The sequence below is a fragment of the Nocardia sp. BMG51109 genome (assembly GCF_000526215.1).
GTDB lineage: Bacteria > Actinomycetota > Actinomycetes > Mycobacteriales > Mycobacteriaceae > Nocardia.
In genome coordinates this window covers 1,435,893-1,665,479 of record NZ_JAFQ01000004.1, presented here as the reverse complement: position 1 = coordinate 1,665,479, position 229,587 = coordinate 1,435,893, and the positions used below count along the sequence as shown (strand labels likewise).

At 69.2% G+C, this 229,587-nt stretch carries 209 protein-coding genes, 5 tRNA genes, 1 pseudogene and 1 riboswitch (2 of these 216 running past the window's edge); of the genes and pseudogenes, 119 read left to right on the top strand and 96 right to left on the bottom strand.

The genetic code is table 11. The features are described from left to right. Together D892_RS0108840 and D892_RS0108835 are read right to left on the bottom strand one after the other, a co-directional pair. Positions 1–5: the start of a DUF4232 domain-containing protein gene (locus D892_RS0108840; RefSeq protein WP_024800891.1), read on the bottom strand. The gene continues 667 nt to the left of window position 1, outside the view; only the first 5 of its 672 coding nucleotides appear in the window; the start codon lies at positions 3–5; its stop codon lies off the left edge, out of view. 122 nt (positions 6–127) lie between these two features. Further along, complete coding sequence (locus tag D892_RS0108835) at positions 128–751, bottom strand: carbonic anhydrase (protein ID WP_024800890.1); 624 nt, start codon at positions 749–751, stop codon at positions 128–130. Between the two features lie 388 nt (positions 752–1,139). Here D892_RS0108835 and D892_RS0108825 point away from each other — a divergent pair, with 388 nt between their 5' ends. After that, entirely contained in the window at positions 1,140–2,021 is an 882-nt protein-coding gene (locus D892_RS0108825; RefSeq protein WP_024800889.1) for an A/G-specific adenine glycosylase, read from the top strand. Positions 2,022–2,206: 185 nt separating this feature from the next. Here the strand turns inward: D892_RS0108825 and D892_RS0108815 are convergent, their stop codons facing one another. The 5 genes from D892_RS0108815 to kstR form a co-directional block, all read right to left on the bottom strand. Next, positions 2,207–3,103 carry a metal ABC transporter permease gene (locus tag D892_RS0108815; protein WP_369801742.1) on the bottom strand — a complete coding sequence of 299 codons (897 nt, stop codon included), beginning with the start codon at positions 3,101–3,103 and terminating at the stop codon, positions 2,207–2,209. Then, the gene (locus tag D892_RS40735; RefSeq protein WP_051499546.1) at positions 3,103–3,927 is read right to left on the bottom strand and encodes a metal ABC transporter ATP-binding protein; all 825 of its coding nucleotides are present in this window, start codon (positions 3,925–3,927) and stop codon (positions 3,103–3,105) included. The genes D892_RS0108815 and D892_RS40735 overlap by 1 nt, the downstream gene beginning before the upstream one ends. Before the next feature lie 523 nt (positions 3,928–4,450). After that, positions 4,451–5,302, bottom strand: coding sequence for a metal ABC transporter solute-binding protein, Zn/Mn family (locus D892_RS0108805; protein ID WP_051499030.1), 852 nt, complete (start codon positions 5,300–5,302; stop codon positions 4,451–4,453). A gap of 293 nt (positions 5,303–5,595) precedes the next feature. Continuing rightward, a complete protein-coding gene (gene otsB / locus D892_RS0108800; RefSeq protein WP_024800885.1) occupies positions 5,596–8,169 on the bottom strand; it encodes a trehalose-phosphatase in 2,574 nt (857 codons plus the stop codon). A 180-nt stretch (positions 8,170–8,349) separates the two neighbouring features. Continuing rightward, on the bottom strand, positions 8,350–9,039 hold the full coding sequence (gene kstR, locus D892_RS0108795; protein WP_024800884.1) for a cholesterol catabolism transcriptional regulator KstR: 690 nt from the start codon (positions 9,037–9,039) through the stop codon (positions 8,350–8,352). Positions 9,040–9,184: 145 nt separating this feature from the next. On the opposite strand from kstR, the gene D892_RS0108790 reads away from it, so the two are divergent. From D892_RS0108790 to D892_RS0108735, 12 genes are all read left to right on the top strand, one after another. Then, positions 9,185–11,347, top strand: a complete 2,163-nt coding sequence (locus tag D892_RS0108790; RefSeq protein ID WP_024800883.1) for an acyl-CoA dehydrogenase — start codon at positions 9,185–9,187, stop codon at positions 11,345–11,347. Between the two features lie 28 nt (positions 11,348–11,375). Further along, entirely contained in the window at positions 11,376–12,455 is a 1,080-nt protein-coding gene (locus D892_RS0108785) for an acyl-CoA dehydrogenase family protein (RefSeq protein ID WP_024800882.1), read from the top strand. Continuing rightward, positions 12,440–13,609 carry an acyl-CoA dehydrogenase family protein gene (locus tag D892_RS0108780; protein WP_024800881.1) on the top strand — a complete coding sequence of 390 codons (1,170 nt, stop codon included), beginning with the start codon at positions 12,440–12,442 and terminating at the stop codon, positions 13,607–13,609. Before D892_RS0108785 ends, D892_RS0108780 begins: the two co-directional genes overlap by 16 nt. Positions 13,610–13,630: 21 nt before the next feature. Further along, positions 13,631–14,638 (top strand): bifunctional MaoC family dehydratase N-terminal/OB-fold nucleic acid binding domain-containing protein, encoded by a 1,008-nt coding sequence (locus D892_RS0108775; RefSeq protein ID WP_024800880.1) that lies wholly within the window; start codon positions 13,631–13,633, stop codon positions 14,636–14,638. After that, complete coding sequence (locus D892_RS0108770) at positions 14,635–15,057, top strand: MaoC family dehydratase (RefSeq protein ID WP_024800879.1); 423 nt, start codon at positions 14,635–14,637, stop codon at positions 15,055–15,057. Before D892_RS0108775 ends, D892_RS0108770 begins: the two co-directional genes overlap by 4 nt. Beyond that, entirely contained in the window at positions 15,050–16,228 is a 1,179-nt protein-coding gene (locus D892_RS0108765; protein WP_024800878.1) for a lipid-transfer protein, read from the top strand. Before D892_RS0108770 ends, D892_RS0108765 begins: the two co-directional genes overlap by 8 nt. Further along, positions 16,225–16,401: a hypothetical protein gene (locus tag D892_RS46490; protein ID WP_156959433.1), complete on the top strand. Its 177-nt coding sequence runs from the start codon at positions 16,225–16,227 to the stop codon at positions 16,399–16,401. Before D892_RS0108765 ends, D892_RS46490 begins: the two co-directional genes overlap by 4 nt. A 399-nt stretch (positions 16,402–16,800) precedes the next feature. Beyond that, the gene (locus D892_RS0108755) at positions 16,801–17,742 is read left to right on the top strand and encodes a DUF4129 domain-containing protein (protein WP_024800877.1); all 942 of its coding nucleotides are present in this window, start codon (positions 16,801–16,803) and stop codon (positions 17,740–17,742) included. Then, positions 17,739–18,266, top strand: a complete 528-nt coding sequence (locus tag D892_RS0108750; RefSeq protein WP_232236028.1) for a hypothetical protein — start codon at positions 17,739–17,741, stop codon at positions 18,264–18,266. Before D892_RS0108755 ends, D892_RS0108750 begins: the two co-directional genes overlap by 4 nt. A 44-nt stretch (positions 18,267–18,310) precedes the next feature. Next, positions 18,311–19,261 (top strand): MoxR family ATPase, encoded by a 951-nt coding sequence (locus D892_RS0108745; RefSeq protein WP_024800875.1) that lies wholly within the window; start codon positions 18,311–18,313, stop codon positions 19,259–19,261. Continuing rightward, positions 19,258–20,532 carry a DUF58 domain-containing protein gene (locus D892_RS0108740; protein ID WP_024800874.1) on the top strand — a complete coding sequence of 425 codons (1,275 nt, stop codon included), beginning with the start codon at positions 19,258–19,260 and terminating at the stop codon, positions 20,530–20,532. Before D892_RS0108745 ends, D892_RS0108740 begins: the two co-directional genes overlap by 4 nt. Further along, positions 20,529–21,002 (top strand): hypothetical protein, encoded by a 474-nt coding sequence (locus D892_RS0108735; protein ID WP_024800873.1) that lies wholly within the window; start codon positions 20,529–20,531, stop codon positions 21,000–21,002. Before D892_RS0108740 ends, D892_RS0108735 begins: the two co-directional genes overlap by 4 nt. A gap of 231 nt (positions 21,003–21,233) precedes the next feature. Here the strand turns inward: D892_RS0108735 and D892_RS0108725 are convergent, their stop codons facing one another. Then, entirely contained in the window at positions 21,234–22,097 is an 864-nt protein-coding gene (locus tag D892_RS0108725; protein WP_024800872.1) for a MaoC/PaaZ C-terminal domain-containing protein, read from the bottom strand. Positions 22,098–22,150: 53 nt separating this feature from the next. Continuing rightward, positions 22,151–23,863 carry a 3-oxosteroid 1-dehydrogenase gene (kstD, locus tag D892_RS0108720; RefSeq protein ID WP_024800871.1) on the bottom strand — a complete coding sequence of 571 codons (1,713 nt, stop codon included), beginning with the start codon at positions 23,861–23,863 and terminating at the stop codon, positions 22,151–22,153. Between the two features lie 130 nt (positions 23,864–23,993). Here kstD and D892_RS0108715 point away from each other — a divergent pair, with 130 nt between their 5' ends. The 3 genes from D892_RS0108715 (at position 23,994) to dmpG (ending at position 26,823) form a co-directional block, all read left to right on the top strand. Continuing rightward, positions 23,994–24,779 carry a 2-keto-4-pentenoate hydratase gene (locus D892_RS0108715; RefSeq protein ID WP_024800870.1) on the top strand — a complete coding sequence of 262 codons (786 nt, stop codon included), beginning with the start codon at positions 23,994–23,996 and terminating at the stop codon, positions 24,777–24,779. Between the two features lie 8 nt (positions 24,780–24,787). Further along, the gene (locus D892_RS0108710) at positions 24,788–25,699 is read left to right on the top strand and encodes an acetaldehyde dehydrogenase (acetylating) (protein ID WP_024800869.1); all 912 of its coding nucleotides are present in this window, start codon (positions 24,788–24,790) and stop codon (positions 25,697–25,699) included. An 86-nt stretch (positions 25,700–25,785) separates the two neighbouring features. Further along, positions 25,786–26,823, top strand: coding sequence for a 4-hydroxy-2-oxovalerate aldolase (gene dmpG, locus D892_RS0108705; RefSeq protein WP_024800868.1), 1,038 nt, complete (start codon positions 25,786–25,788; stop codon positions 26,821–26,823). A 63-nt stretch (positions 26,824–26,886) separates the two neighbouring features. Here dmpG and D892_RS0108700 read toward each other — a convergent pair whose 3' ends face one another. The 5 genes from D892_RS0108700 to hsaA all read right to left on the bottom strand — a co-directional run bounded on the left by D892_RS0108700 (position 26,887) and on the right by hsaA (position 31,772). Continuing rightward, entirely contained in the window at positions 26,887–27,753 is an 867-nt protein-coding gene (locus tag D892_RS0108700; RefSeq protein WP_024800867.1) for a hypothetical protein, read from the bottom strand. Positions 27,754–28,165: 412 nt separating this feature from the next. Further along, positions 28,166–28,804 (bottom strand): 3-hydroxy-9,10-secoandrosta-1,3,5(10)-triene-9,17-dione monooxygenase reductase subunit, encoded by a 639-nt coding sequence (hsaB, locus tag D892_RS0108690; RefSeq protein ID WP_024800866.1) that lies wholly within the window; start codon positions 28,802–28,804, stop codon positions 28,166–28,168. A gap of 22 nt (positions 28,805–28,826) precedes the next feature. Continuing rightward, on the bottom strand, positions 28,827–29,726 hold the full coding sequence (gene hsaC, locus D892_RS0108685) for an iron-dependent extradiol dioxygenase HsaC (RefSeq protein ID WP_024800865.1): 900 nt from the start codon (positions 29,724–29,726) through the stop codon (positions 28,827–28,829). A gap of 3 nt (positions 29,727–29,729) precedes the next feature. After that, on the bottom strand, positions 29,730–30,608 hold the full coding sequence (hsaD, locus tag D892_RS0108680) for a 4,5:9,10-diseco-3-hydroxy-5,9,17-trioxoandrosta-1(10),2-diene-4-oate hydrolase (RefSeq protein WP_024800864.1): 879 nt from the start codon (positions 30,606–30,608) through the stop codon (positions 29,730–29,732). Then, a complete protein-coding gene (hsaA, locus tag D892_RS0108675; protein ID WP_024800863.1) occupies positions 30,609–31,772 on the bottom strand; it encodes a 3-hydroxy-9,10-secoandrosta-1,3,5(10)-triene-9,17-dione monooxygenase oxygenase subunit in 1,164 nt (387 codons plus the stop codon). It lies immediately after the preceding gene. A gap of 223 nt (positions 31,773–31,995) precedes the next feature. Between hsaA and D892_RS0108670 the strand changes: the two genes are divergently transcribed. Both D892_RS0108670 and D892_RS0108665 read left to right on the top strand, forming a co-directional pair. After that, entirely contained in the window at positions 31,996–33,207 is a 1,212-nt protein-coding gene (locus D892_RS0108670; RefSeq protein ID WP_024800862.1) for a Rieske 2Fe-2S domain-containing protein, read from the top strand. Further along, entirely contained in the window at positions 33,207–33,527 is a 321-nt protein-coding gene (locus D892_RS0108665; RefSeq protein WP_036566836.1) for a hypothetical protein, read from the top strand. The genes D892_RS0108670 and D892_RS0108665 overlap by 1 nt, the downstream gene beginning before the upstream one ends. Positions 33,528–33,773: 246 nt before the next feature. On the opposite strand, the gene D892_RS0108660 is transcribed toward D892_RS0108665, so the two are convergent. Together D892_RS0108660 and D892_RS0108655 are read right to left on the bottom strand one after the other, a co-directional pair. Continuing rightward, complete coding sequence (locus D892_RS0108660; RefSeq protein ID WP_024800860.1) at positions 33,774–34,181, bottom strand: cupin domain-containing protein; 408 nt, start codon at positions 34,179–34,181, stop codon at positions 33,774–33,776. A 212-nt stretch (positions 34,182–34,393) separates the two neighbouring features. Continuing rightward, entirely contained in the window at positions 34,394–35,014 is a 621-nt protein-coding gene (locus D892_RS0108655; RefSeq protein WP_036566834.1) for a TetR/AcrR family transcriptional regulator, read from the bottom strand. A gap of 329 nt (positions 35,015–35,343) precedes the next feature. On the opposite strand from D892_RS0108655, the gene D892_RS0108650 reads away from it, so the two are divergent. Then, entirely contained in the window at positions 35,344–36,087 is a 744-nt protein-coding gene (locus tag D892_RS0108650) for a Sir2 family NAD-dependent protein deacetylase (protein ID WP_024800858.1), read from the top strand. 29 nt (positions 36,088–36,116) lie between these two features. On the opposite strand, the gene D892_RS0108645 is transcribed toward D892_RS0108650, so the two are convergent. The 8 genes from D892_RS0108645 to D892_RS0108600 form a co-directional block, all read right to left on the bottom strand. Further along, the gene (locus tag D892_RS0108645; protein ID WP_024800857.1) at positions 36,117–36,869 is read right to left on the bottom strand and encodes a DUF427 domain-containing protein; all 753 of its coding nucleotides are present in this window, start codon (positions 36,867–36,869) and stop codon (positions 36,117–36,119) included. A gap of 73 nt (positions 36,870–36,942) precedes the next feature. Then, a complete protein-coding gene (locus D892_RS0108640) occupies positions 36,943–38,196 on the bottom strand; it encodes an MFS transporter (protein WP_024800856.1) in 1,254 nt (417 codons plus the stop codon). Further along, positions 38,196–38,672, bottom strand: coding sequence for a MarR family winged helix-turn-helix transcriptional regulator (locus D892_RS0108635; protein ID WP_024800855.1), 477 nt, complete (start codon positions 38,670–38,672; stop codon positions 38,196–38,198). The genes D892_RS0108640 and D892_RS0108635 overlap by 1 nt, the downstream gene beginning before the upstream one ends. A 316-nt stretch (positions 38,673–38,988) precedes the next feature. After that, positions 38,989–40,071, bottom strand: coding sequence for an acyl-CoA dehydrogenase family protein (locus D892_RS0108630; protein WP_024800854.1), 1,083 nt, complete (start codon positions 40,069–40,071; stop codon positions 38,989–38,991). A 220-nt stretch (positions 40,072–40,291) separates the two neighbouring features. Continuing rightward, entirely contained in the window at positions 40,292–41,296 is a 1,005-nt protein-coding gene (locus tag D892_RS0108620; protein WP_024800852.1) for an acyl-CoA dehydrogenase family protein, read from the bottom strand. A 154-nt stretch (positions 41,297–41,450) separates the two neighbouring features. Next, entirely contained in the window at positions 41,451–42,581 is a 1,131-nt protein-coding gene (locus D892_RS0108610) for an acyl-CoA dehydrogenase family protein (RefSeq protein ID WP_024800851.1), read from the bottom strand. Beyond that, positions 42,582–43,544, bottom strand: coding sequence for an enoyl-CoA hydratase (locus D892_RS0108605; protein WP_255360213.1), 963 nt, complete (start codon positions 43,542–43,544; stop codon positions 42,582–42,584). Beyond that, the gene (locus tag D892_RS0108600) at positions 43,541–45,106 is read right to left on the bottom strand and encodes a FadD3 family acyl-CoA ligase (protein WP_024800849.1); all 1,566 of its coding nucleotides are present in this window, start codon (positions 45,104–45,106) and stop codon (positions 43,541–43,543) included. Before D892_RS0108600 ends, D892_RS0108605 begins: the two co-directional genes overlap by 4 nt. A gap of 79 nt (positions 45,107–45,185) precedes the next feature. On the opposite strand from D892_RS0108600, the gene D892_RS0108595 reads away from it, so the two are divergent. From D892_RS0108595 to D892_RS0108565, 6 genes are all read left to right on the top strand, one after another. Further along, positions 45,186–46,397 (top strand): acyl-CoA dehydrogenase family protein, encoded by a 1,212-nt coding sequence (locus D892_RS0108595; RefSeq protein WP_024800848.1) that lies wholly within the window; start codon positions 45,186–45,188, stop codon positions 46,395–46,397. 13 nt (positions 46,398–46,410) lie between these two features. Beyond that, entirely contained in the window at positions 46,411–47,205 is a 795-nt protein-coding gene (locus tag D892_RS0108590; RefSeq protein ID WP_024800847.1) for an SDR family oxidoreductase, read from the top strand. A 124-nt stretch (positions 47,206–47,329) separates the two neighbouring features. Further along, positions 47,330–48,064, top strand: a complete 735-nt coding sequence (locus D892_RS0108585) for a hypothetical protein (protein WP_024800846.1) — start codon at positions 47,330–47,332, stop codon at positions 48,062–48,064. Between the two features lie 64 nt (positions 48,065–48,128). Next, on the top strand, positions 48,129–48,752 hold the full coding sequence (locus D892_RS0108580; protein ID WP_024800845.1) for a TetR/AcrR family transcriptional regulator: 624 nt from the start codon (positions 48,129–48,131) through the stop codon (positions 48,750–48,752). Positions 48,753–48,842: 90 nt separating this feature from the next. Further along, positions 48,843–49,994, top strand: coding sequence for an acetyl-CoA C-acetyltransferase (locus D892_RS0108575; protein WP_024800844.1), 1,152 nt, complete (start codon positions 48,843–48,845; stop codon positions 49,992–49,994). Between the two features lie 259 nt (positions 49,995–50,253). Continuing rightward, on the top strand, positions 50,254–52,266 hold the full coding sequence (locus D892_RS0108565; protein WP_051499027.1) for a molybdopterin-dependent oxidoreductase: 2,013 nt from the start codon (positions 50,254–50,256) through the stop codon (positions 52,264–52,266). Here D892_RS0108565 and D892_RS44435 read toward each other — a convergent pair. Beyond that, positions 52,227–53,312, bottom strand: coding sequence for a DUF1152 domain-containing protein (locus tag D892_RS44435; protein ID WP_024800842.1), 1,086 nt, complete (start codon positions 53,310–53,312; stop codon positions 52,227–52,229). The two genes, D892_RS0108565 and D892_RS44435, sit on opposite strands and share 40 nt — an antisense overlap. Before the next feature lie 140 nt (positions 53,313–53,452). On the opposite strand from D892_RS44435, the gene D892_RS0108555 reads away from it, so the two are divergent. Both D892_RS0108555 and D892_RS0108550 read left to right on the top strand, forming a co-directional pair. Further along, complete coding sequence (locus D892_RS0108555; RefSeq protein ID WP_024800841.1) at positions 53,453–54,196, top strand: GntR family transcriptional regulator; 744 nt, start codon at positions 53,453–53,455, stop codon at positions 54,194–54,196. A 117-nt stretch (positions 54,197–54,313) separates the two neighbouring features. After that, entirely contained in the window at positions 54,314–54,589 is a 276-nt protein-coding gene (locus tag D892_RS0108550) for a hypothetical protein (RefSeq protein ID WP_024800840.1), read from the top strand. Positions 54,590–54,875: 286 nt separating this feature from the next. Here D892_RS0108550 and D892_RS0108545 read toward each other — a convergent pair whose 3' ends face one another. Continuing rightward, the gene (locus D892_RS0108545) at positions 54,876–55,709 is read right to left on the bottom strand and encodes a helix-turn-helix transcriptional regulator (protein WP_024800839.1); all 834 of its coding nucleotides are present in this window, start codon (positions 55,707–55,709) and stop codon (positions 54,876–54,878) included. 86 nt (positions 55,710–55,795) lie between these two features. On the opposite strand from D892_RS0108545, the gene D892_RS0108540 reads away from it, so the two are divergent. Then, complete coding sequence (locus D892_RS0108540) at positions 55,796–56,545, top strand: SDR family oxidoreductase (protein ID WP_024800838.1); 750 nt, start codon at positions 55,796–55,798, stop codon at positions 56,543–56,545. Positions 56,546–56,620: 75 nt separating this feature from the next. Here the strand turns inward: D892_RS0108540 and D892_RS0108535 are convergent, their stop codons facing one another. The 6 genes from D892_RS0108535 to D892_RS0108510 form a co-directional block, all read right to left on the bottom strand. After that, a complete protein-coding gene (locus D892_RS0108535; RefSeq protein WP_024800837.1) occupies positions 56,621–57,013 on the bottom strand; it encodes a DUF4189 domain-containing protein in 393 nt (130 codons plus the stop codon). Between the two features lie 225 nt (positions 57,014–57,238). Beyond that, on the bottom strand, positions 57,239–58,333 hold the full coding sequence (locus tag D892_RS0108530) for a nitronate monooxygenase family protein (protein WP_024800836.1): 1,095 nt from the start codon (positions 58,331–58,333) through the stop codon (positions 57,239–57,241). Positions 58,334–58,403: 70 nt separating this feature from the next. Then, positions 58,404–59,159 (bottom strand): CoA-transferase subunit beta, encoded by a 756-nt coding sequence (locus D892_RS0108525; RefSeq protein WP_024800835.1) that lies wholly within the window; start codon positions 59,157–59,159, stop codon positions 58,404–58,406. Continuing rightward, complete coding sequence (locus D892_RS49140) at positions 59,156–59,290, bottom strand: hypothetical protein (protein ID WP_255360212.1); 135 nt, start codon at positions 59,288–59,290, stop codon at positions 59,156–59,158. The genes D892_RS0108525 and D892_RS49140 overlap by 4 nt, the downstream gene beginning before the upstream one ends. After that, positions 59,287–60,168, bottom strand: coding sequence for a CoA transferase subunit A (locus tag D892_RS0108515; protein ID WP_024800834.1), 882 nt, complete (start codon positions 60,166–60,168; stop codon positions 59,287–59,289). The genes D892_RS49140 and D892_RS0108515 overlap by 4 nt, the downstream gene beginning before the upstream one ends. After that, a complete protein-coding gene (locus tag D892_RS0108510; RefSeq protein ID WP_024800833.1) occupies positions 60,168–60,932 on the bottom strand; it encodes an enoyl-CoA hydratase family protein in 765 nt (254 codons plus the stop codon). Before D892_RS0108510 ends, D892_RS0108515 begins: the two co-directional genes overlap by 1 nt. 50 nt (positions 60,933–60,982) lie before the next feature. Between D892_RS0108510 and D892_RS0108505 the strand changes: the two genes are divergently transcribed. From D892_RS0108505 to D892_RS0108485, 5 genes are all read left to right on the top strand, one after another. After that, entirely contained in the window at positions 60,983–61,789 is an 807-nt protein-coding gene (locus D892_RS0108505; RefSeq protein WP_369801741.1) for an SDR family oxidoreductase, read from the top strand. Positions 61,790–61,853: 64 nt separating this feature from the next. Then, on the top strand, positions 61,854–62,768 hold the full coding sequence (locus D892_RS0108500) for an SDR family oxidoreductase (RefSeq protein ID WP_024800831.1): 915 nt from the start codon (positions 61,854–61,856) through the stop codon (positions 62,766–62,768). 682 nt (positions 62,769–63,450) lie between these two features. Continuing rightward, positions 63,451–64,455, top strand: coding sequence for a hypothetical protein (locus tag D892_RS43540; RefSeq protein WP_024800830.1), 1,005 nt, complete (start codon positions 63,451–63,453; stop codon positions 64,453–64,455). A gap of 13 nt (positions 64,456–64,468) precedes the next feature. Continuing rightward, positions 64,469–64,984: an ImmA/IrrE family metallo-endopeptidase gene (locus tag D892_RS0108490; protein WP_036566831.1), complete on the top strand. Its 516-nt coding sequence runs from the start codon at positions 64,469–64,471 to the stop codon at positions 64,982–64,984. A 205-nt stretch (positions 64,985–65,189) separates the two neighbouring features. After that, entirely contained in the window at positions 65,190–66,215 is a 1,026-nt protein-coding gene (locus D892_RS0108485; RefSeq protein WP_024800828.1) for a hypothetical protein, read from the top strand. A gap of 314 nt (positions 66,216–66,529) precedes the next feature. On the opposite strand, the gene D892_RS0108480 is transcribed toward D892_RS0108485, so the two are convergent. Both D892_RS0108480 and D892_RS0108475 read right to left on the bottom strand, forming a co-directional pair. Next, positions 66,530–66,946: a helix-turn-helix domain-containing protein gene (locus tag D892_RS0108480; protein WP_011207048.1), complete on the bottom strand. Its 417-nt coding sequence runs from the start codon at positions 66,944–66,946 to the stop codon at positions 66,530–66,532. Positions 66,947–67,306: 360 nt separating this feature from the next. Beyond that, a complete protein-coding gene (locus tag D892_RS0108475) occupies positions 67,307–68,470 on the bottom strand; it encodes a steroid 3-ketoacyl-CoA thiolase (protein WP_024800827.1) in 1,164 nt (387 codons plus the stop codon). Positions 68,471–68,682: 212 nt separating this feature from the next. On the opposite strand from D892_RS0108475, the gene D892_RS0108470 reads away from it, so the two are divergent. Further along, on the top strand, positions 68,683–69,888 hold the full coding sequence (locus tag D892_RS0108470; RefSeq protein WP_051499542.1) for a cytochrome P450: 1,206 nt from the start codon (positions 68,683–68,685) through the stop codon (positions 69,886–69,888). A 97-nt stretch (positions 69,889–69,985) separates the two neighbouring features. On the opposite strand, the gene D892_RS0108465 is transcribed toward D892_RS0108470, so the two are convergent. From D892_RS0108465 to D892_RS0108450, 4 genes are all read right to left on the bottom strand, one after another. Beyond that, entirely contained in the window at positions 69,986–70,405 is a 420-nt protein-coding gene (locus D892_RS0108465; protein ID WP_024800825.1) for a nuclear transport factor 2 family protein, read from the bottom strand. 314 nt (positions 70,406–70,719) lie between these two features. Next, the gene (locus D892_RS0108460; RefSeq protein WP_024800824.1) at positions 70,720–71,886 is read right to left on the bottom strand and encodes a thiolase domain-containing protein; all 1,167 of its coding nucleotides are present in this window, start codon (positions 71,884–71,886) and stop codon (positions 70,720–70,722) included. Next, positions 71,883–72,920 carry a thiolase domain-containing protein gene (locus tag D892_RS0108455; RefSeq protein ID WP_036566828.1) on the bottom strand — a complete coding sequence of 346 codons (1,038 nt, stop codon included), beginning with the start codon at positions 72,918–72,920 and terminating at the stop codon, positions 71,883–71,885. The genes D892_RS0108460 and D892_RS0108455 overlap by 4 nt, the downstream gene beginning before the upstream one ends. Before the next feature lie 36 nt (positions 72,921–72,956). Next, a complete protein-coding gene (locus tag D892_RS0108450) occupies positions 72,957–73,964 on the bottom strand; it encodes a Zn-ribbon domain-containing OB-fold protein (protein WP_051499025.1) in 1,008 nt (335 codons plus the stop codon). Positions 73,965–74,114: 150 nt separating this feature from the next. Between D892_RS0108450 and D892_RS0108445 the strand changes: the two genes are divergently transcribed. From D892_RS0108445 to D892_RS0108430, 4 genes are all read left to right on the top strand, one after another. Further along, complete coding sequence (locus D892_RS0108445) at positions 74,115–75,152, top strand: LLM class F420-dependent oxidoreductase (RefSeq protein WP_024800821.1); 1,038 nt, start codon at positions 74,115–74,117, stop codon at positions 75,150–75,152. Between the two features lie 64 nt (positions 75,153–75,216). Continuing rightward, positions 75,217–76,758: an acyl-CoA synthetase gene (locus D892_RS0108440; RefSeq protein ID WP_024800820.1), complete on the top strand. Its 1,542-nt coding sequence runs from the start codon at positions 75,217–75,219 to the stop codon at positions 76,756–76,758. Between the two features lie 310 nt (positions 76,759–77,068). Continuing rightward, the gene (locus tag D892_RS0108435; protein WP_024800819.1) at positions 77,069–78,715 is read left to right on the top strand and encodes an acyl-CoA synthetase; all 1,647 of its coding nucleotides are present in this window, start codon (positions 77,069–77,071) and stop codon (positions 78,713–78,715) included. Positions 78,716–78,849: 134 nt separating this feature from the next. Next, a complete protein-coding gene (locus D892_RS0108430) occupies positions 78,850–79,872 on the top strand; it encodes a sigma-70 family RNA polymerase sigma factor (protein ID WP_024800818.1) in 1,023 nt (340 codons plus the stop codon). Here D892_RS0108430 and D892_RS0108425 read toward each other — a convergent pair. Continuing rightward, positions 79,860–80,273, bottom strand: a complete 414-nt coding sequence (locus D892_RS0108425; protein ID WP_024800817.1) for a VOC family protein — start codon at positions 80,271–80,273, stop codon at positions 79,860–79,862. The genes D892_RS0108430 and D892_RS0108425 overlap by 13 nt on opposite strands. A 27-nt stretch (positions 80,274–80,300) precedes the next feature. On the opposite strand from D892_RS0108425, the gene D892_RS49135 reads away from it, so the two are divergent. Beyond that, positions 80,301–80,726, top strand: a complete 426-nt coding sequence (locus tag D892_RS49135; RefSeq protein WP_255360211.1) for a type II toxin-antitoxin system death-on-curing family toxin — start codon at positions 80,301–80,303, stop codon at positions 80,724–80,726. Between the two features lie 97 nt (positions 80,727–80,823). On the opposite strand, the gene D892_RS0108415 is transcribed toward D892_RS49135, so the two are convergent. Together D892_RS0108415 and D892_RS0108410 are read right to left on the bottom strand one after the other, a co-directional pair. Continuing rightward, positions 80,824–81,951: an acyl-CoA dehydrogenase family protein gene (locus tag D892_RS0108415; RefSeq protein WP_024800816.1), complete on the bottom strand. Its 1,128-nt coding sequence runs from the start codon at positions 81,949–81,951 to the stop codon at positions 80,824–80,826. A 20-nt stretch (positions 81,952–81,971) separates the two neighbouring features. Continuing rightward, positions 81,972–83,165, bottom strand: coding sequence for an acyl-CoA dehydrogenase family protein (locus tag D892_RS0108410; RefSeq protein WP_024800815.1), 1,194 nt, complete (start codon positions 83,163–83,165; stop codon positions 81,972–81,974). 177 nt (positions 83,166–83,342) lie between these two features. Between D892_RS0108410 and D892_RS0108405 the strand changes: the two genes are divergently transcribed. From D892_RS0108405 to D892_RS0108350, 12 genes are all read left to right on the top strand, one after another. Next, the gene (locus D892_RS0108405) at positions 83,343–83,531 is read left to right on the top strand and encodes a ferredoxin (RefSeq protein WP_024800814.1); all 189 of its coding nucleotides are present in this window, start codon (positions 83,343–83,345) and stop codon (positions 83,529–83,531) included. Between the two features lie 49 nt (positions 83,532–83,580). Continuing rightward, the gene (locus tag D892_RS0108400) at positions 83,581–84,513 is read left to right on the top strand and encodes a 3-oxoacyl-ACP reductase (RefSeq protein WP_024800813.1); all 933 of its coding nucleotides are present in this window, start codon (positions 83,581–83,583) and stop codon (positions 84,511–84,513) included. Between the two features lie 279 nt (positions 84,514–84,792). After that, positions 84,793–85,557, top strand: a complete 765-nt coding sequence (locus tag D892_RS0108395; protein WP_024800812.1) for an ABC transporter permease — start codon at positions 84,793–84,795, stop codon at positions 85,555–85,557. A gap of 4 nt (positions 85,558–85,561) precedes the next feature. Then, entirely contained in the window at positions 85,562–86,413 is an 852-nt protein-coding gene (locus tag D892_RS0108390; protein ID WP_024800811.1) for an ABC transporter permease, read from the top strand. A 5-nt stretch (positions 86,414–86,418) separates the two neighbouring features. Continuing rightward, positions 86,419–87,636: an MCE family protein gene (locus D892_RS0108385; protein ID WP_024800810.1), complete on the top strand. Its 1,218-nt coding sequence runs from the start codon at positions 86,419–86,421 to the stop codon at positions 87,634–87,636. Next, positions 87,633–88,664 carry an MCE family protein gene (locus D892_RS0108380; RefSeq protein WP_024800809.1) on the top strand — a complete coding sequence of 344 codons (1,032 nt, stop codon included), beginning with the start codon at positions 87,633–87,635 and terminating at the stop codon, positions 88,662–88,664. The genes D892_RS0108385 and D892_RS0108380 overlap by 4 nt, the downstream gene beginning before the upstream one ends. Continuing rightward, positions 88,661–89,725 carry an MCE family protein gene (locus D892_RS0108375; RefSeq protein ID WP_024800808.1) on the top strand — a complete coding sequence of 355 codons (1,065 nt, stop codon included), beginning with the start codon at positions 88,661–88,663 and terminating at the stop codon, positions 89,723–89,725. Before D892_RS0108380 ends, D892_RS0108375 begins: the two co-directional genes overlap by 4 nt. After that, a complete protein-coding gene (locus D892_RS0108370) occupies positions 89,722–91,029 on the top strand; it encodes an MCE family protein (RefSeq protein ID WP_024800807.1) in 1,308 nt (435 codons plus the stop codon). The genes D892_RS0108375 and D892_RS0108370 overlap by 4 nt, the downstream gene beginning before the upstream one ends. Beyond that, a complete protein-coding gene (locus D892_RS0108365) occupies positions 91,026–92,273 on the top strand; it encodes an MCE family protein (RefSeq protein WP_024800806.1) in 1,248 nt (415 codons plus the stop codon). Before D892_RS0108370 ends, D892_RS0108365 begins: the two co-directional genes overlap by 4 nt. Then, the gene (locus tag D892_RS0108360; protein ID WP_024800805.1) at positions 92,270–93,706 is read left to right on the top strand and encodes an MCE family protein; all 1,437 of its coding nucleotides are present in this window, start codon (positions 92,270–92,272) and stop codon (positions 93,704–93,706) included. Before D892_RS0108365 ends, D892_RS0108360 begins: the two co-directional genes overlap by 4 nt. Positions 93,707–93,719: 13 nt before the next feature. Beyond that, complete coding sequence (locus D892_RS43535; RefSeq protein ID WP_024800804.1) at positions 93,720–94,661, top strand: hypothetical protein; 942 nt, start codon at positions 93,720–93,722, stop codon at positions 94,659–94,661. 167 nt (positions 94,662–94,828) lie between these two features. Then, positions 94,829–95,317, top strand: coding sequence for a h domain protein (locus D892_RS0108350; RefSeq protein WP_024800803.1), 489 nt, complete (start codon positions 94,829–94,831; stop codon positions 95,315–95,317). Between the two features lie 83 nt (positions 95,318–95,400). Here D892_RS0108350 and D892_RS0108345 read toward each other — a convergent pair whose 3' ends face one another. Both D892_RS0108345 and D892_RS46485 read right to left on the bottom strand, forming a co-directional pair. Then, complete coding sequence (locus D892_RS0108345; RefSeq protein ID WP_036568428.1) at positions 95,401–96,909, bottom strand: trehalose-6-phosphate synthase; 1,509 nt, start codon at positions 96,907–96,909, stop codon at positions 95,401–95,403. A gap of 97 nt (positions 96,910–97,006) precedes the next feature. Continuing rightward, complete coding sequence (locus tag D892_RS46485; RefSeq protein WP_156959431.1) at positions 97,007–97,177, bottom strand: hypothetical protein; 171 nt, start codon at positions 97,175–97,177, stop codon at positions 97,007–97,009. A gap of 156 nt (positions 97,178–97,333) precedes the next feature. Here D892_RS46485 and D892_RS0108335 point away from each other — a divergent pair, with 156 nt between their 5' ends. The 5 genes from D892_RS0108335 to D892_RS0108315 all read left to right on the top strand — a co-directional run bounded on the left by D892_RS0108335 (position 97,334) and on the right by D892_RS0108315 (position 101,052). Beyond that, complete coding sequence (locus tag D892_RS0108335; RefSeq protein ID WP_024800801.1) at positions 97,334–98,173, top strand: alpha/beta fold hydrolase; 840 nt, start codon at positions 97,334–97,336, stop codon at positions 98,171–98,173. 104 nt (positions 98,174–98,277) lie between these two features. Then, positions 98,278–98,520 (top strand): MbtH family protein, encoded by a 243-nt coding sequence (locus tag D892_RS0108330; protein WP_024800800.1) that lies wholly within the window; start codon positions 98,278–98,280, stop codon positions 98,518–98,520. A 195-nt stretch (positions 98,521–98,715) separates the two neighbouring features. Beyond that, positions 98,716–98,787, top strand: a tRNA-Thr gene (locus D892_RS0108325). Between the two features lie 70 nt (positions 98,788–98,857). Next, entirely contained in the window at positions 98,858–99,595 is a 738-nt protein-coding gene (locus D892_RS0108320) for a response regulator transcription factor (RefSeq protein WP_369801740.1), read from the top strand. Continuing rightward, on the top strand, positions 99,592–101,052 hold the full coding sequence (locus D892_RS0108315) for a cell wall metabolism sensor histidine kinase WalK (RefSeq protein ID WP_051499024.1): 1,461 nt from the start codon (positions 99,592–99,594) through the stop codon (positions 101,050–101,052). Before D892_RS0108320 ends, D892_RS0108315 begins: the two co-directional genes overlap by 4 nt. Before the next feature lie 6 nt (positions 101,053–101,058). Here the strand turns inward: D892_RS0108315 and D892_RS0108310 are convergent, their stop codons facing one another. Beyond that, positions 101,059–101,484, bottom strand: a complete 426-nt coding sequence (locus tag D892_RS0108310) for an HIT family protein (RefSeq protein ID WP_024800797.1) — start codon at positions 101,482–101,484, stop codon at positions 101,059–101,061. A gap of 173 nt (positions 101,485–101,657) precedes the next feature. Here D892_RS0108310 and purD point away from each other — a divergent pair, with 173 nt between their 5' ends. Beyond that, on the top strand, positions 101,658–102,938 hold the full coding sequence (gene purD, locus D892_RS0108305; protein ID WP_024800796.1) for a phosphoribosylamine--glycine ligase: 1,281 nt from the start codon (positions 101,658–101,660) through the stop codon (positions 102,936–102,938). A gap of 54 nt (positions 102,939–102,992) precedes the next feature. On the opposite strand, the gene D892_RS0108300 is transcribed toward purD, so the two are convergent. After that, a complete protein-coding gene (locus D892_RS0108300; RefSeq protein ID WP_036566824.1) occupies positions 102,993–103,973 on the bottom strand; it encodes a M23 family metallopeptidase in 981 nt (326 codons plus the stop codon). Between the two features lie 208 nt (positions 103,974–104,181). Here D892_RS0108300 and D892_RS0108295 point away from each other — a divergent pair, with 208 nt between their 5' ends. The 5 genes from D892_RS0108295 to D892_RS0108275 all read left to right on the top strand — a co-directional run bounded on the left by D892_RS0108295 (position 104,182) and on the right by D892_RS0108275 (position 109,279). Continuing rightward, entirely contained in the window at positions 104,182–105,348 is a 1,167-nt protein-coding gene (locus D892_RS0108295) for a pyridoxal phosphate-dependent aminotransferase (protein ID WP_024800794.1), read from the top strand. A gap of 192 nt (positions 105,349–105,540) precedes the next feature. Next, a complete protein-coding gene (locus D892_RS0108290; protein WP_024800793.1) occupies positions 105,541–106,227 on the top strand; it encodes a TetR/AcrR family transcriptional regulator in 687 nt (228 codons plus the stop codon). A gap of 57 nt (positions 106,228–106,284) precedes the next feature. Next, on the top strand, positions 106,285–107,706 hold the full coding sequence (gene purB, locus D892_RS0108285; RefSeq protein WP_024800792.1) for an adenylosuccinate lyase: 1,422 nt from the start codon (positions 106,285–106,287) through the stop codon (positions 107,704–107,706). A 40-nt stretch (positions 107,707–107,746) separates the two neighbouring features. After that, positions 107,747–108,181, top strand: coding sequence for an HIT family protein (locus tag D892_RS0108280; RefSeq protein ID WP_024800791.1), 435 nt, complete (start codon positions 107,747–107,749; stop codon positions 108,179–108,181). 138 nt (positions 108,182–108,319) lie between these two features. Then, entirely contained in the window at positions 108,320–109,279 is a 960-nt protein-coding gene (locus tag D892_RS0108275) for an alpha/beta hydrolase family protein (RefSeq protein ID WP_024800790.1), read from the top strand. A gap of 15 nt (positions 109,280–109,294) precedes the next feature. Here D892_RS0108275 and D892_RS48415 read toward each other — a convergent pair whose 3' ends face one another. After that, on the bottom strand, positions 109,295–109,519 hold the full coding sequence (locus D892_RS48415; RefSeq protein WP_024800789.1) for a DUF397 domain-containing protein: 225 nt from the start codon (positions 109,517–109,519) through the stop codon (positions 109,295–109,297). Between the two features lie 585 nt (positions 109,520–110,104). On the opposite strand from D892_RS48415, the gene D892_RS0108260 reads away from it, so the two are divergent. The 4 genes from D892_RS0108260 (at position 110,105) to D892_RS0108245 (ending at position 115,123) form a co-directional block, all read left to right on the top strand. Further along, entirely contained in the window at positions 110,105–110,320 is a 216-nt protein-coding gene (locus tag D892_RS0108260) for a hypothetical protein (RefSeq protein ID WP_156959430.1), read from the top strand. 104 nt (positions 110,321–110,424) lie between these two features. Next, the gene (locus tag D892_RS0108255; RefSeq protein WP_024800787.1) at positions 110,425–112,677 is read left to right on the top strand and encodes a S9 family peptidase; all 2,253 of its coding nucleotides are present in this window, start codon (positions 110,425–110,427) and stop codon (positions 112,675–112,677) included. A 130-nt stretch (positions 112,678–112,807) separates the two neighbouring features. Next, the gene (locus D892_RS0108250) at positions 112,808–113,509 is read left to right on the top strand and encodes a DUF2334 domain-containing protein (RefSeq protein ID WP_024800786.1); all 702 of its coding nucleotides are present in this window, start codon (positions 112,808–112,810) and stop codon (positions 113,507–113,509) included. 201 nt (positions 113,510–113,710) lie between these two features. After that, entirely contained in the window at positions 113,711–115,123 is a 1,413-nt protein-coding gene (locus tag D892_RS0108245; RefSeq protein WP_024800785.1) for a glutamate decarboxylase, read from the top strand. 8 nt (positions 115,124–115,131) lie between these two features. Here D892_RS0108245 and D892_RS0108240 read toward each other — a convergent pair whose 3' ends face one another. Then, entirely contained in the window at positions 115,132–115,776 is a 645-nt protein-coding gene (locus tag D892_RS0108240; RefSeq protein WP_024800784.1) for an MBL fold metallo-hydrolase, read from the bottom strand. Positions 115,777–115,871: 95 nt separating this feature from the next. Here D892_RS0108240 and purS point away from each other — a divergent pair, with 95 nt between their 5' ends. The 3 genes from purS to D892_RS40715 all read left to right on the top strand — a co-directional run bounded on the left by purS (position 115,872) and on the right by D892_RS40715 (position 117,076). Next, positions 115,872–116,108 (top strand): phosphoribosylformylglycinamidine synthase subunit PurS, encoded by a 237-nt coding sequence (purS, locus tag D892_RS0108235; protein WP_024800783.1) that lies wholly within the window; start codon positions 115,872–115,874, stop codon positions 116,106–116,108. Next, positions 116,105–116,782 carry a phosphoribosylformylglycinamidine synthase subunit PurQ gene (gene purQ, locus D892_RS0108230; RefSeq protein WP_024800782.1) on the top strand — a complete coding sequence of 226 codons (678 nt, stop codon included), beginning with the start codon at positions 116,105–116,107 and terminating at the stop codon, positions 116,780–116,782. Before purS ends, purQ begins: the two co-directional genes overlap by 4 nt. Positions 116,783–116,890: 108 nt before the next feature. Beyond that, complete coding sequence (locus tag D892_RS40715; RefSeq protein WP_024800781.1) at positions 116,891–117,076, top strand: hypothetical protein; 186 nt, start codon at positions 116,891–116,893, stop codon at positions 117,074–117,076. A 70-nt stretch (positions 117,077–117,146) separates the two neighbouring features. Here the strand turns inward: D892_RS40715 and D892_RS0108220 are convergent, their stop codons facing one another. Continuing rightward, positions 117,147–118,205, bottom strand: coding sequence for a substrate-binding domain-containing protein (locus tag D892_RS0108220; RefSeq protein WP_024800780.1), 1,059 nt, complete (start codon positions 118,203–118,205; stop codon positions 117,147–117,149). On the opposite strand from D892_RS0108220, the gene D892_RS0108215 reads away from it, so the two are divergent. Further along, on the top strand, positions 118,156–118,689 hold the full coding sequence (locus D892_RS0108215; RefSeq protein ID WP_369801739.1) for a MarR family winged helix-turn-helix transcriptional regulator: 534 nt from the start codon (positions 118,156–118,158) through the stop codon (positions 118,687–118,689). The genes D892_RS0108220 and D892_RS0108215 overlap by 50 nt on opposite strands. 283 nt (positions 118,690–118,972) lie before the next feature. Next, positions 118,973–120,292, top strand: coding sequence for a M18 family aminopeptidase (locus D892_RS0108210; RefSeq protein ID WP_024800778.1), 1,320 nt, complete (start codon positions 118,973–118,975; stop codon positions 120,290–120,292). On the opposite strand, the gene D892_RS0108205 is transcribed toward D892_RS0108210, so the two are convergent. Continuing rightward, positions 120,241–121,545 carry a glycosyltransferase 87 family protein gene (locus D892_RS0108205; RefSeq protein WP_084160988.1) on the bottom strand — a complete coding sequence of 435 codons (1,305 nt, stop codon included), beginning with the start codon at positions 121,543–121,545 and terminating at the stop codon, positions 120,241–120,243. The two genes, D892_RS0108210 and D892_RS0108205, sit on opposite strands and share 52 nt — an antisense overlap. Before the next feature lie 158 nt (positions 121,546–121,703). On the opposite strand from D892_RS0108205, the gene purL reads away from it, so the two are divergent. Then, a complete protein-coding gene (purL, locus tag D892_RS0108200; RefSeq protein WP_024800776.1) occupies positions 121,704–124,031 on the top strand; it encodes a phosphoribosylformylglycinamidine synthase subunit PurL in 2,328 nt (775 codons plus the stop codon). 27 nt (positions 124,032–124,058) lie between these two features. Here the strand turns inward: purL and D892_RS0108195 are convergent, their stop codons facing one another. Next, positions 124,059–124,349 (bottom strand): YiaA/YiaB family inner membrane protein, encoded by a 291-nt coding sequence (locus D892_RS0108195; RefSeq protein WP_024800775.1) that lies wholly within the window; start codon positions 124,347–124,349, stop codon positions 124,059–124,061. A gap of 140 nt (positions 124,350–124,489) precedes the next feature. On the opposite strand from D892_RS0108195, the gene D892_RS0108190 reads away from it, so the two are divergent. From D892_RS0108190 to D892_RS0108180, 3 genes are all read left to right on the top strand, one after another. Further along, positions 124,490–126,241, top strand: coding sequence for an alpha/beta-hydrolase family protein (locus tag D892_RS0108190; protein WP_024800774.1), 1,752 nt, complete (start codon positions 124,490–124,492; stop codon positions 126,239–126,241). 157 nt (positions 126,242–126,398) lie between these two features. Further along, the gene (locus D892_RS0108185) at positions 126,399–127,025 is read left to right on the top strand and encodes a CPBP family intramembrane glutamic endopeptidase (protein WP_232236025.1); all 627 of its coding nucleotides are present in this window, start codon (positions 126,399–126,401) and stop codon (positions 127,023–127,025) included. 27 nt (positions 127,026–127,052) lie between these two features. Continuing rightward, positions 127,053–127,421 (top strand): sterol carrier family protein, encoded by a 369-nt coding sequence (locus D892_RS0108180; RefSeq protein ID WP_036566821.1) that lies wholly within the window; start codon positions 127,053–127,055, stop codon positions 127,419–127,421. 335 nt (positions 127,422–127,756) lie between these two features. On the opposite strand, the gene D892_RS0108170 is transcribed toward D892_RS0108180, so the two are convergent. After that, entirely contained in the window at positions 127,757–129,082 is a 1,326-nt protein-coding gene (locus D892_RS0108170; protein ID WP_369801738.1) for a YhgE/Pip domain-containing protein, read from the bottom strand. Between the two features lie 145 nt (positions 129,083–129,227). Here D892_RS0108170 and purF point away from each other — a divergent pair, with 145 nt between their 5' ends. The 5 genes from purF to D892_RS0108145 all read left to right on the top strand — a co-directional run bounded on the left by purF (position 129,228) and on the right by D892_RS0108145 (position 136,755). Continuing rightward, positions 129,228–130,856, top strand: coding sequence for an amidophosphoribosyltransferase (gene purF, locus D892_RS0108165; protein ID WP_024800770.1), 1,629 nt, complete (start codon positions 129,228–129,230; stop codon positions 130,854–130,856). 343 nt (positions 130,857–131,199) lie between these two features. Next, positions 131,200–132,753: an ABC transporter substrate-binding protein gene (locus D892_RS0108160; protein WP_024800769.1), complete on the top strand. Its 1,554-nt coding sequence runs from the start codon at positions 131,200–131,202 to the stop codon at positions 132,751–132,753. 83 nt (positions 132,754–132,836) lie between these two features. Then, entirely contained in the window at positions 132,837–133,850 is a 1,014-nt protein-coding gene (locus D892_RS0108155; RefSeq protein ID WP_232236311.1) for an ABC transporter permease, read from the top strand. An 18-nt stretch (positions 133,851–133,868) separates the two neighbouring features. Then, the gene (locus tag D892_RS0108150; RefSeq protein WP_024800767.1) at positions 133,869–134,831 is read left to right on the top strand and encodes an ABC transporter permease; all 963 of its coding nucleotides are present in this window, start codon (positions 133,869–133,871) and stop codon (positions 134,829–134,831) included. Beyond that, positions 134,824–136,755, top strand: a complete 1,932-nt coding sequence (locus D892_RS0108145; RefSeq protein ID WP_024800766.1) for an ABC transporter ATP-binding protein — start codon at positions 134,824–134,826, stop codon at positions 136,753–136,755. The genes D892_RS0108150 and D892_RS0108145 overlap by 8 nt, the downstream gene beginning before the upstream one ends. Positions 136,756–137,105: 350 nt before the next feature. Here D892_RS0108145 and D892_RS0108140 read toward each other — a convergent pair whose 3' ends face one another. Both D892_RS0108140 and D892_RS0108135 read right to left on the bottom strand, forming a co-directional pair. Beyond that, positions 137,106–137,714 carry a TetR/AcrR family transcriptional regulator gene (locus D892_RS0108140; protein WP_024800765.1) on the bottom strand — a complete coding sequence of 203 codons (609 nt, stop codon included), beginning with the start codon at positions 137,712–137,714 and terminating at the stop codon, positions 137,106–137,108. Further along, entirely contained in the window at positions 137,701–138,570 is an 870-nt protein-coding gene (locus D892_RS0108135) for an alpha/beta fold hydrolase (protein ID WP_024800764.1), read from the bottom strand. Before D892_RS0108135 ends, D892_RS0108140 begins: the two co-directional genes overlap by 14 nt. A 194-nt stretch (positions 138,571–138,764) precedes the next feature. Between D892_RS0108135 and purM the strand changes: the two genes are divergently transcribed. Continuing rightward, the gene (gene purM / locus D892_RS0108130; RefSeq protein WP_024800763.1) at positions 138,765–139,865 is read left to right on the top strand and encodes a phosphoribosylformylglycinamidine cyclo-ligase; all 1,101 of its coding nucleotides are present in this window, start codon (positions 138,765–138,767) and stop codon (positions 139,863–139,865) included. 181 nt (positions 139,866–140,046) lie between these two features. Here purM and D892_RS0108125 read toward each other — a convergent pair whose 3' ends face one another. From D892_RS0108125 to D892_RS0108110, 4 genes are all read right to left on the bottom strand, one after another. After that, a complete protein-coding gene (locus tag D892_RS0108125; protein ID WP_024800762.1) occupies positions 140,047–140,262 on the bottom strand; it encodes a DUF3073 domain-containing protein in 216 nt (71 codons plus the stop codon). A gap of 175 nt (positions 140,263–140,437) precedes the next feature. After that, the gene (locus D892_RS0108120; RefSeq protein ID WP_024800761.1) at positions 140,438–141,400 is read right to left on the bottom strand and encodes an asparaginase; all 963 of its coding nucleotides are present in this window, start codon (positions 141,398–141,400) and stop codon (positions 140,438–140,440) included. A 43-nt stretch (positions 141,401–141,443) separates the two neighbouring features. Continuing rightward, positions 141,444–142,133, bottom strand: coding sequence for an MOSC domain-containing protein (locus D892_RS0108115; RefSeq protein ID WP_024800760.1), 690 nt, complete (start codon positions 142,131–142,133; stop codon positions 141,444–141,446). Next, positions 142,130–143,245: a folate-binding protein YgfZ gene (locus tag D892_RS0108110; RefSeq protein WP_024800759.1), complete on the bottom strand. Its 1,116-nt coding sequence runs from the start codon at positions 143,243–143,245 to the stop codon at positions 142,130–142,132. The genes D892_RS0108115 and D892_RS0108110 overlap by 4 nt, the downstream gene beginning before the upstream one ends. 216 nt (positions 143,246–143,461) lie before the next feature. Here D892_RS0108110 and D892_RS0108105 point away from each other — a divergent pair, with 216 nt between their 5' ends. The 5 genes from D892_RS0108105 (at position 143,462) to cydC (ending at position 151,215) form a co-directional block, all read left to right on the top strand. After that, positions 143,462–144,379, top strand: coding sequence for an aminodeoxychorismate lyase (locus D892_RS0108105; protein ID WP_024800758.1), 918 nt, complete (start codon positions 143,462–143,464; stop codon positions 144,377–144,379). A gap of 249 nt (positions 144,380–144,628) precedes the next feature. Next, positions 144,629–146,092, top strand: coding sequence for a cytochrome ubiquinol oxidase subunit I (locus tag D892_RS0108100; protein ID WP_024800757.1), 1,464 nt, complete (start codon positions 144,629–144,631; stop codon positions 146,090–146,092). Between the two features lie 9 nt (positions 146,093–146,101). After that, on the top strand, positions 146,102–147,169 hold the full coding sequence (gene cydB, locus D892_RS0108095; RefSeq protein ID WP_024800756.1) for a cytochrome d ubiquinol oxidase subunit II: 1,068 nt from the start codon (positions 146,102–146,104) through the stop codon (positions 147,167–147,169). Between the two features lie 3 nt (positions 147,170–147,172). Next, a complete protein-coding gene (locus tag D892_RS44955) occupies positions 147,173–149,533 on the top strand; it encodes an ABC transporter ATP-binding protein/permease (protein WP_024800755.1) in 2,361 nt (786 codons plus the stop codon). Beyond that, on the top strand, positions 149,530–151,215 hold the full coding sequence (gene cydC / locus D892_RS0108085; protein ID WP_232236023.1) for a thiol reductant ABC exporter subunit CydC: 1,686 nt from the start codon (positions 149,530–149,532) through the stop codon (positions 151,213–151,215). The genes D892_RS44955 and cydC overlap by 4 nt, the downstream gene beginning before the upstream one ends. Before the next feature lie 557 nt (positions 151,216–151,772). On the opposite strand, the gene D892_RS40710 is transcribed toward cydC, so the two are convergent. The 6 genes from D892_RS40710 to D892_RS40705 form a co-directional block, all read right to left on the bottom strand. After that, positions 151,773–152,372, bottom strand: coding sequence for an FABP family protein (locus tag D892_RS40710; protein WP_036568410.1), 600 nt, complete (start codon positions 152,370–152,372; stop codon positions 151,773–151,775). Between the two features lie 427 nt (positions 152,373–152,799). Beyond that, positions 152,800–153,105, bottom strand: coding sequence for a DUF1416 domain-containing protein (locus tag D892_RS0108070; RefSeq protein WP_024800752.1), 306 nt, complete (start codon positions 153,103–153,105; stop codon positions 152,800–152,802). 4 nt (positions 153,106–153,109) lie between these two features. Next, a complete protein-coding gene (locus D892_RS0108065) occupies positions 153,110–153,943 on the bottom strand; it encodes a sulfurtransferase (RefSeq protein ID WP_024800751.1) in 834 nt (277 codons plus the stop codon). 20 nt (positions 153,944–153,963) lie between these two features. Continuing rightward, positions 153,964–154,470 carry a DUF4395 domain-containing protein gene (locus D892_RS0108060; RefSeq protein WP_024800750.1) on the bottom strand — a complete coding sequence of 169 codons (507 nt, stop codon included), beginning with the start codon at positions 154,468–154,470 and terminating at the stop codon, positions 153,964–153,966. 300 nt (positions 154,471–154,770) lie between these two features. Further along, positions 154,771–155,229 carry a thioredoxin family protein gene (locus D892_RS0108055; protein ID WP_024800749.1) on the bottom strand — a complete coding sequence of 153 codons (459 nt, stop codon included), beginning with the start codon at positions 155,227–155,229 and terminating at the stop codon, positions 154,771–154,773. Further along, complete coding sequence (locus tag D892_RS40705; RefSeq protein ID WP_084161478.1) at positions 155,226–156,164, bottom strand: LmeA family phospholipid-binding protein; 939 nt, start codon at positions 156,162–156,164, stop codon at positions 155,226–155,228. Before D892_RS40705 ends, D892_RS0108055 begins: the two co-directional genes overlap by 4 nt. A gap of 222 nt (positions 156,165–156,386) precedes the next feature. Between D892_RS40705 and D892_RS0108045 the strand changes: the two genes are divergently transcribed. The 6 genes from D892_RS0108045 to pstB all read left to right on the top strand — a co-directional run bounded on the left by D892_RS0108045 (position 156,387) and on the right by pstB (position 162,265). Further along, on the top strand, positions 156,387–157,142 hold the full coding sequence (locus D892_RS0108045) for a response regulator transcription factor (RefSeq protein WP_024800747.1): 756 nt from the start codon (positions 156,387–156,389) through the stop codon (positions 157,140–157,142). 62 nt (positions 157,143–157,204) lie between these two features. After that, positions 157,205–158,119, top strand: a complete 915-nt coding sequence (gene mshD, locus D892_RS0108040) for a mycothiol synthase (RefSeq protein WP_024800746.1) — start codon at positions 157,205–157,207, stop codon at positions 158,117–158,119. A gap of 274 nt (positions 158,120–158,393) precedes the next feature. Beyond that, a complete protein-coding gene (pstS, locus tag D892_RS0108035; RefSeq protein ID WP_024800745.1) occupies positions 158,394–159,506 on the top strand; it encodes a phosphate ABC transporter substrate-binding protein PstS in 1,113 nt (370 codons plus the stop codon). Positions 159,507–159,595: 89 nt separating this feature from the next. Further along, complete coding sequence (pstC, locus tag D892_RS0108030; RefSeq protein WP_024800744.1) at positions 159,596–160,567, top strand: phosphate ABC transporter permease subunit PstC; 972 nt, start codon at positions 159,596–159,598, stop codon at positions 160,565–160,567. Then, positions 160,567–161,469: a phosphate ABC transporter permease PstA gene (pstA, locus tag D892_RS0108025; protein WP_024800743.1), complete on the top strand. Its 903-nt coding sequence runs from the start codon at positions 160,567–160,569 to the stop codon at positions 161,467–161,469. The genes pstC and pstA overlap by 1 nt, the downstream gene beginning before the upstream one ends. Before the next feature lie 19 nt (positions 161,470–161,488). Next, positions 161,489–162,265 (top strand): phosphate ABC transporter ATP-binding protein PstB, encoded by a 777-nt coding sequence (pstB, locus tag D892_RS0108020; protein ID WP_024800742.1) that lies wholly within the window; start codon positions 161,489–161,491, stop codon positions 162,263–162,265. A 223-nt stretch (positions 162,266–162,488) separates the two neighbouring features. On the opposite strand, the gene phoU is transcribed toward pstB, so the two are convergent. The 5 genes from phoU to D892_RS0107985 all read right to left on the bottom strand — a co-directional run bounded on the left by phoU (position 162,489) and on the right by D892_RS0107985 (position 169,305). Further along, positions 162,489–163,154, bottom strand: coding sequence for a phosphate signaling complex protein PhoU (gene phoU / locus D892_RS0108015; protein WP_024800741.1), 666 nt, complete (start codon positions 163,152–163,154; stop codon positions 162,489–162,491). An 89-nt stretch (positions 163,155–163,243) separates the two neighbouring features. Continuing rightward, positions 163,244–164,992, bottom strand: coding sequence for an LCP family protein (locus D892_RS40700; RefSeq protein WP_024800740.1), 1,749 nt, complete (start codon positions 164,990–164,992; stop codon positions 163,244–163,246). Between the two features lie 1,548 nt (positions 164,993–166,540). Further along, on the bottom strand, positions 166,541–167,689 hold the full coding sequence (gene dusB, locus D892_RS0107995) for a tRNA dihydrouridine synthase DusB (protein WP_024800739.1): 1,149 nt from the start codon (positions 167,687–167,689) through the stop codon (positions 166,541–166,543). 262 nt (positions 167,690–167,951) lie between these two features. After that, on the bottom strand, positions 167,952–168,926 hold the full coding sequence (locus D892_RS0107990) for an acyl-ACP desaturase (protein WP_024800738.1): 975 nt from the start codon (positions 168,924–168,926) through the stop codon (positions 167,952–167,954). Between the two features lie 303 nt (positions 168,927–169,229). Beyond that, a tRNA-Lys gene (locus tag D892_RS0107985) sits at positions 169,230–169,305 on the bottom strand. A 981-nt stretch (positions 169,306–170,286) separates the two neighbouring features. Between D892_RS0107985 and D892_RS0107980 the strand changes: the two genes are divergently transcribed. From D892_RS0107980 to D892_RS0107955, 6 genes are all read left to right on the top strand, one after another. Continuing rightward, entirely contained in the window at positions 170,287–170,952 is a 666-nt protein-coding gene (locus D892_RS0107980) for a TetR/AcrR family transcriptional regulator (protein WP_024800737.1), read from the top strand. Between the two features lie 91 nt (positions 170,953–171,043). After that, positions 171,044–171,116, top strand: a tRNA-Glu gene (locus D892_RS0107975). 29 nt (positions 171,117–171,145) lie between these two features. Beyond that, a tRNA-Asp gene (locus D892_RS0107970) sits at positions 171,146–171,219 on the top strand. Positions 171,220–171,254: 35 nt separating this feature from the next. Further along, positions 171,255–171,328 (top strand) — tRNA-Phe (locus D892_RS0107965). Positions 171,329–172,336: 1,008 nt separating this feature from the next. Further along, the gene (locus tag D892_RS47645; RefSeq protein ID WP_198036860.1) at positions 172,337–172,513 is read left to right on the top strand and encodes a hypothetical protein; all 177 of its coding nucleotides are present in this window, start codon (positions 172,337–172,339) and stop codon (positions 172,511–172,513) included. A gap of 146 nt (positions 172,514–172,659) precedes the next feature. Continuing rightward, entirely contained in the window at positions 172,660–173,379 is a 720-nt protein-coding gene (locus D892_RS0107955; RefSeq protein ID WP_024800736.1) for a polyprenol monophosphomannose synthase, read from the top strand. A gap of 37 nt (positions 173,380–173,416) precedes the next feature. Here D892_RS0107955 and D892_RS0107950 read toward each other — a convergent pair whose 3' ends face one another. Both D892_RS0107950 and D892_RS0107945 read right to left on the bottom strand, forming a co-directional pair. After that, the gene (locus D892_RS0107950; protein ID WP_156959429.1) at positions 173,417–174,883 is read right to left on the bottom strand and encodes an HAD-IB family hydrolase; all 1,467 of its coding nucleotides are present in this window, start codon (positions 174,881–174,883) and stop codon (positions 173,417–173,419) included. Beyond that, positions 174,880–177,438 carry a glycerol-3-phosphate 1-O-acyltransferase gene (locus tag D892_RS0107945; RefSeq protein ID WP_024800734.1) on the bottom strand — a complete coding sequence of 853 codons (2,559 nt, stop codon included), beginning with the start codon at positions 177,436–177,438 and terminating at the stop codon, positions 174,880–174,882. Before D892_RS0107945 ends, D892_RS0107950 begins: the two co-directional genes overlap by 4 nt. 160 nt (positions 177,439–177,598) lie before the next feature. Between D892_RS0107945 and D892_RS0107940 the strand changes: the two genes are divergently transcribed. Next, a complete protein-coding gene (locus tag D892_RS0107940; protein WP_084161477.1) occupies positions 177,599–178,960 on the top strand; it encodes a salicylate synthase in 1,362 nt (453 codons plus the stop codon). Between the two features lie 24 nt (positions 178,961–178,984). Here D892_RS0107940 and D892_RS0107935 read toward each other — a convergent pair whose 3' ends face one another. Then, positions 178,985–180,598, bottom strand: coding sequence for a (2,3-dihydroxybenzoyl)adenylate synthase (locus D892_RS0107935; protein ID WP_024800732.1), 1,614 nt, complete (start codon positions 180,596–180,598; stop codon positions 178,985–178,987). 111 nt (positions 180,599–180,709) lie between these two features. On the opposite strand from D892_RS0107935, the gene D892_RS0107930 reads away from it, so the two are divergent. The 4 genes from D892_RS0107930 to D892_RS0107915 all read left to right on the top strand — a co-directional run bounded on the left by D892_RS0107930 (position 180,710) and on the right by D892_RS0107915 (position 184,328). Further along, on the top strand, positions 180,710–181,591 hold the full coding sequence (locus D892_RS0107930) for an oxidoreductase (RefSeq protein ID WP_024800731.1): 882 nt from the start codon (positions 180,710–180,712) through the stop codon (positions 181,589–181,591). Positions 181,592–181,696: 105 nt separating this feature from the next. Next, the gene (locus D892_RS0107925) at positions 181,697–182,170 is read left to right on the top strand and encodes a carboxymuconolactone decarboxylase family protein (RefSeq protein WP_024800730.1); all 474 of its coding nucleotides are present in this window, start codon (positions 181,697–181,699) and stop codon (positions 182,168–182,170) included. A gap of 278 nt (positions 182,171–182,448) precedes the next feature. Further along, positions 182,449–183,552, top strand: coding sequence for a 3-deoxy-7-phosphoheptulonate synthase (locus tag D892_RS0107920; RefSeq protein WP_024800729.1), 1,104 nt, complete (start codon positions 182,449–182,451; stop codon positions 183,550–183,552). A gap of 131 nt (positions 183,553–183,683) precedes the next feature. Further along, positions 183,684–184,328: a LysE family translocator gene (locus tag D892_RS0107915; RefSeq protein ID WP_024800728.1), complete on the top strand. Its 645-nt coding sequence runs from the start codon at positions 183,684–183,686 to the stop codon at positions 184,326–184,328. A 237-nt stretch (positions 184,329–184,565) separates the two neighbouring features. On the opposite strand, the gene D892_RS0107910 is transcribed toward D892_RS0107915, so the two are convergent. Continuing rightward, complete coding sequence (locus D892_RS0107910; protein WP_024800727.1) at positions 184,566–185,750, bottom strand: pyridoxal phosphate-dependent aminotransferase; 1,185 nt, start codon at positions 185,748–185,750, stop codon at positions 184,566–184,568. 233 nt (positions 185,751–185,983) lie between these two features. Further along, positions 185,984–186,907, bottom strand: a complete 924-nt coding sequence (gene sigJ / locus D892_RS0107900) for an RNA polymerase sigma factor SigJ (protein ID WP_024800726.1) — start codon at positions 186,905–186,907, stop codon at positions 185,984–185,986. Positions 186,908–187,004: 97 nt separating this feature from the next. Here sigJ and D892_RS0107895 point away from each other — a divergent pair, with 97 nt between their 5' ends. From D892_RS0107895 to D892_RS0107870, 5 genes are all read left to right on the top strand, one after another. Then, positions 187,005–187,580 (top strand): GNAT family N-acetyltransferase, encoded by a 576-nt coding sequence (locus tag D892_RS0107895; RefSeq protein ID WP_024800725.1) that lies wholly within the window; start codon positions 187,005–187,007, stop codon positions 187,578–187,580. A 151-nt stretch (positions 187,581–187,731) separates the two neighbouring features. Continuing rightward, positions 187,732–189,390 (top strand): DNA repair helicase XPB, encoded by a 1,659-nt coding sequence (locus D892_RS0107890; protein WP_024800724.1) that lies wholly within the window; start codon positions 187,732–187,734, stop codon positions 189,388–189,390. A 52-nt stretch (positions 189,391–189,442) separates the two neighbouring features. Then, positions 189,443–190,108: a DUF3239 domain-containing protein gene (locus D892_RS0107885; RefSeq protein WP_024800723.1), complete on the top strand. Its 666-nt coding sequence runs from the start codon at positions 189,443–189,445 to the stop codon at positions 190,106–190,108. A gap of 39 nt (positions 190,109–190,147) precedes the next feature. Beyond that, positions 190,148–190,783 carry a LysE family translocator gene (locus D892_RS0107880; RefSeq protein ID WP_024800722.1) on the top strand — a complete coding sequence of 212 codons (636 nt, stop codon included), beginning with the start codon at positions 190,148–190,150 and terminating at the stop codon, positions 190,781–190,783. Positions 190,784–190,841: 58 nt separating this feature from the next. Next, positions 190,842–192,269, top strand: a complete 1,428-nt coding sequence (locus D892_RS0107870) for a M1 family metallopeptidase (protein WP_024800721.1) — start codon at positions 190,842–190,844, stop codon at positions 192,267–192,269. 164 nt (positions 192,270–192,433) lie between these two features. On the opposite strand, the gene D892_RS0107865 is transcribed toward D892_RS0107870, so the two are convergent. Further along, complete coding sequence (locus D892_RS0107865; protein WP_369801737.1) at positions 192,434–193,294, bottom strand: hypothetical protein; 861 nt, start codon at positions 193,292–193,294, stop codon at positions 192,434–192,436. A 167-nt stretch (positions 193,295–193,461) separates the two neighbouring features. On the opposite strand from D892_RS0107865, the gene D892_RS0107860 reads away from it, so the two are divergent. Next, on the top strand, positions 193,462–193,977 hold the full coding sequence (locus tag D892_RS0107860; RefSeq protein WP_036568402.1) for a hypothetical protein: 516 nt from the start codon (positions 193,462–193,464) through the stop codon (positions 193,975–193,977). Between the two features lie 12 nt (positions 193,978–193,989). On the opposite strand, the gene D892_RS0107855 is transcribed toward D892_RS0107860, so the two are convergent. Continuing rightward, the gene (locus tag D892_RS0107855) at positions 193,990–196,380 is read right to left on the bottom strand and encodes a helicase-associated domain-containing protein (RefSeq protein ID WP_024800718.1); all 2,391 of its coding nucleotides are present in this window, start codon (positions 196,378–196,380) and stop codon (positions 193,990–193,992) included. 101 nt (positions 196,381–196,481) lie between these two features. Here D892_RS0107855 and D892_RS0107850 point away from each other — a divergent pair, with 101 nt between their 5' ends. Continuing rightward, on the top strand, positions 196,482–196,670 hold the full coding sequence (locus tag D892_RS0107850; protein WP_024800717.1) for a hypothetical protein: 189 nt from the start codon (positions 196,482–196,484) through the stop codon (positions 196,668–196,670). 68 nt (positions 196,671–196,738) lie between these two features. On the opposite strand, the gene D892_RS0107845 is transcribed toward D892_RS0107850, so the two are convergent. Together D892_RS0107845 and D892_RS40695 are read right to left on the bottom strand one after the other, a co-directional pair. After that, positions 196,739–197,413: a transglycosylase family protein gene (locus tag D892_RS0107845; protein WP_024800716.1), complete on the bottom strand. Its 675-nt coding sequence runs from the start codon at positions 197,411–197,413 to the stop codon at positions 196,739–196,741. Between the two features lie 8 nt (positions 197,414–197,421). Continuing rightward, positions 197,422–197,608, bottom strand: a riboswitch (cyclic di-AMP (ydaO/yuaA leader). Positions 197,609–197,880: 272 nt separating this feature from the next. After that, positions 197,881–198,114, bottom strand: a complete 234-nt coding sequence (locus D892_RS40695) for a hypothetical protein (RefSeq protein ID WP_024800715.1) — start codon at positions 198,112–198,114, stop codon at positions 197,881–197,883. A gap of 182 nt (positions 198,115–198,296) precedes the next feature. Between D892_RS40695 and D892_RS0107835 the strand changes: the two genes are divergently transcribed. After that, positions 198,297–198,710 carry a cold-shock protein gene (locus D892_RS0107835; RefSeq protein WP_024800714.1) on the top strand — a complete coding sequence of 138 codons (414 nt, stop codon included), beginning with the start codon at positions 198,297–198,299 and terminating at the stop codon, positions 198,708–198,710. A gap of 59 nt (positions 198,711–198,769) precedes the next feature. On the opposite strand, the gene D892_RS0107830 is transcribed toward D892_RS0107835, so the two are convergent. The 3 genes from D892_RS0107830 to D892_RS0107820 are packed head-to-tail and all read right to left on the bottom strand — an operon-like array spanning position 198,770 to position 201,903. Further along, on the bottom strand, positions 198,770–199,306 hold the full coding sequence (locus tag D892_RS0107830; protein ID WP_024800713.1) for a DUF2771 domain-containing protein: 537 nt from the start codon (positions 199,304–199,306) through the stop codon (positions 198,770–198,772). A gap of 27 nt (positions 199,307–199,333) precedes the next feature. Continuing rightward, positions 199,334–201,088, bottom strand: coding sequence for an MFS transporter (locus D892_RS0107825; RefSeq protein WP_024800712.1), 1,755 nt, complete (start codon positions 201,086–201,088; stop codon positions 199,334–199,336). Between the two features lie 32 nt (positions 201,089–201,120). Beyond that, on the bottom strand, positions 201,121–201,903 hold the full coding sequence (locus D892_RS0107820) for a glutaminyl-peptide cyclotransferase (protein ID WP_024800711.1): 783 nt from the start codon (positions 201,901–201,903) through the stop codon (positions 201,121–201,123). Between the two features lie 17 nt (positions 201,904–201,920). On the opposite strand from D892_RS0107820, the pseudogene D892_RS48410 reads away from it, so the two are divergent. Both D892_RS48410 and D892_RS0107810 read left to right on the top strand, forming a co-directional pair. Further along, positions 201,921–202,760, top strand: a pseudogene (locus D892_RS48410) (DUF3027 domain-containing protein); the annotation flags it as partial. A gap of 1,694 nt (positions 202,761–204,454) precedes the next feature. After that, positions 204,455–207,481, top strand: coding sequence for a sacsin N-terminal ATP-binding-like domain-containing protein (locus tag D892_RS0107810; protein ID WP_024800709.1), 3,027 nt, complete (start codon positions 204,455–204,457; stop codon positions 207,479–207,481). A gap of 22 nt (positions 207,482–207,503) precedes the next feature. On the opposite strand, the gene D892_RS0107805 is transcribed toward D892_RS0107810, so the two are convergent. Both D892_RS0107805 and D892_RS48405 read right to left on the bottom strand, forming a co-directional pair. Continuing rightward, positions 207,504–208,118, bottom strand: a complete 615-nt coding sequence (locus tag D892_RS0107805) for a TetR/AcrR family transcriptional regulator (protein WP_232236022.1) — start codon at positions 208,116–208,118, stop codon at positions 207,504–207,506. A 104-nt stretch (positions 208,119–208,222) separates the two neighbouring features. Beyond that, complete coding sequence (locus D892_RS48405; RefSeq protein ID WP_024800707.1) at positions 208,223–208,459, bottom strand: DUF2530 domain-containing protein; 237 nt, start codon at positions 208,457–208,459, stop codon at positions 208,223–208,225. 63 nt (positions 208,460–208,522) lie between these two features. Between D892_RS48405 and D892_RS0107795 the strand changes: the two genes are divergently transcribed. Further along, positions 208,523–208,960: a MarR family winged helix-turn-helix transcriptional regulator gene (locus D892_RS0107795; protein ID WP_024800706.1), complete on the top strand. Its 438-nt coding sequence runs from the start codon at positions 208,523–208,525 to the stop codon at positions 208,958–208,960. A 3-nt stretch (positions 208,961–208,963) separates the two neighbouring features. On the opposite strand, the gene D892_RS0107790 is transcribed toward D892_RS0107795, so the two are convergent. The 6 genes from D892_RS0107790 to pdxH all read right to left on the bottom strand — a co-directional run bounded on the left by D892_RS0107790 (position 208,964) and on the right by pdxH (position 216,764). Next, positions 208,964–209,362 (bottom strand): YccF domain-containing protein, encoded by a 399-nt coding sequence (locus tag D892_RS0107790; protein ID WP_024800705.1) that lies wholly within the window; start codon positions 209,360–209,362, stop codon positions 208,964–208,966. A gap of 89 nt (positions 209,363–209,451) precedes the next feature. Beyond that, complete coding sequence (locus tag D892_RS0107785) at positions 209,452–210,651, bottom strand: GNAT family N-acetyltransferase (protein WP_024800704.1); 1,200 nt, start codon at positions 210,649–210,651, stop codon at positions 209,452–209,454. 605 nt (positions 210,652–211,256) lie between these two features. Beyond that, the gene (locus D892_RS0107780) at positions 211,257–212,963 is read right to left on the bottom strand and encodes an ATP-binding protein (protein ID WP_024800703.1); all 1,707 of its coding nucleotides are present in this window, start codon (positions 212,961–212,963) and stop codon (positions 211,257–211,259) included. 193 nt (positions 212,964–213,156) lie between these two features. Further along, complete coding sequence (locus D892_RS0107775) at positions 213,157–214,509, bottom strand: citrate synthase (RefSeq protein WP_024800702.1); 1,353 nt, start codon at positions 214,507–214,509, stop codon at positions 213,157–213,159. A gap of 242 nt (positions 214,510–214,751) precedes the next feature. After that, a complete protein-coding gene (locus D892_RS0107770; RefSeq protein ID WP_024800701.1) occupies positions 214,752–216,035 on the bottom strand; it encodes an MFS transporter in 1,284 nt (427 codons plus the stop codon). Positions 216,036–216,113: 78 nt separating this feature from the next. Next, positions 216,114–216,764, bottom strand: a complete 651-nt coding sequence (gene pdxH, locus D892_RS0107765) for a pyridoxamine 5'-phosphate oxidase (protein WP_024800700.1) — start codon at positions 216,762–216,764, stop codon at positions 216,114–216,116. A 322-nt stretch (positions 216,765–217,086) separates the two neighbouring features. Here pdxH and D892_RS0107760 point away from each other — a divergent pair, with 322 nt between their 5' ends. Beyond that, entirely contained in the window at positions 217,087–218,226 is a 1,140-nt protein-coding gene (locus tag D892_RS0107760; RefSeq protein ID WP_024800699.1) for a citrate synthase 2, read from the top strand. A 43-nt stretch (positions 218,227–218,269) separates the two neighbouring features. On the opposite strand, the gene D892_RS40685 is transcribed toward D892_RS0107760, so the two are convergent. Continuing rightward, the gene (locus D892_RS40685) at positions 218,270–219,031 is read right to left on the bottom strand and encodes a hypothetical protein (protein ID WP_024800698.1); all 762 of its coding nucleotides are present in this window, start codon (positions 219,029–219,031) and stop codon (positions 218,270–218,272) included. Between the two features lie 130 nt (positions 219,032–219,161). On the opposite strand from D892_RS40685, the gene serC reads away from it, so the two are divergent. Together serC and sepH are read left to right on the top strand one after the other, a co-directional pair. Continuing rightward, positions 219,162–220,289, top strand: coding sequence for a phosphoserine transaminase (gene serC, locus D892_RS0107750; protein WP_024800697.1), 1,128 nt, complete (start codon positions 219,162–219,164; stop codon positions 220,287–220,289). Between the two features lie 245 nt (positions 220,290–220,534). Next, positions 220,535–221,659, top strand: a complete 1,125-nt coding sequence (sepH, locus tag D892_RS0107745) for a septation protein SepH (protein WP_024800696.1) — start codon at positions 220,535–220,537, stop codon at positions 221,657–221,659. A 185-nt stretch (positions 221,660–221,844) separates the two neighbouring features. Here the strand turns inward: sepH and D892_RS0107740 are convergent, their stop codons facing one another. Further along, positions 221,845–222,210 carry an FKBP-type peptidyl-prolyl cis-trans isomerase gene (locus D892_RS0107740; RefSeq protein ID WP_024800695.1) on the bottom strand — a complete coding sequence of 122 codons (366 nt, stop codon included), beginning with the start codon at positions 222,208–222,210 and terminating at the stop codon, positions 221,845–221,847. A 353-nt stretch (positions 222,211–222,563) separates the two neighbouring features. Here D892_RS0107740 and D892_RS0107735 point away from each other — a divergent pair, with 353 nt between their 5' ends. Further along, entirely contained in the window at positions 222,564–223,367 is an 804-nt protein-coding gene (locus D892_RS0107735) for an RNA methyltransferase (protein ID WP_024800694.1), read from the top strand. Next, positions 223,364–223,666: a DUF2537 domain-containing protein gene (locus D892_RS40680; RefSeq protein WP_024800693.1), complete on the top strand. Its 303-nt coding sequence runs from the start codon at positions 223,364–223,366 to the stop codon at positions 223,664–223,666. Before D892_RS0107735 ends, D892_RS40680 begins: the two co-directional genes overlap by 4 nt. A 235-nt stretch (positions 223,667–223,901) precedes the next feature. On the opposite strand, the gene D892_RS0107725 is transcribed toward D892_RS40680, so the two are convergent. From D892_RS0107725 to D892_RS0107700, 6 genes are all read right to left on the bottom strand, one after another. Continuing rightward, on the bottom strand, positions 223,902–224,645 hold the full coding sequence (locus D892_RS0107725) for a hypothetical protein (RefSeq protein ID WP_084160982.1): 744 nt from the start codon (positions 224,643–224,645) through the stop codon (positions 223,902–223,904). A gap of 188 nt (positions 224,646–224,833) precedes the next feature. After that, on the bottom strand, positions 224,834–226,003 hold the full coding sequence (locus D892_RS0107720) for a membrane protein (RefSeq protein ID WP_024800691.1): 1,170 nt from the start codon (positions 226,001–226,003) through the stop codon (positions 224,834–224,836). Positions 226,004–226,148: 145 nt separating this feature from the next. Continuing rightward, entirely contained in the window at positions 226,149–227,618 is a 1,470-nt protein-coding gene (locus D892_RS0107715) for a HAMP domain-containing sensor histidine kinase (protein ID WP_084160981.1), read from the bottom strand. Further along, complete coding sequence (locus D892_RS0107710) at positions 227,615–228,325, bottom strand: response regulator transcription factor (RefSeq protein WP_024800689.1); 711 nt, start codon at positions 228,323–228,325, stop codon at positions 227,615–227,617. Before D892_RS0107710 ends, D892_RS0107715 begins: the two co-directional genes overlap by 4 nt. Before the next feature lie 282 nt (positions 228,326–228,607). After that, positions 228,608–228,997: a hemophore-related protein gene (locus tag D892_RS0107705; RefSeq protein WP_024800688.1), complete on the bottom strand. Its 390-nt coding sequence runs from the start codon at positions 228,995–228,997 to the stop codon at positions 228,608–228,610. Between the two features lie 123 nt (positions 228,998–229,120). After that, on the bottom strand, positions 229,121–229,587 hold the final stretch of the coding sequence (locus D892_RS0107700; RefSeq protein ID WP_024800687.1) for an AMP-binding protein. It continues 1,621 nt past the right edge of the window; 467 of the gene's 2,088 nt are visible here — the last part of the coding sequence; the start codon falls outside the window, past its right edge; the stop codon is at positions 229,121–229,123.

Sequence of the window (229,587 nt, the reverse complement as noted above, 5' to 3'; positions counted from 1 at the left end):
AGCACGCAACAACGGTAAGCGCACGATCCGGGAGGCCCCGCTCAGCGGCCCGGCGTGTCGGTGCGGAACGGCCGTGGCCCCGGGCACGTCGCGGAGCCGCGTTCGCACACGTCGCAGTGGTGCGGTTTCAGCTGGTTTCGCCGATATTGCCCACGGCGCGGTGCAGGTGGACCTTGCCGTCCTCGAGCTTGTAGGTGACACAGGCGATCGCGCACTCGCCGGTGGCGACCCGCTGGGAGATGATCATCGACCGCTGCATCAGCAAGCGGCCGGTCTCCACCACATGGCGGGCCTCCAACTCGTCCACCCCGGTCAGCCCCTCGCGCCGGCCGATCAGGATGGACGGGGTGACCCGCTCGACGACGCTGCGGATGAATCCGCCGGGGACGTCGCCGCCGTCGAGGGCGTCGATGGTCGCCCGGACCGCGCCGCAGGTGTCGTGGCCGAGCACCACGATCAGCGGCACGTGCAGCACCTCGACGCCGTACTCGATGGATCCCAGGACCGACGAGTCGACGACGTGGCCGGCCGTGCGTACCACGAACATATCGCCGAGACCCTGGTCGAAGATGATTTCCGCGGCGACCCGGGAATCGCCGCACCCGAACAGAATCGCCGAGGGCTGCTGGCCGCCGACGAGCTTGGCCCGGTCGGCCGCACCCTGACTAGGATGCTGCAACGTGCCGTTGACGAACCTGTCGTTGCCCTCGCGGAGGGCCTTCCAGGCACTGATCGGGTTGGTATGTGGCATGTGTCTTATTTTCCACAGCGTGCCCATTACTCGCGAGTCTCTCGGGTTACGGTCCGGCAAATACGCCCTGGCATGCGGCGGGACGCGGCGGTGAAGGAATGAATGCCGTGTGGTATCCGGCGCGATCTGATATTCCGGCAACTGATTCGCTATCAGGTCTGGATGGTCGGTGTACGTACGATGCGCGGCCTGTTCCGGAGCCGTCGGCATCCGGCGGCGAACGTCGGACGACCGGTCCCGGGGTCGTTCGGTCCCGGGGCGCCGCGGCCGAGGCCGGGTTAGGGGGTTTCGCTGCCGGCGTGAATTCGCGCATCGCGATCGGGCAGCGGGAGAGTTCGTATCGCCAGGCGGTGGCGTGGTTCGGCGCGGAACGGAAAGGAACGGGTGCGTGAGCATCGATTCGGACACCCTGATCGACTGGTACGGCGAGACGGCGCGGGATCTGCCGTGGCGGCGGCCCGGGGTGTCGGCGTGGCAGATTCTGATGAGCGAGATCATGCTGCAGCAGACGCCGGTCGTGCGGGTGGAGCCGGTGTGGCGGGAATGGGTGGCGCGCTGGCCGGTCCCGTCGGCGATGGCGGCCGCGACGCAGGGGGAGGTGCTGCGCGCGTGGGGCAAGCTGGGCTATCCGCGGCGGGCGCTGCGCCTGCACGAGTGCGCGGGGGTGCTGGCCGCCGAGCACGGTGACGTCGTGCCCGATGACGTGGACGTGCTGCTGGGGTTGCCCGGGATCGGCGCCTACACCGCGCGGGCGGTGGCCTGTTTCGCCTATGGGCAACGAGTTCCCGTGGTGGACACCAACGTTCGCCGGGTCATCGCGCGGGCCGCGCACGGCCGGGCGGAGGCGGGCAATCCGGCCACCCGCGACCTGGCCGAGGCCCAGGCCCTGCTCCCGGAGCGAATCGACCGCGCCGCAACGTTTTCCGCGGCACTGATGGAACTCGGCGCCACGGTCTGCACGGCCCGGACCCCCGACTGCGACCGCTGCCCCCTCCCGCACTGCGCCTGGGTGACCGCCGGCCGCCCCGCCTCCGACGTGGTCCGCCGCACCCAGAAGTACGACGGCACCGACCGCCAGGCCCGCGGCCGCCTCCTCGACGTCCTGCGCGCCGCCACCGGCCCGGTCGAACGAGTCGCCCTGGACCTGGCCTGGACCCGCGACCCGGGCCAGCGTGCCCGCGCCCTGGACTCGCTGCTCGTGGACGGTCTCATCGAGCAGACCTCCGACGGCCTGTTCGCGCTCGCGGGCGAGGGCGGGGTGCGGTCGTAGAGCCCGGATGGGAACGCCTGGTGCTCGCCCGCGCGGGCGGCCCCGGGCCGATGCCGGCGGACGGCGCGGTAACCGACGTCGAGGGATTGGGCAATGCCGCCTCGCAGGAGACGACCATCCCGCCTTCGACCTCGATAGTCCGGGAAAGCTCCTCGGGCATGTCGAGGTAGGCGTCCAGCAGTGGACTACGCCGGTACGGGGGTCTCGGTTGCCGGTATCCGGCGGCCGCGGTGGGCGCGGGCGCGGGTGCCGATCAGGCGGCAGACCAGGTAGATCGCGAAGGAGATCGCGGTGACGAAGGTGGAGACCGGGACGCCGGGGGCCAGCGAGAGCAGGATGCCGCCGACCGCGGAGATCTCGGCGAAGACGATGGCCAGGACGGTGGCGCGGACCGGGTCGGCGGTGAGGCGGGCGGCGGCCGCGGCCGGGGTGATCAGCAGCGAGAGGACCAGCAGGGCGCCGACGATCTGGACGCCGAAGGCCGCGGTGATGCCGAGCAGCACCGCGAACACCACCGACAGCGCGCGGACCGGGACGCCGCGCGCCACCGCCACCTCCGGATCGGTGCTGGCGAACAGCAGCGGCCGGTAGACGAAGGCCAGCACGGCCAGCACGCCCACCGAGCAGGCGGCCAGCACGGTCAGGCCGCCGTTGCCCACGCTGACCACCTGACCCGTCAGCAGTGAGAACTTCGATCCGGCGCGGCTGGGGCCCAACCACAGGAACAGCACCGACAGCCCGAGCCCGAACGACAACACCACCGCGATCACCGAATCGCGTTCGCGCGCACGCGATCCCAGCAGACCGAACATGACGGCCGCGACCACCGAACCGGCGATGGCGCCGAAACCCACGCCGATTCCGGCCAGCAGCGCCGCCGCCGCGCCGGTCAGCGACAGCTCGCTGGTGCCGTGCACCGCGAACGACATCTGCCGGCTCACGATCAGCGGCCCGATGGCGCCCGCCAGCAGGCCCAGCAGCGCCGCCGCAATGATCGCCTGCTGGACGAAGTCGTAGGACAGCAGGTCGGCGGTGGTGTGGAAGTCGAACATGGTCGCGAAGACCTCGGACAGCTTGTCCATCACGACGCCTTCGGCTCGGGGTGGCGGGGTTCGGGCGAGTGCTGGTGGCCACCGGCGACACCCAGCGCGTCGACCGAATCGCCGGTGCCGACGACGACCAGCCGGCCGCGCACCCGCAGCACATCCACCTCGGTGCGGTACAGCTCCGACAGCACCTCCGAGGTCATCACCTCGTCCGGCGTCCCGATCCGGAACTTTCCGTCGACCAGGTACAGCACCCGATCCACCAGCGGCAGAATCGGATTCAGCTCGTGGGTCACGAACAGCACCGCGGTGTCGTGCTCCCGGCGGCGCTTATCGATGAGCTCGGAGACCAGCCGCTGATTCGCGGGATCGAGGCTCAGCAGCGGCTCGTCGCACAGCAGCACCCGGGGATCGCCCACCAGGGCCTGTGCCACCCGGAGCCGCTGCTGCTCGCCGCCGGACAGCGAATCCAGCGGCGCGTGCGCGTAGTGCTCGGCGCCGACCTGCGCCACGGCGTCGGCGACCTTGCGCCGCCGCTCCTTGCGGCTCCGCAGGCCCAGCCCCCAGCGGTGCCCGTCCACCCCCAGCCCGACCAGGTCGACGCCCCGCAGCTGCACGCCGGAGTCGATCGTCTTCTGTTGCGGCACATAGCCGATGTGCGGATTACCCAGGCGCGCAGGCGAACCCGCGATCTCGGCGGTGCCCGCACTCGGCGGTACCTGCCCCAGCAGCATCCGCAGCAGCGAGGTCTTACCCGACCCGTTGGGGCCCAGCACCGCGACGAATTCGCCCGGCTCCACCTCCAGATCGAGGCCCTGCCACAGCGTCCGTTCGCCGTACGCCAGCCGCGCCCCCCGCAGCCGTACCGCGGCCGTGCGTCTGGACGTATTGGTCGCGTTCGTCCGGTTCGTGGTCCCGGCCGAGTTGCCGAAGGTCTTTGTCGCAGAGTCGTGGCGTGCGCTATCGCTCGGCTCGGACTCCGTCGCGCCCGCTTCCGCGCCGTCGCGCCCCCCCGGGTCGGTGTCGCAGGCCGGGCAGCCGGGAACCCGTTCGGCTCGCAGCGTGAAGAACGCCGAACTGTCGGTCGAATCGTGGACCCCGTCGGACGGCGGTGCACCATCCGTTGCCGAGGCATGACGGTCGTCGGACAACACTGTCGCTGGGGGCCTTTCCTCGTCGTTCTGGGACGCGTGCGCGTCGTTGTGCTGGGACACGTGCGCGTCGTCGTGCTGGGACGCCTGCGCGCTACCCGGCCGTGCCGAATGCCCGCGATCGGGTGCGCGGTCCGTGCCGGGAACGCCGGTCGCCGATCGGGCCCCTACCGGCTCGGTAGGGGTGAGCGATGCACTGGTCCGGACATTCTCGGGCATCGCGCTCCCGCCGTCAGCCGAGGGCCTTGGCCAGCGCCTGGGCGTTCCCGGTCTGCCACTGGATGTAATCGGTGCCCTCGGGCAGGGTCTCGGTCGCCTCGAGCACCGGGATCCCGGCGGTCTTCGCAGTCGCGGCGACGTCCTCGGTGGTCTTGTTCTCGGTCTGCGCGTTGTAGACCAGGGCGCGAACCTGCTTGGCGGTCAACAGCTCACGCACGGCGGCCACATCGGCGGGTGCGGGATCGGTGCCCTGCTCGACGGCCTCCGCGAACGCGGGCGGCGTGCGGTCGTCGGCGCCGGCGGCCAGCAGCAGGTAGTGCGCGAGCGGCTCGGTCTGCAGCACCGGCGATTTCGGATGCGCGGCCGCGATCCCGTCGGTGATCGCGCTGATCTCCTTCAGCCGGCCCCGGAAGGCGTCGGCGCGCTCGGTGTATGCCTGCGCGTGCTCGGCGTCGACGGTTCCCAGCTCGGTGGCGATCTTCGCGGCGACCGCGTCGACGGTGGGCACGTCGTACCAGACGTGCTCGTTCTCATCGCCCGCGGCGACGCCGGCCTTCATATCGAAGGCGTTGATGGTGGGTTTGCCACGGCCCTCGGCGGCCTTCTCGGCAAATTCGTCGTAATGCCCGCCGTTGACGATCACCAGTGCGGCGTCGCGGATGTGCGCGGCGTCCGACGGGCTCGTCTGGTATTCGTGCGGATCCTCGGTCGGACTGTCGATGATCGACTCGACCTCGGCGTCCGTCCCGGCGATCGCGGCGGCGATGCTGCCCCAGACGTTCGTCGAGGCGACGATGGTGGGCTTGCCCGAGGAATCGTTCGAGCCACCGCACGCGGCGAGACCCGCGGTGGTCGCGACCCCCATCGCGACGGCAGCTAATCGGACGACGATACGACTTCTGGTCACGCGGGGGTACTCCTGCACACACTTAACGGAAACGATTTCCATTTAAATGTAGCGCACGTGTCCATAGCCACCGGCATCGATCTGTCCGATTTCCGCTGTGATGACCGACACGACAGCTACATCCGAAACATCCGAAACGATCGGCGGTCTCCGATACGGCGCCGCCCCTCTCCGCCGAACAGCGGAGAGGGGCGGCGATATTCCGATACGCGTACCGAAAGCGATCCCGCGGCAATCCTTGCGGGCCGGTCCTACTGTGCCAGCGCCGGCACCGGCTGGCTGAGCAGCTGCGCGCAGCGCAGCAGACCCAGGTGGCTGTAGGCCTGCGGATGATTGCCCAGCGAGCGCTCCGCCACGGGGTCGTACTCCTCGCTCAGCAGCCCGGTCGGCCCGGCCACGTCCACCAGCTGGGCGAACAGCGCCTCGGCGTCGGAGCGCTTGCCGATCAGCAGGTACGCCTCCACCAGCCACGCCGCGCACAGGTGGAAGCCGCCCTCGCCGCCGGGCAGGCCGTCGTCGTGGTGGTAGCGATACACCGTCGACCCGCTGCGCAGCTCCGCCTCGGTCGCCACCACCGTGGCGGCGAACCGCGGATCCGACGGTTCGATCAGCCCGCTCAACCCGATGTGCAGGGTGGCCGCGTCCAGGTCGGTGCCGTCGTAGGCCGCGGTGTAGGACTGCACCTCGTCGTTCCAGCCCTTGGCCTTGACCTCGTCGGAAATGGTGTCGCGCAGCTCCAGCCAGGCCGGATCGACCCCGCGGTGGAACTTCTCGGCCAGCCGCAGCGCGCGGTCGACGGTCAGCCAGCCCATCACCTTCGAGTACACGTGGTGGCGGGGGTTGCCGCGGATCTCCCAGATGCCGTGGTCGGGTTCGCGCCAGCGCCGCTGCACCGCGGACACCATGGCGCGCACCAGTTCCCAGTCCCGGTCCGGCAGCGCCTTGGCGGGATCGGTGATGCCCTTGCGCTCGCGGGCGTCGGCGAGGGCGGCGATGAGATCCACGATCGGCCCGAACACGTCGAGCTGGACCTGCATGTTGGCGGCGTTGCCGATCCGCACCGGACGCGAACCCGCGTAGCCGGGCAGCTGGTCGAGCACGGCCTCCGGCGGCAGCGTCTCGCCGTACAGCGTGTACAGCGGGTGCAGGCGTTCCGGACCGGCCAGTGTCTCCAGCACCCGGTGCACCCACTCCAGGAAGTCCTCGGCCTCGCCGATCGAACCCAGGCTGACCAGCGCGTGCGCGGTCATCGAGGCGTCGCGCAGCCAGCAGTAGCGGTAGTCCCAGTTGCGGACGCCGCCGATATCCTCCGGCAGCGAGGTGGTGGCCGCGGCCATGATCGATCCGGACGGCGCGTGCACCAATCCGCGCAGGGTGAGCGCGGACCGCTTCATCAGGTCCGGCTTCAGCGGCGGCAGCTCCAAGCTCGCCGACCAGTCCCGCCAGTAGTGCTCGGCCTCGCGGCGGCGCTCCGGCTCGCTCACCATGGCGGGTGCGAGATCCGAGGTGCCGCAGCGCATTTCCAGGACCACCGCGCCGCGCGAGGGATCTATCACGGCGTGCGCCGTCTGATGGATACCCTCCTCGACGATCTGCCACTCGACGCCCGGCGACCGCAGCACGATCGGATCGTTGGTGCCGTGCACGCGCAGACCGGCCGGCTCGCGCTCGAGGTTGACCGGCACCTGGCCGAACTCCGGCCGCGGCGCGAAGGTCACCACGGCGCGGGCGTCGCCGGTGATCACCCGGGTCAGGTCGGAACGCTCCGCCGGGATGTCGTGCGCCAGATAGTCGACGACCTGCAGGCTGGCCCAGCGGGTTTCGACGGTCATGGTGCCGTCGACGTAGCGCTGCGACAGCGGCAGCCCGGGACGCTCCGGGGCGATGGTGAAGTGCCCGGCCTCCGGCCCGCCCAGCAGGTGCGCGAACACCGCCGCCGAATCCGGTTCCGGATGGCAGAACCAGGTGATCGTGCCGTCGGGGGTCACCAGTGCCTTGGATCGGGGGCCGGCCAGCATGGTCAGCCGTTCGATTCGCGGGGCCGAGGCACCGGCCAGCCAGGTGCGCCGCTCCTCGAGCAGGAACGCCAGGGCCTTGGCCACCTCCTCGGTGCTGGCCACTCGGTATCCGGCGCGGCTGTCGCCGTCGCCCACCTTGATGCCGACGTCGGGGCCCGACAGCCGCGCGAACGCCTTCTCGTCGGTGACGTCGTCGCCGAAGAAGACCGCGGCCGAGGCGCCCTCCTGATGGCGGATTATATCGAGGGCGGCGCCCTTGTCGGTCTGTATGACCGCCAGCTCTATGACCTCCTTGCCCTCGGTCACCTGCACGCCGACCCAGCTCGCCGGGCCCTGCCGGGCCTGCTGCAGCGCGCGACGTCCGACCTCGGGGGAGGCGTTGCGCACATGCAGCGCCACGCTGGCGGGCTTGATCTCGACCGTGACGCCCGGATTGTTCGCGGCGATGCCGTTCAATCCGTTCTGCACCTCGCGCAGTAACTGTCTGGCGTCGTTGTCGATGGCATGGACGAAGCCGACGTCGAATTCCGAACCGTGGCTTCCGATCAGCTGTACCTCGACCGGCAGCCGGGACAGCGCCGCGAGATCTCGCAGCGCCCGGCCGGAGATGACGGCCGCCGTGGTGGCGGTCAGGCCGGCGAGCGCGCGCAGCGCGCTCACCGATTCCCGATGGGGATAGGCCTTCGCGGGGTCGGACACGATGGGCGCAATGGTCCCGTCGTAGTCCGAAGCGACCAGCAGCCGGGGCATCCGGGCTACCGCCGACAAGGCACGGCGAAGTTCGTGTGGCAGATCCTGTGCGCTCACGCATCCAACCTAGTGATCGGAGGAGTTTTTTCAGGGCGCGAGAAACTCTACTGGGTAAGGTTTGCTCGCCGGTTCGCGCAGTGATACGAGACGTTTACGTCCGCCTCGCAGCGCGCATCCCCGATTGTGCGGGCTTCTGCCGTAGGTTGGCCGGTTTGCCACGCGGGTCGTCGGGCAAACCTAGCCGGATTCGGAGGCGAGCAGCAGGTCGACGGTGAGTTCCAGGCGTTCTGTGACGTCGGTCGCGGACGCGCGGCGGGTCAGCCAGGCGACCAGGTTCGACAGCCACACGTCGCTTATCACCCGGGCGATGGCGAGGTCGCGCTCCGTGGGCTCGTCCTCGTTCAGGGCGCGGGCGAAGAACCGGTCCATCACCCGGCCGACCCGGTCGACCTCGGCGGCCGCGGAGGCGTCGGCGAACATGAACGCGCGCGTCATCGCCTCGGTCAGTAGGGGGTCGCGCTGCATGGCCCGGGTGACCTGCGTGAGCATCAGGTGCATGCGTTCCCGGGGGGTTTGTCCGGCCAGCGGCTTGCGTTTGCTCTCGAACTGCTCGAACTCGCGGGCCAGGGCCGATACCAGCAGGTGCACCTTGGACGGGAAGTACCGGTACAGCGTGCCGACCGCGACATCGGCGCGCTCGGCGACGGCACGCATCTGGACCGCGTCGTAGCCGCCCTTCGAGGCCAGCGCCAGGGTCGCGTCGAGGATCCGCTTGCGGCGCTCCCGCTGGGCGGTCGAGCTGAGCTCGTCTTCGCTGAGGGTGGACACCGGTACCGCGCGCGAGCGCGCTTCATTCGACGCTGCGCGCGGACGGTCTTTGCTCCGCGCCCCCGAGTCGCCTGACTGCTCTCGGGAGGGACTGGCCATTGGTGAAAGTCCTTTCCTGCAAACGTCGTTTACCGCGCCTGTGCCGCCGGTGCTGCGGATGACGAGCGTGTCTTGACTTACGCCCGACGTGGCTATTAGAACATGTTCTAGGTGTGGGAGTCACGCCGGAAAGGCGGTATGGAGTGTGACCATCGCCACCACTGACGAGCATAAAGCCGTCCAGGAGTCGATGCGCGGATGGGCCTCGGCGGTCCGGCCGATTGCAACGATGCGCAGCGGATCGCCGGGTTATTGGCGTGAGTTCTGGCCGAGTCTGGTGGGGCTCGGCATCTTTCGTGTCGCCGTGTCCGAGGACGCCGGTGGTGCCGGCGGTTCCGTCGGTGATCTGGCCGTGCTGATCGAGCAGGCGGCACACGATCTGGTGGGCGGGCCGGTCTCCGCGACCGCGCTCGCCGGCCTCGTCACCGGCGGGGCCTTGCCGGAGGATGTGCCCTGCGGCGTCGCACTGGGCGAACCGGTTGCGGTGCCGGACAGCGGAACCGGCGCCGTGGAGCTGACCGGGACCTGGGATACGGTGCTGGGCGCGGCCGAGGGTACCGCCGTGCTGCTCCCGGTCCGGCGTGCGGGCGTGGAACACCTGTGCCTGGTCGAGCCGGGTGCCGAGGGGGTGCGGATCGAGGAATTGCCGCCGCTCGACGCCAGTACCCCGCTGGCGCGGGTGGACTGTGCCGGCGTGCGGATACCGGCCGATCGGGTCTTCGAAACCCCGCATGCGGTAAGGGATCTGGTCGCCGCGCTGGTTGCCGCGGAGCTGTCCGGGATCGCCGGCTGGTGTCTGGAGACGGCCGCCGAGTACGCCAAGGTGCGCGAGCAGTTCGGGCGCCGGATCGGCGAGTTCCAGGCGGTCAAGCACATCTGCGCGTGGATGCTGTGCCGGACCGAGCAGATCCGCGCGGTCGCCGCCGACGTGGCGACGGCCGTGGACAAGCGCAGCGACGAACTGCCGCTGGCGTCCGCCATCGCGATGTCGATAGCCCTGGACGGCGCGGTCGAGACCGCCAAGGACTGCATCCAGGTGCTCGGCGGCATCGGGTTCACCTGGGAGCACGACGCGCACCTGTACCTGCGCCGGGCGGTGGCGCTGCGCCAGCTGCTCGGCGGCGGGTCGGTGTGGCGTGCCCGGGTGACCGAGCTGGTGCGTGCGGGCCGGCGGCGCACCGTGGGCGTGGATCTGGGTGCGGGTCCGGACGCCGACGGCGGGGTCTGGGACGCCGTGGGTCTCGACGCGGCCGGCGCCACCGAGCTGGCCGCGGACCTGGCCCGCATCGCCGCCCTGCCGCAGGAGCAGCAGCGGGCCGCGCTCGTGGACACGGGGCTGCTCGCGCCGCACTGGCCGCCGCCGTACGGCCGCGGCGCCGGGCCGATCCTGCGCACGCTGATCGACGAGCAGGTGCGCACCGCCGGAATCACGGTGCCGGACATCCAGATCGGTAACTGGGCGGTGCCCACGCTGCTGCAGCACGGCACCCCGGAGCAGATCGAGCGCTTCGCGCAGCCGACGCTGCGCGGCGACGTGGTCTGGTGCCAGCTGTTCAGCGAGCCCGAGGCCGGATCGGATCTGGCGGCGCTGCGCACCACCGCGACCCGGGTCGACGGTGGCTGGACGTTGCAGGGCCAGAAGGTGTGGACCTCCTTGGCGAAGAAGGCGAACTGGGCGATCTGCCTGGCTCGTACCGATGCGAACGTTCCGAAGCACCGCGGAATCAGCTACTTCCTGGTCGATATGAGCAGTCCGGGCCTCGAGATCCGGCCGCTGGTGCAGATCACCGGGGAGGCGAGCTTCTCCGAGGTCTTCCTGGACGAGGTGTTCGTCCCCGACGACTGCCTGGTCGGCGAGCTGGGCGCGGGCTGGAAGATCGCCCGTTCCACCCTGTCGTCGGAGCGGGTCGCCATGGGCGGCAACGGAATCGGCGAGGCGCTGGAGGCGGTGATCGCCACCGCGCCGAGTTCCGGGCCGGGTGCCGAACTGGTCGCCGACCGCATCGGCGATCTGGTGTCGCAATCGGTTTCCGGATTGTTGCTGGAGACTCGCGCGGCCGAGCGAATGCTGGCCGGAATTGATCCGGGACCGCAGAGCAGCGTGCGCAAACTGGTCGGTGTCCGGCACCGCCAGGCGGTCGCGGAATTCGCCGTGGAAATCGCCGGTGTCGCGGGCGCGCAGGAATCCGAGCTGGTGAAAGAATTCCTGCTGACACGCTGTTTATCGATCGCGGGGGGTACCGAGCAGATCCTGTTGACCGTGGCCGGCGAACGGATTCTCGGGCTCCCGCGCGAATCGCACGGCTAAGTCCCACACCTCACACGGGAGCATTGCATTGGACTTCAACAGGGACGAGAGCCAGGACGCGGTCGCCGAGGTTGTTGTGAGTTTGCTGGAGCGCAACACCGAACGCGATGTCGAATTCTGGCCGAGACTCGTCGACAGCGGCCTCCTGGCGGTCGCGCTACCGGAGCGCTACGGCGGCGACGGCATGGGACTGCCGGAGGTTTCCGCCATGCTGACCGAGCTGGCCACCGACGCCGTGCAGGCGCCGGCGCTGGCCACGTTCGGGTTCGGGGTGCTGCCGCTGGTCGGCCGGGCGCCGGAGGCGTTGGCGGAGAAGGTCTTTCCGGCGGTCTCCGAGGGAGCCGTGCTCACCGCGGCCCTGCACGAGCCCGGGGCGCCGTTCGCCGCGCGGCCGAAGACGACCGCCGTGACCGACGGCGACGTGGTGCGGATCAGCGGAAACAAGGTGGCCGTGCCGTACGCCGATCGGGCCCGCTGGCTGCTGATCCCGACCGATTCCGGGGTGGCCGTCGTGGACGCCGGCACACCGGGCGTCACGCTGCGGGAGAGCCCGGCCTCCACCGGTGCGCCGGAATTCTCGGTGCGGCTGGAGCAGGCCGAGATCCCGGCGGCACAGTTGCTGGCCGAGGGCGCCGGTTCGGCGGTGCTCGACGACCTGCACCGGCTGGCGCTGGCGTCGATCGGCTCGGTCGCCGACGGGCTGCTGAAGGGCGTGCTGACGCTGACCGCCGAACACGTGCGGACCCGGCATCAGTTCGGCCGGCCGCTGGCCGAATTCCAGGCGGTGGCGCAGCAGATCGCCGACGTCTACGTCATGTCCCGCACGCTGCACGCGGCCGCGGTGTCGGCGAATTGGGCACTGGCCCAGGAGGATCCGAGCCCCGAGCACCGCGAGCGCACCGACGACGACCTGGACGTGCTCGCCTACTGCGTCGCCTCGGATCTGCCTGCGGCCATGCAGAAATGCCATCACCTGCACGGCGGTATCGGCGTGGACATGACCCATCCGCTGCATCGCTACTACTCACAGGCCAAGGACATCGCCCGCTGGCTCGGCGGCGCGTCGTTCCGGCTGGATCGATTGGGAGCCAGATGTTCATCGACCTAACGGCCGAGCAGCGCCGGCTGCGTGACGAATTGCGCTCGTACTTCGCCGATCTCGTGACTCCCGAGGAGGAGGCCGAGATGTCGGTGAACCGGCACGGCGACGCCTACCGCGCGGTGGTGCGGCGCATGGGCGGCGACGGCCGGCTCGGCGTCGGCTGGCCCAAGGAGTACGGCGGGCAGGGCTTCGGGCCGCTCGAACAGCAGATCTTCTACAACGAGGCGGCGCGCGCCGACGTGCCGCTGCCGCTGGTGACGCTGATGACGGTCGGCCCCACCCTGCAGCAGTTCGGCACCGAGGAGCAGAAGAAGAAGTTCCTGCCCGCGATCCTGTCCGGGGACGTGCATTTCGCGATCGGCTATTCCGAGCCGGAAGCGGGCACCGACCTGGCCAGCCTGCGCACCAGCGCGGTGCGCGACGCGAACGGCGACTGGATCGTCAACGGGCAGAAGGTCTTCACGACCGGCGCGCACGAGGCCGACTACGTGTGGCTGGCCTGCCGCACGGGGACGGCCGAGTCGCGGCACCGCGGTATCACGATCCTCATCGTGGACACCAAGGATCCGGGCTACACGTGGACGCCGATCATCACCTGCGACGGCGCGCACCACACCAACGCCACGTACTTCGACAACGTGCGGGTGCCGGCCGAGATGCTCGTCGGCGAGGAGAACCGCGGCTGGAAGCTGATCACCACCCAGCTCAATCACGAACGGGTGAGCCTGGGGCCGTCCGGCAAGATCGAGCAGCTCTACAACCGGGCCAAGGACTGGGCGCGCGAGCAGGGCGTGCTCGGGGAGCCGGACGTGCGGCGGATGCTCGGCCGGATGCACGCCATGGTCCGGCTCAACGAACTGCTGAACTGGCAGGTGGCCGCGAATGCCGACCGTATGGAGAGCGATCCGAACGGCGTGATCGCCGACGCCTCGGCGACCAAGGTCTACTCCACCGAGTCGCTGCAGGAGGCCGGGCGGCTGGCCGAGGAGATCGTCGGCCGCTACGGCGATCCTGCCGACCCGGCCACCGCCGAGCTGCTGGGCTGGCTGGACCGGCGCACCAAGCAGAACCTGGTGGTGACCTTCGGCGGCGGCGTCAACGAGGTCATGCGTGAACTCATCGCCACCGCCGGGCTGCAGCTGCCGCGCGTACCGAGATAGGAGTTTCCCGTGCCGGAAACCATGACAGCGGAACAGATCGCCGCCGCCGGTGAGCGGATCATGCGGGAGGGCGAATGCGCGCCCCGGGTGGCCCGCGATCCGGTGAACCAACCCATGATCAACAACTGGGTCGAGGCCATCGGCGATGCCAACCCGATCTACGTCGACGAGCAGGCCGCGCGCGACGCGGGACATCCGGGAATCGTTGCGCCGCCGGCGATGGCGCAGGTGTGGACGATGCCGGGACTGCACGGGGCGCGGCCGGCGGACGATCCGATGAACGCCGTGAACGACCTGCTCGATGCCGCGGGCTACACCTCCGTCGTGGCTACCAACTGCGAGCAGACCTACCATCGGTACCTGCGGGTCGGCGAGCGGGTGCAGGCCCGCACGAAGCTGCGGGATCTGGTGGGGCCCAAGCGCACCGGACTCGGCGAGGGCTGGTTCGCGACCTACATCCTGACCTGGTACGTGGGCGACGAGCCGGTCACCGAGATGGCGTTCCGGATGCTGAAGTTCGCGCCCGGGACAGTGAAACCCGCTCAGCCACAAGATGATTTGAGCAAGCGAGCGCGGCCGACGGTCTCTCAGGACACCGAATTCTTCTGGGCGGGAACCAAGGTCGGCGAGCTGCGCATCCAGCGGCTGCCCGACGGCACGCTGCGGCATCCGCCGGTCCCGGCACTGTGGGAGGACAAGACGAAGGCGACCGACTACCTGGTCGCCTCCGGTCGCGGCACGGTGTTCAGCTACGTCGTGCACCACGCGCCGAAGGTGCCCGGGCGGCAACTGCCGTACGTGGTCGCGCTGGTCGAACTGGAGGAAGGCGTGCGGGTGCTCGGTGAGCTGCGCGGCGTCGAACCCGATGCGGTCCGGGTCGGGCAGCCGGTCGAGGTGGCCTTCGAGAAGCTCGACGACGACAACACCGTGCCGTACTGGCGCGCCGCGAGCGACGGGTACGGAGGCGGCAGCTCGCGTGACCACGGAGGGCCCCGGGAGCGACGCCGGTCAGGAGGAGAGATCGCATGACATCCACTGTGGACCCGGGCGCCGTGCGGGTGGGCACGGTGCTGCCGGAGCTGACCATCCACGCCGACCCGACGTTCGTAGTCAGTACCGCCCTGTCCACCAGGGACTTTCAGGACGTGCACCACGATCGGGACAAAGCGGTGGAGCGCGGTTCGAAGGACATCTTCGTCAACATCCTCACCGATACGGGGCTGGTGCAGCGGTTCGTCACCGATTGGGCCGGGCCGAAGGCGATCGTGAAATCCCTTGCGCTGCGGCTGGGTGTGCCGTTGTACGCGGGCGACACCCTCACCCTGTCCGGCACCGTGACGGCGGTCGAGGGAGGCGAGATCCAGATCGAGGTGATCGGCCGGGACAGCCTGGGCGACCACATCACGGCGAAAGCCGTTATCGCACTGGAGGAGAACGCGCGTGACTGACTCGGGACTGAGCGGTAAGGCCGCGATCGCGGGCATCGGCGCCACCGACTTCTCCAAGGAGTCCGGGCGTAGCGAGCTGCGGCTGGCGGCGGAGGCGGTCACGGCCGCACTGCACGACGCCGGGCTGAAGCCCGCGGATGTCGACGGGCTGACCACCTTCACGATGGATACCAACACCCAGGCCGCGGTGGCCCGGGCGGCGGGTATTCCGAATCTGAAGTTCTTCAGCAACATTCCGTTCGGCGGCGGGGCGGCGTGCGCGACCGTGCAGCAGGCGGCGATGGCCGTCGCGACCGGTGTGGCCGATGTCGTCGTCGCCTACCGGGCGTTCAACGAGCGCTCCGGGCACCGGTTCGGCCAGTTCGCCACGCATCTGGCGACGGCGGCGACCTCATCGGGCGTCGACGCCGCCTGGGCCTATCCGCAGGGCCTGGGCACGCCGGCCGCGCAGGTCGCGATGGTGGCCCGCCGGTACATGCACGTATACGGCGCCACCAGTGCGGATTTCGGCCGGATCGCGGTCGCCGACCGCAAGCACGCGGCGGTGAATCCGGCGGCGCACTTCTACGGCAAGCCGATCACCCTGGAGGAACACCAGAACTCCCGCTGGATCGCGGAGCCGTTGCATCTGCTGGACTGCTGCCAGGAGACCGACGGCGGCGTGGCGATCGTGGTGACGAGCGTCGAACGGGCCCGCGACCTGCCGGGTAAACCAGCCGTAATCGCCGCCGCCGCACAGGGTTCCGGTGCCGACCAGTACGTCATGACGAGCTACTACCGTGACGCCATGACGGGCCTGCCCGAGATGGGCCTGGTCGGCGATCAGCTCTGGTCCCAGAGCGGCCTGCGCCCCGAGGATATGCAGGCGGCCATCCTCTACGACCACTTCACGCCGTTCGTGCTGATGCAGCTGGAGGAGCTCGGCTTCTGCCCGCGCGGCGAGGCCAGGGACTTCATCGCCGACGGCGCCATCGAGGTGGGCGGCCGCCTGCCCCTGAACACCCACGGCGGCCAGCTCGGCGAGGCCTACATCCACGGCATGAACGGCATCGCCGAGGGCGTCCGCCAGATCCGCGGCACCTCGGTGAACCAGGTCGACGGCCTGGAACGCATCGCCGTCACCGCGGGCACCGGCGTCCCGACCTCGGGCCTGGTCCTCACCGCCGGTTGATTTCGCCCCACCGGCCGCACGTCCCCGATGTGCGGCCGGTGCGCGACGCCCTGATCGCGGCCACGGCGCCGGTGCACGGTATGACCGTGGTGACCAGGAATGCCGGGGATTTCGAGGCGACCGGGGTACCGATCGTGAACCCCTGGCTGCCTGCCGCAGGCCCTTTTCCGTGAAATACGACCGGAACGATCCGCCCAGGTTTTACCGAGAGTCCGAATCGCGAGTATTTCGAATTCGATCGGGAACGCTTCCCGTGTGCACCGGAGAATAGGCGCGACTGGTTCCGGTAGGGGCCGCACGGCCGCCGAGCCGGTGCCGTGTACCGTCCCGCACAGGCATGTCGAGGCGGCGAACCGGCCGTTCGCCTCGGTTACCGGCCCGTCCGATCGGTTGTGCCGGAGACGTATTTCCGCGCAGTCGAATTGTGCACGATCACAGTTTTTCCGGATATTGATCATTTGCGGGTCCTATGGCTGGAATTCCGGTACCCCGGGTGTCACCATTTCCCTCCTGGCGAACCATTCGGCATGTAACGATATGGGCTGCTCGAGCAGTACCGAAGTTTCTGGGAGATGTCCGTGAGCGTGGTGGGTGCGGCGATACCGCGCGCGATCGGGCTGATCGCGCTGCTGGTTCTCGCGGTCGTCACGCTGCGCGGATACATCCCGGGAACGGGTGGGCCGCGCGCGGTTTCACCGCCGTCGGCGGTCACGGTCGCCCTGATGCCGGTGCTGTCGCTGGTTTCGGTGGTGATCCTGCTGGCCGGCGTGATCACCAGCCAGCACCGGCTCCCGCTGTCGCTGCCGGATCAGGACCGCGATGCCGGCCCGCAGCCGGGGCGGTTGCGCCGACTGGGCCTGGCTCTGCTGGTCCTGCTGGCCGTCATCGCCTTGTTCGCGGCCGCCGCGTGGGCGTTGTACCTGGTGACGGGCGGATCCCGCACCGAGGTGCGGCAACCGCCGGCCGGTGCGACGCCGACGGCACCGGTGGAGACGCCCCCGCCGACGCCGAAGCCGTTCTCCGGCACGCCGGAACTCGGCGACGGCGCCATGACGCTCGTCGCGGTGTCGGCGGCCGCGTTGGTCGCGACGGCGCTCATCGGCTTGGTCGTCGTCGCCGTCGGCACCCACGCCCGCCCGGCAGCGCAACCCGTTGTGCCCGACCATGTTCCGGCGGATCCCGGGGTCTCGCTGGCGCAGGTGGCCGAGATGGGCCTGGCCGCGATGATCGCCTCGGGCCAGGACGCCCGCACCGCGATCATCGCCTGCTACGGCGCCATGGAACGCGGCCTCGCCCAGGCCCGCGAGGTGGCGCCGCTGATCTCCGACACCTCGTCCGAGGTGCTGGCCCGCGCCTTCGAGCGCGGCGCCCTGCACGACGCGTCCGCCCGCGAACTGGTGGCGCTGTTCGAGGAGGCCCGCTTCAGCCCGCACGCCATGCTGGAATGGCAACGGATGCGGGCCGAGCAGCTGTTGCGGATCGTGCTGAACGACCTGCAGGGGGCGCGGCTGTGAACGATTCCACTCCGGTGACGGTGTCGCGCTGGGTCGTTGTCGGCGGCGCGATCGCGGTGGTCGCGCTGATCGAGGTGATCGGGCTCGGTCATCAGCGCGACGTGCTGCTCGTGCTGGCGGGTGCGCCGGTGCTGGGTGCGCTGGGCCTGCTGCTGTGGTCGCTGGTCGACCGGTCCCGCCCGAAACCACGCGCGGACCCCGCCGACGACGAGATAGACAACGGCCCGGCGGAGACGCTGCGCAACTGGCATGCCCGCGCCGAGATGGTCGCCGACCGCGCCGACGGCTCGCGGGCCGATTGGGACCGCCACCTGCGCCCCTTGCTGGCCAAGGAGTTCGAGCTGTCCAGCGGGCACCGGACCGCCAAGAATCGCCGCGCCACCGAGACCGCGGGCAAGCTGCTGTTCGGCGAAGAGCTGTGGCGGTGGGTGGATCCGGCGAATTCGGCGCTGCGCGATCAGACCACCCGCGCTCCCGGCCGCGCGGCGCTGGACGAGATTCTGCGCCGCCTGCAATCCATGTGAAAAAGGTAGAGATGAGTGCGAGTGCGAATATGACGACGCCACCGATGGACGCGACCATCAAACGCACCGAGGCGGTGTTGCAGGAGATTGCGCGCGTCGTCGTCGGCAAACGAGAAGAGCTACAACTGATCATGGTCGCGGTGTTGGCCGGCGGCCACGTCCTGATCGAGGACCTACCCGGTCTGGGCAAGACACTCATCGCCAGATCCTTCTCCGCCGCTTTGGGTTTGCAGTTCACCCGGGTGCAGTTCACCCCGGATCTGTTGCCCGCCGACCTGATCGGCTCGACCATCTACGACATGCATTCGGGCCGTTTCAATTTCCGCCGCGGCCCGGTGTTCACCAATATGCTGCTGGCCGACGAGATCAACCGCACACCGCCCAAGACCCAGGCGGCGCTGCTGGAGGCGATGGCCGAGGGGCAGGTCAGCATCGACGGCGAAACCTTCCCACTGCCACAGCCTTTCATCGTGCTGGCCACCGACAACCCGATCGAGTACGAGGGCACCTACCCGCTGCCCGAGGCCCAGCTGGACCGCTTCGCCGTGCAGTTGCGGCTGGGCTATCTGTCCGAACAGGACGAGACCCAGATGATCCGCCGTCGGCTGGAACGCGGTTCGGTGCCGCCGCAGGTGGGTCAGGTGGTGGACGCCCAGGGGCTGATGGAGATGCGGCAGGCCGTCGAATTCGTCACCGTACACCCGGATGTCGTCACCTACGTGGTGGCGCTGGCCGCCGCGACCCGCGGCCACCCGCAGGTGGAGGTCGGCGCGAGCCCCCGCTCGGAACTGGATCTGGTGCAGATGGCCCGCGCCCGCGCCCTGCTGCTGGGCCGCGACTACGTGGTCCCCGAGGATGTGAAGGCCCTGGCCGTACCGGCCCTCGCACACCGCATCACGCTGCGCCCCGAGATGTGGGTGCGGCGCATCCGCGGCGAGGACGTGATCGCCGAGCTGCTGCGCCGGCTGCCGGTGCCGCGCGCCACGGTCACATGAGGCATCGCGATACCAGCTCGGTCGCCGAGACCGAATTGCGGTGGCGCCCCGCGCCGCTGGTGTTCATGCTCGCCGGTGCCGCGGTACCGGCGCTGGTGCTGGCGGTGGTGCTCGGCCGCTGGCAGCTGGTCGTGTTCGCCGCGCCGATGCTCGGTGTGCTGGCGACGGCGCCGTGGCAGGTGTCGCGCACCAGGATTCAGGTCGACGGGGCCGGCGCGCTGCGCTGCTTCGAGTCCGAGGAGGTGGTGATGAGTGTCGCCGCCTTCGTGGAGGACGGGCACGCGCTGCTGCGCTGCCGGCCCGAGGACAGCAGCGGGATCGACGTGCGGGTCGAACAATCCGTGGATTCCGGTCCGGCGCCCGCCGGTCTGCGGCTGGCGCTGTCCACCGGGCGCTGGGGCCGCTACCCGATGACCGTGCGCGTCACCGCACTCAGTCCGGCCGGGCTGAGCGTCGCCTCGGCATCGCTGCCGGCGGGCGAGGTATACGTGTACCCGATCGCCGATCCGCAGCGAATCCGATTGCCGCGCACCGATTATCCCGAACGCATCGGCACCCACCTGACCCGCCGGCACGGTCCGGGCGTGGAGTACGCCGACATTCGCGCCTACGCGCCCGGCGATCAGCTGCGCACGGTGAACTGGCCGGTGAGCGCGCGCCGCGGCCGGCTCTACGTCACCGAGCGGCTCACCAATCGAGCCGCCGATGTCGTTGTGCTCGTGGATAATTCGCTCCAGGCACCCGGACCGGCGACGGATTCGCTGGAACTGTCGGTGCGCGGCGCGGCGCAGGTCGCCCAGTCGGCGCTGCAGGCCGGCGACCGCACGGCGGTGGTGTGCCTGGGACGGGCCCCGCGTTGGTTGCGCCCCGATATCGGCCGCCGCCAGTTCTATCGCATCGTCGACACGGTGCTCGAGGTCGGCGACGAGCACATCCCGACCTCCGGCACGCTCGCCCCGTACGCGGCCGTCCCACTGGGCGCGATCGTGGTGGCGTTCTCGACGCTGCTGGACACCCAGTTCGCGCTGGCCCTGATCGACCTGCGCAAGCGCGGGCACGTCGTCGTGGTGGTGGATGTACTGCGCGGCACCCCGTTCCGCGAACAGCTCGAGCCCACGCTGGCGCGGATGTGGCAGCTGGAGCGGGCGTCGATGTATCGCGATATGGGCACCGTCGGCGTCGACATCGTGGCCTGGTCCGAGGACACCCGGCTGGACCAGATCATGCGGCTGCTGCCGGAACAGCGGCGATTGGTGCGGGTGCGGCGATGACCCGATTTCTCGCCGTACTGTCCGGGCTGCTGCTGACCGTGGCCGTGGCGATCGTGCTGCCGTGGGCGGCGATTCCCGCGGTGGTGCTGGTGGTGGCGGGCTGGCGCCGGCGGGTGTGCGCGGTCGCGGCGGTGTTCGTGGCCCTCGCCGCGCTCGCCTGGGACGACACCGGCGCCCCGGCCGCGGCGGCCACGGGGCTGGTGGCGACGACCTATCTGCTCAATACGGCCACGGTGCACGCTCCGAGCGGCGTCGTGCCGACGACGCTGCCGTCGGTCACCGGCGCGCTGGTCTTCGCGGTCGCCGCCGTCGCGGCCGCATTCGTTCCCCAGCAGCTGGCCTGGGCCCCGCTGGCCGCTCCGATCGTGGTGATCCTGCTCTATGCGCTGGTCATTCACGGTCTGATGAACGACCGGGCGTCCGCCGACGACGAGCCGGCCGCATCGAATGACGCCGCGGCCGGGCGGTGATGTGTGGGACTGGCCACATGACCGGCTTCCGTGACCCTCGCTAAGTACTACGGCTTGTAGTGTCGGAGGGATGTGGATTATTCCGGTCGTTGCCGTGCTCTGCTCCGTCGCCATCGCGATCCTGTTCGCGAATGGTTTCCCGGACGCCGACTAGCTGGTGTTCCGTCACCCCGGCGGGAGTGATTCCAGGCGCCGGGGTGACGGAGTTCGGGGGTTTCCGGCGGTGGGCTCTCAGGCGGTGAAGGTGAGCTTCACGTCGCCCAGAACCGGGGCATCCTCGCGTTCGACGGCGGTCGCGGCGATGGTCAGCTCATTACCTTCCAACCAGATTCGCGAGCGAATTGTTTCCCCGGGGTAGAGCACCCCGGCGAAGCGCGCCCGGAAACCGGTGACCCGCCCGGCATCCGAATTCAGCACGGTGTCGGTGGCAGCCTTGCAGACCAGACCGTAGCTGCACAGGCCGTGCAGGATCGGGTGGGGAAACCCTGCGTCGCGGGCGAATTGCGGATCCGAATGCAGCGGATTGCGGTCACCCAGCATGCGATACAGCAGCGCCTGCTGCGGCAGTGTCGGCGTGGCGACGTCGAAATCCGGTGCCCGGCCCGGCAGTTCGGACTTGCTGCTGGGTCCGCGCTCGCCGCCGAACCCGCCCTCGCCCTTGGCGAAGATGGACGAGCGTTCCGTCCACAGCGGGTCACCGTCCGAGCCGGTGACCGTGGTCTCCCGCATGATCACCGCGGCCGACCCCTTGTCCCAGACCTCACTGATCCGGCCCGAGCTGGTGGCCTTGCCGGTGGCCGGGATCGGCTGGTGCACCACGATCTCCTGGCTGCCGTGCACCACCTTCGACAGCTCGATCTCCACGCCCGGGTAACTCACCTTCGGCGGTTCGGTCTCCCGCAGTGAGTGCGCGACGGTCGCGAACGTCGGCAGCACCTGCGGCGCCTGGTCGTCGAGATAGCGCAGCTCACCGGGATCGGTCCACCGGGCACCCGCACCCAGGCCCAGGTGATAGAGCTGCACGTCCGACGGCGTCCACGCGAACTCCAGCGTCGGAAGCGCCGCTCCGAGTGCGACTTTCGGATCGATCGGCATTGTTCTCCTCAATCCCTCGATGCGCCACCGAGCCGGGCGCCGAGTAGGTTCTGCTACTTGCCCGCCGTCTGACCGGCCGCCGCCTGCCGCGAGCGCTCGACGATATCCAGCACCGCCAGGTAGCCGAAGGCGAGTGCCGGGCCGATGGTCGCGCCGGGTCCGGCGTAGGTGTGGCCCATGACCGGGGTCGAGCAGTTGCCGGAGGCGTACAGGCCCTCGATCGCCGAACCGTCCTCGCGCAGCACCCGGCCGGCGGTATCGGCGACCAGGCCGCCCTTGGTACCGAGGTCGCCGGGCACCATCTTGGCCGCATAGTACGGCCCCTGCACCAGCGCGGCCAGGCACGGATTGGGCTTCACCGTCGGATCGCCGTAGTACCGGTCGTAGTGGCTGTTGCCGCGGCCGAAGTCCTCGTCGGTGCCCTTGTCGGCGAAGGTGTTGAACCGGGTGATGGTGGCGGCCAGATTGTCCGCGGGAACGCCTATCCTACCGGCCAGTTCCTCGATACTGTCGGCCTTGACGATGTTGTCGTCTTCCATCCACCGGGACGGAAAGCGCTGGCCGGGCTGGAGCGCGGCGAACAGGTACCGATTGCGGTAGCGCTGGTCGAACACCAGCCAGGTGGGGAGGTTCTCACCCGGGCCCTCGCCCTGCCCGTACTCGCCGCCGTACATGGTGTGCACGGCCTCGACGTAAGGAGCGGACTCATTCCCGAATCGCTTCCCGTCGGCGTTGACCATGATCGCACCGGGCAGATTCCGCTCGGCCAGCGCGAACCACGGCCGGCCGGGGCCCTTGAAGATGGTCGGCCCCCACCAGGCGTCCTCCATGAACCCGACGGCGCCGCCGGCCTCCATGCCCGCGACGATGCCGTCGCCGGTGTTGGCGGCCGCGCCGGTGGTCCACTCGGTCGTGATGGGCTGGCGCTGGTACTTGGTGCGCATCTCGGCGTTGTGCTCGAAACCGCCGCTGGCCAGCACCACGCCGTGGCGCGCGGTGAAGGTGACGGGCTTGCCGTGCTCCTGGGCCTCGACGCCGGTGACGACGCCGTTCTCGATGACCAGCTTGGTCATCGGCGTATTCAGCAGCAGCGGCACGTTCGCGTCCAGCAGCCCCTTGCGCATGGCGGCGGCGATGGCCTGGCCCATGCCCAGGATGTGCTTGCCGGTGAACTTGGCCCAGTAGGTGCGCGCGCCGACGCGCATGGCCCGCAGCATGCCCTTGGGATGGCGGCGGATCAGGTTCAACCGGACGAAGTCGGCCTGCATGATCACGACGTTGAGCGGGGCCTTGGAGTACGGCGGTTCCAGCTTGAACCGCTCCTCGCCGAGGACCTTGGCGTCGAACGGCTTGGGCTCGCAGGAGCGGCCCGCGCCGAGCCCGCCCGGGGCCTCCGGGTAGTAGTCGGAGTATCCCGGCACCCACTTCAGCTTCAGCGGCGTGTGATCGAGGACGAAGTCCAGGGCCTCGGCGCCGCGGTCGATATAGGTGTCGATCCGCTCCTTGGGCACCACGTCGCCGATGATGCTGTGCAGGTAGCGGCGCGCCTCCTCGCGGTCGTCGGGCCGTCCCGACGCCTTCAGCGCCTTGTTCCCGGGAATCCACACGCCGCCGCCGGAGCGCGCCGTGGACCCGCCGTAGTGAGCGGCCTTTTCGATGATCACCGCGCGCAGCCCGTGGTGGGCGGCGGTGAGCGCGGCGGTCATCCCGGCGGCACCACTGCCGACCACCACCACGTCGTAATCCCGATCAGTCATGTAGAACACGTTATAGAATCAGTACAGGTTCGGTCTATATTGGTCTGGCAGAAGGCTCGACTGGCGCCGGTTTTCCCAGGAAAACTCGTTTCAGTTTGTGGTCCTCTTGCCGACCGGGGCCCCAGTGGAAGGAACAAGCGTGCTGTCCGACGCGGTACGGAGTGAACTCGCCAAGGAGCTCGCGGTCGCCGAGCGCGACCGGGTGCCGATCGACCCGCTGGTCGCACGGCATGCCGAGATCGATGTGGTCGACGCCTACGAGATCCAGCTGATCAACATCCGGCAGCGGCTCGAGGGCGGCGCGAAGGTCGTCGGCCACAAGGTGGGGCTGTCGTCGAAGGCGATGCAGCAGATGATGGGCGTGGACGAGCCCGACTACGGCCATCTGCTGGCGGAGATGCAGGTCTTCGAGGACGTGCCGGTGGATACCACCCGGTACCTGTACCCGCGGGTGGAGGTGGAGGTCGGCTTCGTGCTCGGCAAGGATCTGCCGGGCGAGGAGTGCACCGAGGCCGATGTGCTGGACGCGACCGTCGCCTATGCGCCCGCGATCGAGCTGATCGATACCCGCATCAAGGAATGGAAGATCGCGCTGTGCGACACCATCGCCGACAACGCGTCGTCGGCGGGCTGGGTGCTCGGGCCGGAGCGGGTGGACCCGAAGCTGCTGGACATCAAGAACATCGACGCCCGGCTGACCCGCAGCGGTGAGGTCGTGGCCGAGGGGCGCAGCGATGCGGTGCTCGGCGATCCGACCATCGCGGTGGCGTGGCTGGCCCGCAAGGTCGCCTCGTTCGGGGTGCGGTTGAAGGCCGGCGACATCGTGCTGCCCGGCTCCTGTACCCGCGCCATCGACGCCCGTCCGGGTGATGCCTTTCACGCCGAGTTCGCCGGACTCGGTTCTGTCCGTTTGAATTTCAGCTAGGAGTCTTCATGGCCGCGAAGGGAAAGGTTGCCGCAGCGATTGTGGGCTCGGGCAACATCAGCACCGACCTGCTCTACAAGCTGCTGCGCTCGGAGAAGATCGAGCCGCGCTGGATGATCGGGATCGACCCGGACAGTGAGGGTTTGAAGCGCGCCCGCGAGCTGGGCCTGGAGACCTCGCACGAGGGCGCCGACCGGCTGCTGGCGCTGCCGGAGAAGCCGGAGCTGCTGTTCGAGGCCACGTCCGCGTACGTGCACCGGGAGTATGCACCGAAGTACGAGGCGGCGGGCATTCGGGCCATCGACCTGACCCCGGCGGCCGTGGGTCCCGCCGTGGTGCCCCCGGTGAACCTGAGCGACAACCTGAATACGCCGAACGTGAATATGATCACTTGCGGTGGGCAGGCGACGATTCCGATCGTCGCGGCCGTCTCGCGGGTCGTCGACGTGCCCTACGCGGAGATCGTCGCGTCGGTGTCGTCGGTGTCGGCCGGTCCCGGGACGCGCGCCAACATCGACGAGTTCACCAAGACCACCAGCAAGGGTGTGGAGACCATCGGCGGTGCCCAGCGCGGCAAGGCGATCATCATCCTCAACCCGGCCGAACCGCCGATGATCATGCGCGACACCATCTTCTGCGCGATTCCGGAGGATGCCGACACCGCCGCGATCGCCGAGTCGATCCACCGCATGGTCGCCGACATCCAGCAGTACGTGCCGGGCTACCGGCTGCTCAACGACCCGCAGTTCGACGAGCCGTCGGTGGTTTCCGGTGGGATGGCGAAGGTTTCGGTGTTCGTGGAGGTGGAGGGTGCGGGCGACTTCCTGCCGCCCTACGCCGGCAACCTCGACATCATGACCGCCGCCGCCACCCGGGTCGGCGAGGTCGTCGCCGATCAGATCGTCTCGGTACGGGTCTGAGCGGTCAGTGCCTGGCGGCGGCAGCATGCGTAACCACGTAGGGCACCCGCTCAGGCCCCATCGGACACAGCCCTAAGGAGCACGACATGCCTTACAGCAATCTTCTCGACATCCGCGTCACCGATACCTCGCTGCGGGACGGGTCGCACCACAAGCGGCACCAGTTCACCACGACCGAGGTGCGCGACATCGTGAGTGCCCTCGACAAATCCGGCGTGCCGGTGATCGAGGTGACGCACGGCGACGGACTGGGTGGTTCCTCGTTCAACTACGGATTCTCGAAAACCCCTGAGCAGGAACTGGTCACGATCGCGGCGCAGACCGCGAAGCAGGCCAAGATCGCCGTGCTGATGCTGCCCGGCGTCGGCGTCAAGGAGGACATCAAGGTCTCCCAGGACAACGGCGCCTCGATCGTCCGCATCGCCACGCACTGCACCGAGGCCGACGTCTCCATCCAGCACTTCGGCCTGGCTCGGGACCTCGGCCTGGAGACCGTGGGCTTCCTGATGATGTCGCACACCCAGCCGCCGGAGGTGCTGGCCGAACAGGCCCGCATCATGGCCGACGCGGGCTGCCAGTGCGTCTACGTGGTCGACTCCGCGGGAGCCCTTGTGCTGGAACAGGTTTCCGACCGCATCTCGGCCCTGGTCGACGAGCTCGGCGACGACGCCCAGGTCGGCTTCCACGGCCACGAGAACCTGGACCTCGCGGTCGCGAACTCCGTCTACGCCGTCCGCGCGGGCGCCAAGCAGATCGACGGCAGCGCACGGCGTTTCGGCGCGGGCGCGGGCAACACTCCGGTCGAGGCGTTCGTCGGCGTCTGCGACAAGATCGGCGTCAAGACCGGCATCGATTTCTTCGACATCGCCGACGCCGCCGAGGATGTAGTCCGCCCCGCCATGCCCCAGGAATGCCTCCTCGACCGCCAGTCCCTCATGATGGGCTACGCGGGCGTCTACTCCAGCTTCCTCAAGCACGCCGAACGCCAGGCCGAACGCTACGGCGTCTCCGCGGCGGAGATGCTGGTTCGCGCCGGCAAGCGCAATTTGGTTGGCGGGCAAGAGGACCAGCTGATCGACATCGCTTTGGAACTCCAGCGGGAACAGCAGGCCGCTACAGCCTGAGTCGTCTCCGCAGTCGGCCTGGTCACGTGGATTTCACCGTGGTCAGGCCGATGCGATTTCTGGTCAGTCGAGCAGTTCGTCGGCCCGGCTGACTTCCAGCGCGCGGCGCAGCCATTTTTGCAGCAGTTCGAGGTCCTCGCAGGAGGTGATCGTGTCCCGGACTTCATCGGGTACGTCGATGCCGCGGGCGTCGAGAACGGTCAGAACCGACTGCGCCTCGCCCTTCGCTTCGCCCTCGGCAATGTACCTGCGAGCGAAGTCGCTGGTGAAGTTGTAGTCACGCAGACCGGTGGACATAAAAGCCTCCCAAGCAGGACGAACAGCTCGCGGCAGCATCGTCAGGATGAAATCATGGTATCGCAGGGCCGGGTCGGCCCCGAGATCACGCAGACCGGCGGCGACTGCCCGCCAGATCTCGATGTGGTCGGGGTGCCGCGGATGGGCCACCGCGGACAGCACAGCCAGCTCCGGCAGCTCGATCGCTACCCTCGGATCGGTGACCACCGGCACCGCCGAAGGGGCCAGGACCAGCGGTGTCAATGTCGTGGGCGGGTTGCCATAGCCGAAATCCAGCGGCTGCGCCGCCCAACTCGCGGTCGATGCGTCCGGACAGATGATCAGCAGCAGAACCGGGCACCTCATCCGCGCCCGTAGCGACGCCGTGTACACCGGCCAGGACCACAGCTTGTCCGGGTCGCGCCGCAACTGGACCTCCAGTACCACCGCCAGAACGGTCTCACGACGGCGCCGGAAGGCCAGCACCGCGTCGGCGTAGTACTCGGTCGGCGCCACCACCGCGGCTCGCTCCGACCGGCGTTCCACGGCCTCGTACTCGGGTAGCTCGCAGCCAAGCGCGGACAACAACGGAGCGACGAGTTGCGGCCGCTCCGAGAACATATCGATCACCACTTCGTGCGGGGTCGAAGGCATGCATGCACCGTAGCGGTGGGCACCGACATCTATTGGACCGCACCGGTTTTGCGCAACTCCGCTCCACCGTCCGACATGAAGTCACGCGTCATCGAACCAGTGCATCCGATGCTGTCGTACCAGGCTCCGATGGACGTCTCCGCTCCTGCCGGTGCGCTCCTGCCGGAAATGCGGTAGGGGAACGTTCGACCAGTTCATCGCTGCCGACGGGGCGTTGTATCGCAGAGCAACACTCTGCCGAGGAGGATGAGATCGATGGCTGAGCGTAGCGACTGGGCAGAACCCGGAGATCGTCGGATGCGTGAGGCCGGCGCGGTCGAGGCGTATGAAGCGGCTGGAGCGTCTTGCTCATGCGGCTCGATGCCGATCACGTGGTGCAGGTTCGGCCTCGGGTTGCTCGAGCAGGACCTTTCTACAGCCAGGTGTCGAGGGTGGTTGTGGTGAGGAAATGTTCCAGATCCGCTCGCCAGGGGGCGGGGACTGTTTTCTCCGGTTCGATGGCGGTGTACTGGCCTCGGTAGAACAACAGCGGCCTGCCGGAGTCGGTGGACTCCGACAGGGCCAGGACTCGGCCGAACACGATGTGGTGATCGCCGCCGTCGACGACGTTCGCCACTGTGCACTGGATCGTGGCGAGGGAGTCGTCGAGAATCGGGAGTTTCAGATCCGAGGTGCGCCAGTCGATTCCGGCGAACTTGTCGGCTTCGCGGGAGCCGAAGCGGGCGCACACCTGCTGTTGTTCCTCGGCGAGCACGTTCACGGCGAACCTGCCCGCTCGTTCGATGGCCGCCCAGGTGCGCGAGCCCTTGGTGGGGCAGAACAGCACCAGCGGCGGATCCAGGGACAGGGCGGCGAACGACTGGCAGGCGAACCCGACCGGCGCTCCATCGTCACCGAAGGTCGTGATGACCGTGATGCCGGTGCAGAACTGCCCCAGCACATTCCGGAACTGCCGGCCATCGATCTCGGGGAGATCCGTGTCAACCGTCTCGGGGAGATCCGTGTCAACCGTCTCGGGGAGATCGGTACCCACCACGCCGTCCGCCGCCATGTCGCTCACTCCTGACTGACTACTACTTGAACCCGATGCTGAAGTCGTGCCCCCACAGGCTGACCGCGGTCGACTCCCGGGCGATCCAGTCGTCGTCCTCGACTTCCAAACCCTCGCAGCCGAATTCGATGTCGAAGCCGCCCGGTGTCTTCATGTAGAACGACAGCATCTTGTCGTTGATGTGCCGGCCGAGAGTCGCCGACATCTTCACCTTCTTGCGCAGCGCGCGGTCCAGGCACAGGCCGACGTCGTCGGAGTTCTCCACCTCGACCATGAGGTGCACGATGCCGGTGGAGTTCGGCATCGGCATGAAGGCCAGGGCGTGATGACGCGGGTTGCAGCCGTAGAAGCGCAGCCAGGCGGGGTCGCCGTCCTCGGGCCGCCCGACCAGCTGCGGCGGCAGCCGCATGGAGTCGCGCAGCCGGAAGCCCAGGACACCCTGGTAGAACGCCTGCGCCGCGGCATCGTCGGTGCAGGTCAAGACCACGTGGCCCAAGCCCTGCTCGGCGGTGACGAACTTGTGGCCATAGGGGCTGACGAAACGCCGTGCGACATACTGCATTCCGTAGAACGCCTCGAGCGTGTTGCCGGACGGGTCCTCGAACCGGATCATCCCCTCGACCCGGCGGTCGGCGAGCTCCTCCTTGGTGGCCTCCTTGAACGCCACCCCGTTGGCCGACAACCGCTCTCGAAGCTGTTGCAGCTCAGGGCCGTTCGCGACCTCCCAGCCGGACACCAGCAGCCGGTCCTGTTCGCCCGGCACGATCACCAGGCGGGCCGGAAACTCGTCCATCCGGAGGTACAGGGCGTCCTTGTCGGGCCCGTCGCCCTCCATCATGCCGAGCACCTTGAGGCCGTACTCGCGCCAGGCCGCCATGTCGGTGGCCTCGATGCGCATGTATCCGAGCGCGCGAATACCCATGTGTCACTTCTCCTTGGGTGGAGACAGGAAGTCGATGGTCAGCTTGTTGAACTCGTCGAACCGCTCGCGCTGCGCCCAGTGCCCGCACCGGCCGAACACGTGCAGCTGCGCGCGCGGAATCGACTTCAACGCCACGAGCGCCCCGTCGAGCGGGTTCACCCTATCCTCGCGGCCCCAGATCAGCAGGACGGGCTGACGCAGCTTGTACGCCTCGCGCCAGAGCATGCCCTTCTCGAAGTCCGCCGAGGCGAACGACTTACCCATCGCGCGGGTGGCGGCCAGCGATTCCGGCTGGGCGGCCGAGGCGAAGCGCTCCTCGATCAGCTCCGGCGTGATCATGTCCTGGTCGAAGACCATGATCCGCAGGAATGCCTCGAGGTTCTCGCGGGTGGGTTCCATGTTGAACTTGCCCAGCGCCTTGACGCCCTCGGTCGGATCGGGCGCGAACAGATTGGTGCTCAACCCGCCCGGACCCATCAGCACGAGCTTGCCCGCGCGGTCCGGATAGTCCAGCGCGAAGCGCACCGCCGCGCCGCCGCCGAGCGAATTGCCCAGCAGGTGAACGCGATCGGTGATCTCCAGGGTGTTGAGCAGATCTTTCAGTGCCGAGGAGCTGTGCACGAAGTACTGCGGATGTTCGGTCGGCTTGTCGGACAACCCGAATCCGGGCTGATCGACGGCCAGCACGTGGAAGTCCTGTGCCAGCACACCGATGTTGCGCGAGAAGTTCGACCAGGACGAGGCGCCCGGACCGCCGCCGTGCAGCAGCACGATCGTCGGCCCGTTGCCCACGCCCGCCTCGTGATAATGCAGCTTCAGGTCCTCCCGCACCTGCGCGTAGCGAGAGGTGGACTCGAAGGTCAGCTCTGCGGTCGTGGTCATTTACACCATCCCGTCCGTGACCGGCAGCCCGAAGGCGTGCGTGCCGTACATCTGGTAGGCGCGTTCGGGATCGTTGGCCGCGTGCACCCGGCCGGCGTGCGCGTCGCGCCAGAACCGTTGCAGCGGTGTGCCGTTGGCCAGCGCGGTCGCGCCCGAGCTCTCGAACAGCTTGTCGATCGAGGAGATCGCCCGGCCGGTTGCCCGGACCTGGTCGCGACGGGCGCGGGCCCGGATGTCGAACGGAATGTCCTCGCCGGCCAAAAGCAGGGCGTATTCGTCGGCGACGTTGCCCGACAGCTGACGCCACGCGGCGTCGATATCGCTGGCGGCCTCGGCGATGCGCACCTTGGCGAACGGGTCGTCCTTGGCCTTCTCGCCGGCATAGGCGGCGCGGATCCGCTTGCCCTGATGCTCGACGTGCGCCTCCAGCGCGCCGTAGGCCATGCCCACGATCGGCGCGGAAATGGTGCTGGGATGGATTGTGCCCCAGGGCATCTTGTATACCGGGTCGGTATTCTGGGTCAGCCCGGGCGCGGTCAGCTCGTTCATGGCCTTGAAGGACAGGAACCGGTGCCGCGGCACGAAGACGTTGTCCACGACGACGGTGTTGGAGCCGGTGCCCCGCAGCCCCACCACATTCCACACGTCGTCGATGCGGTAGTCGCTGCGCGGGATCAGGAAGCTGCCGAAGTCGACCGGCTTGCCGTTCTTGATCACCGGACCGCCGACGAACACCCAGTCGGCGTGGTCGGATCCCGACGACCAGGCCCAGGAACCGTTGACGGTGTAGCCGTCGTCGGTGACGGTGCCCGCGCCCATCGGCGCGTAGGAGGAGGAGATCCGCACCTCGGTGTCCTCGCCCCAGACGTCCTCCTGGGCCTGCTGGTCGAACAGGGCCAGGTGCCAGTTGTGGATGCCGATGATGCCGGCCACCCATCCGGTGGAACCGCACGCGCTCGCGATCTTGCGGACGGTGTCGTAGAAGACGACGGGATCGGCGGCGTATCCGCCCCACTGGCGCGGCTGGACGAGCCGGAAGAAGCCGGTGGCCTGCAGGGCCTTCATGGTCTCGTCGGGGATGCGGCGCAGATCCTCTGCCTCTTGCGCGCGTTCGCGCAGCGTGGGCAATAGTGCTTCGACCCGCTCTACTACTTCTTGCGTCATCTCGGGGGCTGCTCCTGCCTGGTCGAATCGAACGGGTTCATCGGCCACGGACCGGGTTCGGTGAGACCGATACTAGTCTTGAGACTAGAACACGTTCTTATTCCTGTCGAGAACGGGTGTCCGCCCCCGGCGGGCGACGGCCTTTGCCTGGTAGTCGCGGAGATAGCTGGCGTCGGCGCGGACTTTTTTGTAACGTGTTCTAGTACTTAGAGGAGGGATCACGATGGCACAAAGCGCACCAGCGCGCGGCGGTAAGGTCCGTGAGATCGACGTCGGGTCCATGCCCACCCGCTACGCGCGGGGCTGGCACTGCCTGGGCCTGGCCGCACCGTTCCGCGACGGTAAGCCGCACGCCGTGCACGCATTCGGCACCAAGCTGGTGGTCTGGGCCGACAGCGACGGCGAATTGAAGGTGCTCGACTCCTACTGTCGGCACCTCGGCGGCGACCTGAGCATGGGCGAGATCAAGGGCGATTCGATCGCCTGCCCGTTCCACGACTGGCGCTGGGGCGGCAACGGCCGCTGCACGTCGATCCCGTACGGGCGGCGCGTGCCGCCGCTGGCCCGCACCCGCTCGTGGACCACGCTCGAGCGCAACGGGCAGCTGTTCGTCTGGCACGACCATGAGGGCAACCCGCCGCCGGACGACGTCACGATTCCCTACATCAAGGGCCCCTACAGTGACGCCGACGGCAACTTCACCGACGAACTCAACGGCGCCTGGACCGACTGGACCTGGGAGTCGATGCTGATCGAGGGCGCCAACTGCCGCGAGATCATCGACAATGTGGTCGACATGGCCCACTTCTTCTACATCCACTACGCGTTCCCGACCTTCTTCAAGAACGTCTTCGAGGGGCATATCGCGACGCAGTACCTGGAGACGAAGGGCCGCCCGGATATCGGCATGGCCTCCCAGTACGGTGGGGACACGCTGCTGAAGTCGGAGGCCTCGTACTTCGGGCCCTCGTACATGGTCAACCCGCTGACCAACATCTACAGCGGCTTCGAGGTCAACAGCGTCCTGATCAACTGCCACTACCCGGTGACGCAGGATTCCTTCGTACTGCAGTGGGGCATCTCGCTGGAGAAGCCGAAGGGTATCGAGGGCGAGAAGGCCGATCGGCTGGCGAAGAAGATGACCGAGGGCATCAGCGTCGGCTTCCTGCAGGACGTGGAGATCTGGAAGCACAAGTCCAAGATCGACAACCCGCTGCTGTGCGAGGAGGACGGCCCGGTCTACCAGCTGCGCCGCTGGTACGACCAGTTCTACTGCGATGTCGACGATGTCGACCCGAAGATGGTGCAGCGCTTCGAGTTCGAGGTCGACACCGCCAAGGCCAACGAGGCATGGGAGGCCGAGGTCGCCGAGAATCTGCGGCGCAAGCGGGAGGAAGAGGAGCAGGAGGCCGTCAAGCAGGAGGCGGGAGCCTGATGGCCACCTGGGCGAAGGCACCGGATTTCGCGGACCGTCCCGAGCGGCGGGAACAGGTGCGCGCCCAGACGGTCGTCGACAAGCAGCGCTACCTCGAGGACGGCCTGACGCCGATCGCCTGCCAGAGCTGCGGTACCAAGGTTCTGGTCCGCAAGGCCAGCTCGCAGCAGAGGTCGGTGCAGTGGACCACGAACCCGGCGGAGCACTGCCCGGTCTTCCGGGCGCTGGTCGGCGGGCCGGGCCGCCCCGACTCCTGCCCGAGCCTGGACCAGGCGATCGAGCAGGCCGTGGACGACGGGGTACTCAGGGTCGACGAATAGGCGGCTCGGCCCGGTGCACGGAGCGAGCCGCCGGGTCGGTCCGCTTGCCCCGCCGCCGGCCCCCGCAAGCCCGGATCGTGTGGTCGTGGGCCGGGGGCTCGGGCGATGAATTGCGTTGCGGCCCAGCGGCACCGAAGCCGAAGTCGGCCGAACGGCGCGGGTGCTCGGTCGTCGGCTGTGCTGCTCACGCTGCCGGGTGGAGCCCGGTCAGCGGGAGCGGCACAGTGTCCGGATGCGGCGCCGTGCTCAGTCGAGGCGGAAGTCGGCGAAGTCGAATCCGGGCGAGACGAGGCAGCTGACCAGGACGTAGTCGTCGCCCACGGGGCGGGCGGATTGGCTGACGCTGCCGGGTACCACGGCCTGCAGCAGGTGACCGTGTTCTACGTCGGGACCGAGGGTGATTTCCTCACCGCCGATGTCGAGCAGCAGCGGACCGCCGCGCTGCCACAGCCACAGCTCGTCCGAGCGGACGGTGTGCGGGGCGGACTTCTCGCCGGGCAGCAACAGGAAATGGATGGCGGTCGCGGCCGATCGCGGTCCGTCGTAGCCGTCTGGCACGAATTCCACTGGGCTGCGCCAGGTTTCGCGGAACCAGCCACCCTCCGGATGCGGTTGCAGATCCAGTGCGGCCGCCAGAGCGGGGCGATCGGTCATGGTCGTCTCCATTTCGGGTGCCGGGTGCCTGCCGACGGCCATCGTAGTGGCGATGGCGGCGGATTTCCGCTCGGGCCGACCTCGGGTGCATGCGCTTTCAGGTCGAATCTTGTTCGAAGGAAATCGTTTTCGATGCTGGTATCCGGTCTCGGAGGAGAGGTGCGGTGGCCGGTGTGCTGTACCGCGCGCCGGGCGGAACGGGTCGGTGCCGGTCAGGAACGGTCTCCGCGCGGCGTGCTGTAGGCCAGCGCTACGTGCGTGAACAGGTCGACGCGCTGCCGGTGGGCGATATCGCTGTCCGGTTCGATCAGGCATTGGGTGGCGGTGCCGTCGTGCACCGCGACCAGGGCGTGGCCCAGCGCCGCCGGATCGGTGACCGTGCGGCCGATCCGGCCGAGCAGTTCCTCCACCACCGGCAGCAGGGCCGTGATGATCGTCTCCTCGCGCGCGGCCACCACCCGCCGCAGCGCCGGGTTGCGCAGGGCGTGCGCGGTGAATTCGAACGTGATCCGGAACCACTTCTCGTCCAGCGGAACGGCGCGCAGCACCCGCTCGACGCCGTGCCGGACATCGGTGAGCGGGTGGCTGGTGTCCGCCCTCTCGCGGTCCTCCAGCACCGCGGTCACCTCGCGCACCAGCTGCCGGGACCGCTGCTCCCACATGGCCAGGAACAGTTCCTCCAGCGAGGTGAAGTTGGAGTAGAAGGCTCCGCGGGTGAATCCCGCCCGTTCGCAGATCTGCTCCACGGTGCAGCGCCCGAATCCCTCGTCGGCGAATGCCTCGAAAGAGGCGTCCAGGAGCCGCTGCCGGGTTCGGGCTCGGCGCTTGGTCATCCGTCGTGCGGGGGTGGTCACGGCCGATACGTCGCCGGTGGGTTCGGTGCCGGCGGGTGCTGCCCCGACGGATCGTGTTCTCGTGGGCTCAGGCTCGGCTGCCAGGGCGCCGAGTGGCATGGGGGCGTCCGCAGTGGATCTGTCCTGGGTGGCCCCGCTATCGCTGGACCCTGGTTCCGTGTGCGCCGTCTCGGCCGACTCCGGATCGCCGGATGCTGTCTCGGTGGATATCGACACGGCCGGACTCCTCCCCACAGTGGTCGGATACATGAGCGTATCAAAATCCATAGTTTCGGCCGGTCCCGCCGAGGAGCCTTAACCTGGGGAGCATGACGACAGGGTGGCGACAGCGGACCGGCCCGATCGGCGTCCTCACCGGCGCCGGTATCTCCACCGACTCCGGCATCCCGGATTTCCGCGGCCCGCGCGGGGTGTGGACCAAGGACCCGATCGCGGAGCTGCTGTCCACCTATCAGAACTATGTGGCCGATCCCGAGCTGCGGCAGCAGGCCTGGCTGGCCCGCCGCGACAACCCGGCGTGGCAGGCGGAGCCCAACGACGCGCATCGGGCCCTGGCCCGGCTCGCCCGTGCCCGCACGGTCGGGATCATCACCCAGAACATCGACCGCCTGCACCAGCGGGCGGGCTCACCGCAGGAGTCGGTGGTGGAGATCCACGGCAACATGTTCGACGTCGTCTGCATCGAGTGCGACTACACCACCACGATGGCCGGCGCGCTGGAGCGGGTGGCCGCCGGCGAGGCCGATCCGTCCTGCCCCGGCTGCGGCGGCATCCTGAAGGCCGCCACCATCATGTTCGGCCAGCAGATGGACGCCGAAACCGTCTGGGCGGCAAGGGAGATCGCGCTGTCGAGCGATATATTCCTGGCCATCGGCAGCTCGCTGCAGGTCGAGCCCGCCGCCTCGATGTGCGCCCTGGCCGTGGAGGCCGGCGCCGATCTGATCGTCGTCAACGCCGAGCCGACCCCGTACGACCCGTGGGCCACCGAGGTCGTCCGCGACCCGATCGGCACGGCGGTGCCGCAGCTGGTGGACGAGATACTGGCCGGTTGAGACTGCGGCGCGGGTCTTTCCGGATCGGCTCAGGCGAACGGTGTCTTCGGGCGTTCCTGTAGTTCGCCGTCGACGTATACGTCCACCTTCTCGTCGTAGAAGCAGGCCAGTCCGGCGATCTTCTGGCTTTCGGGCACCGGGGCGCGGTACGTCCAGACCAGGTCGGAGTATTCGGTGCCGTCGATGCGGACGTTGAAGTACTCGGCCGTGCCCTTGTACGGGCAGCGCGTCCGCGTCGGCGACGGCGTCAGCAGTTCGGTCCGGAGATCGAGCATCGGCAGGTAATACCTTGGCGGCAAACCGGTTTCGAACAAGATATGTGGCGCGCGCGATTCGGCGACGGTCTGCCCGCCGACATCGATCCGGACGTGCCGGGAGCTCGCCAGGATATCCACGCGCTTGTAAGGATCGCGCGGATGCACATAAACGGGTTCGTCCTCCTCGAACCACTCGTCCATCAGCTCCCAGTCCAGCCGCACCAGCTCCCGCAGCTCCGGAATCGGCGAATTCGGATACCGCACGGCCGCAGCGGATTTGGTGATGCCATCGATCACGACGTGATATTCGACGCCCTCGCCGCGACTGGGCGAATGGCGGATGGAACCGGTCGTCTCCAGCTCGGCGCGCAGATCGGCGAGAGGCAGGTAGTAGGCCGGATAGTAGGGGTGCTCCCAGACCAGCGTCGGTGTGACCGTGTCGACCACCAGCTGTCCACCGGCAAAGGCCCGCACCCGCTTACGACAGGCCTCGGTCCTGACCCGCCTCCGAGTTGTATCGGTCATACTCGCCGACCGTACCCCTGCCCGGTGAACTCGATCGGGTTGCGCGAGTGCGTTTCGTGCGCCAGGCCGGTTGTCAGTCGTCGCCGACGGTGACGGCTTCGGCCTCGGTCACGCTGTGCTCGGCCGGGTCGTGGTCGTCGATGTGGGACAGGGCCGAACGTCCGGCCAGTAGTACCAGCACGCCGACCGCGGTGCAGGCCGCGCCGACCCAGAACGGCAGCGCCATCTGGTGTTCGCCGAGCTTGCCGGCCAGGTACGGGGCCGCGGCGCCGCCGGCGAAGCGGACGAAGCTGTAGGCGGCCGACGCGGTCGAGCGCTCCACCGGCGCCGAGATCATGACGGCCTCGGTGATCAGCGTGTTGTTCACGCCGAGGAACAGTCCGGCCAGCACGGTGCCCACGATCAGCACCGGCTTCTGGTCGGCCCAGATCGCCATCGCGGCCAGGTCCGCGGCGAACAACCCGAGCGCGAGCGCGATCATCGGGACGGTGCCGAAGGCGCGCTGCACCTTCGGTGCGACCACAACAGATGCCAGCGCCAGTGCCAGGCCCCACCCGAAGAAGATGAACCCGATCGCGTAGGTGCCCATGTCCAGCGGGAACGGGGTATAGGCGAGCAGGGTGAAGAACCCGTAGTTGTACAGCAGCGCGGTGATGCTGACCAGCAGCAGACCCCGGTGCCGCAGGGCCTTGAACGGCGCGACGATCGAGGTGCGGTGGGTGGGCTCGGGGCTCTGCGGCAGCAGCACGACGATCGCGACGAAGGCGATCGCCATCAGCGCCGAGACGCCGAAGAACGGTGCGCGCCAGCTGAATCCGCCGAGGAATCCGCCGACCAGCGGGCCGGCGGCGATGCCGATCCCCAGCGCGGCCTCGTACAGGATGATCGCCCGGGCGACCCCGCCGCTGGCCGCGCCCACGATGGTGGCCAGGGCGGTCGCGATGAACAGCGCGTTACCCAGTCCCCAGCCGGCGCGGAACCCGACGATCTGCCCGACCGTGCCGGAACTACCGGCCAGCGCCGCGAACACCACGATGATCGCCAGGCCGGCCAGCAGCGTCTTCTTGGCGCCGAAGCGGCTGGAGATCACGCCCGTGATCAGCATGGCCACACCGGTGACCAGCATGTAGCTGGTGAACAGCAGCGTCACCTGCGAGGGCGACGCGTGCAGCTGCTCGCCGATCGGCTTGAGGATCGGGTCGACCAGGCCGATACCCATGAAGGCGATGACCGAGGCGAAGGCGACCGCCCACACGGACTTGGGTTGCTTGTTCTTCGTGGCGGCAGGCGCGTCGGTGGCGGCGCGCGGCGAGAGAGAGGTGCTCATCAACGCTCCTGAATCGAATCTTCTCGATGCGCAGCCGATTTCAGGGCCTCGAGCAGTTCGTTCAGCTCGTCGCTCAGTGGGGCGAGCCGGTCGATATCGAGGTCGGGCAATCGCTGTGACAGGGCGGTACCGATCGCGCGGCGGGACGCTGCCAAGCGGGTGCGTCCCGCCGGCGTCGGCTCGACGACCACGACTCTGGAGTCGCCGGGATCGGTGGTGCGGCCGGCCAGTCCGGCTGCGATCAGCCTGCCGATCAGCGCCGTTGCCGATGGCTGCGAACACCCGTCGATCCGGGCGAACTCGCTGACCCGCAGCGGACCCCGCTCGTCCAGCACGGACAGCGCGCGCACCATGGCGCGCGGCAGCTCGTTTCCGCCGAACGACCCCGCCAGCCGGGTGAGCCGGCTCGCGGCGACGACGATGTCGACGAGTAGCTCCTCGCGGCCGGTGGACTGGGTGGTGGGGCTCGACTGCACGATTTTTTAGTTTACATTTGCTAACTATCTATGTACATAGGCTAACTATGTATTCGGGCTGTGAGATGGGGCACGGCAGGTGGTGGATAGACCGGCGGATCTTCGCCCGCGCCGGTGCCGTGCCGGGCCGCAGGGTGAGCGGGACGACGAGGTGATCGGTGGTGTGGTCACTCCCGTGTCGCGGAACGGGACAGGACGAGGCGGGGCGGGGAGGCGATCGGCGGAGCGATCGACCGGCCTCGCACTCCGATCGGTCCCGCTGACTGGTGCGCCCGCCGGATGGAAACTCGTCCCGCCGGCGGGCGCACTGCGGCGGTCAGGCGGGGCGAGCCAGCGGGCGGGTTGGGTGGCCGAAGAGCTGCGAATCGCCGTGGGCGCGTTTGAAGTACAGGTGGGCGTCGTGTTCCCAGGTGATGGCGATGCCGCCGTGCATCTGGACCATTTCGCCCACGACCGCGCCGAACGCCTGCGTGCAGTGGATGCGCGCGGCGGACAGATCCAGGGCGGCGTCGGGGTGTGCCGCCGATGCCCGCGGATCGGCGCCGGTGTCGGGCAGGGCGGCGATGGCGGTGTAGGCGGCCGAGCGGGCCGATTCCACCAGCACGTACATATCGGCCATGCGGTGCTTGAGCGCCTGGAAGCTGCCGATCGGGCGGCCGAACTGCACGCGGGACCCGGTGTATTCCACCGTCGCCGCGAGGCACTGCCCGGCGGCGCCGATCTGTTCGGCGGCCAGCGCCGCCCAGGCGATGTGGCGCAGCCGGGCGGTCACGGTCGCGGGGTCGCCGCCCAGCGCACGGGCGGGGGCGGCGGTGCAGGTGATCTCGGCCAGCCTCCGGGTCGGGTCCATCGTCGGGGTGGTGCTGCGGGCGACTTCCGGTGCGGTGGCGTCGATTTCGTAGACGCCCTCGGTGGTGAGCACGATCAGGGTGTCCGCCGTCGCGCCGTCGACGACGTAATGCGCCGTGCCGGTGAGCTTCCCGTTCTCGACTCGGATTCCCGGAGTGTCCCAACCGGCCCGATCCGCCCAGCACAATGCCAGCGTGCGGGTGCCCTCGGCGACCTCCGGCAGCAGCCGCGCGCAGGCTTCGGCGTTGCCGGACAGCAGCAATGCCTGCGCACCCAGCACCGCCGAACCCAGCATCGGCGGTGCGTGCAGGGTGCGGCCGAGTTCCTCGACGACGATCAGCGCCGCCGTGAGCCCCGCGCCGATGCCGCCGAACTCCTCCGGAATCGCCAGTGCCGCAACGCCGACCTGCTCGCACAGCAGTGTCCACAGCTGTTCGTCGTAGCCGGGTTCGCCGTCGATCGCGCGCCGCAGCGCGTCTCGATCGCCGTGCTTGGCCAGCACGGCCCGCACCGTGGCGGCGAGATCCTGAAGTTCCGCGGTGCTGCTCATATCCGGTCTCCCATATCGTCTCCCTGCACGACTCCGCGTCCCGGCCCCAGCGCTCCCCGGCACATCGCCGTCACCGGTCCGGCCGGTGCGATTCGTTCCGCGTCGGCCACCCGCCTTCCGGTGCATCCCGCACCGGTACGAGCTGTACGGCCGCGCCGCGGCTCGGTCTCGACGTGCCCCGCCTCGGTGCCGTCCCGGTCCGGGAGTTCGCCGCTGATCCTCACCCGAGCGCCTCCGATTCCGCTCGCAAGGCCGCACCGACCCGGGCCCGATGGAAATCGGCTGTGCCCCACACGGACTGCAATGCGGTCACCTTGGCCAGCCACAGCGACAGGTCGTGTTCGGCGGTGTAGCCGATGGCGCCGTGCACCTGCAGGGCGATCCGGGCGGTGCGGTAGGCGGCCTCGGCGCAGGCGAGCTTGGCCGCCGACACGTCGCGGGCGCGGTCGGGCGAATCCAGGCTCAGCGCGGCGCGATTCAGCAGCGGCTCGGCCATCTCCAGGCCGATCAGCGCATTCGCCAGATGATGCTTGACGGCCTGGTATCGACCGATCGGCTTGCCGAACTGATGGCGCTGCTCGACGTAGGCGACGCTGGTGTCCAGCAGCGCCCGTCCGGCGCCGAGCAGCTGGGCCGCGGTCGCCAGGGCCCCGGCGTCGAAGGCGGCGTCCAGGGCCGCGCGTACCGCATCTCCCTCGGCGACAACCTCATCCGCCGCGACGGTGAACAGGCGCCGCGCCGCGTCCACCGACCGGACGGGGTCGGTCCGGTGGCCGATGGACACCCGGTCGCCGTCGGCGACCAGCACCACCTCGGCGGTGTCGGCGTCGACCGCGGGCGCGTCCGGGGCGAGCGTGATCGTGCCCAGGGCCTGGCCCTCCGCGAAGGCCGGCAGCCACCGTCGCGCCGAGGCCGAATCCGGAAGCGCTTGCAGCAGTGTGGGAATCACGGCCGCCGTCTCCACCAGCGGTCCGGGCACGGCCGCGCGCCCGAGCTCCCGCATCGCCACCACCAGGTCGATGGTCTCGGCGCCCAGGCCGCCGTGGTTCTCATCGATGATCAGGCCCAGCGCACCCGCACCGGCGAGCTGCCGGATCAGCCCGCGACCGCCGCGGTGATCTCCGCCGCTCCAGGCGCGCACGATGCCTGGAGTCCCGGCCGCTTCGCACATCTTGCGGAGGCTGTCGGCGAAATCCCGTTGTTCGGGGGAGAGGGCAAACTTCATCGGGCGGTCCAATCCGAGATACGGGCCACGCCGCGCTGGGTGGCGTTCCGTGTGCAGATCTGTGTGATTCGGGTGCCGGGTATCGCCGCCGGCGTGGCGACGAGGGCCCGCCGGTCGGCGGCGTTCCGCGTGTGCATCGACATCCTCCGATCGCCTACCTGGGCAGCCCGAGCAGGCGTTCGGCGATGATGTTGCGCTGAATCTCGTTGGTGCCCGCGTAGATCGGGCCCGCCAGCGAGAACAGGTAGCCGTCTGTCCAGGCGCTCGTCTGTTCGGCGGCCGGACCCAGCAGATCCAGGGCGGTCTCGTGCATGGCGATGTCGAGTTCGGACCAGAACACCTTGTTCACCGAGGATTCCGCGCCGAGCTTGCCGCCCTCGGCCAGCCGGGTGACGGTCGACAAGGTATTGAGCCGGTACGCCTCCGCGCCGATCCAGGCGTCCACCACGCGATTTCGCGCCGCCGTATCGGCCGGATCGGCGGTGCTCCGCCACAGCTCGATCAGTCGCCGCGCGGTCGCGTTGAACCGGCCCGGGCTGCGCAGCGACAGGCCGCGCTCGTTGCTGGAGGTGCTCATCGCGACTCGCCAGCCCTCGTTCGGCGTGCCGATCACGTCTCGGTCCGGGACGAAGACGTTGTCCAGGAAGATCTCCGCGAACCCGGGCTCCCCGTCGAGCTGCGGAATCGGGCGGACCGTAACCCCGTCGGCGGACAGCGGGAACATCACGTAGGTGAGCCCGCGGTGGCGCTCCGCCTCCGGATCGCTGCGGAACAGGCCGAACGCCCAATCCGCATACGCCGCACGCGAACTCCAGGTCTTCTGCCCGTTCAGCACCCAGCCACCGTTGGTCCGCCGGGCGGTGGAGCGGATACCGGCGAGGTCGCTACCGGCCTCGGGTTCCGACCACGCCTGCGCCCAGATGTCGTCCGCGCGCGCCATGCGCGGCAGGATGCGCTCCAGCTGCTCCGGGGTGCCGTGCTCGAACAGCGTCGGAGCCAGCAGGAAGATGCCGTTCTGGCTGACCCGGCCGGGCGCCCCGGCGGCGTAGTACTCCTCCTCGAACAACACCCATTCCAGCAGCGACGCATCCCGGCCGCCGTGTTCACGGGGCCACGACACCACCGACAGCCGAGCCTCGGCCAGCGTGTGCTCCCAGGCCCGGTGCGCCTCGAAGCCGGCCCGGGTGTCCATCGATGGCAGCGGCGTGGCGGGAACGTTGGCGCGCAGGAACTCCCGGACCTCGAGCCGGAATTCCTCGGTGCGCGCGTCGTAGTCGAGATCCATCTACTTCCCACCCTTCTGGTTCGCGTTGCCGGCTTCGGCGCTGGCCTTCATGGACTTGGCGGTCATCCCGCCCAGCGAGTCGGCGCCGACCTCGGCATTGTGGGCGTGCGCGAAGTGGTGCAGCCCGAATACCGCGTCCATGCCGGCGCGCATCCCCATCAGGTCCTCGCACTGGTTGACGGCCCTCTTGGTCAGCGCCAGCCCGAACTGCGGCATGTCCGAGATCTTTTCGGCCAACTCCAGCGCGTGCGTCCGCAAGTCCTCGCGGGGCACCACGCGATTGACCATGCCCCAGTCGTAAGCCTGTGCGGCGCTGAAGCGTTCGCCGGTGAACAGCACCTCCTTGGCGCGGCGCGGCCCGAGCATCCACGGGTGGGCGAAGTACTCCACCCCCGGAATGCCCATGCGCACCACGGGATCGGAGAAGAAGGCGTCCTCGGCGGCCACGATCAGATCGCACGACCACGCCAGCATCAGCGCCCCGGCGATGCACGCGCCCTGCACGGCCGCGATGGTCGGCTTGGGGATCTCCCGCCAGCGCCGGCACATCCCGAGATACACCTCGGACTCGCGGGCGAAACGCTGATCGCCGCCCTCGCGGTCGACGTGGTCCCACCACAGCACGGCCTTGTTGTCGTAGGACACGCGGTGATCGCGTCCCGGCGTGCCGATGTCGTGGCCGGCGGAGAAGTGTTTTCCGTTGCCCGCCAGGACGATCGCCTTGACCTCCGCGTCCTCGACGGCCCGGGCGAAGGCGGCGTCGAGCGCGTAGGTCATCACCGAATTCTGCGCGTTGCGGTACTGCGGGCGGTTCATCGTGACGATCGCGATCGGGCCGCGGCGCTCGTAGGTGACGACCTCCCCCTCGTCGGGGTGGTCGGGGGCGGGGTAGGCAGAGCGGTGGTCGGGGGCGGGGTAGGCAGAGCGGTGATCGGGGGCGGGATGCACGCCGTCGGAAGTCACGAAATCTCCTCACGTAGTTGCCGCTTGAGCACCTTGCCGGCGGCGCTGTAGGGCAGCTGATCGCGGAACTCGACGTACCGCGGCACCTTGAAATTCGCCAGGGTGCGCTTGGCGTGCGCGATCACGTCCTCCTCCGTCAGCGCGGCGCCCGACCGGCGCACGATGTAGGCCTTGCCGACCTCGCCCATGCGCTCGTCCGCCACCCCGATCACCGCGGAGTCGGCCACTCCGTCGAGGCGCGCGAGCGCCTGTTCCACCTCGGCCGGGTAGACGTTGAAACCACCGGCGATGTACATGTCCTTGAGCCGGTCGGTGATCTTCAGGTAGCCGCGCTCGTCCAGCACCCCGACGTCGCCGGTGTGCAGCCAGCCGCCGGGGTCGATGGTCTTGGCGGTGTTCTCCGGGTCGTCCAGGTAGCCGAGCATGACGTTCGGGCCGCGCAGCAGCACCTCGCCGTTGTCGTCGATGCGCACCTCGAAGCCGGCGATCGGGCCGCCGGAGGTGTTGGCGACCGTCTCGGCGTCGTCGTCGGGCCGGCACATGGTGCCGAAGCCGGCCGACTCCGAGAGCCCGTACGCGGTCACCACCACGTCGAATTTCAGCTCGCTGCGCATTCTTTCGACGAGCACCACCGGCACGGTGGAGGCGCCCGTGACCGCCACCCGCAGGCTGCTCAGGTCGGACTCGGCGCGGGCGGGATGGTCGAGGATGGTCTGGTAGATCGTCGGCGGCCCGGTCAGCACGGTGATGCGCTGGTCGTGCACCAGCCGCATGGTCTCCGGCACGTCGAAGGCGGCCTGCGGCACGATCGTCGCGCCGGTGACCAGGCATGCGAGCATGGCCGCCTTGTAGCCGAAGTTGTGGAAGAACGGCGGGATCACCAGGTAGCGGTCGGAGCTGTTCAGGGTCGAGCACGCGCACCAGGCGCGCACCACGTCCAGGGCCTGCCGATGCGCCACCAGCGTGCCCTTGCTGCGTCCGGTGGTGCCGGAGGTGAACAGGATGTCGGAGATGTCTTCGGGGCCAACCGATTCCCCGCGCGCGACCACTTGGTCGCCGGGCACCTGTGCGGCGAGCCCGGCCAGCTCCGGCCACGCGACGACGGAGGGGGAGTCGTCCGCGGCGGCGGGAGCGTCTCCTGGAATGACAACAACCGTGTCGATCACCAGATCCGGTGCGACCGAACGCAATTCGGACAGCCGATCCCGCCCCAGGAACGGTCCGGCGACGAACAGCGCCTTCGCGTTCACGCGCCGCAGCACGTCGGCCGCCTCGTCGGCGACGTAGCGGGTGTTCAGCGGCACCAGCGCCGCGCCGGTGTAGTGAATCGCCAGCGCGGCCACCACCCAGTGGTAGGTGTTGGGCGCCCAGACCGAGATCCGATCGCCGGGCCGCACGCCGCGGGCGATCAACGCCCCGGCGGCCTCCCGGACCGCGTCGAGCAGCTGCGCCCAGCTCAGGCGCACGTCGCCGTCGATGACGGCGGTCGCGTCGCCGTACTGGCCCGCCGCCTCGTGCAGGGCGGCGGGGGTGGTCTGCCCGGGGGCGGGGAAGGTTGTCACGGTCGTCCTCCCGCGGCGAGCCGCGAAATCGAAATCTGTCGGTCTACAAAGCAAGTGCTTGGTAGGTTACTCTACCGGAGTGAGTGTGATCCAGACCCACGATTCGGGTGCCGCGGCGGAGTCCTCCCAGGATGCCGAATTCCGCGCCGAACTGCGCGAATGGCTGGCCGAGAACCTGAACGGACAGTTCCGCGCACTGCGCGGGCTGGGTGGTCCCGGGCGCGAGCACGAGGCGTTCGACGAGCGACTGGAGTGGGATCGCCACCTCGCCGCGGCCGGGTGGACCTGCCTCGGCTGGCCCGAGCAGTACGGCGGCCGCGACGCCACGCTGCGCCAGCAGGTGATCTTCCACGAGGAGTACGCCAAGGCCGACGCCCCGAGCCGGGTCTCGCACCTGGGTGAGGAGCTGCTCGGCCCGACCCTGCTGGCGTTCGGCACCGAGGCGCAGAAGAAGCGGTTCCTGCCGGGTATCAAGACCGTCACGGAGCTGTGGTGCCAGGGCTACTCCGAGCCGGGCGCGGGCTCCGACCTGGCGGCGGTCACCACCTCCGCGCGCCGCGACGGCGACGGATGGACCATCAACGGGCAGAAGATCTGGACCTCGCTGGCGCACGTGGCCGACTGGTGCTTCGCGATCTGCCGCACCGAGCCCGGCTCGTCCCGGCATCACGGGCTGTCGTACCTGCTGGTCCCGATGGATCAGCCCGGTATCGAGGTGCGGCCGATCAACCAGCTCACCGGGACCTCCGAATTCAACGAGGTGTACTTCGACAACGCCCGCACCGAGGCCGATCTCGTGGTCGGCGAGCCCGGCGAGGGGTGGCGGGTCGCGATGGGCACGCTCACCTTCGAGCGCGGCATCTCCACGGTCGGCCAGCAGATCCAGTTCGCCCGCGAGCTGAGCAATCTGGAGGCCGTGGCGGAAGGCAATGGCGCACTGGACGATCCGGTGATCGCCGAGCGGATCGATCGGGCCTGGGTCGGGCTGCGGGTGCTGCGCGCCCACGCGCTGCGCACCCTGGAGTCCGCGCACGACAACACGGACGCCCGCACGGCCGCGGGCCAGGCGTCGGTGTCGAAGCTGTTGTGGGCCAACTGGCATCGCGGCCTCGGCGAACTCGCCATGGACGTACTCGGCGCCCCCGGCCTCGAATCGCTCCCCGACGACCTGAACGAATGGCAGCGCCTGTTCCTGTTCAGCCGTGCCGACACCATCTACGGCGGCTCGAACGAGGTGCAGCGCAACATCATCGCCGAACGCGTGCTCGGTCTGCCGCGCGAGGCCCGGTAGGAAGGACCATCCCGTGACAGACCTTTCCGTTGCGCCGCAGCCGATCTCCGGCCACGGCCTGCTGGCCGGCCGGAACGCCGTGATCACCGCCGCCGCCGGCACCGGCATCGGCTCGGCCAGTGCCCGCCGCATGCTCGACGAGGGCGCCGACGTCGTGGTCTCCGACTGGCACGAGCGCCGGCTGAAGCAGACCGAACAGGAGCTGGCCGCCGCCTACCCCGACCGCCGGGTGGCGTCGGTGGTGTGCGACGTCACCAGCACCGAACAGGTCGACGAGCTGATCCGGGCGGCCGCCGAGCGCCTGGGCCGCATCGACATCATGGTCAACAACGCCGGATTGGGCGGCGAGACACCGGTTGTCGACATGACCGACGAGCAGTGGGACAAGGTCCTCGACATCACCCTCAACGGCACCTTCCGCTGCACCCGCGCGGTGCTGAACTACTTCCGCACGGCCGGCCACGGCGGCGTGATCGTCAACAATGCCAGCGTGCTGGGCTGGCGCGCGCAGCACGGCCAGGCGCACTACGCCGCCGCGAAGGCGGGCGTGATGGCGCTGACCCGGTGCAGCGCGGTCGAGGCCGCCGAACTCGGCGTGCGCATCAACGCGGTCGCGCCGAGCATCGCCCGGCACCCGTTCCTGGACAAGGTCAGCTCGTCCGATCTGCTGGACCGGCTGGCCGCCGGCGAGGCATTCGGGCGCGCCGCCGAGCCGTGGGAGGTGGCGGCCACGATAGCCATGCTCGCCAGCGACTACACGTCGTATCTGACCGGCGAGGTGGTCTCGGTGAGCAGCCAGCGCGCCTGATCTCGCCTGCGCCGCCGGTGTGCGGCGTGTCGTCTGCCGACGGTGGAAAATGGGTGGCGCCGCACACCCCTGGTTGTGCAATCCTGATGAAGGCCGGTTCCTCTTCTCGAAGGGACCACCATTCATGGAACTGGACCGTCCTCAGGACAACGAAGAGCTGGAACTCGAGCTGGTGCGAGAAGTGGTACTGGCCCGTCGGCGGCTGGACAGCGCCGTGCTGGCCGCTCTCGCCCTGGGCGCCGAACTCCTGGAGCACGCGTCCCCCGATGTGACTGCCGCGCGTGCCGAGCAGATCCTGGAGCAGTACTCGGTCGACGAGGCCGAGGTCACGCGCGACCCCCGGGGCGCGTTGCGCACCGATATGGCGCGCGATCGCGTGCGTGCCCAGCGCATCGGCCTGGTGCACCGGTCCGCCGGTGGCGAATCCGCCGACGCGCTGCGCCTGCGCAAGCGGAACGCGCTGTTGCGCGAGGTGCGGGCCGATCTGCTCGAGGTGGTGCGGCACTGTCGCGCATTCGGTTTCGATCGGCTCGCCTTCGCCGACGGGATCGCCGAGGGACTGTGCGCGGCCACGGACAAACTGGTGGTCGGCGCCGATATGGAGACCTATCGAGCCTGGCAGCGCGGCATGGTGCTGAAGATCATCGAGGTGGCCACGCCCGACGGCGCGCCGCGGGTGATGGCGACCGTCGACGCCGGTCCGGGCCGGGAGCCGCTGACCGTCGAGTGGGACAGCTGCGAGCGGCGACTGGCGCTGGTCGCGCGGATGGCGCGGGCCGGGGTGTCGCCGGTCGACATCTGCGACCGGCTGCTGGCCGACCTGTCGGTGTCGTCGCCGCTGCGGTTCTCGATGCGCTGAGCGCGCGGGAGACGGAATTCGACCGACGATGGACCAAGCAAATGCTTGGTTGTACTATGGGCGGGTGCCCGCAGCTGACGCATCCAAATCCGCACGTCGCAACGAACTGCTCGCCCTGGCGGCCGGTCTGTTCGCCGAGCGTGGGCTGCGCGCGACCACGGTGCGCGACATCGCCGACGCGGCCGGGATTCTATCCGGCAGCCTGTACCACCATTTCGATTCCAAGGAGTCGATGGTGGACGAGATTCTGCGCGGCTTCCTGGACGATCTGTTCGGGCGGTACCGCGAGATCGTCGATTCGGGCCTGTCGGCGCGAGATACGTTGGAGGCGTTGGTACTCGCGTCCTACGAGTCGTTCGATCACTGGCACGCCGCCGTGGCGATCTATCAGACCGAGGCCAAGAGGCTCAGCGGCACACCGCGTTTCACCTACATCGACGAGTACAACAAGGAGTTCCGCGAACTCTGGCACAAGGTGCTCAGCCAAGGCGTCGAGGACGGCAGCTTCCGGCCCGAACTGGACATCGAGCTCGCCTACCGATTCCTGCGCGACACCGTGTGGGTCGCCGTGCGCTGGTATCAGCCCGGCGGCCGGATCACCGTGGACAGCCTGGCCAAGCAGTACCTCACCATCGTGCTGGACGGATTGACCAATCCCGCGTCCGAGAGGGCGAATACCGGGCTGTGAGCCCGTCCAGGACCGAATCGCTCGAGCGCAGCATCGCACAGAGGAGTTCCCGACATGCCCGCATCGTCCGACCGCCGCCCCTACACACCCGTGCGCGAGGCGTACGTCATCGACGCCGTCCGCACCCCGATCGGGAAGCGCGGCGGGTCGCTGGCCGGTGTGCATCCGGCCGATCTGGGCGCGACGGCGCTGCAAGGTCTGCTGGGGCGCAACACGATCGATCCGGACCGGGTCGACGACGTGATCTTCGGCTGCGTCGACGCGATCGGCCCGCAGGCCGGCAATATCGCCCGCACGGCCTGGCTGGCCGCCGGCTATCCGGAATCCGTGCCGGGCGTGACCGTCGACCGGCAGTGCGGATCCAGCCAGCAGGCAATCAATTTCGGCGCGCAGGCCATCATGAGCGGCACCGCGGAGGTGATCGTGGCGGGCGGCGTGCAGAACATGAGCGCCATCCCGATCTCGGCGGCAATGCTGGCCGGTAAGGAGTACGGCTTCGAATCGCCGTTCGTCGGTTCGCAGGGTTGGGATCATCGCTACGGCACCGGCGAGGTGTCGCAGTTCAACGGCGCCCAGCTGATCGCCGAGAAGTGGGGCATCAGCCGCGAGGATATGGAGCATTGGGCGCTGCGCAGCCACGAGCGCGCGCGAAAGGCCATCGCGGAGGGCAAGTTCGACCGCGAGATCGTGCCGGTCGGCGACTTCTGGATCGACGAGGGCCCGCGCGAGACCAGCCTGGAGAAGATGGCCGGCCTGAAGCCGCTGAGCGAGGGCAGCCCGCTGACCGCGGCCGTGGCCAGCCAGATCTCCGACGGCGCGAGCGCCACCCTGCTCGCCTCGGACTGGGCGGTCGGCGAGTACGGCCTGCGACCGCGGGCCCGCATCCACCACGTGAGCGCGCGCGGCGCCGACCCGATCTACATGCTGACCGCGCCGATCCCGGCGACCAAGTGGGCACTGGAGCAGACCGGCCTCACCATCGACGACATGGACGTCATCGAGATCAACGAGGCATTCGCCTCGGTCGTCCTGGCCTGGCTGAAGGAAACCGGCGCCGATCCGGACAAGGTCAACGTCAACGGCGGCGCCATCGCCCTGGGCCACCCGCTCGGAGCCACCGGCGCCAAACTGTTCGCCACCCTCCTCAACGAGCTGGAGCGCGTCAACGGCCGCTACGCCCTGCTCACCATCTGCGAGGGCGGGGGTACGGCCAACGCCACCATCATCGAGCGGTTGAGCTGAGCTGCGCCCTCGGTATTCGCCCCAGGTGTGTGGCCCCGTCATCCCGGCATGCTCTCGGCCGGGATCCACATGCGGAACGGCATTCCGGCCGAAAGCGTGCCGGAATGGCGAGGCATGCGTCGGTGATGCGAACCCTGTGGGCAGAGCGGGTTCCGCGCGGCTCGATCGGAATCCGGCTGCGACTGTTCGGCCTGTTCAGAGACGCAAACCGGGTGCAACGGCACGAGGCGTGCCCGGGTGAACCCCTACGATTGATCGTGTGAAGGTTCTCGGTGCTTGTCCGCTCGATTGCCCCGACGGGTGCTCCTGGGTGGTGACCGTCGAGGACGGGGTCGCGGTCGGGATGCGGGGGAACAAGGAGCATCCGGTTACCCGGGGTGCGCTGTGTGTGAAGGTGAATCGGTACCTCGAGCAGTTGCACGCGTCGGATCGGATCACTCATCCGATGCGGCGGGTGGGGCGTAAGGGGGAGGGGAGGTTCGAGCGGATCTCGTGGGGCGAGGCGCTGGACGAGATCGGGTCGCGGCTGACCGGGATCATCGACGAGTACGGCGGCGAGGCGATCTGGCCGTTCCACGGGACCGGGAGTCTCGGATTCATCCAAGGGCTGGAAGGCTTTTCGGGGCGGCGGTTCTTCAACGTGCTGGGATCGTCGCTGATGGATCCGACCATCTGCTCGGTCTCGGGAAGCCTGGGGATGAAATACACGCTCGGTACTTCCGGCGGCATGGATCCCGAGGATTTCGTGAAGTCGAAGCTGATTCTGTTGTGGGGCACGAATCCGCTGACTTCCGGGCATCACGTGTGGAAGTTCATCCAGGACAGCGGTGCCTACACGGTGGCGATCGATCCGGTGCGTACCCGTACCGCCGAGCGCTGCGACGAACATCTGGCGCCGCTGCCCGGCACCGATGCGGCGTTGGCGCTCGGGCTGATGCACGTGATCGTCTCGATGGGGGCCGAGGATGCGGAGTTCATCGCCGAGAAGACGGTTGGCTGGGATGAATTCCGGACGCGCATAGCGGAATTCACGCCGGAACGAGTCGCGGGAATCACCGGGCTGCCGCAGGAGAAGATCGTGGCCCTCGGCGAGCGCATCGCCCGTACCAGGCCGACCGCGATCCGGGCATCGCAGGGAATTCAGCGTCATGCCGGTGGTGGAATGGCGTTGCGGACCATGGCCTGTCTGCCGGGCGTCACCGGCGACTGGGCGATTCCCGGTGGGGGACTGCACTATTCGACCACCGGCCATTTCAAGCTCGGCCTGCCCGACCTGGTGCGCTTCGACCTGCTGCCGAACCCGGTGCGGATGCTGTCGCAGACGAGGATCGGCGAGGGACTGCTGGAGGTCGACGACCCACCGGTGCGGGCGCTGTTCGTGATCGCCGCCAACCCGGTCGGCTCGAATCCGCAGCAGGGCAAGGTGATCGAGGGCCTGTCCCGCGAGGATCTGTTCACCGTTGTGCTGGAACACTTTCCGACCGACACGGTCGACTACGCCGACATCGTCCTCCCCGCCACCATGCAACCCGAACACCTCGACGTGATCGCCGCCTACGGCAACATGTACCTGGTCTGGAACGAGCCCGCGGTTGACCCGCCCGGCGAATGCCTGTCCACGACGGAGACTTTCCGTCGGCTGGCCCGGCATATGGGTCTCACCGAACCGTCGCTCTACGACTCCGACGAGGACCTGGCCCGGCAACTGTTGAAGGACTACGACATCGACCGCTTACGGTCCGAGGGTTTCCTGCGCGTGGAGCCCGGCCCGGTCCCGAAGGACAAGGTGCAATTCGTCTCGTTCCGTGCCGACAAGGCCGGCCACGACCCGCTCCCGTCGTACATTCCACCGTCCGACCCGGGTGACGGCCTCGTCCTGATCTCCGCTGCGTCCCACTACTTCCTCAACACCACATTCGGTAACAACCCCGAACTACGCCGCCGCGCAGGCGAATCCCGAATAACCCTCCACCCCGACGATGCGGCTGCCCGCGAGATCACCGACGGCACAACGGTACTCGTCTCGAACACCCGCGGCTCTTTCGAAGCCATAGCCGAGGTCTCCGACCGCATCCGCCCCGGCGTAGCCGCCACCACCAAAGGCCGCTGGGCCAAGCTCACCGGCGGCCCGACCGTCAACGCCACAATCGCCGAACGCGACTCCGACTTCGGCGGCGGAGCGGTCTTCCACGACAACCGCGTCGAGGTGAAGCCGCGGCCAGTGGCTGCGGCTCACGAACCTGAGGCAGTGCGGTACAGCGGCGGCGCATAGTTGTCGGGCCGATGCGCAGCCAGCAACTCGCGTAGTGCCGCCCCCGCTGCCGGATCGGTCGACCGCGCGAACTCGGCTACCCGGCGGAATGTCAGGAAGTCGACACCGCGGACCCGCGCTTCCTCTGTGTACCGATCGAGTCGCGGAAGCATCTGCGTTGTCGGTGGGAGCGGTGACCGTGCCGAGCGTTCCGCCGAGCGCTGCCGCTCGAAGTCGATCTCGGTGGATCCGCGGTGTTTCCGAATGACGCATTCGGCATCCGCCAGGCTGGAAGTATCGATGAGATCGGCGGCCAGACTGCCCTCGATCGCGTCCGCGACGGCGATCTTGTAAACGATTGTCGAAACATCGGTCATTGCGACAGTGGTCTGCCCCTGCCTGGTTTCGACGTTTCCACGAAGTCCGCTTGCCGCAGCGGCCAGCAGTCCGGTGGCTTCGGACGGATGCCAGTCGAAGACGGTCCGGACCGCATCGAAGTCCTCGTTCCTCAGCGTGGCGACCTGCCGAGTGCCGACCTCGTCCAGACGTTGGTTCAGTTCGTCCATGGTCAGCTCGCCGTCCAGGCCGAGTCCGCAGACCCACAACCGAGTCGGAACCTCCAACTCGGCACATGCCGCGAGTGAAAGCGAGTCCGCCAGCGGCGTCCTCAAACCTGCCTCGCTTCCTCGCGCTAGTATGTCGCCGCCGACGTCGACAACAAGTACGTTATCGATATCCAGTTCGTATGCAGCACAACTTATTTGGTCACGCACCCCATTCGACCCTGTACTGGGATCCAAGAGCAGAAGCCGTTCTCCCAGATCGTCGGCGAGGCGTGGCAGAGTAGAAGTACCCTTCTGGCGAAGCCGGGACCCGGCACGGATCTCGAACACACTCGGCCCCAATTCCTCGAGACCAACAAAATCTGATCGGCTACGCGGTCCGGGGAGGGGATCCACCATCAGACGGTCCCAGGAGTAGCTCATGATCGCGACCAGATCCCCGTCGCCGATTCTGCGGCCGAGCACAGCGGCCGTGATGGCGTCCCCGCCACCACCTGCAGCCATCGCTAGGGTTCGAGTCATCTGGTGTCCTCGTCATCGTGGGCCGCGTTCGGTGGTGATTGCTACATTGGCTAGTGGCCTATGGTACTTCACTTCGTCGTGGGGACCATGCGGTATGACGATTGGGACAGGATGGTTGTCGGATGCCGGAGATCGAAGAAGTCCTGCCGAAGTACCTGCAGATCGCGGGCTATCTTCGCGATCGAATCGTGCGAGGTGACCTGCCTCCTGGCGCCGAGGTGCCGTCGGAACGTGAGTTGTCCGCCGACTGGCGAGTAGCGCGGCCCACAGCCAGTAAGGCACTGCAAGTGCTGCGACAGCAGGGACTGGTCGAGTCGCGGCGCGGCTCCGGCACTTACGTCCGAAACCGCCCGGCTGCTCCGCGTGCACGTGAACGATATTCTCGGGTAGCCGAATTCGGGACGATGTATTCGGACAACGAATCGGTCGAGTTTCTGCATGCGGGTGTCGTTGCTGCCCCGGCGTATGTCTCCGACGCATTGGGAATTCCGGCCGGATCCGATGTGATCGAGCGCCGTCGCCTGATCCGTGGTGCGGTCGTCGGCTCTGTCGAGTTGTCCACATCGTGGTTTCCGGCGTCGCTGGCGGTGCGCGCGCCACGGCTTCTCGAGCTCGAACGTGTCCGCGGTGGAACTGCGAGCTATGTAGCCGAAGTGTTGGGCACAACCTGCTCGTATGCGCGCGATCAGGTATGTGCACGGTTGTCGACCGCCTACGAACGTCGAGTCCTGGACCTCGGACGTCCTTCTGCCGTGCTCGTGTACCAACTCGCGGTCTTCGACTCCGGTGACGCGGTGTTGCAGCTGGACGAGGCAGTGTATCCGCAACAGATCTGGTCGTTCAGCAGGGAGTACCCCGTGGAATGAGCCCTTCGGAATCGAGTCCATGGTCGTTAGCCAGGCGAACTGGCATAGACCACATCGGTGGCATGTGGCATAGTCCACTTGAGTATCGAGCAAGATTCGGGAGGAGAGGGGATCGCGATGTTCGAGCCACTGACCATAGGGACGTGGGCAATTGTCGATGGGCGCTGTCCGATGCGAACGGTTGTCGATGACGGCGACAGCGTTACGCTCGTATTCGGCGGCCGTGGAGATGAATTCGAGTTCGTCTTCGATGAGACCGCGTTACGTAACCTGCTGGACCTCGGGGTTCGGGCGCTTGCGGAGTTGGCGGCCTACTCTTCTGGTAAGGAGGCGGCGTCCGTCGTGAAGTTGCCCAGCGCTATCTCCGCCGATGGTCCCGGGGCGGGCCAGTAGAAGAGTCATGCAGCGGCCGGCGAGCTACTGGTGCAGCCCTCGACGGCGCCACCAAAGGTCGCTGGGCCAGTTCAACCGGCTGCGCTCCAGCTCCCAGGTGTGGTCACTCATCGGCCGAGTGGATCGCTGTCACGGCCTGTCCGTCGACCGTACTGCGCTCGCCGCGACAGCGCCGATAGTCTCCTGTAACACGTTGTTCGGCAACGGAATTGGATCCATACTGTACTTTGGGATGGTTAAAGTACAGTATGGATTTCTTACTTGCACTTATCCACGTTGGCTGCGGTTACAGCTGCGGTGAAGTGGACGTGAGGCTGTGGAAGATGGCCTCGGTGGGGGAGCCCGGGGTGGCGCAGTAGAGGATCATGCGTTGGTCGGTGTCGGAGATGTGCATGACCTGGCACTCGAATTCGAGGGGGCCGAGTTGGGGGTGGTGGACGCATTTGCGGTGGGCGCGGCGGACTTCCACGTCGTGGTCGGCCCACATTGCGACGAAACGTGGTGAGGTGCCCAGTAATTCGGTGACCAGGCTCGCCAGGGCGGGGTTGCCGGGGTAGCGGGCGTAGGCGGCGCGCAGGTCGGCGACCGTGGAGCGGGCGAAGGCGACGGCCGACTCGTCGTCCCAGTGCGGGTGGTCGGCGGGCTGGCGGAAGATCCAGCGGATCATGTTGCGGTCCCGGCCGGGCATCGCGTCCAGGTCGCCGATGAAGTGCACGGCCAAGGCGTTCCACGCGAGGATGTCGTAGGCGGCGTCCACGACGTAGGCCGGGGTGTCGGCCAGGTTGTCGAGAATTGTCCGAACCGATTGGGGCACCGTGGAATTCGGTCCGGTAATCGAAGGCGGGTTCTCACCACCGACACGGAACAGGTACTCCCGCTCGTCGGCGGACAGCATCAGCGCGCGGGCGAGCGCGGTCAGCACCTGTCGCGACGGCTTCGATCCGCGCGCTTGCTCCAGCCGGATGTAGTAGTCGACCGACAGCCCCGCCAACTGCGCGACCTCCTGCCTACGCAGCCCCTCGGTGCGGCGGTTGAGGCCCTCGGGCAGCCCGACGTCACCGGGGCGCAGCCGGGCCCGCCGGGTGCGCAGGAATGCCGCGAGTTCGGTCCGGTCGGCCATGCTCACAGTCTGCGCCGAATCCGTGCCCGGTGGGTGGTACAACTTGGTCCTCCCCGGCGCCGGCATCGGCCGCAACGCTGGACGGCATGACCACAACAGCCCTGATCACCGGTGCCAACAAGGGCATCGGCTACGAAACCGCCCGCCAACTCGCCGCCCGCGGCACGACCGTCTTGGTCGGCGCCCGCAACCCCGAACTCGGGCAGGCCGCCGCCGACAAGCTGATCGTCGGCGGCGCGGCCGCCCGTTTCGTGCAGTTGGATGTCACGGACGAGGTTTCGATAACCCGCGCGGCCGCACGGATCCGCGAAGAATTCGGCAAGCTCGACATCCTGATCAACAACGCCGCCATCACCGGCGGATTGGAGGGCGATGGCAAGGCGTCCTCCACCACGCTGGCGACGCTGCGGAATGTCTACGAGACCAACGTCTTCGGCGTCGTCGCGGTCACCAACGCCATGCTGCCGCTGCTGCGCGAAGCCGAGGCCGCCCGGATCGTCAACGTCTCCAGCGAGGTCGGTTCGATATCCCTCGCCCTCGATCCGGACGGCCCCTTCTGGGGGATGGGCGCGATCTCCTATCCGTCCTCGAAGACCGCACTGAACATGATCACCGCCCAATACGCCAAGGAGTTCTGGGATACTCCCATCAAGGTCAATGCCGCCAACCCGGGGTACACGGCCACGGACCTCAACGGCCACACGGGTTTCCGCACTCCTGAACAGGGCGCCGAACCCATCGTCCACCTCGCCACCCTGCCTACCGACGGCCCCACCGGCCGGCTGTGGGGATACGTGTGGGGAGCGGGAAACAGCGAGTACGGCGCGCTTGCCTGATAGTGGGCTGCGGTCTCCGCTGCGGGCGGCTGGATCCGAATGCGAGCCCATCCTCGTCGTATCCGGCCGGGTATCTCAGTAGTCCCGCTGCTGCTTCTGGCACACGCTGCCCCGGACGACCGCGTGTTCCCGGTCGAGGGTGGCGCCTTTCGCGAAGGATTCCGCCGAGTCGCGATCCGATGCGTACTGGGATCCCCACTTGCCATGGGGAACCTGGGCGACGGCTATGCAGCGGTCGTACCTGTCTCCCTCGGTGTCGATCATCACCGCGCAATCGGCGACACCGCAGGACTCGTCGGCGGCGTCGTGGGCGTCGTCTTCGGAACGGTAGTTCCATGCCTTGCCGACCTGTCCCGTCGATTTGGATACCGAGAGAGCGGCCCACAGCGGGTTCGTGTCGGCATGTGCGGGTGCGGCGAGGAATAGCGCCCCGGTCGCGGCGACGACGACAGAAATGGTCTTGTTCATGAGTTCCCCCGTTGCTTCGAGTGGTGTTCGCCCGCGGGCGCGGAGACGAACACGGGGAAGCATGGGGCCGTCAGCCGTGAGAATCCTTGCGAGAACCATAAAGCCGAAGATCGGCGCAGCTGGTTCCTGGCCGGTCGCGCTGGTGCAAGCCCTCGAACGTAGGAAGGACCGCCCCGGAGCGAGAGGGGGACGGGGCGGTCCTTCGGTGTGACCGGAGGGGATCGGTCACACAGTGGGGCTGGAGGGTTCTCCAGCCTTGTGGCGCAGCGCGGCGAGTGCGTCGATCCGCGCGGCCGCGTCGTCGACTATGCGGTCGACGAGTTCCTGGACCGTGGGCAGGTCCTCGATGATGCCGGTGACCTGACCGGAGGCCAGGACGCCGGCGTGGGTGTTGCCCTCGACCAGACCGGCCTTCAGCAGCATCGGGGTGTTGGCGGCCATGATCACCTGGGACCAGGTGAGGCTCTTGGTCTTCCGCATGGCCAGGCCGTCGCGGACGATGGTGGACCATTTCATTCCGGTCATGCTCTTGAACTTGGCCGCGTTGGCCGCCGCCGCCGTGAATCCGCGCCAGCGGCCCGAATGTTCCAGGCGTTCAACCAGTTCCGTGTTGAGAACCCGGTGCGGCATGCCGTCCACCTTCAGCGACACGGTGGTGTCCTGCAGCCCGCGCTGCAAATACTCCCGCTTCACCGCCTCCGGCACCGTGCTCTCCTGGGTGAGCAGGAACCGCGTGCCCATCGCCACACCCGCTGCGCCATAGGACAGTGCGGCGGCAAGTCCGCGCCCGTCGAAGAATCCGCCCGCCGCAACAACGGGAATATCCACGGCATCGAGAACCGACGGCAGCAGCAGCGTCGTGGCGACGGGGCCGGTGTGCCCACCACCCTCGCCGCCCTGCACGATCACCGCGTCGGCCCCCCACGACGCCACCTTCACCGCGTGCTTGGCCGCGCCGATCGACGGAATCACCACGACACCGGCGTCTTTCAGCTTCGCGATGAGTTCCTTCTTGGGCGCGAGCGCGAACGAGGCGACCCGGACGTTCTCCCGGATCAGCAGGTCGATCCGTTCCGGCGCATCGGTGGCGTCGGCGCGGATGTTCACGCCGAACGGTTTGTCGGTGTGCGCCTTGGTCTTCGCGACGGCCGCCTCGAGCTCCTCGAAGGTCATCGTCGCGGAGGCCAGGATGCCCAGCCCGCCCGCATTGGCGGTGGCCGCCACCAGCCGCGGCCCGGCCACCCAGCCCATCCCGGTCTGCACCACCGGATGGTCGATGCCGACGAGGTCGGTGAGCGCGGTCCGAATGCGCGCACTCATGGCCGGGCCTCCGGTATCGGCACAGCGTGCCCCGGACGCCCGGGCGATGCGGCTTCGGTGGCGCGACGGATCATCGGACCTCCTTGTCGCGCAACCCCTTGGAGTCCAGCACGTTTCGGATGATTCGCAATTCCTCCTCGGTCGGCCACCGGGTGGTCTCGGCGGTCTCCAGCCCGGCCACCTCGAACGAGGTGTTCTCGGCCACCTCGTCCGGCGTCACCCCGGGATGCAGCGACAGTGCCTGGAGCGTGTGGTCTGGCCCGCCGAAGTCGAACACACCCAGATTGCTGACAACCCGGTGCAGATGATGGAAGCGGAACGCCGGATTCGCGGGATCGACTTTGTCGTAACCGATTCCGGAGACGATGTCGACCTGCTCGCAGAACACCCGCTTGCTGTGCCGGGGGACGAAGTAGCTGGTGGGGTGGTTGATCGTATTACCGGGCGCCCCGCGCACGCCGAACATCTGCCGGGTCGGGTGCTGCAGCGGCCCGAACGCCGACAGGTTCTGATTGCCGAACCGGTCGATCTGGTTGGCGCCCATGACGACGTGCCGCCGACCGGACGCCACCACGTCGAACACCTTGCCGAACGGAACCCAGCCCTCCGCAGGGGCTTTCCCGCCCAGCGGGGGAGTCTCCGCCAGCAGCACGGCCTCGCCGTCGGACAGCAGCAGGTCGGGCTCGAAGGTCAGCCGGGCCAGCCGGGCCCCGATGGTCGGGATCGGCGACATCGGGCTGGCCATGATTTCGCCCGCCCCGCGGAAGATCTCGGCGCAGGCGACGGCGCACACCTCGGCGCGCGTCGCGGTGGTGGTGTCGGTCATGGGCGTTCCTCGCTCTGCACGGGTGCCTGGTGGAAGGTGAAGGTCATGACGCCGGATCCGGTGAACGACACCCGCATCCGGGTGGCGGCCCGGTCGGTCCAGCGGTCGTCGGCGCTCGTCGTGTCACTCATGTGTCCTGCTCCGCGGCGAATTCCCGGACGGCGGCCTGGTATTCGTCCTCGGTGCCGTCCAGATAACGGGCCTTGAACCCCGCCCAGGTGTCGGGCTCCTTGGCCGCCTCGACGTAGTGCCGCTGGAACTTCTCGTCCCGGCCGTAGCTGCCCGACAGCGTGAAATGCGCACCGCCGGGGCTCTCGACGACGCCGTCGGCCATCATGCGGTTGAGGATGATCGCCTGCTGCGGAACGGCTTTCACCAATTCCTCGGTGTCCACCAGTCGATCCACCGATACGTAGCGGCGCTCGGCGGCCAGGCAGAACAGGTCGTCCATGTACGGGTCCACACCGGTGTAGGCGGCGTTGCCGTGCTTGTCACCCAGGTCCAGGTGGACGAAGGAGGCGTCCAGCGTCAGCGCGGGCATGGCGACGAGGGTTTCGATGCGGCCGTCGGCATCCGGATACGGGGACCGCACGGTCTGCAGCTCACCGTCCCAGAAGTTCAGCACGTCCGACCCGAGGCCGGCCCGGATCGGCAGGAACGGCAGCCGGGCCGCGGCGGCCTGCAGCCCGCACTTCACCATGCCCTCGTCCATCTCGCGGGCCACGATCTCGCCGCCGGTGCGGGCCTTGGCGAACCACGGATCGTAGAACGGCGCCGAATCCAGCGATACGAACCCGTAGTAGACCTTGCGCACCTTGCCCGCCGAGCACAGCAGCCCCAGGTCCGGACCGCCGTAGGTGACGACGGTCAGATCGGTGACATCCGACCGCAGCAGCGCCCGCACGAACGCCATCGGCTTGCGCCGGGAACCCCACCCGCCGAGCCCGATCGTCATGCCGCTGCGCAGCTCGCCGACGGCCTCGTCGAGCCCGATTCGCTTGTCGCGCATTACTTCCCACCTCGTTTCGCGGCCAGGTCCTCGTCGAACCGCGCGCGGATCTCGTCCGACACCCCGGCCAGGTTCAGCTCGAAGGTGAAGCCCTGCTCGAACCGGTAGCTGCGATGCACGTCCTGCACGTCGATGCCGTTCAGCGCGCGCTTGGCGGCGCGGATGACCCGGCCGTCCTTGTTCGCGATGTTCTTCGCGACTTCCAGCGCCGCCGAATCCAATTCGGCGCGCGGCACCACCTTGTGCACCGACCCGAAGTGATGCAGCTGCTGCGCGGTGACCGTGCCAGCGGTATAGAACAGCGTGCGCATCATGTGCTGCGGCACCAGCCGCGCGAGGTGGGTGGCCGCGCCCAGGGCGCCCCGCTCCACCTCGGGCAGCCCGAAGGTCGCGTCGTCGGAGGCGACGATGACGTCGGCATTGCCCACCAGCCCGATGCCGCCGCCCAGGCAGAACCCGCCGACCGCTGCGATCACCGGCACCTGGCACTCGTAGACCGCCCCGAACGCCTCGTAGCACCCGTGATTGGCGTCGATCAGCGCCTGGTGGCCCGGATTGTTCTGGATCTCCTTGATATCCACGCCCGCGTTGAATCCGCGGCCCTCCGCGCGCAGCACCACCACCTTGGTCTCGGGATCGCGCCCGGCCGCGCGGACCGCGTCGGCCACGGCGAACCAGCCGGCCGTGGGCAGGGCGTTGACCGGTGGGTAGTCGATCGTGACGACCTCGACTCCCGAGGTCTCGGTGTGACGGTTGATCCCCATCGCATGTCCATTCGTTGGCAAAGCAAGCAAGTGCTTGGTAGGTTATCACGGTGGCAATCGAAGTGGATCTCTCCGGAGCGGTCGTCCTGGTCACCGGCGGCGTGCGCGGCGTGGGCGCCGGTATCAGCCGGGTGTTCCTGGATGCCGGCGCAACCGTGGTGACCTGCGCGCGCCGCCCCGCCGACGCCCCGGTCACCAGTTCCGGCCGCACGGCCGAATTCGTCCCGTGCGATGTGCGCGACGGCGATGCGGTGCCGGCGCTGATCGAGACGATCGTCGAGCGGCACGGCCGGATCGACCACGTGGTGAACAATGCCGGTGGTTCCCCGTTCGCCCTCGCGGCGGACGCCGGCCGCAAGTTCCACTCGAAGATCATCGAGCTGAATCTTCTTGCCCCGCTGGCGATTTCTCAGGCGGCCAATGCCGTGATGCAGGATCAGCCCGGCGGCGGCTCGGTCGTGATGATCTCCAGCGTGAGCGGCCACCGGCCCTCGCCGGGGACCGCCGCCTACGGCGCCGCCAAGGCCGGCCTGGACAGCCTGGTGCAGTCGCTGGCGGTGGAGTGGGCGCCGAAGGTCCGGGTCAATTCGGTGATCGTCGGCATGGTGCACACCGAATCCAGTCACCTGCACTACGGCGACGAGGCCGGGGTCGCCGCGGTGGAGACCACCATCCCGATGCAGCGCATGGCCACCCCCGAGGACATCGGCGGAGTGGCCGCCTTCCTCGCCTCCCCGCTCGCCGGCTACGTCAGCGGCACCTCGCTGCTGGTGCACGGCGGCGGCGAGCGCCCCGCATTCCTGGCGGCCGCGACCGCCAACGAGCCGTCGTCCGCGGGTGCCTCGGAGTCGAGGTAGCGGAGCGGACAGGGCAGCAGCGGACCAATCGCACGACAGCACAACGGAAACGAGAGCGGAGAACATGGCGGACAACGAGGGGATCTGCGCCGGGCGCACAGTCATCGTGACCGGAGCGGGCGGCGGCATCGGCCGGGCGCACGCGCTGGCCTTCGCCGCGGCGGGGGCCAACGTGGTGGTCAACGATCTGGGCGCCGAACTCGACGGCACCCGCAGCGAGGACTCCCCGGCCGCCCAGGTCGTGGAGGAGATCCTGGAACTCGGCGGCAAGGCCGTCGTGAACGGTGACGACGTCGCCGACTGGGCGGGCGCCAAGCGCCTGGTCGACCAGGCCGTGGAGACCTTCGGCCGGCTGGACGCGCTGGTCAACAACGCCGGCATCGTCCGCGACCGGATGCTGGTCAACCTGTCCGAACAGGAGTGGGACGCGGTCGTCCGGGTGCACCTCAAGGGGCACTTCGCGACCATGCGGCACGCCGCCGAGTACTGGCGCGGGGAATCGAAGGCCGGACGGGCCGTCGACGCGCGCATCGTCAACACCACATCCGGCGCCGGCCTGCAGGGCAGCGTCGGTCAGGGCAACTACGGCGCCGCCAAGGCGGGCATCGCCGCGCTCACGATCACGGCCGCCGCGGAGTTCGGCCGCTACGGGATCACCGTGAACGCCATCGCCCCCAGCGCCCGCACCCGAATGACCGAGACCGTCTTCGCCGACATGATGGCCAAGCCGGAGGGCGGGTTCGACGCCATGGCCCCGGAGAACATCTCTCCGCTGGTGGTCTGGCTGGGCAGCCCGGATTCCGCCGGGGTGACCGGGCGCGTGTTCGAGGTGGAGGGCGGCAAGGTGGCCCTGGCCGACGGCTGGCGGCACGGCGTACCGGTCGACCGCGGCGCCCGCTGGGCTCCCGCGGAGCTCGGTTCGGCGGTGCGCGAGCTGATTGCCGAGGCGACGCCGCCGGAGCCCGTCTACGGCGCCTGATTCCTTACCCCCTACTCGACACGCCAAGGCCGGATCGCGCGACTCGCCGCACCTTCCCCGCGGCAGCGATCCGGCCCGCGGCCGGCATCGAATGACGTTGTGCGAGTAGCCGACGTGCGCACTGATCCGAACCTCGGTCGGACCAGTGCATACGCCGTCCGCCGGTGCACAGGAGCGTCCGGGGTTCCTCGCCGATCCGCCGAGAACCGTCGATTCAACTGTGCGCAATGCGGTGAAACAGGTCACACCATCCGCCTGCGTGAGCAAACACCCGGCAGTTATGATGATCAAAATCCGTTGTAATCCGGGATGAGATCGCGACCGGGTGCAGATCTGCGCTGAAAGATGAGGGGAAGGCAAGCGCATGGCCGTTGGTCGCATAGCGCGCGTAGTGGTGGTAGCCGGGATAGTCGGCGGCTCCGGCGTGCTCGGCCCACTCGCTGCGCAGGCCCAGCCGGGTGACCCCTGCCCGCACTGCGCGCCGCCGGATTCCGGGAGTTCGGACGGCGTCCCCCTCACGATTCCGGGCCGATCGACCGATTCGGTGCCTCCGCAGAATCAGGGTTCGGGCGCGGTGCCTGCACAGGGTGAAGGCTCGGGCGCAGTGTCCCCGCACAATCAGGCTCCGGGGTCGGCACCTTCGGAGAACCGGACCTCATCGACCGACCCCGGCTCCGCTCCGGTGCAGGACGCCGGTCGGATCGATGCCGGCCTGCTCGGATTGCCCGCCATCCTCGGCACCGGATCGGCCGGAATCCTGGGCGCGGGTTCGGCCGCCGCCGGTACGGGTTCCGCGGCGGTCGGTGGAACCGGCTCTGCCGCAGTGGGTTCCGCGGCCGCGGGTACCGGTTCGGCCGCACTCGGCGCGGGTTCCGCGGCCGGCGCCACCGGCTCGGCGGCGACCGGTTCCGCCGCGGCCGGCACCGGTTCGGCGCTGGCGGGTACCGGTTCGGTCGTCGGCCCGCCCCTCGCCGGCACCGGCTCCGCGGCGGGCGCCGCGCTCCTGGGTACGGGCTCGGCCACCGGCTCCGCGTTGGCCGCGCTGCTCGGTACGGGTTCCGCCGCGACCGGTTCGGCCGCGGTCGGGTCCGGTTCGGCGCTGGCCGCGCTGCTGGGTACGGGTTCGGCGGCGACCGGTTCGGCCGCCGTGGGGTCCGGTTCGGCGCTGGCGGCTCTGCTGGGCACCGGTTCCGCCGCCACCGGATCGGCCGGACTCGGTTCCGCCGCAACAGGTTCCGCCGCGGTGGGTTCGGCCGCCGTCGGTTCCGCGGCGGTGCTTTCGCCGCTGCTGCTCTTGCTGCTCCTGCAGCCGGTTCCGGTGCCGCCCCCGCCGGCGGTGCCCGCACCGCCGCTCGCGATCCCGCCGGTCCCCGTGCCGCCGGTCCCGGCGCTTCCCGCGGTGGTCCCCCCGCCGATTCCCGCGGCCGCGCCCCCGGCCGCCCCCGCAGCCCCCGCGCCGCCCCCGCCCCCGGCCCCACAGCCGCCGCCTCCGGTGGCCCAGGCGCAGCCGAACCAGGCCGTGCGCCCGACCTCCGACTCCGATCTGCTCCCGCCCATCAAGGTGCTGAGCGTGGTCGGCGGCCTGGCGGCGATGGCGCTGGCCGCGGCCGGCTCCGGTGCGGTGAGCTTCCAGAGCGCTTCGGCCGCCCAGGCCCGCATCGACGCCGCTCGCGCGCAATTCTTCTGATGAGGGGTGACCGATGACGGAAAGTCGCATACAGAGTGGCCGCTCCTACCGCCGGGTCGCGGCGGCTGTCGACGCGGTCTGCGCGGTGGCGGCCGACTACGACGCCACCACCCTCGACGAGGTCGTACAGGCCGTCTCGGCGGAGCGCCGCCGCCCGATCGAGATCGGCGCCAGCGGCGAGTTGGGCCCGGGCGTCTGCGGACAGCGGCGCATCTTCCCGGAGAAGGACGTGATCGTGTTGGCGCCGTCGCTGCCCACGCGCGAGCACACTCTGGCCCACGAACTGGGGCACATCGTCTTCGACCACCCCGGCGCACCGGCGCCGGAGGTCACGATGGAGGCGAGCGACGACCTGATCGCCTACATGCTCAGCCAGCGGGCGCATCAGCAGGTCGTCGACGACGGCGAGGACGAGCAGTGCGAATGGGAGGCCGAGACCTTCGCCAGCATGCTGATGACCCGGCTGCGCGTATTCCACAACCGAGGCGCCGGCGTCTCGGTCCTGCGATTCGACGAGGCACTGGGATGACCGAGTCAGGGCCCGCAGGAGGCAGCGTGCGTAACCACGGAGGGCCCCTCGGTCATCCCGAAAACGGTCGCGGCATGACCGAGTCAGGGCCCGCAGGAGGCGGCGTGCGTAACCACGGAGGGCCCCTCGGTCGTCCCGGAGACGGGTGCGGCATGGGCGACGGACACGGTATGGCCGGCACGATCGAGGCAGGGGAGTACGCAGCATGACGTTCTGGCTCACCGCTCTGCTGGTGTGGATGGCCGCCGGTGCGCGCGTCGGGCGCGTGCTGGTGAAGCCGGCGACGACGGCCCGGGTCGCGATCGTGGTCGCGGTGGCGGCCGTCGCGGCGGCGGCCACGGTGACCATTCCCGAGGTTGCCGTGGCTCTGGACCACCTGCTGCCCAACGGAATTCGCGGGCAGATGTTCGCCGATCGGCTGCACGTGGCGGCCTGGCTGCTGTTCACCGTGGCGACCTCGGTGGTGGCCGCGGCCGCCTGGCCGATCGTGTCGCGCACCAACCTGCGCCAGATCGCCGCATTCATCTATGCCGCGGGTGTGGTCTCGATCGCCGTCACCCTCGCCTGGTCGACCCTGTTCGGCTGGGCGGTGACGCTGCTGGGTTGTCTGTTCATCGCGATCACGGGCCTGCGCAATCTGGACTGGACGGCACTGGGCCGCGGCATCGCCCTCTACACCGCGGGCACCATTCTGGTCGGCGTGCTGTCGGTGCTGTCCATCCGGCGCCTGGCCATGGACTACCCGCCCGCGGGGCCCGGCCACGCCGGTTGGTTCTGGCCGGCCTGGCAGGTCGCGAGCCTGCTGGTCGCGGTCGGGGCGGTGTGGATCGTGATCGAGCTGTGGGCGCGAGCCCGCTTGCTGCTGCGCCAGATTCGGCCGCTGCATCGCACCATGACCGGCCGTTTCCCGGAGGTGGTGGCGAAGGACCAGACCGGGTCCACCACCCAGCTCAAGGCCTCCGACCAGGTGGCGCAGATCATGGACGCGCTGTATCTGCTGTCCGGTGGCGGCATCGAACTGGTGGACGCGGGCCGGCCGACGGGTTCCATCACGGAGCGGGCCGATCTCGTCGCGCGGTGGGCGCGTAACCCGCTCGGCGACGTGGTGATCGACGCACGGTGGATCGCACCGCCGGAGGGGCTGAGCCCACGAGGCTGGGTGCAGGCCATCGCCCGAGCCTTCGAGGCTTACCCGCCCGAGCCGCGGTCCGCCGCATCCCAGCGCGGCTGAATTACGCTGAGTCCGCTGCGGCCATACCGGCGGGGTCCGCCACGGCCACACCGGCGGGGCGAATCACAGACGCCGGGTATTCGCCGGACCGATCGGTCTGGCGGCGTGGATCACAGAACATACAACGCGCTCGGGCAAGCCGTCCTGCGCGCAACGCACGGCGCCGTGCGCGCGGCAGCAGGAAATGGGCCCCCTCACACAACCGAGGAAGAAGCGGACACGACTAGGGCCGAAGCGTCACCGCTTCGGTCCCGAGCCGCAAAACAAACACAGTGCGGTTCCGTGCGCCGCACTGTGTCGCCCTGTGGGACTTGCTATTCCGTGCCGTCCGGCGGGATCTCGGGCAGACCCTCGCTCGCCCGCAGTTTCTCGGCCATCGAGGTCAGGAGGTTCTGCGATTCTTCGGAGAGGTCGAACGCTCTACTCGACAACCGCCGCAGTCCGTAGCCTTGCAGCTGGGACAGTAGCTCCAGATCGTGGTCGATCTTGGCGGCGTAGATGTCGTTGAAGAAGTAGTCCGGTTTGACCTTGAAGAACTTCGCCAACGCGGCCACCGTCTCGTCGGACGGATTGGTCCGCTGTCCCGACCGCAACTGCGAGAGATACGGTTTCGAGATCGGATGGCCTGAGGCCGTCAGCGCAGCCGCCACCTCGGCGTTGGTGTGCGGCTTACGCCCCGGGGGATGCACGGTTTCGAACAGCTTGTTCAGCCGCGCCGCGAAATCAGCCATTGTGAGCCGCCCAATTCCCTTCGCTGTACTAACAGTCGTTATCTCGGATACGTATCATTGATATTAGCGGCTGAGTAACTGAAAACCTACGCCTGATTCGCGATTTCCTTGAAGCTTCCAGGGGCCTGGTTCCGTAACCGGGTATGGCCGGGGCGTTTGCGGGCCACCGCAACGGTAGTTGGGAACCGCTGGTGGAGGGGGGTTCTGGCCCGTCGCGAAGGTCTTGCCCGACGGGCCTACGGTAACCACAAGATAGCTGACGTCTCATCCGCTTTTCTGTACCGAGTTTTGTGTGGCGTACGCCACGTTCAGCTGTCCTGCGGATGAACGTTCAACTGCGACGGGCGATCCCGATTGTGCCTACAACCGCTCGATGATCGTGCCTGTCGCAAGTGCGCCACCGGCGCACATGAGGACCATGGCAACCGACTTGTCGGATCGTTCCAGCTCGTGCAGCGCCGTCGTGATCAGTCGCGAACCCGTGCTGCCGACCGGATGTCCGAGCGCGATCGCCCCGCCGTTGACATTGACCCGGTCTATGTCCGGGCGGTGCACCGAGGCCCAGGACAGCGGCACCGAGGCGAACGCCTCGTTGATCTCGAACACGTCGATATCCGACATGCTCATGCCGGATCGCTCCAGCAGCCGTGCGGTCGCCTGCACCGGTCCGTCCAGGTGGAACTCGGGCTCCGCGCCGACCAGCGCCTGGGTGACGATCCGGGCGCGCGGCCGCAAACCCGCACGGGCGGCGGCCTGTTCGTCCATCAGCAGCACCGCGGCCGCACCGTCGGAGACCTGCGACGACGTGCCCGCGGTGTGAATACCGCCCGCCAGCACCGGCTTCAGCTCGGCCAGCCCCGCGCGGTTGGTGTCGCGCAGGCCCTGATCGCGGTTCACGTCGAGTTTCTCGCCGGTGAGGGTGCCCTCCTTGTCCACTTGCGGCGCGGTGACGGTGAGCACCTCGCGCTCGAAGCGGCCCTCGGCCCAGGCCTGGGCGGCCAGTCGCTGTGAGCGGACGCCGAATTCATCGATGTCCTCGCGGGTGATGCCGCGGCGCTTGGCGATTCGCTCGGCCGCCTCGAACTGGTTGGGCATATCGATGTCCCAGCTCGCGGGCCGTCGCGGCCCGGCGTTCTCGCCGACGTTGGCGCCCAGCGGCACGTGGCTCATCGACTCCACGCCGCAGGCCAGGCCGACGTCGATGGCGCCGGTGGCGATCAGCCCGGCGATCAGATGGTTGGCCTGCTGGGCGGAACCGCACTGGGAGTCGATGGTGGTCGCGCCCGTTTGCCAGGGCAGGCCGGCATGCAGCCACGCGGTGCGGGTGACGTTGTTGCCCTGCTCGCCGACCTGCATGACGCAGCCGCCGATGACCTGCTCCACCAGGGCGGGATCCAGATGTGCGCGGTCGACCACGCCACGCTGGGCGGCACCGAGCACCTCCGCGGCGTGCAGGCCGGCCAGCCAGCCGCCGCGTTTGCCGATCGGGGTGCGTGCGGCCTCGACGATGACGGGTGTGCCCATGTCGTTCCTTTCGGACAGAAAATGAAACAAGTTCTCCGATGAATCCAATGCGAATCATCGGCTTCTTTGCTGGGTCTTCATGTATTTGTACCTCGTGTGCTTCAATGTTGGTAGAACCTGTTCCAGTCAGTTGGAGGAGACAGCCGGTGGTTGACACCAGTGCGGCGGCGCGGCCGAACATTCCGGAGAATTTCGACGTCACGGACCCGGAGATGTGGTCCCAGCGGGTACCGGTGGAAGAACTGGCCGAGCTACGCCGCACCGCTCCCATCTGGTGGAACCCGAAGTCGCCCGCCGTCGGCGGCTTCCCGGACGACGGATTCTGGGTCGTCACCAAGCATGCCGATGTCAAGGAGGTGTCGCGGCGCAGTGATGTGTTCTCGAACTTCGAGAACACCGCTCTTCCGCGATTCAACGACGACATCAAGCGCGAGCAGATCGAGTTGCAGCGGTTCGTCCTGCTCAACCAGGACGCGCCGCAGCACACCCGGATGCGCAAGCTGATCTCCAAGGGCTTCACCCCGCGCGCGATCAACGGGCTGCGCGAGGAGCTGTCGTCCCGGGCCGAATCCATCGTGGCGGCGGCCGCCGAGGCCGGCTCGGGAGATTTCGTCACGCAGGTGGCGTGCGAGCTGCCGCTGCAGGCGATCGCCGAGCTGATCGGCATCCCGCAGGAGGACCGGATGAAGGTCTTCCAGTGGTCCAACGAGATGACCGGATACGACGATCCCGAGTACGCCGATGTCGATCCCCTCGCCGCATCCACCGAGATCCTGGGCTATGCCTGGCAGATGGCCGAGGCGCGGAAGGCGTCCCCCGCCGACGACATCGTGACCGAGCTGCTGCATGCCGACGTCGACGGGGAGATGCTGACCTCCGAGGAGTTCGGGTTCTTCGTGATCCTGCTGGCCGTGGCCGGCAACGAGACCACCCGCAACGCGATCTCGCACGGCATGGTCGCCTTCCTCGACAATCCCGATCAGTGGGAGCTTTTCAAGGCCGAGCGGCCCAAGACCGCCGCCGAGGAGATCATCCGCTGGGGCACCCCGGTGAGCACGTTCCAGCGCACCGCGCTCGAGGACACCGAACTCGGTGGCGTGCGGATCGAGAAGGGGCAGCGCGTGCTGCTGGTGTACCGCTCGGCGAACTTCGACGAGGAGGTCTTCGACGACCCGTACACCTTCGACATCACCCGTGATCCCAACCCGCACCTGGCCTTCGGCGGTACGGGCGCGCACTTCTGTATCGGCGCCAACCTGGCCCGGCTGGAGATCGACCTGATCTTCAACGCCATCGCGGACCACCTGCCCGACATCTCCAAGCTGGGCGACCCGCAGCGGCTGCGGTCCGGCTGGCTGAACGGCATCAAGGAGTTCCAGGTGGACTACAAGGGATCGGGCTGCCCGGTGGCGCACTGACTGGGCGCCTTACGTCGGAGGGGCGGACACCCATTGGGTGTCCGCCCCTTTCTCGGTCCCCACCGAGTCCCTTCGGCTCGCACCGAAAGCGCTGGTGTCAGGCTGGTTTCATGGTCTGCATGGCGCGTTCGGCCTCCCAGAACGCGCGCAGGGCCAGGATCTTGCCGTCGTCGTCGTCGACCCGGTAGGTGAACACGCCCTCGGCATCGATCACCTGACCACCGATGTGGCTGCGGATCGTCCCGGTGAACGCGACCTCGTTGCCGCAGGCGAAAGAGTCGTCGAAGAGGAACTCGATCGCCTCGGTGGCGCCGATCGATTTGTCCCAGAAGGCTGCGATGGCATCGCGGCCGCGATGCCCCTTGCCCTCCGGGTCGAACACCGAGGGCCCGATCGGATCCTCGACGATGCCGTCGGCGGCGAACAGTTCGAGCCACGCCGCCTTGTCGCGGGCGCGTACCGCGGCCTGGGAGGCGTAACCGGCCGTGCGAGCCGGATGGTCGGTCTTCGTTGTCATGGCGACTCCTGTTCAGCGCCGAAATCGGGCCCGTGAACTCGAAAGACTGGTCGGTCCGGCCGCATTCGGTGCGTAGCGCGGTGAGTTTGCCGATGGGCTTGCAGATGTGCTCGTATATTCATTCGCATGCGTCCGAAATCGAAGAATTCGCGGCGGAATTCGACCTTCTCGACGCCGAGTTCGAGTCCGATGATCCCGTCATCCGACCGTCTCGGACACTTCGGCGCGGATATGGCATGTCGCATCATTCGAATTCCCTCGCCCCCGCGTCTTTGCGAGACGAGAGCGGCCGCGAACGGCCGGGCGATGGTGGTTCACGGTCGCTCCGATCCGACCACCCACATCGAGAAGTACTGCGAGCCGCCGCCGTACGCATGTCCGAGCGCCTTGCGCGCGTTCTCGACCTGGTAGTCCCCGGCGCGGCTCATCACCTGTTTGGCGGCCTCGGCGAAGCGGATCATGCCGGAGGCCCCGATCGGGTTGGAGCTGAGCACGCCACCGGACGGGTTGACCGGCAGCTTCCTGCCGATCTCGGTCTCCCGGGCGTCGGTCAGCTTCCAGCCCTCGCCCTCCGGGACGAAGCCCAGGTTCTCCAGCCACATCGGCTCGAACCAGGAGAACGGCACGTAGATCTCGGCGGCGTCGATCTCCTCCAGCGGGTTGGCGATTCCGGCCTGCCGCCACAGCGCGGCCGCGGCGTCGCGGCCGGCCTGCGGGCTGACCTGATCGCGGCCGGAGTAGGCGAGCGGCTCGGTGCGCATGGCGGTGCCGTGCACCCAGGCCACCTTCTTGCCGGACTCCTCGACCTTCCGCGCCGAGGCCTCGTCGCCGATCACCAGCGCGCAGGCGCCGTCCGAGGAGGGGCAGGTCTCGTCGAACCGGATCGGGTCCCACAGCATCTGCGAGGCCAGCACCGACTCCATGGTGATATCGGCCTGCTGCAGATGGGCGAGCGGATTCTTCGCGCCGTTGCGGCGATCCTTCACCGCCACCATGGCGCCGATGTGCAGCGGGGCGTTCGCGCGCCGGATGTAGGCGCGCACGTGCGGGGCGAAGTACCCGCCGGCGCCGGCGCCGACCGGCTTGGTGAACGGGACCGGATTCGACAGCGCCCACATGGCATTGGATTCCGACTGCTTCTCCCAGGCCACCGCGAGCACCTTGCCGTGCACGCCGGCCTGCACGTGGTTGGCCGCGACGACGCCGGTCGAGCCGCCCACCGAACCCGCGGTGTGCACGCGCAGCAGCGGTTTTCCGGTGGCGCCCAGGGCATCCGCGAGGAACAGTTCGGGCATCATCGAACCCTCGAACAGGTCCGGGGCCTTGCCCACCACGACCGCATCGATATCGGCCATGGTGAGTTCGGCGTCGGCCAGTGCGCGATCGATGGCCTCGCGGCACAGCCCGGCCATGGACACGTCGGCCCGTTTCGTCACGTGATGGGTCTGTCCGGTGCCGAGCACCGCAGCAAGGTTTGTCATCGTGCCTCCGCATTCAAGACGGCCACCAAGTTCTGTTGCAGCGCAGGCCCGCTCGCCGCGTGGGCGAGGGCGCGTCCGGCGGTGCCGTTGATGATCTCCGTCGCGGCGAAGCCGATCCGCTCCAGCCCGGCCGCGAACATCGGGTTGCCCGCCAGCGCGCCGCCGGAGGGATTGATCCGGGTGCCGCCGTTGAGACCCAGGGCCTGTTTCAGGATCAGCTGCTCGTGGCTGAACTGCGCATGCAGCTCGGCGACGTCGAATCCGCCCGCGTCGTCACCGAATACGGCCTTTCCGGCCGCCGCCGCGGAGGGCGAGGAGGTCAGGTCGCGGGCACCGAGCACCGGGGTGTCGATGCGGTGCGCGATATCGGTCAGCCAGGCCGGCCGCTCGCACAGCTCGCGCGCGCGGTCGCCGGCGGCCAGCACGATCGCGGCCGCGCCGTCGGTGATCGGGGCGATGTCGTGCTCGCGCAGCGGATCGGCGACATACGGTGCGGCGAGCCGATTTTCGATCTCCGCGTCGTCGGCGGCCGACACCGCCGCCATATCGCGTTCGGTCCAGCGCCCGGCGTCGAGCCCGGCGCGCGCCTGCAGGCCGGCCATCGATACCGCGTCCGGCCACAGCGGCGCGACGAGGTACGGATCGGTCTGCAGCGTCAGCACCTGGCGCAGCGTCCCGGCCGAGGGCTTGCCGAAGCCGTACACCAGCGCCGTCTTCGCCTGTCCGGAGCGCAGTTTCACCCAGGCCTCGTACAGCGCCCAGGCGGCGTCCATCTCCACGTGCGATTCGTTGATCGGCGGCACGGCGCCGATCGAGTCGATCGCCGAGATGAACGAAAAGGCGCGTCCGGCAAGGTAATCCGATGATCCGGAGCACCAGAAGTCGATATCGCCCACGCCGATGCCGAGCTTGTCGTACAGCTTGTCGAAGCAGGGCGTGAGCATCTCGACACCGTTGGTGGTGCCGTAGGTCTCCGGGACGTGCGGTGCGTGCGCGAAGCCCACCACCGCGATGTCGGTCGTATTGTCACTCAAGGTATTTCAGCTCTCTATCCGCGGCCTCGGCCGCACTCACAGATGCTGCGCGAAGGTCTCGTAATCGGCGTCGGGCTCGCCGGTGGGTTCGAAGTGCGAGATGTTCTCCAGGCCGTTGTGGCTCCACTCCTCGCGCGGAAGCCAGGATGCCTTGACTCGCATGCCCATCCGGACCTCGCCGACCTCGCAGCCGAGCACCAGATGCAGGAAGGGGATGTCGGTGCCGTCGAGCAGGACATACGCGGCCACGTACGGCGGTTTGATCCGCTGGCCCTGGAACGGCACGTTCACGATGCAGAAGGTGGTGACGATGCCGGTGTCGGCGAGGTCGACGTAGTCCTCGGTCGGCTCGCCGGTCCGCGGATCGGCGCCGCGCGGCGGGAAGTACACCTTGCCGTCGGCGGCCCGCGCGCCCACCAGCCGGCCCTCGGCGATGGCCCGCAGGAACACCGTCTCCGGCGGCGACGCGGTGTGCTTGTAGCTCAGGTCGATCGGGGTGACGATGCCGGTCACCGGGTCGGCGTCCCTGCTGCCGCCGGTGGATTCGGCTGGGGCGGCGGAGGTTTCGCCGGGCTCGAAGCAGGCGATGTCGTGGATGGTGCCGCTGCGTTCGGCCGCCCAGCGCACCCGCACCCGCATGCCGGTGTGGATGTCGTCGGCGGATGCGACGTCCACCGCGTGCAGCAATCCGGTGTCCGCGCCGTCGAGCTCGATCAACGCCCAGGCGAAGGGCCGGTCGAAGGGCTGCCCGGGCAGCGGGTCGCGGACCCAGCTCCAGCTCCGTACGGTGCCCACGTCGGATACGTCGACGAAGTCGGACAGCGGTTCCGAGGTGCCCGGATCGTATTCCGGCGGCGGCACCAGCACCCGGCCGTCGGAACCGCGCACGCCGACGATGCGGCCCTCGCGCAGCCCGGTCAGGAAACGGCCGATGGTCGGCCCGACCGAGCGGGTGTAGTCGAACGTCATTCGCAATTCCGCGGCGAGTACGTCCGGAGTGGTTCCCGTTTGCGAACCACTTCCCTCGGCAACTGTGCCGGTCATGGTGTTCCCCTGAGTCACGACATCGAGTAGAACAGGTTCTAACTCTGGTGGCAAGGCCAGGGCTGGGTCGACGACGGCACTCGCGGGCCCTCCGTGGTTACGCAAGCTGCCGCCTACGGGCCTGACGCGAGTGCCGTGGAAGGGAGTGTCATGCGTTTCGGATTGCAACTCGGATATTGGGGCGCCGGCCCGCCGGACAACCACGGCGAATTGGTGGTGGCGGCCGAGGAGGCCGGTTTCGACGCGGTGTTCACCGCCGAATCGTGGGGGTCCGACGCCTTCACCCCGCTGGCCTGGTGGGGTTCGCGGACCGGCCGGGTGCGGCTGGGCACCTCGGTGGTGCAGCTCTCGGCCCGCACGCCGACGGCCACCGCGATGGCGGCGCTGACGATGGACCATCTCAGCGGTGGGCGGCACATCCTGGGACTCGGCGTCTCCGGTCCGCAGGTCGTCGAGGGCTGGTACGGGCAGCCGTTCGCCAAGCCGTTGCAGCGCACCCGGGAGTACGTCGGGATCATCCGGCAGGTGCTCGCGCGGCAGGGCAAGGTGATGAGCGAGGGTCCGCACTACCCGATGCCGTACCACGGTCCCGGCGCGACGGACCTGGGGAAACCACTCAAGCCGATCACCCATCCGCTCCGTGCGGATCTGCCGATCTGGCTCGGTGCGGAGGGGCCCAAGAACGTGGCGCTGACCGCGGAGATCGCCGACGGATGGCTGGCCATCTACTACACGCCCCGGCTGGCCGGGATGTACAACGAATGGCTCGACGAGGGTTTCGCGCGACCGGGTGCCCGGCGTTCGCGCGAGGACTTCGAGATCGCCGCTACCGCGCAGGTCATCCTGACCGACGACCCGAAGACCGAACTGGACCGGCTGCGCCCGGTGATGGCGCTCTACATCGGCGGCATGGGTGCGGAGGAGCTGAACTTCCACGCCCAGGTGTACCGGCGGATGGGCTACGGCGACATCGTCGACGAGATCACCCGGCTGTTCCGGTCCGGCCGCAAGGACGAGGCGGCGGCCGCCGTCCCCGACGAACTGATTCTCGACACCACGATCATCGGCGACGAGGCGCACGTGCGGGAGCAGTTGAAGGTGTGGGAGCAGGCGGGCGTCACCATGCTGCTGGTCGGGGTCCGTGATGTCGCCCAGTTCGAGGCTCTCGCGCCGTTGATCCGGTCCTGAACCTCGTCTCGTCCCGCCCCTTGTTCGCATGTAGAACACGTTCTAGATTCGAGGAGTGACTTCGATGGAGCCGGCGCAGCAGCTGGGACTGTGGAACATCGCCGCCACCGACCCCGGACGGATCGCGGTCGTCGATCCGTCGGGGCGGGAGGTCGGCTACGGAGAACTGGCCGCGCAGGCCGACCGCATCGCACGGGGCCTGCAGGCCAAGGGTATGCGGGCCGGTGACGTGCTGGTGTCGATGGTGCACAACAGCGCCGAGGCGCTCGCGGTGTACTTCGCGGCCTATCAGGCCGGGCTGTACATCGTCGCGGTGAACTGGCATCTGACCGGGCCGGAGGTGGCCTACATCCTCGGCGACAGCGAGGCCGAGGTGTTCATCGCCGACGAGCGTTTCGCCGAGGCCGCGCGGATCGCCGCCGACGAGGCGAAAGTGCCTGCGGACGCGCGCTATTCGGTCGGCGAGGTGGCGGGCTTCCGGCCGCTGGCGGAGCTGGGCGCCACCGAGACCGGGCGCCCGGACGCCCGCACCACCGGTGCGCCGATGCTCTACACGTCCGGAACCACGGGCCGCCCCAAGGGCGTTCGCCGCCCGCTCACCGGCGCCGATCCGGATGTCGTCGGGCCGCAGTCGACCGGCTTCTTCGGGCTGTTCGGGCTGCAACCGTTCGACGAGCACGTGCACATCTGCGGTTCGCCGCTGTACCACACCGCCGTGCTGAACTTCGCCTCCATCTCGATTCAGTTGGGGCACAAGGTCGTTCTGATGGACAAGTGGGATCCGGAGGAGATGCTGCGGCTGATCGACAAGCACCGGGTCACGCACAGCCACATGGTGCCGACCCAGTTCCATCGGCTGCTGGCGCTGCCGGAGCAGGTGCGCGCGAAGTACGACGTGTCGTCGCTGCGCTGCATGATCCACGGCGCGGCGCCGTGCCCGCAGGAGACCAAGCGGCAGATGCTCGAGTGGTGGGGCCCGGTCGTCACCGAGTACTACGCGGCGACCGAGGGCGGCGGCACCTCCATCTCCGGTGCGGAGTGGCTGCGCAAGCCCGGATCGGTCGGCAAGGCCTGGCCGTACGCGGTGGTGAAGGTGCTCGGCGACGACGGGGCGGAACTGCCTCCCGGCGAGACCGGCACCGTCTACATGCGGATGGGCGGATCGAACTTCGAGTACCACAAGGACCGGGCCAAGACCGAGGACGCCCGGGTCGGCGACCTGTTCACCGTCGGCGACATCGGGCACATGGACGAGGACGGCTACCTCTACCTGCACGACCGGCGCTCGGATCTGATCCTGTCCGGGGGCGTGAACATCTACCCCGCCGAGATCGAGAACGAGCTGATCACCCATCCGAAGGTCGCCGACGTCGCCGTGTTCGGTCTGCCGCACGAGGATTGGGGTCAGGAGGTCAAGGCCGTCGTGCAGCCGGCCGAGGGGATCGTCGGCGACGAGCGGCTCACCAGGGAGCTGATGGAGTTCGCGGCGAGCCGCCTGGCGAAGTACAAGCTGCCTCGCAGCATCGACTACCTCGACGAGCTGCCCCGCGACCCGAACGGCAAGCTCTACAAGCGCAAGATCCGGGAGAGCTATGTGAAGACATAGCCGATCGGCTGCTCGGTGTTCCACCCCTGCTACGGCGACGTGGCCTGTGGTTATGACACTCGGGAATGAGAGTTATAGCTGACTGATGTGGTCGTTCCCGTGTCAATGGGGCGGGACCCGGCCCAGTCGGGTCGGGAACGGATCGTCACAGCCCACCTGGTTTGCCCAGGTGGGCATTTCTCGTTGTGCCGCAACATCTTTCGTGATTTCTGTCACCCGGCGGGCGGGTGGCGGCTACTATCCCGGATGAATTTGTAAACGGCGTAAATTGACCCTTGTCACAGCCGAGAACACGTTCTATTTTTGTCCTGTGAGCTACAACATAGCGGACCTCGTCGAACACACCGTCGACCTCGTGCCGGACCGCGTCGCGCTGGCTGACGACACTCGCTCGGTGACCTATGCCCAGCTGGAGGACCGGGCCAACCGTCTCGCGCATTACCTGCAGGAACAGGGTGTGGAGCCGGGCTCCAAGGTCGGCATCTACACGCGCAACACCCTCGAGGCCGTCGAGGCCATGGTCGCGGTGTTCAAGGTGCGGGCGGTGATGATCAACATCAACTTCCGGTACGTCGAGAACGAGTTGCAGTACATCTTCGAGAACTCGGACTTGGTCGCGCTCATTCACGAGCGCCGGTACACCGACAAGGTGTCCGCGGTCCGGCCGAAGACTCCCGAGCTGAAGTCGGTCCTCGTGGTGAACGACGGCACCGATACCCCGACCGCGGCCGACTCCGTGGACTACGAAGCGGCGCTGGCGTCCACGCACGGCGCCCGGGACTTCGCCGACCGGTCGGGCGACGACATCTTCATGCTCTACACCGGCGGCACCACGGGCATGCCCAAGGGCGTGATGTGGCGCCACGAGGACTGGTGGCGGGTGCTCGGCGGCGGCATCAACTTCATGTCCGGTGAGTACGTCCAGGACGAGTGGCAGCAGGCCAAGGCCGGTGCGGGCAACGCGCCGATGGTGCGCTACCCGATCCCGCCGATGATCCACGGCGGTTCGCAGACCGCGACCTTCCACGGCCTGTTCGACGGCGGCAAGACGATCATGCTGCCCGAGTTCAGCGCGCACGGCGTGTGGCAGGCGGTCGACCAGCACGACATCAACATGATCTTCATAACCGGCGACGCGATGGCCCGGCCGATGCTCGACGCGTTGAAGGAAGGCAACCCGAAAACCGGTGAGCCGTACAAGCATTCGAGCCTGTGGGCGATGGCCAGCAGTGCGGCGCTGTTCTCGCCGACGCTGAAGGACGAGTTCATCGAGCTGCTGCCGAATACGGTGATCACCGATTCGATCGGCTCGTCGGAGACCGGTTTCGGTGGTATCTCCATCGCGGCCAAGGGCGGTACCCACACCGGCGGCCCGCGGGTGAAGATCGACGCCTCCACCGAGGTGCTCGACGAGGACGGCAATCCGGTCGTGCCCGGTTCGGGGCAGGTCGGCCTGCTCGCCCGCAAGGGGCACATTCCGGTGGGTTACTACAACGACCCGGTCAAGACCGCGGCAACGTTCAAGGAGTTCAACGGGATTCGCTACTCCATTCCGGGCGACTACGCGCGGGTGGAGGAGGACGGCACCGTCACGATGCTCGGGCGCGGTTCGGTCAGCATCAACAGCGGCGGCGAGAAGATCTATCCCGAGGAGGTCGAGGGTGCGCTGAAGTGCCATCCGGAGGTCCTCGACGCGCTGGTGATCGGTGTCGCCGACGAGCGGTGGGGCCAGCGGGTGGCCGCGGTCGTGCAGTGCCGGGGCGGTCGGCGCCCGACCCTGGAGGAACTGCGCCCGGTGCTGACCAAGGAGATCTCCTCCTACAAGATCCCGCGCAGCATCTGGTTCGTCGAGGAGATCCAGCGCTCCCCGGCGGGCAAGCCGGACTACAAGTGGGCGAAGGCGCACGCCGAGTCTCGTGCCGCCGACGAGGACGCTCCCGCGCCCGCGACCAAGTAGCGCGTCCGGGTCTCACCGTCCGCCCGCGGGTGGTGGGACGCCAGGACAGTCCCGTGACTGATGTCACGTTTGAGTCGGTATCGACTCTGATTCCAGGGTGTTTCTTGTCGGTGCCATGTGCCAGAGTGTCTGGCATGAGCAAGCCGGGCAGTTCCGCGGGCGCCGCCGAGATCTCTCGCGAGGTGCTGGATCAATTCGAGGGATATCGGCGGGAGCTGTGCGCTTACGCCTACCGAATGTTGGGATCCTCGTTCGAGGCCGAGGATGCCGTGCAGGACGCGTTCACCCGAGCGTGGAAGGCCTACGACACCTTCGAGGGCAGGTCCAGCCTGCGGTCGTGGCTGTACAAGATCACCACGAACGTCTGCCTGGACATGTTGGACGGGCCGCAGCGGCGGGCCCGGCCGATGGACCTGTCGGGTCCGTCGAGTCCGGATACCCCGCTGCCGCCCCCGCAGCCCGACTACGTCTGGGTCGAGCCGATCCCGAATGCCCTGGCCTTCGGCGCCGACCCGGCCGAGCATGCCACCGCGAAGGATTCGCTGCGGCTGGCCTTCGTCGCCGCCGTGCAGCACCTCCCGGCCACCCAGCGGGCGATCCTGATCATGCGCGAGGTGCTGCGCTTCTCCGCGAACGAGACCGCCGACATGCTGCTGATGTCGCCGGCCTCGGTGAACAGCGCGCTACAGCGGGCGCGCGCCACCATGGCGAAGGTGCAGCCCGCGGAGGCGGGCAGCTACGACGAATCCGACGAGCAGCAGCGCAAACTCGTCGACGGCTTCGTCCGGGCCTTCGAGGCCTACGACATGGATTCGCTGACGGCCCTGCTGAAACAGGATGTCGAGCTGTCGATGCCGCCCTTCGAGCTGTGGATTTCCGGCCCCGCGAACGTCGCGCGGTTCATGCTCACCACGGGACAGCAGTGCCGGGGTTCGAAGCTGGTCCCGCTGGCGGGTGCCAACGGGCTGCCCGCCTTCGGCCACTACAAGCCGACCGAGGAGCCCGGCGTGTACACGCCGTGGTCGATCACGGTGCTGGAGTTCGAGGGCGACCAGATCAGCGGCCTGAACTTCTTCCTCGATACCGAGCGCCTGTTCCCGCTGTTCGGGCTGGCGCCGGAATTGCGGGTGGAGGAGGGAGCCGGTCAGGCCGGGTAGGCCATGTGGAACGGCTCCCAGTGATGCCCGTCGGGGTCGATGAACGTGCGGCCGTGCATCCCGACCTGGGCCTCCTGGGCGCGCTTGTCCACATTGATCTCTTCGGTGCCGCCGGCCGCCAGGGCCGCGGTGGTGAGTTCGTCGACCTCCCGCGCGCTGCTCAGCGATAGCGCGTACAGCGAGCCGGTGGCGGCGGCGGTATCCGCGATGGGCCGCTCGGTGAACGTCCGGAAGAACGGCTTCACCAGCAACATCAGGCAGATGTTGTCGTCGACGACGACGCAGGCGGCATTGTCGTCGGTGAACTCCTGATTGACCTTCCAGCCCAGTGACTCGTAGAAGTTCCTGGACCGCTCCAGGTCGGCGACGGGAAGGTTGAGGAAGATCATCTTGCTGGCCATGTCGGTCCCTTTCGACTGCGCAGTCGGGTGCGTCTACACCGGTTCCGACGAGGTGAGCGAGCAAAACTCATCGTCTGGTTGCAAAGGGAAACAAACCATTTCCGGATAATCCGACCGGGGCCTGTCGGCTCGGTACGCCGGAGGTCCGCGATTGGGGGGCTGCTCGATTCCGCGCTGGCCCGTCCGCAGGCTAGCGTGTTCGGTCAGGACGCCTACCCCGACGTGTGGCACAAGGCGGCGGCGCTGATGGAGTCGCTCGCGCGCAACTACGGGCTGGTCGACGGGAACAAGCGCCTCGCTTGGTACGCCACGGGGGTGTTCCTGCACCTGAACGACCATCGGCCGGCCGCGCCGTTCGACGTGGACGAGGCGGAACGTTTCGTTCTGGATTGCTGTCAGGGGAAGCTGGACGTGCCGGTGATCGCGGAGTTCCTGCACCGATTCGAGGAGTGAATACCGCGGGCGCGCGAATCGCGGAAGGGAACGCGGAAATCCGGTCCGAACCGGTGCGGTTCGGGCCGGGCCTCGGCGTCGGTGCGGGTGGGCGAGGTCAGTGCGGATCGGCGAGGTGGGCGCCGAGCGCGCGGAGGTGGTCGGTGGCGCCGCCGAGGGCGAATTCGTTGTGCTTGGCGGCGGTGAAGTAGTTGTGCACGATGTGGTCGCGGTCGATGCCGACGCCGCCGTGCACGTGGACGACGGTGTGGGCGATGCGGTGCCCGGCGTCGGCCGCCCAGAACTTGGCGGTGTGCACCTCCGGTCCGGCCGGCAGATCCTCCGACAGCATCCAGGCCGCCTGGGTGACCGCGAGCCGCAGGCCCTGCAGGTCGATGTAGCCGTCGGACAGCCGCTGCGCGACCGCCTGGAAGCTGCCGATCTTTCGGCCGAACTGCTCACGCTCGCGGCCGTATTCGGCGACCAGCTCCAGCGCGCGCTCCAGCGTGCCCAGCTGCTGTGCGGCCAGGCCCAGCCAGCCGCGGGTGAGCAGCCAGTCCAGGATCTCCGCACCGGATTCGACCGTGCCCACCAATTCGGCGGGCGCGCTGTCGAATTCGATCTCGGCCTCCGGGCTGCGGTCGACCACCTGCTGCGCCGTCAGCCGAACGTTCGCCTCCGCCGGATCCACCAGGAATACCGCGGGCGAGTCGGATACGGTGGCCGACACCAGGATTCGGGACGACTGCCCGGCGAACGGCACGACGGTCTTGGTGCCGGCGAGCCGCCAGCCGTCGCCGTCGGCCGTCGCGGTGGTGGTCGGCCGGGACGGCTCCCAGTTCCGTTCCTCGGTCAGCGCCACCGTCAAGATCGCCTCGCCCGCAGCGGCTTTCGCCGCGAGCTCGCGCTGTGCCGCGGAGCCGAAACGCGCCAGCGCCCCCGCACCGAGCACGACCGACCACAGATACGGCACGGCCGCGAGATGCTTGCCCAGTTCGCGCAGCACCGCGGTCTGCTCCAGGACCCCCAGGTCGCTGCCGCCGACCGACTCCGGCAGCGCGGCCGCCAGTACTCCGGTCTCGCCCAGCGACTTCCACAGCGGCTCGTCGAAGCGCACGGTGTCGGTCTCCGCGCGCCCGCCGCCGTTGTCCAGTTCGCGCAGCCGGTCGGCGGTGACGAGCTTGCCGCACACCTCGCCGGTGAGCCGGGCGAGATCCTGCTGTGCTTCGGTTGTCGTGAAATCCATCGTGATCACTCAGCTTTCGGTCAACGCGCCGCAGCGGGCTGCTTCAGGGCGGTCATGGCGATGATGTCGCGCTGCACCTCGTTGGTGCCGCCGCCGAAGGTCAGGATCAGGCAGGAGCGGTGCATCCGCTCGAGCCGCCCGAGCAGCGCGGCGCCCGGCGAGTCCTGGCGCAGGTAGCCCTGCGGTCCGAGCACCTCCATCAGCAGCCGGTAGGCCTCGGTGGCCAGTTCGGTGCCGAGCACCTTGCAGGTGGAGGCGTCCCACGGTCGCGGAGCCGCATCGCCGCCGTGATCCGCGCCGGACGCGATCTCCCAGTTCAGCAGCTTCAGGTACTCCACCTTCGCGTGCACCCGGGCCAGGTTCAGCCGCACCCACTCGCTGTCGATCACCCGGGCGCCGGTGGAATCCTTGTTCTCCCTGGCCCATTCCACGGTCTGGGCCAGCGCCAGCTGCAGCGCCGCGGCGGAGGTGAGCGCCACCCGCTCGTGGTTGAGCTGGTTGGTGACCAGCGGCCAGCCGCCGTTCTCCGGGCCGACCATCGCGGTATGCGGGACCCGCACGTCCTGGTAGTAGGTGGCGCTGGTGTCCGGTCCGGCCATCGTGTGCACCGGGGTCCAGGAGAAGCCCTCGGCCGTCGTCGGCACGGTGAACATGGAGATGCCCTTGTGCTTCTTGGCGTTCGGATCGGTGCGCGCGGCCAGCCAGACGTAGTCGGCGTACTGGATCAGGCTGGTCCACATCTTCTGGCCGTTGATGACCCAGTCGTCGCCGTCGCGCACCGCGGAGGTGCGCAGCGAGGCGAGGTCGGTGCCGGCGCCCGGTTCCGAGTACCCGATGGAGAAGTGCAGCTCACCGGCGGCGATCTTGGGCAGGAAGAACCTCTTCTGCTCCTCGGTGCCGTAGTGCATGATCGTCGGCGCCACCGAGTTGATGGTCAGGAACGGCACCGGCGCGCCCGCGATCGCCGCCTCGTCGGTGAAGATCAGCTGATCCATGGTGGAACGGTCATGCCCGCCGAACTCCTTCGGCCAGCCCAGCGCGAGCCAGCCGTCGCGGCCCATGTCCCGCACGACCTCCCGGTAGACGTCGCCGTGGCCGTACTCGCCGGTCTGCGCGGACAGCGCCGCCCGCCGTTCGGGGGTGATCAGGGTGGCGAAGTACTCGCGCAACTCGGCGCGCAGCTGTTCCTGTTGCGGGGTATACGCAATCCGCATGGCGGGTTACCTCATTATTTCTTTCGATAGCCGACAGGTATGACGCTGGGCGGTTGTCCCGATCATTGCACACTGGCTGAAACATGTTCCAGTATGGACCGTAAATCCGGCCGCTTGGGCCGCAGCGGCCGGGGCGGGCTTGTAGGCTCGGCGCTATCTGCGGCAAAGGAGTTGTCAATGAAGCTGACTGTGGACTTCGATCAGTGTGAAGCCAACGGCATCTGTGTCGGAATCGCGCCCGACGTCTTCGAACTCGATGACGAGGACATGCTGCACGTGTCGGTGACCGAAGTGCCCGACGATCGCGTGGCCGATGTCGAGACCGCGGTCGCCCAGTGCCCGAAGGCGGCGCTGAAGCTCGAATGAATCGATGCTTGCCGTTAACTGAAACACGTTCTAGAGTCGCGGCGTGGATGTGACGCAGCGCAGCGAAGGAACTCGAGACCCGGAACGTGATCTGAGTCTGTCCGGCCGGGTGGCGATCGTCACCGGCGCCGGCGCCGGGTTGGGGCGGGCCGAGGCGCTCGCCCTGGCCGCCGTCGGCGCCACCGTGGTGGTCAACGACCTGGCCGAGAACGACGCGGTAGCGAACACGCTGGCCGACATTCGCGCGCTCGGCGCGAAGGCCGAATTCGTCGCCGGCAGCGTGGCCGAGCGGGCCACCGCCGACGCGCTGATCCACACCGCCGACGAGACGTTCGGCGGGGTCGACATCGTCGTCAACAACGCCGGCATCACCCGCGACCGCATGCTGTTCAACATGTCCGACGACGAATGGGATGCGGTCATCGCGGTCCATCTGCGCGGGCATTTCCTGTTGACGCGCAATGCCGCGGCGTATTGGCGCGGCAAATCCAAGGAATCCGGCGCCCCGGTGTACGGGCGCCTGATCAACACCTCCTCCGAGGCCGGCCTGCTCGGGCCCGAGGGGCAGGCGAACTACGCCGCCGCCAAGGCCGGCATCACCTCGCTGACCCTGTCGGCCTCGCGCGCGCTGGCGCGCTACGGCGTGCGGGCCAACGCGATCTGCCCGCGGGCGCGGACCTCGATGACCGAGAGCGTCTTCTCGGCGGCGCCCGAGGGCGAGGTGGATCCGCTGTCGCCCGATCACGTGGCCCGGCTGGTGGCCTACCTGGCCGCTCCCGCGGCCGAGTCGATCAGCGGACAGGTCTTCGTCGTCTACGGATCGATGGTGGCGCTGATGTCCGCCCCCGAGGTGGAGCAGCGTTTCGACGCCACCGGCGCGGAATGGACGCCGACGGCGCTGGCCGACACGCTCGGAAACTACTTCTCGGAACGATCTTCCGGGCGTACGTTTTCCGCATCAGCGCTGCACGAACTCGGCTGAACGGGCAACTGGTGGCAGCTGCCCTCGTTCAGCGGTTGATCGGTCGTCGGGCAGTTGGTAGACATGAACGTCGGTGGTGTGTGATGCCTCACAAAGGCAACTTGTACGCAGAATGAACAAGTTCTAGCTTTCGGTGACGACTTGAAAGAAAAGGGCAGTTCAAAAACGTTGAACTAGCCTCTAGAATCTAGTGAACATGTTCTAATCTTTGGGACGGTTCGGCGCCTGTGGCGGCGGCCGTCGCAGGCAGTACCCGAAGCATGGCAAGGAGGTCGGCGAATGAACCAGGTTCTTGCCGTGCCCATGCAGGCGGTCGGCGGGTTCTTCGAACTGGCCGCCGCCGTGGCCAGGGCCCTGGTCCGGCCGCCCTTCCAGCGCCGCGAGTTCGTGGATCAGTCCTGGTTCGTGGCTCGCGTGTCGATCGTCCCGACCGTGCTGGTCGCCATTCCGTTCACCGTGCTGGTGAGCTTCACGCTCAACATCCTGCTGCGCGAGATCGGCGCGGCCGACCTGTCCGGTGCGGGCGCTGCCTTCGGCGCCGTCACCCAGGTCGGCCCGATCGTGACGGTGCTGATCGTGGCCGGCGCCGGCGCCACCGCGATCTGCGCGGACCTCGGCGCGCGAACCATTCGCGAAGAGATCGATGCCATGCGGGTGCTGGGCATCGACCCCGTGCACCGGCTCGTGGTGCCCCGGGTGCTGGCCTCCATGTTCGTCGCCGCGTTGCTCAACGGCCTGGTGTGCACGATCGGCATCGTCGGCGGCTTCCTGTTCTCGGTGTTCCTGCAGGGCGCGAACCCGGGCGCCTTCGTCAACGGGATCACTCTGCTGACCCACCTGCCCGAGCTGGTCATCTCCGAGGTCAAGGCGACATTGTTCGGCCTGATCGCCGGGCTGGTGGCGTGCTATCTGGGGCTGAACGTCCGGGGCGGGCCCAAGAGCGTCGGCGACGCGGTCAATCAGACGGTGGTGTTCTCCTTCATGGCTCTGTTCGTGGTGAACGTTGTGGTTACCGCCGTCGGCGTGAAGTTCTCGGTGCGGTGACGGTATGGCCTTCGTGATCGAATCTCGTTTCCCGCGTACTGTGCGACGCGTGCGCAGGTGGTCCGACTCGCTCGACAATGTCGGACGGCACGCGATCTTCTACGCGCAGTCGCTGGGCGCCGTGCCACGCGCGCTGACCCACTACCGCACCGAGACCATTCGCCTGATCGCCGAGATCAGCATGGGCACCGGTGCGCTGGCGGTGATCGGCGGCACGGTGGTGATCGTCGGATTTCTGACGCTGTTCGCCGGCGGCACGATCGCCGTGCAGGGCTACAGTTCGCTGGGCAATATCGGCGTCGAGGCGCTGACCGGATTCTTCGCCGCATTCATCAACGTTCGCATTGCGGCGCCGGTGATTTCGGGTATCGGGCTGGCGGCCACCATCGGCGCCGGCGCCACCGCGCAATTGGGCGCCATGCGGGTCGCCGAGGAGATCGACGCGCTGGAATCGATGGCCATTCGCCCGGTGCCGTTTCTGGTCGGCACCCGGGTGCTGGCCGGCATGATCGCGATCGTGCCGCTGTACGCGCTGGCGGTGATCGCCTCGTTCGTGGCCAGCCGGTTCGCGACGGTGGTCATCTACGGGCAGTCGGCGGGCGTGTACGACCACTATTTCTCGACATTCCTGATTCCCAGTGACATTCTCTGGTCGTTCGTGCAGGCGATCTTCATGGCCTTGGCGGTCATGCTGATTCACACCTATTACGGGTATCACGCCTCGGGCGGACCGGTCGGGGTAGGCATCGCCGTCGGCAACGCCGTGCGCGCCTCGCTGGTCGCCGTGGTGACGGTGACCCTGCTGGTCTCGCTGGCCATCTACGGCACCACCGGCAATTTCCATCTCTCCGGGTAGGCGGTATGGCGGCAAACAAACTGGTCGAAAAGGACGGTGCCGGAAAGATCTTCGGCGCCGGGTGGGGCGTCAAGCTGGCCGGGCTGGGAATGGTGCTGGGCCTGGTGGCGGTCGTCGCCGTCGCGCTGACGATGTTCGCCGGCGGTTTCACGCAGACCGAGACCGTCTATGTCGATTCGCCGCGCGCCGGACTGGTGCTCGACCCGGACGCGAAGGTCAAGATTCGCGGCCTGGATATCGGCCGGGTCGAATCCATCTCCTATACCGGCGACAGCGCGCGGCTGCGCCTGGCCGTCGATCCCGACCAGCTGAAGCTGGTGCCCGCCAATGCCGGCGTGGATATCCGGTCCACCACCGTATTCGGCGCCAAGTACGTGAATTTCGAACTGCCCCAGCAGCCTTCGACGGATCACCTGCGGCCCGGCAGCACGCTGAGCGCCAAGGCGGTCACCGTCGAATTCAATACGATCTTCCAGCATCTGACCGAGGTGCTGGGCAAGATTCAGCCGGAGAAGCTGAATGCGACGCTGACCGCGCTGGGCACCGCACTGCAGGGCCGCGGTGACGAATTGGGTCGGCTGCTGGCCGACAGCGACCAGTACCTGCGCGATATCAATCCGAGCCTGCCGCAGCTGCGGCAGGATCTGCAGACCTCGGTCGGGGTGACCAACCTCTACGCCGACACCGTGCCGGATCTGTTGCGCACCACCGACAATGCGGCGGTCACCGCCCAGACCCTCGTCGAGCACAAGGACGATCTGGACGGCGTGCTGGTGAACCTGATCGGGCTGGCCGACACCACGGGATCGGTGCTGCGCGAGAACGAGCAGGGCCTGGTGACCGCGCTGGATCTCTTGCGGCCCACCGCGGAACTGCTCAACGAATACAACCCGGCGCTGAACTGCCTCGTTCTCGGTGTGGCGGATGCGCTTCCGGTGGCCAACCAGGTCTTCGGCGGCCAGGGGCCGTACGTGAATCTGAACGCCAGCTTCATGCCGGGCGGCACGCCGTATCAGTACCCGAAGGATCTGCCCAAGGTGAACGCCACCGGCGGTCCGCACTGCGAGGGCCTCACCGATCGCGTGCCGGGCAGCAATTCCAACTACCTCGTGACCGATACCTCCGAAGGAGAGGTGTGGACGCCGCCGCTGGATACCCACCTGAACGGGCCCAGGGTGTTCCAGTTGCTGTTCGCCGGACTACCGGGGGTGGATAACCCGTGAGGTTCAAACCACACGCCGCCACCGTGAAGCTGTCGATCTTCACGCTGGTCATGGTGCTCGTCCTGGCCCTGCTCGGGGTGATCTTCAGCCAGATGCGGTTCGCCAGGGAGACCGGATATCACGCCGTGTTCACCAGTTCGTCCGGGATGCTGCCGGGCGCCAAGGTGCGCATCGCCGGTGTGCCGGTGGGCTCGGTGAAGCGGGTGTCGGTCGGCAAGGACCATCTCGCGCACGTCGATTTCGACGTCGATCGCAAGCACAAGCTCTACCTCAGCACGCAGGCGACCATCCGCTACGAGAACCTGACCGGTGATCGCTACCTGGAACTGCTCGAGGGGCCGGGTTCCGCCGAGGCGCTGGGCGAGGACGGCACCATCGGCACCGACAAGACCAAGCCGGCGCTCGATCTGGACATGCTGCTCGGCGGTTTCAAACCGCTGCTGCGCGGGCTGGATCCGGCGCAGGTCAACGACCTGACGAATGCGCTGCTGCAGGTGTTCCAGGGGCAGGGCGGCACGCTGGTCACGCTGCTGAACAGCTCCGGCTCGTTCACCAAGACGCTCGCCGACCGGGACGCGCTGATCGGCGGGGTGATCGAGAACCTGAAGGCGGTGCTGGGCACCCTCGACGATCGCAACAAGGAATTCGATACGACGCTGACCGAGATGCAACGCCTGGTGAGCGGCCTTGCGGCGGACAAGGATCCGATCGGGGACGCGCTGCCGCGGCTGGCCGGCGCGACCGGTGACCTCACCGACCTGCTGCAGACGGCCAGGCCCGACCTGAAGCAGACCGCCGACGAACTGGGCCGGCTGTCGGGGAATCTCGACGAGCGCTCCGGCGATCTCCAATGGATCCTCGACCGGCTGCCCGAGACCTACAAGAAGCTGGTGCGTATCGGTTCGTACGGATCGTTCCTGAACATCTACGTCTGCGGGACGAACTTCCTCGTCGACGGCCCGGACGGCAAGCCGATGCACGTCGATCTGCCCGGTCTGCAGACGACCGGAAGGTGTGCCCCGCAATGAACAAGCAGCGCTCCCCACTGATCAACGTCGGCATCGTCGGCGTGGTCCTGGCCCTCGCGGTCTCGTTGTCCGCCTTGCAATTCGAGCGATTGCCGTTCGTGCGATCCGGCGCCGAGTTCACCGCGTTCTTCGCCGACGCGGGCGGGCTGCTGACCGGCGACCAGGTGCAGGTCGCCGGGGTGCGTTCGGGCCAGGTCGAGAACGTGGAGCTGGCCGGGACCAAAGTGAAGATCCGGTTCAGCCTGGACGAGTCGATCGTGCTGGGGGACAAGACCTCCGCCGCCATCAAGACGAATACGGTGCTGGGCCGCAAGTCGCTGGAGGTGACCCCCGCGGGCAACGGCGCGATCCGCCTCGACGACACGATTCCGTTGGAGCGCACCACCTCTCCGTATTCGCTGAACGACGCGCTGGGCGAACTGGCCACCACGGTGCAGGGTCTGGACACCGACCAGGTGAACAAGACCCTGGACGCGCTGTCGGGCGCCTTCGCCGATACCCCGGCGCCGATGCGCTCGGCGCTGGACGGCATCACCCAGCTCTCGCGCAGCCTGAACTCCCGCGACCAGGCCCTGACCGATCTGCTGGCGCACGCCCAGAACGTGACCAAGGTGCTGTCGGATCGTTCGAACCAGATCAACTCGCTGCTGGTCGACGGCAACAGCCTGCTCGGCGAGCTGGATGCCCGGCGCACGGCGCTGAGCCAGCTGATCGTCTACGTCAACGGCCTGGCGCAGCAGCTGACCGGCTTCGTCAACGACAACGAGCAGAGCCTGAAACCCACGCTGGACAAGCTGAATTCGGTGCTGGCGCTGCTGCAGAAGAACAAGGACAACCTGGGCCAGGCCCTCGAACGCCTCGGCCCCTTCGAGGCCGCGCTGGGTGAGCAGGTCGGCAGCGGCCCGTACTTCCAGGCGTACGTGTCCAATGCGACCAGCCTCACGCTGCGGGTTCTGGTGGACGCACTGGTCTGGCCGGACCGCGTGCCGCAGTCGTTCGAGGAGTACTTCCATCACCCGCCGCTGGGCGTCGGTCCCGCAATCCAGGAGCCGCCGAGATGACCGTGCTGGGAAAGATCACCAAGGTACCGCGCTGGGTGCGGATCGTCGCCGCGGCGCTGGTCGTCGCGCTGGCCGGCTGGGCGGTCTACGGTGCCGTGACCAATATCGGAAAGACGCATATCACCGCGCACTTCCCGTCCACGAACGGGTTGTACGCCGGCGACGACGTCCGGGTGCTGGGCGTGAAGGTCGGCCGGATCGACTCGATCGAGCCCGGTAAGGACGAGGTCAAGGTCACGATGACCGTGGACCGGGGCGTCGATCTTCCGGCCGACGCGCGCGCGGTGAGCGTATCGCCGTCGCTGGTGTCGGCGCGGTTCGTGCAGTTGGCCCCCGCCTACAACGGCGGCCCGAAGATGCACGACGACGCGGTGATTCCGATCGAGCGCACTGCGGTGCCGGTGGAGTGGGACGACATCAAGACCGAGCTGACCAAGCTGTCGCAGGCGCTCGGGCCGGTCGGCCAGGATTCGCAGGGCTCGTTCGGCCGCTTCGTCGATACCGCCTCGGACAACCTGGCCGACGGCAATGCCCAGGCGCTGCGCGACACCCTGCGCGAGCTGTCGAGCACGCTGAACACGTTGTCCGACGGCCGCACCGACCTGTTCGGCACCATTCGCAATCTGCAGCAGTTCGTCGACGTGCTGTCCAAGAGCAACGACCAGATCGTGCAGTTCGGCGGGCGGCTGGCGTCGGTGTCGTCGGTGTTGTCGGACACCAGCGGCGATCTCGGCGCGGGTCTGGACAACCTCGATTCCGCGGTGGGCGACGTCAAACGGTTCCTGGACGCGCGCGGCGGGCAGCTGACCGAGAGCGTGCAGCGGCTGGCCGACGTCACCCAGGTGCTGGCCGACAAGCGTCCCGAACTGGAAAAGGTGTTGCATTCGGGACCGACGGCGCTGGCGAACTTCTATCAGATCTACAAGCCCGCCCAGGGTTCGCTCACCGGATCCGTGGTCGGCACCAATGCGGCCAATCCGTTCGCGTTCCTGTGCGGATCGATCGAGAGCATCCAGGCCAACGACTCGGACAAGTCCGGTGCGCTGTGCCGCCAGTACCTGGCCCCGGTGCTGCAGTCGCTGATGATGAACTACCCGCCGCTGCTGCTGAATCCGGCGTCCGGCCAGGGCGCGTTCCCGCAGCAGCTCACCTACAGCACGCCCGATCTGGCCGATCGGGTGGAGGGCCGGAACGGCCCTCCGCCGGGCGCGGCTCAGCAGGACAGTGCCCCGGTGGCCGTGCCGAACGGCATTGCGGGACTGGCGATTCCCGGGCTTCCGGCGCTTCCGGGAGGTCCGCGATGAGTAAGCGCCGGATGCGCATCGCCGGGGCGGCGATCGGGCTGGCCGTGCTCCTCGGCGCGACCGGCTGCGAATGGGACGGCCTCAACACGCTGCCCATGCCGGGTGCGGCCGGCACCGGATCCGACTCGTGGCAGGTGCGGATCCAGATGCCGAATGTCACCACCCTGACCCGCAATTCGCCGGTGAAGGTGAACGACGTCACGGTCGGCTCCGTCACCGGGATAGAGGTCGAGGACTGGCACGCGCTGGTCACCGTGAGCCTCGACAAGGGCGTGCGGCTGCCGGAGAACGCCGTGGCCAGCGTCGCGCAGACCAGTCTGCTCGGCAGCAATCACGTCGAGCTGTCCGCGCCCACGGGCGTTGCGGCCGAGGGGCAGCTGAAGAACGGCGACCTGATCCCGCTGGACCGTGCGGGCGCCTACCCGACCACCGAGCAGACGCTGTCGTCGCTGTCGGTGGTGCTCAACGGCGGCGGCATCTCGCAGCTGGAGAACATCACGCACGAGCTGAACGCCACCTTCACCGGGCGGCAGGACGCGATCCGCGACCTGCTGCCGCAATTGACCCAGCTGACAACGACTCTCGACCAGCAGACCGGCGACATCATCTCGGCGATGGAAGGCCTCGACCGCTTCTCCGGAACGCTGGCGCAGCAGCAGGATCGACTGGCCGCCGCGGTCACGGATCTACACCCCGCGGTGACCGTGCTCGCCGACCGCCGCGAGAACATCACGAAAACCATTACGGCACTGGGTGGTCTGAGCGATGTGGTGAACCGGGTCATAGACCGGGGCGGCGACAATCTGAAGGCGAACCTGGCCAACCTGCATCCGGCGCTGAAATCGCTGGCCGACACCGGAACCAGGCTGGCCGACTCGCTGCAGATCCTGCTGACGTTCCCGTTCCCGATCAAGAACATCGACAAGGCGGTCCAGGGCGACTACCTGAACCTGCTCATGACCGTCGATCTCACCGGCGCCCGGCTGGATTCCAACTTCCTGACCGGAACGCCGCTGGGCGGGCACTTCGGCGGCGTCGAGGGCGCGCTCGGCGCCCTCGCCGGAACGGCCGAGGGTAAGAACGATCCGGTGACCGGCCCGCTGCAACCGCCGCCACCGCCCGCGCCGGAGAATCCGAATCCGGCGCCGGCGCCGAGCATCCCCGGGCTGCCGCCGATTCCCGGTCTGCCCGCCATTCCGGGAATCACGACTCCCGGTGCGCCACAAGGAGGTCCGGGCCGATGAAGCTCTCCAAGTTCATCCGGACCCAGCTGATCATCTTCTCCGTGCTGACGGTGGTCGGGCTCGTCGTGATGGCGGGCAGCTACGTCCATCTGCCGGCCATGTTCGGTATCGGGCGCTACGGCGTCACGGTGAAGCTGGCCGCCACCGGCGGTCTGTATCCGACCGCCAACGTCGCCTACCGGGGCACCAATATCGGCAAGGTGGACGAGGTCCGGCTGACCCCCGAGGGAGTGGACGCGAAGCTGTCCATCAACAGCGACTACAAGGTCCCCGGCGATGTCGACGCGTACGTGAAGAGCGTGTCCGCGATCGGTGAGCAGTACGTCGATCTGGTGCCGGTCCAGAATCCGCAGGGCGGCAACCTGCACGACGGATCGGTGATTCCCGTGCAGCGCACCAAGCTTCCGCAGGATGTGGGCGCGATGCTGGATCAGGCCGACCGCCTGCTGTCGTCGGTCGCCGACACCAAGCTGCGGCAGGTGATCGACGACGCCTTCGTCGCGTTCAACGGCGCCGGACCGGATCTGCAGAAGTTCATCGACTCCGCGTCGCTGCTGGTGCAGGAGGCCAAGAAGAACACCGGGGAGACCAAGGACCTGCTGGACAAGATCGGGCCGCTGCTGGATACGCAGAACCGGTCCGCGGACTCCATCCGGTCGTGGACCCGTGACCTCGCCACCGTGACCGATCAACTGCGCGAACACGATCCGTCGCTCGGGCAACTGCTGGAGCGCACGCCGTCGGCGGCGCAGAAGGTCAGCCAGACGTTCCAGGACCTGCAACCGACGCTGCCGCTGCTGGTTTCGAACCTGGTCAGCGTCGGGCAGGTCGGCGTCACCTATCATTCCGGGCTGGAGCAGATCCTGGTGATCTATCCCCAGATGATCTCGGCGCTGCTGACCGTCGTGCGCGGTCCGGCCCAGTACGGCGCGATGGTGGACTTCATGCTCGGGCTCAACGACCCGCCCGGTTGCACCACGGGTTTCCTGCCGCCGGACCAGCAGCGGCCGGCCAGCCAGACCGACGCCCCCGACATTCCGGGCGAGCTGTACTGCAAGGTGGCCCAGAACGCCAAGGAGGCCGTCCGCGGTATCCGCAACACCCCGTGCGCCGAGGTGCCCGGCAAGCGCGCTCCCAGCCCGGAGCTGTGCCGCGATCCGCAGGGGTACCTGCCGGAGGGTGACAACCCGCCGTTCGGCCCGCCGAATCCGGTCACGCCGTCCGGTGAGCCCGCCACGCAGCCCGGGGGAGCGCAACCGGCCGGAGCCCCCGGGCAGACCCAGCCGGCCGCGGCGATGCGTACCTACGACCTGGGTAACGGCACATTCCAGGGCCCCGACGGCCGCACCTACCGGCAGGGGGACGCCGGGGGCGACGGCTCCGGCAAGGTACCGTCCAGTTGGCAGGCAATGCTCCAGGAGCAACAACAATGAGCGAGGCACGGCCATGAGCGAAACCACACCCAACGGCGGGCGGTCCCGGCGGCGTGCCAGCCGACACGCGGGACCCCCGGTCGAGGAGCGGCACGAGACCGAGACCCGTGACTCGGCCGCCACCGGCGCTGCGACACCCGTCGCCGGTGGTTCCGAGGCCGGTGTGGCGGGCGACGACACCACGGTGCGGCTCGACAGCGCGCCGACGGTGAAGTGGGCCACCGCCGATGTGGGCGATGCCGAATCCTCCGGCAAGTCGGAGTCTTCCGGTTCGGCCGACGCCTCCGGCCGGGCCGGGTCTTCCGGTGTCGAATCTGTCAGCGGCACAACAGTTTCCGGCTCGGGTGACAGTGCCGCGGATACCGTCGTCGTCTCGGCGGGTGCGGTCGGTAACGACACCGCCTCCGGCCGGGACGATGCGGTGGCCGCAGGCGACGCGGCCGGTTCGGACGGCCGCGGCCCCGGCACGCTGGGCAAGCTCGGCTGGACCGCCGCCGCGGCCGCGGTGCTGGCCCTGGTCGTCCTGCTCGGCAGCGGCGGATTCTTCTTCTACCACCAGCACCAGGCCGACGCGGTGGCCGAGCGGCGCGCGGACTACGTGCAGACCGCCAAGCAGGCCGTCCTCAACCTCACCCACATCAGCGACGACACCGCCCCGCAGGACATCGACCGCGTGCTGTCGGTGGCCTCCGGCGAGCTGAAGGACGAGTACTCCCAGCGCAAGGATGCCTACGCCCAGGTCGTTCAGCAGGCCAAGGTGAAGGCCAGCGGCGAGATCATCGAGGCGGCGATCGAGAGCCAGGACGATTCCACGGCCCGGGTGCTGGTCGCGGCCAAGCAGACCCTGACCAATGCCGGCACCCAGCAGCCGCAGGATCGCTACTACCGCTTCCGCGTCACGGTGATCCACGACGACCACGGGACCACCGCCTCCCAGGTGGAGTTCGTGGCATGAGCGGGTCAGGGCCGGAGGCGGCAGCGGAGCGTAACCCCGCAGGCACCCCGCTCGTGCCCGGTGGACACAGCATGAGCGGGTCAGGGCCGGAGGCGGCAGCGGAGCGTAACCCCGCAGGCACCCCGCTCGTGCCCGAGGGAAACAGCGTGAGCATGAGGAATCGCACTATGAACAGCAAGCTACGTCCGGTCCTGTTCGTGGCGGCGACGGTGCTCGTGGTGGCCGCCGCGGCCGTCGCCTCCCTCACCGGCTTCCGGTACTGGTCGGATCACCAGGCCGAACAGGCCCGCGTCGACTCCGTGGCCGCCGCGCGGCGCACGGTGGAGGCGATGTTCACCTACGACTTCAACACCGTCGACAAGGAACTGCCGAAGGCCGCCGATAATCTGACGCCGAGCTTCCGCAACGACTACCTGAAGCTGATCAACCAGGCCATCGCGCCGGGGGCGAAGGAGAAGCAGCTCACCGTGCACGCGACCGCCCAGTCGGCCGGTGTGGTCTCGGCCGAACGCTCGCACGCGACGGTGCTGGTGTACCTGAATCAGGTGACCACCAGCAAGGATTCGCCGCAGGGCAACGTCACGCCGAGCCGGGTCCGGGTCGCCGTCGACAAGGACGACGGGCGCTGGCTGGTCGGGCAGGTTACCCCGATCTGATTGCGCCGCACCGAGGTCGCGGTGGCCCGCGACGTGACTCCGCGCCGGATCGGCACGTGGCTACGGCGCACGGCTACACCGGATCAGCGTGAGCCCGGGTCCACGTCGTCGTCGCTGAGCAGCGCGCTGCCGGCCACCCGGTCCTGGGCCAGCGCCTCGAGAAATGCGCGGGCCCAGCGGTCCACGTCGTGAGTGAGCACCTGCCGGCGCATCGCGCGCATGCGGCGGCGCCGGGTGTCGGAATCGTCGTCGAGGGCGGCCATGATCGCATCCTTGACGCTGTCGAGATCGTGCGGATTGCACAGGTAGGACTGGCGCAATTCCGCTGCGGCGCCGGTGAATTCGCTGAGCACGAGCGCGCCGTTGAGACCGCTGTGACTGGCCACGTACTCCTTGGCGACCAGGTTCATCCCGTCGCGCAGCGGCGTCACCAGCATGGCGTCGGCGGCGACGAAGAACGCGACCAGTTCGTCGCGCGGGATCGGCCGGTGCAGGTAGTGCACGAAGGGGAATCCGACGCGGGAGAATTCGCCGTTGATCCGGCCCACCTGCCGCTCGATATCGCCGCGCATCTGGATGTAGCTCTCGACGCGCTCACGACTCGGCGTGGCCAGCTGCACCATCACCGTCTCGGCCGGATCCAGGCGGCCCTCCCGCAGCAGCTCCTCGAGCGCCTCCAGGCGGATATCGATGCCCTTGGTGTAGTCCAGCCGGTCCACACCCAGCAGGATGTGTTTCGGGTTGCCCAGTTCGGAGCGGATCTGCGCGGCCCGCTCGCGCACCGACCGCCGCCTCGACAGCTCGTCGAGTTCGGCGGAGGCGATCGAGATCGGGAACGCGCCCACCCGCACCGTGCGGAACCCCACCTGCACCACACCGAGTTTCGCGCGCACGCCGATGGTGCCGCGCGAGGTCGGTTGTCCGGCAAGCCTTCTCGCCAGGTACAGGAAGTTCTGCGCGCCGCCCGGCAGGTGGAAGCCGATCAGGTCGGCGCCCAGCAGGCCCTCCACGATCTCGGTGCGCCAGGGCAGCTGCATGAACAGCTCCACCGGCGGGAACGGGATGTGCAGGAAGAATCCGATGGTCAGGTCGGGCCGCAGCATGCGCAGCATCTTCGGCACCAACTGCAACTGGTAGTCCTGCACCCAGACCGTGGCGCCCTCGGCCGCCACCTTCGCGGTGTACTCGGCGAAGCGCCGGTTGACGGCGACGTAGGTGGTCCACCAGCTGCGCTGGTACTCCGGGCGCACGATCACGTCGTGGTACAGCGGCCACAGCGTGCCGTTGGAGAACCCCTCGTAGTACTCGCCGACCTCCTCGGCCGACAGCGGCACCGGATGCAGCTCCAGGCCGTCCTCGACGATCGGATCCACGTCGACATCGGGCACCCCCGCCCAGCCCACCCACGCGCCGTTGTTGTTGCGGAGCACCGGCTCCAGGGCCGTCACCAGCCCGCCGGGGCTGCGTTTCCAGCGCTTCGAGCCGTCGGGTAGTCGCTCCAGGTCCACCGGAAGCCGATTGGCGACGACGACGAAACCCGAACCGGCGTCACCGCTCAGGTAGCCCGATGGACTGGGGTCGGCATCCGGCAGAGCGTTCTGTAAGTCGGTCTGGGATTCGCTCTTCTGGTCCACCACTGGATCCTCCGGTAGCTCGAGCCCGTGAAGTTGTGTTCTGGGAGATCGGCGGCTATTCGGTCCGGGTGTTGGGTCCGATTCCGAGCATCGACAGCAGCATCCGGCATTCGTCCGCGTCGGAGGCGTACGCCGCCACCACGCGCTGAGCCTGCCGTGCGGTCTCGTCGGCGAGCGGCTCCAGATCGTCGTCCGCGATGTCGTTCGCGCCCTTCGCGGCCATCATCGTGTCCTCTCGGCTCGGGGTCGTGTCTCTTGTGACAGTCAATGGTATCGGGCGCGCGCATCGGGGCAGTTCGCGCGGCCGGTGGGAAACGTCCGCCCGGTGAATACCTATACCGTGGGGAGTGGAGTATCGGAACAGAGAAAGGGTCTCAGCATCATGCCGTTGGCCACGGTGAACGGAATCTCGCTGAACTATCAGCTGAAGGGGGACAAGGCCAAGGGCACCGACACCAAGGGCACCGCGCCGCTGGTCGTGCTGATCATGGGCACCGGCAGTCCGGGCCGGGTGTGGGAGCTGCACCAGGTGCCCGCGCTGCTGGCCGCCGGATACCGGGTGTGCACCTTCGACAATCGCGGCATCGCCCCGACCTACGAGTCCGCGCACGGCATGACCATCGACGACCTGGTGCGCGACACCGCCGGCCTGATCGAACTGCTCGACGAGGGGCCGGTGCTGGTGGCCGGCACCTCGATGGGCGCGCGGGTGGCGCAGGAGCTGGCGCTGGCCCGCCCGGACCTGGTGCGCAAGGCGGTGTTCATGGCCGGGCACGCGCGCCTGGACCAGTTCCAGAAGACGCTGTCGCAGGGCGAGCACGACCTGGACGGCAGCGGGGTGAAGTTGCCGCCGAAGTACGAGGCCGCGCTCACCGCCGTGATGAACCTCTCGCCGGCCACCATGGCCGAGACGGATTCGGCGCGCGACTGGCTGGATCTGTTCGAATTCACCGGTGGCCCGGCCACCCCGGGCATTCGCGCGCAGCGGCGGATGGACCACGATTTCGATCGATTGCAGGCCTACCGGGGCATCAAGCTGCCGTGCCTGGCGGTCGGATTCGCCGACGATCGGATGATTCCGGCATATCTCACCCGTGAGCTGGCCGAGGCCATCCCGGGGGCTCGGTACCAGGAGATTCCGGACGCCGGCCACTACGGATACCTGGAGCGGCCGGAGGCGGTGAACAAGGTGATCCTCGACTTCTTCGATGGCTCGAGGTAACAGCCCACTCGTAACGTCGGCCTTGCTAGGGTCGACACAACGCTGGGGGAATTCGCGGCCCCGCAGCGTTCCCCGTACCCAGCGCACGTATCCAGTGAGGTGAAATGAGCACCAACCCGTTCGACGACGAGGACGGCCGGTTCTTCGTACTGGTCAACGACGAGGAGCAGCACTCGCTGTGGCCCGCCTTCGCCGAGGTCCCGGCCGGATGGCGAGTGGTGTTCGGCGAGGACAGCCGCGCTGCCTGCGTCGAATACGTCGAGAAGAACTGGACCGATATGCGGCCCAAGAGCCTGCGCGACGCGATGGCCGCCGACGACGCGGCCCGCCAGACCGCACAGTCCTGACCCGCGGTACCCGAGAGATACTGCGCGGCGACGGCCACGACCGGCGGCTGCGTGATACCGGTTTCCGGTATCCCGCAGCCGCTGTCGTCGTGTCCGCGGCGCAGTGGTCCTCCGGGCCGGTAGGCCGCCGCATGGCACCGGAAACCCGGTATCCCGCCGTCGGTGCGTCCCGTTATGATGGCAACCGCTTCACCCGCCTCCTTAGCTCAGTGGTAGAGCACCGCTCTTGTAAAGCGAAGGTCGTCGGTTCAATCCCGACAGGGGGCTCTCTCCGTTCCCAGGAAACTCCCAGCCGAGGTTCAGCATCCTCGGCGGCTCGGGAAGGACCATGGGCGTCATGAATGGTCAGCCTGCCGGTCGGACGCCCGAGGCCCGCGTGCTGGTGGTGGACGACGAACCGATGATCGTCGAACTGCTCTCGGTGAGCCTGCGCTACCAGGGTTTCGAGGTGGCCGGCGCGGGCAACGGCGCCGAGGGGCTGGACCGGGCCCGCACCTTCCGCCCGGACGCGCTGATCATCGACGTCATGATGCCGGGAATGGACGGGTTCGGACTGCTGCGGCGGTTGCGCGCCGACGGCATCGACGCGTCGGTGCTGTTCCTCACCGCCCGCGACGAGGTGGAGGACAAGGTCACCGGCCTCACGCTGGGCGCCGACGACTACGTCACCAAGCCGTTCAGCCTGGAAGAGGTGGTGGCTCGGTTGCGGGTGATCCTGCGCCGGTCCGGGCACACGATCGAGGAGCGCAAGTCGGCGCGGTTGCGCTTCGAGGACATCGAACTCGACGACGACACCCACGAGGTGTGGAAGGCCGGCGAGCCGGTGGCGCTGTCGCCCACCGAGTTCACCCTGCTGCGGTACTTCATGGTGAACGCGGGCACGGTGCTCAGCAAGCCGCGCATCCTGGATCACGTGTGGCGCTACGACTTCGGCGGCGAGGTCGGCGTGGTCGAGACCTACGTGTCGTATCTGCGCAAGAAGGTAGACACCGGCCCGGACCGGCTGATCCATACGCTGCGCGGGGTCGGCTACGTCATGCGTGCATCCAGCCGCAGCAAATCCTCGGTGAAATGAGTTCGCGCCGTTCTACGGCTCGATTGCGCACCGCCGCGGCGCACCGGCTGGCGGCGGTGCCGCTGCGGGTGACGCTCGTGCTCGCGCTGGTCTCGCTGGCGGGGCTGGGACTGCTGGTGTCCGGGATCGCGGTCACGTCGGCGATGCGCAACGTCCTGATCGACAAGGTGGACCGGCAGCTGGTCGACGCCGCGCACACCTGGGCCGCGCCCGATGCGCCGCCGCCGGAGCGGTTGCCCATGCGGCCCGGCCGGGAGCGGCCGCCGGCGTTGTTCTATGTACGCGTCGAGAACGCCGACGGTATTCAGGGACTCACGCTGAACTCCGGTTCGACGGCGCCCGAAATTCCGGCCGACCTGGGCGAGCAACCGCGGACGGTGGGTTCGGCAGGCGATTCCGCGCAGCAATGGCGGGCGCTGCGGGTGGTGAACCCGGACGGCACCGCCGTGGTGGCGCTGCGGCTGGACCAGACCGGCAACATCATCGACCGGCTGATCGGGCTGCAGTTGGTGGTGGGCCTGATCGTGCTCGCGCTGCTGGCGGTGGTGGCGCAGTTCGTGATTCGGCGCAGCCTGCGGCCGCTTCGAGCGGTGGAGACGACCGCCGCCGCCATCGCGGGCGGCGACCTGCATCGCCGGGTTCCGGTGCGCGGCACCGACACCGAGGTCGACCGGCTGTCGCAATCGCTGAACGGCATGCTGTCGCAGATTCAGCAGGCGTTCGCCGCGACCGAGGCGTCCGAGGAATCGGCGCGGCGATCGGAGGCGAAGATGCGGCAGTTCGTCGCCGACGCCAGCCACGAGCTGCGCACACCGCTCACCACCATCAAGGGTTTCGCCGAGCTGTATCGGCAAGGGGCGCTGGGCGATCCGGCCATGTTCATGGACCGGATCGAGCGGGAGTCCAACCGGATGGGGCTGCTGGTGGAGGATCTGCTGGTGCTGGCCCGGCTGGACGCGCAGCGCCCGCTGGATCGCCGGCCGGTCGATCTGCTCGCGCTGGCCAGCGATGCCGTGCACAACGCCCGCGCGGTCGACGCCGCGCAGCGGCCGGAGGGGCCGAGCCGCCCGATCGACCTCGAAATCGGTTCCGGTGCGGGAACAGTGGAACTGCTCGGCGACGAGGCCAGGCTGCGGCAGGTGCTGGCCAATCTGGTCAACAACGCCCTGGTGCACACACCGCCGGAGGCGGCGGTGACGGTCCGGCTGACCCCGGCCGACGAGGAGGTCGTGCTGGAGGTCACCGACACCGGGCCCGGCCTGCCGCCCGATCAGGCCGACCGGATCTTCGAGCGCTTCTACCGCACCGACGCCTCCCGCAGCCGCGACAGCGGCGGCACCGGCCTGGGCCTGTCCATCGTCCGGGCGCTGGTGGCGGCCCACGGCGGCGCGGTGTCGGTGCGCAGCGCCGTGGGCGAGGGCACGACCTTCACCGTCCGCCTGCCCCGGACGTCCTAGCGGCGCTCAGTCCGGGACGTTGGCGCCGTGGCCGAGGTCGCGCAGGGCCTGCTTGATCTTGGCCTGTGCCTCGTCGAGGGATTCCTTGCTCGGCTCCTGATCGGCCTGGGAGATATCGAAATCGCTGAGTTCGAAGGCCGGGAAGACGTGCACGTGCAGGTGCGGCACCTCCAGTCCGGCGATGAGCAGGCCGGCCCGGGGAGCCTCCCAGGCGGCGCGCACCGCCCGCCCGATCTTCTGTGCCACGGCGTTGAGACGCGCGAACGTATCGGGGTCGAGGTCCTGCCACTGGTCGATCTCCGCGCGGGGCACGACGAGCGTATGCCCCTGGGTGACCGGGGCGATGGTGAGGAAGGCGACGAATTCGTCGTCCGCCCAGACGAACCGTCCGGGCAACCGGCCGTCGATGATCGCGCTGAAAACAGAAGCCATGAGGCGAGTCTATTGGCGCTCGCCGCGTCGCCACGCGGACGGTCGTCGTCGCTGGTCGGAGCCCTACTGTCACCGACGCGGCCGGGTCGAACGCGAGCACGGACGCCGGGGGCACCGGGTTGTCCGGTCGATACCCGCAGAGGCGGCGAACGACGTCACCTAAGCTGTGTCGGGTGCGAGTACTCGTCATCGGTGCTGGAGCCCGTGAACACGCCCTCGTGCTGGCCCTGCGGCGGGATCCGGGGGTGAGTGCCGTCGTCGCCGCGCCCGGGAATCCGGGCATCGCCCCGTACGCGCAGGTTCGCCCCGTCGATCCTTGCAGCGCCGAGGCGGTGGTCGCGCTGGCCCGTGAGGTCGCGGCCGACCTGGTGGTCATCGGGCCGGAGGTGCCGCTGGTGCTGGGCATCGCGGATGCGGTGCGCACGGCCGGGATCGCCTGCTTCGGTCCGTCGGCGCCGGCGGCCCGGATCGAGGGTTCGAAGGCGTTCGCCAAGGACGTCATGACCGCGGCCGGGGTGCGCACCGCGCACAGCGAGGTGGTCGACCACCCGGGTGAGCTGGACGCCGCGCTCGACCGCTTCGGGCCGACCTGGGTGGTGAAGGACGACGGCCTGGCCGCCGGCAAGGGCGTGGTGGTGACCGACGACCGGCTGGCCGCCCGCGACCACGGCGCCGAACTGCTGGAGCAGGGGCACCCGGTACTGCTGGAGTCGTATCTCGACGGTCCCGAGGTCTCGTTGTTCTGCCTGGTCGACGGCGAGACGGTGGTGCCGATGCTGCCCGCCCAGGACCACAAGCGCGTCGGCAACGGCGACACCGGCCCCAACACCGGCGGCATGGGCGCCTATACGCCGCTGCCGTGGCTGCCGCCCGAGACGATCGCCGGAATCGTCGACGACGTGGTGAAACCCGTTGCGGCGGAGATGGTCCGGCGCGGCGTGCCGTTCTCCGGACTGCTCTACGCCGGGCTGGCGATCGGTTCGGCCGGGCCGGCGGTGGTCGAATTCAACTGCCGCTTCGGCGATCCCGAGACACAGGCGCTGCTGGCGCTGCTGGACTCGCCGCTGGGCGCACTGCTGTACGCCACGGCCACGGGCACCCTCGCGCAGACCGAGCCGCCGCGATGGAACGGCGGCGCCGCGATCACCGTGGTACTGGCGGCGGAGAACTACCCGGGCCGACCCCGCACGGGCGACGTGATCACGGGCACCGACGGCACCGACCCGAATACCGAAGTGCTGCATGCCGGCACGTCCCTGCGCGACGACGGCGCCCTGCTGTCGGCGGGCGGCCGCGTCCTCAACGTCGTCGCGACCGGCACCGACCTGACCGAGGCCCGCGAGCGCGCCTACGCCCGCATCGCCCGGATCAAGCTCCCCGGCAGCCACTACCGCACCGACATAGCCCTGGCCGCCACCGAGGACCGCATCTCGGTCCCCGCCGCCCGGGTGTAGGTAGTCGTTCGCCCACGCTCACGACCTTCCGCGCCATGCGGTTCCGGGGGATGTCTAGTTGAGCCGTAGACCGTGCAGGGCCAGCCAGGGTTGGGGGTCGATGTGCCGGCCGTTGATCAGGATTTCGAAGTGCAGGTGGGGGCCGGTGGAGTCGCCGCGGTTGCCGACCCGGGCGATCTGCTGTCCGGTGCGGACGCGTTCGCCGACCGAGACCGAGAAGTCGTACATGTGGCCGTAGACGGAGATGGTGCCGTCGTCGTGGCGGACGCGGACCCAGAGCCCGAAACCCTGGGCGGGGCCCGCGTCGACGACCGTGCCGTCGGTGACCGCGTAGATCGGCGAGCCGATCGGCGCGGCGATGTCGATACCGGCGTGGAAGGTGCCCCAGCGCTGTCCGAACCCGGAGGTGAACGCGCCGATCGCGGGCAGTGCGAAGCCGCCGATACCGGGCAGGATGCCGCCCGGAAGGGGTGTGGCGGCGCTGCCCAGCCAGGGCGTCGGCTGCCCCGAAACCGCCGCTGCCGCTTCGGCTTTCGCGCGTTCCAGGGTGGCGCGGGCGGCGGCGGCGACCACCTGCGCCTCGCGGATGTGCTCGCCGTTGTTGATGGCGTTCAGATAGCGCTTGCTCGACTCCGGCTCCGACTGCACCTGCAGCGGATAGGCGACCGGAACGCGTTGCGTGCTACCCGGCGCCAAGGCCACGTCGGCCGGGCGCGGCGCGGTGGCGTCGGCCGCGGCGAGCAGCGCCACCACGACTACCCCTGCCACCAGCACGCGGTGCCGGATCAGCCGGGCACGCAGCCGCGGCCACTGGTGTTCGGCGTAGGCCCGCCAGTCGCGCCGGAGAAATTCTCGCCAGTCGAAACCCGCGGCGGCACGCCACATCCGGCGAAACCACCGCAGAACGCGCGCCGTCGCCTGCCGGACCCACCGCCTGCCGAGGCCCCGGTCCTGCCGCAGCGCTGTACGCCAGTCGGGGCGGAGCACCGTTCCGCCGCCTGGTAGAACCTTCGCACTGCGTGCCTGGTCAGGCATTCTGCCGACGATAACAGGGTGCTCGCGGCGGTCGCAGGAGGGCGAGGCCATCCACAGGATCGCCTCAGAAACCCCTGTGGCGGGCCGCTGGGTCGGTGGCGCTCGCGGCCGTCACCGGTACGCGCCGCCGACGAGGGCCGATTCCGGTGGTATCGCATCCCGCCCGGGTGCGGGTGGCCTCGGTGTTCTCGTGTTCTACGGTCGTCGGGTGCGCAGTGAATCCCGCCGGTCGACCGTTCCGTCCTTCTACGTCATGGATGTCTGGAAGGCCGCCGCCGAGCGTGCCCGCACGCACGGCGACGTTCTGGTGCTGGCTGCCGGACAGCCGTCGACGCCCGCGCCGGCGCCGGTGCTGCGGGCGACGAGGGCGGCGCTGGACCACGAATTGCTCGGCTACACCGAGACGTTCGGCATTCTCCCGCTGCGGGAGGCGATCGCCGGACATCACAGCCGCACCTACGGCATCGCGGTGGACCCCGACGACGTCGTGGTCACGACGGGATCCTCGGGCGCGTTCTCGCTGATCTTCCTGGCCGCCTTCGATCCCGGCGACACGGTGGTGGTCCCCCGGCCCGGATATCCGGCCTACCGGAACACCCTGGCGGCCCTGGGATGCCGGGTGATCGAACTGGACTGCGGCCCGCAGACTCGCTTCCAGCCGACGGTCGCGATGCTGGAGGAACTGCCGGAGCCACCGGCCGGCCTGATCGTGGCCAGCCCGGCCAATCCGACCGGCACCATGATCGCGCCGGACGAGCTGGCCGCCCTGGCGCGCTGGTGCGACGCGCACGGCACGCTGCTGATCTCCGACGAGATCTACCACGGCATCGCCTACGCCGGAGCGGATACCGAGCCGACCGCCTCGGCCTGGGAGACCTCGCGCGAATCCGTGGTCATCGGCTCGGTGTCGAAGTACTTCTCGATGACGGGCTGGCGGCTGGGCTGGATGCTGGTGCCGAGCGGCCTGCGCCCGGCGCTGCAGCGGCTGGCCTCCAACCTGACCGTCTGCCCGCCCGCCATCTCCCAGTACGCCGCGGCGCATGCGTTCGGCCCCGATGCCAAGGCGGAGCTGGACGGTCACGTCCGCCGGTACGCGGAGAACCGCACCCTGCTGCTGCGGGGCCTGCCCGACCTCGGCATCACCGAGCTCGCTCCGGCCGACGGCGCGTTTTACGCCTACGCCGATATCGCCCACCTGACCCATGATTCGACCCGCTGGTGCGCCGACCTGCTGGCGCACACCGGCGTCGCGATCGCACCGGGCATCGACTTCGACACCGCCAACGGAAACCATACGGTCCGTTTCTCTTTCGCGGGCGCCACCGCCGATATCGAGGCGGCCCTGGACCGACTCCGCGGCTATCTGGACGCCTGAACAGTCTGATCGTCTGAGCAGCACGGATCCGCTAAGAGTTTTCGTTCCGGCCCCCCGAACGCGCCCGGATGGGGTAGAACAGCGGTGGTTGTTTTTTCAACACCGCGCGGAGATTGCCCACGCGGACCTGAATTGTCATAGATCGCACCGATTTGGCACGGATGAACCGATGATGACTGGCACGATGACACGGTGATAACCGCGACGACACCGAAAGGCGAACGGCGTCGCCAAGCATTGGTCGCGGCTGCCGCCGAGTTGCTGCTCGAGGGCGGATTCGACGCTGTGCGCCACCGTTCGGTGGCCACCCGCGCGGATCTGCCGCTGGCGTCGACGACCTACTACTTCGAGTCCCTCGAGGACCTGATCGCGCGCGCGGTCGAGTTCAGCGGCAACGCCGAACTCGAGGCGATGCGCCGCCGCGTCGGGGAGGTGACTCACCGCCGGCGCGGCGCCGACGCGACCGTCGACCTACTGCTCGACCTGCTGGTCGGCGTGGACGGGCACGACGAGTTCGAGCGCGGTCAGCTGATCGCGCGCTACGAGCGGTCGGTGGCCTCGGCCCGGCACCCGGAACTACGGGACGTACAGCTACGACTACGGGCACAACTGGAGGAGCTGCTGGCCGATGTGCTGCGCCGGTCCGATCGGGTGGTGCGGATCGAACAGCTGCGCCGGCTCGTGGCGGTGGTCGACGGCGCGGTGGTCGCGGCGCTGGCCGAACAGGATCCGCAGCCGCGGCGGGTGGCCCGCGGGGCCCTGCTGGAGCTGGTCGACCTGATAGCCCCGCCGGCCGCGCCGCACCCGGCGCCCGCGCATCCCGCGCATCCGCCGCCGCATCCGGCCGCCCCGCACCTGCCGCAGCACAGCACGGCCTGACGCCCGGGGCGCGCAGCGGCGGCGGCCGGTCGGCCGCCGAACACTAGACTGTCCGCCGTGACTGCTGTCCCGAACGTCCTCGCCACCCGCTATGCCAGCCCCGAACTGGTCCGGCTGTGGTCGCCCGAGCACAAGATCGTGCTCGAGCGGCGGCTGTGGCTGGAGGTGCTGCGGGCGCAGGCGGAACTGGGTGTGGACGTGCCGCCGGGCGTGGTCGACGACTACGAGCGGGTGATCGATCGCGTCGACCTGGCCTCGATCGCCGAGCGGGAGCGGGTGACCAGGCACGACGTGAAGGCGCGCATCGAGGAGTTCAACGCGCTGGCCGGGCACGAGCAGATCCACAAGGGCATGACCAGCCGCGATCTGACCGAGAACGTGGAACAGCTGCAGATCCGGCTGTCGCTGGAACACGTCCACGCGCACGGCGTGGCGGTCGCCGCCCGGCTGGCCGAGCGGGCCACCGAATATCAGGCCCTGGTGATGGCCGGCCGCTCGCACAACGTGGCCGCGCAGGCGACCACGCTCGGCAAGCGGTTCGCCGGCGCCGCGGACGAAGTCCTGATCGCACTGACCAGGCTGCGCGAGCTGATCGACCGGTATCCGCTGCGCGGTATCAAGGGCCCGATGGGCACCGCGCAGGACATGCTCGATCTGCTCGGCGGCGATCCGGCCAAGCTGGCCCAGCTGGAGCAGAAGGTGGCGCGGCACCTGGGCTTCGCCACGGTGCTCACCAGCGTCGGCCAGGTGTATCCGCGCTCGCTGGACCACGACGTGCTCTCTGCCCTCGTCCAGTTGGGCGCGGGCCCTTCGTCTTTCGCGCACACGGTGCGCCTGATGGCCGGGCACGAACTGGTCACCGAGGGCTTCCGGCCCGGCCAGGTCGGCTCCTCGGCGATGCCGCACAAGATGAACACCCGGTCCTGTGAGCGCGTCAACGGCCTGCAGGTGGTGCTGCGCGGATACGCGTCGATGGGCGCGGAACTCGCCGGGGCGCAATGGAACGAGGGCGACGTGTTCTGTTCGGTGGTGCGCCGCGTCGCGCTGCCCGACGCGTTCTTCGCCCTAGACGGAATGGTCGAAACGTTCCTCACGGTGCTCGCGGAGTTCGGCGCGTACCCTGCGGTGATCGATCGCGAGCTGAACCGCTACCTGCCGTTCCTGGCCACCACCCGCATCCTGATGGCGGCCGTGCGCGCCGGCGTCGGCCGGGAGACCGCGCACGAGGTGATCAAGGAGCACGCCGTCGCGGTCGCGCTGGCCATGCGCGAGCAGGGCCGGGAGCCCGATCTTCTCGACCGGCTCGCCGCCGACGACCGGCTCCCGCTGGACCGGGCGGCGCTGGAGGCCGCCCTGGCCGACAAGTCCGTCTTCATCGGTGCCGCCGAGGCGCAGGTCACCGACGTCGTCGCCCAGGTGCAGAAGCTGGTCGACGCCCACCCGGACGCCGCGCGATACACGCCGTCACCGATTCTGTAGCCGACGTGTCGGCGGCCGGAAGGCCGTAGGCTGGTCGGTCATGGATCCGTACACGATCTTCGCCGATATCGTTGCCGGCCGGGCCCCCGCGTCCACGGTGTACGAGGACGCGGATGTCCTGGCATTCATGGACATTCGGCCGATGACGCCCGGGCATCTGCTGGTGATTCCGAAGATCCCGGCGCGCAGTCTGTCCGAGCTGGATCCGGAGATCGGCGGCAAGCTGTTCCGGGTGGGTCAGCGCCTGGCCGCGGCGCTGCGCGCGTCGGAGGTGCAATGCGACGGGGTGAACTTCTTCCTCGCCGACGGCGTGACGGCCGGACAGGAGGTGTTCCATGTGCACCTGCACGTCATTCCGCGCACCCCCGGTGACGGTTTCGGGCTGCGCGGCCGGCCGACCACCCCGCCCCGAGCGGATCTCGACTATCTGGCGGCATCGGTGCGCGGGGCATTGGAGCGCACCGTTCCGCAGTAACCTCCCGCCGCCGTTCCGGGGTGCGTTTCCGCGGGAAACGTGGTTTGCTATTCGAACGCCAGAGATTCAGTGCTTGCGGTTTGTCGGGGCATGAGCTTTTTCATTCCGGTAGGTGTGGTGGGCTGATGGAGGTGGCAAATGCGGCGGAATTCTGTTGCTGCTGTTGTGCTGGCTGCTGCGTTGGGTGTATTCGGGACCTGGGCCGGGCCGCCGCAGCGTGCCGCCGCGGCCCGGATCGTCGGCATCGATGAGCTGAGCCCGACCCGATCGGCGCTGTTCGTCGAGTCGCCCGCCATGGGCCGGGTCATCCAGGTGCAGGTGCTGCACCCGGTCGGCGGGGGCGAGCGCCCCTCCTTCTACCTGCTCGACGGGCTCGATCCCGGGCTGAAACAGAGCACCTGGACCAACGCCACCGACGCCGAGCCGTTCTTCGCCGACAAGAACGTCAACGTGGTGCTGCCGATGGGCGGTCAGGCCGGTTACTACACCGACTGGCAGGCCGACGATCCGCGGTTCGGCCGCTACCGGTGGGAGACTTTCCTGACCCAGGAGCTGCCGCCGATCATCGACGCCACGTTCGCCGGCAGCGGCGCGGACGCGATCGGCGGATTATCGATGGGCGGCATCGCGGCCTTCGTGCTGGCGGTGCGCAATCCGGGCCGGTACCACGCGATCGCCGGCTACAGCGCCTGCCCGGATCTGGGAATCGCGCAGGGGGCGATCCTGTTCTCGATCGCCAACCGCGGCGGGAATCCCGGCAACATGTGGGGCCCGCCCGGCGGCCCCGCCTGGGCCGAGCACGATCCGGCGCTGCTGGCGGACCGCCTGCGCGGCACCATGATCTACCTGTCCACCGGAACCGGCATACCCGGTCCGCACGAGACCGAGATCAAGCCGCAGCTGCCGGAGAACATCTTCTTCGGCGCCCCGATCGAGGCCGGCGTGGACGGCTGCGTGACATCGTTCGAACAGCGGCTGCGCGGGTTGAACATTCCCGTCCACGTCGACCGCAGCCCGGTCGGCACGCACTCCTGGTCGTACTGGCAGGACACGCTGCATGCGTCGTGGCCGTTCGTCGGCTCGGCCATCGGTGCGTGAGGAGAGGCGCGCGGATCAGGAGTGGGCGGTGGATCCGGGTCGGTTGAATTCGCCGTCCTTGGCGCCGGCCACGAAGGCGGTCCATTCGCCGGGCGTGAAGATCAGCGTCGGCCCGTCCGGATTCTTCGCGTCGCGCAGGCCGATATTGCCGCTGGCGAGAAAGGCCACCTCGACGCCGCCGGTCTCGGAGCTGCGGTGCCACACGGCGTCGGGGTTGATCTCGCGGTTCTTCGCTTCCACATCTGCTCCTGTGGGGTCGGTGTCCGGGCGAGGCGCGCGGCCTGCCGTGGCGGCATTCGTCCCGACAGTAGCCGGTCGGCAGATCCGGGTGCGACGGAATGGCGGTTCGCCATTTTCGGGCAGTTCGGGGATCTGCCGGAGAATTGCCCGGTGTAGTGGCCCCGAAAGGTTTTCCGGGCCCGATCCGGAAATGAATTCCCGACCGGAAACCGGGAGGGCCCGGAGGGGGCCGGCATGCTCGAAATGGTCGGTCCGGGTCGCTGTGCCGGCGTCGCCGTAACCGATGCCGTTGCCGGGATGAACGTGGCGGTTGTCACGATCGGCCCCGGTATGCGAGCCGGTGCTCGACGCACCCGGGATGCCGACCGGTCGTGACCGGCCGGTTACGGCCGGGTGTCGGCAAATGATCTCGGATCCCGTCGGACATGTGCGGCATTTGCCGCCGGATGACGACATTCTCGTGGTTTACCCCGCAAGCGAATCGGAAACCCAGCTCACTGTGGCGGATATACGGCGTCGACCGAACCCGCAAGCCGGGAAATGTGCGCCGCGCCACACCCACGCACGACAAGGATGGAGCACCGCATGGCACCCGTCTTCGACAGTTGCGCGGTGGTGCCCCGGCACCTCACCGTCGAGCAGGCCCACAACATCTTGCATATCCACCGCAGTTGCCCCACCGACCAGTGTCAGCGCCGTAAGGCGGCCCTGTACTTCCTGATGGACTCCCGCCGCTCGGCCCGCGAGGAGAACGGGCGCGATCTGCGCGGCACGGTGCCGCGGTCGCCCGGACTGGGGTAATCCGGCCGGTCCGGGGCCGAAACCGGCGGCGCCCGGCAGGGTTTCTGCGATGTTGCCGCCGCCTCCGGGCCTGATCACGGATGCCGGGCACTACGGTGGAGCGCATGGCACTCGACAGTGGTACCGGAACGCCCCCGACCGTCGGCGACCCAGCATCCGCCGGAACCCCGCCGCGGCAGGGCGAGTCGGCCCCACCGACGGCGAAGCGGGTGCCGGCCGAGCGGGTGCATCACGGTGACACGTTCGTCGACGACTACGAATGGCTGCGCGACAAGGACAACCCCGAGGTCATCGCGCATCTCGAGGCGGAGAACGCCTACACCGACGCCCGGACCGAACATCTGCGGCCGTTGCGGGACAAGATCTTCGACGAGATCAAGGCGCGCACCCAGGAGACGGACCTGTCGGTGCCGGCCCGGATGGGTGACCACTGGTACTACTCGCGCAGTTTCGAGGGCAAGCAGTACGGGGTGCACTGTCGCTGCCCGATCGCCGGTCCGGACGACTGGACACCGCCGCGGCTGGCGGCGGGGACCGATACCGAGGCGAGTGCCCCGATCGAGATTCCCGGCGAGCAGGTGCTGCTGGACAGCAACGAACTCGCCGAGGGGCACGACTTCTTCGCGCTGGGGGCGTTCTCGATCAGCCACGACGGGGCCCTGCTGGCCTATTCCGTGGACACCGTCGGCGACGAGCGATATGTGTTGCGGTTCAAGGATCTGCGCACCGGTACGGCGCTGAGCGACGAGGTGCCGGGCACCGCGCCGGGGGCGACCTGGTCGCTGGACGGCACCCATGTCTTCTATCAGACCGTCGACGAGTCGTGGCGGCCCGACACCGTGTGGCGGCACCGCCTGGGCACGCCGAAAGAGCAGGACGTCAAGGTCTTTCACGAGCCGGACGAGCGCTACTGGGTGGGCGTCGGCGCCACCCGCTCGGAGAAGTACCTGATGATCTGGGTGGGGTCGAAGATCACCACCGAGGGGTGGGTCCTCGAATCCGATGATCCCGAGGGCGAATTCCGGGTGCTGCTGCCGCGGCGCGAGGGCGTCGAGTACTCCGCCGAGCATGCGGTCATCGGCGGGCGGGACCGATTCCTGGTCCTGCACAACGACGTCGTGGACGGCGTGAAGGCGGAGAACTTCGTGCTCGCCGACGCGCCCGTGGACGATCCGGCCGATCTGAACATCCTCATCCCGCACCGCGACGATGTGCGGCTCGAGGACATCGACTGCTTCGCCGACCATCTCGTGCTGTCCTACCGTCGCGCGGCGCTGTCGCGGGTCGCGGTGTGGCCGTTGACCTCCGAGGGCTACGGTGAGCTGCGCGAACTGGAGTTCGGGCTGGAGCTGTTCGCCGCCGGCGTCGGGTCCAACCCGGAGTGGAACCAGCCGACGCTGCGTCTCGGGGTCACCTCGTTCATCACCCCGGTGCAGGTCTTCGACTACATTCCCGCGACCGGCGAGTTGATCCTGCGCAAGGAACAGGTGGTGCTGGGCGGCTACGACCCGAACGACTACGAGCAGCACCGGGATTGGGCGGTCGCCGAGGACGGCACCCGAATCCCGATCTCGCTGGTGTGGCGCAAGGACGGCGGCGACGGTGGCAGGGCACCGAAGCCGTTGCTGCTCTACGGATACGGCTCCTACGAGGCCAGCATCGACCCGGGCTTCTCGGTGTCGCGGCTGTCGCTGCTCGACCGCGGTGCGGTGTTCGCCGTCGCGCACGTGCGCGGCGGCGGCGAGATGGGCCGGCTGTGGTACGAGCACGGCAAGACCCTCACCAAGAAGAACACCTTCACCGACTTCGTCGCCTGCGCACGGCATCTGGTGGACACCGGGATCACCGCGTCCGACCGGCTGATCGCCGACGGCGGCAGCGCCGGCGGCCTGCTGGTGGGCGCCGTCGCGAACCTCGCCCCCGAACTGTTCACCGGCATTTTGGCCAATGTGCCGTTTGTGGACCCACTCACCTCGATCCTGGATCCCTCGCTGCCGCTGACCGTCATCGAATGGGACGAGTGGGGAAATCCGCTGGCGGACAAGCAGGTCTACGAGTACATGAAGTCCTACTCGCCGTACGAGAACGTCGAGGCCAAGGACTATCCGGCGATCCTGGCGATCACCAGCCTGAACGACACCCGGGTGCTGTACGTCGAACCGGCCAAGTGGGTGGCGAAACTGCGCGCGACCAAGACCGGCGATGCGCCGCTGCTGCTGAAGACCGAGATGAGCGCCGGGCACGGCGGTGTCAGCGGCCGCTACGAGAAGTGGCGCGAGGTCGCCTTCGAATATGCCTGGGTGCTGGACACTCTCGGGCTGGCGGAGGTGCGGCCCGCGCCGGAGACCGTTCGTTGACCTTGTCGTCGGATGATCAGCCGATTCGGTAGCGCGAATTCGTCGCCGCGTCACCCGCGCAGCACGGTGCCGACACCTGGTGCACCCACAGTGAGTGTGGTGGGCAGCACCGAAAGGGGGTACGCGCACCATGCGTGCACAGTTGATCGTCTCCGTCTCGGGCATCCGTGACACCACCCGCGCGGCGGCCGCGGCCTTCGCCGAGGAGATGGATCGGCGCGACGTCCGGCTCTCGCTGCTGGTCGCGCCGCGGTTGAAGGGTAAGTACCGGCTCGCCGACGATCCCCGGACGCAGGACTGGCTGCGGTCGCGGCGCGAGTCGGGTGATGCGATCGTGCTGCACGGCTACGACCAGGCGGCCACCAAGCGCCGCCGCGCGGAGTTCGCGGCGCTGCCCGAACACGAGGCGCGCCTGCGGCTGATGGCCGCCGACCGGGTGATGGAGGGTGTGGGCCTGCGGACGCGGCTGTTCGCGGCGCCGCGCTGGACCGCCTCGGAGGGGGCGATCGCCGCCCTGCCCGACGTGGGTTTCCGTGTCGCGCTGAGCCTGACCGCCATCCACGATCTGGAACGCGATGTGGCGCAGCGTGGTTGGGTGCACGGCATCGGCGAGGGCTTCCGGGCCGAACCGTGGTGGTGCCACGCGATGGTGATGAGCGCCGCGCGCACGGCCCGTCGCGCCGGCCTGCTGCGCCTGGCGATCTCGGCCGCGCAGCTGAACCGCTCCGCCCCGCGGCAGGCCGTGCTCGACGCCGTCGACCTGGCCCTGTTCCACGAGGCGGTCCCGGATGTCTACCGCTGGGAGCCGTTCGCCGCCGCGCGGGCCGCCTGACCCTCGGCGGCGCTACCCGGCACAGCTCGCGAGGAACAGCACGGGTCCGGGCTGAACTGCTCGTTCCGCAATGGTTGGTTAACTGTTCGCAATCGACGTATCGGATGACAAACCTTGTCGTAGGGGGAAGTTTTCGGGTTTGATGGCAGGTAGCCTCGATGGTGTGGCAATCGGATAGACCCACACGCCCAGGAGGCGAGGATGCCCGACCGTCCTACCGAATCCGACGACCTGTTCGCGCAGCCCCCGCTGGAGTCGGGCGCGCCGAAGACCACCTTCCCCGAATCGGAGATGTTCCCGCAGGCCGCCTACCAGATCGTCCACGACGAACTGCTGATCGACGGCGTCTCCCGGATGAACCTGGCGACCTTCTGCACCACCTGGGTCGACGACGAGGCGCGCCGGTTGATGAACGAGTCCCTCGACAAGAACATCGTCGACAAGGACGAGTATCCGCAGACCGCCGAGCTGGAGCGGCGCTGCGTGCGGATGCTCGCCGATCTGTGGCACGCGCCCGGCCCCGCCGGTGCGATGGGCACCTCGACCACCGGTTCCAGCGAGGCGGCGATGCTCGGCGGGCTGGCCGCGAAGTTCCGCTGGCGCAAGGGCGGCGGCCGGGGCATTCCGAATTTCGTCTGCGGTCCGGTCCAGGTCTGCTGGGAGAAGTTCGCGCGGTATTTCGACGTGGACATCCGGCAGATTCCCCTGCGTGGCGACCGGCTCACGATGCATCCGGACGATGTCGCCGCGCACTGCGACGAGAACACCATCATGGTGGTGCCGACCTTCGGGCAGACCTTCACCGGCCTGTTCGAGGACGTCGCGGGGGTCAGCCGGGCGCTGGACGAGCTTCAGGCGCGGACCGGGCTGGACATCCCGCTGCACGTCGACGCCGCCAGCGGCGGCTTCCTCGCGCCGTTCACCGCGCCGGACCTGGTGTGGGACTTCCGATTACCGCGGGTGAGGTCGATCAACGCCTCCGGCCACAAGACCGGTCTGGCACCGCTCGGGGTGGGCTGGGCGATCTGGCGCGAGGCCGCCGATCTGCCGGCGGAACTGGTGTTCGACGTCGACTATCTCGGCGGCGACATGGCCACCTTCAACCTCAACTTCTCCCGGCCCGGCGGGCAGGTGGTCACCTCCTACTACGAGTTCATCCGGCTCGGCCGGGTCGGCTACGCCCGGGTGCAGTCGGCCGCCTACGCGGCGGCGCGGCGCCTCGCGGCCGGTATCGCCGAACTCGGCCCGTTCGAGCTGATGCACGACGGCGATCCGCTGCACGGCATCGCGGCGGTGTCGTGGACGCTGCGCGCGGGCGCGACCTTCAACCTCTACGATCTGTCCGACCGGCTGCGCACTCGCGGCTGGCTGGTCGCGGCCTATCCGCTGCCCGCCGATCGGCAGGACGAGACCGTCATGCGCGTGCTGGTCCGGCACGGCTTCAGCCACGACATGGCCGATCTGCTGCTGGCCGATCTGCGGCGGGCGATGGACCAGATCGACCGGCACCCGCCGAGCGTTTCGCTCACCCGGCAGGAGGCCGGCGGCTTCACCCACAGCGCGACCCCGGCGGTCGCTACCGCTCAGGTGCGGCGCGCGGCCGGGATCGACTGAGCGCGTGATTACAGTTCGGCGTGGTCTTCCGGCTGGATGACCGTGAAATCGGTGTCGGCGCCGCGCATTTCGGAGAGGCGGCCGAAGTAGATGCCCTGCGCCTCGGGGGCGATGATGCCGTAGTGGATCGGGAAGGCGGTGCGGGGGCCGACCGCGCGCAGGTAGTCGACGGCCTCGCTGATCTTCATCCAGGGCGCGACCGCGGGGGTGGCCAGAACGCCGACCCGGACGGGCGGCACCCACAGCGAATCGCCGGGGTGGACGAACTGGGCCGGATCGTCCGGGGTGCCGAGCTGGAACACCGTGTTGTCGATGACCGGGAGCTCGGGGTGGATCACCGCGTGCCGCCCGCCGCCGCCGGTGATCCGCAGGTCGCCGATCGACAGTTGCTGTCCGGCCCGCACCGGCTCCCAGGGCTCGCCGCGCTGCAGCGCGGTCTGCGGATCGCTGAGCAGCCGGGCCTGCGGGTTCTTCTCCAGCAGCGCCTCGATCCGGTTCGGGTCGATGTGGTCGGGATGCTGGTGGGTGATCGCGATAGCGTCGAGTCCGGTGATGCCCTCGAAGCCGTGCGAGAAGGTGCCGGGATCGAACAGGATCGTCGCGCCGTTCATCTCGACCAGGACGCAGGAATGACCGAAGTGGGCTATGCGCATACCTTCACCGTAACGCCGAAGCACCCGGCGCGACGGGCGCCGACGACCCCGATTACGCTGTTCAGGTAATCCCCCACCAGCTTGAGGAGCAGCGCGTGGCACGAGTCGTGGTCGAGGTGATGCCGAAGGCCGAGATCCTGGATCCGCAGGGTCAGGCGATCGTCGGCGCGCTCGGGCGTCTGGGTTTTCCGGGTGTCTCGGGTGTGCGGCAGGGCAAGCGGTTCGAACTCGACGTGGACGACGCCGTGGACGATGCGGAGCTCGCGAAGATCGCCGAGCAGCTGCTGGCCAATACGGTGATCGAGGACTGGACGGTGGTGCGGCTGTCGTGAGCGCGCGCATCGGTGTCATCACATTTCCGGGCACCCTCGACGACGTCGATGCCGCCCGCGCGGTGCGGCTGGCCGGCGCCGAGGCGGTGAGCCTCTGGCACGCCGACGCCGACCTGAAGGGCGTGGACGCGGTCGTCGTCCCCGGCGGCTTCTCCTACGGCGACTACCTGCGCGCGGGCGCCATCGCCCGATTCGCTCCGGTGATGGGCGAAGTGATCGCGGCGGCCGGGCGGGGCATGCCGGTGCTGGGCATCTGCAACGGATTCCAGGTGTTGTGCGAGGCGGGCCTGCTGCCGGGCGCGCTGACCCGCAACGAGGGCCTGCACTTCGTCTGCCGCGATCAGTGGTTGCGGGTGGAGCAGACCGGCACGGCCTGGACCTCCCGCTACGAGCCCGGTGCGCAGATCCTGATCCCGATCAAGAACGCCGAGGGCCGTTACCAGGCCGCGGAGCCGGTGCTCGACGAGCTGGAGGGCGAGGGCCGCGTGGTGTTCCGCTACGCCGGCGACAACCCGAACGGCTCGCAGCGCGGCATCGCCGGAATCTCCTCGCCCGACGGCCGCATCGTCGGCCTGATGCCGCATCCCGAGCACGCCACCGAACCGCTCACGGGTCCGACCGACGACGGCCTCGGCATCTTCCTGTCGGTGATCGACTCCCTGGTCACGGTCTAGGCTGGTCTCGGTCCAGGGGCGGTCTCGGTCCAGGGCGGGTCTCGGGACAGGCAGATTCGCGAGGAGCAGTCGTCGAGCGACGGGGTTGTCCTCCGCGCCCTCGCCGGAATGGTCCCGCCCGGCCGCGACGACCTGAATCCCGACGCGAACGCCGTCCAGTCGCTGGTCGCCCAGCATCGTTGCGGGACATGGCAGGTGGCGCTGTTCCACAACACTCCGGCCCAGTACCACGGACGGCCCGAACTCGCCGACCAGCACACGGACGAATTGCGCAGGGTGCTGCACCCTGCGTAGACCGGCCACTCGAATCGCCTACCGCGGCGGGCGAATTCGCCGCCCGTGTCCCAGCCGGCGGCGGTCCGGATCAGTCGATCCGGCCGAGGATTCGCAGGTCGACTCCCTCGGCGCGGGCGATCTGGGCGGACTGGATGGCCTGGTTGCCGCGGAAGCTGCGCTCGCCCGATGGCGTGGCGAGCACCGTGTCGGCCGTCAGGGCGGCGTGGATCCGCGGCACCTCCAGGCTGCCGGCGGTCTTCGCGACGGCGCGCAACGTGTGCATCGCCTCGTAGCTGGTGTTGCCGAAGTAGGTGAGCTGCGGCGCGAATTCGCCGTGTTTGGCGCGGTACCGCTCCAGCCGGTCCGGATCGGGAAAGAACGACGAACTGACGTAGAGGTTCTCGTTGGCCGAGGCACCGGCGCTGAGCAGCACCGTCTCGTCCACGGCCGGGCTCACCCGGATCTGTCGGCCGGCGCGTCCGGTGCGGGCGAACTGCCGGTTGAACCGCGCGGCGTCCGTTCCGACCAGCAGCATCATGATGCCGTCGACCCGATCGAGGCGGGGATCGTCGAGGAAGCTGCCGAAGTCGGCGGTGCCGAGGGGGACGAACCGCGCCAGCTCGATCGACTCGGGGCCGGCCAGCGCGGACCGGATGACCGCGGCCGTCACGCGCGGCCAGATGTAGTCGTTGCCGATGATCGCCCAGCGGCGGGCGCCGAGTTCGCGGCGCAGCCAGCTCATGGCGGCGAGGGCATGGCCCTCGGGATTCTCGCCGATCATCAGCACCCCCGGCATCTCGTCCGCCAGGCCCTCGTGCGTGGTGGCGTAGAAGTAGGGGACGCGGCCGTCGGCCGCGCGGGCGACGGCGCGGCGCACCGCGGAGATGTGCCAGCCCGTGATCGCGTGCACCATCCCGGTGGCCAGCAGGGCCGCGACCTCCGTCGCCACCTCGTGCGGCCGACGTCCGCCGTCGACCGTCGTCACCCGCACCTCGCGGCCGAGAATTCCCGCGCCACCGTTGATCTCCTCGACGGCGAGCGAAATTGCGGCATCGCACGATGGGGCCACAATTCCACCGGAACCCTGCAGCGGGACGATGTTGAGGACCTCGATCGTATCGTCCGGACTCTCGCGCGAGGCGAACATTCGGTACCCTTCTTCTTGGTCCGAGCGAAATGATGGGCGGGTAAATATGTCGACCATTGTAAGCGGATTCGCCACGCTCCACGGGGCACTGCGAGCCGCTGAACGCAGTTGGTTACGTCACCTGGATGCGGCATTGTGTGCCAGGCAGCTCTCGGCCGACCAATGGTCGATGCTGTCGAAATTGTCCGACCAGGTCGGTGTGACGATGAGCGAGCTGGCCGCACGCTCGCAACTGCCGCCCTCGTCGGCCACCCGTCATGCCGATGCGCTGGCCGAACGCGGCCTGATCTTCCGCATCGCGGCCGAGGACGATCGTCGGCGCATCCTCATCGGGCTGACCCGGCGCGGTGCGGAACTGGTCGATTCGGTGCGGGCCGAGGAGGCGCGGGTGGAGGAGGAATTGCGCAAGCGGATCGGCGCCCGCAACCATGCCGAACTGATGCGCCTGCTCGAACTGGTCGCCGAGGTGCCGGTCGCCGATTGATCCGGCGGGCAACAGGTTCGGCTTCGCTCACCGTGCGGGGGCGGTGTGAATGCGGGTTTATGCCGGGATCGCGGAGCCGATCCCGTCGGCGTCCCGAAAAAATTGGATCCGAGAACCGGTTCCATTTGTGCTGTCGAAATATTCGAACACCCGTTGGGGGTGAAAACATACCGAGTTCCACGGCACCGTGGATTCCCGGTGAGAAAACGGAGTTTCCGCTCGAACCGCGGCCGCAATCGGGTGTGTTCTCACCGGATTCCCCGCGGTGTCTAGGATCACCGGTATGCCCGTCTCGACCACCGCGACGGCGTCCGGGTTGTGCGCCTTCGTCGACGCCTCGCCGTCCCCGTTCCACGTCGTCCGCACCGTCGCAACCGAATTGGCGGCCCGGGGGTTCACCGAGCTGCCCGAGGTGCGGCCGTGGGGCGGTGCGGATTCCGAACCCGGTGTACGCCCGGGCGATCGGTACTTCGTGGTGCGCGGTGGTTCGCTGGTGGCGTGGGCCGAGCCCGCGCAGGTGTCGCCCGGCCACGCCTTCCGGGTGGTCGGCGCGCATACCGACAGCCCGAATCTGCGGGTCAAACAGCATCCGGATCTGGCGGTGGCGGGCTGGCAGCTGGTCGGGTTGGAGCCCTACGGCGGGGCCTGGCTGAACTCCTGGCTGGACCGCGAACTCGGCATCTCCGGGCGGTTGACCGTGCGCGCCGGGAATACGGTGCGGGAGAAGCTGATTCGCGTCGACGAACCACTGCTGCGGGTGCCGCAGCTGGCCATCCACCTGTCCGAGGACCGGCGCGGGGTGAGCCTGGATCCGCAGCGGCACGTCAACGCCGTCTGGGGCGTGGGCGGCGAACCGCACTCGTTCACGGAATTCGTGGCCGAGCGGGCCGGCGTGGACCCCGGCGCGGTGCTCGGCTGGGAGCTGATGACCCACGACCTGTCGCCGAGCCGGCCGGTCGGGCGCGACCTGGACCTGATCAGCGCGCCGCGGCTGGACAACCAGGGCACTTGCTACGCCGGACTGCATGCCCTGCTGGCCGCCGTGGACGACCCGGGCGCGGCCACCCCGGTGCTGGCGATGTTCGACCACGAGGAGGTCGGCAGCCAGTCCGACCGCGGCGCGCAGTCGGACCTGCTGCCGGCGGTGCTGGAGCGGATCGTGCTGGCCCGCGGCGGCGGACGTTCGGAATATCTTGCGGCGCTGGCGGGTTCGGTCTGCGCCTCGGGCGATATGGCGCACGCGACCCATCCCAACTATCCCGAGCGGCACGAGCCCGCACATCGCATCGAGGTCAACGGCGGTCCGGTGCTGAAGGTGAACCAGAATCTGCGCTATGCCACCGACGCGGTCGGGGCCGGCGCGTTCGCGCTGGCGTGCGCCCAGGCCGGGGTGCCGCTGCAGCGTTACGTGCACCGCGCCGATCTGCCGTGCGGATCCACCATCGGGCCGATGACCGCGGCGCGCACCGGGATGCCGACGGTCGACGTCGGCGCGCCGCAGCTGGCCATGCATTCGGCGCGGGAGCTGATGGGCGCGGCGGACGTGGCGTCCTATTCGGCGGCGCTGACGGCCTTCCTGACGCCCGCCGCGGCCGGCCGGTAGAGCACCGCGCCGATCGCCAGTATCGCGAACGTCACCAGCACGTAGCTGCTGCCGATCAGCTGTTGCCAGAGCGCCCAGCCGGCCTCCCGGTCGCGCTGATGCGGCAGCAGCCAGTGCGGGCCGACGGAGAACATCACGGTGATCGCGATCAGGATCCCGAGGGTGAGGCGGCGCCGACGATGTTGCGCGGGTTCCTCGTTCGCGCCGCGCCCGGGCCACGCGGCGACGGCGATCAGCAGGGCAGGCGCCACCCAGACCCAGTGGTGCGACCACGAGACCGGCGAAACCAGCAGTACCGCGGCGGCATTGACCAGCATCGCGGAGATTTCGGCCTGCGCGTCGAGCAGCCGCTTCATCCACACCGCCGCGAGCCCGACGACGATGAGCGACAACACGATCCAGATCACCGTCGCCGTACCGTCGGAGACGCCGAGCCGGAAGGCGAAGCCCTTGAGCGACTGGTTGCCGGCGTATTCCGCCGGGCCGATCCGGTCGGTGTCCCACAGGGTGTGCAGCCAGTACTGGGACGATTCGTCCGGGAACAACACGAATCCCAGCCCGATCGCCCCGATCGCCGACGCCACCAGCGTGATCGACGTCCGCCAGTCCCGGCGCAGCAGGAAATACAGCAGATACGCGGCCGGAATCAGCTTCACCGACACCGCGATCCCGATCAGCATGCCGCGCGGCCAGAACGGCCGGCGGGCCAGTACGTCCAGCGCGATCGCGGCCATCAGCACCAGATTGATCTGGCCGAAGTTGAAGGTCTGGCGCACCGGTTCGGTGAGGCTCAGGATCGAGACCGCGCCGATCACCAGCGCCACCCGGGTCGGGCGGTCCATCTCGGGGCGCAGCCGGTCGATCACCAGCCACAGCGTGACGCCCAGGCTCGCGAGGGAGACGCCGAGCACCAACCACTCGGCCGCGGCCAGCGGTAGCAGCGCCAGCGGAGTGAACAACAGCGCCGCCAGCGGGGGATAGGTGAACGGCAGTCCGATGTCGCCCACCTTCGGCATCGGGCCGTAGAGGTCGCCGCCGTCCAGCCAGACCCGGGCGCCGTTGCGGTACACCTGCAGATCGATGTAGCCATGCCATAGCTTGAAGACGAAGGAGAGGATCGCGCACAGCGCGAACAAGGCAATAGCGATCGAGAACAGGCGTAACTGGCGGGTTGTCAGACCTAACGCGGCGGGCCCCTCGGAGACGGTCGCGGGCACCTTGTCCCGATCCGCCACCCTGGATCGATCTGTCACGTGATCAGAGTATCCCGGAGCCGATCGGCTGCCTGGTCCGGTGGGGTTTGCCACACACTAGACTGAGCGGGTCTCCCGCCCGTTCGAGGTTCGTGCGGCACCCGGCTCCGGCACCGTTTGCCGACCGTATGCCCGGCCGAAAGGATCCTGTAACCACAGTGACTGTCCACGTCGACACCGTCAGCGCCGCCGCAGCCACATCGGATACCCCACAGCCCTACCGGGAGCTGGGTCTCCGCGACGACGAATACGCCCGCATCCGAGAGATTCTCGGCCGCCGTCCGACCGATGCCGAGCTGGCGATGTATTCGGTGATGTGGAGCGAGCACTGCTCCTACAAGTCGTCCAAGGTGCACCTGCGCTACTTCGGCCAGACCACGACCGACGCGATGCGCGCGTCCATGCTGGCCGGTATCGGCGAGAACGCCGGCGTGGTCGACATCGGCGACGGCTGGGCGGTCACCTTCAAGGTGGAGAGCCATAATCACCCGTCCTACGTGGAGCCGTATCAGGGCGCGGCCACCGGCGTCGGCGGGATCGTGCGCGACATCATGGCCATGGGCGCGCGGCCGATCGCGGTGATGGACCAGCTGCGCTTCGGCGCGGCCGACCATCCCGACACCCGGCGCGTCGTCGACGGTGTGGTGCGCGGCGTCGGCGGCTACGGGAACTCGCTGGGCCTGCCTAATGTCGGCGGCGAGACCGTCTTCGACCCGTCCTACCAGGGCAATCCGCTGGTCAACGCGCTGTGCGCGGGCGTGCTGCGGGCCGAGGATCTACACCTGGCCTTCGCCTCCGGGCAGGGCAACAAGATCATTCTTTTCGGTGCGCGCACCGGGCTGGACGGTATCGGCGGCGTGTCCGTGCTGGCCTCGGAGACCTTCTCCGGCGAGGAAACGGAGCGGCAGGCCGGTTCGACGCTCGAGGGCGCAAGCGCTTCTCGGAAGAAGCTGCCGAGCGTGCAGGTGGGCGACCCGTTCGCGGAGAAGGTCCTGATCGAGTGCTGCCTCGAGCTGTATCACGCCGGGCTGGTGGTCGGGATCCAGGACCTCGGCGGCGCCGGATTGTCCTGTGCCACCTCGGAGTTGGCGGCCGCCGGCGACGGCGGCATGCACATCGAGCTGGACCGGGTGCCGCTGCGGGCGGCGAATATGACCCCGGCCGAGGTCCTGTCGAGCGAATCGCAGGAGCGCATGTGCGCGGTCGTGACCCCCGGCAACGTCGACGCCTTCCTTGCCGTCTGCCGCAAGTGGGACGTGCTGGCCACGGTGATCGGCGAGGTCACCGACGGCGACCGGCTGGTGGTGAGCTGGCACGGCGAGACCGTGGTGGACGTTCCGCCGCGCACCGTCGCCCACGAGGGCCCGGTGTACGAGCGCCCGGTGCGGCGTCCCGACGAGCAGGACGCGCTGATCGCCGACACCCCGGACTCGTTGCCGCGCCCCAAGACCGGTGACGAGCTGCGTACCACCGCTCTGAATATGCTCGCCAGCCCGCAGCTGTGCAGCCGCCGCTGGATCGTCGAGCAGTACGACCGCTACGTGCGCGGCAACACCGTGCTCGCCGAGCACGCCGACGCCGGCGTGATCCGCATCGACGAGGAGTCCGGCCGCGGCATCGCGCTCGCCACCGACGCCTCCGGCCGCTACACCAAGCTCGACCCCTACACCGGCGCGCAGCTGGCGCTGGCCGAGGCGTTCCGCAACGTGGCCACCACCGGCGCCACCCCGAAGGCCGTCACCAACTGCCTCAACTTCGGCTCCCCCGAGGATCCGGGCGTGATGTGGCAGTTCCAGCAGGCCGTGCGCGGGCTGGCGGACGGCTGTGTGGCGCTGGGCATTCCGGTCACCGGCGGCAACGTCAGCTTCTACAATCAGACGGGCAGCACCGCGATCCTGCCCACCCCGGTGGTGGGCGTGCTGGGCGTCGTGGACGACGTGCACCGGCGCATCCCGACGGGCCTGGGGACCGAGCCGGGGGAGACACTGATCCTGCTCGGCGACACCCGGGACGAGTTCGGCGGTTCCATCTGGGCACAGGTCGAGCACGACCACCTCGGTGGCGTGCCGCCGCGGGTCGATTTCGCCCGCGAACAACTGCTGGCCCAGGTGCTCGGCGCGGGATCCCGGGACGGAATGATCAGCGCCGCCCACGATCTCAGCGAGGGCGGCCTGATGCAGGCGGTCGTGGAGGCGGCGCTGGCCGGCGAAACCGGCTGCCGGGTGCTGCTGCCCGAGGATGCCGACCCGTTCGTCGTGCTGTTCTCCGAGTCGGCCGGTCGCGTGCTGGTCGCGGTGCCGCGCACGGAGGAGACCCGGTTCACCAAGATGTGCACCGCGCGCGGATTGCCGTGGGTGCGTATCGGTGTCGTCGATCAGGGTTCGGATTCCGTTGAGGTGCAAGGGCAGTTCTCGGTGACCCTGGCGGAACTGCGGGAAACCTTCGAGGGGACACTGCCGCAGCTGTTCGGCGCGCACACCGGCTGATTCGGCAGGTGGCGCGCCGGGCGGGCCTCAGCTCGCCATCTTGAACGGATCGTGTTCGGCCATCAGCTTTTCCATCCGGGCCTCGTCGATCCGGTGTGTGACCCGGGCCGTCTCGGCCTGGTCGCGGACCACCTTGCCGAGCGTGAAGGTGCTGCTGACCAGGAACAGCGTGGCCATCATCAGGAAGCCGCGCTGCCAGATGTCCAGGGGCAGGTAGAGAATGCCCGCGCCGGTCGCGAGGAAGCTGACGCCGAAGGCGATCGCGGCCTGCGCGAGAAAAGCCGGAGTGCTCTTCTGCTGCGTGTTCGGATTGCTCATGGATACAGCGTGCCGGGCCGGGCGGGCGTGAGCGCGGGTGCAACTACTCGAGCGGCATGGGTAATTCCCGTATGACTCGGTAACCGTTCTCACGCGATGAGATCCCCGGTTTCCCGGGCCCCGGCGGCCATACTTGACGGGTGCTCGATACCGCCGAGACTCTCACAACGCTGCGTTCGCGCGGCGTTGCGGTGGTCCGGCAGGGGACTCGGCTGCTGCGCCGCCTCGAGAACGACATCATCGACCTGAACTACGTCGGCCTGGTGGTGGCCACGGTGTTCTTCGCCTGGTCGGTGACGCCCTCGCTGCTGCCGCGCGACTGGCTGTTCCAGGGGCTCATCAGCGGTCTCAACGCCGCGATCGGGTACGGCGTCGGCTGCGTGTTCGAGTGGTTGTTCCGCAAGTGGATTCGCCCCAGGATTCCGATCGGTGCCGTGCCGCTGCCGGTGCAGTATGCGGTGAAGCTGGTCGTCCTGGCCGCGTGCGTGCTCGTCGCGATGTGGATGCTGGTGCTGTCGGCGGACTGGCAGCGTCAGATCACCGCGCTGATGGATATGGAAGGCACCACCCGCGCCGCGTACCTGCGTACCGGCGGGCTGAGCCTGACGGTGGGCATCATCGTGGTGGCGGGTTACCGCACGCTGCGCGAGATCGTGTTGTTCTTCGCGCGGCTGCTCAGCCGGTGGGTGCCACCGCAGTTCGCCCCGACCGTCGGCGGGATTCTGCTGACCGTGCTGGCGGTGACGCTGTTCAACGGCGTGGCCACGCGCGCCTTCTTCGCGGTGGCCAATTCGGCGTTCAGCGTGCGCAACGACAAGATGTCCGAGTATGCGGTGCAACCGGATCGGGCCGAACGTTCCGGCAGTCCGGCCTCGGCGGCGGAATGGGACACGCTGGGTTCCGAGGGGCGCTGGTTCGTCTCGCACGGCCCGGACGCGTTTCGGATCGGCGCGGTGACCGGAGCTCCCGCGCGGGAACCGATTCGGGTCTATACCGGCCTGGAATCGGCGAAAGACGGTGTGACGCAGGAGGAGCTGGCGGTCCGGGAACTGGAGCGCACGCATGCGTTCGATCGCAAGGTGCTGGTGGTCGTCACCACCACCGGTACCGGCTGGGTGAACTCGGAGACGGCCGAGGCGATCGAGTACATGTACCACGGCGACACCGCGATCGTCGCCTCGCAGTACTCGTATCTGCCGAGCGTGCTGTCGTTCCTGGCGGACCGCCAGAAGGTGGCGGTCGCCGGGGAGAAGATGTTCGAGGCCGTGCACGCGGCCTGGTCGGCGCGGCCGGCCGAGGCGCGCCCGAAACTGCTGGTGTACGGCGAGAGCCTGGGCTCGCAGGGCTCGGAGTCCGCGTTCGAGGGCCTGGCGGATCTGCGCAGCGAAGTGGACGGTGCGCTGTGGGTGGGCCCGCCGAACTCGAATCGCCTGTGGCGCCAGTTCATCGAGCGGCGCGATCCGGGCACCCGGGAGGTGGAGCCGATCTATGCCGACGGCCTGGTCGTCCGATTCGCCTCCGGTGCAACGGATCTGACCGAGCCGTCGCCGGACTGGCGGATCCCGCGCATCGCCTACCTGCAGCATGCCTCGGATCCGATCGTGTGGTGGTCGCCGGATCTGATCGTCTCGCAGCCGGCCTGGCTGTCCGAACCGCGCGGCGGGGACGTGTCGACCCAGATGCGCTGGTGGCCGTTCGTCACGTTCTGGCAGGTCGCCGCCGATCTGACCAATGCCCAGGGCGTCAGCGACGGGCACGGGCACAACTACGGCAGCCTGGTGCTGGACGGTTGGGCCGCGGTGCTGCCACCCCCGGACTGGACGCCGGAACTCCAAGAGCGCGTCCGCTTCGAGATGGAGTCGGCCGCGAAGTACGAGCGGGTGGTGAAATGAGCGAGGGCGGGACCGTTTTCCGGGATGTGGCGCGTATGTGGCCGGTGACAGGCTTGCCGTCGGTGGTCCGTGCCGCGCTGCGCTCGGCCAGCTGTCACATCGAACGCTCACTGCCGCGGTCGGTGCGATGACCCGCTCCGTTGTTTCGATTGCCGCCGTGGGTCTTCCGTTGCTGTGGAGCAACATGCTGTTGCCCCGGTCGGCCCTCGGCATACGGGGCCGCACGGCCGCCAATGTCGCGTTCGCGACGGTCTACGGAGCCGCGTTCGGTGCGCGTCCGAACTGGTGCTCGCGGCGCGGGCTGCGGTGGGGTGCCGCCGCCGGGACGGTCGTGGTCGCGGGTTACGGTGCCGCCCTGGCGATTCCACCGCTGCGGCGGCGACTGGCGGGCTTCGCCGGCCGGGCGCCGGAGGTCCCGCTCGCCGAGTGGGCCGCCGTCCACATCCCGCTGGGCACCGTCTACTGCGAGGAGCTGATCTTCCGCGGCACCCTCGACCCGCTCCTGGACGCCGCCTTCGGCGGTTCCGGAAAGTGGTTTGCCGCAGCGGCTTTCGGTCTGTGGCACGTCCATCCCGCCCGTTCGGCAGGCGACAGCGTTCCGGCAACGGTCGCCGCCACGGCGGCCGGCGGCCTGATCCTGTCCTGGCTGCGCCGCCGCACCGTCAGCGCGACCGCCCCCGCCCTCCTGCACCTGGCCCTCAACGTCGGCGGCTCCCTCGCCCCCCTCGCCGCTCGCGCGCAGCGCCGGACTCTCGACCAACCGCACGATTTCGCAGGTGGGTAAGCTCGGTGGGTGGCACGAGGATCGGCGATGGGACCGGCGGAGCTGCGCGAAGTCGTAGCGGCGGTGCGTGGTTGGCTGCACGACGAGTCGGTGGCCGCCCCCGAGCGGGCCGAGTTGGCGGCGGCGGTGCGGGGTACCGCGCGCACGCTGGCCGCGAACGCGCCCGGGCATTCCGTGGAACTGCGGGTGCCGCCGTTCGTGGCGGTGCAGTGCATCGAGGGGCCGCGGCATACCCGGGGGACGCCGCCGAATGTGGTGGAGACCGATCCGCGCACCTGGTTGCTGCTGGCGACCGGGTTGGTGACATTCGACGAAGCGGTGGACTCGGGTGCGCTGACCGCCTCCGGGCTGCGCGCGGGTGAGCTGGCGCGCTGGCTTCCGCTGCTGCAGGCATAACGCCAGGTCACCGGCGCTTTCCTGGAATACGGTGAGAACGGGTGCCGGTGTTCACGGCCGGTCCCAGTCGATCCCCGGCAGGCTGGCCGTGTGGTCCCGGTTATCCGGCGAAATCGTCAATAACGTTGTCGGCGTACGGCAATTCGGCCGCACACCGGATGACACCCCGTGCGCGCACGGGAGGACGGAGTAACCGATGTTCCACCTGTTCCAGCCGATCGTCGACTGGTTCCACCCGATCTGGGATCAGGCGCCGCAGTGGTTCGGCGGGCAAGGACCCCGGCACCGCTGAGTGCTCGGCGGCCGTCCCGGAGCACCGGGACGGCCGGGGCCGCTCAGGCGCGATTCACCGGCTTGCGCTCCAGCCCCTTGCGGTCGTAGAAGCGGGTGATCGTCAGGCCGAGTGTGACGCCGATGGCCAGGCCCAGCACCGACATCCAGATGCCGCGGGTCAGGCCGGCCGTGCCGCTGCCGTTGAAGTACAGAATGGACCGAACACCCAGGAACACCTGGTGCATCGGTTCGAAGTTCGCCAGCCACTGGAAATACTTCGGGGTCGCCTCGATCGGCACCGTGCCCCCGGACGACGGCAGGCCCAGGATCACGAACACGATCAGGTTCACGATCAGACCCGAGGTGCCGATCGCCGCGAGCACCGAGGTGCAGGTGAAACCCACCGCGATCATGACGAAGGCGCCGTAGAGGAACAGCGCCAGCGGCTTATCGAGGGGCATCCCCAGCGCCGCCCCGATGCCGAGCAGCGCGGCGGAGACGACCACGGCCATCGCCGCCACGGCCGACCACTTGATCAGCAGCGTCTGCACCCGGGATATCGACGCGCGCGGATAGTGCAGATACCAGGGCCCCCATTCGGTCGGCAGGAATCCCAGCGCCGCATCGATCAGCTGATGCACGATCATCGCGCCGACCATGCCGACCAGCAGGAGCAACAGGCTGTAGAAGAATGCCGTGAGCCCCTCGCCCGACCCGCCCGGCAGCGGCCGGAACTGCTCGACCACGATGTTCAGCGGACTGTCCAGGGCGATCCGGGCGGCGCCGGACAGTTCGGGCGCGGGCGGGCCGCCGGGCTGCGGCGTCAGCTGCGCCCGGACCTGCTCGGTCAGCTGCTTGCCGACCTGCTGCTGCACCTGGGTCATCGCCTGCTCGCCGAATCGCTGCATGATGGAGGTGCCGAACGCACCGGCGCGCGGATTGGTCTGCACGGTGATGATCGGCCGCTCGATATCGCCGGGCACGACGCTGCCGACGCCGAGGATGCCCAGCCGTTTGGAGAAGTCGCTGGGGATGTAGATGGTGCCGTACACCTGCGCGGACTGCATGGCCTGCCGTGCCTCGTTCGGGCCGAGCACGCGCAGATCGATCTTGTCGGCGGGCACGGCCTGCCGCAGCCCGTCGGCCACCTGCTCGCCGAAGTTCACCCGCTGCTCCCGGCCGGGCGGCCCCAGCGTCTCGCCGACGTCCTGATTCACCAGAGCGATCGGGAAATCGTGCAGGTTCTTCTCCGGATCGACGACGTAATCGAGGTACATCACCCCGAGCAGCGACCCCAGTAGCGTCATCACGACGATCGGTAGCGCCCATCGCACCGGGCTCAGGTGTCGGCGAGGGGGGCCTGCTGCCGCGGTGTCGGTAGTCGCCACGGTCGAACGGTAGCAGCAAACGGCCCGCCAACCGGGCGATCCCGTGTGAGGTTTCGCGAGGTTCCGCGGTGGTCCCACGCGAGGTTCCGCGGTGCCGACCCGTAGAATGATCATTGCCCCCCACCCGCCGAACCGGGAGCATGCGGTGACCAACGCCGACTTATCGGTCGACAGCCCCAATCTGCTGAACACGTCCGCTCCGGATGAGCCCGAGAACGAGCCCCGCGAGGAGTGCGGCGTCTTCGGGGTCTGGGCTCCGGACGAGGACGTGTCCAAGCTCACCTACTACGGTCTGTACGCGCTGCAGCATCGCGGCCAGGAGGCCGCCGGCATCGCCGTCGCCGACGGTGCGCAGGTGCTGGTGTTCAAGGATCTGGGCCTGGTGAGTCAGGTCTTCGACGAGCAGACGCTGGCCGCGATGCCCGGCCATGTCGCCATCGGCCACTGCCGCTATTCCACCACCGGCTCGGTGACCTGGGAGAACGCCCAGCCGATCTTCCGTACCACCGCGGTCGGCACCGGATTGGCGCTGGGGCACAACGGCAATCTGGTCAACACCGCCGAGCTGGCCGCCCGGTCGCGGGAGCTCGGATTGACCAGCGGCCGCCTGTCCGGCGGGTCGATGTCGGCCACCTCCGACTCCGATGTGATGACGGCGCTGCTGGCACACGCCGCCGCCGACAAGAGCATCGAGCAGGCCGCGATGGAGCTGCTGCCCACCTTGCGCGGCGCGTTCTGCCTGACCTTCATGGACGAGCACACCCTCTACGCCGCGCGCGACCGGCACGGTGTGCGCCCGCTGTGCCTGGGCCGGCTCGATCGCGGCTGGGTGGTGGCGAGCGAGACCGCCGCGCTCGACATCGTGGGCGCCTCGTTCGTCCGCGAAATCGAGCCGGGCGAACTGCTGGCGATCGATGCCGACGGTGTGCGCTCGCTGCGCTTCGCCAATCCGGAGCCCAAGGGCTGCGTCTTCGAATACGTCTATCTCGCCCGGCCCGACAGCACCATCTCCGGCCGGTCGGTGTACGGCACCCGGGTGGAGATCGGCCGGCGCCTGGCCAAGGAGCATCCGGTCGACGCGGATCTGGTGATCCCCGTGCCGGAGTCGGGGACTCCGGCCGCCGTCGGGTACGCGCAGGGCTCGGAGGTCCCGTACGGCCAGGGCCTGATGAAGAACGCCTATGTGGGCCGCACCTTCATCCAGCCCAGCCAGACCATCCGCCAGCTCGGCATCCGGCTGAAGCTCAACCCGCTGCGCGAGGTGATCCGCGGCAAGCGCCTGATCGTCGTCGACGATTCGATCGTGCGCGGCAACACCCAGCGCGCGCTGATCCGGATGCTGCGCGAGGCCGGCGCGGTGGAGATCCACGTCCGCATCGCGTCGCCGCCGGTGCGGTGGCCCTGCTTCTACGGCATCGACTTCGCCTCGCGCGCCGAGCTGATCGCCAACGGTGCGGGCGCCGAGCCGGCCAAGCGGCTCGACAACACGCCCTTCGACGAGCGGTCCCAGGAACTGCAGGACGAGATGGTGGAGAACGTGCGTCGTTCGATCGGTGCCGACTCTCTGGGCTACATCTCGATCGAGGGCATGATCGCCGCCACCGAGCAGCCCGGCACCCGGCTGTGTTGTGCGTGCTTCGACGGCAAGTACCCGATTCCGTTGCCCACCGAGGCGGCCATCGGTAAGAATGTGCTGGAGGGCATCCTCGGCGGCAAGAGCGAGTCGGAGCTGTTGGGCGACAACGCGAATGCGAGTGCGCTGAGCCGTCCGTGAGGCGCCGGGCTGTCGGCCGTCCGCGAAACAAAGTTGCGTGCTGTCCGGAGGCGTTCCCCGGCGCGTTGCGACCGGTGCTGTTGCTCCTGCAATAGTTTCGGCTCCATAGTGCCCGCACCGGCGCATTTCTCGCCCGGACAATCTGATTGTTGCGAAACGCAACATATTTGCAATCGGTCGGCGGTACTGTCCCCGCCATACCGGAGTACACCGTGAACGCACCCGGTCTGCGATCCAGGCCCGGGTGCGCCGCTTTGCGAGATGAGGGACAGTCATGCGGTTTTCGGCGACACAGGCGTCGGCGGCTCGACGAGGTCGGGTGAAAGGTATTGCGGCGGTGGGTATGGCGGGCCTGGCCCTGCTCGCGGTGGCCGGATGCGGATCCGGCCGGACCGGCGGCGGGGGTGACGGTGGCCTCGTGATCGGCACTACCGACAAGATCTTCTCCCTCGACCCGGCGGCGGCCTACGATCAGGGTTCCTACGTCCCCGAGACGCAGGTCTATCAGCACCTGATGAACTTCGGCCCGGGCAAGACCGAACCGGAACCGGACGCCGCGGAGAAGTGCGGGTTCGGCACGCCCACCGTCTATACCTGCACGCTGAAGACGGGATTGAAGTTCGCCAACGGTAATCCGTTGTCGGCCACGAGCGTCAAATACTCCTTCGACCGGATGCTGAAGATCAACGACCCGAACGGCCCGGCGTCGCTGCTGGGCAACCTGGACCACACTGACGCGGTCGACGAGCGCACGGTGGCGTTCACCCTGAAGAACGGCAACGACCAGACCTTCCCCGCGATCCTGGCGACCCAGGCCGGCCCGATCGTCGACGAGAAGGTCTTCCCGGCCGATCGGGTTCTCGACGACGACGCGGTGGCCGAGGGCAAGCCGTTCTCGGGTCCGTACACGATCACCAGCTACGACAAGAACAAGCTCGTCGAGTACCAGGAGAATCCGGACTACGCCGGGCTGCTCGGCAAGCCGAAGACCGCATCGGTGTCGACCAAGTACTACGCCAGCCCCGACAACCTGAAGCTCGATATCCAGAACGGCGCCGTCGACGTCGCCTACCGCAGCCTGAGCCCCACCGACCTGGAGTCGTTGCGCGGCAACGACAATGTGACCGTGCACGAGGGGCTCGGCGGCGAACTGCGCTACATCGTGTTCAACCTCAACACCATGCCGGGCGGCACCCCCGAACAGAAGCTGGCCGTGCGCAAGGCGGTCGCCGCCAGCGTCGACCGCGACGCGCTGTCGACCGAGGTCTACAAGGGCACCTATACGCCCGCGTACTCGTCTGTGCCGCAGGGTTTCCCGGGGGCGACGGAACCGTTCAAGGACCTCTACGGCGCCGAGCCGAACAAGGAGCAGGCGGCCAAGTTCCTCGCCGACGCGGGTGTCGCCGCCCCGGTCGAGCTCAATCTGCAGTACAACCCGGACCACTACGGCGGCTCCAGCTCCGAGGAGTACGCGGCGATCAAGAGCCAGCTGGAGGCCACCGGGCTGTTCAGGGTCAACCTGCAGTCCACGGAGTGGGTGACCTATCAGCGCGAGCGGGCGCGGGACGGCTATCCCGTGTATCAGATGGGCTGGTTCCCGGACTATCCGGATCCGGACGACTATCTGACGCCGTTCTTCGCCCCGAACAACTTCCTGCAGAACCACTTCGAGGATCCGGCCATCACGGCCCAGCTGACCGCCGAGGTGACCCAGCCCGACAAGGACAAGCGGCTGGCCATCATCCGACAGGTGCAGCGGGAGATGGCCGACAAGCACATCTCGATCGTGCCGCTGCTGTCGGGTAAGCAGATCGCCATCACGGCCAAGGGCGTGCAGGGCACGGAGTCGACGCTCGATCCGTCGACCAAGTTCCGCTACAGCGTGCTGAGCAAGTGACCGCCGTGACCACGGAGCCGGGGCCGGGCGCCCCGGCTCCCCCTCCGCGAAATACGCCGGGCCGCAGCCGATCCCGATACGGGGTGCTGCTGCGGTATCTGGCCGTGCGGCTGCTGCTGATCGTGCCGACGGCATGGATCCTGGTGACGGTCGTGTTCTTCCTGATGCGCGTGGTGGGCGACCCGATCAGCGCCGCGCTCGGCGGGCGGCTGCCACCCGACCAGATCGAGGCGCGCAAGGAGGCCGCCGGGCTCAACCGCCCGGTGCTGAGCCAGTATTGGGACTACCTGTCCGGGCTCGTGCGCGGCGACTTCGGCCGATCGACGGACAACCAGGCCATCGGCGACATCATCGCGAACTACGGCGCCGCCACGCTGGAACTGGTGTTCTGGGCGCTGCTGGTGGCGTTCCTGGTGGGAGTTCCGCTGGGCCGCTACGCCGCCCGGCGCCGGGACAAGGCCGCCGATGTGGGACTGCGGTTGTTCGGCATCCTCGTCTACGCGGCCCCGGTGTTCTTCGTCGGCCTGCTGCTGAAGCTGATCTTCGCGGTGAAGCTGGGCTGGCTGCCGGTGGCGGGGCGGGCGAGCACCAACGTCGAGCTGGCGTTGCAGCACGTATCGCCGAAGACGAACATCCTCACCATCGACGCGATCCTCTACGGCGACAACAGCTATCTGCTCGACGTCCTGAAACACGCGGTGCTGCCGGCGATCGCGCTGGGCCTGCTGACGGCGGGCATCTTCCTGCGCCTGGTGCGGATCAATCTGATCCAGACTCTGCGCAGCGATTTCGTGGACGCGGCGCGGGCACGCGGATTGTCCGAGCGGGTCGTGGTGGGGCGGCACGCCTTCCGCAACGCCATGATCCCGATCGTCACCGTGATGGGCATGCAGATCGCGATGATGCTCGGCGGGGCGGTGCTCACCGAGATCACCTTCGAGTGGAAGGGTCTGGGCTATCAGCTCGCGCAGTACCTGCAGGCCCGCGATTTCGTTGCGGTGCAGGGGATCGTGGCCTTCCTGGCGCTGGTGGTGGCGGTGATGAGCTTCCTGGTCGATGTCGTCGTGGCGCTGATCGATCCGAGGGTGAGGTTCTAGATGACTGCACCTGAACTGATGGCCGAACCCGCGGTGGTTCCGCCGCCGTCGCGGCGCGGTGTCCCGGGCCTGCGGCTGTTCTCGATGACCTCGGGCCTGCAGCGCGTGACGTTGGTCTTCGGCCTCGGGCTGATCGCGCTGTTCCTGATCGTGGCGCTGTTCGCACCGCTCATCGCGCCCTACGACTTCGCCCAGATATCCGCCGACGGAACCGATTTCGCGCGGCAGCAGGCACCGTCGGCGCAGCACTGGTTCGGCACCTCGGTGCGCGGCGAGGACGTGTTCTCCCGGGTGATCTTCGGTGCGCGAACGGCGTTGTGGGTCATCGCGATATCGCTGGTGCTGTCGCTGATCGTCGGCGTGCCACTGGGTTTGCTGTCCGGCTATGTCGGGCGCTGGGTGGACCGGGTGCTGGTGTTGTTCATGGATGCCATGTACGCCTTCCCGACGCTGCTGCTGGCCATCGTGGTGTCGATCGTGGTGGCGGGCGGCAACTCGTCGAGTTTCGGCGGTGTGCTGTCGGCGGCGGTGGCGATCACGGTGATCTTCGTGCCGCAGTACTTCCGGGTGGTGCGCAACGCGACGGTGGCGGTGAAGACCGAGCCGTACGTCGACGCCGCCCGGGTGACCGGCGCACCGGTCGGGCGAATCCTGTTCCGGCACGTCTTTCCCAACGTCACCCAGTCGCTGCCGGTGATCATCACGCTGAACGGCTCCGAGGCGATCCTGACCCTCGCCGCACTGGGCTTCCTGGGCTACGGCATCGAGCCCACCCAGGCCGCCGAATGGGGCTACGACCTGAACAAGGCCCTCGCCGACGTCTCCAACGGGATCTGGTGGACCGGTGTCTTCCCCGGTGTCGCCATCGTGCTGGTGGTGCTCGGCATGACGCTGGTCGGGGAGAGCCTGAACGAGGTGCTCAACCCGCTGCTGCGCACCCGCCGGGCCGCCGCCGCATCGAAGGAGGCCGAGGATGACTGATACCGCGCACCGCCCGACGGCGCTGGCCGTCGAGTCGCTGTCGGTCACCTTCGCCACCGATGCCGGGCCGGTGAACGCGGTGAGCGACGTGTCCTACGCGGTGTATCCGGGCGAGGTGCTGGCCATCGTCGGAGAGTCCGGGTCGGGCAAGTCGGTGAGCTCGCGCACCGCGATCGGACTGCTGCCGCAGACCGCCCGGGTCGAGGGCACCGCCACGGTGGGCAGCCACACCATCACCGCGATGAGCGACAAGCAGCTGACCGCGCTGCGCGGCGGCGAGATCGCGATGGTCTTCCAGGAACCCGGTGCGGCCCTGGACCCGCTGTTCACCGTCGGCTTCCAGATCGCCGAAGCGCTTCGCGCACATCGCAGTCTGGGCCGCAAGGAGGCGAAGGCGCGCGCGGTCGACCTGCTCCGCACGGTCGGGCTGCCCGACCCGGAGCACCGCGTCGAGTTCTATCCACATCAGCTGTCCGGCGGGCAGAAGCAGCGTGTCATGATCGCGATCGCCATCGCCTGCGAGCCGAAGGTGATCATTGCCGACGAGCCGACCACCGCGCTGGACGTCACGGTGCAGGCCGAAATCCTGGAGCTGCTGCGGGATCTGCGCGATCGCCTGGGCAGCGCCGTCGTGCTCATCACGCACAACATGGGCGTGGTCGCCGACCTTGCCGACCGCGTGGTGGTGATGCGCGAGGGGAAGGTCGTCGAAACCGCCCCGGTCGACGAGCTTTTCGCCAACCCCCGGGAGCAGTACACCCGAGACCTGCTGGCCGCGGTCCCGAACCTGGGTGCCGGGCCGCGCCCGTTGCCCGATTCGGTCCCCCCAGCCGCGCAACAGGATTCGGGCACCCGCGGCGCGGACGAGCCGCCGCGGGCCGGCACCCCGGCGGAACCCGCAACCGCAGCGGAACGAGGGACTTCCACGGAGCCCGGATCCTCGGCGGGGCCTGATATTTCGACCGGGCCCGAGTTGCCGGGAGAGTCCGAGGCCGGAGCGGAGTCAGCGGCGAGCACGGAGACTCGGGCCGTAACGGAGCCGGGTTTTCCGGCGGGGCACGAGGATTCGGTAGAGCCTGGAGCGTCCGTCGAGCCGGTGCTCGAGGTGACCGATCTGGTGGTGGAATTCCCCGGGGCCCTGGGTCGCTCGGCTTTCCGGGCGGTGGACGGGGTGAGTCTGTCCATCGGGCGCGGCGAAACCCTGGGGCTGGTGGGCGAATCCGGCTCGGGTAAGACCACGATCGGGCGATGCGTGGCGGCGTTGCAGCGGCCGACGTCGGGGACGATCGCGATGCTCGGCACACAGGTGACAGGCCTGTCGGAACGACGGCTGCGACCGCTGCGCAAGCGGCTGGGGTTCGTCTTCCAGGATCCGGCGACCTCGTTGAACCCGCGGCTGACGGTCGGGCAGTGCGTGGCCGAGCCTCTGGTGGTGCATCGTGCCGCCGGCGGCGAGGCGCTGCGGTCGCGGGTGCGCGCACTGCTGGACGAGGTGCAACTGCCCGCGGGCGCCGAGGATCGCTATCCGCACGAGCTGTCGGGCGGGCAGCGGCAGCGGGCCAGCCTGGCCCGCGCGCTGGTGCTCAACCCCGATCTGCTGATCGCCGACGAGCCGACCAGCGCACTGGACGTCTCGGTGCAGGCGCGGGTACTGGAACTGTTCGCCGGGCTGCAACGCGAATTCGGCTGGGCCTGCCTGTTCGTCAGCCACGACCTCGCGGTGGTGGATCAGCTCGCCGACCGGATCGTGGTGCTGCGCAACGGCTCCGTGGTCGAACAGGGCTCCCGCGACGAGATCCTGCGGCATCCGGCCGAGGAGTACACCCGGCGGCTCGTTGCCGCGGTCCCGGTGCCGGACCCGGTCGAGCAGCGTCGTCGCCGCGCCGCCTCGGCGGCACTTTTCGCCACGGACCACGGGGGGTAACCGGGAGCTGGGTCGTGCCGCCACACCGTCTCTCCGACGACACGGCGGCACGACTCCGAGGCGGGCACCCGGCCGGTCGGTGCCGGACGTCGACCGGGTGCCCGCCGATCCATCGCGGTACCAACACGTCTCGCGGCCGGGCACGGTTCATCCGCGGTCGCCGACGCGCACCGATTTGCCCGGCCGTGCCGCACTGCCGACGCCCGGTGACTCGGGCCTCGCGGGAGACGACGGGCCGGGGCAACCCGGCTTCGCTGCGGAACAGGCGAGTTCCGCCCGATCGGGTCTCGACCCGAATCCGCCCGGTTCGCATGGCTTCCGATGCGGCGAGTGCGCTACCGCCGGAGTGGTCAGCCGGGCTGTCGGAGAATGCCGGAGATCAGCAGCAGCAGGCATTGTTCCGCCTCCAGCCGTGCGGTATCCGGATCGTCGGCGTGCGCCACGATCATCCCCGCCTCCGTGATCGCGCTGAGGATGAGCTGGCTGAGCACCGGCACCGGGGCGGGGGCGGCCAGGCCGGCGTCGACGGCCCGGTGCAGCTGGTCGGTGATCAGCCCGAGGCCGTGCCGGGCCTCCATCTCGCGCCAGCCTTCCCAGCCCAGTACGGCCGGACCGTCGGCCATGACGATCCGGACCGTCTCCGGGCGCCCACTGATGTCCAGAAAGCTGCGCAGCCCGACGGCCATGGCCGCGAGCAGGTCGGCGGGATCGGGTAACTCGGCGATGGCGCGCGCGACCTCGGCGGTGTTGTCGGCCTCCAGGCGTTCGAGGACGGCCAGGAACAGGCCGCGCTTGTCGCCGTAGTGATGGTGCAGGGCGCCGCGGGTGACCCCGGCCGCGGAGACGATCTCCTCGGCCGAGACACCCGCGTAGCCGCGCTCGGCGAACAGCCGGCGACCGGCGTCCTCGAGCGCGGCTCGGGTGGTGCGAGAGCGATCCTCCTGACTACGGCGCGGCATGCAGCCGAGTGAACTCCACGATCAACTCGGTGAGCAACTCCGGGCGGTCCTCGGCGCTGAAGGTGTAGGAGTCGTCGATCAGCCGCAGGGTGGCATCCGGCAGATCGCGGGCCAGCCGTTCGGCGAACGACACCTTGAACGCCTTGTCCTCCTGCGCCCACGCCAGCAGCACCGGCAGGTCGAGGGCCGGGAAATGCTCCGCGGCCGCCAGCGTGTAGCGCTTGTGCACACCGCGCAGGAAGCGCACCAGGTCCGCCCGGATCGCCGCCGACCGCCGGGTGGGCAGCAGATAGGAGTCGGCGATCTCCGGCGGCACCGGGCGCTTGGTCACCAGGCCGAACGCGATCGGCAACCGCTGCGCGGGCCGGAACCGCATGAGCTCCAACAGGGTTCGCAGCAGTCCGGGAATCGGTGCGAGCCGGGGTAGCGGCGTGAACGGCTGCGGGAAGAACTTGTCGTAGGCGTCGCAGTTGGTGAGCACGACCCGGCCGACGCGGGACCGGTCGCGGGTCAGCATGATCTGCGTGATCGCGCCGCCGGTGTCGTTGGCCACCAGCGTCACGTCCCGCAGATCCAGCCGTTCCAGGAAGTCGGCGAGCAGGTCGGCGGCGCCGGTGGGGGACAGGTCCGCCTCGGGCACCGGAATCGAATGCGCGCCGAACGGCAGGTCGGGGGTCAGGCAGCGGTGGCCGGCCGCGGCCACACCCGGCACCACATTGCGCCACAGGTCTGCGTTGACCAACAGGCCGTGCACGAAGACGACCGGCGGGCCGGAACCGGTGTCGTGATAGCGGATCCGGTGCCGCCCCAACAGGTCCACCTCGTGGATCGGGCCGAGTGCGCTGCTGGTTCCCATGTCGTTCCTCCCGGAGGACGAAGTATCGAAGTGCGTTCAGATTCACATACATACCGTATGTATGTCAATGAAGGCCGCCGAAACTCGTCCGATTTGTCAATAGCCGAAGCCAATACCGGTGCGGTCTCGTTATCCGACTCCGGTAGCGTGAGCAGGCATCTATCCGCCGATTCGGTTTGGAGCTTTCCCCGAAAATGACTGAGCAGACCCCGACTGGTGCCGGTGTGGACGGCCTTGGCGCCGGTGCCTCGTATGCCGCGGCCGGTGTGGATATCGAGGCCGGAGATCGGGCGGTAGAGCTCTATGCGCCCCTGGCCAAGAAGGCCACCAGGCCCGAGGTGCAAGGCGGATTGGGTGGCTTCGCCGGACTGTTCGCGCTGAAGGGCGATTACCGCGAGCCGCTGCTCGCGTCCTCGACCGACGGGGTCGGCACCAAGATCGCGGTCGCGCAGGCGCTGGACAAGCACGACACGGTGGGTCTGGATCTGGTCGCCATGGTCGTGGACGACCTGGTGGTGTGCGGCGCGGAACCGCTGTTCCTGCAGGACTACATCGCTGTCGGGAAGGTCGAGCCGGAACGGCTGGCGCAGATCGTCTCCGGCATCGCCGAGGGGTGCGTGCAGGCCGGCTGCGCGCTGCTGGGCGGGGAGACGGCCGAACATCCGGGGCTGATGGGCGCCGACGACTACGACCTCTCGGCCACCGGCATCGGCGTGGTGGAGGCCGATGCCGTTCTGGGGCCCGACCGGGTGCGCCCCGGCGACGTGGTGATCGCGATGGGCTCGTCCGGGCTGCATTCCAACGGCTACAGCCTGGCCCGGCACGTGCTGCTGGAGATCGACCGGATGTCACTGACCGGGCACGTCGAGGAGTTCGGCCGCACCCTGGGCGAGGAACTGCTCGAGCCGACCAAGATCTACGCCAAGGACTGCCTGGCCCTGGTCGCGGAGACCGACGTGCGCACCTTCGCGCATGTCACCGGCGGCGGGCTGGCCGCGAACCTGGCCCGGGTGCTGCCCGCCGGCCTGGTCGCCGAGATCGACCGCGGTACTTGGAATCCGGCGCCGGTGTTCAAGATGATCGCCCAGCGCGGTCGCGTGGAGCGGGCGGAGATGGAGAAGACCTTCAACATGGGTGTCGGCATGGTCGCCGTCGTCGCGCCCGAGGACGCCGAGCGCGCCCTGGCCGTGCTCACCGCCCGGCATATCGCGTGCTGGACGCTGGGCACCGTCAAGAAGGCCAAGGAGTCCGACGCCGAGCGCGTCGCGCTGGTGGGTGAACACCAGCGGTTCTGATACGGCGGCGCTCACGACAGGCCCCGACCACACCGGTGTCCGGATCGTTCGATCGCGGACAGCGGTGTCGCCGCGAGTCTCGGTGAGCGGTGCGGGACCGGCCGACGAGCGGCACCGGACGCGGTGGCGACGTGCTAAGGGGGAGGCCCGTCAGGCCTCCCCCTTAGCACGTCGATCCGAGTCAGCGGCGCCAGTCGTCTTTGTAGTCGTCGTCTTCCTCCCAGCGCGACAGCGACTCGTCCGTGTCGTGCTCGTCGGAGAGAACACCGCTTCGCTGCGAGTCACGGGAATGTCCCGAGAGCTCACGCTGAAGGCTCGCGAAGTCGGTCGACGGCGAGCTGTACTTGAGCTCGCGCGCGACCTTGGTCTGCTTTGCCTTAGCCCGGCCACGGCCCATGGCTGACCCCCTCGCGTCACTGCGGGGCGGCCTGGGGTGGTTTGGCGGCCCCGTTCGAATTAATACTCTTCCTGACAGACACTTTAGCGTGTGTGTGGCGGTCGCGCTTCCAGGAGTCGGGGATGACTCCGGATCCGGCCGGGTTTGCCGGGTTGTCGCGCCGATCCGGCTGCGGTCAGAGCACCCCGGGGATTGCCCGCACGATACCGACGCGGGCGCCGCCGCCCAGTACGGCGGGCGCCGCCAGCGCCGCGTGCCGGTCGGTCCACCGCACCCCCATCCGCTGCAGAATTGCCTGCGTCAACGGCATTCGGGCGCGATCGTGGCCGTCATCGATCTTGTAGGCGAAGGCCCGGCCGTCGGGGAGCGCACCGGCGTGCAGCCCGTCGGCGCCCATTTTGCAGACCAGGCCCGGAGTTGCCCGCATCGTCAGCAGGTCCGGTCCGTCCGTGCCCGAAATCACTCGGGGATGGGCGCGGATCGCGTCGGCGACCCGCCGCTCCGGCGAGCCCGGTGCGGCGGTCGCGAAGGTCGCGTAGGCGCGGGCGAGATTCACCAGCGACACCGGAACGATCGGCAACCCGCAGCCGTCGATCCCCAGATCGGTCTCCGGTTCCCCGGTGATGTCGGCGATGGTCGCCGTCACGGCCTGCTGCAGCGGATGGGCCGCATCCGGGTACCCCTCCGTGGGCCAGCCGTTGAGCAGGCAGGTGGCCAGCATCGCGGCGTGTTTACCCGAGCAGTTCATGTAGATGCGGCGCGCGGCCTCGGCACGATCGCGCCCGGCCAGCGCGGCCGCGCGGGCCGCCTCGTCGACGGGCAGATCGGGCGGGCATTCGAGGTGCTTCTCCGTGAGATCGAAGCGGTCCAGCAGGCGCCGCACGAGTGCGACGTGGTCGGGCTCGCCGTAGTGCGAGGCCGTGGCGATCGCCAGCTCGGCCTCGTCGATCGGTTCGAAACCGTTGCGCAGCAGCGTGACCGCCTGCATCGGCTTGTTCGTGGAGCGCGGGAAGACCGGCAGGTGCACCTCGCCGAGCGCCACCGCCGGCTCGCCGTCGGGATCGAGGATCACCAGCGAGCCGCGATGCACGCACTCGCGGAAACCCGAGCGCACCACTTCCACCAGTTCGACACTCATCGCCACACCTCGCTTCGCCTCGGCCGGGCACGCATCCGCCGGGTCACCGGACGGCCCGCCCGGCCCGGCGGGCATGCCTGGCCACCTGCCTGCGGACATCTTCGGACACGGTGGGCTCGGCCGCCAGCAGCAATTCCAGCCGATCCGGATCGGCGCCGGTGAACAGGTCGCGGACCGTCACGCCGTGCTCGGGCACGTACTCCACGCGCACCCGGTCGCCGGCGCCGACGGTGCCCTCGGTCAGCATCCGCAGGTAGGCGCCCGTATCCGATTGCAGGGTGAACCGTTTCACCCAGTGCCGCTCGCCGGACCAGTGCTGGAAGGTCGCGCACGGCACGCGCGGTGCGGTCACCTCGAGCAGGGTTTCGCCCACCGACCAGCGCTCGCCGATCACGGCATCGCTCACCGGCAGCCCGCTGATCCGCAGGTTCTCGCCGAACCAGCCCGCGGGCAGGTGGCGGTTCAACTCCGCGCCCCAACGCCGGGCGTCCTCCTCGGCGTAGGCGTAGACGGCCTGATGCACGCCGCCGTGATGGGTGGTGTCGCACACGTGGTCGCCGGCGAGACCGAGCGGCCCCACCGGCACCCGATGCGAGGCAGGGCGCTTGTCGATGGCCGTCCGGCCTACCCGGCTCACCGTCGGCGGCAGTTCGAGTTCGGCGTGCAGGACGCACACGGCCAGCACGGTGCCGGTGGTGGAGCGGTTCGACGGGCCCGCGGGCCGGTCGCTCATCGTCCGCGCAGTCGTTCGACGGCCCGGCGGCCCGCCTGCGGTTCGTCGTCGGACGGCACCGAATCCGGATCCATGGCCGCCGCCATCGGGCCCGCCGCCAGGGCGGCGTCGGCGGGCACCGCGCGCTTGAGCAGCGCCAGCGCGATCGGGCCGAGTTCGTAATGGTCGACGATCGTTCCGAGCCGGCCGACCGAGCGACCGCCCGCGGTGACCGCGTCGCCCGTGGCCGGACGGGTGTCGGCGGAGCCGTCGAGATGCAGCAGCACCAGATTCCGGGGCGGCTTGCCCAGGTTGTGCACCCGCGCCACCGTCTCCTGGCCGCGGTAGCAGCCCTTGTCGAGATGGACGGCGCCGTGCTCGGTGACACCGCCGATCCAGCGCGCCTCGTGCGGGATCGTCCGATCGTCGGTGTCCAGGCCGATCCGCGGGCGCAGGGCCGCTACGCGCAGCGCCTCGAAGGCCCACATCCCCGCGGGTTCCGCACCCGCCTCGGTGAGCCTCGCCCACCACTCGGCCAGGTGCTCGCGCGGGACGATCAGATCGAAGGAATCGCTCGTGGGCCAGGGCATCCGGCGCAGGAAGCCGCCGCCGGGCAGGGAGATCGCGGCGTAGGCCGGCGGCAGCTCGCCGATGCCGAGGGCCTCGGTCACCTGCGGGATCTTCGGCCCCAGCAGGCTCAGCACCGCGTAGCCGGGCGTGGCCTCCGGCTTGGCGTCGGCCCAGAACACCATCTTCTGCAGGAAGCCCAGCAGGTCCGGTCCGCGCTCGCCCTCGGTGTCGATCCACAGCGTGCCGTCGACATCGGTGAGTACGAAATGCTGCAGCACCCGGCCGTTCAGATCGAGGTCGAGGTTCTCCGCCGACCGGCGATCGCCCAGCTCGGCGATGTGCTGGCTGGAGATGGTGTGCAACCAGGTCAGCCGCTCGGCGCCGGTGATGGTGAGGACGTACCGATGGGAGCGGTCGACGACCGCCGCGCCCCGGGCGGCGGCTCGTTGTTCGCCGAACGGATCGCCGTAATGCCACGCCACTGCGGCATCGGGACCCTCCGGCGGGCCCGGGACGGCCCCGGGTGCGGCGAGCAGTGGGCTGGGCGGAGCTACCACGGACACAGGTCCACTCTAGGCGGACGAAGACGAGGACGGTCGGATCGGATCCGGCGCCGTCCACAACCTGGTCCTCCGGACCGGTCGGAACCGCCCGAAATGTGATGGTCCTCACTCGATGCACGTACGGGTTGTGGAGCGCGGCCATCAAACGGCGCGCCGTTACCTACCGCGGGTTCGGTACCCCCTCGTAGAACCGCGGGTTCGCCTAGGCTGCTCCGCATGGTGGATCGAGTTCTGGTGACCCTGGACGGCACCGTCCGGGATCCGGGCGAACCGTTGCTCTACGCGGACGACATCGGTGCGCTCCGCGGCGACGGTGTCTTCGAAACGGTGCTGGTACGGGATGGCAAGGCATGCGCGATCGAGTTACATCTGGCCCGGTTGCAGCGTTCGGCGGAGGCGCTGGACCTGCCCGAGCCCGATGTGGGGCAGTGGCGCACGGCGGTCGAGGCCGCGGCCAAGGAGTGGGGTAGCGAGCGCGAGGGCATGTTACGCATGGTGCTGACCCGCGGTCGGGACATCCTCGAGTCCACCACCCGGGCCGCCTCCCGCACACCGGAAGCGGCGGCGCCGGTGCCCACCGCTTACGTGCTCGTGGTGCCGGTGGGAGAGCGGGTGAACAAGGCTCGCAACGAAGGAATCTCGGTCATCACCCTGTCCCGCGGCATCTCGGTCGAGCTGGCCCCGAACGCGCCGTGGCTGTTGCTGGGCGCCAAGACGCTGTCGTATGCCACCAACATGGCGGCGCTGCGGTTCGCCGCGCGCATGGATGCCGACGACGTCATCTTCACCAGTACCGAGCATCGCGTCCTGGAGGGGCCGCGGTCGACCGTCGTCCTGCAGCGCGACAAGCAGCTTCTCACGCCGCCGGCCCGGCACGGGGTATTGCCCGGAATCACCCAGCGGGCACTGTTCGCCGAGGCGGAGCAGGCCGGCTGGGACTGCCGCTACGAGTCGTTCTTCACCGCCGATCTCATTACCGCGGACAGTATTTGGCTCTTGGGCAGCGTTACCACCGCCGCGCGGGTGGCCGTGCTGGACGGCCTGCGGATGTCGCCGCCGGAGTGCGCCGACGAGATCGCGGAGCTGGTCGATCGCGGCATTTCCCGGACGTGGAGCCAGGCCGACTGGTCGTAGGAAACGGGGGACTGTTCCCGGACGACGGTCCGATTCGGCGGGCCAACCGGGAACAGGGTCGGAAGTCGTTACCGCACAGCAAAACACTCGGAGTGTCGTGGCGTAGACCTCATTGATCCGCCGAGGACTCGGCGTAGCCTTTACTACAACATGTCGTAGTAGGGCAGGAGGTCCTATGAGCAGGGGCAGCAAGGGGTTCCGGGCACATCCGACCTGCGTGATCGCGTCCGAGCCCGGCGGGGCGCGATCATGAACGTCGTCGACGTATCGCGCTGGCAGTTCGGCATCACCACCGTCTATCACTTCATCTTCGTGCCGCTCACGATCGGCCTGGCGCCTCTGGTTGCCGGCCTGCAAACGGCCTGGGTGATCACCGGCCAGGACCGCTGGTACCGGCTGACGAAGTTCTTCGGCAAGCTGTTCCTGATCAACTTCGCTCTCGGCGTGGCCACCGGCATCGTGCAGGAGTTCCAGTTCGGCATGAACTGGAGCGAGTACTCCCGCTATGTCGGTGACATCTTCGGCGCGCCACTGGCTCTCGAGGGGCTGGTCGCCTTCTTCATGGAGTCGACGTTCCTCGGCCTGTGGATCTTCGGCTGGACCCGGCTGCCGAAATGGCTGCACCTGGGGACCATCTGGATGGTGGCGATCGGGGTCAACGCCTCCGCGTATTTCATCGTCGCCGCCAACTCGTTCATGCAGCATCCGGTCGGCGCCCGCTACAACCCGGAAACCGGTCGCGCCGAGCTGAACAGCATCATGGCGGTGCTGACGAACAACACAACGGTGGCGGCGTTCCCGCACGTGGTCGCCGGGGCGTTCATCACCGCGGGCACGTTCATGGCCGGTATCGCCGGGTGGTGGATGGTGCGCAACGCGCGCTCGGGCGACGAGCACAAGCTGGCCGAGGCGCGCTCGCTGTGGCGGCCGGCGGCGCTGGTCGGCATGTGGGTGATCATCGTCGCGGGGGTGGCGCTGGTGATCACCGGCGACACCCAGGGCAAGCTGATGTTCAAGCAGCAGCCGATGAAGATGGCGTCGGCGGAGTCGTTGTGCCACACCGAAACCGATCCGGACTTCTCGATCCTCACCGTCGGCACGCACAACAACTGCGACAGTGTCACGCACGCCATCGAGGTGCCGACCGTGCTGCCGCTGCTGGCCGAGGGCAAGCTGAGCGGTGTGACGCTGGAGGGCGTCAAGGACCTACAGGCCAGTTACAGCGAGAAGTACGGTCCCGGCGACTACCGGCCGAACCTGTTCGTCACCTACTGGTCGTTCCGCGCCATGATCGGCTGGGTGATCGGCTCCGCCGCCATCGCGCTGGTCGGATTCTGGATGACCCGGCGCGGGCGCGTCCCGCATCAGCGCTGGTTCTCCTGGCTGAGCCTGATCGTCATCCCGACCCCGTTCCTGGCCAACAGTTCCGGCTGGGTGTTCACCGAGATGGGACGCCAGCCCTGGGTGGTCGCGCCCAACCCGACGGGCGATCCGGACCTGCGGATGATCGTGCAGGAGGGCGTCTCCGGCAATGCCGCCGGCACCGTGCTGTTCTCGCTGATCGTGTTCACCGTGCTGTACGGCGGGCTGGCGGTGGCGTGGTTCTACCTGATGCGCCGCTACGTGGTCACCGGGCCCGAGGAGGCGCACGCCGCCGAACCCGCCGATGCGGGTGGTGCCGAACCCGTCGAGAAGCTGTCGTTCGCCTACTAGGAGCCGATGATGAGTCTGCCCGAATTCTGGTTCTTGCTGATCGGCGTGCTGTTCACCGGCTACTTCGTGCTGGAGGGCTTCGACTTCGGCGTCGGCATGCTGATGCCGATCCTCGGCCGCGGTGACGAGACGCGAAAGCGCGTGCTGCTCAATACGATCGGGCCGGTCTGGGACGGCAACGAGGTATGGCTGCTGGTCGGCGGCGGCGCGATGTTCGCGGCCTTCCCCGAGTGGTATGCCAGCCTGTTCTCCGGGTTCTACCTGGCGTTGCTGCTGATCCTGGTGGGCCTGATCACGCGGGCCTGCGCCATCGAATGGCGGGGCAAGATCGATGATCCGCGCTGGCGGCGGTGGGCCGACGTCGGCATCGGATTGGGTTCGTGGATACCGGCTTTCGCCTGGGGTCTGGCATTCGCCAATATCGTGCACGGCGTCCGGCTGAACGCCGACAAGCAGATCGAGGGCGGCCTGATCCACCTGCTCACCGGGTACGGCCTGCTCGGCGGCCTGACCACCACGCTGCTGTTCCTGTTGCACGGCACGGTGTTCGTGAGCCTCAAGACCGGTGGCACCGTGCGTGCCGACGCCGTGAAACTCGAACGGCTGCTGTGGATTCCGACCGTTGTCGCGGTCGCCGCGTTCGGGCTGTGGACCCAGCTGGCGCACGGCACGGGATGGACGTGGGCGATGGTGGGGCTCGCCGTGGCCGGCCTGGTGCTGGTCGGCGCGGTGCTGTTCCCGGGCGGAAAGGCGCACAGCACCCGGGCCGACGGGTGGGCGTTCTTCGGCACCGCGGTGACCATCATCGGCGCGGTGGTGCTGCTGTTCGGCTCGCTGTACCCGGACGTGCTGCCGTCGAGCATCGATCCGGCCTACAGCCTGACCATCGACAATGCCTCCTCGACGCACTACACCCTGAAGATCATGAGCTGGTGCGCGGTGATCCTGACGCCGATCGTGCTGGTCTACCAGGGCTGGACGTACTGGGTGTTCCGCAAGCGGCTCACCACCGATCAGATCCCGCCGGCGATCGGCCTGCCGGTGGAGACCCGGTCGCCGGGTGCGGCGAGGAGCTGAGCCGTGGCTCGGCCCGTGGACCCGCGCCTGTGGCGGTACGCCCGCTCGGCTCGGCCGTATCTGCTCGTCAGCGTTGCGCTCTCGCTGATCACCACCGGCTGCATCGTGGTGGTGGCACTGGCGCTGGCGCGGGTCCTCGCCGGCGTGATCACCGATCCGGGACGCCGCACGCTCGGGTCCTGGGGCGCCGAGTTGGTGGTGTTCGCGGTGGCGGTCGGTTGCCGCGGAGCGGCGACCTGGTGGCAGGCCCGGCTGGCGCACCGGGCCGGCGCCCGGGTGGTGACCGAGCTGGAACAGGCGGTGCTGATCGCGGGCGCCGAACTCGAGCCGCGCGAACTGGATTCGCGCCGCACGGAGCTGGCGGTCGTGGTCGGCAATGGGCTGAGTGGACTGCGCGCCTATCTGACGGGATACCTACCGGCCCTGTTGCTGGCGGTGCTGGTGCCGCCGATCGTGCTGGCGGTCATCGCATTCCACGATCTCACCGCGGGTGCGATCATCCTCGTGACACTGCCGCTGATTCCGGTGTTCATGGTGCTGATCGGTCTGATGACGCAGGGGCGGGCGGCGGCCACCCTGACGGCGACCACGCGGCTGTCCGACCAGCTGCTGGACCTGTTCGCCGGCATGCCGACGCTGCGTGCGCTGGGGCGCGAATCCGCTGCGGCGGGCGACGATACGACGACGATGCGGGGGCGGGTACGAGAGCTGGGGGAGCAGCTGCACGCCCGGACGATGTCCGCGCTGCGGGTGGCGTTCCTGTCCTCGATGGTGCTGGAGCTGCTGGCGACGCTGTGTGTCGCGCTGGTCGCGGTGTCGATCGGCATGCGGCTGGTTTTCGGGAACATGGGCCTGTACGCCGGGCTGCTGGGCCTGATTCTGGCGCCCGAGGTGTACCTTCCGCTGCGCGCGGTGGGCGAGCGTTTCCACGACGCCCAGGACGGGATGGCGGCGGCCGCAAAGGCATTCGCGGTGCTGGAGCCGGCGCGGGAGCGGAAGAGGGCGGCAGTGGGCCGCCGTGTCCCGCGCGAGAGCGCGGCCGTCGACGAGAGCGGCGTAGGTGCGCGCGACGGCGATGAGAACAGTGCCGTGCGCGGACGCGCTGTCGTCGGAGACAGCGAGAGCGTGGCGGAGCCGTTCCCTGTCAGGGGAGAACGAGTCGGTGCCGGTGCGGAGGATGCCGTGGAGGGACGTGGTGGCGCGGGTGAGAACGGTGTCGTCGGTGTGCGCAGTGCGGAAGGTCGGAACGGTGCCGTGGACGGACGCGGTGTCGTCGGAAAGAGTGAGAGTGTGGCGGAGCGGTTGTCTGCCGTGGGGGATCGAGACGGTGGGGCCGGGCACGGAGCGGCCGGGGCGTTCCGGGGCGTCGTCGAACTGCGTGATCTCACCGTGCATGGGAGGGGCGCCACCGCGCCCGACGGGCTGTCGGCGGTGTTGGAGGCGGGGCGGGTCACGGTCCTCGCCGGGCCCAACGGATGCGGTAAATCCACGGTCCTGCAGGCGATTCTGGGGCTGATCACGCCCGACCGCGGTGAGGTTGCCGTCGACGGGGTCGCGGTGCCCGATCTCGAACCCGAACGCTGGTGGGCGCGGCTGGCCTGGTTGCCGCAGCGTCCCGTGGTGCTGCCGGGGACCCTGCGCGAGAACCTCGAGCTGTTCGGGGCTCGCGCCGAGGAGCCGGCGGCCGGGCCCGCCCGCATCGTGAGCGATCTGGAATCCGCCTGCACCGCAACCGGATTCGACGTGGTGCTCGACGAACTCCCCGACCGCTGGGACACCGTGGTCGGCACCGGCGGCATCGGCCTGTCCCTGGGCCAGCGCCAGCGCCTGGCCCTCACCCGGGTCCTCGCCGCCGACCGCCCGGTGCTCCTGTTCGACGAGCCCACTGCCCACCTGGACGAGGAGGCCGAGGCCCGCGTGCTCGCGGCCCTGTCGGCCCGAGCCCGCGCGGGTGCCACGGTGATCGTGGTGGCCCACCGCCCCACCGTCCTCGCCATCGCCGACCACGTGGTCGAGGTCCGCGCCACCGCCGCCCGAAATGGCTCACCGCCGCCGCACACCGAACACCTTGTGCGGCACAGCGCTCCGGTCGCAACGTCCGTCGACGACGCCTCCGCAGCCCCTCGAACCGCCGAGGGCCGAGGGGCCGATGAGGGCGGCCGGGGTGCCTCAGGCGGTCCTCGGTTCCGGTTGGGGGGCCGTGCTTTCCGTGGTGCGGATGCGGTCGGAGACGATTCGGGGGCGACTCCGAGTGCGGCTGTGGATGGTTCCGTCGAGGGTGGGCCCAGTTCGTTCGAAGAGCGAGGGAGGGCGGCGCACGACTCGGAGCGTGCCGTTCGGGATGCGCGAGAGGTGCTGCGGTGATACGGGATTCGGGGGTGCGGGGAGCGTGCGGCGACTTGCGGCGGTTGGTGGAGCTGCTCGAATTGTCGCGGTGGCGGATCGCGGTGTCGGTGGGGTGGGGGACTCTCGCGCTGGGGAGTGGGCTGGGGCTGGCGGCCTTGGCGGCGTGGCTGATCGCTCGGGCCTGGCAGATGCCGCCGGTGCTCGATCTGAGCGTGGCCGTGGTCGCCGTTCGGGCGCTGGGGATTTCGCGCGGGCTGTGCCGGTATCTCGAGCGGCTGGCCACCCACGATGTGGCGCTGCGGGCGATGACCACCGCGCGGACCGGTGTGTATTCGGCGCTGGCGAGCGCCGATATCTGGTCGCTGCGGCGCGGCGGTCGCGACGAGCGGGACCCGACGCGGCTGCGGCGCGGGGATCTGCTGACCCGGATCGGTAGCGACATGGACGATGTGGGCGCGGTGGTGGTGCGGGCGTTCGTGCCGATCGCGGTCGCGCTGCTGCTGTCGATCGCCGCGATCGGCCTGCTCGCCACCGTCTCTCCGGCCGCGGCCGCCGTGCTGGCGTCCGCGCTGGCGGTCTCCGGGGTCGTCGCCCCCTGGTTGTCGGTGCGGGCCGCGCGGGAGGCCGAACTGGCGGTGCGGGACGACCGCCGGGAGTTCACCGCGGCCGCGCTCACCGTGCTCGATCACGCCGCCGAACTCCGGGTCGCCGGCCGCCTCGACGAGGCGCTCACCCGGGCGGACCGCGCGGCGCAGCGGGCCGTGGCGGCGGAGGATCGGGCGGCCGCGCGCAGCGCCTGGGCGGCGGCGGCCACGCCGCTGTCGATCGGTGTCAGCGTCCTCGGTGCGCTGCTCATCGGAATCGTCCTGTACGGCAGCGGAACCGGCGCACCGGCCGGACCACTGCAACCCGCGCCGCCCGGCGGCATCACGCCGATGGCGCTGGCCGTCCTCGTGCTGCTGCCGCTGTCGGCGTTCGAGGCCGTGGGCGTTCTCCCGGCGGCATTCCAGGCGCTGAGCAACGGCCGCGCGGCGCTGCGCCGCATCACCGCGGCCGAGCCGGATCGCCGAGCCGGCGCCGCAACCGCAACCACGATCTCGAACTCGGACCGGGTGTCTCTTGCGGCGCCCTCGTTGCCGCAGGGACGGCGAATCGCGGTCGTCGGTCCCAGCGGCGCCGGTAAGACCACCCTGCTGATGCGCTGGGCGGGGCTGTTCGACACGCCTCGCCCCGGGATCACGTTCTTCGCCGAGGACGCGCACCTGTTCGGTACGACCGTGCTGGAGAACCTGCGCGTGGCTCGCGGGGACCTCACCGCCGAAGCGGCCGAAACCGCCCTGCGCACGGCCGGTCTGGGCGACTGGTTGGCCGGCCTGCCGGACGGCCCGCAGACCGATCTGGTCGGTGGCGCGGCGTCGGTGTCGGGCGGTCAGCGTCGCCGGATCCTGCTCGCTCGCGCGCTGGTCTCCCCGGCGCGCGTGCTGCTGCTCGACGAGCCCACCGAGCACCTGGAGGCGGATGCGGGCGCCGACCTGCTGCGGGCCCTGCTCGATGAGCGCAGCGGGCTGGTGGCGCCCGACCGCACCGTCGTGGTCGTCACCCATCAGCTGCCGTCGGATCACCGTGCCGACACCGTCGTAGAGGTCGATCCGGACGGCCGAGTGTCGATTCGGACAACGGCCGGCTCTGCACCGAACTGATCCGGCCCACGCGGCCCGGAGCCGGTCCGACGGGCACGGCGCCGACCGGAACGGAACCGGGTCTGTCGACCGGACCGATCCGCATCATCCGGACCCCACGCTCCAGGTGCGACAACGTAGTTCGGAGATGCGGATGTGAACGATCCGGGGTTTCGCCAGGCCCGGCGTTCGCCGCCGCCGGTCCGAATCGGCGCCCGGGCAACCCTCCGATACCCGGAAATATTCCCACCGACCTGCGCTTCTGCGGCCCGCGAAATTCCGTTGCCGCCCGATCCGCCGACGGCTAGATTCGTTCGTACACGGGAAAGGAGGTGGTTCGAAGAATGAGTATTCAGTGGACACGTGAGGTGGCTGCCGGCTAGCGCCACCGCTGCAACGGATTCTCGTTCGCGCGAGCGCCGAGCTAATCCCAGGCAGTCACCCGGCCCCCGAGCCCCCGGTTTGTCCGACCGGGATCGCGTGAGGACTCCACCTCCGCGATACGGCTCGGGGGTCGTTCCGTTTTCGAGGGGCGGTTTCGTTTTCGAGGGGCGACGTCGGGCCCTTGTGCGGCTCGCTCAGCCGATGTGGCGCTGTAGGCGGGCGGAGAGGCGAGGCTGGAGGGCGCCGTCGGCTTCCACCCGCTCCTCGACGTAGCCGAGGTCGCCGCCCTCGACAATGCCGTAGAGGCGCTTGGCGCCGCCGACGACCGCGCCGGACTGGCTGCGGATCACCACATCGGTGGCCAGCTCCCAGGACGACTGGGTGAGGGCCTGGCCGTAGAACAGTTCGACGACGCCGGAGCTGTGCGTCAGCAGCAGCTCGATGACCTCGTCGTCGCCGTCGATACCGACCCGCCAGAAGCCGTTCTCACGCAGATCGGGCCCGACGTACTTGCCGTCGCCGTCGAGCACCCAGGAGCGCGAATCCCAGGCCAGGTAGTCGCCGCCGTCGTGCGAGACGATGATCTGCTGGCCGAAGTGGTAGTCGCCGCGTTCGGGGTCGTTGCCCTCGCCCTCTCCGCGCCAGACGCCCACCAGCGGCAGCAGCGCCAGCATGGACGAACTCAGATCGGGACCTTCGCGCAGATTGGCGGTGTCCCCGGGCAGCGGAAGCCCGGCGAGCTGCGGAATGTTCCGGTCGCCGGTCGATTTCGCGCGCTCGGCGGCATCGGCGATCGCCTCGTCGCCACTGCGGCGGGCCGCCTCGTCGGTACTGCGGCGGGGTGCATTCTCGCCACTGCGGCGAGTCGCCTCGTCGGTGCTGTGGGGAGTCGCCTCCTCGGTACCGCGCGCCGTACCGTTGCCGCGGCGGGCAGCACCGGACGGGCGAGCGGTGGACGCCTGCGGCGCCGCCCCGTTCGCTGTCGTTTTGTCGACGTTCTCGTGCGCCGACTCCGTCACGACTCGGTGAACAGCCGGTAGAGGACGTACAGACCGAACCACGCGATCAGCACGGATACGAGAACCAGCAGAATCTCGAAGGCAAGAACCACAATTCGCAGTCTAACGACCTGGATCGCGGACACGAAAACGGCCCCGGGAACGGATCCCGGGGCCGTTTCGGCTGCGGTCTTACTCGGCGTCGGTCTTACTCGGCGACGGTCTACTTGGCGACCTGGACATCCACGTTGTGGATGCCGGCGCCCTCCGGCCGCACCGGCGCCGAGCCGTTGCCGGCCGACGACAGCGCGCGGATGGTCCAGTCGCCCGGCGCGGCGAAGAAGCGGAAATCGCCGGTGCCGGAGGCCACCACCTCGGCGGTGAACTCGTCACCGGAATCCAGCAGCCGGACGAACGCGCCACCGACGGGATTGCCGTCGGCGTCCAGCACGCGTCCGGTCAGGACGGTTTCCTTCTCGGTATCGACGTTGGCCGGTATGGCCTGACCCTGGGTAGGTGCTGCGCACATGGTTCTATGCTCCCAACTCGATCGGTGCACCGACGAGGGAGCCGTATTCGGTCCAGCTCCCGTCGTAGTTCTTGACGTTCTGGTGGCCCAGCAGTTCCTTCAGCACGAACCAGGTGTGCGAGGAACGCTCGCCGATGCGGCAGTAGGCGATGGTCTCCTTCTCGCCGTCCAGGCCGGCATCCTTGTACAGGGCCGCCAGCTCTTCGTTCGACTTGAAGGTGCCGTCCTCGTTCGCGGCCTTGGACCACGGGACGTTGATGGCGCCGGGGATGTGGCCGGGCTTCTGGCTCTGCTCCTGCGGCAGGTGCGCCGGCGCCAGGATCTTGCCGGAGAACTCGTCGGGCGAGCGCACGTCGACCAGGTTCTTGGTGCCGATGGCCTGGATGGCGTCGTCGCGGAAGGCGCGGATGGACAGGTCCTGCTCGCCGGCCTTGTAGGAGGTGCCCGGGCGGGACACGGCCTCGGTCGACAGCGGGCGGCCGTCGAGCTCCCACTTCTTGCGGCCGCCGTCGAGCAGCTTGACGTTCTGGTGGCCGTACAGCTTGAAGTACCAGTACGCGTAGGCCGCGAACCAGTTGTTGTTGCCGCCGTAGAGGACCACGGTGTCGTCGTTGCCGATACCGCGCGCCGACAGCAGGTCGGAGAACTGCTCCCGGTTGACGAAGTCACGCCGCACCGGATCCTGCAGATCCTTCTTCCAGTCGAGCTTCACGGCACCCTCGATGTGGCCCGTGTCGTAGGCGGAGGTGTCCTCGTCGACCTCGACGATGACGACGCCGGGGGTGTTGAGGTTCTCTTCGACCCAGTCTGCGGAGACCAGGACATCGGAGCGAGCCATGTTGTTCCTTTCGATGTGACTTACCGGGATGGGGCGGGGGCGTCGGAGGATGCGGCCGACCGGTGGATCAGCCGCTGGACGAATGGGTACAGCAGGCAGCCCAGGCAGATGCCGAAGGCCGCGTTGAGGAACGCCGCGAACAGCGCGAAGCCGGCGAAGATCGCGCCGGCGACGGTACTGCCGGCGACGAACCCGAGAAAGCTCAGCACGGCGAACACCCCGCCCACCAACTGTGCGAACCGCAGCGGCGGGACGGGCTCGGTGTCGGGGGCGGAGCCGAGACGCGGGGCGACGAACCGGGCGTACACCCGGCCGTACGGGCTGCGCCGCGGACCGTAGAGCGCGCCCAGGGCGAAGACGACCGCCTGCAGGGCGATCAGCACGGCCGCCACCGGAGTGGCGAAGGACGCGGTGATCAGCACCAGCACGAGGACGCCGGTGGTGATCCAGGCGGCGACGCGGGGACCGCGCACGTCCACCCGATCCGGGGCGGGCACGGTGCCGGTCGCGGGGTTGTTGTGGGGCATCGGACGAGCTCCTGCGCTGCGAATGGCTATCTGTCAGGGATTGTCAGATCACCGGGGGGATCACGAGATCAACACACGGTGGGAAAACCGGTCGGCGTCAGGGGGAAACGAAAGGCCGACCGGCTACACGCACAGGCAGCAACAACCGCCGAGGCGGCACAGATCGACTGTGCGGCGACGGGTGAGCATCAGCTCGCGGCGGGTTTGCACGACTAGCAGTTTACCTGCTTCGGCGGAGGAATTGGACCCGGGGTCGGAAATTCGGGTCGGCGAGCGGCACGACGCAGGTGGCCGGGCCACTCACGCGTCGTTGGATACCGGCACGGTCAGGGGTGTGACGGCGCTGTGCAGGTCGGAGGGCTTCGGGACGCCGGAGATCCGGAAGCGCTCCCGGCCCTCGGCGTCGAAGATGAACGTGGTCGGCAGCGACAGCACGTTCAGTTCCTTGGCCAGCGCGGGCCGTTCGTCGATGTCGACCTCGATGTCCAGCGGCGGTTGCGGCGCCTCGGCCAGGTCGGCCACCACCCCGGCGACGACCCGGCGCACCGCAGCGCAGGGGCCGCACCACTCGGCGGAGAAATGCAGCACCGCGGGTGCCGCCCCGGTGAACCCGACGGCGGCCAGCAGCTCGCCGCGGGCCGCACCGGCGTCGGCCGGCTCGGCCGCGGTGGCGCGCACCCGGCCCGAGCGATAGCGCAGCAGCAGGCCGACGACCAGCGCGGCCGCCAGCACCAGCAGCAGGATCACGATCCCGGTCATGGGCGGGCGAATCTGTCCATATCGATGGTCATGTCCTTGCCCTCGCCTTCGATGATGATGTTGCCGCCGATGGCCTCGACCTTCGTCGGATGCACGCCGAACGGCAGATCCTTGGTGTCGATGGTGCGGGTGAACCGGTCGAGGACCGTGGCCTTGTCCGGTTCCGGCCGCTCGGTGGCCGAGGTGATGGCAGTATCCGGTGTCTTCTCACGATAGAGATCGGTGGCGACGATGCGCACCTGGTCCCCGTCGAGCAGGAGATTCACCTTCACGCTGACGCTCATCTTGGTGTTGTCGGTCTCGGCGCTGTCGGTCACGCTCGACTCGGGGCCGAGCGGAATGGTTCCGGTGAGGATGTAGGCGCCCCGCGTGGTCGAGCCGGTGCCGCCGGAACCGCCGGTGCCGTCGGATTTGTCCGCCGGGGGACCGGTCAACTGCAGGTCGGGAATCTGGAACAGCCGCCCGAGCTCCACCGGCTCGATGCGCATCCGGGCGGTCACCCGGTCCACCGGCACCGAGCGCATCTTCCCGTCGATCAGGTCGCCCATCGGCAGGTGCACGCCGTTGAGGGTCGACTCGACCCGCAGCTCGCCGGGGGCGTCGCGACGATCGGCGCGGGCGCGGATCTCGACATTGCGGTAGTTGTTGCGCAGGGCCTGCAAAAGATACGGAAAGCCGTGAATGGTGACCTCGGGGTCGGCGCTGAGCTCGCTTCCGGCGCGCAGCGAGCGCGAGACGCGATACTCCGAATAGGCCGCCGCCGTGAAATCGACCACTACCGCGATCGCGACCACCAGCAGCAGACCGATGACGACCTTGCGCGCGGTGCCCCCGCCGACCCGCGCGCCGACGCCGGCCGCCGGATCGTCGGTGGGCTGCTCGCCGGGCCGGTCTCCGGCTCCCCGAGCCCCGGTCGTACCCGGTGAGTTCCGCATGTACGCACGATATCTGTTGGCGGCCGGACGGTCGCACGGTGTGCCGACGCCGATCGGGTTCCCGGCGCCCGTCCGATCGCCCGCGGCCTGCGAAGGTTGGCTGGAATGCGTGGTCATCGGACTCGACGCGCTAATGTAGGCACGAATTACCTGTGCGGACGAGCATGAATTCGCGAATGACATCGGGGTTGCCGCGAACATGCCAGATTGGGAGGAGAGCTGGTGGAGCTGCTCCTGCTGACCTCCGACCCGAATCCGGAGTCGGTGCTGCCGTCGTTGTCGCTGTTGCCGCACAACGTCCGGCCGGCACCCACCGAAGTTGCCTCGCTGCTCGAGGCGGGTACTGCGGATGTGGCGTTGGTGGATGCGAGATCCGATCTGGCCGCGGCCCGCGGGCTGTGCCGCCTGCTCGGCAGCACCGGATCCTCGGTGCCGGTCGTGGCGGTGCTCACCGAGGGTGGTCTGGTGGCGGTGAACGCCGACTGGGGTCTGGACGACATCCTGTTACCCGGCACCGGGCCGGCCGAACTCGACGCGCGCCTGCGGTTGCTGGTGGCCCGCAACGGCGGCGCGGCCAGCCCGGAGAACACCGGCAAGATCACCCTCGGCGAGCTGGTGATCGATGAGGGCACGTACACCGCGCGGCTGCGCGGCCGCCCGCTCGATCTCACCTACAAGGAATTCGAGCTCCTCAAATATCTCGCTCAGCATGCCGGGCGGGTGTTCACCCGTGCGCAGCTGCTGCAGGAGGTGTGGGGTTACGACTTCTTCGGTGGTACCCGCACGGTCGACGTGCACGTGCGCCGGCTGCGCGCCAAGCTCGGCAGCGAGTACGAGTCGCTGATCGGCACGGTGCGCAATGTCGGCTACAAGGCCGTGCGCCCGGCCCGTTCCAGCGGCAAGGGTGAGCCGACCAACTTCCCCGACGACACCGACGGCCCGGGCGAAGAGCCGAGCACGTCCAATGGAGTCCCGTGAGTGAGCGCAGCGAGCGAACCGTCGACACAGCGCACGGCGGAGCCGAGCGCCGGCGAGGAGCTGTGAGCGGGTCCGGCGAACCCGTGACGGACTGGGCCGACGAGGTCTCCGCCGACACGGCGGAGCGGATCCACGGCGTGCTGGAGCGGGCCGCGGCCGCCGACGGGGTCGCGGCCGTCTCGGAACAGGCCGTTTTGTCCCTGACCACCCCGGGCCCGGCTCGGCATCTGGTTGCCGCCTCGGACGATGAGGTGGTCGGCTACGCGAATCTCGTTCCGGCGCACGGTGATCACCCGGCGATGGCCGAGGCGGTGGTGGACCCGCGGCATCGTGGCCGCGGCATCGGCGCCACGCTCGTGTCCACGGCGCTGGCCTCCGGAGGGGCCGGTGCCCGGGTGTGGGCGCACGGGAATCTGGCCCCGGCGCGTGCCGTGGCGGGTCGCCTCGGGCTGGCCGTCGCCCGCGAGCTGTGGCAGATGCGCAGACCTCTGGCAACACCGGAGCTACCTGAACTGCGCGTGCCCGAGACCGTCGTGCTGCGCACCTACGCGGGCCCCGCCGACGATGCCGAGCTGTTACGCGTGAACAACGCCGCTTTCGACTGGCACCCCGAACAGGGCGGGTGGACGGACGGCGATATCGCCGTGCGCCGGGACTCGTCCTGGTTCGATCCGAAGGGCCTGTTCATCGCGTCCGACGCGGCGGATCCCGGGCGGATGCTCGGATTTCACTGGACCAAGGTGCACACCCGGGACGATCCCCCGGCCGGGGAGGTTTACGTGGTGGCCGTCGACCCGGCCGCACAGGGCCGTGGCCTGGGCCGTCTGCTGACCCTGGCCGGGCTGCACCACCTGCGCGACCGCGGCCTCGGCGAGGTATTGCTGTACACCGAGGCCGACAACACCGCGGCCGTGCACACCTACGCGCGGCTGGGCTTCGAGACGGCACACGTCGATGCGGCCTACTCGGCGCCCTGACCCGCCTTCGGACATTTGTCACGGCCGCCGAGGTGTAATCGGCGGACGCTGCGGGTAACACTGCGGCAAATGTCACAACCCGGATATGCGAATCGCGCCGGGTTGTTCACCTCCCGTTCACTTCCGCAGGTCCAACTGTCTACCGGCCGAACCTAGGTTATTCGTGGGCAGCATTCACTGCCTGGTGCGCAAGTTCCGTGCGAACGGGCACCATACGGCACTCGTCCGGTTGTTGAGGGACCGGACGTGTACTAAGCGATTCCCGGAGGAATAGGTGAATCTCAAGCGCAGCAGCGCTCTGCTCGGCGTCGTCGCCGCGGCAAGCGCACTGACCCTGTCGGCCTGTGGTAGTGACGAGAACACGTCCGATGTCGGCACCGCATCGAACGTCAACGTCGACTGCGGCGGCAAGCAGGCTCTCAAGGCCAGCGGCTCATCGGCGCAGAAGAACGCGATGGATCGCTTCGTCGCGGCCTACGAGTCGAACTGCGACGGCAACACGCTCAACTACACCTCCAGCGGCTCGGGCGCCGGTGTGAACGAATTCATCGGCGGCCAGACCGATTTCGGCGGCTCGGACTCCCCCCTGGATGCCAAGAAGGACGAGCCCAACAAGGCGGCTGCCCGCTGCGGCGGCCCGGCGTGGGACCTGCCGACCGTGTTCGGGCCGATTGCCGTCACCTACAACATCGATGGCGTCACCGACCTGGTCCTGGACGGCCCGACCGCGGCCAAGATCTTCAGCGGCCAGATCACCAAGTGGAACGATCCCCAGATCCAGAAGCTGAACGCCTCGGCCAAGCTGCCGGATCAGGACATCCACGTGATCTTCCGCAGCGACGAGTCGGGCACCACCGACAACTTCCAGCAGTACCTGAACTCCGCCTCCGACGGTGCGTGGGGCAAGGGCGCCGGCAAGGCGTTCGCCGGCGGTATCGGCGAGGGTGCGAAGGGCAACGAGGGCACCTCGGCCGCGATCAAGAACACCAAGAACTCGATCACGTACAACGAGTGGTCGTTCGCGCGGTCGCAGAACCTGTCGGTGGCGAAGATCATCGCCACCCCGGGCGGCCAGCCGGTCGAGCTGACCTCGAAGTCGGCCGGTGCCACCATCGCGTCCGCCAAGATCACGGGTCAGGGCAACGACCTGGTCATCGACACCAGCTCGTTCTACAAGCCGACCGATCCGGCCGCGTACCCGATCATCCTGCCCACCTACGAGATCGTCTGCTCGAAGTACAGCGACCCCGAGACCTCCAAGGCGGTCAAGGCGTTCCTGACCTCGGCGATCAACAACGGTCAGAACGGCCTCGAAGAGTCCGGCTACGTGCCGATCCCGGACGCGTTCAAGACCAAGCTGACCACCGCCATCAACGCCATCGCCTGATTGCGTAGCCCATGACCGTGCACGACGAAGCCACCGCTGCGGACCGGTCGGAATCGACCGGTCCGCGCACGGGCGGAGATACTTCCCCTATGCCGAGTGACGCCAACCCCGAACCGGCGCAACGCATCCGCGGCGCCCACAGCACGCGAGCGGAGTTCATCTTCCGCTCGGTGGCCACGGCCGCCGGTGTGACCATAGTCGCGGCCATCGCGTTGATCGCTGTGTTCCTGCTGGTCCGGGCGGTGCCGTCGGTGGCGGCGAACGAGGCCAACTTCTTCACCAGTACGGAATTCAACGTCACCAATGCCGACGATATGCATTTCGGCATCCGCGACCTGCTCATGGTCACGGTGCTGAGCTCGCTGCTGGCCCTGGTGATCGCCGTACCGCTCGGCGTCGGGATCGCGCTGTTCCTGACCCAGTACGCGCCGAAGATGCTGGCCCGGCCGTTCGCCACCATCGTGGATCTACTGGCGGCGGTGCCTTCGATCGTGTTCGGTCTGTGGGGGTTCCTGGTGCTGGCCCAGTGGCTGGCGCCGTTCGAGGAATTCCTCAACGAGAACCTCGGCTGGTTCTTCCTGTTCAAGAGCGGCAACGTGTCGATCAGCGGCGGCGGCACCATCTTCACCGCCGGTGTGGTGCTCGCGGTGATGATCCTGCCGATCATCACCTCGGTCAGCCGCGAGGTGTTCAATCTGACGCCGCGCGCGCACATCGAGGCCGCGCAGGCGCTGGGCGCCACCAAGTGGGAGGTGGTGCGGATGACCGTGCTGCCCTACGGACGCAGCGGTGTGATCGCGGGCTCCATGCTCGGCCTGGGCCGCGCGCTCGGTGAGACGATCGCGGTCCTGGTGGTGCTGCGCACCGCGGCGACGGCGGGCCACTGGTCGCTGTTCGACGGCGGGTACACCTTCGCCTCCAAGATCGCTTCGGCCGCTTCGGAATTCAGTCAGGCGTTGCCCACCGGTGCCTACATTGCCGCCGGTTTCGTGCTGTTCGCGCTGACCTTCGTAGTCAACGCGCTGGCGCGGATCGCGGCCGGCGGGAAGGTGAACGGGTAATGGCCACCACCACTCTCGATCGCCCGATCAAGGCGCCCGCCTTCCGGACCATCAGCCTGGCTCGCCGCCTGCGCAACAACGCCGCCACCGCGGTGATGTGGCTGTGCTTCGCGATCGCGCTGGTGCCGCTGTGCTGGGTGCTGATCCTGGTGATCACCGAGGGCTTCGACGCCGTCATCAGCAGCGGCTGGTGGGGTAAGTCGCAGAAGGGCATCCTGCCCGACCAGTACGGCGGCGGTGTGTACCACGCCATCTACGGCACCATCGTGCAGTCGCTCGTGGCCGCCGTGCTCGCGGTGCCGCTGGGCATCATGGCCGCGGTCTACCTGGTCGAGTATGGGCGCGGCCTGCTCGCCCGCGTCACCACCTTCATGGTCGACATTCTCGCCGGTGTGCCCTCGATCGTCGCCGCGCTGTTCATCTTCGCGCTCTGGATCGCCACGTTCGGCGCTCCGCAGAGTTCGCTCGCGGTCTCGCTGGCCCTGGTGCTGCTGATGCTGCCGGTGGTGGTGCGCAGCACCGAGGAGATGCTCAAGCTGGTGCCCGACGAGTTGCGCGAGGCGTCCTACGCCCTGGGCGTTCCGAAGTGGAAGACCATTCTGCGGATCGTGGTGCCCACCGCGGCGCCCGGCATGATCAGCGGCATGCTGCTGGCCGTGGCCCGGGTCATGGGTGAGACCGCTCCCGTGCTGGTGCTGGTGGGGTATTCGAAGTCGATCAACTTCAACATCTTCGACGGCAACATGGCCTCGCTGCCGCTGCTGATCTACCAGGAGCTGGCCAACCCGGATCCGGCCGGCCGGTGGCGGGTCTGGGGCGCGGCGCTGACCCTGATCCTGATCATCGCGCTGCTGTACCTCGCCGCGGCGGCCGTCAACAAGCTGCTCACGCGAAACCGATAGAAGCGAACGGAATTCCATAATGGCCAAGCGGATCGACGTCAAAGATCTGAACATCTACTACGGCAAGTTCCACGCGGTCGCCGAGGTGGACCTGACCGTCCTGCCGCGCAGCGTCACCGCCTTCATCGGTCCGTCCGGTTGCGGCAAGTCCACGGTGCTGCGTTCGCTCAACCGCATGCACGAGGTGACCCCGAACGCGCGGGTCGAGGGCGCGGTGCTGCTCGACGGCGAGGACATCTACGGCTCGCAGGTGGATCCGGTGGGTGTGCGCCGCACCATCGGTATGGTGTTCCAGCGCCCGAACCCGTTCCCCACCATGTCGATTCGCGACAACGTGGTGGCCGGGCTCAAGCTGCAGGGCGTGCGCAACCGGCAGGAGCTCGACGAGGTGGCGGAGCGCTCGCTCAAGGGCGCCAACCTGTGGAACGAGGTAAAGGACCGCCTCGACAAGCCGGGCGGCGGACTGTCCGGCGGTCAGCAGCAGCGCCTGTGTATCGCCCGGGCGATCGCCGTATCGCCGGACGTGCTGCTGATGGACGAGCCTTGTTCGGCACTCGACCCGATCTCCACGCTGGCGATCGAGGACCTGATCGCCGAGCTGAAGAAGGAATACACGATCGTCATCGTCACGCACAATATGCAGCAGGCCGCGCGCGTGAGCGACCAGACGGCGTTCTTCAACCTGGAGGTCCAGGGCGAGCCGGGCAAGCTGATCGAGATCGACGAGACGGAGAAGATCTTCTCCAACCCGTCCCGCAAGGAGACCGAGGACTACATCTCCGGCCGTTTCGGCTGATCCGCGGCAGCGGTTGGGCCGCAAAAACTTTCGCGACCCCGGTCCGAGCGGGCCGGGGTCGCGTTGCGCCTCGGGGCCGTCCACCGAGGTCCCCGGTCGTGCCCACCGGGACCTGCTGTCGGGCGCGCCGGATTGCTCCGGGCCATCTCCGACGGGCGGTGCCGATCGTCGAATATGCCTGTGGCCGGGCAGAACTCGGAGCCCGTGGCCGCCGAGTCGGAACTTACCCGACCTCGGCCTCCGGGTCGGGCGGCAGCTCACCGGTGACCAGGAAGACCACGCGGCGGCCGATCTCCACGGCGTGATCGGCGAAGCGCTCGTAGTAGCGGCCCAGCAGCGTGACATCGACGGCGGCGGCGACGCCGTACTTCCAGTCGCGGTCCATCAGCAGCGTGAACAGGTGGCGGTGCAGGTCGTCCATCGCCTCGTCGTCCTGGTTCAGCTGGGCGGCGCGCTCCGGGTCGCGGGTCTCCAGGACCTCCTGGGCCGCCTTGCCCATGCTCACCGCGATCCGGCCCATCTCGGCGAAGTAGCCGTTCACGGGCTCGGGCAGGGCATGATCCGGGTGCCGCCGACGCGACACCTTGGCCACGTGCAGCGCCAGCACCCCCATCCGATTGACATCGGACACGATCTGGATCGCGCTCACCACCTGGCGCAGATCGCCGGCGACCGGCGCCTGCAGGGCAAGCAGCGCGAACGCCTTCTCCTCGGCCTGCGTGATCATCTCGGCGATCCGATCGTGCTCGCTGATCACCTGCTCGGCGAGCGTCAGATCGGCCTGCAGCAGCGACTGCGTCGCCCGGTCCATCGCGGAGCCCGCGAGACCGGCCATCTCGCCCAGCATGTTGGCGAGATCGGCCATTTGTTCGTTGTAGATGACACGCATGGTCCAGAACACTAGTTCCCGGCGCTGACCAAGTCACGAACTGTGGGTGAACCACCGGTATCGCCGAACATCAGCGAGCGAACGGAGATTCACTTGCAGGTGTCGTCGGCGGCATTCACGTGCTCCAGATCGGACGGCAGCGCGGCCGGACCCTCGCCCGCCGAGGAGGTCGGAATGTCCGGCAGCGTAGTGCCGAACGAGGTCGGCGCCTGCACCGATCCGTCGGCATCGGAGCCCAGCGCCACCTCGACGATGCTGCCCAGCCCCGGGGCGTTCTCCAGCGTCGCACCCGGAATCGAGGAGGCGACGGTGGCCGCCTCGGCCTCCTGCCCCTCCGAATAGCGGACCTTGGTGCCCGGGATCGTTCCGCCGGCGAAGTTGCCGACGTTGTAGATCTGGAAGCCCTGGCTGGACAGCTCCGTGGCGAGGGTTCCCGCGGCGCCGGAAGCGCCGGAGCCGTTGGAGACCTGCACCGAGACGGTGCCGGGGTCGACGGCGGTCAGCTGCTGTTTCGGCGGCGGAGGCGCGGCCGGAGCGGCCGGTTCCGGTGCCTTCTTCTCACCCGGCAGCGGCTGATCGTCGATGACCGCCTTGAAGATCTCCTTGATGTCGGATTCCCGGGGGATCTCGTTGCCGTAGGACGTGGTGCCCGCGGTCGGCACCGTCACGAACGTGATGGCCCCGGCATCGACCTTCTGTAGTGACCGGCCCAGCATCAGCAGATCGCGGGTGCTGACCGCGTCCATGAAGGCGCTGCCGGAGAACGCGTTGATGAAGCCGTTCAGCTTGCCGACGTCGAACAGCACCTTGCTGGACAGCGCGCCGCGCAGGAGGGAGGACAGGAACAGCTGCTGGCGGTGGATGCGGTCGTAATCGCTGCGCTCCTCGCCGTAGACGTGGCGCGCCCGGACGTAGTCCAGCGCGGTCGGTCCGTTGAGCATCTGCCGCCCCGGATTCGGCAGGATGGTGCCGAGCTCGTCGTCGACCAGCGGCTTGTCGGTGCACACCTCGACGCCGCCGATGGTGTCGACCATCGAGGAGAAGCCGTTGAAGTCGATGCCGATGAAGTGGCCGATCCGCAGCCCGACAAGCTTCTGAATCACCTTGGTCAGGCATTTCGGGCCGCCGAGGGCGTAGGTGGCGTTGAGCTTGTCGCCGGCCGCCTGCGGGAACGTCGACTGGTTGTAGGTCGCCTTCTCGTTGTCCCAGCCCTCACAGGACGGCCGGGTGACGTCCAGGTCGCGGGGGAACGACACCGCGACGACGCGCTGCCGGTTCTCGGGGATGTGCACCAGCATGACCGTGTCGGCGCGGGCGCCCTCGGCGTCCTCGGTGCTGCCGGCGCCGACCTGGCTGTCCACGCCGGCCCGGGTGTCGGTGCCGACGATCAGGAAGTTCTCGTCGCCGAGCTGACCGCCCGCGTCGACGATGTCGTCGGACTTCTGGTCCAGCGCGGAGACCTGGGTGAAGCCGTTGTCGGTGGCGCGCAGGTAGTTCCAGCCGACGCCGGTCAGAATCAGGGCGAGTACGGCCACGAAGGCGGTCGAGCCGCGGGCCGCCAGGCGCAGCCGCCTGCGCTGGCGCTCCTTGCTCAGCGCCAGCCTGGACTGTGTCGAGGTGCCGACGCTCTTCGGCCGCGCGGCCGCGGTCTCCGCGTCGGCGGCGGTCTCGCCCTTCGGGACGGGGAGCTTGTCGGTCGCGGGGTCGACGGGTGGCCGGCCGTCGCTGCCGCCGGGGCCCGGTATCGGTCCTCCGGCGGCCGCTGCCGCTCCCGCCGCGACGGCCGCGGGAGCCACGGCGTCGGTGGGCCGGTCGTCGGCACCGGGGCCCGAGGGCACGGGATTGCCTTGTGGCGCTTTACCTTGCGGAGGTTCGGCGCGCCCCCGCCGCGCCCCTGGCCGGCCCTGCGGAGGCTCACCCCGGCCCTGCGGGGGTGCGTTGCGGGCCGGTGGGGGTTCGCTACGGCCTTGTGGCGGTGCGTTGCGCGGTTCGCCGCGGCCTGGCGGTGGCGCGTTGCGGCCCTGTGGGGGCTCGGCGCCGCCCGGCGGTGGTACGGCGCGGCCTGGCGGCGGTGCCGCGCGGCCCCGCGGTGGCGCGTCCCGGCCTGGTGGCGGTTCGCCGCGGCCCGGAGGCGGCGCGGCTCGCCCCTGCGGGGGCTCACCCCGGCCCTGCGGAGGTTCAGGGCGGCCTTGCGGAGGTTCGGGGCGACGGCGGCGACCGGCGGGCGGGCTTGCGGCCGGGGTGTCGGGGGCGGACCCGGGGCGGCGCGGGGCGCGCTCGTTGTCGACACGCTGCACCAGGTCGTGCACGGTGACCGGACCGGACGTCTCGTCGGAGTGCCTGCTGCGGCGCGCGGACGGCTCCTCGTCGCCGGATTCCGGGGCACGGTAGCGCTCCCAGGGGGCGCGACCGCCGGGCCCGGACGTACGCCCGTGCCGTTCGTCGTCACCCACCAAGGAACCTCGCTTTACTCGTCGTCCATGCCCGGATCGGATCTGTGTACCCAAGGGTGGGTGAACCTCGCGGAGGCGCACAGCATCACCGGTTCCAGCAATAGTAACGATTCAGCCACAAGGCGGCAGGGTGGGATTGCACAGTCGCTGATGCTGGGTGTTTGCTGATCTCTGTGGCGTGTGCTGAATGTCCGGCCGCAACACCGGGTGCGACCGTTCGACCACTTTCCCGCCGCTGACCGGATCGATTGCCCTGTCTTCGCCCGGGGAAGTTTCCGATTGTGTGAAGACCTGCCTGGCAGCCTCGGCGGCGGTCCGCCCCGCGGTCGCCCGGGTCGGCAAGCAGAGCATGGTGATTTCGCGAACCGAGACGGCGTATCGCGGCCGGCGACTCGGTCGCGGCGCGGGCGCCCGCCGATCGTGATCGCCCTCGTTCGCGCTCGGCGCCGCTTCCGTCGAACCGGTGCACCGCGCGTACCCGGACGTGAAGTAGGCGATGATCCGTCGCGTGCCCGGCGGACGTTCCGTCCGGATGCTGCCGGGTGGGCGATCATGATCATGCCGGGGTGCGTCGGCCATTGCCGGTGCCCCGCAGCGTATTCGGCGGTCGGCGCTTCTTCGCCTGCCCGGCCGGCGCGTATCCGGCGTATTCGGTGAGCTGGGCCGTCATCGTCGATCAACCGTCGCGTGCTCGGTTGGCGTGTTGCGGGTGTGCTGTCGCGTGCTCGGCCGTCATTGCCGGTGCCCGAGCAGGTATCCGGCCGATCGTGTGCTCGGTCGTCGTGTTTCCGCTGACCAGTCGCATGCTCGGCTGCCGGGTGGGCGGTGCCTGTTCGCTGACCCCGTAGGTCGGGCCGCGCGCGGATACTCGTGCGTCATGGGGTATTGGCGGGTGGGCGCCGCGGCCGTGTTCGGGTCGCTGTGGGCGGGGTGTCAGCCGCCGCTGTGCATGACGTCGGCGGCGGTCGGGACGGCGGCGTCGGCCGGGTCGTCCAGCCAGCCGTGCGGAAGGCTGACCTTGCCGGGGGAGCCCTGCCGGCCGCGGGGGCCTTCGGCGTCCGCGGGGAACGGGGCTGTGGGTTCCAGCGCGCCGATCAGGTCCCGCAACTCGGTGAGGCTGCCGACGGTGGCGAAACGGCGGCGCAGTTCGGAACCCACCGGGAACCCCAGGAAGTACCAGGCCATGTGTTTGCGGAGGTCACGCATGGCCTTGTTCTCGCCGTCGTGTTCGACCATGAGCTGGGCGTGCCGGTGCAGGACCTCCCCGACCCGGCCCAGGTTCGGCCCCGGGGGCACCGGCTCGCCGCGCAGGGCGGCCTGCAATTCGGCGAACAGCCACGGCCGTCCCAGGCAGCCGCGCCCGATCACGACGCCGTCGCAGCCGGTGTCGGCCATCATCCGCAGCGCGTCTCCGGCGCTGAAGATGTCGCCGTTGCCGAGCACGGGGATCGTGGTCACCGCCTGCTTCAGCCGGGCGATCGCCGACCAGTCGGCGGCGCCGGAATAGCGCTGGGCCGCGGTCCGCGCGTGCAGCGCCACGGCCGCGGCGCCCTCGGCCTCCGCGATGCGGCCGGCATCGAAGCAGGTGGTGTGGTCGTCGTCGATGCCGATGCGGAACTTCACCGTGACCGGCACGCCCGCGGGTTCGGCGGCGGCGACCATGCTGCGCACGATCGCCCCGAACAGCCGGCGCTTGTACGGCAGCGCGGCGCCGCCGCCCAGCCGGGTCACCTTCGGTACCGGGCAGCCGTAGTTCGTGTCGATATGGTCGGCGAGGTTCTCGCCGACGATGATCTTGACGGCCTCGGCCATGGTGGCCGGGTCGACGCCGTAGAGCTGGAGCGAACGCGGGTACTCGCCGGCGCCGAAGGTCATCATCCGCATGGTCTTCGGATCGCGCTCGACGATCGCGCGGGCGGTGATCATCTCGCAGACGTAGAGCGAGGTGCTGCTGCCGAACTCCCGGCACAGCGTCCGGAAGGCGACGTTGGTGATTCCGGCCATCGGCGCGAGCACCACCGGCGGATCGACCGCATAGGGCCCGATCCGCAGTCCCGGCTTGGTCTCGACAACCGCAGTCATGACAACCAGTGTCGCAAACCGCCGGTAGTGGCCCGGGCCACCCCACGCGCCGGACGCGCGGCCGGGGCGGTCACCGGGCCGCCGAGCACTCCCGGACGCGCGCACCGGAGCGTCCCGGCGACCGGTCCCGGTGCGCCGCAGCGGCATCGGGCCGCGGCCGCACCGGTGCCGCGGACACGAACAACGGCCGGATGAGGGTTTCGACCCTCATCCGGCCGTTGTCGTTGTGCCGGTAGAGATCTCGCCGGACGCGTTTCGGCCGTCAGGCGCCGGCCGCGGTGGAGGCGAGCTGGCGGTCGCGCTTCGCGGCCTCGCGGGCCAGCATGCGGTCGCGCTGTTCCTCGAACTTTTCGACGTCCTTGCCGAGCTTCTCCAGGAACAGGCCCAGGCGCTCGCGGACCTCCTCGCCGCGGGCGGTGAGATCGTCGCGCTCGAAGATCTTCCACTTCTTCAGGACCGGCTGGACCACTTCTTCCAGGTGCTGGCGCAGGTCGTAGATGCCGTGCTTGGCCATCAGCACGCCGTTGCGGCGGAAGTTCGGCATGCCCGCGCCGGGCATCTGGAAGTTCTCCAGGATCAGCGTGATCGCGTCCAATGTCTGGTCGGGGGCCAGGTCCAGGGCTGCGCCACACATGTTGCGGTAGAAGATCATGTGCAGGTTCTCGTCGGCGGCGACGCGCTGCAGCATGCGGTCGGCGATCGGGTCGTCGCAGACCTTGCCGGTGTTGCGGTGGCTGACCCGGGTGGCCAGTTCCTGGAAGGTCACGTAGGCGACCGAGTGCAGGAATCCGGCGTCGGCCTCGGCCGGTGAGGCGAACCCGTTGGTCATGTGGATCATCCGGGCCTCCTCCAGGGCGACCGGATCCACGCCGCGCGTGACCACCAGGTAGTCGCGCATGACGATGCCGTGCCGGTTCTCCTCGGCGGTCCAGCGGCCGACCCAGGTTCCCCAGGCACCGTCCTGGGAGAAGTTCTCGGCGATCTCGCGGTGGTAGGAGGGGAGATTGTCCTCGGTGAGGAGGTTGGTGATCATGGCCGCCTTGGCGACCTCACCGAGCTGCGACTGAGACGGGTCCCAGTCCACACCGCCCATGGCGGCGAAGTTGCGTCCGTCGTCCCACGGTACGTAGTCGTGCGGGTGCCATTCCTTGGCCATCGACAGGTGGCGGTTGACGTTCTGTTCGGCAACCGGCTCCAACTCCGTCAGCAGTTCGAGTTGAGTCAGATCCCTTGCCATATAAGTGCCCTTCGGTGTGTCGTGCGCTCTTGTCCGTCAGTCCCCCTTGGCCGTGTCGCCGCCGCCCATACCTTACGGCACCGTAGGTGTGATACGAAACGCATCTGGGGTAGTTCACAGTGTCGGTGATGGAACTCGTATGACGACGTCGGGGCGGGTACAACGGTTCCGAGTCTAAGGGCGTGGACCACACTGTGCTGACTATCGTTCGCGGCGGCACGATGTTAGCTCCGACGCGAACCCGCTCGTCACAAGGGCTGTCGGCGGGCGGTGGTCGGCGGGTGCGGCCCGCCCGCCGACGTGTGGTGCCCCCACCAGGGCTCGAACCTGGGACCTGCGGATTAAAAGTCCGTAGCTCTACCAACTGAGCTATAGGGGCGCGGTCCGCAAGTCTAATGGGCCGTGCGCGTGAGCGGTAACCGGTATCCGGGCGGCGTCCGGTGCGATGGCTCGGTGCTGGTCGGCGGAGCCGATGAGGCTTGCGGAGCCGGCGGGCCGAGGGGCGGGGTGGACGGAGCGGTGGCGGTGCGCGGGCAGCGGTCGGGCGACGCACCGTGTTTCGCGACGGCGGTCCGGCTGATACATGTTGGGGCAGTCGGACGATACGCCCGGGTGGTGGTTGTCCGGCCGCTGCCGGACGGCCGAACGTGTCCCGCGACTGGGGACAATCACCTTGGTTCCCAATTTGTTTGACGGCGGAAGTATGGAAACATCAACCAATCGTGGTGCGTGACAACGCAATTGGTACCGGAGGTGAGTGTGTCGGTGGGTCGTGCGGGGGAACTGTGGGGCGGGGCGGCGAGGCGTTCGGCGGGTGGTGGCCCGCCCGGGATCGATGCGCCCGGCGTTGAACGCCGCTGGGGCGCGCCGGAATTCGCGAATGGTGCCAATCACCCATTAGGTAGCTGTGTATTTGCCATTGTCCCGGAAACGCGATTCGGCGAACTGACTTGCCGGTACGGCCTACAACGGCCGTCGTTTCGGGGTACGGTGACCGCTTGGTGAATTCCGGAAGAACCGGGAGTACCCCGGTTGGTACGGGATTCGGCCTATGGTTGATGTGCCCGACGATGTCGCGACCGGTCAGGCCGATCGTGATGCCCTGGAGATTGCGTCGCAGGAGGCAGATCCGAGACGAAGAAAACGCCCGGGTGCGCACCCCCTGCGGCACACCTCGGGCGCCGAGAACTATACCAGCCAGTGTGTTTCAGGTTTTCTCGCGAGTTTTCGTACCAAAAGTTTGAAAAACCGGGCAATAGCCCGAGTTGAAGTACTTGAAAATCTCATAACCTTCGCGTCGAGGACTGTTCCGAACAACGGGAGTCCTTCGGCGGCAAGTAGCTTCGGAGGCGTTTCGAGCATGGCACGGCAGCAAGAGCGGGCCCGCCGGACACGTGCGGCGATCATCAGGTCCGCCGCCGTTGAATTCGGGAAGAGCGGCTATGCCGCGGCATCGCTCAACCGGATATTGGAAGGATCGCGCGCCACCAAGGGCGCCATGTACTTTCACTTCGACTCCAAGGAGGATCTCGCGCGGGCGGTGCTGGACGCCGCGGTCGAACGTTACCGCGCGACCACCGAAAGATGGCTCACCCGAACCGATCTCGGTGCGCTGGACATGTTGCACGGGATGATCGACGAGATCGCGCTCCGGCTGGAGAACGACCTGATCATCCAGGCCGAGTTCCGGCTCGTCATCGAGCCCGAGTTCTACCGCGACGTCCAGTCCGGCGGCGGGCGCATCCTCGGCCGGGCCACCCGGCTGCTCGCGGTGCGCGCGATCGACCAGAAGCAACTGCGTCCGGATGCCGATCCGGACCGGTTCACCCGCACCCTCGCCGCCTCGCTGGCCGGCCAGCGCTACATCATCGACCTGCTCGGTGGCGGTATAGACCTGCGGGCGCGGTTCACCGAGGCACTGGAGGTCATCATCGAGTCGATGGCGACCGCCGAGTGGCTCGATGAGTTCCGCCGCACCGGATGGCGCGCGTCCGCACGGATGGAGGATCTCAACCTGGGCCCGTGACCAGCCGATTTGGGTTTCACGATCGAGCTGTCATAAGCTATGCGGGCTCCCACACGGAAGCCGTAGAACACGGACCGGAGAGATCCGGCGGGCCCCCTTCGTCTAGCGGCCTAGGACGCCGCCCTTTCAAGGCGGTAGCGCGGGTTCGAATCCCGTAGGGGGTACGGTGGTGACACCGTTGGAAGCAGAGCAAGGCCCTGTGGCGCAGTTGGTTAGCGCGCCGCCCTGTCACGGCGGAGGTCGCGGGTTCGAGTCCCGTCAGGGTCGCACAGTAATGTCCAGGCATTCGAAACGGGTGCCCCGGCCAGGTAGCTCAGTTGGTACGAGCGTCCGCCTGAAAAGCGGAAGGTCGCCGGTTCGATCCCGGCCTTGGCCACCCTCTGGAACCCTCCGCTGTTCGCGGAGGGTTTTTGTCTTGTTCGAGGGGTGTCGCGCCGCCACACCCCAGCCCGGGGGGCTTTGCCCCACGACCCCCCTTCGAGAAGTAGTTCCACGCCTGAGGCGGTTCACTATCGGCGGGTGTAGCGGCGGCTCCTTCCACGGGGTGCATCCTGGGCGTGACCCCCTCTGTCGACGACGGGTCAGCTGTTGATGGGTGCCGGAGGTTTCTCACTGTGGGTGCATCCTCCCCAGGACGTGGCTCATGTGCCGAGGACAGTCACTGTTGGTGGGTGTAGTAGGGACTGACTCGCTTCAGCGGTGCTTTCCAACGACGTGGTGGTCGCATGAACTCGAAGCAGTGATCGGTCCAGGCGGTAGTTCTATGCGCCGGCGGCGGTTTCGTCGGTGATGGGTGCAACAAAGTTCCCGAGTGGCGGCTTCGGCTCGGGTCGTTTCATAAGGGAGCCTTGGGGATCGGGTTCCGCCTGTTGCCGGCGGTTGATGCGGCATCACTTCCGGATTGTGCTTCTTGTTCCTGTTCTTCGGCCGTTCGGCGTTGCCGTAGCAAGCGTTTGGTCTAATTCGGCGCGGGTATTGGTGAACCTTTCAGTTCAGAACATTCACTGCGCGGGTTATCACGGGAGACAAGGTGATCAGGGATATCCCGACCGAATCATCGTCGTGGTCTCGATCCAGTGGGCATGGGCATGATGCCGGGCGTGGGCCGCGGGGAGCCGCGATCGAATTCCCAATAGGAGAGGGCGAAAGCGGCGACATCGGCCGGCCACATCGCGGTGCCCGAACCGCTCGGCATAGGGGTTTGCTGCGACCCACACGACCAGCAGCAGCAACCCCCGGGTGGGCCCGGGCCACCGTGGGCTCCACGTGCAGTGATTCGGTGGGCTCCACGTGCGGTGATTCGGCAGCAGGGTCCGCGGCGCGCACGGAGACCGCGCCACGCGTATCGGCGACGCGCAGCGGAGGCGAGTGGGATGCTGGTCTCATGGGTGAATCCGACGCTCCCTGGTACTACTGCCTGAAGCACCATCGCGCCGAGCAGGGCAAGCGGTGCTGGTTCGCCGATCGGATGGGTCCCTATCCGGACCGGGCCACCGCCGAGCGGGCCCTCGATATCGTCCGTGAACGCAATGCGCGCGCGGACGCACGCGACGACGACTGATCCCGGCGCCGGCGTTCACCCGAGCTAACTCGTACCCGCCGTGCCCGGTGGGCTACGGTTCGATGAGCAGAATCGTGCCCGCGCCGCGGCGGGCGTGCGGCCGGGTCGAATCGAGCGGAGGGCGACTTGTGAAGGTGACCGTGGTGGTGCCGACCTACAACGAGCGGGACAACCTGCCGGTAGCGGTGTCGCGGCTGACCGCGCTACCGGTCGCCGACCTGCACGTCCTGGTCGTCGACGACAACTCGCCCGACGGGACCGGGGAGGTCGCGGACAAGCTCGCCGTCGAACAGCCGTCCGCGGTGAGCGTCCTGCATCGCACCGAGAAGGACGGCCTCGGCCGCGCCTACATCGCCGGCATCACCAGGGCGCTGGACGAGGACGCCGACGTCGTCATCCAGATGGACGCCGATCTGTCGCATCCGGCCGATGTCATTCCGGCCATGCTGGACAAGCTGGAGAATTCCGGCGAACAGGCGGGCAAGCCGGTCGGCGTGGTGCTCGGCTCGCGCTACGTCGAGGGCGGCTCCACCGCGACGGAGTGGAAGTGGTACCGCAAGGCGCTCTCGGCGTGGGCCAACTTCTACGTGAACCTGATCCTGCGGCTGGGCGTGAAGGACGCGACCGCCGGATTCAAGGCGTGGAAGGCCGACACCCTGCGCGCCATCGACGTCGCCTCCATCCACAGCAACGGGTACTCCTTCCAGGTCGAGATGAACTACCGGACCATCAAGAGGGGCATCGCGATCGCCGAGGTGCCGATCCGGTTCGAGGAGCGCACCAAGGGCGCCTCCAAGATGAGCCTGCGGGTGCAGCTGGAGTCGGCGCTGATGCCGTGGAAGCTGCTGTTCGGCCGCAGCGTCTGAGCGCTTCGGGAACACCAGCATCCGAGCGCTTCGGGACTCAGTTCCGCAGCGGTTGCGCCGAATCGGCTTCGGGCGCCGGCCAATCGACCAGAGTGTCGACGAAAAGCCGCCGGACCCGCTCGATCTCGGCGTCCATATCGCCCGGATCCCAGCCGCCGACATCGATCGCCGGCAGCACCGCCACGTCGACCGTGCCCTTGCGCACGATTGCCGAATCGCGCCAGGCGATTTCGCCCGCGTTGCGGATCACGAGCGGGATGACCGGCACCCCGGCCTGAATGGCGATGTGGAACGCGCCCTTCTTGAACGGACCCACCCGCGGCGTCAGCGACCGGGTGCCCTCCGGCGCGACGACGACCGACAGCCCGCCGCGCAGCGTCCGCACCACGGGCCCCAGCGCGGCCTTCGCGCCGGCGGTGTCGGAACGGTCGATGAACGTGGCTCCCGCGAATCGCATCAGTGGCCCGAAGACCGGATTGTGGGTGATCTCCTTCTTCACGATTCCGGTGAAGCCCGACCGCAGCACCGCGGCCAGCACCACCATGTCGAACTGGCTCTGGTGATTGAAGACGAATACGGCGGGCCGGGGCGTGCGGGCGTGCTCGGCGCCGGTGATCCGCACTCGCACGCCGGTCGCGCGCAGGGTGGCGTCGGCGGCGTGACTCATCATCGAATCGGCCATCCGCTGCCGCTCCCGCGACGGTGACCGAACGGCGATCCCGAACGCCGCACCGCCGACCAGGCTCGCGAAACCCGCTGCGGTGCGGGCGATATCGCGCGTCCGCGCCGCCTCCCGCGGACGGAAGCCGAGCACCGGCCAGTCCCGCTCGCCGGACTCGAGGGTCAGGTGCGGATCCGGATTCACCGCTCGCGGACGTCCGGTCAGTTCCAGCAGCGGCAGATCGGTGGCGGTGTCGGCGTAGGCGTAACTGCCGGGGAGGTCGAGGCGATGGGCGGCGGCGAAGCGGCGCACCGCGTCGGCCTTTCCGTTGCGCCACAGCGGTTTGTCGTCCACGTGGCCGGTCAGCACGCCGTCCCGGGTCGCCATCCGCGTGCACAGGACGTGCTCGATGCCCAGCTCCGCGGCGACGGGCAGCACCTGGTAGCGGGTCAGGCAACTCGCCAGCACGATCGTGTGCCCGGCGGCCTCGTGGGCCCGGATCAGCCGCCACGCCTCCGGGTACAGGTGGCCGTAGCCGGCCCGGTGGAACAGCCGCTCGCCGAGATCGGTCAGTTCGGCGTCCGCGTGCCCGGCCCAGAGGTGCATGACGCGCTGCAGGAAACGCTCGTATTCGCCCTCGCCCCGCGCGCCGCGAATGCTGGTCAGCAGTGAGTCGGCCAGCGCGCGTCGCGAACTGCGACGGCGCAGCAGCCGCCGTGCCGCGGAGGCCGGTGCGAAGCCGTGCACGACGGTGCCGCCGAAGTCGAAGATCGCGGCGATCCGCGGCCCCCGCGGGCCGGTACCGATCGCGGCGACGGCCTCGTCGATCGTCATGGCGCTCATGAGACCTCCAGCCGGTGGGACGGATCCAGGGTCGCGGCGCGGGTGATGCGGGCGCCGATCGTGCGCAGTTCGTCGGCGAAGGCCCGGCGACGCTCCCGCAGTTCCTCGGCCGCGCCCGAAACATCCTGTGCTGCCGGGGAATCGGCGGACGGCGGATCGAGCAGCCCGTGGTTGTCGGCGAGTTTCAGCGCGGTGTCGAACAGTTCCGACGACACCGACTCCGGGCTGTGCAGCCGCCGTTGCAGCAGCATCTGCCGCCCGACGGCCAGACATTCCGTGATGAACTGCTTGCGGTCCAGGGGCGCCGTGTCCTCGCGGGCCGCCAATCGGTCGGCCACCACCAGCTGGGCGTCGACGAACGAGCGCAGCACGCGGTGCGCCATCACGAATCCGGATGCGGTCAGCTCGGCCAGGATGTCGCTGCCTACGGTTTCGTCGGCGGGATCGGCGGGCCGCGACGCGAGCGACGGGTCCGCAGGCGGAGCGTCACGACGCAGGGCCCCGGCAGCGTCACCATCGGACGCGGTGGCGGCAGCCGGCGTCACCGCGGAGGGTCCCGCGTACGCCGCATCGAACAGAGCGGGGCGGCGGTCCCAATCCTCGTCCACCAGCCGCATTTCCGCGGTCATCCGGGCGGTGAATTCCGCGCGCTCGGGGAAGAAGAATTCGAACTTGAGCAGATCGCGCAGCCGGAAGGCGGCATCCCAGCCGGCCTGCAGCTGCTCGCCCTCCGGGGCATCCACGGCCGCCAGGATGGCCAGTTCGAGAATGGCGCGGTTGACGAACCAGTGCACCGCGCTGTTGCGGTAGAACGCCGCCTCCAGATGCGCACCCGGCTCGATCGAGTACACCGGCTCCAGTCCGCCGCGGTACACCGTCACCACGCGCGCCAGCGACAGCTGTTCGAGGACCACCGCCAGCCCGTGATCGTCGCCGAGGGTGTCGAGTTCGCCACTGGGCAGACCGCGGCGGCGGATGTAGTCACGCACCGGTGCCAGCACCCCGCGCACCTCGCTCAGGGTCAGCGCACGCTCGTGCACACCCAGCAGCACGAGGGTGACCAGCGCGTTCGCGGCGATCGGCGTGACGGCGTTGATGCCGACGGCGACTTCGAAGGCCAACCGCTGCACCGCGGCTCGCTCCCGCTCGCGAGTCTCTGGCTCGGCGGTAACGCCCGGGCCCGGATCGGGCGTCAGCGGATCACCGTGCGCGGCAAGGCGTTCGCGCGCCGACAACGCGGCGCCGAACCGGAGGTACACGTGCCCCGCCGAATGCTGCTGGTTGCGCACGTAACGCGCCAGCCAGGTCAGCCCCTCGGGTTTCTTGGCGCCGCCGGACTGTTCGGTGGCGATCGCGCCCAATTCGTTGAGCCGCTCGTAGGTGATCGAGACCGGCACCAGCATGACGTCGTCGACGCGGCGCGAACGGACCGCCGCCGCCAGGTAGTTCAGCAGTCCGTAACGCGGCGGGCGGAGTTTGCCGGTGCGGGTGCGGCCGCCCTCGAAGTACCACTCCATGTTGAACCGCTTCGTCAGCAGGTAGGCGAAGTATTCCTCGACCACCGCCTTGTACACCTCGTCGTCGCCGAAGCTCCGGCGGATGAAGACGGTTCCGGTGCGCCGCGCGATCGGCCCCATCGGCCAGAACCGCAGGTTCGCGCCGCCGATCACGTGGTTGGGCGGAAAGTCGTGCCGGGCCAGCGCATCACCGAGCACGAAGGCGTCCACGTAGGAACGGTGCGAGGGCAGGAACACCAGCGGATGGCGGCTGTTGAGCCGGCGCAGTTCGGCCAGTCCGGACGAGTCGCAGTCGACCTTCCAGGTCGAGGCGTGCACCGGGCGCATCGCCTGGGTGAACAGGTCGGAGACCAGGCGGCTCTGCGCCGCGACCAGCTCGCGCAGCGACTTCTCGGCGCGCCGGTACACCTCGCGGGAGGAGACCCCGGTGTGCTCGGCGATGGCGTCGAGCCGGCGAAGGAACTCCGGCGAATCCAGGATCTCCTCGGCGACCAGTCGCGGCACCTTGTAGCGGTCGCCGATCACGGCGCGTTCGGCCCGTTCCAGTGCCACGATTCCCGCGCGCACGACGGCCCGGGCGAACGGTTCGTCGGTCCCGGCGACGGCCGGATTGTTCGTGCGCAACTCGCTGAGCCGGGCGGGCTGCCCGGTCAGGACGAGGTGCCGGTCCGGAGCCTTGGCCAGCAGCCGGCGCTGCATCAGCCGGTGCGGCCGGCGGGGATCGGAGAGCGTGGCCAGGTCGGCGAAGGTGGTGCGGCGCACGCCGTTTCGCTCCGGCGGCAGCCACACCACCCGGACCGGAACCACCAGCGGATCGTCGCGGCGGTGCACCAGTCGCGTGGTTACCGCGGCGGGATCCAGGTCGATCTGCGTCACCGGCGCGTCGACTCCGAACTCCGCGGCGATACCGCCCTCGGCCAGCCAGCCGCCGATCAGTTCACGCTCGGTCGGCGAGGTGGCATCCACCAGTGCGACCACCGAATTCGGCGCGGTGTCGGGTGGGGGCGCCGTGGGTGCGTCGGCGCGGTCGTCGATCATGCGGGGCCTTCCATCAGGTGACGTCCCCATTGAAGCCCGGGCCGAGCATTTCGCGCAGGAGGTTGGGACGGTGAGTGTGTGCTTCGGAACAACCACCGACAGATCAGGTGATGCTAACCTCACACATAGAACTTAGGTAAGCATAACCTTGGAGGTCTGGGTGCCGACCACGGACGAGCGAACGCTGATCGATGAGAAGGACGGTCCGGGGGCGACATCGAACTCAGCACGCTGGGGCGAACATGTGACCGATCCGGCGGCGGCTCTGGCGGCGCTGGCCGCCGCCGACCGGTTCGGTGAGTACGTCGTCTACGAGCGTCCCGGGGAGTGGGTGTTCGCCGCCGATCCGATCGGCAGCGTTGAACTCGATGTCCACGAACTGCGGGTCGGCTGGGACGGGCGCACGAGCGCCGCCGCGTGGCAGGGCCGGCCGGCCGAGGTGATCGATCGGGCGCTGGCCGCGCTCCCGTTGGCCGGCCGGAACGTTTACGGCTGGATCGGATTCGAGTTCTGCGCGTGGTCGCTGCGGGCCACCGAGCACCTGGCCCCGCGAACCACGCTGGCGCACCTGATGATTCCGCGGATCGAGGTGCGGATCGATGCGTCCGGCGTGCGGGTCGGCGGCGCCACGCCCGGTGAGACCGCCGATATCCACGAGTTGATCGCCGCCGCGCAGGGCACCGAGCTGCCGCGGGCGCATCCGGCCGACGTCACCATCGATCCGACCGCCTACCGGGACCGGGTGGCCGAGGCGATCGAGGAGATCCGGCACGGCAAGTACCAGAAGGTGATCCTGTCCCGGAAGGTCGACCTGCCGTTCGTCGTGGACGTGCCGGCCACCTACCGGCTCGGCCGGGCGCACAACACGCCGGCGCGCTCGTTCCTGCTGCGGCTGGGCGGGCTGGAGGCGGCCGGATTCAGCCCGGAACTGGTGGCCTCGGTGGATCGGGAGCGCATCGTGACGACCGAGCCGCTGGCCGGAACCCGGGCCTTCGGGCGCGGCGCGGACGCCGACCGGGCCGCCCGGGCCGAGCTGGTCGCCGATCCCAAGGAGATTGTGGAGCACGCGATCTCCGTGCAGACGTCGTTCGCCGAGATCGCCGCGGTGGCCGCGCCGGACAGCACCGCGGTGTCGGATTTCATGGCGGTGCGCGAGCGGGGCAGCGTGCAGCACCTGGCCTCCACCGTGCGTGGCCGCCTGGCCGACGGCCGGACCGCCTGGGACGCACTGGAAACGTTGTTCCCCTCGGTGACCGCCTCGGGCATTCCGAAGGATGCCGGCGTGGACGCGGTGTTCCGGCTCGACCACGATCCGCGCGGCCTGTATTCCGGTGCCGTGGTGACGGTCTCGCCGACCGGTGCGCTGGAGGCCACCCTGGTGCTGCGCGCGGTCTACCAGACCACCGAGGGGGCCTGGTTGCGCGCGGGTGCCGGAATCGTCGGCCAGTCCCGGCCCGCCCGCGAGTTCGAGGAGACCTGCGAAAAGCTCGGCAGCATAGCGCCGTACGTGGTCGAGGGCTGATCCCTCGACCCGGCGCCGGCGACGTCAGCCCTGGGCGCGCAGGGCCTTCTTGTCGATCTTGCCGACCGCGGTCACCGGCAGCGTGTCGGCCCGGCGCAGGACATCGGGGAGCTTGTAGGTGGCCAGTCCGCGGTCGATGAGGAACTGCTTGATCTCGGCGAGGGCGGGCAGGTCACCGTCGACCACCAGGACCGCGCAGACCTTTTCGCCGAGCGCGGGATCGGGCAGGCCGACGGCGGCGGCGTGCCGGACCGCGGGATGGGCGAGCAGGTGTTCCTCGAGTTCGTCGCAGGAGACGTTCTCGCCGCCGCGGTTGATGACGTCCTTGATCCGCCCGGAGACGGCGAGGTGCCCGCTGGGCAGCCGGCGGACCAGATCGCCGCTGCGGTAGTAGCCGTCGGGGGTGAACGCGCGGGAATTATGTTCCGCCGCACGGTAGTAGCCGCGGATGGTGTAAGGGCCGCGGGTGAGCAGCTCGCCCTCCTCGCCCGGCGCCACGTCGTTGCCGTCGCCGTCCACGACGCGGACCTCGTCGGCCGGCGACAGGGGACGGCCCTGGGTGGTGCAGACGATATCGGTGTCGTCGTCGAGCCGGGTGTAGTTGATCAGGCCCTCGGCCATGCCGAACACCTGCTGGAGTTTCACGCCCAGGGCCGGTTCGACGTCGCGGGCGTTCACCTCCGCCAGCCTGGCGCCGCCGACCTGCAGCAGGCGCAGCGACGACAGGTCGGCCGTCTCCCATTCGGTTGCGGCGCACCACAGTTGCGCCAGCGGCGGGACCACGGCCGTCACCGTCACCCGGTGCCGCTCGATGGCGGCGAAGGCGGCCTCGGGGCTCGGGTCGGCGGTCAGGACGATCGAACCGCCGGTGGCGATCGTGCCGAGGATGCCCGGGCAGCACAGCGGAAAGTTGTGTGCCGCGGGCAGACTCGCCAGGTAGACATCGTCGGGCCCGAACTCGCAGATCTCGGCGGAGGCGCGGGCGTTGTATCCGTAGTCGTCGTGGGTCCGGGCGATCAGCTTGGGCAGTCCGGTGGTACCGCCGGAGACCAGCAGCACCGCGATGTCGTCGGCGGCCGGCTCGGGCAGCGAACCGTGGTCGCGGGGAACGGTTCTCAGGTCGGTGAACGGTCCGGCGTCGCCGAGGATCAGCACGTGGCGCAGCGTGGGCACCTGTGCGGCGACGGTGGCGGCCAGCTCGCGGTAATCGAAATCGGCCGTGCGGTCGACCGTGATATAAGCCACGGCGCCGGACAATGCGGCCAGATGCTCGATCTCGGTGCGGCGGTGCGCGGGCAGCGTCAGCACCGGAACGGCCCCGGCGCGCATCAGGCCGAACAGCACGGGCACGAATTCGGGGACGTTCGGCAGCTGCACCACGACGCGGTCGCCGGGGGTGATGCCCAGGGCCGCAAGGCCGTAGGCCATCCGGTCGGCGTCGGCGTCGAGCTCGGCGTAGTCGCGGGTGCCGTCCGCGGTGTGCAGGGCCGGGCGCCCCGGCCACTGCCGGGCCGCGCGGCGGAGCAGCTCGCCCAGCGGTTCTCCGGTCCAATACCCGGCGGCCCGGTAGGTCTCGGCGAACTCGGCGGGGATCGGGACGAAACCGTCGCGGTCGTTCCGGAGGGGTGTCGCTGTCATGGATGCTGCCTCGTCACTGGTTCATTCGCGGGACAATTATGTAGGTTAGGCAACCCTATATTACGATGTCGGCACAAGACTGCGGCGCTTCGTGGCTCTAGACTCGACCACGTGACAGGTTGGGACACTTCCGACATGCCGGATCAGAGCGGCCGCACGTTCGTCGTCACCGGCGCCAACAGCGGCCTCGGCGCGGTGACGGCAAGGGCGCTGGCCGGGGCCGGTGCGCAGGTGATCATGGCCTGCCGCGACGAGGTGAAGGCGCGCACGGTGGCCGACTCGATCGGCGACCGGGCCCAGGTCCGCCGGCTGGACCTGGCCGACCTGGCCTCGGTGCGGCAGTTCGCCGATTCCGTTGAGCGAGCCGATGTGCTGATCAACAATGCCGGCGTGATGGCGGTGCCGCTGCGCCGCACCGCCGACGGTTTCGAAATGCAGTTCGGCACAAACCATCTCGGGCACTTCGCGCTCACCGGTCTGCTGCTGGACAAGATCTCCGATCGAGTCGTCACGGTGTCCAGCGGCGCGCACCGGCTCGGCCGGATCGATTCGTCCGACCTGAACTGGGAGACCCGCCGCTACGAGCGGTGGCAGGCGTACGGGCAGGCCAAGCTGGCGAATCTGATGTTCGCCTACGAACTGCAGCGCCGGCTCACCGCGGCCGGCTCGCCGAAGGTGTCGGTGGCGGCTCATCCCGGTTATGCCGCAACGGATCTGCAGTCGCACACCGAATCGTTCCTGGACACGATCATGGCGCTGGGCAACCGGCTGGTGGCGCAGAGCGCCGAGATGGGCGCGCTGCCTTCGCTGTTCGCGGCCACTGCCGAGGTCGAGCCGGGCGCGTTCTACGGCCCGGCCCGATTCGGCGGCATGCGCGGGTACCCGGCCCGGTCCGGATCGTCCGCCGCCTCCCGCGACGAGATGATGGCGCGGCGGCTGTGGGAGCAGTCCGAGCAGCTGACCAAGGTCGCCTACTCGTTCCCCCGCCGCTGACCGTATGACGCAGGTCACATCCCGGCCTGTCACACCCGGAGTACCTGCCTCGTCTTCCTGATATACCGACGCCGCGGCCGAGCGGCAGAGGATCAGGAGGCAGTGATGGAACCCCGAATCAACCTGTTCGACAACGAGATCGCCGCCAAGTTCACCAAGCGGCTCACCAACGCGGGCCAGATCGTCGACCAGTCGACCCTGCCGAAGGCGACCTACGAACTGGTCAAGATCCGCGCCAGCCAGATCAACGGCTGCGGATTCTGCACCGATATGCACACCAAGGACGCCGCGGCCGCGGGCGAGACCTCGGTGCGGCTGAACCTGGTGGCCGCCTGGCGCGAGGCCACGGTCTTCACCGAGGCCGAGCGGGCCGCGCTCGCGCTGGCCGAGGAGGGCACCCGGCTGGCGGACGCGCACACCGGAGTGTCCGACGAGACCTGGGCGCAGGTGCGCAAGCACTACGACGACGAGCAGATCGGCGCGCTGATCTCGGCGATCGCCGTCATCAACGCCTACAACAGGCTCAACGTCATCGCCGGTACGCCGGCGGGTGGCTACGAGCCCGGCATGTTCGGATAGGTCCCGCTCGACGGCGAGCCCGGCCGCGGATTGTCGATCCGCGGCCGGGCTCGCCGTCGATTGTGGTGCTTCTCACCGGCGCCGGTCCGACTGTTCGAGCGCACGACACCGCCTGGTACAGTCCAGGACGTGCAGCGCGCGTATTTCTGGTTTATCAAACCGGCCCCGGGTGGGCCGGTCGGTGAACCGCGCTGACCTTCTCCCACCCCGAGCCGGAAGACCAGACCGGCTCGACGGGACAGTTACTCGGTGGGCCGGCCTGAGAAATGGAGCCCCCGATGACGACCGCAGCCGATGCCGACGCGCATTCGACTCCCGCGGCCACTGCCGATCTCGACGATCAGCGCACCCTGAGCATCAGCCCGCTGCTGTCGCCCGCCGAGGTGCGGCGCGACCACCCGATCGACGAGACGCACGCCGCCACCGTGCGGGCCGGCCGCAAGGCCACCGTCGACGTGCTGAACGGCGCCGACGACCGCCTGATGGTGATCGTCGGGCCCTGCTCGGTGCACGATCCCGAGGCCGCGCTCGACTACGGTCGCCGACTGGCCGCCAAGGCCGCCGAGCTGTCCGATCGGCTGCACGTGGTGATGCGGGTGTACTTCGAGAAACCGCGCACCACGCTCGGCTGGAAGGGCCTGATCAACGACCCGCACCTGGACGGCACCTTCGACATCAATACCGGTCTGGGACTGGGCCGACGGCTGCTGGTGGACATCACCGCGCTCGGGTTACCGGTCGCGTGCGAGTTCCTCGATCCGATCACCCCGCAGTACATCGCCGATCTGGTCTCCTACGGGGCGATCGGCGCCCGCACCGCGGCCAGCCAGGTGCACCGGCAGCTGGCGAGCGCGCTGTCGATGCCGATCGGCATCAAGAACAGCACCGACGGTGACGTGCAGGTCGCCGTCGACGGCGTGCGCGCGGCCGCGGCCAGTCACGTCTTCCCCGGCACCGGCCTGGACGGGCGGTCGGCGCTGATCCGCACGGTCGGCAATCAGGATTGCCACGTGATCCTGCGCGGCGGCAGCACCGGGCCCAACTACGACGCCGCCTCGGTGGCCGAGGCCTGCATCCGGCTGGAGAAGGCGTCGCTGCCGGAGCGGGTGGTGGTCGACGCCAGCCACGGCAACAGCAACAAGGACCACACCAAGCAGGTCGATGTCGTCACCGATATCGCCGAGCGGCTGGCGGCCGGTGATCGCAGCGTCGTCGGGGTGATGATGGAGAGCTTCCTGGGCGCGGGCCGGCAGGATCTCACCCTGGGGCGCGCCGCCGATTTGGAGTACGGCCGGTCCATCACCGATGCCTGCCTCGACTGGGACACCACGGCCGCGCAGCTCGACCGCCTCGCCGCTGCCGTCGAGGCTCGCCGGGGCTGAGCGCGGGCGCCGCCGATGCCCGCCGCGCGAATCGGCCGGTGTGACACGGCATTCGCGGACGGGAAGCGGCCGGTCCAGTGGTTGACGACCGGCCCGCGACGGAAGCCGCGGTGATCGGCCACGATGGCGGCATGATCGAGACGACTGCGGTGCTGGGCGTGGCGGTGGCCGCGCTCGGATTGGTGCTCACTCCCGGGCCGAACATGGTGTACCTGGTCTCCCGCACGGTATCTCAGGGACGCAGGGCGGGTTTCGTGTCGCTGGCCGGGGTCGCGGCCGGGTTCATGATCTACCTGGTGGCGATCGCGGCCGGGATCACGGCGATCTTCGCGGTGATCCCGGGGTTGTATGTGGCGGTGAAGCTCGCGGGTGCGGCCTATCTCGGCTGGCTCGCGTGGAAAACACTGCGGCCGGGCGGGATTTCGGCCTTCACGCCGTCCGAGCTGTCCGCCGATCCGGCGCGGCGGCTGTTCGCGATGGGGTTGGTCACCAACCTGCTCAACCCGAAGATCGCGATCATGTACATGGCGCTGATCCCGCAGTTCGTGGTGCCCGCGCGGGGGCAGGTGTGGTTGCAGAGCCTGTGCCTGGGCGCCGTGCAGATCACGGTGGCACTGCTGGTGAACGGGCTGATCGTGCTCGGCTCCGGCGCCATCGCCGCGTTCCTGGCCGGGCGTCCGCTGTGGGTGCGGGCGCAGCGGTGGATCACCGGCACGCTGCTCGGCACCGTCGCGGTCCTGCTCGCCACCGATCGCGCCCGGCCGGTGCCCGCCTGAGCGTGCCGTCCGGGTTGCTGATTCGGGTCCGTTTCGCAGGTGCGATGCGAGTACCCCGAGCTGGGTGGCCGGTTCGGTGCCGGCTCGGGGTGCGGCGCGAATGTCTCGGACCGGGTGCTCACCCGGTGTACGGGCCGCAGGTGCGATGAGGGTGGGCGACCGGGGCCGGCGGGAGTCCGCGACGTGCTCGGCCGGGCTCCCGCCCCGAGACCCCGCCGCAGATTCCGGTCTGCCGGGTTACCTGGTCGACGGTGCCGAATGGGCGGCGTGCAGGCGGCGCACGGCCTCGTCGAGGGTGTCGTCCCGCTTGCAGAAGGCGAAGCGCACCAGGCGGTTCCAGGAATCCTTGTCGTCGGCGAAGGCGCTGAGGGGTACGGCCGCGACACCCAGACGTTCGGGCAGTTCGCGGCAGAAGGTGTGCGCGTCGTCGGCGGTCAGGCCCGAGATGTCGGCGCAGACGTAGTAGGTGCCGTCGCTGCGTTTCACCTCGAAGCCCGCGTCGGACAGCGCTCGCGACAGCCGGATCCGCTTCTCCGACAGGGAGTCGCGCAGTGCCGCCACCCACGGCATCTCGTTGCCGAGCGCGTAGGCGACGGCCGGCTGGAACGGGCCGCCGCCGACGAATGTGAGGAACTGCTTGGCGGCGATCACCCCGTCGATCAGCGGTTTCGGGCCGCAGGCCCAGCCGATCTTCCAGCCCGTCACGCTGAATGTCTTGGCGGCACTGGAGATCACGACCGTGCGCTCGGCCATGCCGGGCAGCGTGGCGATGCTGACGTGTTCGTGGCCGTCGAAGGTCAGGTGTTCGTAGACCTCGTCGGTCACCACCAGCAGGTCGTGCTCGAGGGCAAGGTCGGCCACCTCCTGCAGGTCGGCGCGGCCGAGCACCGTCCCAGTCGGGTTGTGCGGCGAATTCAGCAGCAGCATGCGGGTTCTCGGGGTGACGGCGGCCCGCAGGCCGTCGTGGTCCAGGGCGAAGCCGTCACCGTCGGGCACCAGGCGGGCCGTGCGCCTGGCCGCTCCCGCCAGCGCGACCGCCGCGGCGTACGAGTCGTAGTACGGCTCGATCAGCACCACCTCCCGGCCCGGTTCGACCAGGCCGAGGATCGCGGCGGCGATCGCCTCGGTGGCGCCGACGGTGACGAGGACCTGGCTGTCGGGGTCGTAGTCGGTGCCGTACCGCCGCGACCGGTCCGCGGCGACGGCCTGCCGCAGCGCGGGCACGCCCCGGCCCGGCGGGTACTGGTTGACCCCGTCGGCGATGGCGCGGCGGGCGGCCTCCAGCATGGCGGCGGGTCCGTCGGTGTCGGGGAAACCCTGGCCCAGATTGACCGCGCTGTGCCGCACGGCCGCCGCGGTCATCTCGGCGAAGATCGTCGCTCCGAAGGGACGCAGGCGGGCAACGGTCGGCGTATCCGGCATGAACACCAAGGTAGCCGGTCGTTCTCGCGGTCTCGGTGCCGGGCGAGTTCGATCCGGCCCGCCGCACCCGACTCGACGGCAGGTGTGGCATACGGGAGATGCGTGGTGGTTCGAGAGCTACGACGCGGCGGCGATGATGCGGATGCCGACCCCGACCGGCCGCACGCCTTCGCTCGGCCGCACGTCGGGCACCGGACGGCCTCGAATCGGTTCGGCGGAGGGGCGTGCGCGGGTCAGTGCGGCAGCCGAATCCCGGTGAGCTTGGCCGGGTTGGCGAGATCGTAAGCGCCCCAGATCAATCCGTCGCGCACGGTGAAGCCGATGACGCGGGTGGGGTAGCCCGGGTAGCCGTCCTGGGACGCGCGCTCGGGGAGCAGCAGGCCCAGCTGCCCGTTCACGTTCACGAATTCGGCGGCCATCTCCCGCGGGCCGGCCGGGTCCATGCCGTACCGGCGCAGCAGGCCGACGGCGAGGCGGGCGACCTTGGCGGCCCCCGCGACGGCGTTGAGCGCCGTGGGGGTGGTGCCGCCGGCGTCGGCGAGGAACGTCGCGTCGGGGTGCAGGGTGGCGACCACCCGTTCGATATCGCCGGAGGACAACGCCTCCAGCAGGTTCCGCACCGCGTCCTGGTGTTCGGCGTCGGCGACCGGTTCGGGGCGGCGGGCGGCGGCCCGGCGGGCGCGGGTGGCCAGCTGGCGGGCCGCCTCGACGGACACGTCGAGGATCTCGGCGATCTCGTCGAACGGCACGGCGAACCCGTCGTGCAGGACGAAGGCCACCCGCTGCGGCGGGGTCAGCGAGTCCAGGACGATCAGGGCGGCCAGCTGGGAGTCCTGTTTGCGGACAACGGCCTCCAGCGGATCGGGCAGTCGGGACGGCGTGCTGCCCGTGACGATCGGTTCCGGGAGCCATTGCCCCACATAGCTTTCCCGCCGGACGGCGGCACTCCGCAAGCGGTCCAGGCAGATTCGGCTCACCACCGTGGTCAGCCACGCCCGCAGATCCTCGATCTCGGACTGGTGCGCGGTGGCCAGCCGCAGCCAGCTCTCCTGCACCGCGTCCTCGGCGTCGGCCACGCTGCCGGTCAGCCGGTACGCCGCCGAGAGCAGATGCGCCCGATGGGATTCGAACAGATCGGCGAGCAGAGCGGCAACCATTGCGATGATTCTACGGCCGCCACGACCCGCCCCGACCAGCGGTCCTGCCGAAGAAAACGGCTTGGGATGCCGGGCGGTCGCATGCCAGCATGGCGCCATGGCGGACTACGGACTCTGCGACGACACGGTATGGCTGACCCGGCCGACGGCGGCCGACCTCGACGCCATCGTGGCGTGCTGCCGGGAGCCGTCCATCGGGGAATGGACCACGATCCCGGTGCCCTACCGCCGCGAGCACGCGGAGTCGTTCCTGACCGACATCGTCGAGCCGGGCTGGGCCGCCGGCCGCCCGACCTGGGGCGTGCGCGAGGCCGCGGACGGGCCGATCGTCGGCATGATCGGCCTGCACGCCCGCATCCGGGAACAGACCGGCGCCGAGATCGGTTTCTGGCTCGCGCCGCAGGCCCGGGGCCGGGGCCTGATGACCCGTGCCGTCCGGCTGGTCTGCGATCTCGGTTTCGCCGCCGACGGCCTGGGCCTGGAGCGGATCGAGTGGCGCGCGATGGTCGGCAACCACGCGTCGGCGGCCGTCGTGCGGCGGGTGGGCTTCCGTTACGAGGGCCTGCTACGGCTCGGCGGTGAGCAGCGCGGCCGCCGGCGCGATCACTGGGTGGCCGGTCGGCTGGCCACCGACCCGGCGGGCCCGGCCGACGGCTGGCCCGCGGACGTTTGACCCGCGACGGCCGGCCCGCGGATGTTCGGCCCGCGCGAGACCAGGCTCACACCGTATGAGCTGCGCCTACAGCGAACAGGGTAGGTGTTGGCGGCGAGCTGTCGGTCCCGTCGGGAACAATGGACGACGGCCCGCAATCCCAGGAGGTGCCGTGACCGACGGACCGCTCATCGTCCAGAGCGACAAAACACTACTGCTCGAGGTCGAGCACGAGCAGGCCGACGCCGCGCGGCAGGCGATCGCGCCGTTCGCCGAGCTGGAGCGCGCGCCGGAGCACGTGCACACCTACCGGGTGACACCGCTGGCGCTGTGGAACGCGCGGGCCGCCGGGCACGACGCCGAGCAGGTGGTCGACGCGCTGGTCACCTATTCGCGCTACGCCGTGCCGCAGCCGCTGCTGGTCGACATCGTCGACACCATGGCCCGGTACGGGCGGTTGCAGCTGGTCAAGCATCCGGCACACGGGCTGGTGCTGGTCAGCCTGGATCGTGCGGTGCTCGAGGAGGTGTTGCGGCACAAGAAGATCCAGCCGATGCTCGGCTCCCGGCTGGACGACGACACGGTGGCGGTGCACCCGTCCGAGCGCGGGCGGATCAAGCAGATGCTGCTCAAGATCGGCTGGCCGGCCGAGGACCTGGCCGGTTACGTCGACGGCGAGGCGCACCGGATCGACCTGGACTTCACCACGCACGAGTGGCAGCTGCGCGACTACCAGGAGATGGCGGCCGACTCGTTCTGGGCCGGCGGTTCGGGCGTGGTGGTGCTGCCGTGCGGCGCGGGCAAGACCATGGTCGGGGCGGCCGCGATGGCCAAGGCGGGCGCCACCACGCTGATCCTGGTCACCAATACGGTCGCCGGCCGGCAGTGGAAGCGCGAGCTGCTGGCCCGCACCTCGCTGACCGAGGACGAGATCGGCGAGTACTCCGGCGAGCGCAAGGAGGTCCGCCCGATCACCATCGCCACCTACCAGGTCATCACGCGCAAGACCAAGGGCGAATACAAGCACCTGGAGCTGTTCGACAGCCGCGACTGGGGCCTGGTGATCTACGACGAGGTGCACCTGCTGCCCGCCCCGGTGTTCCGGATGACGGCCGACCTGCAGTCGCGCCGCCGCCTGGGCCTGACCGCGACCCTGGTGCGCGAGGACGGCCGCGAGGGCGACGTGTTCTCGCTGATCGGCCCGAAGCGCTACGACGCCCCGTGGAAGGACATCGAGGCGCAGGGCTGGATCGCCCCGGCCGACTGCGTGGAGGTGCGGGTCACCCTCACCGAGGCCGAACGCATGTCCTACGCCACCGCCGAACCGGACGAGCGCTACAAGCTGTGCTCGACCGCGCGCACCAAGCTGCCGGTGGTCGAGTCGATCCTGAACCGGCACAAGGATTCCCCGAGCCTGGTGATCGGCGCCTACCTGGATCAGCTGGACGAACTGGGCGAGCACCTGAACGCGCCGATCATCCAGGGCTCGACGCGGACGAAGGAGCGCGAGGCGCTGTTCGACGCGTTCCGCAACGGCGAGATTCCGGTGCTGGTGGTGAGCAAGGTCGCCAACTTCTCCATCGATCTGCCCGAGGCCGCCGTGGCCGTGCAGGTGTCGGGGACCTTCGGCTCCCGCCAGGAGGAGGCGCAGCGGCTGGGCCGCCTGCTGCGCCCCAAGAACGATGGGGGGCAAGCGCACTTCTATTCCGTCGTCGCCCGTGACACGCTGGACGCCGAATACGCCGCGCACCGGCAGCGTTTCCTCGCCGAACAGGGCTACGCCTACCGCATCACCGATGCGGACGATCTACTCGGCCCGGCGATCGGGTGACCTGCGCCGCCGATCGGGGTATTCGCCCCGATCGACGTGCTAGGAATGAGACGTGCGACGCTTCGAATTCGCGGTGGACCGTGAGCACGCCCGAGCGGTGAACGAAGTGCTCGCGGCCATCCGACGGCTGCGCATACTGGCGTTCGCCGCCGCCATCGTGCTCGGGCTGGGCACGGCGGGCCTGATCTGGTTGCAGCACCCGTACTCGTTCCTGCTGGCCGTCGCCTTCGCGCTGGGCACGATCACCGCGCTGTTCGTGGCGGTGTGGACGCCCTACCGCTCCCGCATCGAAAAGCTTTATGCCGAGGGCGATCTCGTGCCGACCGTGGTGTCGGGCAAGCATCCGAAGGGCGTCACCCTGCTGGCGCTGGTGAATATCGCCAAGCCGGACTGCGATCCGCGCTACGCGTTGATCACCCGGGTGGTCCGGGCGCTGCCCGGACATCGGCAGTGGCCGGGCGAGCGGGTGCCGGCGGTGACCGTGCGCGCCGACCGGGCGCCGCGTTCGGTCGGCGATCTGCGGCAGCCGGTGAGCGCCATGCCGATCGCCTGGGGCACCCGGGATCCCGAGGTGATCGAGCGGGCCCGCGCGTCCATCAGCGATGTGGAGTGGAAACTGCTGGCCGACAACCTCGAGCTGGCGGAGAAGGTGCACCATGTGGACGCCAAGCGCCTGCTGCTCGATCCCCGGAAGCTCCCGGACGAATTGCGGGGATGATCCGAGGAAATACCTTGCGGCGCTTCGTAGACTGAGCTCGTGATACCCGCCGCCAATATGCTGGCCTTCCTCGTCGCGGCGACCGTTCTGATCGTGATTCCCGGGCCGGGCGTGTTGTTCACCATCGGCCGCGCCCTGACCGACGGTCGGCGGGCCGCGCTGATGTCGGTGGTCGCCCACGCCTGCGGGGTGCAGGTCGTCCTGATTCTGGTCGCGGTCGGCCTCGGCGCCGTGGTGGCGGCGTCCTCGGTTGCGCTGACGGTCGTCAAGTTCGCCGGCGCGCTGTACCTGATCTATATCGGCGTGCAGGCGATCCGGGAGCGGCGATCGCTGGGGGAGGCGCTGGAGAGCCGGCGGCCCGCGCGGAGCAGTCGGCTGTTCCGGCAGGGTTTCGTCGTCGGCGTGACCAATCCGAAGGCGATCATCTTCTTCTCGGCCGTGCTGCCGCAGTTCGTCGATCCGGCCAGCGGGGCGATTCCGTGGCAGATGCTCGAATTGGGCGGTCTGTTCATGCTCATCGCGCTGGTATCCGACAGCCTCTGGGCCCTGCTGGCCGGCACCGCCCGCAACTGGTTCGCCCGATCGCCGCGCCGCCTGGAGGCCGTCGGGGGTGCGGGCGGCGCGATGATCATCGGCCTGGGCGCCAGCGTGGCGGTCTCCGGCAACGGCAACTGACCGCACTAGCATCGAGCTTCGGTCGGCACGCCGTGCCTGGGAAAGGATGCCTCGCCGCATGGACGTATCCGCATGGAAGCGCTGTCTCGCGGTCGGCCTACTGGTCGCGGGCACGCTGTCGTCGACGTACGTTCGATCGGCGCCCGTCGCCGCGGAAGCCTCGGCCGATTCGCTGCGGGGCGCCACCGGCCTGGGCGATCCCTACTACCCCGACGACGGCAACGGCGGCTACCAGGTCGAGCACTACGATCTCGCGATCGGCTACGACCCGCCGAGCCGGAAGCTGGACGGGACCGCGCGCCTGAATGCCGTCGCCACCCAGGCGCTGCGGACGTTCTCGCTGGACTACGAAGGTCCCGCAGTGTCGAAGGTATCGGTGAACAACCTGCCGGCCACGGTCACCCGCGACGGTGCTCACGAGCTGACGGTCACGCCGGCGCTACCGGTCCTGCCCGGGCTGCCGTTCACCGTGGTCGTCGAGTACTCCGGGATCCAGGACGACCACCCGGAATCCGGCTGGACCCTCTCGCGCAGCGGCGGCGCCTTCGTTGCGGGCGAACCGCATTCGGCCACCACCTGGTTCCCGCTCAACGACACGCCCTCGGACAAGGCCACCGTCGACGTGACGGTGACGGTTCCGAAGGAGTGGCAGGCGATCTCGAACGGGCTGAAGGTGCGCGAGGAGGTGGACGGCCCGAACCGGACGGTGCGGTGGTCGTCGCGGCATCCGACGCTCGGGTATCTCACCACCGTCGCCATCGACCGGTTCGAGTTCATGGAGGGGCGCCGGCCCGGCGGCACACCGCTGGTCAGTGCGTTCGCCCCGGAAGCCGGTGACAAGCGGGAGCTGGAGCGGCGGCTGCCCGAGGTGCTCGACTTTCTCGAATCCCTGTACGGCCCCTACCCGTTCGAGAGCGCGGGCGGCATCTACATCGACACCGATCTGCACATCTCGCTGGAGACCCAGACCCGGCCGATCTACGCGCCCTGGACCGACCTGAACACGGTCGTGCACGAGAACGCCCACCAGTGGTGGGGCGACTCGATGTCGGTACGGCAGTGGTCGGACGTCTGCCTGAACGAATGCTTCGCCAGCTACACCGCCGACTACCTGTGGCCGGAACGCAAGGACGGTGCCGACGTCGACGCGCAGTATCGCGAGACGGTGGACAAGTTCCGCGCGGAGCCGGAGCGGTGGGAGATTCCGCTGCAAAATCCCGGCGCGGGTAAGGAATTCACGGCCGTCTACTACCGGGGCCCACTGTTTCTGCACGCGCTGCGCAGGACGATCGGAGACGAGGTGTTCTTCCCCGCGATATCCCGGTTCGTGCAATCGCATGCCTACGGCAATGCCTCGATGCCGGAATTCCGGCGGTTCATCCAGTCCCTCACCGAGACCGACCTGACCGGGTTCTTCGCCGCCTGGCTGGACGATACCGCCATGCCGCCGGACGACTATCTGTATCCGGGCGGCCTGCGCGGGTGAAAACCGGGCGAGCTGCCGGGTGAGGCCGCTCGCATGGGGCCCCTGAATCGACGGGATGGTCGGGCCGGAAACCGACGACCGAGCACCCGAGCGCGGTACCGGACGAACTGCGCGGCTGGATCCTCCGGTGATCCGTGGCACCCGAGCGTCGCGGTGCCGGAGCGCTATTCCTCGGGCACCCGCGATCGCGCTTTTTCCACCCAGCGCTGCACTCGGTCCAGCCGGTGTTCGGCCTGCTGCCATGCGTCCCGAGCCGAACGTTCCGCTGCCGAGGCCGAGCGGCGCTGGTCCTCCGCGTGTTCCAGCTCCTCGCGGAGGGCCGCGACGCGATTGTTCGCCGTGCCCGTATCGGCCGTGGCTCGGTCGAGGTCCGATTGTGCGGAATCCCTTTGCTCCCGGGCGGATTCGAGTTCTTCCAGGGCGTCGTCCAGTTCCCGGCGGGCCGCCTCGTCGGGGTCTCGCTCGGGTGTGCGGTCCCGTGTGGTGGTAGTCCGCTCGGCGTGCGGCTCGGTGGATGCAGACGGTTCCGCGTCGGCGGGACCGAAGCCCTCGTAGTTCGCCGCCGTGGTCAGCGTTCCGCGGCGCACCTGCTCGGCCACGTCGGGATCGGCCAGCGCGGCATGCAGGGTCTGGCCGACCTCGCGCAGCACCGGTTCGCCGAGCGGCCGGTCGCGCTCCTCGGCGAGCCGTCCGGCCTTGCGCCCCAACGCGTTCACCACCTGCTGACGCCGGGCGGTCAGGTCGCGCAGCTGATCGGCGGACAGCCGACGCTGGGCGTCGCGCAGCGCGGTGCCCAGTTCCAGCAGGGCCGCGATCTCCTCGGCCGCATCCCGGGCCAGCAGATTCACCGCCCAGGCCGCGACGGTGGGCCGGCGCAGCCGCCCGATCTCGGTCGCGAGCTGCTTGTCGCCGGCCGCTCGGGCGGCCTTGACCTCGTCGTCCCGCGCCGCGACGAACTGCGTGGGGTCCATCCCGTACAGCCGATCGGCGACCTCGTCGAGCGTCATGGTGCTGAGCGTAGCCACCGCCGGACCATCTCGACACGAATGCGACACACACAGACGACATGGTCGTGTCGGATGCTCCGCCGCAGGTCGTCTTCCCGAGCCGGGCCGTCGCCGCGGTGCGGTCGGGTATTCTCACCCGCGATCGCTCCCGCTGTGAACGGTTGGGTGAGAAAGGTTTTCGGTATATGGGACGCGCGCGTGCTCGACTGGTCCCGGCGTTGCTGGCGGTGCTGCTCCCGGCGGCCGCGGGCTGCTCGATGGTGGGGGACGCCAGCCGGTCCGACACCGCGCGAGCCCAGGTCGGCGACTGCATCGACGTCGCCGAGGGGTCGATCACGGCTTCGAAGACCGAACCGATCGACTGTGCGGCCGATCGCGCGGTGTACACGATCGTGTCGGCCTCGGATACCGCGCGGAACTGCGGGCCCGAATACTCCTCCTACGAGGAGACCTTCCGGGGCGGCACGACGGCGTTCCTGTGCCTGGCCCCGAACCTCAAGCAGGGTAACTGTTACCGCCAGGACCGGCAGACCGGATTCGCCTACGCCGACTGCACCTCGCCGGAGGCCACGGTCCGCGTCGTCGCTCGGATCGATGGCCGCAGCGACCAGTCGCTCTGCGCGCCGAACGGGACGTTCCTGCTGCTGTCCCGGCCCGAGACGACCTTCTGCCTGGCGAACCCCGAGACCGAAGGTCACTGATCGAGCCGAAGGTCACTGATCGATCAGCGCCACCGACGCGATGCGGTGCAGCACGAAATGCCGGACCGCGCCGGTCACCGGGTCCAGCGCGTCGAGCTGTCCGCTCGCGACCTTCAGCGGCTCCACGACGCGCTGGCTGGCGACGCCCTGGGCGTCCACGTAGCCGATGTGCACCGGCCGCCGCACCCGCACCGCCAGCTGTAGCAGCGCCATCGTGGCCGCCGTGCTGGTGCGCGAGCCGTCCGAGCGCACCGACCGGCCGCTGCGCGCCTGCGCGGCCTTCTCGCCGGCCCGCAGCTCGGAGACCAGCTGGCGCAGCTGGTCGGTGCTGGGCGGGTTCGGCCGCCAGGCCTGCCGGGCATTCGTCCGCGCCGGAATGCGGGCGCCGCGCGGGCGCAGATCGACGATCGCCCCGGACGAATCCTCGCCCGCCGGTGCGAATCCCGCGGCGCGCAGCTGCTCCAGCACCTCGCCGAGGGCTGCCTGCGAGATGGCCACGGTCGGCGCCACCGCTCGCAATGCGAGTTTCTCGGCGACGGGGGTGGCCAGCACCTCCGCCAGCAGCGCCGGATCCTCGCTGCGGACGAACGACCGGGCCATGCCGGCCCGCAGGCGTCCGTGCCGCCGCGCGACATCGTCGATCAGATAGGTCAGCGACTGCGGTACGGGTGTCCGGGAGTGCGCGGCGAACAGCTGATGCAGCTCGGCCGTGGTCATTCCGGCGTCCAGCGCGCGCCGCACCGAGGTCTCGCCGATCCGGTACACCGTTGCGGCGCCCGCGGATTCGACGTCGGCCACCAGGGCGATGCGGCTCTGCAGGTCGGGGACCAGCGGACCGGGCGCGACGATCGTCAGATCCGCCTGCACCAGCACGTGGTCGACGGGTTCCGGCAGCGCGGATTCCATCTCGGCCTCGGCATTGCCGGCCGTCGCGTCGGCTCCGGCCGCGCGCCCGCGAGTGCCGCCGTCCGGCACAGCCGTGTCGCTGTGCAGGAGCGCACGCCCCGCCGAGGTGATCGCGCCGCGCCCGACCAGCCCTAGCGCATTCGCCTCGGCCAGGGTCTGTTCGACCGCCTCGGTGCGAAAATGCCTGCGCCACCGTGGCTGCCGCCACGCCAGCACGCGGGCGACGTCGGCGGCCGACAGACCCGACCCGGCCGACTGCTCGGCCAGCAGCGCGAGGATGGTCCGCCGATCGCGGACCGCGTGCACGGTGCGCAGTTCCATCGACAGCGCGGCCAGCGGCTTGTCGTTGGCGTCGCGGCGGCCGATCATCCATGGGAAACGGTCCAGCTCCAGCCATGCCTGGGCGAGTGTCACCCAGCGCCGGGCGGGCGGGCTGTCCAGCCAGCCGTCGGCCGGCGTCGTGGGAGCCCAGAAGTCCTCGACGGTATCGGCCTGCGGTTCCGGCTCCGGAATTCCCTTGTCCAGCAGCTGCGCCGCCGCCAGCACCTCGACCAGCAGGCCCATCCGGGACTCGTCGATACCGGTCTGCTTGCTGATCCGGCGCAGCTCGCGGACGCCGAGGCCGCCCGAGCGCAGGGCCGGCGCGGGCGTCCGGCCCAGGACCTCGAGAATGTCGGCGCAATGCCGCAGCAGCTCGCCTGCCTCGGTCGCGGCGGCCGCGTTGGTGTCGGCGGCGGCGTGCCTGTCCGGATCGGGCTGCGGCGGCCGCAGCGCGTGCGGATCCGTCACCGGTTCCCGGCGCAGTACCTGGCCGACCGCCGGCGGGAGTTCGACGGTTTCCTCGTCGATCCAATCCAGCAGGCGCGCCGCCAGCAGTCGCGGTATCGGACGGTCCGCCGGGGTGCCCGGTGCGGCGTCGCGGGTGCGCCCGCGCGGGCCGGTGCTCGCCAGCTTGTCCAGCAGCGCCCGTTCGGCAGGGCCGATGTCGGCCAGCGCCGCAACGATTTCCGCCTCGGTGAGGGCGTCCGGTATCTCGGTGGTACTGCCGAGCGGCCACGGCAGCGCCTCCTTGGCCGCGGCCACCAGGCACAGCTCGTCGGTGCCCCAGACGAGGGCGCGGGCGGTGAGGCGGCCCACCGCGGCCTCGATACTCGCCGCGGGCACCCGGTCGCCCAGGAGTTCGAGCAGGCGCGCGCGGGGGAGCGGGGTGGTGCGCCGGCTCGCTCCGTGCACCGCCAGGGTCTCGATGACGGCGAAGTCCAGGGTGTCGAGCTCGTCGGCGGCACGTAGTACCGAGGCGCGCTGCTCGGCCCGTGCGGCCAGTACCGACATCGACGACGGCAGCGGTACCGCCAGGTCGGGGCGCAGCTCGAGCAGGGCCACGAGCTCGTCGTCGGTGCGTTCGGCCAGCCACTCGGCCAGCGACGCGGCCTCGGCCGAATTATGCTCCGCGGGCTGGTCGTCCCCGGCCCGGGGCGCGCGGTCGGTCGTGGTCATCCCGTCCAGCGTACGGCCGGGCGCGGCGACCCGCTGGGCCGCCTTGGTCCACTTACCGCCGGGCCGTCACAGACCACGCGGTTTCATGCCAGAATGAGGCCGTGGTGAACAAATCGAAGAAACCCTACGTCGACAACGGCTGGCCCGAGCTGGGCAACGGCGACCACGCGGTCACCGAGCTCTCGTCGACCCGTTCCGGTGGGCTCTCGCCCTACGGTGAGGACACCGAGTTTCCGGTACCGGCCGAAGAGGTGCCGTACGTGCACCCGCGCACGGTGATCAATCGCTGATCGGATACGGCTCGAATACGACGAGGCCCCCGCACCGAATCGGTGCGGGGGCCTCGTCGTGGTGCGGGTTACTGGGGCAGCATGCCCTTGTTCGCCTCGAAGAAGTCGACCACGGTCGGGTCGAGCTTGACGTTGTTGGACTTCGCTGCGTTGAGCGCGTCGAGGGCCGGCTGGGGCACCTGGATGCCCTGCGCCTGCGCGATGGCGAAGGCCTTGTCGACGGCCTGGAAGACTTCCTGGGACCCGTCGGCGGCCGGGGTCTGCGCCTCCGGAGCCTGCGGGGCGACGGCCTGCGGGGCCGTCTCGCTCTGCACGGTCGGGCTCCAGTGCGGCGTCGCCTGCGCGGGCGTGGCCGGTACGGTGCGCTCCTCGGCGGCTCCGCTCAGGCCGAGGCGGTTCGAGCAGGAGGGCCACGCGCCCCAGCCCTGGCTGGCGAGCACCTTCTCGGCCACCGCGATCTGCTGGTCGCGGGAGGCCTGATTGGCGGACGGGGCGTATTCGGTACCGCCGTGGGCGGCCCAGGTGCCCTGCGAGAACTGCAGACCACCCTGGTATCCGTTACCGGTGTTGATTCCCCAGTTACCACCGGATTCGCACTGCGCGAGCTGATCCCACTCGCCGTCGGGGGCCGCGGAGGCGTTGCCCGCGAGGGCGATGCCTGCGCCGCTCACGATCGCGCCGGTGACGGCGACCTTGGCGACGGTACGGCCGGTGTTGGTCGGCTTGCGATGGCGTCCACTCATATCGGTCGTCTTCCTCTCGTACGCGCCTGCGAGGTGAGCTGTCGGGTTCGGACTGAGAGGCCGTCCGGCCCCGGTGCGCCTCGCGGTGCGCCGGGACTTCACCCCAAGGGAGCGAACGTTGCCGATCGTTCCCGCTTCCCTGCGTAGGGAACGTGGGTTCCCCGCCCTCGCCCCTGGTTCCGTCGGGGTCCGTACCCGCGGGGCGAGGCTCGGTGCGGCGGGCCGGTGGTTCCGGGACTGCTCCCGGCTGCGTTAGACCGTACGACGATCGCCGCGAAAAATCACCATTTGGTAACCGGCGTGTGCGGCCGGGTCACGGTCCGGCGCAAGGTCTTCCGGTAGGCGTCTGTGCAGGTGGATGCGGCGTGTCCGAGCTCGGTACCGGTTGTGACCGTCCTGTGACCGCACCGTTATGTGATGAAGATCACACGCATAGTCGGAGTGCGAGCTGGGCAAATACTGGGTGGCTACCGTGCGCGACGGCCGGACCAGAGCGCGAAGATCACCGCGAGCAGAAGTCCCAGCGGCGTACCGGTCATCGCCACCAGATACAGCCACAGTCCGGGCTTGCCATCGGTGAGGATCGGCGTCAGGAAGATCGCGATCACCGCCAGAACGCCGACCGCGAACAGGCCCAGGGCCACGAACATCAGCGGATCGCCGGACCGGCGCTGCGGGCGGTGCGAGGGAGAATCGGGCATTACCGCACCGTAAAACTGGTGTGCTCCGGACATCGGCACCGGGGTAGACTCGATAGCATTCGCGTCCTGCATAGCTGTGTAGGGCGCGTTCTTTTCGCATACGAGTTAGGTTCCGGAATTCGCTTCCGGGGCAACGGCTGTGCCCGGGCGGACCGGGCATCGATGACGAACGGGTGAGCGCAGTGCCGACCGGCAAGGTGAAGTGGTACGACGTCGAAAAGGGCTTCGGCTTCCTTTCCCAGGATGAGGGTGAGGACGTCTATGTTCGGTCGTCCGCGTTGCCCAAGGGTGTCGAGGTGCTGAAGCCCGGGCAACGAGTCGAGTTCGGGATGGCGGCGGGTCGCCGCGGCCCGCAGGCCCTGAGCCTGAAGCTATTGGAACCGCCGCCGTCGGTGCGGGGCTCGCAGGCCCGCAAGGAACCGGCCGCGCATCCGCGCAAGGCCCCTGACGACCTGCACGGGATGATCGAGGACATGATCACCCTGCTGGAGGCGAAGGTGCAGCCGGACCTGCGCAAGGGCAGGTACCCCGACCGCAAGACGGCCCAGCGCATCGCCGAGGTGGTGCGGGGCGTAGCCCGCGAACTCGATCACTGAGCCGTGCAGGGCGGCGATTACCGAGCCGTGCGGAGCGATCACCGAGCCGTGCGGAGCGATCACCGAGCCGTGCTGATCGACCAGGCTTGGTACGGGGCGAACGATTCGGCGCCGGTCGCATCGCGCACCGGGACCACCAGCTGCACCTCCACGCCGCTCAGCCGGAGATCGGGTTCCGGGTGCGAGGGCACCGTGACGGCACGGGTCTTGTCCGGGTACTCGCGGTAGGAGGTCAGGCGCTGCACGACGGTGCCGTCGGGGCGGCTGTACTCCAGCACCATCACCCACGGCGCGTCGGCGATCTGCCGGGGTAGCGACAGCTGCAGCGGATAGCCGGCCGGGGTGTCGAGCGTGACCGTGGTGGCACCCTCGCGGCAGTCCAGGCCCAGCTGGCCGTCCGTATCCGACTGCGTCACCGTGCAATACCGGTACGGCGGCACCGTGACCGATGTGCCGTGCGCGTAGGCGGTGATCTCCGGATCGGGTTCGGTGGCGTTGCGGACCGCCACGGCCACCACGGCGGCGACGGCGACCACCACCACGAGCACGGCGGTCGCCGCCAGCGCGAGGATCGTGCGGGTGCCGGGCTTGGTCATGGCCTGCGGGTCCTGTCGGTCGTCGGGTCAGTTCGGGGCGGCCGGATGCGGTGCGGCACCGTCCGGCACCTCCTGTTTCGCATGCTGCGGGCGATTGCCGCCGAGCCCGGGCAGCAGCGAATGACCACGGTAGCTCACGAAGGTCTGGATCAGTCCGACCGCCAGCACGGCGGTGACCACGGCGAATCCCTTCCAGTACTCCGTCGGGAGCAGGACGCCGCCGGCGCCGCCGACGACCCAGGACAGTTGCAGCACCGTTTCCGAACGACCGAAACCGGACGCGATCGACTCCGGCGGCAGGTCGTCCTGGATCGAGGCATCCAGCGAGACCTTCGCCAGCGCGCTCGCACACGAGCCGACCAGCGCCGCGATCGCCGCGCCGAGCAGGTTGTCCGTGACCGTCGCGACCAGCGCGACCACCGTGCACGCCGCCGTACAGATCACCACGCTCAGCGCCGGGCGGCCCAGTTTCATCCGGGCGCCCGTGGCATTGCCGGCGAAGTTGCCGATACCCGCGGCGGCCCCGACCACGCCGAGCATCGCGGCCTGCTGCACCGGGCGATGCTCGGTCGATTTCGCCACGAACGCGACATAGAAGGTGAGGAATCCGGTGAGCACCCGGATCGCGCTGTTGCCCCACAGCCCCGTCACCACCGATCGTCCGAGCGGCTGACGGCGCCGGCCCGGCTTGACCGTGGACGACTGTGCCCCGTTCAGCACCTCCGTGTCGCGGTGGTAGCCGAGGGTGGCGGGCACTTCGCCCTCGGTGACCTCCACCCAGGACGGGATGCGCAGGCTCAGATAGGTTCCGGCACAGGCGATCAGCGCGGCGAACACCAGCGCGCCCGGCGACCCGGCGACGCCGGCGATCAGGCCGGCCACGGCTCCCGCGCCTATCGTCCCGCCCACCAGGCCGAATACCGTGAGCCGGGAGTTGGTGCGCACCAGGTCGATTCCCGGTGGCAGTACCCGCGGCGTGACGGCGCTCTTGAGTACCGCGAACGACTTGCTGAGGATCATCATGCACAGGGCGAGCGGATACAGCGCCCAGGTGTCGATATTGAAGATCAGCAGGATCGCGATCACGATGCGCGCGGCGTACGAACTGGCCAGCGCCAGCCTGCGGCCGTGCTGCAGCCGGTCCAGCAGCGGGCCGATCAGCGGCGCGATCACCGCGAACGGTGCGATCGTGATCAACAAATACAGCGCCACCTTCGATTTGGATTCGGCGGAGGCGGCGGAGAAGAACAGAGTATTGGCCAGGGCGACGGCGATGGCGGCGTCCAGCGCGAAGTTGGCCATCGTCGCGTAGACGAGCGCGGTGAGGCCGGAGCGGTCGGCGCCGTCGGCCTTCGCCGCCCGCTGGAAGGTGTTGAAGCCCTTCTCGGTGAGTTCGATGCTGCGCATCGCCAGCACCCTGGTCACCGTCAGTTTGCGGGGAATCCGCTGGCGGCCGCGGCCTTTCGGGGCTTCGGGCGGTGGTTCGGGCGACGGTGTATCGGCCGGAGGTGTATCGGCGGGCGGATCCGGGGGTGGCTCCTGCGATGCCTCGGAACGCGGCGGGAGATCTCGGGGCGGCTGCCCGGCGGCCATCCGGCGGGTGACGAATTCGGGCACGTCCGATTCGCCGCCGCGGTCGGGCAGCGGCGGCAGCGGACGGCGGGGCGAGGTATGCGGTGGCGGTGGATACCGGTCGTAGCCGGGATGCCGCTGGGTGAGCGAATACTCCTCGCCGTCCCACGGACCCGGATCGGCGCCGGAGGAGTCACGGGAGGCAGCCACATACCGAGTCTATGGTCGGGCCACCGGGGCGGTCACGTCGGGACGAAGCGAACCTCGAGAATGCGCGGCCAGTACTTGCCGGTGATCAGGAAGCGATCGGTGCCGGGTAGCTGCGCGATGCCGTTGAGGACGTCGGTGCCGGCACGCTCGTCCGCCGGCAGCAGTCCACCGGCGTCGATGTCGGCCAGTACCGCGCCGGTGCCGGGGTCGATCCGCAGAATGTGGTCGGTCGGCCAGGTGTTGGCGTATACGGAACCGTCCGCGGCGCAGTCCAATTCGTTGAGCCGGGCGTCGTGATGGCTGGTGAGCCGCACCGAGCCGGTGGCGGCGAAGGTGACCGGGTCGCGGAAGGTCAGGGTGTCGCTGCCGTTGCTCATGACGATGCGGTCGCCGCGGGTGCACAGCCCCCAGCCCTCGCCGTCGTAGCGCGCCCGGCCGCGTTCGGCGAGGGTGGCGGGGTCGCGCGCGAACGCCACCTCGTTCTTCCAGGTGACCTGCCACACAGTCGGGCCCGCCCTGGTGACTCCCTCGCCGAAGTACTCGGCGGGCAGATCGGCACGGGCCGTCCGGTCGCCGCTGCCCAGGTCGGTCGTGCGGACATCGGAGCGGCCCTCGAGGCCGGTGCTCTCGTAGAGAATCCCGTCGCCGATTTCGAGGCCCTCGGTGAAGGCGGTGCGGTCGTGCGGGCGGCTCGCCACCACCTCCACCCGCAGCGACGGAGCCTGGTCGGTCTCGTTACAAGCGACCGCTCCGGTCGACACCGCTGCCAGCAGGATCAGTCCAGTCGCGGCCCACGGACGGCGTTTGCACTTCATACGGCAAAATGTAGGGGGTGAGCGCAGTATCTGTTTCGGAGTCCGGGGTGCGACCGATCCTCGCGGAGGCGGTCGGCTTGGCCCGGCGCGCGCTCGCGGAGCTGCAACCAACGGGTGTCGGTGACCATCTGGGCGTGTCGGCCGAGGACGACTGCGCGGCCACGCACCGCTTCGAGGCCACCCTGCCCGGATACCGCGGCTGGCAGTGGGCCGTGGTGGTGGCGGCGCCCCCGGAGGCCGACCACGCGACCGTCAGCGAGTCCGCCCTGCTGCCCGGTCCCGACGCGCTGGTCGCGCCGGACTTCGTGCCGTGGGACCGGCGGGTCCGGCCGGGCGATCTGGCCCCGGGCGACCTGCTGGCGCCCCGGCCCGATGATCCGCGGCTGGTGCCCGCCTACCTGGCGACCGGCGATCCGGTGGTCGACGAGGTCGCCGACGATATCGGCCTGGGCCGCAGCCAGGTGCTCAGCCGGGAGGGCCGGGCGGAGGCCGCGGAGCGCTGGTACTCCGAGTACGGACCCGAGGCCGAGATGGCCCGCGCCGCGCCGTCGACCTGCGGGCTGTGCGGGTTCTTCCTCCCGCTGGCCGGCTCGCTGCGCTCGGCCTTCGGCGTCTGCGGCAACGCCATGGGCGCCGACGGGCGTGTCGTGCACGCGGAATACGGCTGCGGCGCCCACTCCGACACGATCCTCCCCACCGGCGGCGGCTCCCCGATCTACGAGGCCTACGACGACGCCGCGGTCGAGGTGATTCCTCCCGAGGACCTGCGCGCGCCCGATTCGAGGCCCGCGGCCGACGATCCCGAGCCCGCCGCCGAGGATTCGGCCGTCCAGGACGATGCCGGGGCGGAAGCAACACCGCGCGCGGCCACTCGAGGTGATGTCGGCGCCCCGGCCGTGGCTGCCCCAGCGGCAGAGCGATCGGGCGAAGGCGAATCCGCGACAACCGCTGTGAGCGGTGCCGATACCGGCAAACCGGCCGATATCTCGTCCGGAACCGGTGCGGCCGTTGCCGAATCAGCTGGTGGCGAAGGGCCTGCTGCGGTGGTCGGTACGGGTGTGCCGGGCGACGGGGGCGAGACCGCATCGGGGGAGCGGGCGGGTGTGGCGTCGGGGACCGGTTCTGCTACTGCCGAATCCGCTGGTGCCGAAGGGGCCGGTGCGGGTGTGCCAGGCGAGGCCGGTGGGCAGGTAAGCGAGCCGTCGGAGCTCGAGGGTTCCCGGTCGACCGAGGCGGAAGTCGCTGCGTCGGGCGCCGCCGATACTGCGGTGGAATCTTCGACGGATGAATCTCCGGCAGCCGACAGCGGTGGCGCCGCTGCGCCGGGCGAGCAGGCCGGTGCGGGGTCGACGGCGGAAACAGGTGCCGCCGTTGCCTATTCCGCTGCTTTCGGAGAGCCGACCGGCAGGGGTGCGACGGTTGCGGACGATCGCCGAGTTGGCGAGCCGGCAGGACCGACGACCGCGCCGGCTGCCGAGACGGCTGCACCGGGTGCCGGGTTGGTCCCCGGGCCCGAACCACTTGGCGCCGCGTCGTCCGCCGGTGAGCCGGATGTTCCGGAGAAGTCGAATCTCGTTGCGGGCGAGGAGGGTCCGTCGGGGTCGGTCGGGACGAGTGCGGACACGGGCGCGGCGGAAGCGCCGGATCCTGCTGTGCTGCCCGATGGCGCGTCCACCGAATCGAGTCGGGCAGATGACGTTTCGGCCGGGTCGGCCGGGAGTGCTTCGGCGCCGATCGAGGATATGGCCGAGCCGGGCGCGGTGCGGGAGTTCGGCGCCGAGCCGGCCGGGCCGTCCGAGGTCGCCGTGCAGGGTGAGACGTCCGCCGCGCCTGCTGACGCCAGGGGAACCGGTGTGCGGGAGGGAGCAACCGTCGAACCTGCTGATGCCGGGAGAGCCGGTATGCGGGAGGAGGCAACCGCCGAGTCCGCCATCGAACGCGGGGAGGACCTCGCCGGGAACGCGTCGGCTGGTGTGCCGCAGGAGTTCGGTGCCGCTGATGTCTCGCACGGGTCGGCTCCGGCCGGTGCCGTCGGGGTCGGCGGGTGGGCCGAGACGGCCGAGTCCGCTGCTCGCGGTGGTGGTTCGGCCGTTGGGTCCGGGGCGGCGGGTGCGTCGCAGGAGTCCGGTGCCACCGTGGGAACGACGGGTTTCCGGGGCGGCGGGTTCGGTGTGGGCGCTGCCGATGGGTTGCAGGGGGAATCGGTCGTGTTCGATGCGGGGCACGGCGATTCCGGCGTTGAGCAGACAGCGTCCGGTGCGGAGGGCTTCATCGCCGACGTGCCCGAGACATCCTCGGCGGGTGAGGCCGATCCGACCGGTGCCATCGAGGCTGCGGATACGACTTCGGGTGATGCGGCCGGGGGAGCCGCCGTGGATACGGGAGCCGATGACGCGGACGGTCAGTACGGCGGGCGCACCCAGTACAGCGAAGGCTGGGCGGTGTCGGCGGTCCGGGTGCAGCAGCACGGCGAGTCCGGGGCGGCGGGGGAACGCTGAGCGGCGACGAGGTCGGCGCCGATCCGTTCGGGACGGCGGCGCTGCGCGCGAGTGTGCTGGCCGCTTGGCGGGATTCGCCGACCAGGCTGCGTGAGGATGCGGCCACGGAGGCCGATCTGGTCCGAGCCGGATATCGCGATCGGCTGCTGACCGAGCTGGCGCAGAATGCCGCCGACGCCGCCGCCAAGGCCGCGGTTCCCGGCCGGCTGGTGGCCAGGCTCGACGGCAGTACGCTGCGCATCGCCAATACTGGTGTGCCGCTGGATATTTCGGGTGTGCACGCGCTGACCGCGCTGCGCGTCTCGGCGAAGCCGGGCGCCGGATCGTCCGTCGGCCGGTTCGGGGTGGGCTTCACCGCCGTGCTCTCGGCCGGTGACGACATCGAGTTCCGTTCCACCGCGGGCTCGCTGCGCTTCTCGCGATCCGGCACCTGGGCGGAGTTGCGCGGCAACGGTATCGATATCCCGGGCGACGACGATTTCGTTCCGCCGGTACTGCGCCTGGCCTGGCCGATCGCGGAAGATCCGGCCGCGGGTTTCGACAGCGAGATCGTGGTCCGGCTGCGGGACGATGTCGATCCCGAGGCGCTGCTGACGGGCATGCGGGCGGAGGCGGCCGATCTGCTGCTCGAACTGCCCGCCCTGCGGGAGATCCGGATCGGCGACGACGAGCTCACCAGCGCCGTCTCGGAACTCGGCGACGGTGTGCAGGAGCTGCGAATCACCGGTCCGGATCGGGGCGAACACGTCTGGTGGCAGTTCTCGGCCGCCCGGGCCCGCTGGCTGCTCCCCGTCCGCTCGGGACGACCGCATCCGGTCGACCCGGACGTCTTGCGCGCACCCACCCGCTCCGACGAGGAACTGTCGCTGCCCGCGCTGGTGATCGCCGATATCGCGATGCAACCGGATCGCCGCCGCCTGCTGCCCGGCGCGAGGATCGCCGAACTGGCCACGGGCTACGCCGATTTCGCCGCCGCTCTGCCGCCCCGCGACCGACTGGTACTGGTGCCGTCACCCGGATTCGCCCGCAGCGAGACCGATGCGATCCTGCGCGAGGCCCTGATCGCCGAGCTGCGCACCGCATCGTGGCTGCCTGTGGTCGCCGCGGTGTCCTCCGGCGAGCGCACCGGCGCGGTCTCGGATGAGTTTGCCCCGGCATCATCGGGTGAGATCGACGCCGAGGCGTCCGGGAACGCCTCGCCGGGGCCGGTCGGGGACGCTGTGCGAGGCTCCCGAGGGTTCACTCCGGCCGAGCCGAAGGGGAACGACTCGTGGCCTGCGGAGCCGGGTGAAGACACGGAGGGAAGCTCGTGGACATTTGCCCCCGGGGAGTCGAGCGGGAGCGCCGTCCGGGACTTGGGGAAAAGCGCACGCAGACAACCGGGCACCGCGGCGTCTGCCCCCGCGCGGACACGTGAGCGCACCGCGGCGCCGCAGCGGGCGAGTGTATTCACCGGAATCACAGCCGAATTGGCGGAGCTGCTCGCGGATGTCGTCGGGCCGCTGGCGATTCCGGAACTGTCCGGCCGGTCCGCCGCAGACGTGCTGGCCGTGCTCGAGGTGCATCGGATCGGCCTGGCGCGCATAGCGGAACTCTCGATCGGCCTGGAACGCCCACTGCGGTGGTGGTATTCGCTCTACGACGCACTGGAGCCGTTCGTCGTCGACCCGCTGGCCGTCGAGGAACTGGGCGCGCTGGCCGTGCCGTTGGCCGACGGCCGCCTCGTCACCGGACCGCGCACGGTGGTCCTGGACGACGAACTGGCGGTGCCGATCCCGGTCCGGTGGGCACGCCTGGTGCATCCGGAGGCCGCGCACCCGCTGCTGGGACGGCTCGGTGCGCGCCGGATCACGGCCGGTGATCTGCTCGACGACCCGGCTCTGCGTGCCGAATTGGAGCATCAGCCCGGTGACCCCGACACCGTCGACGCCGTCCTGCGGCTGGCCGCGCAGCTGACCACGCCCGCCGATCCGGCGCTGCCGTCCTGGCTCGGCCTGCTCGAATTGCCGGACGACACCGGCGAATCGCTGCCCGCCGACGAACTGCTCCTGCCCGGGGCGCCGCTGGCGGGCGTGCTGGTGACCGATTCCCCGTTCGGCACGGTCGATTCCGCACTGGTCGACCGGTACGGCGCCGCGGCCCTGCGCGCCGTGGGCGTCGGCTGGGGCTTCACCGTTGTCGCCGAGGACGATCCGACCGGACCGGACGATCAGCTCGACGACGCGGAGCGGTGGTGGGAGAGCCTGCCGGAGGACCCGCCGGAGCTGACCGCCGTGCGCGACCTGGACCTCGTGGACGACGAGGCGTGGCCGGATGCGTTGCGGCTGTTGATGTCCGAACCCGCGACCCGGCACCTGCTCGCCGAGCGCGACGGCTACACCGCCTGGTGGCTGCGCCGGCACGCCCGTATCGACGGGACGCCGCTCGGCCTGTTCCGCGCCCCGGACGATCCGGTATTCGCCGATCTCCTTCCGGCGCCGACCGGTTTCGCACCCGGCGAACTCGACGCCCTGCGCGCGGTCCTGGCCGATCCGGACACCGTCACGCCGGAACTGGCGGCCGCGCTGCTGGACGGGCTCGCCGATCCCGCGAGAACTCCGTCGCCGGAGGCGATCGCGCAGGCCCACCGGCGGCTCGCGGCCGCCGCGGACCGGCTGGACCTCGACGAACTCGGCCTGCCCGAACGGGTGCGCGCGCTGTCGGGGGCGGTGATCGACCCCGGCGACGCGATGGTGCTGGACCGCCCGTGGTACGCCCTGGCCGTACCCCCGGATCGGCTGGTGGCCGGCGATATCGATACCGCGGGCGCACTGGCGACCCTGCTCGATCTGCCGCTGGTGTCGGAGGCCGTCGTCGCCGAGGTGCTCGGCACCGGCACGGTGACCAGCTGGACCGACGCTCCACTCGGCGTCGCGGTGCGCCTGCAGTTCGGTTCGCCGCCGCCGGACGGCCCGCTGGTGCTGCACGACCGTCTTCGGGTCCGGCTCTCCGGTGACTACGAGGCCACCCTCGAGGTGCCCTGGTGGCGCGACGGAACCACGACCCACATCCAGCTGTTTCCGCCGCCGGCCCAACGCTGACACTCGCGGGGGAGCGCGACCGTCACACGGCGTAGGTGATGATCATTTCCGCGAGGACGTCGAGCTGCCCGCGCACCGCGGCGCTGTCGTTGTCCACCAGCCAGCGCAGCACGATGCCGTCGATCTGGGAGAGGGTGAAGCGGCTCAGGGTCTGCACCGGGACGCGCCATTCGGTCCCCGTGGCATCGCGGGCGTGCTCGAGGACATCGGCGACCGTGGAATCGTTGAACGCGTACTGCTCACGCGCGATAGCGAGTTTCGCCGGTGTCTGTTCACTTTCGCGCAGCGCGTATGTCGTCGTCTCGTACGTCAACAACTGCCGTTCGGGTGTCGCTTCGATGTTCAACCACAGTAGTTCGAGGCTCGCTCGTACCAAATTTTGAAGCGATTCTTTTCCACTTCCGACGCCTTGCCATACCGTTTCGTTGGTTTCCACGGAATCGCGTAATTCCATGGACAACGCCTTGACCAACTCGGTCATCAAGGCGTCCTTGTTTTCGAAACAGTAATGCACCACACCGAGCGAAACACCGGCTGCCTGTGCCACATCGCGCGTGGTCACCCCGGCCACGCCTTTCTTTTCGGCTAGGCCGATAGCCGCCTCGATAAGGTGGGCTCGTCGTTCTTCGACGCTCAATCGGGAGGACACTCCACGCAGTTAAGCGGTAATCAGGCGATCAGTCAATTCGCGCGCACAGAAAGTCGTCCGTGGCGCGCGATCGGAGGCGGGATGATTCCTTCTTACAGACCCGTTTGGGCGCCCTTGTCGCCGCGTCGCGCACCCCGGCGCTGGATCAGGAAGATGGCGTATCCGAGTAGTCCGACGGCCAAACCCATCAGGCCGATCGGCCGGGCGTCGGCCCAGCTGTCGTCGATCCACACCAGCACGGTCGCGATCGCCCACAGCGCCGTCCCCACCGCCAGTACCGGCCGCGGATCGGTCAGCCGCGGCGGAATTTGGGGCACATTCCGTGTCACGATGTCCACCTTACGGCCTGAACGGACGATTCCCCCGGGGCGCGTCCCGTATCGTTTGGCTCTGTGACAACGCCTTCCGACATTCGCGCGCTGGCCGCCGAGCTCTCCCTGGCAGTCGTGCGCCTGACGCGGCATCTGCGCGGCCGGCGTGTCGACGCTCAGATATCGCTGACCCAGCTGTCGGCGCTTGCGACGCTCAAGCGCGAAGGTGATATGACGCCCGGTGCGCTGGCGGCCAAGGAGCGGGTGCAGCCGCCGTCGATGACGCGGGTGATCGCCTCGCTCGCGGAACTGCAACTGGTGGAACGCAATCCCCACCCCACCGACGGCCGCCAGATCATCGTCTCGCTGTCGGAGGCCGGGCGGGCGCTGGTTCAGGACGAGAACAATGCCCGCGAGGCGTGGATGACCGAGCAGTTGTCCGGGCTGACACCCGAGCAGCTGAAGATTCTCGACGATGCCGTGGACATCATGAAACAGATTGTGGCCGAATCGGAATAATGCTCAGCGAGCGAAAGCCCCGTCGCTGGGCACGATTTCGCGGCCGAGTGGCATCAGCGACACGGGGATGAGCTTCAGGTTGGCCCAGCCGAACGGGATCCCGATGATCGAGACGAACAGCGGGATGCTGGTGAACAGGTGTCCCAGCGCCAGCCACCAGCCGGCCACGATGAACCAGATGACATTGCCGACCACGGACGGCACCCCCGCGTCGGGCCGTGCCACCACCTCGCGCCCGAACGGCCACAGCACGTACGCGGCGATGCGGAACGAGGCGATCCCGAACGGGATGGTGACGATCAGAATGCAGCAGATGATGCCCGCCAGCAGGTAGCCCACCGCCATCCAGAAGCCGGCGAATACCAGCCACAGCACATTCAGGACGAACCGGAGCAGGGTCACCACTCCAGGATGCCAGCCGCCGGGACACCGGGCCACCGTGGTCGACGTGGTCGCCGGCACCCGCTCGGAAGAGCTCGGCGCGCACCCGCTCAGAAGAACCAGCCGAGGGCCGGGGCCCGGTCGGCGCCGAAGGCCGTGTCGAAGGCGCGCAGGTGCGCGTGATCCTTGGCCCGCAGGCGGTTCGCCGCGGCGAACACCCGGGCGCGGTGGGCGCCGAGGTACAGGCTGCCGAGCACGTCGATGCCGAGTTCGATATCGGCCTCGCGGGTGGTGGGCGCGCAGTCCGCCACGCCGTCGCGCACGCGCAGCGCGAAGGTGCCGCCGGCATTCCGGAACGGGTCGTGCACGCCGAGCGCCACGTCCAGATCTCCCTGGTACCCGCGGGCCGACAGGGCGGCGGGGACATCCATCACCCGGGCCCACAGCTGGTCGTAGCGCGCGGTCGTGCGAGCCAGGCGGGGATCGGTGAGCAGGTAGGGGAGCGGGTCGTCGTCGCCGATCGGGGCCTCCACGGTGTTCACCAGATCCAGGCCCAGCAGCACTCGCCACAGCGCGGCGTGGGCGTCGGGGGTGACCGCACGCAGCTCCGCTACCTCGGCGGTGAGACCGGTTTCGGTGTGGCGGCAGTTGTAGAGCGCGTAACCGTCGGGATGGATGAGGGCGAACAGTCCGTCGTCGCCCCGGAACTGGGACAGCCAGATCTTCCACGCCGGTTCCGGTCGCACCTGGGCGCCGGGTGTCACGCGGCGCCAGCGGTCGTAGAGCTCCGGCAGCAGGGGGATCGCGTGCTCCAGCCGGATCAGCTCGACGCCGCCGGGATCCGGTGTGGTGGGCCGGAATTCGGCGAAGCGCCGATCGATCGTCACCTGGCTCCCCAGTACGGCCGGGCCGTATCCGAACCGCCCGTAGATGGTGCCCGCGCTCGCGGTGAAGATGGTCAGCGGGAGTCGCGCCGCCTCGGTGCGCCGATGCAGCTCGGTGTACATCGCGCGCAGGATGCCGCGCCGCCGGTGGGTGGGCGCGACCGCCACCGCGGCGACGCCGCTCGCCTCGACGGTGCGCTCGCCCGGCACCGTCAGCGTCATCGTCCGGTCCTGGGTGTGGCCGACGACGCGGCCGGCCTCGACGGCCAGGATGACCCGGTCGAGCGGGAAGAGCTTCGGCCCCTGCTCGAGCCGGACGGGATCGACATCCGGTGGTCCGCCGAAGGCGGTGGCCAGTAGCAGCCGGGCAGCCGGAACGTCCGCCTCGGTCGCCGCCCGCAGCGTGATGTCGGATGCAGTCGCCATGGTCCGACGATGGCACGGTGCGTGGCCCGGCGCACGCGAATTACGCGCGGGCGTCGGCACGGCCGGCATCCGGGCGCGGAGTGGCCCGACGACGTTGTCGTACGTGGCCTCGTTGCCCGTACCGGCCACTCCGCGCATCCGGATAACGCACCGGCCCGCACCGGTGACCTGTCCGATCTGCCGTCCCCGCCTTGGCAGCTCGGCGCGATGCGGGCCGGGCGCCGCACGACCTCTGCCGTGCTGCTTCTACTGTGCGAGTTCCTGCTTCGCGTCGGCTTAACAACTGCTTGTCGGTCGGAAACCATTGGGCGGCAAGTTATTACGCACATGCCGGGTGTACCGGCATTCGCCCGGACCCGATCGGAGGTCGACGGGTCCGCTGTTCCGGAGGTACGCGGTGAGCCTGGCGCCTCGGGGCGGCTCGATCGATGCGGCCTCCCCGGATATCGTGCCGGCTTCGCTGGTGGCCACGGCGATCGAGCTACTCGGCGGTGCGCTCGGCCGTGGTCCGCACAGTGCCCGGCGAACCGGGAGTACCGGGCGGAGAACACCATCCAGCCCGGTTTCCCGGCGGCCGACGGGCGGTACCGACGGGCGGCGGTGCGTCATCGATTGCTTTGCATGCACGTCGTCCCGTTGCGGGGCTGTCCGGCCGCCGCCGGCGGTTCGACCGCGTCGCTCTCGGTGCTCGTGCCCGTATCGGCGAGTTCCGACCGGGCGGACAGGCGCAGGAACTCGGTCGCCACGGCCGTCAGGGCCGGAGTGGCATGGCGGACCGCCGTTGTCAGCCGGCTGCCGCGGTACAGCAGGCCCGGGTCGCGGTCGGCGGTATCCCATTCGGCGGCATCCTCCTCGATGCGGTGCCGCCACAGCAGGGGCGCACGCTGCTCGGATATCCACGTGGACAGGCGATCCCAGCCGAGCAGGGTGTCGTGCACCAGAGCGGCGTGCTTGTAGTCGACGGTGATCAGCCGTGCCCGCACGAGGGTGTCGATGAGTGCCCGGCCGGTGGCGTTCTGCGTGGCGATGCGCCGCAGTTCGCCGACCGGCAGCCGCCGGCGGGTGATGCCGCCGTCGCGGTGCACGGTGACCAGCGCGAGCAGCAGTTGCCGGGCATCGGTCCGCTCGTCGGACGACAGCTCGCGCCATGCCTGCTCGGCGAGGGTGCGGGCCGTGCGCTCCAGGCCGCCGATGCGCCGGTAGTCGGCGACGCCCAGCCGATCGTCGGTGTGCCGCGCCCACATCGAGGACAGCGTGGCGTGCAGGACCGGGAGCACGCCCGGATCGGCATGCTGCCGGTCGAGACAGTATCGAGGCGTTTCCAGCGCGGTGAGCAGAAGTTCGACGACGCCCTGGTCGACCGTCACGCCGCGGGTCCGCGGTGGGCCGACGATCGTCGCGGTGAGTTCCTGGCGGGTCATGGGATTCAGCGTGAAACTGTTGTGCCGGATCGCGTGCGCCAGCCAGGCATACTGCGCGCATTCGGCGAGATGATCGGACCGCACCGAGACGATGACCGACCCGGCGGTGCACAGCTGCTGCAACGAGGTCAGAAAGTACTCCCGCACAACGGATTCCACGCCGGGGGCGAACAGCGACTCGAACTGGTCGATGACGATCAGCGGACGCCGGCCCTCCCGGCCGCCGAATGCCGCCGTCCTCTCGCGGATGCGGCTCATCGTCCGGAGCGGGTCCGGGCCGGGCGTCATCGTCATGACCGCCCACCGTTCGGTCTCCACGTTCAGTACCGGCAGGACACCGGCCCGCAGCAGGGACGACTTGCCGACCCCGGAGGCGCCGGTCAGCACGACCACATCACTCGCGCGGTGCGGGCTGGCCGATGCCCGCACCAACTCCAGCAGCGCGGCGAGCGCCCGCTGCCGGCCGAAGAAGATTCCTTCGTGCTCCGCGGAATACGGGCCCTCGGCCGGGTAGAGCTGCGTCGCCGGTGCGGCGGTCCGGTCGGGCGGTGCGGTGCGGGCCGCCGACCACAGCGAACGCCACTCCCGCAGATTCATCGCCCGGCTGGGCATTCCGGACCTGCGGCGGGCCCGGGCGGCCAGCACGTGCAGCACGGGGACCAGCGAGTCGAACTTCGCCGGCACATTGCGGCCGCTCATCCAGTCGCTGATGCGCTGCGCGGAGGCCAGCGCCGAACGGCCCGCGCCGCCGGCGTCCGCCACCCGCTGCTGCGCCAGCATCGCGACGTTGCGCAAGGAGGGTGCCCCGGCCGCGCGATGCAGGGCGGCGAGCCGGCGCGCGAACTCCTGACGCGCGGAGCTCTCGTGGACAAGGACGGTTGCCGACTTCATGTGCTCCCCCGGTACAGCTTTTCCAGGACCGGCCGCCCCCCGGGACGACCGATCGATTGCTCTCTATGCCCCGATTGGACGGCCCGGATCCCGGTTCGGTTCCACGGGCGCCGTTATTTTTTCGCCCGGCGGGCCCCGTGATACGACGAAACCCGCCTCCGGAAGTCCGGAAGCGGGTTTCTGGCGGCTGTTTTCAGCGGCCGTCGATGCCGTCGTAGTTGCGCTCGCCGTAGCCGGTGTAGATCTGGCGCGGGCGGCCGATCTTGATCGGCTCGGTGTGCAGCTCCCGCCAGTGCGCGATCCAGCCGGGCAGCCGGCCCATCGCGAACAGGACGGTGAACATGCGGGTGGGGAAGCCCATCGCGCGGTAGATGACGCCGGTGTAGAAGTCGACGTTCGGGTACAGGCGGCGCTCGATGAAGTAGTCGTCGGACAGCGCGGCGTCCTCGAGCGATTTGGCGATGTCGAGCAGCGGGTCCTGCACGCCGAGCTTGCCGAGGATCTGGTCGGCGGTCTTCTTGACGAGGGTGGCGCGCGGGTCGAAATTGCGGTAGACGCGGTGCCCGAAGCCCATCAGCTTCACCCCGTCTTCCTTGTTCTTGACCTTGCGGACGAACTCCTTGACCGCGTCGTCGATCGAGCCGGATCCCGCGCTGTCCTTGATGCCGTCGAGCATCTCCAGCACGGCCTGGTTGGCGCCGCCGTGCAGCGGGCCCCACAGCGCGTTGATGCCGCCGGACACCGAGGTGAACAGGTTGGCGTCGGACGAACCGACCAGGCGCACGGTCGAGGTGGAGCAGTTCTGCTCGTGGTCGGCGTGCAGGATCAGCAACAGGTCCAGCGCGGCGGCGACCTCGGGATCGACCTCGTAGGGCTCGGCCGGGAAGCCGAAGGTCATCCGCAGGAAGTTCTCCACCAGCGACAGCGAGTTGTCCGGGTAGAGGAACGGCTGGCCCACCGACTTCTTGTACGAGTACGCCGCGATGGTCGGCAGCTTGGCCAGCAGCCGGATGGTGGACAGCTCGACCTGCTCCGGGTCGCGCGGGTCCAGCGAATCCTGGTAGTAGGCCGACAGCGCGTTCACCGCCGACGACAGCACCGGCATCGGGTGCGCGTTGCGCGGGAAGCCGTCGAAGAAGCGCTTGAGGTCCTCGTGCAGCAGGGTGTGCCGGCGGATCCGGTCGGTGAAGTCGTCGAGCTGCGCCTGGGTCGGCAGCTCGCCGTAGATGAGCAGGTAGCTGACCTCGATGAAGTTCGAGCTCGCGGCCAGCTGTTCGATCGGGTATCCGCGGTAGCGGAGGATGCCGGCCTCGCCGTCGATGTAGGTGATCGACGACTTGGTGGGGGCGGTGTTCATGAAACCGGGGTCGTAGGTGACGTATCCGGTGCTGGCCAGCAGCTTGCCCAGGTCGATCCCGTCGTTGCCCTCGGCGGCCTTGCTGACCGTCATGGCGTATTCGCCACCGGGATAGGACAGGACCGGCTTGGCGTCGTCGTCGACACCGGTGCTGTTGTCAGGGCGTACAGCGATGTTCTCAGCGGGCACGGAAGGATCCCTCTCAGGCTAGAACCGAAGGCACCGGCGCGGTCGGCGTCCGATGCGCCTCTCTCAACGCTAGCCGCTGGGCGATGTACGTGATCAGCGAGGGTGGCCGTTAACTACCTCACGGTCACCTCCGATCGAGGTGAGCCGGACCGGTGGGTCGTGGTATTGGTGCGGCGGCCGACGGCGGGGCCGGGCGGTGTGGTCCGCCGCGGGATCGATCACCGCAGGCCGGGCGGTCCGTTTTACGGCATCGGGACCTCGGCGGGCGCGCGGGCGACCCGGTAGCGCACGAATGCCGGAAACGCCGCCGCGGCGATCACGACCCCGATCACCACCAGGACTCCACCGCCCGCCGCGGCCACCGTCGTACCCAGGGCCGCGGCGGCAAAACCATGGGAAACATCACCGATGCGCGGGCCGCCCGCCACCACCACGACGAACACCCCCTGCAGCCGGCCGCGCATCTCGTCGGTGGCGACCTGCTGCAGCATGGTGGTCCGCAGCGCGGCCGAGAACATGTCCACCGCACCGCCGAAGGCCAAGCAGGCCAGGGCGATCCACAGCCCCAGCCGGACGGCCGGGCCGTGCCCGGTGGCGCCGACGGCGATCCCGAATCCGACCATCGCCAGGCCCCACAGGGCGATACACACGACGACGGCCAGCCCCTGCCGGCGGACCTGGCTCAGCCAGCCGGAGAACACCCCGCCCGCCACCGCCCCGGCCGAGATCGCCGCGAACAGCAGGCCGAGCGCGACGCCGCCCTCCGCCGGATCGCCGAAGCTGTCCCGGGCGATCTGCGGGAACAACGCCCGGGGCATGCCGAACACCATCGCGATGATGTCGACGGCGAAGGATGCGAGCAGGATTCGCTGCGTCGCCAGATAGGCGAAGCCCTCGATCACGACCCGCGGCCCGGCCCGGCGGGGCGCACCGGTCGGCGGGACCGACGGCAACCGCCACACTGCCCACAGCGTTGCCAGCAACGCGATCGAGTCCAGCAGATACAGCGTCGGCAGCCCGGTCAGCGGGATCAGCGATCCGGCCAGCACCGGCCCGGCGATGGCGCCGAACTGCGTCACCGTCATGTTCAGCGAGTTGGCCGCGGGCAGCAGTTCGTTCGGCAGCAGCCGGGGAAAGATCGCCGACCGGGTGGGCTGGTTCACCGCGAAGAACGCCTGCTGAATCGCGAACAGCACCAGGACGATCCACACGTTGTTCAGCCCGGCGGCGGCCTGCGCCCAGAACGCGACGGAGGTGAGTCCGGTACCGGCGCTGGTGATCAGCAGCAGCTTGCGCCGGTCCATCACGTCGGCCAGCGCGCCGCCCCACAGGCCGAACACGATCAGCGGGACCAGCCCGAACACCCCGGCCAGGCCGACATAGCCGGAGCTGCCGGTGATCTGGAAGATCTGCTGCGGCACGGCCACCACCGACAGCTGCGCGCCGATCACCGTGACGATGCCCGTGGTCCACAGCCGGCGGTAGTCGGTATCGCGGAGCGGCGCGGTGTCCGCGAGGAGCTTCACCGGCGGAAGGGTAGCGGGTCGATCGGGCGCATGGTCACCGATTTTCGGCGGGTCATCCCATGATTACAAGGCGGGTGTTCAGGGCTGGAGTCGCTCGATCTTCATGGCCGAGGCATCCGTATTGCCGGCCTCCAGCAGCACCCGGATCCGGTTGTGCAGCCGGCTGCGCCGCCCCTGCCAGAACTCGACCTGTTCGGGCCGCAGGAGATATCCGCCCCAGTTCGCCGGGACCGGAACCTGTTCCACGCCCTCGAAGCGGGCCGTGACGTCCGCCAGTGCCCGGTCCAGTTCGGTGCGCGAGGCGATCGGCCGGGACTGCTGCGAGGCCCAGGCGCCCAGCTGCGAATTGCGCGGCCGCGACCGCCAGTAGACCGAGGTCACCTCGGACGGCACCGGTGCGACCGGCCCGCGCAGCGTGACCTGCCGGCCCAGCGCGGGCCAGGTGAAGGTGATCGAACCGTAGGGAACCGCCGAGAGCTGATCGCCCTTGGCGGAGTCGTAATTGGTGTAGAAAGTCACACCCTCGCCCGACAGTCCCTTGCACAGTACGGTGCGCGAGGCCGGCCGCGGGCCCGCATCGGTGCGTTCCACGGTGGCCAGCACCATGGCGTTCGGCTCGGCGATGCCCGCGCGCGTAGCCTGTTCGATCCAGATGCGCAGCAGCGGTTCCCAGCCTTCGACCAGCCATGATTCGTCCAGATCCGGGTCGCCGCCGTACTCCGCCCGCATCGCCGCGATGTCCAGTTGCGCCCGCATCGCCGGACCGATCCGGACGGCCTCGGGCTGCTCCGTCACCCCAGGTGAATTCTGCTCGTCGCGCATGGGCCAGACGTTACTCCGGGGTAGAGGAGGGACTAAGGTTCTCACTGATCGACGCGTGTCCGGCCTGCGCAATCGCGTGCGGCCGGCGGGCGCCGCATCGGACCCGGCGGGAGTTGTCGAGCCCATAGCGGGAACCGCGTGCGGACACGCAGGGCTTGCGCTGGCGCCGGATCGACTACGCGTGGCCGCCCACGGATCGTGCGGCTCGAATGGCAAGGAGAGTCACAACATGACTACCAGCGCTGCGGCCGGCCCGGCCGTACCCCCCGATTTCGTCAGCGGCCTGGAAGGTGTGGTGGCTTTCACCACCGATATCGCCGAACCCGACAAGGACGGCGGCGCGCTGCGCTACCGCGGCGTCGACATCCAGGATCTGGTGACGAACCGGGTGACCTTCGGCGACGTCTGGGCGCTGCTGGTCGACAGCGAATTCGGGCGCGGCCTGCCGCCGGCCGAACCGTTCCCGCTGCCGGTGCACACCGGCGACGTCCGGGTGGACGTGCAGGCCGGCCTGGCCATGCTCGCCCCGATCTGGGGTTACCAACCCCTGCTGGACATCGACGACGACACCGCGCGGGAGAATCTGGCCCGCGCCTCGGTGATGGCGCTGTCGTATGTGGCGCAGTCCGCCCGCGGCATCTACCATCCCGCGGTGCCGCAGAAGAAGATCGACGAGTGCGACACGATCACCGAGCGGTTCATGGTCCGCTGGCAGGGTGATCCGGACCCGCGGCACATCGAGGCCATCGACGCCTACTGGGTCTCGGCCGCCGAGCACGGCATGAACGCCTCCACCTTCACCGCCCGCGTCATCGCCTCCACCGGCGCCGACGTCGCGGCCTGCCTGTCCGGCGCGATCGGCGCCATGTCCGGGCCGCTGCACGGCGGCGCCCCGGCGCGGGTGCTGCCCATGATCGAACAGGTCGAGAAGTCCGGCGACGCACGGGCTCTGGTGAAGGGCATCCTGGACCGCAAGGAGAAGCTGATGGGCTTCGGTCACCGGGTCTACCGCGCCGAGGACCCGCGCGCCCGGGTGCTGCGTGCGACCGCCCAGCGGCTCGACGCCCCGCGCTTCGAGGTGGCCGCCGCGCTGGAACAGGCCGCGCTCGCCGAACTGCGCGAGCGGCGCCCCGACCGTGCCATCGAGACCAACGTCGAGTTCTGGGCGGCGGTGATCCTGGACTTCGCCGAGGTTCCGGCGCACATGATGCCCGCCATGTTCACCTGCGGCCGCACGGCCGGCTGGTGCGCGCACATCCTGGAGCAGAAGCGGCTGGGCAAGCTGGTTCGCCCGGCGGCCATCTACACCGGCCCGGAGCCCCGCGCGGCGGCATCGGTCACCGGGTGGGAGAGCGTGGTCCGCAAGTAGATCCGGGGCGAACGGCGGATATCCGCGCGCGGGTGTCCTCGCGTCAGATCTCCGCCGACGCCTGCCAGTCCACCGCGACGGACTCCCCCCGATCGACGGTGAAGAAGGCGACCTCCAGATGCCTTCCGAGATCGACCAGTTGGAGGGCCGTCAGCGGGACCGGCTGCACGATCCGCACCCGCCACGGCCGCGGTTCGTCCCAGGCCCGCAACTCCATGTCCAGCCGCAGCAGCGGATTGTCGCGATCGCTGTAGTCGGCGGCGACGGGCGTCGTGGTGAGCACGGTCGCGTCGGCGCGTCGGCCGTCGGCCAGGATCTTCGCGATGCTGACCCTGGTCGCCTCCGCCGGGCCGGGCGCGTACAGCACCATCCGTTCGTGGTCGCCCGGGTCTACCCGGCAGCCGACCACGTCGCCGGGCCGCATCAGTTCCAGGTCGGCGTCGCCGACCCACTGCCGCACGCGGGTCTCGTACGGCGGCAGGCCCTCCGCCCGCACCCGCACCCAGAAGTGGTACCCGGGCTCGGTGCGGCGCGGCCGGACGCCGAGGACCGTGGCGGTACCGGGCAGGCCGCGCAGGAGTAGTTCGCGCCGGGCACCGGCGGACAGCGCGCCGCGGCGGAACACGATTCCGTGCGATTCGAGCCGCGCGGACAGCCGCTGCCGCAGCCCCCGTCGACGCCGCGGCGAGGCGTCCTGGCCGGAACGACCGGCCGGCCGTGCGGATTCCGCGAGCGCACTCGCGGCCGGATCCCGTCCGCCCGCGGTCGCGCGGGCGGATTCGGACCGGTATGTACCGCCGCTCATGGCCCTACCGTAACCGGCCGGTGGCGCAGGCCACGGCAATACGAACGTCCGGATTACGGGCGCCGCCGAGGCATCCGGGCCGGGTGCCCCACCCGCCCTCCGGACCGGGTGGGCCTTTAGGCTGGTGGCCATGACCGCTGCGTTCCCGACCATCCCCGACGATCTGAAGCCCGCCGACGGACGGTTCGGCTGCGGCCCCTCGAAGGTCCGCCCCGAGCAACTGCGCTCCCTCGCCGAGGTCGGCGCCTCGGTGATGGGCACCAGCCACCGGCAGAAGCCGGTCAAGGACGTGGTGGCCCGCGTGCGTTCCGGGCTGCGCGAATTGTTCTCGCTCCCGGACGGTTACGAGGTCGTGCTCGGCGTCGGCGGCACCACCGCGTTCTGGGACGCGGCCGCGTTCGGCCTGATCCGGGAGCGCTCGCTGCACCTGACCTACGGCGAATTCAGCTCGAAGTTCGCCACCGTGGCGAAGAAGAACCCCTTCGTCGGCGATCCGATCGTCGTCTCCGCCGATCCGGGCACGGCCCCGGAGCCGGCCTCGGATCCTGCGGCCGACCTGATCGCCTGGGCACACAACGAAACCTCTACCGGCGTGGCCGTTCCGGTGCAGCGCCCGGCCGGCTCGGACAACGCGCTGATCGCCATCGATGCCACCTCGGGCGCGGGCGGCCTGCCGGTGACGATCACCGACGCCGACGTCTACTACTTCGCGCCGCAGAAGTGCTTTGCCGCCGACGGCGGGCTGTGGATCGCGCTGATGAGCCCCAAGGCCCTGGAACGCGTTGCGGAGATCGAGGATTCGGGCCGGTACACCCCGGAGTTCCTGTCGCTGCCGATCGCGGTCGACAACAGCGGCAAGGATCAGACCTACAACACCCCGGCGCTGGCGACCCTGCTGCTGCTCGCCGATCAGATCGAGTGGATGAACGGCAACGGCGGCCTGGACTGGACCGTCAAGCGCACCCTGGACTCCTCCTCGCGGCTGTACTCGTGGGCCGAGTCGAGCGAGTTCGCGACGCCGTTCGTCGCCGATCCGGCGCACCGCTCGCAGGTCGTCGGCACCGTCGACTTCGCCGATGCGGTGGATGCCGCCCAGGTCGCGAAGGTCCTGCGCGCCAACGGAATCGTCGACACCGAGCCGTACCGCAAGCTGGGCCGCAACCAGCTGCGCATCGGCATGTTCCCGGCCATCGACCCCGAGGACGTGTCGCAGCTGACCCGTTGCGTCGACTGGGTGGTGCAGGAGATCTCGAAGTAGCACACTGAACGCGGCGAATAGAGAACCATAGCGCGCGCGGGAGTCTCGCCACAGATTTCCGCGCGCGTGTCTTGCCACATGAATCTCAGAAGTGCACTACTGTTCCAGAACGTGGGCGGTGTTCGATGTGGCCAGAGCGGGGCCCCTGCGGGGTTTCGCAAGCTGCCGCCGGGGCCTGACCGCTCAGGCCGTGTCGCGAGCTGGTTAGGCGCAGCTGTGTTCGACGCAGCGATAAGGAGGTAACGGTGCGTGAACTTCGAGTGATCGGATTGACGCCCGATTCCGCGCACATCGTGTGTGTCGACCCAGAGACCGGCGTGAAGTACCGGCTCGCCGCCGACGAGAAGCTGCGGGCCGCCGCCCGCGGAGATCTTGCCCGATTCGGCCAGATAGAGATCGAAACGGAAGCTACTATGCGTCCTCGCGATATCCAGGCCCGTATCCGTGCCGGTGCCTCCGTGGAACAGGTCACCGAGGAGTCGGGTATGCCGACGTCCCGGGTGGAGCGCTTCGCCTACCCCGTGCTGTTGGAGCGCGCCCGCGCCGCCGAGCTGGCCCAGCGCGCCCACCCGGTCCGCAAGGACGGACCCGCCGTGGAGACCCTGATCGACGTCGTATCCGCCGCGTTCGCCGAGCGCGGCCACAACATCGACATCGCCGAGTGGGATGCCTGGAAGGACGAGAAGGGCTACTGGGTGACCCAACTGCAGTGGCAGGCGGGTCGTTCGGTGATCGCGGCGCACTGGCGCTTCCAGCCCGACGCGCACGGCGGTTCGGTCACCCCGCTCGACGATCCGGCCACCGACCTGATCGATCCCGATTTCGGCCGGGCGCTGCGCGGTCTGGCGACGATACTGCCGGAATCCGCGGCCGAGCCCGCCCCGGTCGAGCAGGCCCCGGTCGAGGAGCCGGCCCCCGCGCTCGCCGCACCGGAGCCCGCGCAGATCGCCGATGAGCAGGACGAGCCGGAGTACATCGAACAGCGCCCTGCGGTGGGCGGCAGCGCTCCGGTCCCGGCGAAGGGCGCGCCGACGCAGCCCGCGCAACAGAAGAACGCTCCCGCCCCGACCCCGCCCGCCGGCACGGGCACAGGCACCGCCACGGCCGCGCCCGCCGCGAATTCGCCTGCCACGCCGCCACCCCCGGCGCCGGCGAGCGAACCGGCTCCCGCTGCCCCGGCGGCTCCCGCCGCCCCTGCCGCTCCGGCGGCCGGCACTCCGGCGGATCGGTCGGCGCAGTCCGGAAACTCGGGCAAGTCCGGCACCGCGAAGCCGGCCGCGCAGAAGTCGAGCCGCTCCAAGCGCGGCGGGAAGGCGCCGATGCCGTCCTGGGAGGACGTGCTGCTAGGCGTGCGCAGCTCCGGCCACTAGGCGCCCACCCGGAGCGGATCGCTTCCCCTACTGGGGCAGCCGGTCGGTCGTTGCCCGTCGTTGGTGCGGGCGCCTGTCGTTGGTGCGGACCTCTCTCCGCCAACGAGACCGCGGGCACCGGGTTGGTGCCCGCGGCGGTATCGGCCGGCTCACCGCACTCACGGAGGGCGTGCGGTGGCCCGTCGTCATTGCTCGGAGACGTTCAGCAGATCGATGATGAAGACCAGGGTCTTGCCTGACAGCTGGTGCCCCGCGCCCTCGGGGCCGTAGGCGAGTTCGGGCGGGATGACGAGCTGGCGGCGGCCGCCGACCTTCATGCCCGGAATGCCGTCCTGCCAGCCCTGGATCAGGCCGCGCAGCGGGAACGTGAGGGATTCGCCGCGGTTCCAGGAGGAGTCGAATTCCTCACCCGTGTCGTATTCGACGCCCACATAGTGCACCTCGACCGTGGCGCCCGGCACGGCTTCGGGGCCATCGCCGATGACGATGTCTTTGACGACCAGTTCAGTGGGCGCGGGGCCTTCCGGGAACTCGACTTCCGGCTTGGTCATGCATCCTCTTCCGTTCGATGGGTAAGCCGCCACACAGTGTTCACCATAGTGGCCACGCTGAAACCAGCCGGGTCCCGCCGTGTCGCGAGGTCGGGGCTTCCGGCGATGTGCGGGAGCCGGGCCCGAACGGTGGCATGAAGCCGCGGCCCAGCTTGTCGCGGCCGGGCTCGGCGGCATCGTATGGCCGTTCGGGGCGGTGTCATGCGGCCGTTCGGCAGTGTCATACGACCGGTTGGGCAGTGTCATGCGGTCGAGCTGGACGGTGTCATACGGCTGCCCAGCGGTGTCGGGTCCCGCGGTGTCGCAAGCCTGCCCGGCCGGTGACCGAGGCGGGCAGGGCAAGATGGACGCCCGTGGCCGTAGTGATCGACGTCGACGACCCGGCCGATCCCCGGGTCGCCGATTTCCGCGACCTGAATTCCGCGGATCGGCGCCCGGACCTGCCGGGCGGCAAGGGTTTGGTGATCGCGGAGGGCGTGGTCGTGGTGCAGCGCATGCTGGCCTCGCGGTTCGCCCCGTTCGCGCTGTTCGGCGTGGGGCGCCGACACGAGGCGCTGGCCGGCGACCTTGCCGGCGTGGACGTTCCGTACTACCGGGCCAGTGCGCAGGTGATGGCCGCGGTGGTGGGTTTTCACCTCAATCGCGGCGTGCTGGCCGCGGCCCGCCGCCCGGCCGAGCTGTCGGTGGACGAGGTGCTCGCCGGTGCCCGCACGGTGGCGGTGCTGGAGGGCGTCAACGATCACGAGAACATCGGCTCGATCTTCCGGAACGCGGCCGGGCTGGGCGCCGACGCGATACTGTTCGGCGACCGCTGCGCCGACCCGCTGTACCGGCGTGCCGTGCGCGTGTCGATGGGGCATGTGCTGCGGGTGCCGTTCGCGCATCTGCCGAGTTGGCCCGACGGCCTGCACGGGCTGCGCGCCAAGGGCTTCCGGATCATTGCGCTGACCCCCGACGGCGCGGCGGCGAACCTGGCCGCCGCCATGACCGAGGACCGGGTGGCGCTGTTGCTCGGTGCCGAGGGCCCCGGCCTGACCGCGGATGCGCTGCGCGCGGCCGACCTGCGCGCCCGCATTCCGATGGCGCCGGGAACCGACTCGCTGAACGTGGCCACCGCCGCGGCGATGGCCTTCTACGAAAGGGTGCGCACCTCATGAACCGGCCGTACGGGGCCCGACCGGATCCCGGTCCGGAACCGACACCGTGGGCGGCGGGCCTGGCCGTCGCCACCCTCGTCGCGGTGCTCGCCGCCGCCGCGGTCTACTCGTTCGGCGCGGCGCTGGCGCATGTGCACTGGCTGCTGGCGGTCGCCGTGAACCTGATCGCGGCCGGCGGCGCCGCACCCACCGCATGGCGCTGGCGCAACACACCGGTGACGCGCTGGGTGCTCGGCGGGGTGGCCGCGGGCGTGGCCGTCGGCTGGTTCGTACTGCTCGTCGCCGCCGTCTCGGCCTAGTCGCTGCCGCACTGTCGCTGCCGCACTGTCGCTGCCGCACTGTCGCTGCCGCAGTGCCGCTGCCGCAGTGCCGCTGCCGCAGTGCCGCTGCCGCAGTGCCGCTGCCGCGGTTCGGCCTGGTCATTGCCGCGGTCCCGCCGCTCAGAGCCGTGTTCCTGGCGTGTTCCCGGTGTGGCCACGGCCGTCTCCTCGGCGCAGTCACGACGGTCTCGGCTCGGCGCCCACGCCGATCCGCTCAGGACACCCGATCCCGGCTGCGCAACCAGCCGAACCAGCGTTTCCCGTTGTGCGGCGGGGCCTTCGGCTCCTCCGGCACGATCGGCGGCGGCGCCTCGCCCTTCGGGTACAGGCTGAACCCGCACACCGCGATATCGGTGGGCTTGAGCGCGTCCTCGGACGTCGCTCCGCGATACCGGAATCCGAGCCATTCGGCATTCGCCTCGTCGGCGAAGGCCGGCGGATCGAACGGCAGGATCTGCGGATCGGGCAGCTCCCCGGGTTGCAGGTGCACCGGGTGCTCGCCCGCCCAGAACGGGCGCTCCCACACCAGCGGCAGCCCCTCGTCCTCCAGGATGTTGACCCGGGTGGCGCTGAACGCGCGGCGGAATTCGCCTCGCTCCCAATGCGCGAACGCGCCCCAGCCGCGCGGGATGTCGTAGGAGACGAGGTAGGTGTGCGCCGAGGCCAGCGGCCGGACGAGCAGTTCGGGCAGCGCGGTCGGCCGGCTCGGCGCGGCCTGCCCGGTGCACACCACCGTCACGCCCGGATAGCAGCCGATGTAGATCGATCCGGGATCCGGCCCGGCCCATACCTTCAGCGTGCCCGAGGCGGCCGGTACCACGTCGCGGTCCGGATTGAGCTGCTTGGCCAGTGCCAGCGCGGCCGCGGGATCCGGATCGGGGTGGGCGCGCAGGACCGCCACCGGATCGGGATCGTCGACGTACCAGAGGGACGAAGTTGTGGACGGCACTTCCGACACCTCCCGATCCTCGTACGAGTAAGCCTAGCTACTCACGAGCAAATCACGGAATGCGGATTGCGCCCGTCCCCGCGGTATGCCCGATGCCCGCCCGAATCGCACTGCGGCCATACCGAAAATCTACCTCGCCAGGACGCGAAAACGCTGCGCTTCGCATTTGCCGCCCGCGTGTCAAGAGGGCTGGAGGATCAGTTCCGGACAATCTCCACGGGATCGCTGAGGTTCGTCGCGATCGCCGACTGCTGGCTGCTGCCGTGTGCGGGCAACGCGTTGAGCGCATTTCCGGTCTGGGTTCCCAGATTGGTGACGATCTGCTGCAACTGCTGGATGCCGCCGGTGAGCGCCTGGATCGCGCCGGTCAGCTGGGCGGCGCCCTGATCGGCCAGCTGTGGAACCTGTTTCGCCAGTTCGGCGCCCTGGTTCAGCTGGGCGCCCGCCTCCGTCAGCCGGCCCGCCGCATCGCGCAGCAGCGTGCTCACCGGGGTGCTCGGATCGGTGCTGGACCCGGTGAGCTGGGCGAATCCGGCCAGTTGCGCATCGGCTTGGCTGGAAATCCCCTGCAGTGCATCGAGTTTGCCGATGATGTCGGCCAGCCGCGGATCGTTCGCGAACGGCAGCGCGCGCAGCAGCGGCAGGGTCTCGTTCAGGCCGGTGGACAGCGCGGCGGCCGTGCCGGACACCTGGCCGATGGTCACCCCGGTCGCGTCCAGCGCCCCGGCCAGGCCGTCGGCCTGCGTCGTCGCCGCGCCCAGGACATTGTTCAGCTGCGAGATTCCCGCGGTGAGCTGTCCGGCGCCGTCCTTGGCGGTGTTCAGGAAGCCGAGCATCTCGTCGGCGCCGCCGGTGAACTGGCCGGAGGCATCGGTCGCCATCCTGACCCCGGCGCCGAGCAGCTGGGTGGTGAACGACACCTGCTGGACCGATCCGCGGGCGGTGCTGACGGCCGCCAGGGTCTGGTCCATTCCGGCCGCGCTGATCCGGCGGGTCACCTCGTTCAGCGCGTCGTTCACCAGGTCCGCGTCCGCGTGCGCGTTGGTGTCCACGGTGAGCTGCGCGCGGTGCGGCCGGGTGGAGGCGAGGGTGGTGAGGGAGCCGGACAGGTCGCCGGGCAGCGTGATCACCGCGGCGTAGTCGGCCGTGCTCACCTCGCCCGGCGCGGCGACGGTCCAGTCGTGGATCCCGCCGTCCTGCAGGCCCTTGACGATCTTCGCTCCGGTCTGGCCGGTATCGGAATTCACGATCGCCACCGCCGTCGGGGCGGTGGACCGTTGCAGCGCGAGCGCCCCGCCGGTCACCCCACCGGCGACGGCGAGCAGTACGACGACGAGCAGGATCCAGCGGGTACGTTTTGCGAACACTCGACAGACCGTAGCGGCGGGAGATGGTCCCGCACTGGCCCTACTCTGAGGATTCGGTAAGGGTTGCGGATGCGGCCGGTTTGCCACGCCGGACCGAATGATCATGGCCGCCACCGTGTCTCGGTGGGCGCGACTGTCCGGCCGGTCACCGCCGGGCGGCGTCGGGCACGGCGGCACGGTCCGGGAGGACCAGCACCAATCGCACTCCGTCCAGGGTGCCGTCGTCGAAGTACGCTCGCCCGCCGTGCAATTGGGCCTGCTGGGCGACCAGCGCCAGCCCCAGCCCGGAGCCGCCCTTACTGGCCTGACTGCCGCGGAAGAACCGTTCGAAGACGGCCGTGCGCTCCTGCGGCGGAATCCCGCGGCCGTTGTCGTCGACGGAGATCACGATGTCGCCGTCGGCCGTGCGATGCGCCGATACCAGGGCCGCCGTAGCGCCGCCGTGCCGGGCCGAATTGGCCAGCGCGTTGTCGACGGCCAGCCGCAGCCCGGTGGGCAGGCCCCGGGTGACCAATTCGCGGCCGGTGTCGATGCGCACGGTCAGCTGCGGGAAGTGCCGCATCGCGTCGTGCGCGGCCTGGTCGACCAGGTCACCCACGTCGGTTTCGACATGGTCGCGGTCGTTGGTCAGCTCGCCGGCGGCCAGCCGTTCCAGCGCGGCCAGCGTCGTCTCCACCCGGCTCTGGCTGCGCTGCAGGTCGGCCAGGATCTCCGTGCGCTGGGCCTCGTCCAGGTCCAGCGTGCGCAGCACCTCGAGATCGGTGCGCATGGCGGTGAGCGGGGTGCGCAGCTCGTGCGCCGATACCGCCGCGAAGTCGCGCGCGGTCTCCAGCGCGGCGGCGGTCTCCGCCTGGGCCCGGTGCACCCGGTCCAGTAGCGAATTCACCGCGTCGGCAAGCTGTTCCGCCTCGCGGACGCCGGTGCTGCCGACCGGCGCCTCGTCCTCGACGGTGCCCCGGCGCGCGCCGACCTGCCGGGTGAGATCCACGATCGGGCGCACGGCGCGCCCGCCGAACACCCAGCCCAGCCCGGCCGCGGCGGTCACCGTCAGCGCCGCCGCGGCCAGTACCCAGCGGCGCTGCTCGGCGGTGGCGTGATAGGCGTCGGTCAGCGGAATGGCCATAGACACCGTGCGGCCCGCCGGTTGATTCTCGGTGGTGGTCAGCACCCGGAACGGCGTGCCGTCGAGGGTGATCGTGTGCGAGCCGGGATCCAGGGCGGGCAGCTCCAGGCTGGAGGAGGCCACGACCCCGCCGTTCTGTCGGACGGTGACGGCGAGGTTCTCGTTCGGCGGCATCAGCCACAGCACCCCGACGGCGACCACCGGCTGCATCAGCACGATGCGCGAGGCGATGGTCAGCGACTGGTCGGCCTGGGCCAGGTTGTTGCGCTCCAGCGCGCGCACCGACACCCAGCTCAGCACCGCGGTGATGACGATCGCGCCCAGCGCCGCCGCGGCGGCCACGCGGGTGCGCAGCGAATACGCCCGGTGCCGCGAGGGGACGAAAGCGGCGGCGGCGCCGGTCGTTTCGTTGCCGGTCGTTTCGGCGCCGGTGGTCTCCGAGCCGGTGGTTTCGGCACCGGTTTCGGCGCCGGTGGTTCCGGAGCCGGTCATTTCGGTGCCCGCAGCACGAAGCCGACGCCCCGGATGGTGTGCAGCAGCCGGGGGGTGCCGTCGGACTCCAGTTTGCGCCGCAGGTAGCCGACGAATACGTCGACGACATTGGTGTCGGCGGCGAAGTCGTAGCCCCACACCAGTTCCAGCAGTCGTTCCCGGCTCAGCACCACCCCGGTGTTGCGGGCCAGCGTGGACAGCAGTTCGAATTCCCGCTTGGTGAGCTCGATCTCGCGGCCGTGCAGCAGCGCGCGGTAGCCGGCCTCATCGATCTCCAGCGAGCCGACGGTGATCGCGCCCGGGGTGGCGGGTGTGGCGGCCGTGTCCGTGCGGCGGCGCAGCAGCGCGCGGATCCGGGCCACCAGCTCCGCCAGCACGAACGGCTTGACCAGATAGTCGTCCGCGCCGGACTCCAGCCCGGCGATTCTGTCGTCGACCGAATTGCGGGCGGACAACACGCAGATCGGCACCTCGTTGCCCATCGCGCGCAGCGCCGTGACCACCCCGGCGCCGTCGAGCACCGGCATGTTCATGTCGAGCACGATCGCATCCGGCGAGTCGTCGCCGACGCAGCGCAGCGCCTCGGCGCCGTCGCGCGCGATCAGCACCTCGAACCCGGACAGCCGCAGCCCCCGCTCGACCGACGCCAGCAGGTCCTCGTCGTCGTCGACCAGCAGGACCTTGGGGGTGTCACGCTCGCTCGTCACAACAGTCCATTCTGCTGTGCCGGCACTGGGGCGGATACGAGCGGCGGCACTGTGTCCGATGTATGCGCTGGCACAGCGTCGGGTGGGTGTGGCGGCGCGGTGGTGAGTGCGTGTGGCGGCGCGATGGTGAGTGGGTGCGGCGGCACGATGGTGAATGTCTGCGCCGACGCGGTGGTGAGTGCGTGCGGCGCGGCTCGGTCGGCGGCCGCCGGGGCGACGGCCGCCGCGAGCGGGGCGGCTCGGGGATCGCGGACCCGCCGAGCGCCGCGGGCGTCGGGCACGTCAGTAGTTGTGGCAGGAATTCGCCACGTTCTGGATGGTCTGGCGGGCGGCCTCGGCGCGCGGATCGTTCTCGGCCTGCTGGGTCGCCTCGGGATGCTCGTTCAGGTACTGCTGGACCGCGGCGCGGCGCTGCTCCACCGGCTGGTCGAACTGCTGCTGCAACATCTGCTTCTGCTGCGGGTTGGAGTCCAGCGCGGAGGCCACGTTCGGGTTCTCGGCGTGCAGGGCGGCGTCGATCTGGTCGAAGGTGCAGTCCGAATTCAGCAGCGGGGCGAGCATTTCGGTCGGGTCGGCCGCGGCGGCCGTCCCGGGAAGCAACAGGGCGGCGGTGGTGGCGAGGCCGCCGACGGTCAGGACGGTACCGGTGAGTCGAGCGCGCAGCGAAGTCATGTCGGACCTTTCGGGTCGGGGCCGGATCGTGCTGGCCGGATGGTCACACGCAACGGTCGCCTCGACGGTAGGGCCACGTTCTGATCACGGCTTGAGCCGAGCCTGAGAAAATTGTGAGGGGTTTCACCCGACGACGGGTTGCCCGTCGGCCGGGGTGTCCGCCGAACCCGACCGGTCCGGATGCGAGCCCGCGCCGGCCTGCGGCCGACCGGCGAGGATCTGGTCCTCGAGCGCGATCAGCACGGCCGGATCCTCGATGGTGGCCGGCATCTCCGGGCGTTCCCCGGAGGCGATCTGGCGGATGCTGCGCCGCAGGATCTTGCCCGACCGCGTCTTGGGCAGCGCCGCCACCACGATCACGTCGTGCAGGCTCGCGATGGCGCCGATCTGACTGCGTACCCGCTCGCCGACCTCCCGGCGCAGCTGCGCCGGGTCGATGTCGGCGCCGGTCCTGAGCACCACGTAGGCGATCGGCCGCTGGCCCTTCAGCTCGTCGGGGATCCCGATCACCGCGCATTCGGCCACCGACTCGTGGCCCGCGACGGCGGCCTCGATACCGCCGGCCGACAGGCGATGCCCGGCCATATTGA

Excerpts from the sequence above, each read along its gene's own strand:
- D892_RS0108835 (WP_024800890.1), bottom strand. The coding sequence starts at position 751 with ATGCCACATACCAACCCGATCAGTGCCTGGAAGGCCCTCCGCGAGGGC.
- sigJ (WP_024800726.1), bottom strand. The coding sequence starts at position 186,907 with ATGGTTGCCGCTCTGCTCGCCGATCTGTTCGAATCCCATCGGGCGCAT.
- D892_RS0108770 (WP_024800879.1), top strand. The coding sequence starts at position 14,635 with ATGACATCCACTGTGGACCCGGGCGCCGTGCGGGTGGGCACGGTGCTG.
- D892_RS0108775 (WP_024800880.1), top strand. The coding sequence starts at position 13,631 with ATGACAGCGGAACAGATCGCCGCCGCCGGTGAGCGGATCATGCGGGAG.
- D892_RS47645 (WP_198036860.1), top strand. The coding sequence starts at position 172,337 with ATGGGTGAATCCGACGCTCCCTGGTACTACTGCCTGAAGCACCATCGC.
- D892_RS0108180 (WP_036566821.1), top strand. The coding sequence starts at position 127,053 with ATGGGACCGGCGGAGCTGCGCGAAGTCGTAGCGGCGGTGCGTGGTTGG.
- D892_RS40715 (WP_024800781.1), top strand. The coding sequence starts at position 116,891 with ATGGTCCCGCCCGGCCGCGACGACCTGAATCCCGACGCGAACGCCGTC.
- D892_RS0107910 (WP_024800727.1), bottom strand. The coding sequence starts at position 185,750 with ATGCCGGATACGCCGACCGTTGCCCGCCTGCGTCCCTTCGGAGCGACG.
- cydB (WP_024800756.1), top strand. The coding sequence starts at position 146,102 with ATGAGTCTGCCCGAATTCTGGTTCTTGCTGATCGGCGTGCTGTTCACC.
- D892_RS0108650 (WP_024800858.1), top strand. The coding sequence starts at position 35,344 with ATGACGACAGGGTGGCGACAGCGGACCGGCCCGATCGGCGTCCTCACC.
- D892_RS0108055 (WP_024800749.1), bottom strand. The coding sequence starts at position 155,229 with ATGACCGGGATCGTGATCCTGCTGCTGGTGCTGGCGGCCGCGCTGGTC.
- D892_RS0108140 (WP_024800765.1), bottom strand. The coding sequence starts at position 137,714 with ATGCCGCGCCGTAGTCAGGAGGATCGCTCTCGCACCACCCGAGCCGCG.
- D892_RS0108620 (WP_024800852.1), bottom strand. The coding sequence starts at position 41,296 with ATGAAGTTTGCCCTCTCCCCCGAACAACGGGATTTCGCCGACAGCCTC.
- D892_RS0108670 (WP_024800862.1), top strand. The coding sequence starts at position 31,996 with ATGGCACAAAGCGCACCAGCGCGCGGCGGTAAGGTCCGTGAGATCGAC.
- D892_RS43535 (WP_024800804.1), top strand. The coding sequence starts at position 93,720 with ATGAGCGAAACCACACCCAACGGCGGGCGGTCCCGGCGGCGTGCCAGC.
- D892_RS0108405 (WP_024800814.1), top strand. The coding sequence starts at position 83,343 with ATGAAGCTGACTGTGGACTTCGATCAGTGTGAAGCCAACGGCATCTGT.
- D892_RS0108215 (WP_369801739.1), top strand. The coding sequence starts at position 118,156 with ATGTTGAGGACCTCGATCGTATCGTCCGGACTCTCGCGCGAGGCGAAC.
- D892_RS0108315 (WP_051499024.1), top strand. The coding sequence starts at position 99,592 with ATGAGTTCGCGCCGTTCTACGGCTCGATTGCGCACCGCCGCGGCGCAC.
- D892_RS0108755 (WP_024800877.1), top strand. The coding sequence starts at position 16,801 with ATGTCCGTGAGCGTGGTGGGTGCGGCGATACCGCGCGCGATCGGGCTG.
- D892_RS0107705 (WP_024800688.1), bottom strand. The coding sequence starts at position 228,997 with ATGACTTCGCTGCGCGCTCGACTCACCGGTACCGTCCTGACCGTCGGC.
- D892_RS0108310 (WP_024800797.1), bottom strand. The coding sequence starts at position 101,484 with ATGGCTTCTGTTTTCAGCGCGATCATCGACGGCCGGTTGCCCGGACGG.
- D892_RS0108120 (WP_024800761.1), bottom strand. The coding sequence starts at position 141,400 with ATGAGTGTCGAACTGGTGGAAGTGGTGCGCTCGGGTTTCCGCGAGTGC.
- D892_RS0108100 (WP_024800757.1), top strand. The coding sequence starts at position 144,629 with ATGAACGTCGTCGACGTATCGCGCTGGCAGTTCGGCATCACCACCGTC.
- D892_RS0108660 (WP_024800860.1), bottom strand. The coding sequence starts at position 34,181 with ATGACCGATCGCCCCGCTCTGGCGGCCGCACTGGATCTGCAACCGCAT.
- D892_RS0107740 (WP_024800695.1), bottom strand. The coding sequence starts at position 222,210 with ATGACCAAGCCGGAAGTCGAGTTCCCGGAAGGCCCCGCGCCCACTGAA.
- D892_RS0108735 (WP_024800873.1), top strand. The coding sequence starts at position 20,529 with ATGACCCGATTTCTCGCCGTACTGTCCGGGCTGCTGCTGACCGTGGCC.
- D892_RS0108195 (WP_024800775.1), bottom strand. The coding sequence starts at position 124,349 with ATGAGCAATCCGAACACGCAGCAGAAGAGCACTCCGGCTTTTCTCGCG.
- D892_RS49140 (WP_255360212.1), bottom strand. The coding sequence starts at position 59,290 with ATGAGTGACACGACGAGCGCCGACGACCGCTGGACCGACCGGGCCGCC.
- dmpG (WP_024800868.1), top strand. The coding sequence starts at position 25,786 with ATGCCTTACAGCAATCTTCTCGACATCCGCGTCACCGATACCTCGCTG.
- purM (WP_024800763.1), top strand. The coding sequence starts at position 138,765 with ATGACTGAGCAGACCCCGACTGGTGCCGGTGTGGACGGCCTTGGCGCC.
- dusB (WP_024800739.1), bottom strand. The coding sequence starts at position 167,689 with ATGACTGCGGTTGTCGAGACCAAGCCGGGACTGCGGATCGGGCCCTAT.
- D892_RS0108385 (WP_024800810.1), top strand. The coding sequence starts at position 86,419 with ATGGCGGCAAACAAACTGGTCGAAAAGGACGGTGCCGGAAAGATCTTC.
- D892_RS0108375 (WP_024800808.1), top strand. The coding sequence starts at position 88,661 with ATGAACAAGCAGCGCTCCCCACTGATCAACGTCGGCATCGTCGGCGTG.
- D892_RS40695 (WP_024800715.1), bottom strand. The coding sequence starts at position 198,114 with ATGCCCGATTCTCCCTCGCACCGCCCGCAGCGCCGGTCCGGCGATCCG.
- D892_RS0108255 (WP_024800787.1), top strand. The coding sequence starts at position 110,425 with ATGGCACTCGACAGTGGTACCGGAACGCCCCCGACCGTCGGCGACCCA.
- D892_RS0108245 (WP_024800785.1), top strand. The coding sequence starts at position 113,711 with ATGCCCGACCGTCCTACCGAATCCGACGACCTGTTCGCGCAGCCCCCG.
- D892_RS0107980 (WP_024800737.1), top strand. The coding sequence starts at position 170,287 with ATGGCACGGCAGCAAGAGCGGGCCCGCCGGACACGTGCGGCGATCATC.
- D892_RS0108320 (WP_369801740.1), top strand. The coding sequence starts at position 98,858 with ATGAATGGTCAGCCTGCCGGTCGGACGCCCGAGGCCCGCGTGCTGGTG.
- pdxH (WP_024800700.1), bottom strand. The coding sequence starts at position 216,764 with ATGCGGGCGGAGTACGGCGGCGACCCGGATCTGGACGAATCATGGCTG.
- pstA (WP_024800743.1), top strand. The coding sequence starts at position 160,567 with ATGGCCACCACCACTCTCGATCGCCCGATCAAGGCGCCCGCCTTCCGG.
- D892_RS0108545 (WP_024800839.1), bottom strand. The coding sequence starts at position 55,709 with ATGGCCGACCGGACCGAACTCGCGGCATTCCTGCGCACCCGGCGGGCC.
- D892_RS0108335 (WP_024800801.1), top strand. The coding sequence starts at position 97,334 with ATGCCGTTGGCCACGGTGAACGGAATCTCGCTGAACTATCAGCTGAAG.
- D892_RS0108780 (WP_024800881.1), top strand. The coding sequence starts at position 12,440 with ATGTTCATCGACCTAACGGCCGAGCAGCGCCGGCTGCGTGACGAATTG.
- D892_RS0107785 (WP_024800704.1), bottom strand. The coding sequence starts at position 210,651 with ATGGCGACTGCATCCGACATCACGCTGCGGGCGGCGACCGAGGCGGAC.
- D892_RS0108530 (WP_024800836.1), bottom strand. The coding sequence starts at position 58,333 with ATGAGTGCGCGCATTCGGACCGCGCTCACCGACCTCGTCGGCATCGAC.
- hsaD (WP_024800864.1), bottom strand. The coding sequence starts at position 30,608 with ATGACCACGACCGCAGAGCTGACCTTCGAGTCCACCTCTCGCTACGCG.
- D892_RS0108805 (WP_051499030.1), bottom strand. The coding sequence starts at position 5,302 with ATGGGGGTCGCGACCACCGCGGGTCTCGCCGCGTGCGGTGGCTCGAAC.
- D892_RS0107870 (WP_024800721.1), top strand. The coding sequence starts at position 190,842 with ATGGACGTATCCGCATGGAAGCGCTGTCTCGCGGTCGGCCTACTGGTC.
- D892_RS0108475 (WP_024800827.1), bottom strand. The coding sequence starts at position 68,470 with ATGGGCACACCCGTCATCGTCGAGGCCGCACGCACCCCGATCGGCAAA.
- D892_RS0108630 (WP_024800854.1), bottom strand. The coding sequence starts at position 40,071 with ATGAGCAGCACCGCGGAACTTCAGGATCTCGCCGCCACGGTGCGGGCC.
- D892_RS0108445 (WP_024800821.1), top strand. The coding sequence starts at position 74,115 with ATGCGTTTCGGATTGCAACTCGGATATTGGGGCGCCGGCCCGCCGGAC.
- D892_RS0108640 (WP_024800856.1), bottom strand. The coding sequence starts at position 38,196 with ATGAGCACCTCTCTCTCGCCGCGCGCCGCCACCGACGCGCCTGCCGCC.
- D892_RS0108350 (WP_024800803.1), top strand. The coding sequence starts at position 94,829 with ATGAACAGCAAGCTACGTCCGGTCCTGTTCGTGGCGGCGACGGTGCTC.
- D892_RS0108645 (WP_024800857.1), bottom strand. The coding sequence starts at position 36,869 with ATGACCGATACAACTCGGAGGCGGGTCAGGACCGAGGCCTGTCGTAAG.
- D892_RS0108540 (WP_024800838.1), top strand. The coding sequence starts at position 55,796 with ATGACCACAACAGCCCTGATCACCGGTGCCAACAAGGGCATCGGCTAC.
- D892_RS0108460 (WP_024800824.1), bottom strand. The coding sequence starts at position 71,886 with ATGACAAACCTTGCTGCGGTGCTCGGCACCGGACAGACCCATCACGTG.
- D892_RS40680 (WP_024800693.1), top strand. The coding sequence starts at position 223,364 with ATGAACCGGCCGTACGGGGCCCGACCGGATCCCGGTCCGGAACCGACA.
- D892_RS0107915 (WP_024800728.1), top strand. The coding sequence starts at position 183,684 with ATGATCGAGACGACTGCGGTGCTGGGCGTGGCGGTGGCCGCGCTCGGA.
- D892_RS0108390 (WP_024800811.1), top strand. The coding sequence starts at position 85,562 with ATGGCCTTCGTGATCGAATCTCGTTTCCCGCGTACTGTGCGACGCGTG.
- D892_RS0108510 (WP_024800833.1), bottom strand. The coding sequence starts at position 60,932 with ATGGGGATCAACCGTCACACCGAGACCTCGGGAGTCGAGGTCGTCACG.
- D892_RS0108430 (WP_024800818.1), top strand. The coding sequence starts at position 78,850 with ATGAGCAAGCCGGGCAGTTCCGCGGGCGCCGCCGAGATCTCTCGCGAG.
- D892_RS0108470 (WP_051499542.1), top strand. The coding sequence starts at position 68,683 with ATGTGGTCCCAGCGGGTACCGGTGGAAGAACTGGCCGAGCTACGCCGC.
- D892_RS0108060 (WP_024800750.1), bottom strand. The coding sequence starts at position 154,470 with ATGCCCCACAACAACCCCGCGACCGGCACCGTGCCCGCCCCGGATCGG.
- D892_RS0108360 (WP_024800805.1), top strand. The coding sequence starts at position 92,270 with ATGAAGCTCTCCAAGTTCATCCGGACCCAGCTGATCATCTTCTCCGTG.
- D892_RS0107845 (WP_024800716.1), bottom strand. The coding sequence starts at position 197,413 with ATGAGTGGACGCCATCGCAAGCCGACCAACACCGGCCGTACCGTCGCC.
- D892_RS0107830 (WP_024800713.1), bottom strand. The coding sequence starts at position 199,306 with ATGACCAAGCCCGGCACCCGCACGATCCTCGCGCTGGCGGCGACCGCC.
- D892_RS0108535 (WP_024800837.1), bottom strand. The coding sequence starts at position 57,013 with ATGAACAAGACCATTTCTGTCGTCGTCGCCGCGACCGGGGCGCTATTC.
- D892_RS0108300 (WP_036566824.1), bottom strand. The coding sequence starts at position 103,973 with ATGCCTGACCAGGCACGCAGTGCGAAGGTTCTACCAGGCGGCGGAACG.
- D892_RS0108465 (WP_024800825.1), bottom strand. The coding sequence starts at position 70,405 with ATGACAACGAAGACCGACCATCCGGCTCGCACGGCCGGTTACGCCTCC.
- D892_RS0108745 (WP_024800875.1), top strand. The coding sequence starts at position 18,311 with ATGGACGCGACCATCAAACGCACCGAGGCGGTGTTGCAGGAGATTGCG.
- D892_RS0108150 (WP_024800767.1), top strand. The coding sequence starts at position 133,869 with ATGGCCGAACCCGCGGTGGTTCCGCCGCCGTCGCGGCGCGGTGTCCCG.
- D892_RS0107820 (WP_024800711.1), bottom strand. The coding sequence starts at position 201,903 with ATGAAGTGCAAACGCCGTCCGTGGGCCGCGACTGGACTGATCCTGCTG.
- D892_RS0108365 (WP_024800806.1), top strand. The coding sequence starts at position 91,026 with ATGAGTAAGCGCCGGATGCGCATCGCCGGGGCGGCGATCGGGCTGGCC.
- D892_RS0108135 (WP_024800764.1), bottom strand. The coding sequence starts at position 138,570 with ATGGGAACCAGCAGCGCACTCGGCCCGATCCACGAGGTGGACCTGTTG.
- D892_RS0107860 (WP_036568402.1), top strand. The coding sequence starts at position 193,462 with ATGGGACGCGCGCGTGCTCGACTGGTCCCGGCGTTGCTGGCGGTGCTG.
- D892_RS0108425 (WP_024800817.1), bottom strand. The coding sequence starts at position 80,273 with ATGGCCAGCAAGATGATCTTCCTCAACCTTCCCGTCGCCGACCTGGAG.
- D892_RS0108740 (WP_024800874.1), top strand. The coding sequence starts at position 19,258 with ATGAGGCATCGCGATACCAGCTCGGTCGCCGAGACCGAATTGCGGTGG.
- D892_RS0108115 (WP_024800760.1), bottom strand. The coding sequence starts at position 142,133 with ATGAGCGACCGGCCCGCGGGCCCGTCGAACCGCTCCACCACCGGCACC.
- D892_RS44435 (WP_024800842.1), bottom strand. The coding sequence starts at position 53,312 with ATGGCTGCAGGTGGTGGCGGGGACGCCATCACGGCCGCTGTGCTCGGC.
- D892_RS0108275 (WP_024800790.1), top strand. The coding sequence starts at position 108,320 with ATGCGGCGGAATTCTGTTGCTGCTGTTGTGCTGGCTGCTGCGTTGGGT.
- hsaC (WP_024800865.1), bottom strand. The coding sequence starts at position 29,726 with ATGGGTATTCGCGCGCTCGGATACATGCGCATCGAGGCCACCGACATG.
- D892_RS0108410 (WP_024800815.1), bottom strand. The coding sequence starts at position 83,165 with ATGCGGATTGCGTATACCCCGCAACAGGAACAGCTGCGCGCCGAGTTG.
- D892_RS0108725 (WP_024800872.1), bottom strand. The coding sequence starts at position 22,097 with ATGCCGATCGATCCGAAAGTCGCACTCGGAGCGGCGCTTCCGACGCTG.
- D892_RS0107950 (WP_156959429.1), bottom strand. The coding sequence starts at position 174,883 with ATGAGCGCCATGACGATCGACGAGGCCGTCGCCGCGATCGGTACCGGC.
- D892_RS0108395 (WP_024800812.1), top strand. The coding sequence starts at position 84,793 with ATGAACCAGGTTCTTGCCGTGCCCATGCAGGCGGTCGGCGGGTTCTTC.
- D892_RS0108490 (WP_036566831.1), top strand. The coding sequence starts at position 64,469 with ATGACGGAAAGTCGCATACAGAGTGGCCGCTCCTACCGCCGGGTCGCG.
- D892_RS40685 (WP_024800698.1), bottom strand. The coding sequence starts at position 219,031 with ATGAGCGGCGGTACATACCGGTCCGAATCCGCCCGCGCGACCGCGGGC.
- D892_RS0108815 (WP_369801742.1), bottom strand. The coding sequence starts at position 3,103 with ATGGACAAGCTGTCCGAGGTCTTCGCGACCATGTTCGACTTCCACACC.
- D892_RS0107935 (WP_024800732.1), bottom strand. The coding sequence starts at position 180,598 with ATGACAGCGACACCCCTCCGGAACGACCGCGACGGTTTCGTCCCGATC.
- D892_RS0108485 (WP_024800828.1), top strand. The coding sequence starts at position 65,190 with ATGACGTTCTGGCTCACCGCTCTGCTGGTGTGGATGGCCGCCGGTGCG.
- D892_RS0107855 (WP_024800718.1), bottom strand. The coding sequence starts at position 196,380 with ATGACCACGACCGACCGCGCGCCCCGGGCCGGGGACGACCAGCCCGCG.
- D892_RS0108105 (WP_024800758.1), top strand. The coding sequence starts at position 143,462 with ATGGTGGATCGAGTTCTGGTGACCCTGGACGGCACCGTCCGGGATCCG.
- D892_RS0108550 (WP_024800840.1), top strand. The coding sequence starts at position 54,314 with ATGTTCGAGCCACTGACCATAGGGACGTGGGCAATTGTCGATGGGCGC.
- D892_RS0108610 (WP_024800851.1), bottom strand. The coding sequence starts at position 42,581 with ATGGATCTCGACTACGACGCGCGCACCGAGGAATTCCGGCTCGAGGTC.
- kstR (WP_024800884.1), bottom strand. The coding sequence starts at position 9,039 with ATGGCCAGTCCCTCCCGAGAGCAGTCAGGCGACTCGGGGGCGCGGAGC.
- D892_RS0107925 (WP_024800730.1), top strand. The coding sequence starts at position 181,697 with ATGGAACCCCGAATCAACCTGTTCGACAACGAGATCGCCGCCAAGTTC.
- D892_RS0108145 (WP_024800766.1), top strand. The coding sequence starts at position 134,824 with ATGACTGATACCGCGCACCGCCCGACGGCGCTGGCCGTCGAGTCGCTG.
- D892_RS0108070 (WP_024800752.1), bottom strand. The coding sequence starts at position 153,105 with ATGTGCGCAGCACCTACCCAGGGTCAGGCCATACCGGCCAACGTCGAT.
- D892_RS0107990 (WP_024800738.1), bottom strand. The coding sequence starts at position 168,926 with ATGGCAAGGGATCTGACTCAACTCGAACTGCTGACGGAGTTGGAGCCG.
- phoU (WP_024800741.1), bottom strand. The coding sequence starts at position 163,154 with ATGCGTGTCATCTACAACGAACAAATGGCCGATCTCGCCAACATGCTG.
- hsaA (WP_024800863.1), bottom strand. The coding sequence starts at position 31,772 with ATGACGCAAGAAGTAGTAGAGCGGGTCGAAGCACTATTGCCCACGCTG.
- D892_RS0108240 (WP_024800784.1), bottom strand. The coding sequence starts at position 115,776 with ATGCGCATAGCCCACTTCGGTCATTCCTGCGTCCTGGTCGAGATGAAC.
- D892_RS0108555 (WP_024800841.1), top strand. The coding sequence starts at position 53,453 with ATGCCGGAGATCGAAGAAGTCCTGCCGAAGTACCTGCAGATCGCGGGC.
- D892_RS0108210 (WP_024800778.1), top strand. The coding sequence starts at position 118,973 with ATGCCCGTCTCGACCACCGCGACGGCGTCCGGGTTGTGCGCCTTCGTC.
- D892_RS0108160 (WP_024800769.1), top strand. The coding sequence starts at position 131,200 with ATGGCGGGCCTGGCCCTGCTCGCGGTGGCCGGATGCGGATCCGGCCGG.
- pstB (WP_024800742.1), top strand. The coding sequence starts at position 161,489 with ATGGCCAAGCGGATCGACGTCAAAGATCTGAACATCTACTACGGCAAG.
- D892_RS46485 (WP_156959431.1), bottom strand. The coding sequence starts at position 97,177 with ATGATGGCCGCGAAGGGCGCGAACGACATCGCGGACGACGATCTGGAG.
- D892_RS0107780 (WP_024800703.1), bottom strand. The coding sequence starts at position 212,963 with ATGAAGTCGGCAACCGTCCTTGTCCACGAGAGCTCCGCGCGTCAGGAG.
- D892_RS0108500 (WP_024800831.1), top strand. The coding sequence starts at position 61,854 with ATGGCGGACAACGAGGGGATCTGCGCCGGGCGCACAGTCATCGTGACC.
- D892_RS0108480 (WP_011207048.1), bottom strand. The coding sequence starts at position 66,946 with ATGGCTGATTTCGCGGCGCGGCTGAACAAGCTGTTCGAAACCGTGCAT.
- D892_RS0108330 (WP_024800800.1), top strand. The coding sequence starts at position 98,278 with ATGAGCACCAACCCGTTCGACGACGAGGACGGCCGGTTCTTCGTACTG.
- D892_RS0108250 (WP_024800786.1), top strand. The coding sequence starts at position 112,808 with ATGCGTGCACAGTTGATCGTCTCCGTCTCGGGCATCCGTGACACCACC.
- pstC (WP_024800744.1), top strand. The coding sequence starts at position 159,596 with ATGCCGAGTGACGCCAACCCCGAACCGGCGCAACGCATCCGCGGCGCC.
- D892_RS0107920 (WP_024800729.1), top strand. The coding sequence starts at position 182,449 with ATGACGACCGCAGCCGATGCCGACGCGCATTCGACTCCCGCGGCCACT.
- hsaB (WP_024800866.1), bottom strand. The coding sequence starts at position 28,804 with ATGGCGGCGGACGGCGTGGTGGGTACCGATCTCCCCGAGACGGTTGAC.
- serC (WP_024800697.1), top strand. The coding sequence starts at position 219,162 with ATGACCGCTGCGTTCCCGACCATCCCCGACGATCTGAAGCCCGCCGAC.
- D892_RS0108710 (WP_024800869.1), top strand. The coding sequence starts at position 24,788 with ATGGCCGCGAAGGGAAAGGTTGCCGCAGCGATTGTGGGCTCGGGCAAC.
- D892_RS0108515 (WP_024800834.1), bottom strand. The coding sequence starts at position 60,168 with ATGCGCGACAAGCGAATCGGGCTCGACGAGGCCGTCGGCGAGCTGCGC.
- D892_RS0108585 (WP_024800846.1), top strand. The coding sequence starts at position 47,330 with ATGGAACTGGACCGTCCTCAGGACAACGAAGAGCTGGAACTCGAGCTG.
- D892_RS40705 (WP_084161478.1), bottom strand. The coding sequence starts at position 156,164 with ATGCGGAACTCACCGGGTACGACCGGGGCTCGGGGAGCCGGAGACCGG.
- D892_RS0108125 (WP_024800762.1), bottom strand. The coding sequence starts at position 140,262 with ATGGGCCGTGGCCGGGCTAAGGCAAAGCAGACCAAGGTCGCGCGCGAG.
- D892_RS0108065 (WP_024800751.1), bottom strand. The coding sequence starts at position 153,943 with ATGGCTCGCTCCGATGTCCTGGTCTCCGCAGACTGGGTCGAAGAGAAC.
- D892_RS0108700 (WP_024800867.1), bottom strand. The coding sequence starts at position 27,753 with ATGCCTTCGACCCCGCACGAAGTGGTGATCGATATGTTCTCGGAGCGG.
- D892_RS0108260 (WP_156959430.1), top strand. The coding sequence starts at position 110,105 with ATGGCACCCGTCTTCGACAGTTGCGCGGTGGTGCCCCGGCACCTCACC.
- D892_RS0108415 (WP_024800816.1), bottom strand. The coding sequence starts at position 81,951 with ATGGATTTCACGACAACCGAAGCACAGCAGGATCTCGCCCGGCTCACC.
- D892_RS0108440 (WP_024800820.1), top strand. The coding sequence starts at position 75,217 with ATGGAGCCGGCGCAGCAGCTGGGACTGTGGAACATCGCCGCCACCGAC.
- D892_RS0108220 (WP_024800780.1), bottom strand. The coding sequence starts at position 118,205 with ATGTTCGCCTCGCGCGAGAGTCCGGACGATACGATCGAGGTCCTCAAC.
- D892_RS0107760 (WP_024800699.1), top strand. The coding sequence starts at position 217,087 with ATGACTACCAGCGCTGCGGCCGGCCCGGCCGTACCCCCCGATTTCGTC.
- D892_RS0108280 (WP_024800791.1), top strand. The coding sequence starts at position 107,747 with ATGGATCCGTACACGATCTTCGCCGATATCGTTGCCGGCCGGGCCCCC.
- D892_RS0107945 (WP_024800734.1), bottom strand. The coding sequence starts at position 177,438 with ATGATCGACGACCGCGCCGACGCACCCACGGCGCCCCCACCCGACACC.
- D892_RS0108655 (WP_036566834.1), bottom strand. The coding sequence starts at position 35,014 with ATGACCAAGCGCCGAGCCCGAACCCGGCAGCGGCTCCTGGACGCCTCT.
- D892_RS0108525 (WP_024800835.1), bottom strand. The coding sequence starts at position 59,159 with ATGACCGACACCACCACCGCGACGCGCGCCGAGGTGTGCGCCGTCGCC.
- D892_RS0107895 (WP_024800725.1), top strand. The coding sequence starts at position 187,005 with ATGGCGGACTACGGACTCTGCGACGACACGGTATGGCTGACCCGGCCG.
- D892_RS0108450 (WP_051499025.1), bottom strand. The coding sequence starts at position 73,964 with ATGACCGGCACAGTTGCCGAGGGAAGTGGTTCGCAAACGGGAACCACT.
- D892_RS0108370 (WP_024800807.1), top strand. The coding sequence starts at position 89,722 with ATGACCGTGCTGGGAAAGATCACCAAGGTACCGCGCTGGGTGCGGATC.
- D892_RS0107715 (WP_084160981.1), bottom strand. The coding sequence starts at position 227,618 with ATGACCGGCTCCGGAACCACCGGCGCCGAAACCGGTGCCGAAACCACC.
- D892_RS0108665 (WP_036566836.1), top strand. The coding sequence starts at position 33,207 with ATGGCCACCTGGGCGAAGGCACCGGATTTCGCGGACCGTCCCGAGCGG.